This window comes from Lentzea sp. NPDC092896, assembly GCF_044754905.1.
GTDB lineage: Bacteria > Actinomycetota > Actinomycetes > Mycobacteriales > Pseudonocardiaceae > Lentzea.
Genome location: NZ_JBIVPX010000001.1, coordinates 1,985,542 through 2,213,930, shown reverse-complemented (window position 1 = coordinate 2,213,930; position 228,389 = coordinate 1,985,542). Strand labels below are relative to the sequence as shown.

Sequence of the window (228,389 nt, the reverse complement as noted above, 5' to 3'; positions counted from 1 at the left end):
CTACGGGCCTGGACCGAAGGTGCTCGGTTCGATCGACCTCGGCGACATCACCGAGGGAGAGCACTCGACCGTGAGTCGGATGAGCATCGTCAACGGCGATGTCGCACTCGCATGGAGTTCTTACCAGGGCGCGAGTTTCTGCCTGCGCGACTGGACCGGCCGCATCCACTGGAACGGCACGAAGGCGTCGATGGTGGATCTGAAACAGGTGTCGGGTCCGCCGAAAGCAACGTGCTAGTCGACGACGGTCATCCGCACGTCACCGGACAGCCGATAGGGCCGCGTTTCCACCAGCGCGCCCAGCAGCCGTCGTAACCGCGACACCTCGGCCCGCACCGTCACCACGTGCTCGGCGTCCCCGTACAAAGCGTTGCTCAACGCCTCGGCGGAAAGCCCGGCCCGTCCCGCGCGATGCAGCAGCACCAGGATCTCCGCGTGCCGCCGGGTGATCGTGCGCCGCCAGTCCGCGTCACCACCGGACAACCGAACCTGCGGTGTCCGGGTCAGGTCGAGTTCCAAGCCAACAGTCCGGTCCACAGAGGACGGTCGGATCAGCCAGCCGCCCGCGAGGCGTTCCGGCGTGCAGGCACCGAGTCCCGGCACCGCGACAGGGCGTCCGGCAACGGGAACGGCGATCCGCGACCCCACCGCGACTCCGTGCGAGGCCGCCACCCACCCGTCGTCGTCCACGACGAGCGAAGGTCCGGTGAGCAGGGCCGCGGACCGCAACCGGTCGAGCCGTTCCTGGTGGTAGCGCCACAACCGCGACTCGGCCAGCATCCGGCCGGTCTCGACCAGCGCGCCGATCGCCGGATGCAGGGTCAGCGCCGGCCCGCTGACGTCGATCACCCCGAGCAGCGAACCGGTGCGCGGGTCGTGGACTGGGGTCGCCGTGCAGTACCAGGGGTGCTGGCCCTGCTCGAAGTGTTCGCCCGCAAGCAGTTCGACGGGGGCGGCCTCGGCCAGAGCGGTGCCGATGGCGTTGGTTCCGACGCGGCGTTCGGCCCAGTCCGCGCCCTCGAAGAAGCCCAGCGCGTCGGCACGACGCCGGACCGCGGGAGTGCCGGAGCGCCAGAGGATGACGCCCTCGTGGTCGGTCACCACGAACAGCAACTGGGAGGCGTCGGCCAGCGATCCGACGATGGCCCGCAGGTCCGGGACCACCTCGCGCAACGGGGACGCTTCCTGGCGGCGACCGATCTCGGCCGGGCCCAGCCAGTCGCGGGTGTTGACGTCGTCGGCGCGCAGACCCAGGTCCAGGACTCGGTTCCACGAGCGGGAGACGAGCGCTCGCGGGCGCAGGGCGGAGCGACTCCCCGCGATGACCGCGTCGTGCATGCGCACGAGTTCGCGGGCATACGTGGGCAGGTGCTGACCGGGCGGCACCGCCCTGGGCACGCTCACCGTCCGAGCATGTACCAGGCGTGCAATCCGGTGCAACGGTTTCGCCGAAGCGCGGGAAGGAGGTGAATCGGCGGCAGGACGACTGACGAGGAGCCGCGATGACGCAGACCATGGATCGCACGGCGCAAGCTCGCGTGGACGCCTGGCTCGCCGAGTTCGAGGCGGCGCTCAAGGCACGGGACGTCGACGCCGCCGCCGGCCTGTTCGCCACCGACAGCTACTGGCGCGATCTCGTCGCCTTCACCTGGAACATCAAGACCGTCGAGGGACGCGAGGGCGTCGCGGACCTGCTCAGCGCGTGTCTCGACGGCACCGACCCGGAGAACTTCCGCACGACCGAGACGCCGTCGGAAGCCGACGGGGTCGTGGAGGCGTGGCTCGAGTTCGAGACCGCCTCGGGCCGTTGCAAAGGGCACCTGCGGCTCAACGACGAGGGCGCGTGGACGTTGCTGACGAGCCTGCACGAGCTGAAGGGGTTCGAGGAGAACAAGAAGGAGACGCGGCCCAAGGGCGTGCGGCACGGCGTGATCGAGGAACGCCGTTCGTGGGCCGAGGAACGCGAACGCGAGCAGGCCGAGCTCGGCTACGCGCAACAGCCGTACGTGGTGGTGATCGGCGGCGGGCAGGGCGGTATCGCACTCGGCGCGCGGCTGCGGCAGTTCGGTGTGCCCGCGCTGGTGCTGGAGCGCAACGACCGGCCCGGCGACTCGTGGCGCAAGCGGTACAAGAGCCTCTGCCTGCACGACCCGGTCTGGTACGACCACCTGCCGTACCTGCCGTTCCCGGACAACTGGCCGGTGTTCGCGCCCAAGGACAAGATCGCGGACTGGCTGGAGATGTACACGCGCGTGATGGAGGTGCCGTACTGGACCCGTTCGGAGGTCGAGGAAGCGACCTACGACGGTGCACAGTGGACGGTCACCGTCAATCGTGATGGCGAGACCGTCACGCTGCACCCGAAGCAGCTCGTGTTCGCCACAGGGATGTCGGGCAAGGCGAACGTGCCGACGTTCCCCGGTGCGGAGCTGTTCGAGGGCGACCAGCACCACTCGTCGAAACACCCGGGACCGGAGGCCTACGCCGGACGCAAGGCAGTCGTGATCGGCTCGAACAACTCCGCCCACGACATCTGCGCGGCGCTGTGGGAGCACGGCGTGGACGTCACGATGGTCCAGCGCTCGTCGACGCACATCGTGCGCTCGGACTCCTTGATGGACATAGCTTTGGGCGATCTCTACTCGGAACGGGCCGTCGCCGCCGGCGTCACGACCGACCGCGCCGACACGATCTTCGCCTCGCTGCCCTACCGGATCCTGCCGCAGTTCCAGATCCCGGTGTACCAGCGGATCAAGGAACGCGACGCGGACTTCTACGCACGACTGGAGAAGGCCGGTTTCGACCTCGACTGGGGCGACGACGACTCAGGCCTGTTCCTCAAGTACCTGCGCCGTGGCTCCGGCTACTACATCGACGTGGGCGCCTCGGAACTGGTGGCGGACGGCAAGATCAAGCTCGTCCGCGGCCAGGTCGACCGGCTGACGAAGAACGCCGTCGTGCTGTCCGACGGCACCGAACTGGAGGCCGATCTCGTCGTCTACGCCACCGGCTACGGCTCGATGAACGGCTGGGTCGCCGACCTCGCCGGGCAGGAGATGGCCGACCGGGTCGGCAAGTGCTGGGGCCTCGGGTCCGGCACGACCAAGGACCCCGGCCCGTGGGAGGGCGAGCAGCGCAACATGTGGAAGCCGACCCGGCAGCCCGGCCTGTGGTTCCACGGCGGCAACCTGCACCAGTCGCGCTACTACTCGCTCTTCCTGGCGCTGCAACTGAAAGCGCGGTTCGAGGGCGTGCCGACGCCGGTCTACGGCACGCAGGAGGTGCACCACCTCAGCTGAGCAGCTTCTCGGTCTCCTCCCACAGCAAGCGCTGGACGACGCCGCGCCCCGCCTCCGGGCACTCCAGGGGCGCGGCGTCCTTCACCGAGAAGTAGCCGCCGGTGACGTCCGCGAAGCCGGGGTCCACCGCGAGCCGCGTGATGATCGACGCACCACGAGCGGGGTCGCCGATGCGCAACGCGTGCAGCGCCTTCTCCAACAGGCCCGCGAACGGCAGTTCACGGCCGAGGCCGGTGGTGTTGAAACCGGGGTCGCAGCAGTTGGCCGTGACCCCGGTGCCCTCCAGCCGTCGCGCAAGCTCCTGGCTGAACATGATGTCCATCAGCTTGGTCCGGCCGTAGTGGGCGGCGGACGTCAGAGCGGTCGCCGGATCAAGGCTTCGGGCCTGCCGCGCCGCCTCGGACGCGACGGTGACGACGCGGGCGGGCGCCGAGGCGATCAGCTTGTCGCGCAGGGCGTTCGTGAGCACCCACGGCGCCAGGTAGTTCACCGCCGTCATCTCGGGCACGCCGTCCGGGGTGACGCGCGGGCTGAACGCGTGGATGCCGGCGTTGTTGATCAGCACGTCGACGCGGTCGTAGTGCGCGTCGATCGCCTTCGCCGCGCGACGGACGTCCTCCAGCGAGGACAGGTCGGCGACGAAGGCCGTGACGGTGACGCCCGCCCCGATCTCGGCACGCAGGTCGTCCACCTTCGAGGCGCTGCGGGCGACGACGCCCAGGTCGAAGCCGCGGCGGGCGAGGTCGAGCGCGACGAGCCTGCCCAGGCCGTGCGTCGCGCCGGTGATGACAGCGGTGCTCATGGTTCAATGATGCACGATACTGAGGTACCTCACAAAGGAGGCCGATGGACGCCGCCGACGTCGGACTGCGCTACCTGATGACGTCCGCCAGGATCCGCAGGGCGGTGGACGAGCACCTGTCCGGAACCGGGGTGTCGCTCGCCCGCACGAAGATCCTCCAGGTGCTCACGAGGCTGGGGCCGGTCAAGCAGACGCGGCTGGCCACCGAGCTCGGCATGGCCGCCCGGTCGATCACCCAGGCCGTCGAGGCGATGGAGCGGGACGGCCTGGTGCGCAGGACGTCCGACGCCGCCGACAAACGGGCCAAGGTCGTCTCCGCGACCGACGAGGGCGTCCAGGCCCTCGCCGTGGGCGAGCAGGCGGGCACCGACGTCCTGCGGGAGATCTTCGGACGCCTCGACGCACGTCAGCTGCGAGCGCTGAACGAGGTCCTCGACGTTCTGGACTAGGCGAGGTGCCCGTCGGGACGCACGAGGCCGGCGGCCGTCTCGACCGGACGGCCGGACCGCAGCCGGGCGAAGAGCGTGCCGTCGTCGGGCACCCGCCGGCCCTTCCCGTAGTCGACGTCGAGGCCTGACAGGCGTTCGGCGAGTTCCTTGGACATGTCGGGCGCGGACGCGATCAGCCCGCTGACGACCGCCCGTAGCGCCTGTCCCTCGGGCGAATACGCCGTCATCAACGCCGTCTGAGCCCTGGTGTGCCGGAGCAGGTCGGCGCCCACCGGGTGGCGTTCGGAGTGGTAGGTGTCGAGCAATGAGTCGTCCGCGCGCCCGGTGACGACGGCGGCGAGCTTCCAGCCGAGGTTGTGCGCGTCCTGGATGCCGACGTTCATGCCCACTCCCCCGGTCGGGAAGTGCATGTGCGCGGCGTCTCCGGCCAGGAGAACGGAACCGGACCGGTAGGCGGAGGCCTGACGGGTGGCGTTGCCGAAGCGCGACAACCACTTCGGGTCGCGCAGGCCGAAGTCGGTGCCCGCGATCGCCTTGACGGTGGTGCGCAGCTCGTCGAGGGTCAGCTCACCGGGCCACTCGGGACGGTTCGAGGCGGGGTCGCCGCCGACGATCCGGTGCACGCCACCGGGCAACGGCACGACCATCAGGCCGCCGTCGGGGCCAGTGAAGCTCGCGAACCCCCGCGCGGGCGGATCGTCGAGGACGACGTCGCCCAACCAGCCCCAGGTCGTGGCGGCGGTGCCGGGGAAGTCGATGCCCGCGACCTCGCGCACGGTGCTGCGGGTGCCGTCGCAACCGACCACATAGCGCCCGGCGACCTCACCATCGGCCAGTTCGACCCCGTTCGGGGTCAGGCCGACCACCTGACAACCCCGCCGCACCGTCGCGCCCATTCCGACGGCGCGCTGTTCGAGCAGTTCCTCGGTGCGGACCTGGGGCAACGCCAGCGTGAACGGGTACGGCGTGTCCAGCACCGAGAAGTCCATGCGGTCGGGCAGCCCGCCGAAGTGCCCGTTCGGGATGCGGACGCCCTCCTCCAGGAACGGCTCGACCACTCCCCGGCAGTCGAGGATCTCGATCGTGCGGGGGTGGATCGTGAGCGCCTTGGAGTTCTCGTCCCTGTCCAGCCGGCTCTCCAGCACCACCACGGAGGCCCCTCCCAGCCGCAGTTCTCCTGCCAGCCAGAGGCCGGTCGGCCCCGCGCCCACGATGACGACGTCGTGCATGACTCTCTCCCTTGGTCACTGACCAATGCTTCGCGGCCGAGTAGACTAGGTCAGTGACCAAGAGTCAAGCGGACGTGGTGCGCACCGCGCTGGAGATCCTCGACGAGCGCGGCGCCGAGGCGGTGTCGATGCGCGCCATCGCACAGAAGCTCGACGTGCGGATGAACACCGTCCTCTGGCACGTCAAGACCAAGGCACGGCTCGAGGAGCTGATGGCCGACGCGATCGTCGGCGGCGTCTCCCTCGACGGCCTGCCGCAGGACTGGCACGGGCGGGCCGCCGAGATCGCGCGACGCTATCGGCAGGCGCTGCTTGCGCACCGCGACGGAGCCGCTGTCGTGGCGGGCACCTACGCCGCGGAACCGGCCACTTTGGACACGGCGGAGGCGCTCGTCGCCGCACTGCTGGACGGCGGCCTGTCCGCTCGTGACGCCGCTTGGACGTGCTGGAGCGTCATCTACTTCATCCTCGGCCTGGCACAGGAAGAACAGGCGCTGCCGCAAGGTTCGGGAGATCTCGCCATCGGAGACCGACCGGCGCTGAAGCGCGTTCTACCTTTCCTCGCCGAGGAGTCGTTCGACGCCCGGTTCGAGTTCGGGATCGCCAAGCTGCTGGCCCAGTGAGATCAACGCGTCCGCGGTGGCGCGGTCGGCCGGCAGGTACGTGACGATCACCTCGGCGCCGCCGTCGGCCAGCAGGTACTCGTAGGTCAGGCTCAGCGGGCCGGCGGTGGTGTTGAGCCGGATCAGGCCGTCGGTCTTGACCTGCACGTCGTGCAACGAGCACAGCCGCGCGAACTCCGGGCTCGCGGCGGTGAGCTCGGCGACCAGCGCAGCCAGGACGGGATCGCCGGGATGGCGGCTGCTTTCCTGCCGCAGCACGGAGACCGTGTCGGCGGCGACCACGTCCCAGTCGGCGTAGTAGTCGCGCGCGTCGGAGCCGAGGAACACGTGCCGCGCGGCGTTGCGTCCCGGTCCGGGGTGGTGCCGGGGCAGCACCGCCTCGCCGAGCCGGTTCGCGTAGAGGATCTCCTGCCAGCGTCCCACGAGGATCGCCGGAATCCCGTGCATCGCGTCGAGCAACGCCCGAGCGCCCGGCCGGACCCGTTGCGGCGACAGGATCGCGGGACGGTGCGGACGGGCGAGGCGCAGCAGGTGGTCGTACGCCACCGCGTCGAGGCCGAGCACCCGTGCCAGCGCACCGAGCACGGCGTCGGACGGCGACTCGGCGCGGCCCTGTTCGAGCCGGACGTAGTAGTCCACGCTCACCCCGGCCAGCAGCGCGACCTCCTCGCGCCGCAGACCGGGCACCCGGCGGCGGGTGCCGGAGACCAGACCTCGGTCCTCCGGCGCCACCCGTGCCCGGCGTGCGGTCAGGAAACTACCGATCTCACCGTCCACCCGCACAGCATTTCACTCCCAGACGGGGACCTCGCCCGCGAAACGCGCACCGAACCCGCCGTTCGGCAGGATCTCGGCGATCGCGGCCAGGTCCGCGGCGCTCAGGGCGAGAGACGCCGCGCCGACGTTCTCCTCGACCCGCTTCGCGCTGCGCGTGCCCGGGATCGGCACGATGTGCTCGCCCTGCGCCAGGTGCCACGCCAGCGCGAGCTGCGCGATGGTCGCGCCGAGGTCGCTGGCCAGCACGGCGAGTTGCCGGGTGGCCTCGACGTTCTTCTCGAAGTTGCCGGGCTGCCACCGCGGATCGGTCGAGCGGATGTCCGTCTCGTCGTAGGACGAGCCCGGCCGCGCGGTGCCCGTGAGGAACCCGCGGCCCAGCGGCGAGTACGGCACGAAGCCGATGCCGAGCTCGTCCAGCACTCCGAACACCTGCTCGGCGTCCCGTTCGAACAGCGAGTACTCGGTCTGCAGCACGGACACCGGCAACACGGCGTGCGCGCGGCGGATCGTCCGAGGCCCGGTCTCGCACAGCCCGAAGTACTTCACCTTGCCCGCGTCCACGAACTCCTTCACGGTGCCCGCGACGTCCTCGATGGGCACGGCGGGGTCGACGCGGTGCTGGTAGAGCAGGTCGATCGTGTCGACGCCGAGGAACCGCAGGCTGTTCTCGACGACCTCGCGGATGTGCTCCGGCCTGCTGTCGGTGCCGTAGTCGTGGGTGAAACCGAACTTCGTCGCGATCACGACGTCGTCGCGCACGGACTTCAGCGCACGGCCGACGACCTTCTCGTTGTCGCCCCAGCCGTACATCTCGGCGGTGTCGAACAACGTGACGCCGAGGTCGTAGGCGCGCTGGATGGCCTCGGCGCCGCCCTGCTCGTCGCTGGCGCCGTACGCGAGGTTGATCCCCATGGCGCCGTAGCCGATCGCCGACACCTTCAGTCCCTGCCGGCCGAGAACCCGTTGCTGCATCGGACATCCCCTTCGTCGTGGTGTCCTCAGCCTCGCCCGGCGCGGCGGAACGTGGCAGGCCCGCGATTTCCTGGTACTGCCAGACCTACCCAACGCGAGGGGTGCCCCGCCCCCGAGCGGGGCACCCCTGCGGCCCTACTTCACCGCGTAGGCCCTGGTGATCGTCTCGGTCACCGAGTTGCCCAGGACGTCGGCGGCCGTCGCGCGCAACGACGCGAAGCCCGTCGTCCCGGCTGGAAGTTCCAGCTTCCCGCCGGCGACCTTGACGCGCTGCCACGTCACGCCGTCGTCGAAGGACACCTCCACCCCGATCGACCGCACGTTCGCCGACGGGGCACCGGGCTGGTGCGCTACCGACACCGTGCCGCGCACCGGACCGTGCGCGGTGTTGTGGTCGTCGAGATCCAGCGCGTACCGGATGTCGAGCAACGGCAACGCCGCCCGCTCGTCGGTGCCGGACCGCGCGTGGAACCGCCACTCCGAACGCACCTTTGTGGACAGTGCGGGGGTGAGGTTGCCGGTCGGCCGCACGGCTTCGGCGGCCAGGGTGAACCATCCAGGTCCGGACGGCACGTCGAACGCACCCAGCGCCGCGCGGTCCTTGCCGCGGCCGATCTCCTTGCCGTTGCGCGACAGCACGGTGGTGCCGGTGTGCGACGGGTCGAAGAAGCTGACCGTGCCGGGATCGCTGTCCGAGAACATCGGGACCATCAGGCTGATCCGGTCACGCGACCGGTAGGCCCACGGCAGCGGCTTGTTGTCGCCCCGCGCGATCGGCGGCGTGGTCAGCTCCGGACCGAACGGCGCGGCGAAGACGCGGGACGTCCGCTTCTCCCCCGCCTTCACCGTCACCGGGAGCGTGACCTCCGCGTACGACTGGCGGCCGTCCTGGAGGAAGGCACCCGTGTCGAACAGCTGCACCGCGGCGGCGGGAGAGACGTAGTCGGTGCGGCGCTGCGGCCACTTCGACTCGACGTCGGCACCCGCCCGCATCGGCCCGACGGTCCACGAAGCCGCACCGAACCGGTACGTGTTCGCCGGCATCGTATCGATCAGCCTGCGCTCGATCCGGCCGAGTCCGGCCTTCGCGAACTTGAAGTCGTACCCGCCGGGCAGGCCCTTGACCTCCTGGCCGAGGAAGTACGACACCGGGCTGTTGGCACGCACGGACATCGTGGCCTCCACAGTCCGTTGCGCCATCAGGTCCTGCACGCGGCGCAGTTCAGTGGAGTTGAAGATCAGGCCGGTGGGCAGCGCGGGTTCGGCGGCCGAACCCGAGTCGATGGTCGGGTTGAAGTAGGAGAGCACGGCCTTCGCGCCCTTCTGCTTCAACAACTCCACGCCGCTCATCAGCTGCTCCCCCGGCGGGTAGACCGGGTCGTCCCAGTTCTTCGGCGTGATCACCGCGATCGCGCCGGAGACGTCGGCCGCCTCGATCGACGCGCGATCGGCCTCGCCGACGCCTACCAACCGGCCGGTGCGCGTGCCGGTGAAGTCGGTGGTCCACGGGAAGTACGTCTCGCTGAGCTCGAACCCTCCGGCACCGCTCACCGTCGTGAGCGCCCACGGGTGGTTGAAGTAGCTGAGGTTCGTCAGCGACAGGCCGCGCACGTCCGGACCGGCCACGCTGTACAGCCGCGCGCCGTCCTTCGGCACGCCGCCACCGCGTAGGATGCCCGCGGACTCCAGCGGACCGGACTCGTCGGGGTCGGACAGGAGCCCGAACCCGCCGCCGATCTGGGGCCGCGCGTCCGGGTCGTCCACGCCGACCGTGATCGGCTTGCCCGCCATGGTGTTCGCGTCGACCGTGGTGTCGTCGAAGATCTCCACGCGCTGGGCGAACAAGGTGTTGTCGCCGGTCAGCTCCGCGATGAGGCCGAGCACGCGGTAAGGGCCGCTCGGCACCGTGAGGCTCAGCGAGTCGGTGGAGGTGAAGTCCCCGAAAGCCTGGCCGGTGCGTTCGTTCTGCACGATCACCAGGGACTGGAAGGACTCGCCGGACCTCGGCGGCACCTTCACGGTCAGCGTCCGCTTCTCGCCGTTGAACTGCCCGGTCACCGGGGTCGTCAGCACGACGTCACCGGCACGCGCCCGCAGCACCCCGGTGAGCTCGCCCGCCGTTTGTGCCGTGGGACGCGCGGTCACCTTGACCGACGCCGACCCACTGGCAGGCACGGTCACCGACTTCGGCACCGAGAGCACGTTCTTGCGGTCGACGTCCAACTCCAGCGCCAACGTGACAGGCTTGCTGCCGGAGTTGACGTACGTGATCTCCCGGCTGGACTCGGCGGTGCCCCACACCGCGCCGAACCCGGCCACGCCCTCGGCCCGGACCTGTTGCGCGACACCGCGAGCGATGTCGAGCCTGCCCGCGCCCTGGGCCAGCGTCGAGATGCCCGCGAGTCGCTGGGACGAGCCGATGAGCGCGTTCTTGATCTGCTCGCCGGTCCAGTCCGGGTGCTGCTGCGCGAGGATCGCGGCGGCACCGGCGACGTGCGGCGACGCCATCGACGTGCCGGAGAGCTGCGCGTAGTTGTCGCCCACCGCGTACTCGGGCAGCAGCCCGGCCGCCCGCGCGGCGACGATGTCCGTGCCCGGTCCGGCGATCTCCGGCTTCAGCCCGAAGTCGCCCAATCGCGGTCCCTGGCTGGAGGTCAGGTTGAGCTTGTCCTGCTTGGTCACGTTGGCCACGGTGAGCGCGCGGTCGGCGGCGCCGGGGCTGCCCACGCTCTCGCGCAGCCCGTAGTTGCCGGCCGCGATGACGAACAGCGTGCCGCTCGACGCCGAGAGCTCGTTGACCGTCTGGGACATCAGGTCGGTGCCGTCGGTGACGCCACCGCCGAGGCTCATGTTGACGACGTCGGCACCCTGCTGGACGGCCCATCGCATGCCGTTGAGGACCCAGTCCTCCCGGCCGCCGAACTCGCCGAGCACCTTGCCGACCAGCAGCCGCGCGCCGGGCGCGACGCCTTGGTAGCGGCCCTGCGACGCCGCTCCACTGCCCGCGATCGTGCTCGCCACGTGCGTGCCGTGCCCGTCGAGGTCCTGCACGCCCTCGCCGGTGAAGTCCACCGAAGTGTCCACAACGGACTTGAGGTCCGGATGCGCGGTGTCGTACCCGGTGTCGAGGACGGCGACCTTCACGCCGTCGCCGCGGAAGCCCGCCTGCCAGGCCTTCGGCGCGCCGATCTGCGTCACGCTCTCGTCGAGCGTCGGCCGCACCCGGCCGTTGAGCCAGATCTTCTCCGCCGTGAGCCGGGCCGAGCCCCGCTCACGCCACCGTCCCGCCGCCTCGGTCTTCGGGACGTAGACCGCGTCGACGCCCGCGGTCAGGGAGTTGGAGCCGGTCACGATGGTCGGCACGGTGGGCTCGTTGCGGTCGTCGTAGCCCTGCTGGACGAGCCCGGTGACGTCGAACAGCCGCTTGTCGAGCTTGCCGGCCTTCAGGTCCGCGACCGCGTCCTGCGGCACGACGTGGTCGTGGCCGTCGAGCCGGTAGCGCCAGGCACGCAGCTGTTCGCGGCCCTTCGCCATCCGCACGGACGAGACGCGGTCACCGTCGACGACGACCTGGTCGCCGGTGATCAGGGTGACGACGCCGGGAGTGCCCGCGGCCTGCGGTTCCCGTTCGTCCGCCACCGCGGGTTTCGCCACGACGACCGAGAACAACAGCGCGGCAGCCAGTGCCACGCTTCGTTTTCTGCACATGCGCTTCCTTCATGCAGGGAGTGGCCAGTTCCCCGAACGTAGGGTGCGCGAATCGTCCCGTCTGCGATCTTCATGACCTCTTCACAACAACCGGGACTCACGAGTTGTCGGTGACCGTGTCGAGCCCTTCCTCGACCACGGCGGACAGCGAACGCATGAAGGTGGCGCTCACGTGGTTGTCGTCGAAGTTGACCAGCAGGTCGCCGACGACGGGCGGGCACTGGTCCTCGGTGCACAGGTGGTCGCTGAAGTCGAGGAACGACACGTTGGCCGGCACGTCGAGCCGCGCGTACGGCGGAACGGGTGCGAGCAGGTCGGCACGGGGTGCGCCGCAGCGGGCCGCGGGACCGTGCACCTGCACGCAGTCCAGCACTGAGAAGCTGTAGCGGGGGTTGTCGCGCACCGCGACCACCGGGATCTGCTCGGCGTCGAGCTGGCGCCAGCGCTCGACGAACCCCGGCGGTGTCTCCTCCGTCAGTCCTACCTGGACGTTGCGGGAGGCGAGGGTGAAGACGAAGTCCGGGCGCAGACCGATGATCTCGGTGGCCGCGCTCTCGTTCCACCGCAGGCAGGACTGGTCGCCGGGCACCTTCTCCGACCGCGTGGAGAACGGGCAGGCGCCCTTGAGCATGGCGATCAGCTGCCAGTTCCGGCGCTCCGCGATCGGTGCGAACGCGGCGAGGTACTGCTGGATGTGCGAATCGCCGACGAGCACGACCCGTTTGGCCGGGGTGCCTTCGACCGGGCCGTAGCAGATGTCGAGTTCCTGGTTGTGCACCGACTTCGCGCAGTGCTGGCCGTCGAGCGCGGCGAAGTCCGCGGCCGGGATCTGCGCGGCCACCTCGCGTGGTCCCGTCGGCTGCAGGACGGTCGTCGCCACCAGGAGCGGGACCAGCAGGGCGGTGAGCGTGCGTGCTCTGAACCGGGACCTGCGCACGGGTTCCTCCACCAGGTGGTGCGTGACCGCCGCGAGCACGAGCGACGCTCCGATGATCGCCAGCCCGTCCTCCAACCCGACCTCGTCGCGGCCGCTGAGCACGAGCCAGCCCACCAGCACCGGCCAGTGCCAGAGGTAGAGGGCGTAGCTGAGGTCGCCCAGGTAGCGCAGCGGCGGGGCGGCCAGCAGGCGGTCCGCGCCGACCCTGCTGCCGGTGGTTCCGGCGACGATCACCGCGGCGGCGCACGTCGTCGGCCACAACGCCAGGTAGCCGGGGAATCCCGCGCCCACGTCCAGCACGATCCCGCAGATGACGAGTCCCAGCAGGCCCGCCCAGCCCAGGATCGTCCTCAAAGGACTTGAGAGGTCGATGCGTGACACGGCCAACGCCAGCAGACCGCCGAAGGCGAACTCCCAGATCCGCGTCGCCGTGTGGAAGTACGCCAGCGGCTGGTCGACGGCGGTGAGCCACACCGAGTAGCCGAGCGAAAGCGCGAAAACCACTGCCAGCACCCGGAAAAGCGATCGGCGCAGCAGTGTGACGACCAAGACCAGCAACGGCCAGATCAAGTAGAACTGGCCCTGGATCGACAACGACCAGAAGTGCTGCACGACGCTCGCCTGGTCGTGTTGCGCGTAGTAGTCCGTGGAATCCGACGCCAGCTGCCAGTTCTCCAGGAACAGCGCGGACGCGATCACCTCCCGCACGGTCTGCGGCCATCGGTTCTCCGGCAGCAGCACCGCCCCGGCCACCAGCACCGCGCCGAGCACGACGACAGCGGCGGGCAGCAGCCGTTTGGCCATCCTGCTCCACAACGCGCGCAGGTCGAGCCGTCCTCGCCCGGTGGCCCGCACCAGCTGTCCCGTCACCAGGAACCCGGAGATCAGGAAGAACACGTCGACGCCACCGGACACCCGGCCCAGCCACACGTGGTAGACGACCACGAGCAGTGCGGCCACCGCGCGCAGGCCCTGCAGTTCCGGGCGATAGGTCCGGTCCGGCGCGCGCACCGCCGTCTTGTGATCACTACCCAACACGCCTGCGAGGCTGACGTCCGGGCGCGTTCCAGTAAATCCGTGGCAACACCCAACTTCACCCCCGCACCACCCCTCCGGACGGCCGGGAGTTGAGTGAGCGGACGGATCGTCAGCAGGGCCACGACCAGGGAGTCTTGGTGTCATGGTCCACACAGACCGACCCACCCGCACTCGACGACCACTGCCCTGGGTTCTGCTCGGGGTCGCACTGGCCCTGCTGATCGCCGGAATCACCGCGCCGCACGCACTTCTCGTCGCGGCCGGACTGATGCTGGCCGGGCTGATCGGCCTCGGCCAGAAGCCTTGACCACATGTCCGAAATGGGTGTCGCACCCGATGGTCCTGGCCGGCCGTCCCGCAGAGACTTCCACCAGGAGACGGGAGGCGACCATGTCCATCGCGGGTCAACTGGGGGCTGATGCCATGCAGGCACGCGACATCGCCATCAACGTTCCGACCGTGACGGTCGACGACCCGGTCACCAAGGCGGTGCGGGTGATGGCGGTCAACCGGCTGCCGGGGCTGATCGTGGTGGACGACCGCGCCCGCCCGTGGACGGTGCTGCCCGGCACCCAGGTGCTGCGGCTCGCGGTTCCCCAGGCATATCAGGAAGATCCCGCGCTCGCCCGCGTCGTCGACGAGGGGCACGCCGACCTGTTCTGGATGGAACTGAGCGACCGCACCGTCGGCGACGTGGCACCGAACCAGCGCGCCAAACCCGCGACCGTCCGCGCCGACGCGACGCTGCTGGAGGTCGCCGCGCTGATGGCGCGCCAGCACAGCCCGCTCGTCGCCGTGGTCGACGACGAGGGCGCGCTCGTCGGCGCGATCACCCTCGACCGTCTCATCACCTCGCTCGCGGTCTACACCGCCGAGGACTGAACCCCAGGGCCATCTGTCCCCGTCACCGCCGGCGCGCTGAACTCGCGCCGGCGGTGACACCCATCCCGTTGGGAGATCCGTGAGCGCCGCCCTAGCCCTGACGATCTTCCTCGTCGCGTTCTTCCTCATCGCCACCGAGAAGGCGAACAAGGTCAAGGTCGTGCTGGTGGCAGCCGGGCTGATGGCCGTGTTCGGCCTGGTCCCGGGCTCCGAGGTGTTCTACTCCGAGCACGCGGGCATCGACTGGAACGTCCTCTTCCTGCTGTTCGGCATGATGATCATCGTCGGGATCGTCAAGCAGACCGGCGTGTTCGACTACCTCGCGATCTGGGCCGCCAAGAAGGCGCGCGGCCGCCCGTACCGGCTGATGGTGATGCTGATGGCCATCACCGCGATCGCGTCGCCGTTCCTGGACAACGTCACCACGATCATGCTCGTCGCGCCGGTCACGATCGTCGTGTGCAACCGGCTGCGGATCGCCGCCCAGCCGTACCTGATCGCCGAGGTGCTCGCGTCCAACATCGGTGGCGCGGCGACGTTGATCGGCGACCCGCCGAACATCATCATCGGCAGCCGGGCGGGCCTCACGTTCACCGACTTCCTCGTCCACATGGCACCGATCGTCGCGGTCGTGTTCGTGGTGTTCGTGCTGCTCACGAAAGTCCTGTTCCGCAAGTCGTTCCAGTACAACGCCGAGCACGTCGAGGCCGTGATGTCGTTGCAGGAGCGGCGGGCCATCACCGACCCCGCGATGCTGCGCCGCTGCCTGATCGTCTTCGCGGGCGTGGTGGCCGGGTTCGGCCTGCACTCGGTGCTGCACCTCGATCCCGCGATCGTCGCCCTGGTCGGCGCGGGCGTGATGCTGCTCGTGACGCGGGCGGACGTGAACGACGTCCTGGCCGAGGTGGAGTGGCCGACGCTGACGTTCTTCATGGGCCTGTTCGTGATGGTGGCGGGACTCGTGCACACCGGCGTCATCGAAACCGTTGGGACGTGGGCGGTCTCGGCCTTCGACGACAACTACTTCGCCGCCGCCACGGCGTTGTTGTTCGGTTCCAGCGTGCTCGGAGCGTTCTTCGACAACATCCCCTACGTGGCAACGATGACGCCGGTGGTCGAGGGCATGGTGGCGGAGATCCCCGACACCGGGACCGGCCGCGCGCTGTGGTGGTCGTTCGCCCTCGGCGCGGACTTCGGCGGCAACGGCACCGCGGTCGCCGCCAGCGCCAACGTCGTCGCGCTCGGCATCGCCGCCCGCGCCGGGCACCGGATCAGCTTCTGGCAGTTCACCCGCTACGGCATCGTCGTGACGCTGGTGAGCACCGCGATGGCCTGGGGTTACGTGTGGCTGCGGTACTTCTAGGCGGCTTGGCGCAGCGCGGGCGTCACCCACGCCATCACGACGCCTATCAGCAACACCGCGAGGCCGGCGGCGAGTCCTGCCCGCGGATCACCGGCCGCGACCGACAGGACACCGGCCAGTGCCGCGCCGAGCGGCTGACCGAGACCCCAGGCCACCATCCGGCCCGTGGTGTTCACCCGCGACTGCAACTCCTCCGGGCACACCTGCTGCCGGTAGGTGATCCCGTTGATCACCACGAGCGCGCCGGTGATGCCCCAGTACGTCGCGGTCAGGCAGAGGACGATCCAATGCCCGCTCACGAGAACGAGGACTCCGCCGAGCAGCGACAGCGGTAACGCGGCCAGCGACACCTTCGCGTTGCCCCACCGCGCCGTCACCCGCGGGAACAACCGGGACGCGATCACCGCGCCCACGCCCCAGCAACTGAACAGCACGGCGAGCCGGGCATCCCCTTTCGGCGCGACGCCGAGCACCTGGTCGGCAAACGGCACGAGCACCGCCATCCACGCACCGCTGGCGACGGAGTGCGTGGCGCCCACGAGCGTGAGGATGCGGATCACCGGCTCGTCCCACAGGAATCGCAAACCTTCACGCACGTCTTTGGCGAGTTCGCCCGCACCGCGCACCGGCCGTGGATTGGCCATGTTGCTGGTGATCGCGCGCAACAACAACGCCGACCCCACAGCCGTCAACGCGTTCACGGCCAGCAGTGCCGCCGGAGCAACGATCGCCACGAGCAGACCGGTCACGCCCGGCACGACGAGTTCCACCACGGTCGTGCGCCCGTAGAGCTTCGAGTAGGCGGTGGTCAGCTTTTCCTTGCCCACCAACGCCGGCAGCGCCCCGAAGTTGGCGGCGTCGAAGAACACGAACGCCGTCTGCGTCGCGAACGCCACCACCACGACGTGCGGCGCCGTCAATCCGCCCGCCAGCCACGCCAGCGGCACGCTCAGCAGCACGGCGGCGACCGTGAAGTCCATCGCCACCATCATCAGGCGGCGGTTCAGCCGATCCGCGAGCGCGCCGGCCAGCAACCCGAACACCAGGTACGGCAACGCTTCCGCCGCCGTGACGGCCGACGTCCAGCCCGCAGACCCGGTCTGCTGGTAGACCAGCACGGGCAGCGCCACCGCCGACACCACGGCGCCCACCACGGACAACACGCGTGCGGACAGGTACCGGCTGAAGTCTCGCTCGGTACCCACCCCTGTCTTCTCGACCTCCACCACTACTCCCCCACCCCATCGCCGTACCGGGCGGCGATCGCCGTCGCCCGTTCCCTCAGCGCGGCACGCAGCCACTGCGGCCCCACGACTTCCGCCCCCGCCGACAGCCGCCACACCGCCCACTCCGCGTGCCGTGAGTCCTGGAAGGTGACCTCCATCCGCAGCCACTCCCCGTCCGGCTCCTCGGCGAGCACGGCCAGAGCGGTGCCCGCCAGTTCCTCCTGCCGGGCCGGGTGCACGCGCAGCACCACGGCGACCTGATCCCCACCGGTCCGGAACCGCGTGCTGCGTTCCTGCCAGGCCCGGTCCAGGTCGACCCGGTCGGCACGTTGCGCGGGTTCGTCCAGCTCCTCGGCTGCCAGGATCCGGGACAGCCGGTAGGTGCGGTCCTCCCCCGACCTCTGGGCCAGCAGATACCCCTGCTCCCGCACGGTGACCAGGCCGATCGGGTCGACCGTGCGCCACTCGGGAGCCTTCTCGTGCGCCTCGTAGTGGATCCGCAGCCGGTGTCCCGCGAAGACCGCGCGCCGGACCTCCGCCACCACCGCGTCCGGCAGCTCCTCCTCGACCGCACGACGGGACAGCAGATCGGTCTCCGGGTCGATGAGCAGCCGTTCCGCCGCACCGGCCGCGGTCTGCCGGTAGCTCTCGGGCAGGGCGTCGACCACCTTGAGCATGGCCGAGGCGAGGGCCGATCCGAGTCCGAACACCTGGGCGCCTCGTCGCGAACCGGCGACCAGCAGGGCTAGCGCCTCGTCGTGGTTCAGGCCGGTGAGCTCGGTCTGGAAACCGGGCAGCAGCGCGAAACCGCCGTGCCGGCCGCGTTCGGCGTAGACCGGGACGCCCGCCGCGGACAAAGCCTCGATGTCGCGCAACACCGTCCGGGTGGAGACCTCCAGTTCGCGGGCCAGCGCCGTCGCGGACAGCTGACCGTGCCTGCGCAGCAGCAGGACCAGTGAGACCAACCGGTCGGCGCGCATGCGAAAACCCTACGGGAATACACGACACAGGATGTCGTGTATTGGTTGCGAGGCTGCACAGCGACATCCGAGAACCTGAATGGAGCTGTTGTGGCTGTGGAACGAACGCCGATCAACCCGTGGCCCTGGTCGGCGGAGCTGGGGTACCACCAGGGCGAGGTCGTCACCGGGCAGACGCGGACGCTCTTCTGCGCCGGCCAGACCTCGATGAACGCCGACGGCAAGCCCGAGCACGCCGGTGACATGACGGCGCAGCTGGCGTTGAGCCTCGACAACCTGGAGGCGGTGCTGGCCGGGGCGGGGATGTCGCTCGCGAACCTGGTGCGCCTCAACGTCTACACCACCGACGTCGACCTGCTGTTCCAGCACTACGGCGTGCTGGCGGCGAGGCTGGGCCAGGCGCGGGTGGCGCCGCCCACGACGATGCTCGGCGTGACGCGGCTGGCGATCCCGGACCTGATGATCGAACTGGAGGGAACGGCGGTCGCGTAACGGCTTCGGCGGCGCCGACCAGGTCGGCGCCGCCGGACGGTCAGCCGAGCCCGATCTGGCCGAAGAACGCCTGGTTGTCCCAGAAGAGGAACTCCTCGTCCATCGTGCCGCGCCGGTTCCACAGGCCCACGGTGGCCATGTTGATGGCGTACTGGCGTCCGGTGGGCTGGATGAGACCGCCCTTGCCGTCCGGCATCGGCCGCGTGAAGGTGCCCTTCATGACGCCCGCGACCGCGCTCAGGCCGCCGTTCGCGACGCGCAGGTAGTGCGACTCGATGCGGGTGTCCGGTGCCCAGACGAACAGGGCCTTGAGGTCGTCGACGTGCTTGTCGATGCCGTCGGTGTAGTGGCCGTCGGGCCAGTGCACGCGGATGTTGCGGGCGTGGCTCTCCCCCAGCCGCGCCCACTTCTGGTGGCTGAAGACGTCGAAGTCGAGCTCGTCGAACGTCCGGAGGTTCTCCCGTTCCTCCCTGGTCAGGTCCTTGGCGAACGGCGGGTTCGGCACCGGCGTGGTGGCCGGGTCCGGCAGCGGCGTCCACGGCGAGTACCCGGCAGGAGCGGCGGCCTCGGCCACGCCACCGGTCACGGCCGCCAGCGCCATCGCGCCGAACGCGGCGGTGCTTCCCTGGGTGATGAGCGAACGACGGTTGAGCATCTCGTGCACCTTCCACTCGGTGTGTGCACGAGAGCCTGGCACTAACTTTTCGTTAGCGCTATAGATTCAGCAGCGCTGTGATCTAGCTAGCACCGATCTCGATCGACTCGATGGCGGCGGCCGCGAGCGGGGTCGCCGTCTCGGCGTAGCGGGTGGCCAGGGACTGGAACAACTGCTCGGCCTCGATCGCGGGCCAGTCGCCCGCGAGCAGTTCGGCCGGCAGGTGCGGGTCCTGCCGCACGAGGTCGAGCCAGTCGGCGTGCAGCAGCAACTGGCGGGCCAGGTCGTCGGGCAACGAGCTGTCCGGCTCACGCCACTTCGTCAGGAAGTCCTGGTAGCGGGCGGCGATGGCGGCCGTGTCGAACGCGCGGCGCGCCAGGTCCGCCGCCTCGGTCGGCTTGGCGTGCTGAGCGGTGAAGACGGTGACGTTCTCCGCGAGCCCCTCGACCAGCTCGGTCACGTCGCGTGCGCCGGGGGCGATCCACAGGCCGTTCTGCACCGGTCCGAAGCCGGCCCACTGCAGCTGCGAGCGCAGGTCGTGCCGTTCGCCGCGACGGCCTTCCGGCAGCGAGAACCCGACCAGGGTCCAGGTGCCGTCCCAGTCGCGGTTGACCGCGCCGGTCTGCCAGATGCGGCGCTCACCGTCCCTCAGGACGTCCGTCGCGCGGGACGTGAGTCCGAAGTAGACCTTGCGGCCGTTGCGGTGCTTGGTGAGCAGCCCTCGCGAGGCCATGCGCGTCAACGTCGAGCGCACCGCCTCCTCCGAGACGTCCACGCGCCCGAACACGTCGATCACGCTGCCCGAGTAGACCGCGATACCGCGGTCGAACACGTACAGGCCGAGGAAGTTGAGCATCAAGGACTGGGGTGTCACGCAGCTCACGATACATGTTGGGCAGCATCTAGACGAGCGTCATGAATATGCCCTACTTTGGGTCGCGACCCCAACGGAGAGGACTCGCCTGATGGAGCTGTCGGACAAGGTCGCGATCGTCACCGGCGCCGGCCGCGGGCTGGGCCGGGCGTACGCGGAAGCGTTGGCGCGCAACGGGGCCAAGGTCGTGGTGAACGACGTGGACGAGTCCGCGGAGGAGGTCGCCGCGAGCATCGGCGGCCGCGCGGTGATCGCCCCGGTCGGATCCGCCGAGACCGCCGACCTGCTCGTCGCGGCCGCCGTGGAGGAGTTCGGACGGCTCGACGTGCTGGTCACCAACGCCGGCATCCTGCGCGATCGCGTGCTGTGGAAGATGACCGACGACGACTTCGACGCCGTCATCAACGTGCACCTGCGCGGCACCTTCACGTGTGCCCGCGCGGCGGCGGTGCGGATGCGCGAGCAGGGCACCGGCGGCAGCATCGTGCTGATCTCGTCACCCGCCGGACAGCGCGGCAACTTCGGGCAGACCAACTACTCCGCTGCCAAGGCCGGGATCGCCGCCATGGCACGGACCTGGGCCTTGGAACTCGCCCGCTCGGACATCGCCGTCAACGCGGTCGTCCCGGTCGCCGCCACCGAGATGACGCGGACGATTCCGGCGTTCGCGCCGTTGATCGAGGAGTCCGAACGGACCGGTGCGCCGCTGCCCGAGTGGGTGCGGCGTGACGAGGGCCTGGGCACCGTCGAGGACGTCGCCGACCTGATCGTCTACCTCGCCTCGGACGCGGCGAAAGGCGTGACGGGACAGGCGATCGGCATCGGTGGCGACCGGCTCGCGCTGTGGTCGCACCCGGCCGAGAAGCAGGTCCTGTTCGCGGACGGCGGCTGGAACGCCGCGGCGATCGCCGAGCGGTTCGGCGAGTTCGAGGCCGAGACCTACGGGATTCCGATGCCGGTGGCGCCGTGAACGTCGACGACCTGATCGCGATCGACGTCCACACTCACGCGGAGATCTCCAGCGACGGCCACAGTTCGCTGAGCCCAACGCTGATCGAGGCGTCCGCCAAGTACTTCAAGGCCGCGCACCGGCAACCGACGATCGCCGAGACCGCGCAGATCTACCGCGAGCGCAAGATGGCCGCGGTGATCTTCACGGTCGACGCCGAGCACGCCACCGGCCACCCGCGCATCTCCAACGAGGAGATCGCCGGGTCCTGCGCCGAGCACGCCGACGTGCTGATCCCGTTCGCGAGCGTCGACCCGTGGAAGGGCCGCACCGCCGTCCGGGAGGCACGGCGGCTGGTCGAGGAACACGGCGTGCGGGGCTTCAAGTTCCACCCCAGCCTCCAGGACTTCTCCCCGGACGACCGGATGGCGTACCCGCTCTACGAGGTGATCGAGGAGCTGGGCGTGCCCGCGTTGTTCCACAGTGGACAGACCGGGATCGGCGCCGGAGTGCCCGGCGGCGGTGGCATCCGGCTCAAGCACTCCAACCCGATGCTCGTCGACGACGTCGCCGTGGACTTCCCGCACCTGCGGATCGTGCTCGCGCACCCGTCGTTCCCGTGGCAGGACGAGGCGCTCGCGGTGGCCACGCACAAGCCGTTCGTGTACATCGACCTGTCCGGCTGGTCGCCGAAGTACTTCCCGCCGCAGCTCGTCCGCTACGCCAACACCCTGCTGCAGGACAAGGTCCTGTTCGGCTCGGACCACCCGGTGATCACCCCGGACCGCTGGCTCGCCGACTTCGCCAAGCTCGAGATCTCGGACGAGGTCCGGCCCAAGATCCTCAAGCACAACGCCGCCCGTCTGCTCGGACTCGTCAAGGAGGACGCGTGACCATCTCCGTACAAGGAATCGCCGAACTCAAGGCCCTGGCGGGCAAGAGTCTCGGCCACACCGACTGGCTGCAGATCGACCAGAGCCGCGTCGACACGTTCGCCGCCGCCACCGACGACCACCAGTGGATCCACGTGGACCCGCAGCGCGCCGCCACCGGACCGTTCGGCGGCACGATCGCGCACGGCTACCTGACGCTCGCGTTGCTCATCCCGTTGATGACCGAACTGCTCGACGTCTCCGGCGTGCGGATGAGCCTCAACTACGGACTGGAGAAGGTGCGGTTCCCCGCGCCGGTGCCGGTCGGCTCCAAGATCCGGTTGCTGGGCCGGGTCGAGTCGGTCGAGGACGTGCCGGGCGACGGCGTGCAGCTCACCGTCGACTTCACCGTCGAGATCGAGGGCTCCGCGAAGCCCGCTTGTGTCGCACGTGCCGTCTACCGCCACTACGCATGAGGTGAAGTCATGGCGACAACAACGCAGTTACGCCGTGCGGTCGCGTCGAGCTTCCTCGGCAGCGTGATCGAGTACTACGACTTCCTGCTCTACGCCACGGCCTCCGCGGTCGTGTTCAACAAGGTCTTCTTCTCCTCGCTGGACCCGCTGGTCGGCACGATCGCGAGCTTCGGCACGTTCGCCACCGGCTACCTCGCCCGGCCGCTCGGCGGAGTCCTCTTCGGACACTACGGGGACCTGCTGGGGCGCAAGAAGATGCTCGTGCTGACCATGAGCCTGATGGGTGTGGCGAGCTTCCTGATCGGCCTGCTGCCCACCTACGCCCAGGTCGGCTGGCTCGCGCCGGCCGGACTGATCCTGCTGCGCGTCGTGCAGGGCATCTCCGTCGGCGGCGAGTGGGGCGGCGCCGTGCTCATGTCGGCCGAGCACGCCACCTCCCGGCGCGGGCTGTGGGCGAGCTTCACCAACGCGGGCGCGCCGTGCGGCATGGTGCTGTCGACGCTCGCGTTGTCCGGCACCGCCGCGCTGACCGGCGAGAAGGCCTTCCTCGAGTGGGGCTGGCGGGTGCCGTTCCTGCTGAGCCTGGTGCTGCTCGGCATCGGCCTGTTCGTGCGGATGAAGGTCGAGGAGACGCCGGTCTTCCAGGCGGAGCGCAAGCCGGGCTCGATGCCGTTGCTCGACGTGCTGCGCAACCACCCGCGCACGCTGTTGCTCGGGATCGGCGTCGGCCTCTCGGCGTTCGTCGCGCAGTCGACGTTGACGACTTTCATCCTCGCCTACGGCGTGCAGGCGGGTAACACCAGGCAATCCATCCTCAACGCGCTGACGTTGTCCTCGGCGCTCGCGGTGATCGGCATCCTCGGCTGGTCGGCGGCGTCGGACCGGTTCGGGCGCAGGCCCGTCGTGCTCGCCGGCGCCGTACTCATGGCGGCGTTCGGGTTCGTGTTGTTCCCGTTGGTGGACAACGGGTTCGTGGTCATCGCGCTGGTGCTCGGCCAGGCCGTGATCCACCCGATGATGTACGGGCCGCTCGCCGCCCTGTACAGCGAGCTGTTCAACACCGGCAGCCGCTACACCGGCGCCTCGCTCGGCTACCAGCTCGCGGGCCTGGGCGCTGGACTCGCGCCGTTGCTCTTCGCGCAGGTGCAGAGGTCCTCCGGCACGGGCGCGATCCCGTTCATCCTCGCGGCGTTCTGCCTGCTCACCGTCGTGTGCACGGTGATCCTGCGGGAGACCAGCCGATCCAGCCTGACAGGAGACAGGAATGCGGAACTCGGGGCTGGGCAGCTGGCCGCACCGCCGCGCGCGCATGGCGCCGAAGCGTGAAGCGCTGACCTACGAAGGCGTCTCCACGACGTACGGGGAGCTGGCCGTCCGCACGACCCGGCTGGCGTGGCGGTTGCGGGAGCTCGGCGTCCGGCACGGTGACCGGGTCGCGTACCTCGGCCCGAACCACCCGTCGTTCGCCGAGACGATGTTCGCCACGCACCAGTTGGGCGCGATCTTCGTGCCGTTGAACTTCCGCCTCAGTCCGGCGGAGATCAACTACCAGCTCGGCGACTGCGGAGCGCACGTGCTGGTGCACGCGCCTTCGCACGTCGTGGAGCACCCACGGGCGGTGTCGCTCGCCGCGTACGAGGACTGGCTGCTCGGCGGTTCCGACGAGCCGCTGGACGAGCCGGTCGGCATCGACGACGTCGCTCTGATCCTCTACACCTCCGGCACCACGGGCAGGCCCAAGGGCGCGATGCTGAGTCACGCCAACCTGTTGTGGAACACGTTCAACCTGATGATCGGCGTCGACATCGCCTCCGACGAGGTCGCGCTGGTCACCGCTCCGTTGTTCCACGTCGCCGCGCTCACGCAGACGCTGCTGCCCACCTTCGTCAAGGGTGGGCACAGCGTGATCACCTCGCGCTGGGACGTCGCCGAGTGCGTCTCGTTGATCGAGACCCATCGCGTGACGTGGATGTTCGGTGTGTCCACCATGTACGCCGACCTGGCCGGTTCCCCGTTGTGGCACACCGCGGACCTGTCGTCGTTGCGGGTGCTGCTGTGCGGCGGGGCGGCCGTGCCGGACGCGGTGATCGGCGCCTATCAGGACCGGGGTCTGGTGTTCTGCCAGGGTTACGGCCTCACCGAGACCGCGCCCGGTGCCACGTTCCTGGAGGCCTCGGACAGCGTGCGCAGGGCGGGCTCGGCCGGGCCGTGCGTGTTCTTCGGCGATCTGCGGCTGGCCGACACCGGCGAGATCGAGGTGCAGGGCCCCAACGTCACGCCGGGCTACTGGAACGACCCGGTCGCCACGGCAGCCGCGTTCACCGGCGACGGGTGGTTCCGCACGGGCGACCTCGGGCGGCTCGACGACGGTCACCTGTACGTCCTGGACCGGCTCAAGGACATGTACATCTCCGGCGGTGAGAACGTCTACCCGGCCGAGGTGGAGAACGCGATCACCTCGCACCCGGACGTGGCCGAGGTCGCTGTCGTCGGGGTGCCGGACCAGCGCTGGGGCGAGGTCGGGCGCGCGTTCGTCCGGCCCCGCGACGGCGCTGTGGTCGACGCGGCCGGGTTGCGGGAGTTCCTGTTGCCGCGCCTGGCGAAGTACAAGATCCCGGTGCACGTCGAGGTGGTGTCCGAACTGCCGCGCACGGGGTCCGGGAAGGTCCTCAAGCCCGCGCTGCGCCGGTTGCCGCTGTGACCTCGTGCCGGGCCAGGATCGTCTGGACCGCCTCGTCCACCGAGTTGGCCATGGCCTTCTCGGTGGGCGACCAGTTCATCAGCAGCATTCGCGGCCAGAACGCGAAGTTCGAGATCATGCCGAGGAACTGGGTGGCGGCCAGGATCGGATCCGGTACCTCCAGGGTGCCGGCGGCGTGCTCGGCGGCGAGGTAGTCGCGGACCGCGTCGAAGAACGGCTGTTTGCCCAGCTTGAACTGGGTCTGGCCGAGTTCGGGGAACCGCGGTGCCTCGGCGATGACGATGCGGAACAACGCGACCATGCCGGGCCTCGTCAGCAGCGCCACGTACCGGTTGCCGAGCGCTGTGAGCCCCTTCACCGGATCACCGGGCTGCGGGGTGAGCGCGCCCTCCTCCGTGCGCCAGTAGTCCGTGACGATCGCGTCGAACAGCTCGGCCTTCGTCGGGAACTGCTTGAACAGCGTCGCCTTCGACACCCCGGCCGCGTCGGCGATGCGCGCGAGTGAGGTCTTGTCGTAGCCGGATTCCAGGAACAGCCCCGTCGCCGCGTCGACGATCGCCGTCCGCTTCTGCTCCGCCATGCGTTCGTGGTAGGTCGGCACGCCGTCCAGTATGCCATGAGGTGAGTCACTTGACTCACCATGCCGGTCGTGGCTACCGTTCCGAGGTGAGTCACTCAACTCACCACTGGAGGACATGATGGGACGCTTCGACGGCAGGACGGTGTTCGTCACCGGCGCGACGAGCGGGATGGGCGCGAGCCACGTGCGGGGCTTCCACGCGGAAGGCGCGCAGGTCGTGATCGCCGCGCGGGACCTGGAGGCGGGCTCGAAGGCCGCCGAGGAACTCGGTGAGCGGGCGTTCGCCGTACGGCTCGACGTGACCGACGAGGACGCGTGGATCTCCGCGGTCCAGGCCGCGGAGGAGCGGTTCGGGCCGGTGTCGGTGCTGGTCAACAACGCGGGCGCGCAGCACGCGGCCGCGCTGATCGAGGACACCTCGCGCGAGGTCTGGGACCGGACCATGGCGGTGAACCTGACCGGTCAGTTCCTCGGCATCAAGCACGTCGCGCCGTCGTTGCGCAGGGCCGGCGGCGGGTCGATCGTGAACATCGCCTCGACCATGGGCAACGTGGGGTCGCCGTACTACGCGCCGTACGTCGCGAGCAAGTGGGCGCTGCGCGGACTGACGAAGACCGCCGCGCTGGAGCTCGGCCGCGACGGCATCAGGGTGAACTCGATCCACCCCGGCGTGGTGTCGACGCCGCTGATCAACGAACCGGTCGCCGCCGGTCAGCCCGCGATCGGCGACCTCTACTCCCCCGCGCCGTTCGCCGTGCCGCGCCTCGGCGAGCCCGGCGAGTTCACCGCCCTGGTGCTCTACCTGGCCTCGCGGGAGGCGGCGTTCGCGACCGGATCGGAGTTCGTGCTGGACGGCGGCCTGCTGCTCGGCCCGGCGCTAGCCGCGTAGGTAGTCCGCCACCGGGCCGAACGTGACCAGCCCGGTGCCCGCCACCAGCTCGTCCTTGGCGGGCAACAACAACGCGTGGGCGCGCTCACGCAGTTCGTCGTCGCGCAGCCTGGTCGCCGCCATCGCCAGCAGGCAGGCGCGGACCTCGGTGAGCAGGTCCGCCGGCCCGTCCGGGAGCGCTCGCGCGGCGGCCAGCGCCTCGTCACGGGGCAGTGCCAGCGGGCGAACCCAGTCCAGCAACGGACCCCAGTCGTCATCGAGGTCCACTGTGGACGAACCGTGCACGCTCAGCAGGGCCAGCGGCAGGAGTCCGCGCTCCACACCCCACATCCCGGTGCCCTTGACGCGCTCGGCCGCGGCTCGGTAGGCGCGATCGGCGTCAGCGGTCTTCCCCACCGCCACGAGCTTCAGCGCCGCGTACCAGTCGGTGAAGACACCGACCAACGGCAGGTCGTGGCGCCGGGCGAGGTCGTCGGCCGCGGCCGCGTGCAGGTCGGCGGTGCCGAAGTCGGCCAGCGCGGAGCAGGCCTGGACGAGGATCAGGTGGCCCAGCACCTCGTAGGTGACGTCGGTGGCGACCTCGAGGAGCTCGCGGCCGATCGCGGCACGCTCGTGAGCGAGGCCCGTGCGGCGGAAGGTGTGCATGAAGCGGGCGTTCAGCGCGAACGCCCGGAGTTCGGGATCGCCGAGGTCACGGGCTATGGCCTCGGCTTCCCGCGCTTCGCCGAGGCGGGCGCTGGTGCCCCGGTCCTCCATGGCGATGGTGGCGAGCAGACGGGCGCGGATCGCGGTGGGGCCGGGGAACGCGGGCAGGACGCGTTCGGCGGCGGCGATCAGTTCGGCGGAGTGGGCCGGGTCGTCGTTCGTGGTCCAGATACCGGGGACGTCGTACGAGCCGATCACCTCGGCCAGTTCCCGCGGACCGCCGGCCAGCCGCAACGCCGCCGACCTCTGCTCCCGTGCCGCTGCCAGGTCTCCGCTCACCGCCAACGCCCTGACCAGCCCCGCCAACCGCTCCGAGCCCGCCGCGATCGCCGCACGCCACAGCCGCACCGCCTCCCGTGGCGAACGCGTCTGCTCCGCGGCCTCCGCCAGCGCGTTCGCCGCCGCCGCGCTCCTCGTGCCCGCGAGGGCGTAGTGATGCGCGAGCGTCTGCACGTCACCGGGTCGCAGCGCCTCCGCCACCGCCTCGTGCCAGCGAGCACGCCTGGTCAGCGACACGTCCTCGTACACCGTGTCGCGCACCAACGCGTGCGTGAACCGGGCGTGACCGGGCGCCACCTCCACGACGAACCCCGCTTCGATCGCGAGGTCCAGTGCGTCGAGCACGTCGTGACCGGCCAGCGCGGCCAGCAGGTCCACCTCGACGTCCCTGCCCAGCACGGAGGCCTGGCGCAGCACGGTCCGCGCGTCGGCGGGCAGCCCGGCAAGGCGGTGGCGGAGCACGTCCCGCACACCGGCCGGGACCGAGCCGAGATCGCCGCCGGACGCGACCAGCCGACCCAATTCCTTGACGTAGAAGGGATTGCCTCCGCTGCGTTCGTGGATCGCGACCGCGTTCTTCGCCCCGACCAGTGCGGCGACGGCGTCCGCGTCCAGACCGCCGAGCTCGACCCGGACCGGTTCGGCCCGGGCCAGGGCCTCCAGCGGCACCGCCGAACGTGAGGTCGCCACGATCAACACCCGGCCGGAGAGCCGTCGGCCGGTGAACGCGGTCAACACCGCCAGGGTCTCCTCGTCGGCCTGGTGCAGGTCGTCCAGCACGACCAGCACCGGCGCCGCCGATTCCACAGTGGACACGATCGCGAGGCGGAGCTGGAACCGGTCCGCGGCTGCGAGCCCCTCCCCCAGCGCCTCCACGACCTGTTGCCACGGCCACGCCACGGGCGCGTCCTCCTGGCAGCGCGCCCACACCGTCCGCCAGCCCCGACCGGCCAGCATCCCGGCGAAGGCCGTGGCGAGCGCGGTCTTGCCCACGCCTGCCTCGCCCGTCACCAGAGCGATGCCCAGCCCTGCGGCCGGGACGGCGGTCTCCAGCAGCGCGAGTTCGGCGGTGCGTCCGACCAGTGTCGACTCGGGTGCGGGCAGCAGGCGCGGCGACTGGGCCAGGATGTCCGCCTCCAGCGTGCGGAGTTCCTCACCGGGGTCGACGCCGAGGTTCTCGACGAGCGCGTGCCGGGCGTCCCGCACTGCCGCGAGCGCGTCGCCCTGCCGTCCCTCCCGGTACAGCGCCAGCGCGAGCAGGTTCCACGCCTTCTCGCGCCACGGGTGCTCGGCCAGGTGAGCCCGCAGGTCCGCGACAACACCCGCCGCGCGGCCCAGTGCCAGCGCGGCCTCGGCCCGGCGTTCGACCGCCACGAGCCGCAACTCCTCGAGGCGGTCGATCTCGGCCCGTGCCCAGTGGAACTCCGCGAACTCGGCGTAGGCGGGACCGCGCCACAACGCGAGCGCACCGTCCAGCACGGACAGATCGCCGCCGAGCATCTCCTCGAACCGCCACGCGTCCACGTCGTCGGCGAGCAAGGCGTACCCCGCGCCTTCGGTGACCAGCAACGAGGACGGGGTCCGGGGTGGACGGTCGGGTTCGAGAGCTTTGCGCAGCGCCCCGACGAACGTCTGCACCGTGCCGAGGGCGCCGTCCGGTGGCTCCTCCCACAGGTCGGCGACCAGCATGCGCACCGGTACGACGCGGCGCCGGGCGACCAGCAGACGGGCCAGCACGGCGCGTTGTTTCGGGCCGCCGAGGCGGGCGGAACCCGCGGTCAGCGGGCCGAGCACCCCGAACGTCACCACCCGCTGACCCTAACGCTGATCGGTTGCTGATCAGGCCTCGGCACAGTGGCCTCGTGAACCACACCGCATTCGACTACCAGCGCATTCAGGTCTCCGAGGGCGTCGAGCTCAACGTCGCCACGACCGGCTCCGGCAGCCCGATCGTGCTGTTGCACGGCTTCCCGCAGACCCACCTCATGTGGCGGCACGTCGCCGCCGACCTGGCCGCCGACCACACCGTGATCATGCCCGACCTGCGCGGCTACGGCGACAGCGACAAGCCCGCCGACACCGGCCTCACCTACGCCAAGCGCACGATGGGCGCCGACGTCGTCAAGGTCGCGCAGGCGCTCGGCCACGACCGGTTCGCCCTGGCAGGGCACGACCGGGGTGCGCTCGTGGCGTTCCGCACCGGGCTCGACCACCCGCGGCACGTCACGCACCTGGCGTCGCTCGACGTGCTGCCGACGCTGGACATGTGGGACGTCATGCGCGGGACGTCCGCCGCCATCGGGTTCCACCTGTTCCTGATGGCCCAGCCTCCTGGCCTGGCCGAGCAGATGATCAGCGCGACGCCGGACGCGTTCTTCGGGCACTTCCTCGACATCTGGAGCCAGAGCGAGTTCCCCGCGGACGTCCGTGCCGAGTACCTGCGAGCGAGCCGCGAGGCCGTCACGTCGATCGTCGCGGACTACCGGGCCTCAGCGACGATCGACGTCGAGCACGACACCGCCGACAGGAACGCGGGCAACCAGCTCGAGATGCCGGTCACGGTGCTGCAGCAGGACTGGGGTGCCGCGCTCGGCTTCGACGCCAAGGCGCTGTGGCAGGCCTGGGCGCCTGACCTCGACCACCGCACGGTCTCCTGTGGACACTTCATGGCCGAGGAGGCGCCGGAGGTCGTCGCCGGGGCGATCCGCGACCTGCTGAAGCGCTGACGCGAACGGGCCGGGGCTCACGGCCCCGGCCCGTCGCACCGCTATCCGACCGTGAACGTCACCTTCAGCAGATCGCCGTGCCGGGTGACCGAGCTGACCGGCTGGTTGTTCAGCTCGACGGTGCGGACACCGGGGGCGTGCACGGTGATCGTCACCTGGCCCCGGTCCGCCGTGCGCCCGACCGCGAGCCGCAACGTGCTCCCGTCGAACACCGCGGAGGCGTTCTCCAGCTTCTTCGACGCCGTGAACCACGTACGTCCGTCGACCTCGACCGACTGGCGGTTCAGCAGATCGACGCTCAGCGGCTTCTCGCCCGCCCTGCGCACCAGCGCGTACCCGCCGTCGTACAGCACGTCGTCATGCCGATCGCCGGCCAGCTGCACGCGAACGTGCCCGTCCCGCACCTGTTGTGCAGACACGATCGCACTCGGTGCGGCCGCAGACCTGGTCTCCAGCAACGTGGTGAACCGGGTGGTGGTCCCGTCACGCCGGGCCAGGACGAACGGGATCTGCTTGCCGTCCGTGGCCAGGCCGGGCCCTGTCGTCTGGAGCACCCGCGTGGACGACGGTTCGAGCGCCCTCATCGACAACACCGACTGCGGCGTCTTCCACTCCGCCTGCCAGGCACCGTTCGCCGCGGTCCCCTCGGCCACGAACCGCAGTTCGTCGTAGCCGAAGTCCTTGTCGTTCGGGTCGAGCACGCACGTGCCGCAGGCCGGCGGGGCCATCACCGGGCCGGACACCGTCAGGTCGCCGACACCGTGCCACGACTGGTCGAACCGGTGCGCCGACGAACCGCGAGCGTCGAAGACGTCCACCGTGTACTCGTCGGTCATCAGTTCGGCCCGCCGCAGCGACACGTCCGGCATCGCCGCGTACGGCTTGTCCGCCTTGGCGTCGACCACCTTGAACCGCGGCGTGGTGCCGAAGTACTCCAGCGCACCGCGGATGTTGCGGTCCTGGCTCTTGCCGTCGACGACGACGGTGTTGTGCGACACCGATTCGCGGTACCAGTTGTTGGTCAGGTCCGCGTTGTCGACACCGTAGATCTGGCCGAGGTCGGTGGACTGCAGCCCTCCCCCGCCGACGACGTCGAGGTGCAGCTTGTCGGCGTGGCCGTGGGTACCGCCCGCGACGCCGTGGTCGAGCCGCAGCGCGTTGGCCTGGAACGGATCGACCGCACCGGAGAAGCCCAGCCGCACGTCGTCGAACAACGCGACGCCCGCCGCGTTCTCCACCACCAGCGAGATCCTGGCGGCGATCGCGTCCTTCGGCACGTCGGCGCTCAGCGTCCGGGAACGCCAGCCGAGCAGGTCGTGGAACGTGGTCACGACCGGCGCCGAGACACCCGCGGGCGTCACGAACGACAGCTCGATCCGTGCACCACCGTTCTCCTTCAGCGGCAGCAACGGTGAGAACGTCCGCGCGTCGAGCTTCACCGACGTCACGTTCCCGCCGGTCACCGGGACATCGGTGGTCCAGGCACTGCGGTTCAGGCCACCGGTGACCTTCGCCGACGACGAACCGCGGTACGGCAGCGGCGACAACTCGGCCGCGCCTTCGGCCTTCCAGCCCCGGGCCGAGTCCTCGAACCCGCCGGAACCGAGCAGGTCGTCGGCGAACAGATCGACGTCGTCGACCGTCACGTCGCCCCGCACGGACAACTTCACCGCACGGGCCAGTGGCGGCACGTCCAGGCCGGCCTCCCGAGCAGACCAGGAGTCACCGGAGATGGTCAGCGATCCCCGGCCGACCTCCCACCGGTCGAGCAGGAACACCGCGTCGATGCTTCCCTTGCCCTTCGCCATCGCCTGCAACGTCAGGTGACTGAGCCGGGAGCCGTCGAGCGGGAACGTCTGCGAGGCCGCACCGGTCAGCCTGCGGTCCTTCCACGTGCCGCCGCCGAGCTGCCAGAACGCGGGCTTGGCCGAATCCGCCAGCGACGCCTCCTCGAAACCGGGGTTCGGCACGAGGTTCGGCGCGTCGGAGGACCGCAGCACCGTCTCGCCGAGCCCGCCGAACGTGGCGCTGGGCTGACGCGGTCCACTGAGGCTCGGCAGCGAGTCGACGCCGAAGCGCAACGCCCACCGGTCCGAACGCGGGCGTCCGAGGTTGGTGTAGGCGTAGTTCAGGCCCGTCGCGAAGTCGCGTTCGCCGTACTCCGCGTAGGCCCACTCGGCGATCGCCGCGAAGCTCGGACCGAAGCGCCGGCCCCACGTGCCGCCGTCACCGGCGGCCGGGATCGTCAGGTCAGGATGCAGGTACGGCAGCAGGATCGTGTGCATCGAGCGGAAGCGTTCGTCCACTGTGTAGTCACGTTCGCCCAGGTTGCGCGCGGAGACCGCGAGCGAGGTGAGCGCCTGCAACGCGTACACGTGGTAGCTCGCGGCACCCTCCCACCACCAGCCGTCGGACAGCCGCGCCTTGTTCAGCAGGAACTCGGTGCCCATCTCGGGATCGTCCAGCGCCCACTTCCGCAGGCCCTCGTCGCCGATCGCGGACCCGACGCCGTGCACCGCCGCGACCGTCCAGGCCTGGAAGTTCGACGTCACCGTCGGATACGACTGCACCAGCTCGGCCAGTGGCTTCAACAGGTTCAGCGAGATGTCGACCCGGTCGGACTCGGGCAGCGTGTCCCGGATCAGGTCGTAGCCGTCGATCAGGCCGATCGCGGCGACCGCCTCGTCCAGCGACTGGTAGTGCACCCGGCCGTAGATCACGTTCAACGGCACGGACAGGAACCGCTCGGCGTAGTACGCCAGGACGTCCCGCGCCTTGGCCGCGTAACGCTGGTCGCCGGTCACCCGGAAGGCGAGCCCGAGGTCGGCGACGGCCTGGGCGGCGTTGTTGTGCCAGATCTCGATCCACGCGGCGTCCAGCAGGTCGCCGGTGTAGGACTTGCCGTCGATCGGGCAGCGGTGCAGCTTCGGGGAGCTGTAGTTGAACTCCAGCGAGGTGTTGGTGCCGGGGCACTTGAAGTTGCCGCTCCAGCCGCCGTGGTTCACCGGCTGGTCGAGCGGCCGCGCGAGCCACGCGTCCGCCTCGGCCTTCACGACCGAGTCGAACGCCTTGCGCGCCCAGTCCTGCCCGGCGATCCGCTGCTTCAGCGCGTCGAGCTGCGCGGGAGTGCTGTAGACCCGTGGCGCGCCACCGGGAGAGGTCGCCTGCTCCGCCTTGAAGCTCGCCTGCTGAACCAGGGTCACGTCGCCGGCGGGCGTCGCGGTCAGCACGCCGGACGAGCCCGCGGGCAGCGACACGGAGACGATCGCGGACTCCCCCGGCTGCAACACCGGGGTCGCGGCGGGCGTCACCGAACCGGGACCGTCGACCGCGAGCTGCAGCGAGTCGGCGACAGCGCGGCGGTTCGTCACGGTGGTCTGGAACTTCGCCTGACCACCGGCGGCCGCGCTCTTGGTCTGCGTGTCCGGCGAGATCCACGGCGACTCGGGCGTGACGCGGACGTCGTCGACCCACGCGGTGCCGGTGGCGTTCTGGATCGCCGGGATGATCTGCAGCTTCGTCATCAGCGGCGGCACCCGGAAGGTGCCGGAGATCGTCGTCCAGTCGCGCGAGCCGGTCAGCACGCCGTTGAGCAGGCCGGACGGCGAGTAGACGCTCTGGCCGTTCGCGTCGGTGTAGAGGAACCCGACGGTGACCCGCAGGCCGCCCGGGAAGTCCGTGTAGTCGGCGGTCTCGATCCTGTCGAGCTTGACCTTGGCCGAGACCTGCACGACGGGCCAGGTCCTCTGGTCGAGCGGAACGGTGACGAACCCGCCGATCTTCTGCGTCGGCGAGGCGTCGATGCGCAGCGACCGCGTGCCGTGGAAGGCCGTCGTGGAGTCGACCTTGTAGGTGGCGCTCAGGTACGGCGTGCACCAGGCAGGCGCCGGACAGGCCTCAGTGGACGGTGAGGTGAGCTCGAAGCTCGGGTTGTTGACCAGGTTCACCCACGACTCGGCCCTGACTTTCAGATCGTCGAACCGCGCCGTGCCCTTCGCCCGGTCCAGCGCGATCGACAGGAACGCCGACACCGTGCCGGGTGGAACCGTGTGCACGTCGGCTCGTTCGGTCCAGTCCTGCGTGCCGACGAGGTTGACGCCCTTCCAGGTGCGCTTGCCGGTGGCGTCCACGAACGCGATGCTGATCTTCGCCGCGTTGTCGGCGGTCGCGCCCTGCACCACGTTGTCCAGCCGCACGCGGCCGGACACCTTGACCGAGCTGATCCGCCGGACGTCGATCCCGAACGACGCCGACGTGGCGCCTTCCCAGGCCGAGCCCGTGGCGGACGTGACGGTGAGAGCACCGTTCTCGCGCTTGGCTCCGGCGGAGAGCGTCCACGACGTGGTGGCGTTCTCGAAGCCGCCGTTGCGCAGCAGTTCGTGTGCCACCGGTGTGTCCGGGGCCGGTGGTCCTGGTGCGGCGGAAGCGGTCGCACTCGTGGCGACGGCCATGGCCGCCACGACGACGAACGCCTGCAACACCGCGACAGATCTCCTCATCGGGTTCCTCCAGATAAGAATTCATTCCGCCTGAGGGAAGGAATGCAACGGCCCCCGCACGTTGCCGGAATCCTGCGACATCGCGGAAGTCCAGTCAATGCCCGGTTTCCACTCCACCGTCCACACCGGAATCTTTGCGGAATGACTTCATCTTCCGTTGACCCACCGCCCGCCACGTGGCAATACTGCGTCAGGTAAGTGGTGCAGACCACCTCGTCCTCCCGCCCGCCCGCGGGTCACACCCCTGTGGAGGAAATGCATGCGAACAAAGACGTTGCTCGTGCTTTCCAGTTGCGCGGCGATACTCGCCTCTACCATTGCCGCACCATCGGCGATGGCGGCAGCGCTGAACAACTACTTCGAAACCCCTGCCGCCGGTTCGCCCTACACGCTCGCGAAATGGGCCGCCGACGGCTGGAACGCGCCCTGGCACCAGGGTCTCGACACCCGCACGTACATCGACTCCAGCGTGAAGCGCAGCGGCAGCAAGTCGTTGCGGGTCACCTACCCGGCCGGGCAGTTCGGGCCGGGGCCGTCCGGCGCGCAGGCACCGTTCGCGATCCCGCGCGCCCAGCAGTACTACGTGGCGCAGTGGGTGCGCTTCAGCTCGGACTTCAGCTGGGGCAACACGAACTTCGCCGGCAAGGTCGGCGTCGGGCTCGGCGCGGGCGCGTCCTGCTCCGGCGGCATCCCGTGCGACGGTTACAACGGCTTCACGTCGCGGTTCATCTGGCGCAGCGGCGGCAAGGCGGCGATCTACTACTACAGCATGGACCACGCCAGCCAGTACGGCGACTACCGGGACCTCTCGCTCGACGGCAAGCCGGTGTACTACCCGCCGGGCCAGTGGGTCGAGATCGTGCAGCGGGTCAAGGTGAACACCGTGACGAACGGCAACGCCAACCCGGACGGCGAGATCCAGGTGTGGTTCAACGGCCGCCAGGCCGCGCTCATCACCGGGCTGAAGTTCGTGCGCAACGGCGACCTGATCGACCGGGCGTACCTCTCCTCGTTCGCGGGCGGCGGCGACGCCTCGTTCGCGCCCACCAGGACGGGCTACATCTGGTACGACGACCTGCGCGTCAACACCAGCCCGATCTAGCTCATCCATGCGTCACCAACGGTTTCTCCGGCAACAGCGCCAGGGTCTCCGGTAGCGAGTCGAACGTCAGGTGATCGCTGAACACCGGCAGGGGATCCACCTCTCCCCCGGCCACCAGAGCGAGCACGGCGGGCAGGTGCGGCGTGATGTCGGGCCTGCCCGTCGTGAACGTGACGGCGTTCATGTACATCGGCCCGGTGGGCACCGTGACACCGGCGAAGTAGATGCCGGCGCTGTGGCAGTGCCCACCGGGTTCGGTCGCCTTCAGCGCCGCCGTGAGCCCGTCCGGATGCCCGGAGGCGTCGTACGTCAGCGGGAACTCCCGCCGGTCCAGGTCGCCTGCCGATGCGACCGCCTGCGCGCCATACCCCTCAGCAATGGCGCGACGACGTTCGTTCGTATCGACGTAGACGACCCGGGACGCACTCAGCGCACGAGCGAACGCACAGGCGTACAGCCCGATGCTGGTTCCCCCGAACACGAGCAGCGGCGCGCCGGGCAGGTGCGTCTGTCCCTTGAGGACGCTGCCGTACGCGTCCGTCAGGTTGTCCGAGGCTGAAGCGAACGCCTCGGGCTTCACCCCGTGCGGCAGTTTGACCAGGTTCGCCGCAGCCCACGGCACCCGCACGAGTTCGGAGAACAGGCCGCCCCACGCACCGCCGAGCGGCAGCCCGAACATCGCGTACCGGGGCACCGAAAGACAACGCGACGGCGCCCCCGCCGAGCACGTGGCGCAGGTCCCGCACGAGATGTGCCACGGCACGACGACGAGATCACCCGCGACCAGCCCGGAGACCTCGTCCCCCACCTCCACGACCTCGGCCACGCACTCGTGCCCGAGCTGCAACGGCGCCGGGAACGGCGTGCGCCCCGCGATCACCGCCCGGTCGAGGTCGCACGTGGTGGCGGCGACCGGCCGCACCACCGCGTCGCCGGGATCGACGACGCGTGCGTCCGGGACTTCGCGCCAGCGCAGCTCACGAGTCCCGATGTACTCCAAAACCCTCATTTCACACTCCCTGCGGTGAGTCCAGACCGCCAGTACCGCTGCAACAACAGGAAAGCGAGCACCAGCGGCAACAACGCGAACAGCGAACCGACGACCATCAGCGGGTAGTAGTCGGGGTCGATGTTCGCGAGCGAGTTCCAGCTGTAGAGGCCGAGGCTGACCGGGTAGAGGTTCTGGTCGGACAGCATCACCAGCGGCAGGAAGAAGTTGTTCCAGATGGACGTGAGCTGGAACAGGAAGATCGTCACGTACCCCGGCGCCAGCATCCGCAGTCCCACGGACACGAAGCTGCGGATCTCCGTCGCGCCGTCGACCCGTGCCGCTTCGAGCACCTCGTTCGGCACGTAGGACGCGGAGAACACCCGCGCCAGGTAGACGCCGAACGGGTTGAACAGGACCGGGATGATCACCGACCAGATCGTGTTCGCCACACCGGCCGCCGACGCCATCAGGTACAGCGGCAACGCGAGCACCGCGGCCGGCACCATCACCGACACCAGCACGAGCGCGAACAGCTGGTTCTTGCCGGTGAACGAGAACTTGTCGAACACGTACCCGGCGGCCGTGCTGATCAACGCACCGACCGCCGCGCCTCCGACCGCGTACATGATGCTGTTGAGGTACCAGCGCCCGTAGATGCCCTTCTCCTGGGTGAACAGGCCCTTGACGTTGTCCACCAGGGCGAAGTTCTCGAGTGAGAAGAAGTCGGACGCGAACAGCGCCTCGGTGTCCACGGTGGAGGCCAGCAGCAGCCAGACCAGCGGCAGCAACGCGTACAGCGCGCCGACACCGATCACGACGTTCGCGGTGAGCCGCCCGGTCATGCTCTACCTCCCCTGGACGCGCCACGGGTGACGGCGAACGAGAGCAGACAGCACACGATCAGCAGCAACACCGAGGCCGCCGAGGCCAGGCTGTGGTTGTTGCGCGCGAACGCGGCGTCGTAGATGTACATGTTGGGGGTGAACCGCGGTCCGATCAGCGGGGTGACCTTGCTGAGCAGCATGGGTTCGGTGAACAGCTGCAGCGCGCCGATCACGGTGAAGATCAGCACGGTGACGATCGTGCCCCTGATCAGCGGCACCTTGATCGTCACGGCCGACCGCACGGGCCCGGCGCCGTCGATCGCGGCCGCCTCGAGCACCTCCTGCGGCACGGCGCGCAGCGCGGCGAAGAAGATCACCGTCGTGTAGCCGAGACCGCTCCACAGCGCGATGTTCACCAGCGACGGCACGACCATCTCGAGCCCGAGGAAGTTGACCTCGACGTCGAGGCCCTTCATCAGGTCGATCACCGGCGAGATGCCGGGCGTGTAGAGGTAGAGCCAGAGGACGGTGGCGATGATGCCCGGCACGGCGTGCGGCACGAACAGGATCGTCTGGCTGATCTGCCGCAACCGCACCACTCCCGAGTCGAACAGCAACGCCAGCGACAACGCGCCGACGATCACCAGCGGGATGAACACGGCCGAGTACAGCAACGTGACGCCGACACCCTGAAGGAAGCTGGGGTCGGTGAGCACGACGCCGTAGTTGCGGAGTCCGACGAACGCGGTCTGGCCGTTGCCGAACCCGAGCCCGGTGTGCGAGCGGGCGAAGAAGCTCAGGTAGATCGCGTACAGCGTGGGCGCGAGGAACACGACGGCCAGCAGCGCGACGAACGGGCCGAGCAGCAGGCCGAGGGCGGAGCGTTGCCTGATCACGAGCGCCTCACCGACAGACCGAGGCTGCGCATGTCCGGCAACGTCTCCGCCTCGGCGTCACGAAGAGCCTGCGCGATCGTGGTGCCGTACGGGATCCGGGCCAGCCCGTGGTGGATGGACGTGGCGGTGGACTGCATCCGCGGCCCCCACATCCAGCCGCCGTGCTGCAGTTCGTACTGCTTCGCGGCGAGGCCGTAGAGGTCCTGGCCGCCGTAGAACGTGGTCTTGAACTGCTTCGCGGCCGCGTCCCACAGCTTCGGCGCGGCGGGCAGCAGGCTGGACCGCCCGCTCGACAGGCGCGCGGTGATCGCCTCGGGCGAGGTCGACATCCACTCGATGAACCGCATCGCCCGCTCCTTCTTGACGCTCTCCGCGGTGATCACGTGCAGCGAGGCGCCGTCCCGTCCGATCGACGGCTTCGCGGGGTCCCACTGCGGGGCCGCCGCGATGCGCCACTTCCCCGTGCCGCCGGGCACCGAGGACGCCAGCGCGGCCACGCCCCACGTGCTGACCAGGTGGGTGGCGACCCGTCCCTCGGCGAGGGCGGCGAGCCACTCCTGGCTGCTGCCGGGCGCGAGGAACAGCAACTGCTCGTCGAGCAGGCCCTGCCAGTACTCGGCCGCCTTCAACGACCCCGCGTCGGTGAAGTTGACGACCCACGAGTCGCGGTCGACGTCGAACCAGCGCCCACCGGTCTGCATGACGTGCGCGGCGAACAGGTTGTAGCCGTTGGGGTGGAAGGCGGTCAGGTAGACGTTCCTGGCCTTCAGGGCGCGCGCCGCCTCGCGGAACTCGTCCCACGTGGTCGGCACGTCGACACCGTGCTCGCGCAGGACGTCCTCGCGGCAGAGCATCAGCAACGGCGGGAGGTCGAGCGGAACGCCGTAGACGCGGCCGCCGAACGTGGCGCCGGACCAGGCCACCTCGCCGAGTTCCGACCGCAGCTGTGCGCTGACCAGGTCGGTCAGGTCGGTGGCGACGCCGTCCAGCGCGAACATCGGCAGGTCGGCGTCGGCCATCGACACGACGTCCGGCGCGTTGCCGGCGCGGGCGGCGTTCGACAGCTTCGCGTTGCCACCGGCGAACCCCGAGGTCACCGTCTCCAGCACGACGGGTTCGCGAGGGTTCAGCGCGTTCCAGGCGTCCACGACGGTGTTCGTGCCGCGCAGCGACGACCAGAACTTCAGCGGCCCGTTCGGGTCCTTTGTGGACGACGAGCACCCCGTCAGCAGGGTCAGACCGGCCGCAGCGAGCAGGCTGCGCCGGGTGATCACGGCCTCACCGCCGGCCGTGGCACGTCCACGGGGTTGCCGCGATCAGCGGCCTGGTAGACGGCGAGCGCCGCCGACACGACAGACCGGCCGTAGGCGCCGTCGATGTACTCGCCGCCGTCGCCGCGAGCAGCGGACACGAACCCGTCGAGCTGCGACCGGAACGCCGTGCGCAGGTGGCTGGGACTCGCCTCGACCAGCGTCGTGATGTTGCCGTCCCGCAGCAACAACAGGCCGTCGGCGGCGGAGACCCGGAGCGTCACCTCCGGCATGACGACGTCGGTCTCGTCGTAGTAGGGCGTTCCCCTGCTGGTCAGCACGACGCTGGCGGTCACGCCGTTGGCGAGCTCGATCAGTGCGAGCGAGTCGGTCTCGACGTCTATCCCCTCGCGGCCGCGCACCACGCTGCTGACCCTGCGCACGGTGCCGCCGCCGAACCACTGGATGCGGTCCAGGCCGTGCGTGCCGACGTTCAGCACGATGCCACCACCGGCGAGAACCGGGTCGAAGAACCAGGCGGGCCGCGAGTTCCGCTCGTAGTGCGCGGACCGGCGGTGCGCGATCAGCAGCGGATCACCGAACTCGCCGGACGCGATCAGCGCGCGGGTCTCCCGTGCCACCGGGTCGAAGTGGATGACGTGGGCGACCGCGAGCAGCACGCCCGCGTCCCGGCAGACCTCGATCATCCGCGAGCAGTCCTCGACGGTGGTCGCCATCGGCTTCTCCACCAGCACGTGCAGCCCGGCCTGCGCGGCCTCCACGACCTGCTGGGCGTGCAACGAGTGAGGCGTGGTGATGATGACGGCGTCGAGGTTCGCCTCCGTGATCATCGTGCGGTAGTCGTCGTACACCTCGACGCCCGGTGCCGCGAGTGCCTCGGCCGCTTCGCGCCGCACGTCGCAGATCGCCGCGATCGCGTAGCCGTCGGCTCCGGCCGCCGCACGGACGTGGTGCGCGCCGACCGCGCCGGCACCCAGGAGTCCGATCCGGAATGAGGTCATGTCCCTGCTTTCTCGTGAAGCTTCAGCTCTGCGGAGCCGCACGACGCCCTGACGACGAGCCGCGGCTGGATGAGCACCTGCTGGGAGGGAACGTTGCGGCCACCGTCGATGCGGTGGAGGAGGAGCTGGGCGGCCAGCGCGCCCACCTCGGTCTTCGGGGGCGAGACGGCGGTCAGCGGGATGTCGCCGACCTCCGCCACCTCGTCGTCGTACGCGACCACGGCGAGATCGCGCGGCACGGACAGGCCGAGCCGGCGCGCGGCGACGATCAACGCGGCGGCGTCGCGGTCACCGTGGCAGAACACCGCCGTGACACCGGATTCGGCACAACGCCGGGCGTACGCGGAGATGTCCTGCGCCTGCCACAGCAGCCTGCGCACGGTGGCGGCGGCATCGACGTCCAGCAGCTCGACGGCCTCGTCGAACCCGTTCGCGACCTGCTCGGACGTGCCGGTGCTGACGCGGCCGAGGAACCCGATCTTCTCGTGCCCCAGCGACTTCAGGTGCCGGACGGCCTTGCAGACACCGCCGGCGTGGTCGGTGCCGACGAACGTGGTCGGGTCGTCCGGCTCCGGTGACGGCGGGCGCCGCTCGGCGAGCACGTACGGGACCGGGAGGTCGCGCAGGCCGTCCACGTAGGACTGCGGGTCGTTCATCAGGTGCAGGCTCGGCACCAGGAGCAGGCCCTGCACACCGGTTTCGAGCATGGTGCGCAGTTCGTCGCGTTCGACGTCGAGGTCGTACTTCGAACACACCAGCACGACTCCGACGCCCGCGCCGCGCAACACGCGCTGCAGTCCGTCGATCACGCGCGGGTAGTAGTAGGTCGTCGACGGGACGAGCACTCCGACGAGCGGCCGTCCCGATCCGATCGGCGCCGTCTCGGAGCGGACGAACGTGCCCGCGCCCTGCCTGCGCAGCACGATCTGCTCGTGCACGAGCTGGCCGACGGCGCGCCGGATCGTGTTGATGCTGACCGACAGCGTGGTGGCCAGCTCACGTTCGACGGGCAGCTGGTCACCAGGCCCGTACACCCCGTCGGCGATGTCCTTGCGCAGACGGTCAGCGGCCCACTGCCATTTCGGGCCAGCGGAGGAATGAAGGAATGAATCCCCCGATTCAGCTGATGTCATGCCGGGAAGAATGACTCATGCTGCTCCTTGCCGCAAGAGGTGACCTGTGATTTTGTGAGCCAAGACCACATCAGGCCAAAAATTCATTCCTTTCAAAGAATGAATTAGTCGCACGCTGGGAGTGTGCCCTCATGAATGAGGCAGACCTCGAAGAAGAACTCGCAAGGCCCTCTCCCGCGCTGGTCGCGGAGGCCACCGCCTGGGGTGACGTCGTCGTGCTCGGAGCGGGCGGCAAGACCGGGTCGGGCATCGCCGGCATGGCCCAGCGAGCCCTCGCTCAGGCCGGTGGCGACGCACGGGTGCGGGCGGTGTCGCGATGGTCCGACGAGGACGGTCGCGCGCGGGTCGAGGCCCAGGGCGTCGAGATCGTGACGGCGGACCTCGGGGACCCGGCGGCGGTCGCCGATCTGCCGGATGCCGACACGGTGATCTTCCTGGTGGGCGCCAAGTTCGGCACCGCGGGCGCGCCGGAGCAGGCGTGGATGACCAACACCGTGCTGCCCGCGTACGTCGCCGAGCGCTACCCGAAGGCGCGGATCGTCGCACTGTCCACGGGCAACGTCTACGGCATGACCACGCCGGTCACCGGTGGCAGCGTGGAGACCGACGAACCGCGGCCCGACGGCGACTACGCGATCACGTGCCGCGGCCGCGAGCAGGTGTTCACGCACGCGGCACGGACCAGGGGCACGCCCGTGGCGTTGATCAGGCTCAACTACGCCTGCGAACCCCGGTACGGCGTGATAGCCGACCTCGCGCGGAAGCTCGTCAAGGGCACGCCGATCGACCTCACCACCGGAGCCGTGAACGTGGTGTGGCAGCGCTACGCCAACGAGGTCGTCCTGCGCAGTGCCGGACGAGCCTCGAACGACCCGTTCGTGCTCAACCTGACCGGACCGGAGACCGCGTCCGTCCGCTCGATCGCCACGCGCCTTGCCGCTCGCCTCGGCGTGGAGGCCTCGTTCACCGGCTACCTGCCGGAGACCTCGCTGCTCAGCGACGCGACGACGTGCCACGAGCTGTTCGGCTACCCGGACCGCACGCTCGGGCAGCTGATCGACCTCCAGGCCGAGTGGCTGCGCGGCGGCGGGCCGCTCTGGTCGAAGCCGACGAAGTTCGAGCGACGGGACGGGCGGTTCTGATGGACTTCGCGACAGCCGCCCTGCTGCACCGCGGCACGGTGATCCCCGCGCACCCGTTGGCGCTGGACGAGTCCCGCACGCTCGACGAGGAACGGCAACGGGCCCTCACCCGCTACTACCTGGAGGCGGGCGCCGGCGGACTCGCGGTCGGGGTGCACACCACCCAGTTCGAGATCCGGGAGCACGGGCTCTACCGGCCGGTGCTGGAACTGGCGGCGGAGGAGATCGCCGGACGTGCGCCGTTCCTGCGCGTCGCCGGAGTCGCCGGCCCGACTCGGCAGGCGGTGGTCGAAGCCGAGGTGGCCCGCGAACTCGGCTACGACGCCGTCCTCGTCTCCCCCGGCGGCCTGCCCGACCTCTCCCCCGACGACCTCCTCGACCGCAGCGCCGCCATCGGCGAAGTCCTGCCCACCATCGGCTTCTACCTGCAGGAAGCCGTCGGCGGCCGCTACCTGCCCCGCGCCTACTGGCGCCGCCTCGCCGACCAGCCGTCGACGGTGGCCGTGAAGGCCGCGCCGTTCGACCGCTACCGGACGCTGGAACTCGTCCAGGGCGTCGCCGACTCCGACCGGGGCGCCGAAGTCGCGCTCTACACCGGCAACGACGACAACATCGTCAGCGACCTGCTCACGCCGTTCCACGTGCGGGGCGGGGTGAGGCGCTTCGTCGGCGGCCTGCTCGGGCATTGGGCGGTGTGGACGCGTTCCGCCGTGCGGATCCTCCAGGACGCCCACGCCGCCGTGGACGGCGATGCGGAGGCACGAGCCCGCGTCGAGGCGTTGAGCGCGATGTGCGTGGACGCCAACGCGGCTGTGTTCGACGTGCGGAACAACTTCGCGGGCGTCATCGCCGGCGTGCACGAAGTGTTGCGGCGTGAGGGAATCCTGCGTGGCATCTGGTGCCTCGACCCGCACGAGACCCTCTCCCCCGGCCAGGCCGAGGAGCTCACCCGCGTGCAGAAGACCTACGCGGACTGGCTGCACTGAAGGGAGGTGCGGGCATCGCGTCCGCCCACGGATGCCCGCACCTTCACCCTTGCCCTCAGATCCTTTGTGTGTCAACGGAATCAATTCGTCCCAGGAGGAACGTCATGGCGATTCGCAGGCATGACAAAGAGCCCCGCCGCCGCACAGGTCAGTTCCTGCTGCGCAAGGGCATGGACATCAGGTCGATCGGGAACGCCGGTGAGGCGGCGAAGTTGTTGCGCCGCTACGTCCACGACGAGACGGGAATCGTCCTCGGCAACTCACCGGAGGGCGTGGTGATGGTGACGCACGAGCCTGCGATGCGCGGGCTCGGCGAAGACGGCTATGCCCTGCTGGTGAGCCCGAACGCGATCATGCTGCGCGCGGCCACCCCAGCAGGGCTGATCAACGGTGTCGAGCAGTTCCGCCGGCTGTTGTCACCCGGCGGACGCGTGCCCGCGGTGGACCTGACTCACTTGACCGCGCCGGCCGTGGCTCCGGCCTGGATGTAGCGCTGGAAGCACACGTACGCGAGCAACACCGGCAGCATCGCGATGGTGAGGCCGGCGAACAGGCCGCTCCAGTCGCTCTGATAGCCCTGCGACGTCGACAGCGCCGCGAGTCCCTGCGCCAGCACGTAGTTCTCCGGATCCGGATTGAGCACCAGCGGCAGCAGGTACTGGTTCCACAGGCCGAGGAAGTTGAAGATCGCGACCGACACCAGGCCCGGCCGCGCCATCGGCAGCATCACCCGGAAGAACACGCCCCAGTGCGTGCAGCCGTCGATGAACGCCGCCTCGGCGATCGCGGACGGCAGCGTCCGGAAGAACGCGTGCAGGAAGAAGATGGTGAACGGCGTCGCGAACGTCGCGTACACCAGGATCAGCCCGAGTTTGGTGCCCAAGAGGCCCATCTGCTCGACCGTGAAGAACAACGGCACCAGAGCGAGGAACGTCGGGAAGAACTGGGACGTCACGAACAGGTAGTAGACGAACCTGTTGCCGGGGAAGCGATAGCGGGCCAGCGTGTAGGCCGCGATGCCCCCGACCAGCATGGTCAGGAACAACGCGCCGCCGACGACGATCACCGAGTTCAGAAAGTACTGCCCGATCGACGCCTCGTTCCAGGCGCGGCCGAAGTTCTCCCAGCGCGGCCTCTCCGGCACCGTCCACGGGCTGGTGAGGATCTCCGTGTCGGACTTGAACGAACTCGTCACCGCCCACAGCAGCGGGAACGCCGTGACGATCGCCCAGAAGCCGAGCGCGATGTGCAGCGGGAACCGTTTCATGCCAGCTCCGTCCGGTCCTTGTTGCCGCGCAACGCGACGAGCGCGAACACGAGCGTGCCGAAGAACAACGCGACGCCCATCGCGCTCGCGTAGCCGAACTTGCCGTACTCGAACGCCGTCCGGTACAGCGACAGACCCATGACCTCGGTGGAGCCGTCCGGGCCGCCCGGGCCGACCGTCATGATCTGGACCAGCGCGAACGCGTCCAGCGCGACCATGCCGAGGTACACGAACGCCACCTGGACGTTGTCGCGCAACAACGGCAGGGTGATGCGCCGGAACGTCGTCCAGCCCGTCGAGCCGTCGATCAGCGCGGCCTCGAAGATCTCCTTGGGGATGGCGTCGATCGCGGCGCTGAACAGCACCATGTAGAAGCCGACACCCGACCAGATCATCACCGCCATCACCGCGAACAGCGCGAGCGACGGTTCAGCGAGCCAGCTGCGGGCCAGCCCGTCGAGCCCGACCGCACGCAGCACGCCGTTGATCAGGCCGTTGTTCGGGTTGTAGGCGAAACCCCAGAGCACGGCCACGATCGCGACCGACAGCATCTGCGGGAAGAAGAACACGATCTCGTAGAACCGGGAGCCGCGAACACCGCCGCGCCCGTCCTTGCCGCCGCGCTGGATCATCGTGGCGAGGAACAGCCCGATGCCGATCGTCGCCGCGGGCATCAGCAGCAACAGCACCAGGTTGTTCTTGATCGCGTCGAGGAACAGCGAGTCGCCGGCCAGGCGGGCGAAGTTGTCGAACCCGACGAAGTTCGCCTTGCCCGCGACCCCGTTCCAGTCTGTCAGAGACAGATAGAACGCCTGTGCGTAAGGCGACACGACGAAGATCAGGTGCAGCACGAGCGCGGGTGCGAGGGCGCCGATGACGAACCCGTACCCGCGGTTGAGCCTGCGGCGCTTGCGCGGCGCGGGTGGAGCGGGCGCCGCAGCCCGCTCCACCGGCCTGGTCAGGACGCTCACTTCCGTTCGTACTTCTTGATGCTGGTGTCCTTGGCCAGGTCGTCGGCCGCCTTCTGCACGCGGTCAACCCACTCGGCCGGGGTGATCCGGCGCGTCACCAGTTCGGCGACGGCGTCGTCGACGGCCTTGGTCAGCGTCGGGTACCAGATGCGGTGCCGGTAGTTGATGGTGTCGTCACCGGCCTTCTTCACCGCCTCCGCGACCGAGCTCAACGCCGGTGACATCGTGATGCCCTCGGTGGCGCCCTTGACCGACGGCAGGGTTCCGACGGACTTGGCGAAGTCCTTCATGGCGTCGCGGGAGAACAGCATCCGCAGGAACTCCAGGCCGCCCTGGACGTTCTTGCCCTGGCTCGGCACGAGGTACGCCTCGCTGCTGGCCGCGTGGATGGCGTTGGTCTTGAGCTTGCTGCTGGAGTTCAGCGACGGCACAGCGCCCATCACCATGTCGAACCCGGCGGGCGTGACGGACTTCTGCTCCGCCTCGAGCCACGAGCCGCTCGGGATGATCGCGGCCTTGCCCTGACACCAGGCTGCCTGCGCTTCGGTGTGCGACAACGCTTCCGAGCCCGCCATGAGGTAGCCCTTGCCGGACAGCTCCGCGATCGCCTCGGCGGCCGCCTTCACCGACTCGTGCCGCCACGCGTTGGGCTGCAGGTTGTCGATGGACTTCAACAGGTCCATGCCACCCCCGCGCACGGCCATGACCAGCAACGGGTCGGTCATGTACTCGGGGAACTTGCCCTGGTAGGTCCACGGCGCGACGCCGGTCTTCTTGATGTCCTCGCAGAGGTCGAGCATCTCCGGCCACGTCTGCGGCCACATCCAGCCGTTCTTCTCGAACAACGGCTTCGAGTACCAGAGACCCCAGGCGGTGTAGGCGTAGTTGAACCGCACGAACGCCCCGTCGTACGTGCCGTCCTCGATCACGCCGGGCAGCAGGGTGTCGCGCACCTTCACGTTCGGGTCGTCCCACGACGGCGAGTCGAGCAGCTTGTCCAGGTTCTCGAGCTGCTGGGACTGGTTGAGCGCGGCGATGTCGAGCCGGCCCGCGCCGGTGTTGTTGACGACGTCCGGCGGGTTGCCCGCGACGAACCTCGGCCGCAGCGTGTCGCCGACCTTCTGGATGCCCTTGTGGTCGATGACCGAGCCGCCGAACTGCTTCTTGTAGACGCCTTCGGCCGCGATCACGTAGTCGTCGCCGTAGGCGCCCTTGAAGACGACGACCTCCAGCGGGGCGTCGGCCTTGACGCCGAACGGGTTGGTGGAGCTCTTGTCGCCGCCCTGCGACTGCTGCCCGGCGTTGCCGCCGGCGGTCACACACGCGGCCAGGGTGGGCACTGACAGGCCCAGCACGGCGGCGGCTCTGAGCATGCTGCGCCGCGAGATCTCGTGGGAGGACATGGCGAGGTCCGTTCTTGGTGGAGGGGATCAGGGAAGTGCGAGCCAGCCGCAGCCCTGGCGCCAGTGGCCGCCGGACTGGAGGTGGCTGACGATCGCGCGCTGCAGGGTGGTGTCCTGCGGCAGGGTGGCGAGGTCGCCGGTGCCGGGAGGCAGGTGGTGGACGAACTCCAGCACGTCGCTGTCGCAGTCCGGCGTCGGCCCGAACAGGCTCCACAGGCGTTGGAACCGGACGATGTTCGAGCTCTCCGGCAGGAAGTCGGCGAGCTGCGGGTCGAGCAGCCACGAACGGCAGGTGCCGTACTCGTAGCTCTCGTCCGGGAAGTGCGCTGTGAAGAACGGCCTGGCGCGGCGGAACGACTCGTCGCACGCCTCGGGGGTCATCGGCCCGTCGCCGGGGATGTGCACCTCCAGAACGGGTGTGCCGTCCTTCGGGCCGTCGTCCGACTCGGCCTGGTACTCGTCGATCGTGAGCACCGCGCGGTCGAACTGCAGTCTGCCGAGCCGGAAGAGCGTGCCGCGGAAGTGCCGCACGAGCCAGCCCTGCCGATCGAAACCGCCTGTGTCGTAGTACTTGCGGTAGCTGACGACCTTCGCGCCGAGGTCCTGCACGGTCGCCGCGGTGACGTCGAACGGGATGTTCAGCCCGCTGTGCAACGCCAGCAGAGACGGCAGTGCGAGCAGGAAGAGGTGGACGTAGAAGTAGCGTCCGGCCTCGCCGAGTTCGGCGGGGGCGTTCGGCCAGTCCACCTTCCGGCTCGGGATCGGGTCCGCCGCGTAGAGGACCTGGTGGCACCTCTGGAGCGCCTCCCACAGGTCCGGTGTCCTGTTCGGACTGGGCAGCGTCGCCAGCACGCCGGTGTGGTCGGCGCCCGGAACGCCGAGCAGCGCCAGCCGTCGTGTGGCCTCCGCTGTCGTCACCGGTTCCAGGTCCGCGACGTCGGCTGCCGGTTGTTTCAGCAGCGCGGCGAGCCAGTCGTCGGTCGCGCTCATGGCGGCACCTGCTTTCCGGCGATTCCTTCCCCGAAACGGGAATGAATATGGCGTGTCTTGCCCTGGTTCGGCACATCATTATGTGTGACCTCGTGCACGTCAATGATTCTTCGCAGGTCACACGAACAGCTGAAGAATGACTACCGTGCGCTCATTCCCCCAGGCCAGAGCCTTGCACTACGTAAGGATTCATTCCTTCGAGTCCGGATTCATACCGTTGACTCGGCAATCGGCAGCGCATTTGAATGGCACGCATGTCCCATCCCGGTCTCCGGCTCGCTGTCGCCGGAGCAGCACATCCGCACGTCGCCTACGTCCTCGACGAACTGCCTCTTCGCACCGATGTCTCACTCGTCGGCATCAGCGATCCGGACCCCTCACTCGCCGCTCGGTACGGGGTGCCGTCGTACGCCGATCACCGCTCGTTGCTCGCCGCCCAGCGACCTGATGTCGTTGTGGCCGCGGGGATCTACTCCGAACGCGGTCCCGTCGTGGTGGACGCGCTGCGGGCAGGCGCGCACGTCATAGCCGACAAACCGTTGTGCACCAGCCTGTCCGATGTGGACGCGATCGCGGCGGCGTCCTCGGAGACGGGACGGTCCGTCTCGTTGCTGCTGGAGAAGCGGGGCTACCCGGAGACGCTCGCGGCCCGCGTGCTGCTCGACTCCGGGGCACTCGGGTCACTGGCACTGGTGGCCACGTCCGGACCGCACAAGCTCAACCGGAGCACTCGGCCGTCGTGGTTCCTCGACCGGTCGACCTACGGCGGAGTGGTGGCTGACCTGGCCGTGCACGACATCGATCTCGTGCTGTGGCTGACCGGCGCCCGAGAGGGAACGGTGAGCGCCGTCGGCGGCCCGTCGCACGGCGCGATCCTGCTGCAAGCCGGTGAAGTGGCGGCGACGATCGAGGTCAGCTGGCTGACACCGGACGCGGCGCCGTGGCACGGCGACTACCGAATGCGCCTCACGGGCACCGACGGAACGGCAGAACTTCTGTGGGCACGAGGTGAGCTGACCGCGGTCACCCGTGATCGTCCACCGTGGACGGTGACCCTGCCGCCGGCAAGACGTCCGGCCGTCGCGGCGCTGAACGCGTTCGTGGCCGGTGAGGAACCCGAGGTCGGCACCTCCGCGAGCCTCGTCGCGACCCGAATCGCGTTGCTGGCTCAGGACAGCGCGGACGGCGGAGGGGTGGTGCACCGGTGGGCGGCCTGAGGTTCGCGCTGGTCGGAGCCGGTGCGATCGGCGAGACGCACGCACGGTCCATCACGTCATCGGCAGAGCTGGCCGTGGTCGTGGACCACAGCCTGGACCGGGCTCGGCGGGTGACGGCCGAGTTCGGTGGCACGCCGACGACGTCGCTGGCCGGCGCGTTCGAGCACGTCGACGCGGTGAGCGTGTGCCTTCCCAGCGGCGCACACGCGGACGCCGCCGTGCTCGCGTTGCGGGCGGGCAAGCACGTCGTCGTGGAGAAGCCCATCGACATCACGCTCGCGGCAGCGGACCGGATCATCGCCGCCGAACGGGAGTCGGGCCGCACCGTGGCGGTGATCAGCCAACGGCGGTTCCAGGCGGAGTCCGCGGCCGCGCATCGGGCGATCGGCGACCTCGGGCGGATCACCTCGGGCATCGCCGAGTCGACGTTCTGGCGACCGCAGGAGTACTACGACTCCAAGCCGTGGCGCGGCACCTGGGCGCTCGACGGCGGCGGCGCGCTGATGAACCAGGGCATCCACGCCGTCGACCTGTTGCTGTGGCTGATGGGTGAGCCGGTGGAGGTGCTCGCCCGCAGCGCTTGTCTGGCCCACGAACGGATCGAGGTCGAGGACACGGTCGCCGCCGTGGTGACGTTCGCGAGCGGTGCGCTGGGCACGATCACCGCGACCACGGCCGCCAATCCCGGCCTGCCGGTGCGGGTCGCGGTGCACGGCGATCGCGGCAGCGTCGTGATCGGCGAGAGCGACGCCCTGGACGACGCGCACCTCGCCCAGTACACCGACTTTCTCGACGCCGTGCGCGACTCCCGCCCTCCGCTCGTGGGCACGGCGGACGCACGCCGCGCGCTGGCCGTCGTGCTCGCCGTCTACGAGTCCGCCCACACCGGGAAACCCGTCGCACTGAATGGAGAGCGGTAGTGCGCATCGGCATCATCGGCACCGAGAACAGCCACGTCGACCACATCATCGACTACGTCAACGCCAGGCAAGGCCCTCGTGTGGTGGCCATCAGCGGTGGCCGCTCGGAGCGCAACGAGTCGTTGCGGGCCAAGGGTTCGCTCGACCGGGTCGTGGACGCGCCGGAGGACCTGCTCGGTCTGGTCGACGCGGTCGTTGTGGCCGACCGGCACGGCGACCTGCACCGCGCCCACGCCGTGCCGTTCCTGCGGGAGGGCTTTCCGGTGTTCGTCGACAAGCCGCTGGCCTGCACGGTCGAGGACGCCGCCGCGATCATCGCGGAGGCCGAGGCGCACAACGCACCGCTGACGTCCTTCTCCGCGTTGCGCTGGATCCCCGACACCGAAGCCCTTGCCGCGGAAGGTCCCGCACGCCGTGTCGTGACTTCCGGGCCTGTCGATCCAGACAGCCCGTACGGTGGCATCTTCTTCTACGGCATCCATCCCGTCGACGTGGCGTTGCGCCTCGCACCGGGGCCGATCCGGTCCGTCGGCGTCACCAAGCTCCCCGACCGCATCGCGGTCCAGGCCGAGGTGGGCGACACCGAGGTCGAGATCAACCTGATGCTGGGCGAGGCACCGTTCACCGGCTCTCGCGATGGCGTGGAACGCACGCTCGAACTCGACGAGCACTACTTCGTGCCCGGCCTGCAGGCGTTCCTCGCCATGGCGGCCACCTGCGAACAACCCATCGGCCACGACGACCTGCTCCGCCCAATCCACCTGCTCAACGCCGTCGCGAAGGCCATCGCATGATCATCCCCAAGCCGGTCCACCTGGTCCGCTCCCCTGGCGTCTTCACGCTGTCGCCCACGTCCGCGATCGCCGCCTCGGCAGACGCGCTGCCCGTCGCCCGGCTCCTGCAGTCCTATGTAGACCTTCCGCTGCGCGAGGACGGCGACATCGTGCTGGAGGTCGAAGGTGCCGGCGAGGGCTACACGTTGTCCGTCACGCCGTCGTCGGTGCGCCTGTGCGGGTCGGTCGCAGGTCTGCGACACGCCGTGCAGTCGTTGCGGCAACTGATCTCCGGCTCCGGGATCCCGGCGGTCGAGGTGCGCGACGAGCCGCGGTTCGCCTGGCGCGGCGCGATGATCGACGTGGCCCGGCACTTCCTGCCCCTGCCGTACCTGCGCCGACTCGTCGACCAGATCGCGCTGTACAAGCTCAACGTCCTGCACCTGCACCTCACCGACGACCAGGGCTGGCGGATGCCGATCGACCGGTACCCGGCGCTGACCACGGTGGGCGGTCATCGCGCCGAGAGCATGATCGGCCCGGCCGGGAGTGCCTCCTACGACGGAGTCCCGCACGGCGGCGCCTACACCAAGGTGGAGCTGCGGTCGCTGGTCGCGTACGCCGCCGCTCGTGGCGTGACCGTGGTGCCCGAGATCGAGATGCCCGGCCACGCCCGTGCCGCACTCGCCGCGTACCCGGAGCTGGGCAACTTTCCCGAGCGCACGCTGCCGGTGTGGACGGGCTGGGGCGTGTCCGACGCGCTGTTCGGCGTGCAGGAGAAGACCTTCACCTTCCTGCGCGACGTCCTGACCGAGGTGCTGGAGGTGTTCCCGTCCCCGCACATCCACATCGGCGGCGACGAATGCCCGGCCGTCGAGTGGGAGACCAGCTCGCTGGCCGCCACCCGCGTCGCCGCCGAGGGTCTGCCGGGAGCGTCCGCGCTGCACGGCTGGTTTCTGGGCCGGATCAGCGAGTTCCTGGTCTCCCAGGGCCGCCACCCGATCTGCTGGGACGACGGCGAGAACCCGCACGGCCTCCCGCGCCAGGCCGCGGTGATGATCTGGCGCGACCCGCGGCACGGCCTGGAAGCCGTCCGCCGCGGCCACCACCTGGTCATGGCGCCGTTCCGCAGCACCTACCTGGACTACCCGCAGAGCGCCGAGGGCGAGCCGCCCGGCCAGCCCGCCGCGGTGGTGTCGCTGGAGGACGTCTACCGCAACGACCCGCTGCCGGCCTCGTGGGACGCGGAGTGCGCGGCGCGGGTGCTGGGGACGCAGGGCCAGCTGTGGACCGAGTTCGTGCGCACGCCCGAGCACGCCGAGTACCTGGCGTTCCCGCGACTGTGCGCGCTGGCCGAGTCGGCGTGGTCGGTCGAACGGGACTGGACCGACTTCCGCGCACGGCTCGGCGAGCACCAGCCGATGCTCGCCGAGATCGCGCCTCACCACCGGAAGATGGTCTGAGCACTCAGTTCCGGCCGGCCATCACACCGCCGTCGACGTTCCACACCGCGCCGGTCACCCAGTCGCTCAGGCCCGACAACAGGAACACGACCGCCTGAGCGACGTCGTCCGGCGTTCCGGTGCGCCCCAGCGGGTGGAAGGCGTTGAAGCTGTCGAGCGTGCCGTCGATCTCGTCCTTCGGGATGAACTCCTCGTAGATCGGGGTGCGCACGACAGCGGGCGCGACGGCGTTGACGCGGATGCCGAACGGCGCGAGTTCCAGGGCGAGGTGCTGGGTGAGCGAGTGCAGGCCCGCCTTGGCCATCGAGTACGCCGACGACGGGGTGGCGGCCACGGCCTGATGAGCCCACATGGAGCCGATGTTGACGATCGCACCCTGGGAACCGCTCGCCTTGATCGCGCCGGCGACGGTCTGCGTGAGGAAGAAGAACGCACGGTTGATCGCCTGGTAACGGTCGTAGTCCTCCCCCGTGTGGCTGAGGAACTCCTTGGGGGAGAACACTCCTGCCGCGTTGACCAGCAGGGTGGCGTCGGCGTGGCCGGCCAACTCCTCACGCAGCCGATCCACCTCGACGGTGTCCGCCAGGTTCGCGGCCAATGCCGTCACCCTGCCCGGTGCGCCGAGGACCGCAACGGCCTCCTCGGCGCTCGCGGGCGTGCGGCCGGTGACGACCACGGATCCGCCGGCGTCCAGCACGTGCCGGGCGACCGCGAGGCCGATGCCACTGGTGCCGCCGATGATGATCGCCTTCTGCCCGGTGAGGTCAGAGGTCTTGCCTGCCATGGGTTTCGCCCTTTCGCGAGTGCCTTCTCGACGCCGAAACTACGGCCGGTCCTGGCAGCGCGGTAGACGATCTTCGGTGATGCGGTCATAACGAGAGGTAATCACTCACGGCACGCGGCCAGCGCGTCGGCGAACTCCTCCAGCTCAGCCGTCAGCGGGGTGTCCCGCGCCCAGACCGCCTCGTAGGAGATCCGCACCGACACACCCGCGCGGACGAGCGGGCGGCACGAGGCGTCGCCGGTGACCTTCGACCGCGGCAGCAGAGCGGCACCGACGCCCATCCGCGCCCACTCCTCCTGCACGCGGAAACTGGCCGCCTCACCGGGATACCGGCGCAGAGGCAGGTCGTTGCCGCTGAAGAGCTGCGTCGTGAACTTCGTCAGGCCGCACGTGTCGGGTACCAGGATGTAGTCGGCGGCCGCGGCCGCCTCCAGTTCCAGCGGCGTTCCGTCGCCCGGCGCCGCGGAGTTGATCACGACTACCGGTTCGCTGGAGATGGACCGGCGGCGGAACGACGGCAACGGCAGCACGGCCGGAACCAGAAGAACGTCCAGCTCACCCGCTCGCAGGGCCTCGCCCAGCGCGTCCAGGTCCGCCTCCCGCAGCACCAGGTCACGAGGACGCGGCAGACCACGGGCGGCCTCGAACGCGCAGGCCACCAGCTCGGACCCGATGAGCGGCGAGACGCCCATCCGCACGGCACCCGACCTCACCACCGCCAGTCGGCGCGACTCGCTCACCACGGCGTCGAGCAGTCCGAGCGCCTGGTCGATCATGGGCAGAATCCGCGTGCCGTGCGCCGTCGGCATCACCCCGCGCGGCGACCGGTCGAAGAGCTTGATGCCCAGCTCGTCCTCCAGCCGCGCGACGCCGTTGGACAACGCCGGCTGGGTGACGCCGTACGCGCGTGCGGCGGCGCTGAAGGACTTCGTCTGCGAGACGGCCTGCGCGTACCGCAGCCCTTCGACGTTCATCGCTGCTGGCAATCAGTCATACCCGCAGCTTATAGCCAGCTCACGCCTTGACGCGGGCCTTCGTGGTCCACATCCGGTAGCCAGCCGACACGGCCTCGGCCTCGGAGCCGAACGTCATGTCGCCCTTGGTCCGCCGGTAGTACGGCGAGTCGGGCGTGTGGTAGACCATCGTCTTCGAGTTGCCCTTGACCGGCAACGACTGCTGCTTCGCCGGCTTCGGCGCCACCGGCTGTTCGGCGATCACCACCTGTTCCGCCGCTGGCCGGGGCGCGGGCAGGGCGAGGCGCGTCTTGGGGCGTTCGGGCTGCAGGCGGCCGCGCACGGACAGCCACGTCACCAGCGAGCCGACCGCGAACGACACCAGGCACAGCAGGAACATCTGCGAGAACAACCAGAGCACAGCGAACTCCTAACGGACTACGACGTCGACCTGGCGAGTGGCCGGGTCGTACTCGCCGCCGGGGGCGGGACGAGTCTCGATGGCGATCAACGCGGGCGACACGCCTTGGCCCACAAGGACGTCGCGCACCAGTTCCCCGCGCTTCGCGGCCACCGCCTGGTCGGTGCCGTGCGCCACCAACGTGATCGAGGCGCGCGGCGCGACCAGCAGCATGCGGCCCACCCGTTGGATGAGCACCGTGCCGTGGCCTTCGTAGGCGGTGGTGCCCTGCACGAACCGGATCGCGCCGTTGCCGTTGACCAGGCGGGAGATCGAGTCGTGCAGCGCTTCGACGTTCAGGTCGCCGACCGCCGCGGACGGGCCGACCTCGATGCGGTCGGTGACCTGCAGGCCGTTCGCCGCCTGGGTGACGGCCTCGCGGACCGCGGTGGCACGGGCCTCGTCGGGGACGCGGGCGGCGATGGCGATCTGACCGTTGTGGACGGTCGCCGTCACGTCGGAGACCTTGGCGGACAGGGCGGCGGAGACCACCCGCCCGACAACGGCCGGGGGAATCGGCAGCAGGCCGCCGGTCCGGAGCGCGGCCGTGACGCGGTGGTCGGCGACCTGCACGGCCGCGATGAGCGCGCCGCGTTCCTCGTCGTCGGCGACCGCGCCGGAGACCAGGATCTCCGCGCCGCGCACCGCGACGAACAGCTGGGCCGGTTCGGCCTGCCGCACCTCGGCCGTGCCGACACCGGACACGTCGGAGACCACGGCGCGCACCGCGTCGACCGACCGCGGCGCGACCTCGCTGACCACGACGGTCCGGCCCTCCACGGCGACAACGCCGTGGTAGCCGGCCTTTCCGAGCGCTGAACGCACATCGGCGTCCAGCGCCCGCTCGATGCCACCGCCGTAGACGACCACGCCGGTGGCGGCGAGCAACGCGGGCAGCAACAGCCCGCCAATCCAAACCGCGTGAGGCAAACGCACGGCGCAGGGGTACCGGACCTCGCGACCGAAAAGCCAGCCGCTCAAGCCTTTCGAACCGAACTTCACCCGGTCAGGTGGCAGGAACCGGGCCTGCCACCTGATCCAGGGCAACTAGGCGACGACGGTCCGCGTGCGCCGCCAGGCGATCACGATCAACGCGATCAGACCGAACAGCGGGATGGTGCTGACGGCCCACGACAGGCCCATCGGCGGGCCGGGCTGCTCCATCACCTGGAGGTTCTTCAGCTCACCGGTCCCCGCGCCCGCCGGCCCGTCGACGTCGAACCGCATCGTCCACGTCCCGGGCTCGGGCAGGGCGTAGATGTCCAGGCCCCACACCTCCCGCTTGCGGGGATGACGGGCGAGCGGGTCGTCGTCCTCCGTCACGCCCTCGTGGAGCACGGTCAGCGTGCCCTTCTTGCCGTCGATCCCGTCCTCGGGGGCGAACGTGAAGTCCAGCGACTGCATCGCCTTCACCGGCCACGTGCTGAAGCCGATGGTCAGGTCGTACGGCCCTGCCTGCACCTTCTCGGTGTGCACGACGTTCACCGGCTCGAAGGCCAGCGCCGGCGCGGCCAGCCCGAACAGCAGGGCGGCCGTGCCCAGCAGGCTCAGCAACGTCTTACGCATGGCGGTCTTCCTTTGCGGGTGCGAGGTGACGGAGCATGTGACCGAACCGGCGGCCGAGCATCCCGGCGAGGGCGCCGAGCAGCGCACCGGCAACGACGGTGGCCACATAGCGCTCGATGGCCGGGAAGTTGCTGCCGTACACGAGAATGCGCTGCACGGGTGCGAGGCCCGTGATGATCACGCCACCGACCGCGCCGGGGACCCAGGCGGGCAGCCCGCGCATCAGTTCCACGGCGACCGCGACGAGGATCAGGCTCATCGGGATCATGTTGGGCAGGCCGGGGACGCCGTCGACGTAGTCGCGCAACGGCAGGCCGGTCGCGTCCGCGTAGACCTCGGTGGCCCACGGGGAGAACCACCAGAACACGGCCTGAAGTGCGGCGACGACCACTCCGACGACGAGAGCACCGCCGCGCTGCTTCAGGACGTACGCGCCCATGAACAGGATCATCACCGAGAAGAACGCACTGCCCGCGTTGACCGTGTTGACGGGTCCGCCGGGCAACGCGCGCAGGCCGAGCACGGTCACCATGCTGAACGCGAGCAACGTGGCCGCGGCACCCGCGACGCCGTACGTGCCCCAGCGCTCGTCACGGGCGACCGCGAAGATCATCACCGCGCCGACCATCGTGATGGAGATCGACAGCAGCAGGCCGATGTGCGGCGGCGAGTCGATCACGGCGTCGAAGCCGTACAGGCCGTGCCACCACTGGTCCCACAAGCCGTAGACCAGGAACAGCGCCGCGCCGATGCCGGAGATCAGGTAGCCGACGGGTGCCTCGAACGTGCGTCCGAAGACGCCGACCGCGCGGCCGCCGACCATCGGGTCGATCGCCTTGTCCCGCTTGGCGTTCGCGGTCGTCATCAGCACCACGGCGAGGCTAGCCAGGCCTGAGATCGCGCTGCCCGCGTACAGGAACAGGTGCGGCATGGTGAAGAACGTGTCCGGGCCGACGTCGGAGTGCCACTGGATGTCCCAGGTCAGTCCGATCAGCGAGAGCAGGGTGCCACCGAGCACGACGCTCGCCGGGATCAACCCCCTCGGGACCGTCCTCGCCGGCGACGCTGCCGTCGCCGCGATGTTCACCGTCATTTCCTCCCCCTCCTAGGTGAGCAGCAGCGGGATCACGACCCGCTCGCTGCGCAGTGACACGGTGATTTCCCATTGGCCGGCCATGAGCAGGTCGACGCCCGCGACCTGGTACTGACCGGGAGCCCGCGGCGCCGCCGTGATCGGGGCGAGCGCGTGGCCCATCTGCGGCATCGCCGGTTCGACCGTCACGTCGCCGTCGGCGGCGTTGCCGGAGCGGTCGGTGATGCGCAGGTCGAACGTGTTGCTGCCGGTTCTGGTGCTGGTGGGCGTGAGTTCGAACCGGAACCCTCCGCTCTCGGCGAGGTGGGGCTGGGCCTCGACGCCGCGAGGCCACAGCACGACCAGCGCGGCCACGATCGCGATCACCCCGGCCAGGACGGCTACCGCTGAACGCTTCACTTCGAGGCCACCTTCCCGGCGGGAACGTCGACGACCTCGGGCACGGTGACGATCGAGTAGTCCCGTTCGACCTGGATCCACACGAGGTACCTGCCCGGCAACGGGAACGAGTAGGTGAACGGCACGTCCGGCCCGTAGGCGGCGACGCTCTCGTCCGGCTTGTCGGGCATGCCCGGCGTCGGCGGGATCATCGAGTGCACGTGCGCCCAGATCGGCGCGTTGACGGCGGTGTCGGTGACGGGGCCGACGACGATCATGTGGCCGAGCATGCCCAGCCACGGCTGCAGGTCGCGCTCACCGAACTTCGCGGTGATCGTGCTGGGCCTGCCCGCTTCCCGGATGTCCATCGCCGTCTCGGTCTTCCCGTCGTTCGCCTGTGCCGCAGCGGATCCGGCAACGTCCACACCGGACCGCAGCAGCTGCACTCCCCCGCCGCGCCGGGCGATCTCGGCCGCGATCGCGTGCGTGCCCTGTTCGGGGTCGCGCAGCCGGGCGCGGTACTCGCCAGGTGCCGTGCGGACCGGGTGCAGGTGCCGGAGGTGACCGGACGGCGACACCACGACGAGGTGGATGAACGCGCTGTCGTGCACCAGCAGGTCGTCCACTGGCCGTCCGGACGAGCCGTCCGTCAGGCTGAGCACCAGGTCGTTGCCGTCCATCGCAGGAACCAGGTTCACCGGCGGCCGCGAGAAGTCCACTGTGGACGTTCGCTCGTAGGGGTTCGTCACGTTGTCGTAGGTCGGGTCCAGCTGGGTGCCGGGCGCCGCCACCGGCGGGATGCTCGGTGCCAGCAACGCCGCCGTCACCCCGACCGCCACCGCGGCGACCATGCCCGCCGTGGGCACGAGCGCGAGACCGGGCCTGCCGAACACGGCGAGCAGCAGTGCCGCCAGCAACAACACGCCGGCCGCGATGAACCCGCCGTAGGTCGCGTTCTCCCACGGCGACGGCACGAGCGCCGGAACGACGAACGGAATGGTCGCCTCGTCGACCGCCAGCTCCCACGGTCCTGGCCGGTCCACGCGCAGCACGCCGGAGTAGAAACCAGGCGTGGCACCGAGTTCCACCTTCGCGGTGCTGCTCGGCGCACCCGCCGCGCGCAACGTCAGTGCGACGTCACCGGCCGGAGTGCCCGCGTGCGTCACGACGTCGACGTGCACCGGTCCCGGCACCTCCGCGACCCGCCGGATGATCACCGTGAGGTCGCGGTCCCCCAGGCTCTGTGCGACGTGGATGTCGGCACCGGACTGGACGCCATCGGCCAGTGCGGGGGCCGCGATCCCCAGGATCGCCCCCAGCACGAACAGCAAGATCACACCACGTCGTTTCATCGCGACCGAACGTATCGATCTTGCCCGCCTCACCGCGTCACTGCCGAGACGGAAACCGCATCCCCCGCACGGGGGACCTCCGACCCCTGCGAAGCGGGAGGTTCTCAGGGACGCCATCGGGCAGGATTGCGCTCGATGGATCTGATCAAGCTGCCCCTCAAGCACCAGTCGTGGCTGGTCGCGGCCGTCTGCATGGTCGTGGACGGCGGGTTCGTGCTGCTCGACGGCGAACCGTTGCGCCAGACCGTGATCGTGCTGGCCCTGACTCTGGCCGTGGACGCGATGCTCGCCGGTCCCGCCCGGCTGTCGCTGTGGGTGGCGGCGGCGCAGGCGGCCGTCCCGGTGATCGTCCTCGTGTCGATGCGCAACGGGATCGACGCCAACGACGCCGGCATGCTGATCGCCGGTTACCGGGCCGGGGCGTGGTTGCGCGGCGCACCGGCCTACGCGTCGCTCGGGTTCCTCTCGGCCAGCCTCATGGCCTGCATGGTCCTCACCGGCCACGGCCCGTTGCAGGCGCTGCTCCTGGCGGGCAAGGGCGCGTTGCTGCCGTGGCTCGTCGGCCGCTACACGACGGCCCGCCGCGCGTACCTGGCCGAGCTGGAGAAGCAGTCGGCGATGGCGGAGAAGGACGCGAAGGCGGCGGTCACCAAGGCGGTCACCGAGGAACGCGGCGCGATCGCCCGCGACCTGCACGACGTGATCATCCATCACGTCAGCGCGATCAACCTGCACGCGGGCGCGGCACGGCTCGGCCTGCCGAACGGCAATCCCAAGCTCACGAACTCGTTGCGCGCGGTCGAGACGTCCAGCCGCGCGGCGATGGTCGACCTGCGGCACCTGCTCGACCTGCTGCACGGCGACAAGTCCGAGGGCGCGCGGCAACCGGGTCTCGACAACCTCGACGAGCTCCTCGACGGCGTGCGCGCGGCGGGCAGACCGGCTCAGCTGGAGGTGCGCGGGCAACGGCGGGACGTGCCGGAGTCGTTGGACATCACGGTCTACCGGATCATCCAGGAGATGCTGACCAACGCACTGCGGCACGGCGACGCGTCCGGTGTGACGGTGACCCTGGAGTACGCGCCGGACTCGCTGACCGTCGCCGCGCGCAACGTCACGGGTCCCGGCGACGACTCGGGATCGGTGCGCCGGGGCCTGGTCGGCATCCGCAACCGCGCGGGCATGTTCGCCGGCACCACCCGGTCCGGGCTCGAACCGGACGGCCGCACCTGGCGCACCGTCGTCACGTTCCCCCTGGAGGCGTCATGACCCTGTCGGTGCTGCTCGCCGACGATCACGCGATGCTGCGCTCCGGCATGCGCGCGATCTTCGACACCCAGGACGACCTCCAGTGCGTCGCGGAGGTCGCGGACGGGCGGGCCGCGGTCGCCGAGGTCGCACGGCTGCGTCCGGACGTGGCGGTGCTCGACATCCGCATGCCGAAGCTGGACGGCCTCGGCGCGACGGAGCTGATCCTGGCCGATCCCGCGAACCGCACGAAGGTCCTGCTGCTCACGACCTACGACACCGACGAGTACGTCTACCGCGCGTTGAAGGCCGGTGCCAGCGGGTTCCTGCTGAAGTCACTGCCACCGGAAGAGCTGATCTCCGCGGTCCGGGTGGCGGCGCGCGGCGACGCGTTGATCGACCCGTCCGTGACGCAACGGCTGATCGCGCGGTTCGCCGTCAGCCTCGCCCCTCCCCCGACGCCGCCGGAACTGGCCCTGCTCACCACGCGCGAACGCGAGGTGCTGCTCCTCGTCGCGGCGGCCCACAGCAACGCCGAGATCGCCGCGCGGCTGCACGTCGGGGACGAGACGGTGAAGACGCACGTCTCACGGGTGCTGTCGAAGCTGGGACTGCGGGACCGGGTGCACGCTGTGGCGTACGCGCACATCAACGGGCTGGTGCAGCACCGCCGCTGACCCGTTCGTCGACCGTCCAGGCGCGGGTGCGGGAGCGGTCGAGGAACCGCTCCTCGTCCTGCGCGACGCCCGAGTCCTCCGCGAGGACCGCCGCCAGCCAGGCGTGGTACGTCGCCTCGTCCGCGAAGCTCAGCAGCGTCACCACGTCGAACTCGGCCGGCAAGCCGCGCTCACCGGCCTCCGGCAGGTAGTTGCGCGCGTAGCGGATCGGTGCCGGCGCGATGCTCAGGACGAGCGGGACGTGGTGGTTCTCGTAGTGGTCGACGAACTCGTCCCTGCTCATCCCGGCGCGTGCCTTGAGCAGTGCCATGATGGTGGTCACGACTCACCACCCTACGGTCTGGTGAGCCGCGAGGACCCCTCGATCGCCCCGCGGCTCAGCTCTCCCAGATCACCGGCGACTTGGTGTAGCCGTCGCCGCGGTTGTACTCGCCCGCCGCGACCTTGGAGCCGTCCGGCGCCGCGGTCAGCACGCAGGTCTCGTAGGTCTCCCCGGCGGCGGCGAACGTCTTCGGCGCGCTGGTGGAGTCGCACTTCGGGGTGTCGCCGCTGATGATCACGCCGGTGCCCTTGCCGTCGGTGCCGAGGCCGCGCAGGGAGACCGAGGTGTAGCTCAGGTCGGTGCCGCCGAGGTTCTCGACCTTCACCCGCAGGTAGAACGGGGTGACGTTCTTGGCCTTGTCGCCGAACTTCGCCAGGTCCTCCTTCGCGCCCGCCTCGATGGCGGTGAGCGTGACGGCGATGGTGCCGTTCTTGTCACCGGAGGCGAACGGGATGACCGCGCGGGCGCCGACCTTGAGCTTCGTGCCGGGAGCGGTGATGTCCCCGCCGGCGGGGACGGCCGGCGCCTCCTTCGACGCGCTGGTCTCCTTGGTGCTGCTGCTCGTGGCCGTCGTGGTGTCGGTGGCGGGCGTCGCCGAACCGGTGGTCTCGGAGCCGCAGGCCGACAGCAGCAGACCTGCCGTCGCGGCGGCGGCGATGAACAGGGGGCCACGGGCGTGCGTCACTGCGGGACTCCTCGGACTGCGGAACCTGGGTTGCCCAGGACGCTAGGCCGGATGCCGGAGCGGCGGTATCGGTCGTTCACACCACACGGCTCAGAGGTCGTCGAGGCCGATCAGCCCGTCCTGGATCGCCCTGGCCACCAGCGCCGCCTTCGTCGGGGCCTGCCTGCCGATCGCGGCGTACTTGACCCTGATCCGCTCCAGGTGGGAGTTCACCGTGCTGAGCGTGATGTTCAGGCGTTGCGCCACGAACTCCTTCGACTCGGACTGGAACCACTCGACCAGGACCTCGGTCTCCCGTGGCGACAGCGCCGGCCTGCTGTCCGACCTGTCGCCCGCCAGCGCGCCCGCGAGTGCCGGTGGCGTGTACGACTGGCCCTCGGCCGCCGCCTTCACGGCCTGCACGAGGTGGTCGGCGCCCTCGGCCTTGGTCAGGTAGCTGAGCGCGCCGATCTCCAGGCACTGCAACGCGATCTCGTCGTCGTCGCGCATCGAGTAGACGATCACCTTGCGGCCGTCCTCGACGAGCTTGCGCAGCTCGGACGTGGCAGGTGCGCCTCCCGTGAGGTGCAGGTCGAGCACCACGACGTCCGCCGCGGCACCGGGTCCGGTCCAGGCCACCCCTGGGTCCTCGCCGCTCGCGACGAGGTCGATGTCCGCCGTGGACAGCCAGTGCGCGACTCCCGCGCGCACCACGGGATGGTCGTCGACCAGGACCGCCGTCACGCCGTCCGCCATCTCGCCTCGCTCCTCACCAGTCCGCTGTGGACACTCGTCTCGACGGTGACCGCTTCCGTCGTACCGGCCTCCGGCAAGGTCTCGGGCGCGTCCGCCACGACGGCCACGCGCACCTCGGTGGCGGTGCGCAGCAGACTGACCTTCGCACGTCCGTTCGCGACGGCGAGTGCCTGGGCCATCGGGGCGACCAGTTCCCGACGAACCTCCGTCGGGACCGGTGTGGCCGTGCCGCTGACCGCGAGCGAGACGACGACACCGCGCCGCTCGGCCACGTCCACACACGCGGTCAGCTCGTGCAGCAACGGGTCGGGTACGTCGTCGTTCTCCGCGAACAGCCTGCGCAGCTGCACGGCCGCCACCGAGCACCGCAGCCTGGTCGTCTGGTCGGCGACGCTCACCTGCTCGTCGGCCAGGTCGGCGAGCAACGGCAGCAACGCGCCCAGCTGGCCCTCGAACCCGGCCTTCAGGTCCTGTTCCCGTTGGCGGGCCAGCTCTTCGCGGGTGCGGGCGGCGTCGTGCTCGGCGGCGGCCTCGGCGGCGAGGCGGGCGTCCCGGTGCAGCACGCGCGTGATCACCAGGATGCCGAGCTGGAAACTCGTGCCGCTCAGGAGCACGACTCCGGCGGTGCCGACGTCACCGTTTCCGGCGTGCGCGAACCACGCGATGCTGAAGCAGATGTGCGCGCTCAGTGCCACCAGCAGCGCCGCCGGCCGTTCGACCAGCACCAGCAGCAGGTACCAGCCGACGAGCCCGAACCCCCAGTCGGCCGGGCCGAACGACGCTCCGGCGGGCAGGGCGGTCGTCGCCAGAGCCGACGCGGCGAGGGGTGCGACGGCCAGCCACGCGGGAAGCTCCGGGCGAGCCGCCGCGACGTTCCCGGCCACGACGCCCAGCGTTGACGTCAGCAGGACGTACGCGACCCACGCCGCCGGGCCGTGCGGGGATCCGACGAGCTGGGGCAGCGTGAGGACGAGCTGAATGGCCAGGACCACGACGAGCAGCACCTGCCGCGTGGTGGTGAGAACCGCGTGATCAGTCATCGGGCCACCTCAGCCGTGCGGTGGTGCCATGACCTTCGGCCGACTCGATCACCGCGGTCCCGCCCACCGCCGCAAGCCGATCGACCACCGATCCGCGCAGGCCACGCCGGTGTCCTGGCACGTCCGCGGGCTCGAACCCCCTGCCGTCGTCGCTGAGGACCACCACCGCGCCTCGCTGCACAGTGAGTTCGGCGCTGGTGGCGCCCGCGTGCCGTTCGACGTTCGTGAGCAACTCGCGTGCGGCCCGCACGAACGCCAGCGCGACCCCGGCCGGCACCGGCACGACCTCGGCCTCCACCCGCACGTGCACGGAACTGTCCCGCGCCACCGCCGTCAGCGCGGCCCCGAGGTCCACGGTCCCCTGCCCCTGACCGCGTTCGGCCAGCACCACCAGATCCCGGCGCGCCTGAGCGGCCACCGCCTCCGGATCGCCACCGTGCGCGGCCATCAGGAACGTCGCGGCCGCCGTGTCGTGCAGCAGAGCCAGGTACTCCCGCTCCCGTCGTCCCTGGTCAAGGGCGACCGCCGCCGCCCGCCGCCGCTCGGCGGCCCGTTCCCGCAGCAGGTCCACTCGCCGGCTCGACCGGCGCAACAACTCGTACGCCAGCCGCGCGAGCACCGACTCCAGCACCGCCCGCACCAGCACGCCGGGCCCGGTCGTCACCACCTGCACCGCGAGCAACGCCGCCGTCGCGGGCACCGTGACCTTGAGCGGCCACTGCCACTGCCACGTGATCAACGTCGTCGTCAGCACCGTCAGCACCCACTGATCGGCGTCGGCGCCCAGCAACACCGACAGCACCACGACGCGAAGGAACGCCACCGGCAACGCCACGCGCGGCAACCGGAAGTCGGCAACGGTGCTCACCGCCACCAGCGCGAACAGGGTCCAGCCCAGCGGCGAGTTCAGCGAGAACGCGCCGAACAGGCTGATCAGGACGACGCCGGCGCCGCGGACGGGACCCGCGAGACGGGACACCGTCGCAAGCAGCCTGGCCTCCAGCACGCCTCGCATTCTGCACATATCGTCCGCGTATCGAAAAACGCGTACGCCCTCGCAACGGTCACTCGGCTTCAGTTGGGACGTGCTCAACACCTGGCAGGAGTGGGTCGGTACGGAGACCGGGGTCGTGCTCGGCTCGGTGCTGGGACTACCGCTCGCCGTGCTCGTGATGCTGTTTCTGGCGCTGTACCGGAGGTTCCGGGGAGCCGCGCGGCCGTGGCGGAACTCGTTCGCCGAGGTCGGCCTCTTCTACGGGACGCTGCCGTGGGTGTGGATCATCATGCTGCCGGGTGAGGAGCCGGGTGTCGCGGGCAAGCTGAGCCTGGTGCCGTTCGAGGACGTCCTCGATCTGGTCGCCCACGGCGACACGGGCCAGATCATCGGCAACATGCTGGTGTTCGCGGCGCTCGGGTTCTTCGGGCCGCTGAGGTTCGCCGGTCTGCGGTCGGTGTGGCGGGTGCTGGCGTTCGCGGCGGGGTGTTCGGCGTTCCTGGAGATCCTGCAGTTCGTGCTGATGCTGGACCGGGTGTCCTCTGTGGACGACGTGCTGCTCAACGCTGTGGGAGCGGCGCTGGCCTCGATGTTGTCCTGGTGGTGGTGGCGTCCCAGAACCGCGGTGGTGCCGGAACTCCAGCTCGTCGGCGTCTGACTGCCTAGGCTGGCGGCATGAGGGTGCTGATCGTGGAGGACGAGCCCCACCTGGCGGAAGCCGTCCGGGACGGGTTGCGGCTGGAGGCGATCGCCGCGGACATCGCCGGGGACGGTGACACGGCGCTGGAGCTGCTGAGCGTCAACTCCTACGACCTCGCGGTGCTCGACCGCGACATTCCCGGTCCGTCCGGGGACGAGGTGGCGCGGCGGATCGTCGCGTCCGGCAGCGGCATGCCGATCCTCATGCTCACCGCGGCCGACCGCATCGACGACAAGGCGTCCGGGTTCGGGCTCGGTGCCGACGACTACCTCACGAAGCCGTTCGAGCTGCGGGAACTGGTGTTGCGGCTACGGGCACTCGCTCGCCGGCGCGCGTACGCACGGCCTCCGGTCAGCGAGATCGGCGGCCTGCGGCTCGACCCGTTCCGGCGCGAGGTGTTCCGCGACGGGCAGTACGTCGCGCTGACCCGCAAGCAGTTCGCGGTGCTCGAGGTGCTGGTGGGCGCGCAGGGCGGGGTCGTCAGCGCCGAGGAACTGCTGGAGCGGGCCTGGGACGAGAACGCCGACCCGTTCACCAACGCCGTCCGCATCACGGTCTCGGCACTGCGCAAACGGCTCGGCGAACCGTGGCTGATCGCGACCGTGCCGGGCGTCGGCTACCGCATCGACGCGGATGGCTAGGCGTCCCGGCCTGAGCGCCCGCCTGAAGTTCACCCTCAGCTACGCGGGCATCGTCGTCGTGGCCGGCGCCGTCCTGATCGCGGTGGCCTGGTGGTACCTGCTGCGCTTCCTGCCCGACAACGACAAGGGCCTGCTCTTCACCAGCCCCAACCGCTACCTGCTCTCCCGCATCTTCGGCCGCGCCGCCGCCATCGCCATGCTGTTCCTGGTGGCGTTCGGGCTGCTCGGCGGATGGCTGCTGGCAGGCCGCATGCTCTCCCCGCTCGACAAGATCGCGGACGCCGCCCGGCTGGCCGCCAAGGGGTCCCTGTCGCACCGGATCCGGCTTCCCGGCAAGGCGGACGAGTTCCGCGAACTCTCCGACGTCTTCGACGACATGCTCGGCAAACTCGAGTCGCACGTCGCCGAGCAACGCAGGTTCGCCGCCAACGCGTCCCACGAGTTGCGCACCCCGCTGGCGATCTCGCAGTCACTGCTGGACCTGGCCCGTCAGGACCCTTCGCTGGTCGACCGCGAGTTCCTCGACCGCCTGCACACCTCGAGCCGCCGCGCGATCGACCTCACCGAGGCCCTGCTGCTGCTCAGCCGGGGCGACCGCGGCCTGTTCAGCCGCGAGCCCGTCGACCTCTCCCTGATCGCCGAGGAAGCCGCCGAAACCCTCCTCCCCCTGGCGGAACGGCGCGGGATCACGCTCGACGTCACCGGAGGGAAGGCCACCACGGCCGGTTCCGCGGAACTGCTCCTGCGCGTGATCACGAACCTCGTCCAGAACGCCATCGTCCACAACCTCCCGGCCGGCGGCACGATCACCGTCCACACCGAACCGCAGCACCAGGCGTGCGTCGTGCGGGTCGAGAACACGGGCCGGGTGCTCCCCTCGGACCTGGTGCCGACGCTCACCGAACCGTTCCAGCGCGGCGGTGAACGCGTTCGCGACGACGATCACGCGGGTGTCGGCCTGGGGCTCGCCATCGTGCACAGCGTCGTCCGCGCGCACGAAGGCGCACTCGACATCGTGCCGCGCCCGGAAGGCGGGCTGCGCGTCACGATCCGGCTGCCCAGTCACGCAGTCGCGGGTGAATCTCGGTGAAGAACGCCGTTTTGGCGCGCGTGTAGTCGTCGTAGTCCTGGGCGCCCGCGTGCTCGTCGGCGAGCCCGCGCTTGATCTGCTCGTAGCGCCTGGCCTGCTCGGGGTGACACCGCAGCCAGTCGCGGAAGTCCACGACGAACCGCGCGAACGGCGAGTCGGCGCGGCGGACGTGCAGGATGGCGCCTTCCGCCGGGGAGTGGAACAGGCGCTTCTCGTAGGCGGCGTCGTCCGCTTGATCGCCGGGCCTCCTCGCGTCGCGGTACACGCCAGGGGAATTCGGCCGCGCGCCGTGGGCCGGGACGAACGGCGTGGATGCTAGCAGCTCGGCCAGGTCGTCCAGTGGCGGCAGATCGGGCATGCGCACCTGCAGATCCACGATCGGCTTGGCACCGAGGCCCGGCACGGCGGTCGAGCCGATGTGCTCGTAGCCGAAGCCGTCCGCCCCGGGCAGTGACGCGAAAGCCGAACGCACCTCGGCGAGGAGTTGTCGTGCGCGAACGGGCCAGGCGGCGTCGTATTCGACGATGACAGCGGAAGGCATGCTTCCACCCTAGGCCGATCGGGGAGGTCGCCCTTCGCCGCTTTGCCGTTACACCACCACTTTGCACAATCCATCAATTCCGCGAATGCGACGGAGACCTTCGACCCTGGGGCATCCCCCCATTCGGGGTCAGGATTGTTGGTCTTCTGCGTGGACGGGAGTGAACACGATGACCGAATCGAGTGGCAGCGGCCAGTTCCGCGTCGGCCCCGAACTCAGAACCGGCATGATCCAGACGCAGAACCAGGGCGCGAAGGCCGTGCTGTACACCGAGGTCGACGGCGAGCCGCTAGTCGAGGGCGACATCGTGCTGACCCTCGTGCAGGACGGCGAGCTGCACCTGGAGGGCGTGGTCATCCCAGGTCAGCAGTTCCGCTGGCCGGGCGGGCGGGTGCCGTTCGAGATCGACCCCGCCCTGCCGGACCAGGCGCGCGTGCACAACGCCATCGCGCATTGGGAACGCAACACGCGCATTCGCCTGGTGCCGAGAAACGCGACGGACACGAACTTCATTCGTTTTCAGCCCGGCGACGGGTGCAGTTCTCCCGTGGGCATGCGCGGAAACCGGCAGAACATCACGCTGGCGCCGACCTGCCCGACCGGCGCGACCATTCACGAAATCGGGCACAGCGTAGGTCTGTGGCACGAGCAGAGCCGTGAGGACCGCAACAACTTCGTGACGATCGACTTCACGAACGTCCAGCAGCAGAACGCCCACAACTTCAACCAGCACATCACCGACGGAGACGACGTCGGGCCGTACGACTACCACTCGATCATGCATTACCCGCCGCGGGCGTTCGCGATCGACACGAGCCGCAACACGATCACGCCGACCCAGAACGTCGCCATCGGCCAGCGTGACGGCCTCAGTCCCGGCGACTGCGCGGCGGTGCGGGCGATGTACAGCGGCCTCGAACCGGCCGCGGTGTTCCGGGGCGTGCAGTTCACCGGCTCCGTCGCCGCCGGCGCGACGCGGACCTGGTTCACGCACAGCTGGCCCGCCCACTGGTACGTGCTGTGGACGGTCGTGCCGACGGGCCCCGCGGTCGACGGCCCGGCGCAGGTCGAGTGGACCACCCAGGTCACCCGGCAGTCCGGTGGGCTGCTCAAGTACTTCCTCGCCATCAGGAACCTGACCGCCGGCCAGGTCGAGATCGAGGCCCGCTACGACGTGCTCGGCTGGTCGCCGGACGCACTGTGAGAGGAGCCGCCATGAGCGCCGACCTCGACGGCGGGGCCGCCCCCGCGTCGCTCGACGACCTGGTCGTGGCCGACCCCGCGCAAACCGCGGGAAACGGCGGTGCGGCACCGGACGCCGCCGCCGACACCGAGAACGCCGACGTCGAGGCCCAGCCCGAGGCTGAGGACGCCGGTCCAGCGCCAGAACACGAGTGAAGGGGGAATCCCGATGCGACTTGGTGTGCAGTTCCGAGGACAGGTGCCCGGCGGGTCGTCGCGGCGCTGGTTCACCCACAGCTGGCCGGAGGCGTGGCGCGTGGTGTGGATGGTCGTGCCGACGTGGCCGATGGTCGACGGCGCCCAGCAGATCGAGTGGAAGGTGCAGGTCGACCGGCAGGCCGCCGGGCTGATCAAGTACTTCATCGAGATCCGCAACCTCACCGGCGGCCCCGTCGACATCGAGGCCCGCTTCGCCGTGCTGAACTGATCAGGTGCACGGCACCGTCGTGATCCCGGCAGGCACGCCCGCGTTCGGCCGGGCGGTGCTGCGGGTGCGGCTGCTCGACGTCCTCCTCGCCGACGCGCCCGCGGTCACGAAAGCCGAGCACGTCAGCGAGTTCTCCCGCGACGACACCGCCGAGCAGCGCCTGCCGTTCCAGCTCGACGGGGAAGGCCACGCGCTGAACGTCGCCGCCCACGTGGACGTGAGCGGCGACGGACGCGTTCGTCACGGAGATCTGGTCAGCACCAACGCCATCAGCCCTGCGGACGGCGTGGTCGTGCGCGTCGAACCGGTGTAGATCACCGCCGGTAGATCCCGAGCTCGTAGAGCGAGTAGCCCCAGCCGGTTCCGCGTTGGGTGGCGTGCAGGCGGACGTAGCGGCCGGTCGCGGTCACGTCGATCGAGTCCACCCCGCCGTTGCCGGTCGTGGTGCCGTAGACGGACCGGAAGTTGGTGCCGTCGTCGGACACCTGAATCTCATAGGCCCGTCCGAAAGCGCCCTCCCAGACCAGTTGCACGTGCTGGAACGTGGTCACCGCACCCAGGTCGACCCTGATCCACTGCGGATCCGCCCAGTCCGTGGCCCAGCGCGAGGTTGCGTTGCCGTCCACCGCGTTCGACGGCGGGAACGGCGCCCCGTCACCCACCTGCTGATACGACGACGCGGTGACAGCCTTGCCCTGAGCGACGTTCACGCCCGAGGGTTGCGGTGCCACGACTCGGACCGAGCGGGTCTCGATACCGATGTTGCCGCGCCCGTCCTCGGCCATCACGTACACCTTCCACACGCCGAGGCGGTCCGGGGCGGTGACGGTCAGCCGGTTCCCGTTGACCAGCACAGGCGTCGCGGCCAGGCCGCCGCTGTTGTCGATGTACTTGCTGTTGAACGCCGCCGACCACTGAATCGCATCCCCGTTCGGATCAGACGCGGCCACGTCGATGTTCAGCGGGGCACCGGCCGCGATGGTCTGCGGCAGGTTCATCGCCGAGATCACCGGTGGGGTGTTGGCTGGAGTCGCGCCGCCGAACGCTCGTTGCACCGAGTAGAACGAGAGCCGCTTCTTGCCCGCGGGCGTCAGGTTGAACCACACCGCACCGAAGTCGTACTCCGTGCCGTAGTGGAACAACGTGCCACCGAACGACACCCCGGTGTGGCCGATGATGCAGTTCCAGGCCTGCGTGTAGCCGTCGCGTTTCTGCACATCGGTGGGCTCGGCCGGCACGCCGTTGGCGTCGTTGGGAACCTCCCACTCACCGGCCGGACCAGCCTCGGTCAGGATGTACGGCTTCGTGTAACCACCAGAGATCCAGTCCTGACGCACCTTGCACACGTTGCCGTAGGAGTTCACCGAGTACAGGTCCAGGTCAGGCGTGTACGCCTTGAGGTACACCCACGCACCGGTCCACGCGTCGGTGTTGGTCACCGGATGGTTCGTGTCGATCGCGTGGATCGCCCGCGCCGCCTCGTTGATGTACTTCGCGTACTCCACACGCTGAGTCTCCAACTCCGCACCGGAGTAGCAGTTCTGCAAGCCGAGAATGGACTCGTTGCCTACGTTCCACATCAACACGCCGGGATGATCCTTGTAGGTAGTCACCCACTGGCGGATCTGGCCGAGCATGTCCGCTTTGTACTGACCGTCGGTCACGTAGTTCACGCAACCACCGGAACCGGGGCCGCCGCCAGGCTGCAACCAGAAACCGTTGATCACACGCAAACCGTTCGCGGCAGCCGCATCGAGCAACGGACGCGTCGAAGCATCCGTACCCCACGTGCGCAACGTGTTGACACCCATGGACTTCAACTCCGGCATGTACCGCGCCGCATCCGCCGCCGGCGGACCCCAGGTCAAACCCTTCACCACCCACGGCTGACCATCCACCGTCAGCCGCCAGTTGCCCTGCGACCCGGTCACCCGCACACCGGTGCCAGGCTGCGGGTTCGAGCCCTGCTCGCCGTACACCCGGAACTCCCACAACGACACGCCGTAACCGTTGGCGCGCTGGGTCGCGTTCACCCGGACGTAGCGACCGGTGCCGGTCACGTCGTAACCCTGCCGGCCACCGGTCGAACCGGTCACCGAACGGATCGGCTGCCACGCGTTGCCGTCGGCGGAGACCTGGATCTCGAACGCCGTCGCGTACGCGGACTCCCAGTCGAGCTCGACCCGGCTGACCGTCGAAGAGGCGCCCAGGTCGACCCGCAGCCACTGCGGGTCGCTCCACGCACTGGACCAACGGGTACCCGGATCACCGTCGACCGCTGCCGACGCGGGCGTGCCGCCGTTCTCGGCCGACGAGGCGAGGGCGGGTTTGCCCTGGGAGAGCAGGGTGGGAGCGGCGTGAGCCGGTAGGACTGCCAGGCCGAGGAGCACGGCGATCACCGTGCAGATGGAGCGGACGCGGACCATCGCGCCTCCTGCCACAGGTAGGGATGTAGGAGGAGAGCGCTCTCACAACCCTGCCGCCGAACGTTACGACCAGACGTCGGCGGTGTCAAAAGAACCGGTCTTGACACCTCGGAGGGCCAGCGGGACGCTGTTTGGGAGAGCGCTCTCCAAGCCGGTTCCCCCACGTCGGCAGGAGGACATTGGTGTCCCGAAAACTCAGCGCACTATCGATGACGGCTGCCCTGGTGGCGGCCGTGGTCGTGGTCGCGACCAACTCGGCTCAGGCCGATGACCTGGTCACGCACCACGAGTTCCAGGCGAACTGCTCGGTCACGACCCATCTCCCGGACGACCCGATCGTCTTCCCGGGACTGCCGGGCGCGTCGCACATGCACACCTTCCTCGGCAATCCCTCGACCAACGCCCGCAGCACGAACGACTCGCTCAAGGGTGCTCAGACCAACTGCAAGACACCCGACGACAAGTCCGCGTACTGGTTCCCGTCGATCATCAACGGCGACCAGATCGTCCCTCCGAACTTCCCGCAGGTCATCTACTACAAGTCCGGCATCCTGAGGTACCAGGACGTCGTGCCGTTCCCACCGGGCATGCGGTTCGTGGTCGGCAGCCCCACGGCGACGCAGGAACAGTTCCGCACCGCGCCCGGCGCGGTCGAGGGCTGGGAGTGCGGCGACAGCTTCCACAACTGGGACATCCCGGCGTACTGCACGCCGGGTAGTCAGCTCAACGTCCGTTACCAGGCACCGAGCTGCTGGAACGGCCGCGACCTCGACTCAGCGGACCACAAGTCGCACATGGCCTACCCGGACCGCGCGACGCTGGTGTGCCCGTCAAGTCACCCGGTCGCCGTGCCGATGATCGAGTTCAAGATGGCGTTCCCGGTGTCCGGTGACATGTCCCGCGTACGACTCTCCAGTGGTCGTGGGTACACCTGGCACTACGACTTCATGAACGCCTGGGACGCACCTACTCAGGCCGCGCTGGTCCGGCACTGCATCAACGGCGGGCTGCAGTGCGACCCACGCGGGTTCGACCTGTACAAGCCGAATCGAGGCGCCGCACTAGGACCGGACTACCGGTTGCCGCGGTGAGGTTCCTCGCCTCATGCACCCCAGGGCGGCGCGTGCCCTGGGGTGTTTCCGCGTTGCTGCTGGCGGGATGTGCCGCGCCCACTCCCCCGCCCGCGCCGCCGGTGTCCCCGTTCAACGCCACGGACACCGCGTGGGTGCAGCTGATGATCCCGATGAACGAACAGCTGCTACCGGCACTCGACGTCGCCCCGCCCCAGATCGCCCGGTTCGCCGCGGAGCTCAAGGCCTCGCACTCGGACGAACTGGTCCGCCTGCGGCAGTTGCGTGACCGGGCAGGGCTGCCGGACACCAACGTGCACGCGGGCCACCAGATGCCTGGCCTGGTCTCCGCGGCCGATCTGCTGACCATCAGAACGGATCCCTCGGCGCTCACGAAGAAGCTGCACGAGCACCTCGACCAGACGGCCAAACTCGCCCGCAGTGAACAGGAGAACGGAACGGACGCCGCGACCAAGGAGTTCGCGGCGTCCGTCGAGTCGTCACGCAGGGATCAGCTCACCAGGCTCGGTCAGGGGTAGTTCACGACGTACCGGACCTGGTTCGCCAGGTCCGCCTGACCGCCCGTGCCGTTGATGACGTTGGCGATGGTGCCCACGCCGCCCAGCGACACCGCCACGAGGTGCGTGAACCGAACTCCTGACCGGTTCGGCGCCTCGAAGCCGTTGTCCGTCACGATGCTCGGATCGGCCTGGTTGAACGCGTAGACACCGACACCGAACGCATCGTGCGTGGTCACCGAATCAGCGACCTTGTAGCCGGCCCAGCCTCGCTTGGACCCGTTCATCCAGGCGGCCTGGTTCGGCGGGTCGTACGGCAGCTCGTTCTGGTACAGGTAGACGCGACCGCCGTTGCCGTTCCAGACCAGGTTGTGCTGCTGGTAGTGCTCGACGAACAACCCGTACGCGATCACGTTGTCGCCGTTGACGACCACGCCGTTCTGGCCGGGGTTGGCCGTCCAGCTGACGCCCGCGCCGTGGTCGGCGCGCCACACCCAGGTGTGGTCGATGATCGTGTTGCGGCTGTTGACGCGCATGCTGACCGTGGCCTTGCCGGCCTGCGACCCGCCGACGCGCAGGTACACGTCGTGCAGCGAGGTCGGGTTGGCGGCGTGCGAGGTGGCGCTGGAGTCACCGATCTCCAGCAGCACCGGGGAGTTCTGCACACCGGCGTCGACCAGGAACCCGGCCAGCTTCACACCGTCCACATCGGACGTCGTCAGCGCGGCTTTGCCGGTGGTCGGCGTCAGGGTCGCAAGACCCAGACCCAGCACGACGGTGTTCGGGCGGGTCACCCGGATCGTGTCGTCGAGCTGGTGGATGCCCGGCGTCAACAGCAGGTGCTTGCCCTGCGCCAAAGCCGCGTTGATCGTCGCGGCCGAGGTGCCGGGCTTGACGATGAAGAAGTCCGCGAGCGACACCGACGTGCCGGGGTTGCCGTTCTCCCAGCTCGTGCCGCGCGAGTTCTGGCGCAGCGCGGGCAGGAAGACGCGGTACTCACCGGAGTTGTCGAAGTACAGGTACGGCTTCTCCCGCGTCACCGGCGAGTTGTCCACGGTCGTGTGCGACGGGTTCGGGAAGTTGTTCGGCGGAGCGCCCTGCGTGCCCGCGAACACCATGTTCCACACCGACCCCGACCAACCACCGGCCAGGTTGCTGTTGCGGGTCAGGAACTGCTGCTGCGAACCGGAGACGGTCACGCCGTCGATCTTGCTGTCCACGATCAGACCGCCGCTGGCCCAGCCGTCGTAACCGTTCCACAGGTGCGCCTGGCCGCGCAGGTGCATCCGCCGGTACGCGGTGGCCTGCGAGACCGCCCAGCGCTCGATCTGGTTGGGAGGCAAGGTGACCGAGAGGTTCTCGGTGCCGCGCCAGAAGTTCTGCGTGGCGTTGCCCAGGTTGTTCGGGTCGTCGCCCTGCTGGAGCCAGTCGGCCTCGACGCGGATGTGGCCGTTGATGTTCACGTCGTCCGGCATCAGCCCGAGACCCGCGATCTGCGTGTAGAAGCGCAGGTTCACGTCGGCGTTGTAGCTGCCGGGCTTGAACAGCACGGCGTAACGCTGCGGCCCGAACTGGTTGGTCTTCATCTGCGTCGCGATGGAGTCGAGCCGCGACTGCATCTCCGACTGCGACGAACCCGGCCCGTAGACGAACACGTTCGGCCCGAAGTCCGGGTTGCGCGGGTCGGTCGGCGGCACACCCGGCGTGTCGGTGGTGGTGAAGACTCCCAGCTCCCACAACGAATAGCCGTACCCGGTGCCGCGCTGCGTGCCGAGCACGCGCAGGTAGCGGCCGGACCCGGTGACGTCGACCGACTGCGTGCCACCGGTGCCGGTCGGGGTCGAGTAGAGGTTGCTCCAGGAACTCGCGTTCGCCGGGGTGTCGGTCACCTGGACCTGGAACGCCTTGCCGTACGCGCCTTCCCAGCTCAGCGACACGCGACAGACCTGCTGACTCGAACCCAGATCCACCTGCAACCACTGCGGATCCGAGAACTGCGAAGACCAGCGCGTACCCGCGTTCCCGTCCACGGCGGCGGAAGCAGGGGTGCCACCGTTCTCGGTCGACGACGCGGTGGCGGACTTGTTGAGAGCGACGTTGGAGGTGCCGCACGCGGCGGCACCCGCTTGGGAGGTAACGCTGATCGTGGTCACTAAACACAGGGCGGCAGCGGACAGCGCGGCGGCCCTGGACAGGGTTGAGCCCATGATCCTGCCTGACGGGGAAAGGGCTGAAAGCCTTGGACAGGGGCGTGAGAGCGCTCTCCCAAGGGACGTTAACGCCGGGTGTCGAACAGGTCAATCAGGCAGAGGCCCGTACGACGAGTTCCGGTTCGAAGATGACGGATTTCGGCCGTTGTCCCGGTTTTTCCAGGTCGGCGAGCAACAGCTCGGCCATCGAGGCGGCCATCCGCTCCACGGGTTGCCGGATCGTGGTGAGCGGCGGGCGACAGGCGAGGGCGGGCGCGCTGTCGTCGAACCCGACCACGGCGACGTCTCCGGGCACGCGCAGTCCGTGTTCCTGCAGCACGTCCACGGCCGCCTGCGCCATCAGGTCGTTCGCGGCGAACACGGCGTCGAGGTCCGGGCACTCGGTGAGGAGCCGGTGCATCGCGGCCGTGCCGCTCTCGGCCGTGAACCCGCCCTCGACGGTCGGGACGAACGGGAACCCGTGCCGTGCCATCGCGTCGCGGAAGCCGGCGTGCCTGTCCTGGCTCGCGAGCACGTCCATCGGGCCGGAGATCGTGGTGATGTTGTACCGCCCCGCCGCCACCAGGTGGTCGGCGGCCATCCTGCCGCCCGCGCGGTGGTCCATGTCGACGTAGCTCACCGGCATCGGGCTGCCGGGCCGGGCGTAGAGCACCGCGGGAACCCCGGCTTCGAGCAGCCGGGCGGGCAACGGGTCGGCGGGATGGGTCGACACCAGCAGCGCGCCGTCGGCGCTGCCCTGTCTGAGGAACTCGACGACCTCGGTCCGCGCGTGGTCCGAGTCGGCGAGCATGAGCACCGGGTGCACGCTGTGCGTGCGCAGGAAGTCGACCACTCCGGCCGTCACACGGCCGAAGAACGGGTCGGTGAACACGTCCGATCCCCCGCCGGCGCCGCAGATCACCAACGCGACCGTGCCGGTGCGCCGAGTGACGAGAGACCGGGCCACGCGGTTGGGCGTGTACCCGGTCTGCTCGATCGCGTTGCGCACCGTCTCCTGGATGTCAGGATCGACGTTGCGCGTGCCGTTGACGACCCGTGACACCGTCGCGCGGGACACGCCCGCGACTCTGGCAACGTCCTCCAACGTGGGTGCGGCCTTGCTCATGCACCGGTTGTACCACGATCGGAGAGCGTTCTCCCAACATCAAGAGGTCACGACGACGTCCTTGATCGCACCAGGCCAGTAGTCGACGTTCTGGCCGTTGTACTTGGCACGTCCCACCGCGAGCGCGCCGGTGCTCACGATCGCCGGTCCCGCCGGGGCCGTGGCCACCAGCGCGCCGTCGAGGTAGAGCCGGATCTCGCCGCCCTTCTTCTCTCCCTTGAGCTCGTACCAGCGGCCGATCTCCGGCGTGGTCTCGAACCGGGCGCGGTTGCCTCCCGGTGTGCTGAACGCGAACGCGCCCTGGCCGTACTGCAGGTAGAAGGGGTTCTCCCGCTCCCGGCCGTCCTGGCTCACCGCGGTGGCGTAGCCGCCCGGCACCTCGTTCAGCCGCACCTTCGCCGACACCGTGTAGTCCTTGGTCGTGTCGACGACCGGGCCGTAGGTGTCCGCCGAGCCGTTGCGGAACTCCAGCGCGCCGTCCTTCCAGGTGGCGCCAGTCGGGCTGAGCGTCAGCGGGTTCTTGCCGGTCGAGTCCTTGGCCGTCGCGCCCTTGGTCTCGTTCAGCTTCCACTCGCCGCTGCCCGCGTAGTCGTACGGCTTGCCCGCGTTCGCCCCGGCCTCGATGACGCGCCGGTTGATCTCGCGGACCGGACCGGGATCGACCTTGATGCGCTTGCGGTCGTAGGTCCAGAGCCCGTTGAGCTCGCCTTCCAGGTCGGTGACCTGCGTGTAGACCGACGCGGACATCTCCTGGCGGGCCTGGCCGAGGTAGAACGTGCGGGTGTTGTCGACGTACTTCGCCGTCAGCGCCGCCTTGTCCGCCACACCGCTGTAGATCGCGATCGGCGCTCCGGGCCACTGGTGTCCCGGCGTGCGCAGCGTGAAGCCGCCGTGCTCGCCGTCCATCACGACGCGTTTGCCGTCCGGACGGGCCGGGTCGGTGTTGTTGTAGTCGTGGTGGTCGATGACGTCGCCCTTGCCGCTGTCACCCTTGGAGGCGCAGCAGTTCACGCCGCTGTGCGCGCTGACGATCCGGCTCGGGTCGATGGCCTTGACCTCGTCGGTGATCTGGCCGGTCACCGTGCGGTCCCACTCGCCCCAGCCCTCGTTGAACACGATCCAGGCGTAGATGGACGGGTAGTTCTGGAGCTGGTGCATCAGCTCCTTGCCCTCCTTGACGAACCGCTCCTGCGAGAGCGGGTTGTTGCCGTCCTCGAGGGCCACGAAGTCCTGCCACACCAGCAGTCCGAGCCGGTCGGCGTGGTAGTACCAGCGGGCGGGTTCCGCCTTGATGTGCTTGCGGACCGCGTTGAAGCCGAGGTCCTTCTGCGCCTTCAGGTCGAAGACCAGCGCCTCGTCGCTCGGCGCGGTGTTCAGGCCGTCCGGGTAGAAGCCCTGGTCGAGCTGCATCAGGTTGAAGATCGGCTGGCCGTTGAGCGTCAGCTTCGGCGTGCCGCCGATGGTCGTCATGCCGGTGGACCGCATGCCGAAGTAGCTCTTGACCTTGTCCTTGCCGAGCGTGATGTCGAGCTTGTAGAGGTACGGGTCGTCCGGCGTCCACAGGTGCGCGTTCGGCACCGGCAGCGTGAGCTTGGAGTTCGCCGGTCCGGTGACCGTGCCGACCTGCTTGCCCTTGGCGTCCCTGGCGACCGCCGTGACGGTGGCGTTGCCGGCGGACTTGACGGTGACCGCGAGCGAGCTGGTGGCGAGGTCGGGGGTCGTCTTGATCTCGTCGATGCCCTTGTCCGCGACCGGTTCCATCCACACGGTCTGCCAGATGCCCGACGACGGCGTGTAGAAGATGCCGCTGGGGTTGGGCGACTGCTTGCCCTTGGGCTGGTTCGGGCCGGTGGTGTCGGTGACGGCGACGACGATCTCCTGCTCACCGCGCTTGAGAGCGTCGGTGATGTCCGCGCTGAACGCCGTGTAGCCGCCGGTGTGCTCGGCGACGAGCTTGCCGTTCACCCAGACCTTGGCCTCGTAGTCGACCGCGCCGAAGTTGAGCTTCAGCCGCTGCCCGGAACCGATCTTCCAGTCGTTCGGGACGTTGACCGTGCGGCGGTAGAACATGTGGTCCTCGTGCCGTTCGAGCCCGGAGAGCTGCGACTCGATCGGGTAAGGAACGACGACCTTCTCGCGCAGCTTCTTGCCGAACACCGGCTGTTCGCCCGCCTTGGCGCCGGCGAACTCCCACGGGCCGTTGAGGTTGAGCCACTTGTCGCGTTCCAGCTGCGGCCTCGGGTACTCCGGCAACGGGTTGCGCGTGTCGACCTTCTCGCCCCACGGCGTTTTGAGCCGTTCTGTGGAGACGTTGCCGGTCGTGCGAGCGGTCTTCTCGACCTTCTTGCCGTCGACCGCGAGCGCGCCCGCGCCGTCGTAGTAGATGCGGATCCGCTGACCCTTCAGCACCCGCTCGCCCAGCCGGATCGTCGCCTTGTTCCGGCTCGTGGTGATGACCGAGATCGGGAACGGGGTGGCGTCGACGTCGACGCGCAGGTGGTCCTTCAGGTCGTTCGCGCCCGTGACGCGGCCACCGAAGTCCGCGGTGAGGGTGCGCCCGTCCTTGGAGACCTCGGCCGTGCGCGGCACGACCTGGAAGTCGGCGGGCGGCGTGAACGCGGACTCCGGCACGAGCTGCTTCGCGATCGTCGGGCTCGACCAGCGCAGGAACATGTTGGCGCCGCCGACGTCCTGGAACATCTCCAGCTTGAACGCGTACTGGCGCCCGGCGGTGAGCGTCACCGGCGCGCTGGTCTGCTCGCGGTCCCAGTCGGGCACCCAGTGGTCGATCACCGGTTTGTCGTCGATCAGCAGCCGGAACCCGTTGTCGCCGATGGCGTGGAACGTGTAGTCGCCGGACTGCGGCACCGCGATCTGCCCGGTCCAGCGGGCCGTCGTGTGCTCGGTGCGGCCGTTGAGGAATCCGAAGACGCCGGTGAGGTCACCCTGGTTGACGTCGGCGTCCAGCACGGTGCCACCCAGGGTCGCGAAGTCCCGCGCACCCGGTGCCGACATGCTGAAGTACTCGCCCTTGAGGCCGTGCACGGGCTCGGCGGCACTCGCGGACGGCAGTCCGGGCGCTATGCCCAACGCCAGCAGCAGAGCGACGAGTACGGGGGCGGCTTTCTTCATCAGCGAAGATCCCCTTCGTTTTTACAACGTTGTAAGAGCGCTCCCCTACATCCACGCACACGGTTCTGGCGCCGGGCTACGGCCGAACGGAGGTATCGGGCATGTCAAACCGGACAAGTTTCCGGGAAGTTACGGATGGTGCCTGGATCGTTCGACCTGGCGGCCCACCGGACAGACCGCAGGTCACACACGACAGCGGCGGGCTCGGCGCGCGCGTGCGGCGGCGACCGTCGAGTCGACCGGCGCACCCGGCAGGCCGGGTTCATCGTTCTCCTCACCACGCCGGCAACGTCGTCCTGATCGAGTCATGGCCGTCGCGCAGGCGCCGCCCGGACCGCGCGTTGCCCACCGCCACCACCTCCGCGAGGATCGACAGCGCGGTCTCGGCGAGCGACGTGCCGCCGAGGTCGAGCCCGGCCGGACCGCACACCCGTTCCAGTCCGGGCACTCCCGCCAGCCGCCGCAACCGCTGGGTGTGCGTCGCTCTGCTGCCGAGCGCGGCGACGTGCCCGGCTCCGCTGCGCAGCGCGGCACGGATCGCCCGGTCGTCGATGCGCGGGTCGTGCGTGAGCGTGACCACGGCGTCCCCCGGCCCGAGCGTGGTGATCCACTCGTCCGGCCACGCGCGGATCACCTGGCAGGACACCGGAAACGCTCCCGATTCGACGTGGCCGGGCCGGGGATCGAGGATGACCACCCTGAGGTGCAACGACTCCGCCAGCACGGCCACGCTCGCGGCGAGATCGGTGGCACCGACCAGGACGAGCGTGTTCCGTCCCGGCAGATCCTCGACGAACGCCGGACCGTCGCCGGGAGCGGTGCCCACCGACCACGCGTACGGCGGAGTCAGGTCGATCCGCACCGACAGCCGCCGGTCGTTCGTGATCGCCGAGGTGATCGCCGAACGCACCGGATCATCCGGCACGTGCGTGAGCAGCACCCGCAGTTCTTCAGCGCACGCAGGGGTTTCCTCCCACGGCATGAGGTGCGCGCCCGGCGCGACGACGGCGACGCCGGGTGCCTCGCCGTCGAGCACGGCGCGGGCCGCGTCGAGCACCATCCCCTCGACGCAGCCGCCGGACACCGACCCGCGCCACGTTCCGTCCGCGGCGATCGCCATGGTGGCGCCGAGCGGGCGCGCACCCGGACCGTCGCGATCGACGAGCCGGGCGAGCACCACCGGTTCGTTCTGCTTCTCCAGCACGAACGGCCACACCTCGCGCAGCACGGTCAGTCCTCGATCACGCGGTCGAGCGTGATCGGCAACCGGCGCTGCCGCTTGCCCGTCGCGTGCCACACGGCGTTCGCGACGGCCGCGGCGACCGCCACCGTGCCGATCTCGCCTGGTCCCTTGAGCCCCAGCGGGTTGTCCGGCTCGTGGTCCTCCACGACGTCGGCGTCGATGAACGGCACGTCCGCGTTCGCCGCGAAGTGGTAGCCGGCGAAGTCCGCGTTCACCTGCCTGCCCGTGACCTCGTCGCGCACGACCTGCTCGTGCAACGCCATGGACAGCCCCATGATCATGCCGCCGACCAGCTGGCTGCGCACCATCAGCGGGTTCACCACCCGCCCGACCGCGAACCGTCCGACCAGCCTGCGCACCCGCACCTCCCCGGTCGCGGGATCGACCGCGACCTCGGCGAAGATCGCGCTGTAGGCGTGCCGCTCGCGTGGCGGGAGGCTGAAGATCTCGTTGGTCGTGTCGGACGTGACCGACACCGGCAGCGGCGGCTTCGACTCCAGCCGGGCCAGCAACTCCTCGGCCGCCGAAGAGATCGCCCAGGACCACGACGTCGTGCCGAGTGAACCGCCCGCGCCCCAAGCCGGTCCCAGTGCGCTGTCGCCGATCTTCAACCGGATCTTGGACCGGTCGACGTGCAGGACGTCGGCGGAGATCGCGGTCAACGCCGTGCGGGCGCCGGTCCCGATGTCCATCGCCGCGATCGCGACGGTGAACGTGCCGTCCGGCTCCGCGGTGATCGTCGCCGAGGACGGGAACGACATGGTGAGGAACGATGTTCCGGCCATCCCGGTGCCGATCAGCAGGTGGCCTTCCCTGCGCTGCCGCGGGCGGTGGTCGCGGCCCGCCCAGCCGAACGCCCGCGCGCCCTCCTCCACGCACCGCGGGTAGTTGCGGCTGGTGAACGGATGGCCGCTCACCGGACCAACGTCCGGCTCGTTGCGGCGGCGCAGGTCGAGCGGGTCGACCTGCAGGCGTTCGGCCAGTTCGTCCATGGCGGACTCCAGCGCGAACGAGCCGGGCGCGGTGCCCGGTGCGCGCAGCGAGTTCGGCGGCAGGATGTGCAACGGCACCACGGTGATCCGCGTGCGGATGGCGTCGGCGGCATAGAGGATCTTCGAGACCTCCACGCAGTTCTCGATGTACTCGGCCATCACCGACAGTTCGAACGTCGCCTCGTGCCCGATCGCCCGCAGCCTGCCGTCCTGGTCGGCGCCCAGTCGCACGCGCTGCTGGGTGGCCGCTCGCGCGGACGTCGCCAGGAACACCTCTTCCCTGGTCAGCGCCACCCGGACAGGTCGTTCGAAGAGCATCGCGGCCATCGTCGCGAGGATCAGCTGCGGCCCGACTCCACCTTTCGCACCGAACCCTCCGCCGAGCTGCTGCGCCTCGACGCGCACGTCGGCCGGCGGCGTGCCGAACAGCAGGGACAACGCCTGCGCTGTGCCGTACGGCGACTGGGTGGTGTCGAACGCGCGGATCCTGCCGTCCTCCAGCCAGACCGTCGCGGCGTGCGGTTCCATGGCGCAGGCCGACTCCGGCGGCGTGAGGTACCACTCGTCCACCGTGACGGCGGACCCGGCCAGTTCGGCGTCCAGATCACCCTTCTCGGCGTCCGGGCCGTACGTGGTCAGCGCGGGACGCAGCAACGGGTGCGTGGTCGAGAGCCCGATGTCGTGCGGTTGCTCCACACAGGACACCCGAAGCAGCTCGGCTCCCGCCCGCGCCTGTTCCGGCGTCTCCGCGACCACGAGCGCGATCGGCCGGCCGCCGTGCTCGACCACGTCGTTCTGCAGCAACAACAGCTGGCCGTCGGGGCCGAAGAACGTGCCCGCCTCGGGGTTGAGGCGTGGGGCGTTGCGGTGGTCGACGACGCCGATCACGCCTGGCGACGCGAGGGTTTCCGCGGTGTCGATGCCGGTGATCCGGCCGCGGGTGATCGTGGACGTCACGAGAGCGCCGTGTGCCATGCCCTCGACCGGGATGTCGGCGGTGTAGCGGGCCCGGCCGCGCAGCTTGTCCCTGCCCTCGACCCTGGTCCACGACGAGCCGATCGCCTCGGGGGTTGTTGTCACCGTGTCACTCCGCTCGGGTCAGGTCGGTCAGCACGGCCTGGACGAGGTTGCGCGCGAGCGTCACCTTGTAGCCGTTGTGCGGCAACGGGGTCGCGGCGGCCAGCTCGGCTTCGGCGGCGGCGCGGAACATCTCGGGCGTGGCCGGGGCGCCGAGCAGCCGTTCCTCGGCGATCTGCGCCCGCCACGGGTGCGAGGCGACGCCGCCGAGTGCGATGCGAACCTCCCGCACCCGGCCGAGCTCCACGGTCAGATCCGCCGCCACCGACACGGTCGCGAAGGCGTAGGACGCGCGCTCACGGACCTTGCGGTACCGGGACCGGCCGCCTTCCTCGTGCGGCAGGGTGACCGAGGTGATCAACGCTCCGGCGGGCAGTGTGGTCTCGACGTGCGGGGTGTCGCCGACCGGCTTGAAGAACCGCGCGATCGGGATCTCGCCCTGGCCGGTCAGCGTCTCGTAGCGCACGACCGCGTCGAACAGCATCAGCGCCACGGCCATGTCCGACGGGTTCGTCGCGACGCAGCTCGGCGACGTGCCGAGAACGGCGTGGTTGTGGTGCTCGCCCTCCAGAGCCGCACACCCGCTGCCCGGCACGCGCTTGTTGCACGCGGAGGCCAGATCGGCGAAGTAGGCGCATCGGGTGCGTTGCAACAGGTTTCCGGCGGTGGTGGCCATGTTGCGCAACTGCCCGGACGCACCCGCCAGCACCGCCTGCGCCAACGCCGGATAGCGGCGGCGGATCTCCGGATGCGCGGCGGTCTCGCTGTTGGTCGTCGTCGCGCCGATGACCAGGTCACCGTTGGAGGCCTCGCTGATGCCGTTCAACGGCAACGCGCGCACGTCGACCAGGCGGGCAGGAGTCTCGACACCGCGCTTCATCAGGTCGACGAGATTGGTGCCACCGGCCAGGAACTTCGTGTCGGCCTCGGCAACCGACGTCAACGCTTCGTGGACGGCGGTCGCACGGCGGTAGGCGAACTCCTTCACCGCTTCACCTCCTCGCGCCCGGCGGCGTCGAGCACCGCCCGCACGATCGACGGGTAGGCACCGCACCGGCAGAGGTTCCCGCTCATCCGCTCGCGCACCTCGTCGGCGTCGAGTTCACACCTGTGCTCCGGCGACACGTCGGCCGTGACCGCGCTCGGCCAGCCCGCGCGGTGTTCGGCGAGCACCCCGACCGCCGAGCAGAGCTGCCCCGGCGTGCAGAACCCGCACTGGAACCCGTCCAGCCGCAGGAACGCCTCCTGCACCGGCCGCAGCTCGTCGTCGGCCGCGAGCCCTTCGACCGTGGTGACCTGGGCGCCGTCGGCGGCGACCGCGAGCGTCAGGCACGACACCACGCGCTTGCCGTCCAGCAGGACCGTGCACGCGCCGCACTGGCCGAAGTCGCAGCCCTTCTTGGGGCCGGTGTTCTCCGTGTCCTCGCGCAACGCGTCGAGCAACGACCTGCGGTGGTCGACCGTCAGGTGGTGAGTGGTTCCGTTGACCTTCAACGAGATCTGGCTGCGAGTGGCGTCAGTCATCGCCCTCCCCTTCGACTGATCCGATCGAATCAGCGAACGGCGGCTGGGACGTGAACGATGCTCTCGCGCTCTTGCCTGATCGTGCCGCGTGTCAGCGGGCCGGGCCGGTCGACCCCCTCTCCACCAGGTGGACGTCCAGGGTGGCGGGCCCCGGCGGTTGTTCGTCGCGTTCGATCTCGCCGATCAGCATCGCCACGGCCGTCGCGGCCTTCGCCGGGAGGTCCTGCGCGATCGTGGTCAGCGTCGGCCGGACGTACCGGCACAGGTCCAGGTCGTCGAACCCCATCACCGAGACGTCGTCCGGCACGCTCGCCCCGGTCTCCTGCAACCCGGCCACGACGCCGATGGCGAGGATGTCGGCGGTGGCGAACACGGCCGTGGCCGACGGGTGGTCGGAACGCAGCCGACGGCCCAGCGCGACGCCGTCGTCGTAGGTGGTGTTGGCCGCCTCCACCGCGCAGTCGCCGCCGAGCGCCTCCTTGAAGCCCTGGAAGCGTTGCCAGACAACGCCTTGACCGGCGAAGCGCGGGCCGGCGAAGACGACGTCGACGTGGCCGAGGGCCCGCAGGTGCTCGGCGGCCAGCCGGCCTCCGGTGGCGTCGTCGGTGCGCACGCCCCTGGTCACCGGGTTGTCCGCGTAGCTGTCCACCGCGACGATCCGGGTGCGGCCCGCCGAGCTCGCGGTGAACGTGGCGATCTCCTCGTCGAGGAAGCCCAGCAGCAGTGCCCCGTCGAGGTTCCACGCCCGCAACGCCTCCGCGACCTCGCCTGGCCGGGCGATGCCGCGCAGCAGCACGTCGTAGGCGCGTTTGCGCAGTTCTCGTTCCAGCTGGCCGATGATCGCGACGTTGTGCGGGCTGATCGTCAGGCTCTCCTCGTCGGCCGCCGGCACCAGCACGCCGACCATCCGCGACGACTTCGCGGCCAGGCTGCGCGCGGAGTGGCTCGGCACGTACCCCAGCTCCACGACGATCCGCTGGATCCGCTCGATCGTCGCGGGAGAGACCCTCGCGCTGTTGCCGTTGATGACGTTCGAGACCGTCATCATGCTGACGCCCGCCCTCTGGGCGATGTCCTTCAACGTGACCCGCACGCTCGCGTTCCCGCCTTCCCCGCTCGGCTGCCGCTCGGTTGACAGCATGGCACGGGTCACATTACCGTCATTTCAGGTTGAGCGCTAAACCTACTTTCAACCTTCCCAGCGAGAACGGGGTCGACGTGAGCAGTGGCATTTCCGTCGCACCATCCGTGACCAGGCCCGTGAACAGCGCGGACTGGTGGCGGGACGCGGTGATCTACCAGATTTACCCGCGCAGTTTCGCGGACGGCGACGGCGACGGCGTCGGTGATCTCGCGGGCGTGCGATCGCGGTTGCCCTATCTCGCCTCGCTCGGCGTGGACGCGCTCTGGTTCACGCCGTGGTACGCCTCCCCGCTCGCGGACGGCGGCTACGACGTCGCGGACTACCGGGCGATCGACCCGGCGTTCGGCGACCTGGCCGCGGCCGAGCAGCTCATCACCGTGGCCGCGGCGCTCGGCATCCGCACGATCGTCGACGTGGTGCCGAACCACGTGTCCGACCAGCACGCGTGGTTCCAGGCGGCGCTGGCGGCGGAGCCGGGCTCACCCGAGCGGGAGCGCTTCTGGTTCCGGCCGGGCCGCGGCGAGCACGGCGAACTCCCTCCCACCGACTGGGTGTCGAGCTTCTCCGGCGGCACGTGGACCCGCACCGCGAACCCGGACGGCACGCCCGGCGAGTGGTACCTGCACCTGTTCGCGCCGCAGCAGCCCGACCTCAACTGGACCCACCCGGACGTGTGGCGCGAGCACGAGGCCGTGCTGCGCTTCTGGTTCGACCGCGGGGTGGCGGGCATCCGGATCGACTCGGCGACCATGCCGGTCAAGGATCCCGGGTTCCCCGAGGTCGCCGAGGCGGCCGGCCATCCGTTCGTCGACCGCGACGAGGTGCACGAGATCTACCGGCGCTGGCGCGCGGTCGCCGACTCCTACGCCGAGCCGAGGGTGCTGATCGGCGAGGTCTGGCTGGCGGACCAGCAGCGGTTCGCCCGCTACCTGCGTCCCGACGAGATGCACACGGCGTTCAACTTCGACTTCATGACCCGCCCGTGGGACGCCGCCGCGCTGCGCGCCTCGATCGAGTCCACACTGGACGCTCATCGGCCGGTCGGCGCACCCGCCACGTGGGTGCTGGCGAACCACGACGTCACCCGGCCCGCCACCCGCTACGGCCGCCAGGACAGCTCGTTCGGGTTCGAGGCGCGGAGGTTCGGCATCGCGACCGATCTGTCCCAGGGCACGCGCAGGGCTCGCGCGGCGGCGTTGCTGACGGGTGCGCTGCCAGGCTCGCTGTACGTCTACCAGGGCGACGAGCTGGGTCTGCCCGAGGTGGAGGACCTGCCGCTGGACGTGCTGCAGGACCCCATGTTCTTCCGCTCCGACGGGGTCGACCCCGGCCGGGACGGGTGCCGTGTCCCGCTGCCGTGGACCGAGGACGGCAGCGCGTTCGGGTTCAGTCCACAGGGGACGGTCCCGGCGCCGTGGCTCCCCCAGCCCACCGGCTGGGGCTCCTACTCGGTGCAACGGCAGGAGGCCGATCCCGGCTCGATGCTGAGCCTGTACCGCGCCCTGCTGTCGCTGCGCCCGCGCGACGCGGAGTTCGCCTGGCTCGACGCGGGCCAGGACGTGCTCGCGTTCCGCCGCGGCGCGGACTTCGTCTGCGTCGTGAACCTCGGCTCCACCCCTGTTGCCCTTCCGCCGCACACCGACGTGCTGCTCGCCAGCTCCGAAGTGCGCGGCGGCCACCTCTCCCCCGACGCCGCCGCCTGGCTGCGCGGGTAAGCCGCCCGCAAGGAGTGACGATGAAGTCCTCGAGAATCAGCGCCGTCGTACTGGCCACGGCGCTCGCCGTCACCGGGTGCGCCGGTGGCGAGCCGGAGGGGTCGGGCGGCCGGCTCGCCCTGACCGTCGCGATCGACCCCGGTCTGGAGAAGGGCGCGGTCGACGCGTTCAACGCCCGTGTCGCCGAGTTCGAGAAGGCGCACCCGGACGTGGACGTGCAGCCCCAGGAGTACAAGTGGGACGCGACGACGTTCACCGCGCAGCTCGCGGGCGGCACGCTGCCCGCCGTGTTCACCGCGCCGTTCACCGACGGCCGCGGGCTCATCGAACGCAAGCAGATCGCGGACATCAGCGGCGAGGTGGCGAAACTGCCGTACGCCAAGGGGTTCAACGCGTCGGTGGCCAAGGCCGGCCAGGCGGCGGACGGCGCCATGCAGGCCGTGCCGATCGCCGCGTACGGCCAGGCCCTGCACTACAACCGCACGCTGTTCAAGCAGGCGGGGCTCGACCCGGACAAGCCGCCCGCCACGTGGGCGGAGGTGCGCTCGGCCGCGAAGCAGATCGCCGAGCGCACCGGCCAGGCCGGCTACGCCCAGATGACGGCGGGCAACACCGGCGGCTGGATCCTCGCCACGCTCGACTACGCGTTCGGCGGCCGGGTCGAGCAGCTCTCCGGTGACAGCGCGAAGTCCACGCTGAACACGGACGAGATGCGGGCCGTGCTGAAGCAGCTGCAGGACATGCGGTGGACGGACAACAGCATGGGCGCGAACTTCCTCTACGACTGGGCGACGATCAACCAGGACTTCGCGGCGGGTCGCATCGGCATGTACGTCTCGGGCGGCGGCAACTACGGCTCGCTCAAGGCGCAGAACGCCTTGAAGGCCGAGGACTACGGCATCACCACGGTTCCGCTGGCGGACAAGGGCACGGCCGGTGTGCTCGGCGGCGGCTCGCTCGCCGTGGTGCGCGCGAAGTCGTCCGCCGCGGTGGTGTCCGCGGGCGTGCAGTGGATCGACTTCTACTACCTGTCGAAGCTCACCGCGCAGGACCAGGCCGTGGCCGACGCGAAGACGACGGCCGAGTCGTCCCAGGCGGTCGGCTCGCCCGAGCTGCCGGTGTTCGACCGCGCCCTGCACGACCAGCGGCAGCAGTGGATCGCGCAGTACGTCAACGTGCCGGTGCAGCAGATGAAGCCGTACACCGACAAGATGTTCGCGCAGCCTCTCGTGCCCGAACCGACGAGGTCGACGCAGCAGGTCTACGCGTTGCTCGACCCGGTCGTGCAGGCGGTGCTGACCGACCGGAACGCCGACGTGACCGCGTTGCTCACTCAGGCCGAGTCGCAGGCGCAGGCGCTGCTGGACCGCAAGTGACCACGACCGCCCCGCCCCGGCAGGCCGCGCCTCCTCGCGCGGCACGGCCTGCCGCGCACCCCCGTCGTCGACGGCGCCGCGGTGGCCTCGCGGCACTGGTGTTCCTGCTGCCGATGTTCGCGGTGTTCGGCGTGTTCTCGTGGCTCCCGATCCTGCAGACCGCCGTGATGTCGTTGCAGCAGACGAACCTGGTCGACACCCCGGAGTTCGTCGGCCTGGACAACTTCGTGACGGTCCTGAACGACCCGCTGCTGTGGACGGCGGTCCGCAACACCCTGTGGTTCGCGTTCCTCGCGTTGCTCATCGGCTACCCGGCGCCTCTGGTGCTCGCGGTGCTGATGAACGAGGTGCGCAGGCTGCGCGGCCTCTACAGCGCGCTCGCCTACCTGCCCGTGGTGGTCCCACCGGTGGTGGCGGTGCTGCTGTGGAAGTTCTTCTACGACGCGGGCCCGCACGGCCTGTTCAACACGGTGCTGGGCTGGTTCGGCATCGCGCCGGTCGCGTGGCTGCAGGACGGCGGCACCGCGATGGTGTCGCTCGTCGTGGAGTCCACCTGGGCGGCGATGGGCGGCACGGTCATCATCTACCTGGCCGCTCTGACCCGCGTACCGCCGGAGCTCTACGAGGCCGCCGAGATCGACGGCGCCTCGGTGTGGCACAAGGTCTGGCACGTGACGCTGCCGCAACTGCGGGGCGTCCTGCTGATCACGTTCATCCTGCAGATCGTCGGCACGGCCCAGGTGTTCCTGGAACCGTTCCTGTTCACCGGCGGCGGCCCGGCGAACAAGACCACCACGATCCTCCTGCTGATCTACAACTACGCCTTCGCCTCCAGCCTGGGCGGCGACTACGGCGCCGCCACCGCCCTGAGCCTGATGCTCGCCGTCGTGCTGGCCCTGCTGTCCGCCCTGTACTTCCGCCTCACGCGTTCGTGGAGCACGTCATGACCGACCGCAGCGGGGAGAGCCCTGCCCTGCGGCCGCCTCTCCGGGCAGCGCGAGAGCCGCTGCCGGGTCAGGCGGCCCCACCAAGCCAGCCGCTCTCCACCTCGGACCACATCACCACCGACCACGTCCGCCACGACCCGGCCACCACCTTCAACCTCACGCCTCCCCCTACCGCCCGACCACTTCCTCGGACACATCACCAGGCCGACTGCCACGGCCTCCCACCCCACAACCTCAAGGCCGGCCCACCTCTCAGCCGTCACCGCCCCGAAGACCACATCACCACCCGCCGCGGTCGCCACAACCCGGCCGCCGCCACCGACCACCTGCCCGCCACCGCGATCACCCCGGCCTCCGGCCTCCACCTCAGCCCGCGGAGCACACCATGACCGACCGCGGAGTCCTCTCCACCCACGACCGCAAGATCCCGGCGGTCCGGCGAACCATCCGGACCGTGCAGACCTTGCTGCTGGGCGGCCTGCTGCTCATCGGCCTGGGCCCGGTGCTCTGGCTCGCGAAGGCGGCGATCACCCCGACGCAGGACACCCTGCGCGCACCACTCGCGTTGTGGCCCAACGGCTTCGACTTCGCGAACCTCGTCACGGCGTGGACGCGGGTGGAGATCGACAAGTACTTCCTGAACACGGTGCTGCTCGCGTTCGGCGCGTGGGCGGTGCAGTTGCTGGTCGCGATGACGGCCGGGTTCGCCCTGTCGGTGTTGCGGCCGCGCTATCGGAAGTTCGTCACCGGTGTGGTGCTGGCGACGCTGTTCGTGCCGTCGGTGGTGCTGCTCGTGCCGCTCTACCTCACGATCACCGACCTGTCGCTGATCAACAGCTTCTGGGCGGTGTGGCTGCCGGCGGGCGCGAACGCGTTCAACGTCCTGCTGGTGCAACGGTTCCTCGACGGTCTGCCCCGCGAGGTGTTCGAGGCGGCGACCGTGGACGGCGCCGGTCCGTTGCGGCTGTTCGTCTCGGTCGTGTTGCCGATGTCCCGTCCGATCCTCGGGGTGGTGTCGGTGTTCGCCGTCATCGCGTCGTGGAAGGACTTCCTCTGGCCGATGTTGGTGCTGCCTGATCCGGCAGTGCAGCCGTTGTCCGTGCGTCTGCCCGCACTGCAGCGGTTCGTCGAGCTCGACGTGTTCCTCGCCGCGCTCGCCATCTCGACCCTCATCCCTGTCGCGCTCTTCCTCGTCTTCCAGCGCCTGTTCCTCAACGGCAGCGCGCTCAGCGGAGCGGTGAAGGGCTGAACGAACGGAACCCCCACATGGCAACGTCGCCATGGTTGCGCGCGCTCGCAACCGCCCTGATCACCCTGTCAGCCACAGTTCTTCCGATATCCGCCACTGCGGCCACCACCCGTCTTGAGGCCGAGAACGCCGCTCTGACCGGTGGCGCGGTCGTCCAGACCGATCACCCGGGCTTCACCGGCACCGGATTCGTCGGCGGCTTCACCGACGCGAACCGCAGCACGGCCGCCGCCTCGTTCGCGTGGTCCGCATCGGCCGCCGGCACCTACTCGCTCGCACTCAAGTACGCCAACGGCACCGGCTCGCCGCGCACCCTGACGCTGCGGGTCGACGGCACCGGTGCACGCCAGATCACCCTGCCCGCCACGGCGAACTGGGACACCTGGAGTTCGCTCTCGACAGCGGTCCAGCTGACGACGGGCGCGCACACCTTCGCGTACAGCTTCGGGTCGGCGGACAACGGCAACGTCAACCTCGACCACCTCGAGGTCGCGAACTCCGTGACCGAGGCCGGTCCCGCGTACGAGGCGGAGAACGCGACGCTCAGCGGTGGCGCGGTCGTCCAGTCCGATCACCCCGGCTACACGGGCGGCGGATTCGTCGGCGGGTACACGGACGCGAACCGGGGCACGGCGCGCACCACGTTCCGGGTCACCGCCGCGACCGCGGGCCAGCACGACCTCGCGATCCGGCTGGCGAACGGCACCGGCTCCGCCCGCACCCTCTCGTTGTACGTCGACGGCGCGAAACAACGGCAGATCAGCCTTCCCACGACGGCGGACTGGGACACCTGGGCGACCTCGACCGAGCAGGTCACGCTGACGGCCGGGCAGCACGACGTCGCGCTGGCGTTCGACTCGGGCGACTCCGGCAACCTGAACCTCGACAGCCTCACCGTCAGCACGGCGGTCCAGGCCGGTCCGGGCGAGGCCGAGTCGGCCTTCCGCTCCGGCGGCGCGACAGTCCGAACAGGGCTCGCCGGCTACGCGGGTTCCGGCTACGTCGCCGGCTTCGGCACAGTCGGCGCCCGCGTCGTCCGAACGCTCAAAGCCGACAACGCCGGGAACTCGACCGTCACCGTGCGGTTCCAGAGCACGTCGAACGTCACGTTGGCGCTGACGGCGAACGGCCGTGACGCGGGCACCGTCTCGTTCCCAGCAGGCAGCGGATGGCGCACCACGACCGCGACTGTGCCACTGCGCGCGGGTGTCAACACCGTCGGCCTGACCAGCACGACGGCAGCAGACGTGGCCATCGACAGCATCTCGGCCACCGGCGAAGGCGCTCTTGCCCAGCGTGGCGCCACGGTCCCGTACACGACCTACGAGGCCGAAGCCGCCACCACCAACGGCACGGCGCTCGCGGCGAGCCGCACGTACCGGCAGATCCAGTCCGAGGCCAGTGGCCGCCGGGCGGTGGTTCTCGACGCCGTGGGCGAGCACGTCACGGTCAAGCTCACCGCACCGGCGAACGGCCTGGTGCTGCGCCACTCGATCCCGGACAACGCGGCCGGCACCGGTCAGCGCGCGCCGATCTCGTTGTACGCCAACGGAACCAAGCAACGCGACATCACGCTGACGTCCGAGTACAGCTGGGTGTACGGCGACTACCCGTACTTCAACAACCCGGCGCTGGGCGGCGGGCACCGGTTCTTCGACGAGACCAGGATCCTGGGTGACTGGGCGGCCGGCACCGAGCTGAAGTTCCAGGTGGACACCGCGAACGCACTCGCTTACGTGCTCGACTTCGTGGAGGCCGAAGCGGTGCCCGCGGCAGCGACCGCGCCGGCGAACGCCGTCTCGATCACCTCGCACGGTGCCGTCCCGAACAACGGCTCGGACGCCACCTCCGCCATCACCGCGGCGATCGCGGAGGGCGCGGCCCAGAACCGGCCGGTGTGGGTGCCGGCGGGCACGTTCCGCATCTCCTCGCGCATCAACGTCGGCAACGTGCGGATCATCGGCGCCGGTCCGTGGCACTCGGTCGTCCAGGGCACCGGTTCGAAGGGCGGTTTCCTCGCCACCGGCAAGGTGACGATCGCGGACCTGGCGATCTTCGGCGACGTCCGGGTGCGCGAGGACAACGGCTCCGATCCCGCGCTGGAAGGCAACTTCGGCTCAGGTTCGCTGCTGCAGAACCTCTGGATCGAGCACACCAAGGTCGGCCTCTGGGGCGACAACGGCACCAACGGCCTGTACGCGGTCGGCCTGCGCGTCCGCAACACGTTCGCGGACGGTGTGAACCTGAACGGCGACGTCGTCGACACCAGGATCGACCAGTCCACCACCCGCAACAACGGTGACGACGGCCTCGCGATGTGGTCCGAAGGCGCCCCGGTGACCAGGACCGCGTTCACCAACAACACGGTCCAGTTGCCGGCGGGCGCGAACGGCATCGCGGTCTACGGCGGCGCGGACAACCGCATCGAGGACAACCACGTCTCGGACGTCGTCACCTCGGGATCGGGCATCGCGGTGAGCACCTGGCACCAGCCGGTTCCGTTCAGCGGCACGACGACGGTGCGCCGCAACACGTTGCTGCGCGCGGGCAGCTTCGAGCCGAACTGGAACTCGGCGATCGGCGCGCTGTGGATCTACGCGGCGGACCACGAGATCCGCACGCCGGTGGTGATCAGCGACCTGACCATCACCGACAGCAGCTACCAGGGCGTGCTGATGAGCTGGCAGAAGACGATGACCCCGATCACCTTCGACAAGCTCACCATCGACGGTGCCACGTGGGGCTTCGAGATCCAGGCGGCCGGTAGCGGCACGATCTCGAACACCAAGGTCACCCGTGCGTCCTCCGGCGGCCTGCTCAACGCCCAGGGCTTCGCGCTGACGCTGGGAGGGGGCAACTCCGGTATCTGACGGGACACCCCGCTGCCGTCCTCACGGGGACGGCAGCGGGATCTCCAGGCTCACCGTGCCGCGCAGATCGAGCCACGCGCGGTCGCGTCCGCGCACCAGCCGCAGCACGACCTCCTCGCAGTGCGGGCAGCGCGCGACGATGCCCGGCGCGTTCTGGTAGACGCGCAGCGTCGCCACCGAGCCGCGGTAGCCGCAGCCGGAGCACTGGCCGGTCGCCACCGTCAGATCCACGGCGAAGATCTCCCGCAGGTCGCCCGCCAGCGCGTTGCCGTCGACGTGGTCGTCGCTCATCGGTGCTCTCCTGTCAGCCGAAGCGTTCGGTGCGGACGCGGCGGGGGTCGTGGCCGAGCGCCACGAAGATGTCGGACACCGTCTCGACGAACCCGGTCGGCCCGCACACGAACACGTTCGGCGCGAAGTCGGCCGGCCAGGCGTGGGTGTTCAGGGTGGCCAGCCCCAGACGTCCAGGCGGCGTGGGCGAGCCTTCCGGGGCCTGCCGGGTGTACACGACGTGCACGTCGAGGCCCGCGTCCTCACGGGCACGGCGGCGCAGCTCGTCGGCGTAGTAGACGTCCTCGGGCGTGCGCACCGAGTAGATCAGCCGGAACGGCACCCGGCTGCCTTCCGCAGCCCTTGTACGGACCATCGCCATCAACGGCGCGATGCCCGATCCACCCGCCACGAGCGTCACCGGCGCCTGGTCGGCCGGGCGCCACACGAACCAGCCGCCGACCGGCCCGCGCAGCTCGATCTGGTCGCCGGGCGAGAGCACGTCGCACAGGTACGGCGACACCTCACCGTCGGCGACCCGCTGGACGCTCAGCTCGAACCGCTCCCCGTCCGGTGCGGAGGAGATCGAGTAGCTGCGCTGCACCGAGTAGCCGTCCTCGGCGGTCAGCCGGACGTCGACGTGCTGCCCCGGCAGGTGACCGGGCCAGCCGGGCACGTCGAACACGAGGCCGCGCGCGCTCTTGGTGATGTCGGTGGACTCGGCCATCGAGGCCACCCGCCAGGTCAGTCGCCCTGATACCGCTGCTCGCGCCATGGGTCTCCGTAGTCGTGGTAGCCCGCGCTTTCCCAGAAGCCGGGTTCGTCCTCGAGCAGCAACTGGATCCCGCGGACCCACTTCGCCGACTTCCAGAAGTACAGGTGCGGCACCAGCAACCGCGCCGGGCCTCCGTGCTCGGGCGTGAGCTCGTCGCCGTCGTAGCGGTAGGCGATCCACGCCTGGCCGTCGATCAGGTCCTCCAGCGGCAGGTTCGTGGTGTAGCCGCCGTAGGACTGGACGAGCGCGAAGTCCGCCGCCGTCTCGACGTCCTCCAGCAGGACGTCCAGCGAGACGCCTTTCCAGCGGGTGCCGAGCTTCGACCACTTGGTGACGCAGTGGATGTCCGTGGTGATCTTCTCCGCGGGCAGTTCGATCAGCTGCTGCCACGACCAGTCGTAGCGCTGACCGGCCTCGGTGTTGATCGTGAACTGCCAGCGGTCGGTCGTCACTCGCGGCGTCGGGCCCGCCGTGAGGACCGGGAAGTCCTCTGCCAGGTACTGACCGGGCGGCAGCTGCACGTCCGGTGACTGGCGTCGCCCGGTGAAACCGGGAGAGACGATTGGCATCGTGTCAGTAGACGCCAGTGGCGCGCCGAACGCCACTGCTGATCACGGAGGTCACATGGACGTCAGGGTGGAGATCACCGGCACCACGACGCTGATCTGGATGAACCGCCCGGACCGGCGCAACGCGGTCGACGGGCCGATGGCCGCGCAACTGCAGGACGCGTTCCTGGCGTTCGAGGCGGACTCCTCGCAACGGGTCGCGGTGCTCGCCGGCGAGGGCGGCACGTTCTGCGCGGGAGCGGATCTGAGCGTCGTCGGGGATCCCGCCCGGCGCAACGAGCTCGATCCCTCTGGCGGTGGCGCAGGCCCGATGGGACCGACCCGGTTGGAGCTGAGCAAGCCGATGATCGCGGCGGTCAGCGGGTACGCGGTGGCGGGCGGGCTGGAACTCGCGCTGCTGGCCGATCTGCGGGTGGTCGACAGCGACGCGGTGTTCGGGGTGTTCTGCCGGCGCTGGGGTGTGCCGTTGATCGACGGTGGCACCGTGCGGCTGCCTCGGATCGTGGGGCTGGGGCGGGCGTTGGACCTGATCCTCACCGGACGTCCGGTGCACGCCGAGGAGGCGTTGGCGATCGGGCTGGCCAACCGGGTGGTCGAGCCCGGTCAGGCGGTGGCGGCCGCGCTGGAACTGGCCGAGCAGATCGCCGGGTTCCCGTTCGAGTGCGTGCTGGCCGATCGGGCCTCCACCTACGGCGGGCTCGACCTGCCGCTGGCCGAGGCGCTGCGGGCGGAAGGGGCGGCCGGGGTGCCGATCGTGGCTCGGGAAGGGGTGGCCGGCGCCGCCCGGTTCGCGGGCGGCGCCGGGCGGCACGGGAGGTTCAGCGGAGACGGCGAACGGTGAGGTCCGGGTTGCGGGCGATCTCCCGTTCGGTGAACTCGCCCTTCACCCACTGCTTCTTCGCGTAGAGGCGGGCCTGGTCGGTGTGGTGCGGAGAGGCAGGATCAGCGGACTGGCCGTAGACCAGCATCGAGCTCATCCGCGGTCCGTTCTTCGTCAGCTCGACGGCCATGACGAAGCTGGTGCCGTGCGGGATCTCCGGGACGACTCCCGGCCGGGGCGGTCCGGGCACCGAGATGACGTTGAAGCAGCCTTCCGGGCCGCGGCAGCCGTGGATCGGGATGCCCTCGTACTGCTGGACGGCGTCGAGCGGCACGTCCACCGCGACTCCGGCGACACCGAACGCCCGGACCGTCTCGGCAAAGGCGCGCTGAACGCCGGGATCGGTCGCGTTGATGCCGCGCGGCGTGTGGACGGGGTCGGCCGGGTCGAACGGCACCTGCCAGAGGTTCGTCCCCGGCCGGCCGGTCAGCGTGATGAACGACCGCCAGAAGTAGGCGCCCCGGCTCGCTGAGCCGGTGTCTCCGGTACCGGGCCAGGCGGCCAGGGCGGAGCAGGCCGTGCGGACGTCGACGGGCCGGCCGTCGTTCGCGGGCAGGGTCGGGTTGGCCTGGCACATCGCGACGACCGCGGCGCGTCCCTGCTCGGCGGTGAGGTTGCGGTTGCCGACCATCGCCTGTTCCAGAGTGGACAGCGTGAAGGTGTTGGTGCCGATCATGTCCAGGCCCATGCGAGTCCGTGCGGACCGTTCGGTGCCGACGTCTCCGACGATGGACGGGTAGCCGGTCAGCGGTGCGGCGGGGTTCGCGAGCCACGGGCTGTCGTTCATGTTGCTGACGTGGTCGCGCCGGATCAGCGTGGGCAACCGGTGAGGGCCGAACCTGCCCGGCGTCACGGCGTCGGGGTCGGTGCCCCAGCCGCAGTCCGACCGGCTGCCGTCGAGGACCACCAGGCCGATGGGCACGTCGGTGCCGCAACGGGCGCGCTGCTCGTCGGTGACGTGCGGGACGACTTGGACGTCACCGTAGTAGGCGGTGCCGGTGGAGTCCGAGGCGATCGTGTTGACCCACGGGAGGGCCTGGTGGCGGGCGAGTGCCTTCTCCAGATCGGGCACGCTGCGGGCGCGGGCGATGGCCAGCCACTGGTCGATGATCTGCAGGTTGCCCTGGTTGGCGTCGCGCAGCACGAACGCGGTGGTGTCCGTCCACTGCAACGCGCGGTCGTCCTCGACGATCGGGCCGTCCGGGGTGCGGTAGAGGGTTCTCGTGGTGCCGCCGGCGGTGACCTGTTCGGCGATCATGCGGTGTGCCTTGCCGTCGACGAGGTAGCTGGTCGGGTCGCCGGGGACGAGCGTCAGCTTCGAGAGCGTCATCGTGTGCGCCTCGGACGCGGTGTGGGTCCAGCCGAGCCGGTCGTTGTGGCCGATGTTGACCACCGGCACGCCGAACAGGCCGGCACCGCTGACGTTCAGCTCGCCGGGGATCGTGAGGTGGTGCTGGTAGAAGCGCCAGGTGTCGGCCCAGTCGAAGTGCGGGTTGCCCAGCACCATCCCGGTTCCGGCGGCGGTCGCCTGCTTGCCGAGCGCGATGCCGTTGCTGCCGGGCCGTTCCTTCTCCACCCGCGCCGGTGCCGCCAGCGCTGTTCCGGGCGGTTGAGCCGACACGAGTTGCTCCTGGAACCCCTCGCTGCCGGTGAGTCCGGCGACCTGGTGGACGCGCCGCCACACGTCGATCTCGGTGATCGGCCGCGCCCAGTTCCTGCACGCTTCGGGCGCGCCGTTCTGGCCGAGGTAGCGGTTGAACCCGGCCACATAACCGCGCACGAGGTCACGCGCCTGCTTCGACTGGCCGCCGAGCTGCCGTTCGACCACCTCGGACTGGTTGAGGCGCTGGTAGTAGAGGTCGCCGGCCAGGTTGTCGGGTCCGAACCAGCGGGAACGTTCGGCGGACAGCGTCACGACGATCTCCGCCATGACGCAGGCGTTGTCCTCGGCGAACGCGTAACCGAGTCCCTGGCCGACGCCGCGGTAGTCGTGCGCGAGCACGTGCGGAATGCCGTAGGACGTTCGTCTGATCACCGTGCCGCTGTCGGCGACGGCGGGTGGGCTCGTGGCCAGAACTCCTGCTGCCACAAGTGATAACGCGATGAACCTGCGCATTCTGCTCCCCCTATTCGTTGTGCAGGACGGTGGCGATCGAGAGACGTGCCGCTCCCCTGGCCGGCACGACCGCGCCCAGCACGGCGATGACGACGCCGGTGAGGGCCAGCAGCGCGAGCAACGGCGCGTGGTAGACGTTCATGAGGATGTCGACGGCGTCGGCCTGGCCCGCGTGGGCCATGGCGGGCACGACCAGTTGGTGCACGACGATGCCGACGGGCACGCCGATCAGTCCGCCGAGCACGCCCAAGGCGCCCATGGACGTCACCAGCAGCACGGTGACCTGGCGCGGGGTCATGCCGATCGACTTGAGCATGCCGAGGTCGCGGCGCCGTTCGCGGGCGTTGAGGACGACGGTGTTGAACACCCCGAGGGCGGCGACGGCACCCAGCACCAGCGTCAGCACGACGGCGGCGCTGATGATGATCACCGCGGTCGACGACGTGCCGTCGCGGGGCGGCAGGACGCCCAGTCCCGGATCCGCGGCCTTCACCGCGGCGGTGTAGATGCCGCGGTCGGTACCGGCGGCCATCTGCACCAGGTAAGTGTCGGCACGAGCACCGGGTTCTAGAAGGTCCACAGTGGACCACTCGGAGAAGATCTCGTCGGCGTTGTTCGTCAGCACGACGCCGACGATCTTCAGCTGCGTCCGGTTTCCCCGCGCCTGCACGGTGATCGTGTCGCCGACGGCCAGCCCGCGCTGGTTCAGGAACCTCGACGGCACCACGACCTGTCCCGGTCCGTCCGGCCAGTGCCCGGTGAGCACGCGCGGGCCGAGCGTCGCGGTGTCCCCGCGGTAGAACAGGATCGTGGCCTTCTGGGTGCCGCCCGCGACCTCGGCGTCGAGCTGAGTGCTGGCGAGAACCGCCGTCGTACCGGGCAAGGAGCGCAGCATCGACTCGTCCTCGGCGTCGCCCAATGTCGCGGCGGGCGCCTCCACACCTTCCGGACGAACGCCGGGCATGCCCGGCGGTGATCCGGCCATCAGCTCGACGCGGTCGGTGAAGTGAGGCCGGACGGCGTCGTTGTAGGCCGTCATCGACATCGTCACGCCGGCCGCGAGGGTCACGGTCATGACGCCGAGCACGACCGAGGCCAGCGTCAACGCGCTGCGGCCGGTGCGGGCGAACGGCAGCCCGAGGCCGAGGCTGATCGACCGCGGCAGCCGCGTGCTCCCCAGCCAGCGTTGAACGCGCAACGCCCGGCCGGTGTGCGTGGTGGTGCCCGCGCTGATCGCCCGGGCCGCCGGAAGCCGGCGGGCCCTCAGTGCCGGAACGAGCGCGGCCGACGCCACCAGCAACGGCATGCCGAGCGCCGCGACGAGGTTCACCCACGGTGCGAAGCTCAGCTCGTCGACGCCGAAGCCCTCGACCGCGTCCTGCACGATCGGTTTGGCGACGAGGTTGCCCGCGATCGTGCCGAGCGCGCAGCCGGCGAACGCCGGGATCGAGACCATCACCAGGTAGACGGCCATGACCTGGTTCGGGGTGAAGCCGATCGCCTTGAGCATCCCGATGTGCCGCAGGCCAGCGACGACGGCGCCGCTCACGACGTTGGCGACGATCAGGACCGCCACGGCGAGCCCGAGGATCCCGAAGATCATCAGGAACGGGATGAACACGCCCAGTTCGGAGGTCGCCTTGTCCTTGACGGTGAGGTGCGACAACGTGCCGAGCAACGCACCCTCCGGCAGCCCTGCCGTGACCGCCTTCTGCCCTGCTTCGACCTGGGCGGCGGTGTCGGCCTGCGCGAACCGGTAGAGCATCTGCAGCGCGTTCGGCTGCAGCGCGGCGATCTGCCCGGGACTCACCCACGCGTCGGCTGATCCCGTCACCGAGTGGGCGAACCCGACGACCTTCAGCGTCGGACGTCCTGGCAGCCGCAGTTCGAAACCGAGGCCCGTCCGGCCGACGGATCCCGGCGTGCGGTTGAGAACGATCTCGCCGGCGTTGGTGGCCCATCTGCCCTGCCACACCGAGACGCGGTCGACCTGGCCACCGGGATCGGCCCGGCCCACCACGGTGAGCGCGCCGAGGAAGACCTCCCCGGTCGAAGTGTCCACAGTGGCCTGTTGGAACGGTCCCGCCGCGGTTCCGGCCGCCTGCTTCAGCTGGTCCTCGGTCACCTTCGCCGGATCGAACGCCGCGGCCAGGTGCGCGCCCTGCTGGGTGGCGAAGGCCCGGTCGAACGGCGCGGCCGACGCGTCCAGCAGGCCCAGCGCCATCACGAGCGTCGCACTGGCCGCGCAGACCACGACACCGATCACGATGGTCTGGAGCTTGCGCCGGCGCACGGCCGCCCAGGACGCCGACCACACCGCGCTCATGCGCGTTCCATGGTGTGCTCGCGGGCGATCCGGCCGTCGACGACCTCGATCACCCTGGTGGCGCAGCGGGTGGCGAGGCGTTCGTCGTGGGTGACGAGCAGCAGGGTCTGGCCGATCTGGTTGAGGTCGAGCAGCAGGTCCATGACCTGCTCGCCGGACCTGCTGTCGAGGGCGCCGGTCGGTTCGTCCGCGAGCAGCAGGGCGGGGCGGTTCATCAACGCCCGCGCCACCGCGACGCGCTGCCGTTCACCGCCGCTGAGCTGCGCCGGGTAGACGTTCTTGCGGCCGGAGATGCCGAGCTCTCCGAACAGCTCCAGGGCGCGTGCGCGGGCCTGGCTCGCCTTCATGCCGGTCAGCTGGGCGGCGAGGGCGACGTTGTCGAGCGCCGACAGGTCGTCCAGCAGGTTGAAGAACTGGAAGATCATCCCGATGCCGCGCCGGCGGAACAGGGCGAGGCCGGTCTCGCTGAGCACGCCGAGGTCGGAACCGTGCACGATCACCTCGCCCGACGTCGGGCGGTCGAGGCCGGCGATCATGTTGAGCAGCGTGGACTTGCCGCTGCCGGACGGTCCCATCACCGCGACGGCCTCCCCGGCGCGGACGACGAGGGACACCCCGTCGAGCGCGGTCGAGTCGCTGTACTCCTTGCGCACGTTCGTCAGGTCGACGACGGCGTCTGCGTTCTGCATGGCGGCCATCTTGCTTAGCCGTGCGTGCGGAGGCGTCAGTCTGCGGAGGTAACTCGGCGGGCGGGGTCATCCTGGGGATGTAGTGACTGCATCCGGGGTTTGATGCGCGGGTGATCGGGGCTCTGGGACAGTGACGGGGTGTGGGAGCTGGTGGTGGCCGTCGTCGCCTGCCTGGCCGCCGGGTACTTCGCGGTGCGGCTGGTGGCGGCCCGGCGCGCGTACACCCGTGCGGTGGAGGAACGCGGCTGGTTGCTGGAGCGGGAACGGGAGACCGCTGCCCGCACCGCCGTCGACGCCGAACGTGCCCGCATCGCACGGGAACTGCACGACATCGTGAGCCACAACGTGAGCGTGATGGTGGTGCAGGCCGGTGCCGCGCGCCGGGTGATGTCCGCCGGTGACGCCACCGACGCGTTGCTGGCCGTGGAGAACGCGGGCCGCGACACGATGACCGAGCTGCGGCACATGCTCGGACTGCTCGCCCCGTCCGCCGACAGCGATGACCTGCTGGCGCCGCAACCGGGTCTGAGCCGGTTGAGCTCGCTGGTCGACCGGATGTGCTTCGCCGGGCTGCCCGTCGAGGTGCGCATCTCCGGCGAGCCGCGGCCGTTGCCGTCCGGCGTCGACCTGACGGCGTACCGGATCGTGCAGGAGGCGCTGACCAACGCGTTGAAGCACGGCGACGGCCGGAAAGCGGAGGTGACCGTGCGGTACGCGGAGCACCACCTGCGGGTCGAGGTGCTCAACTCCGGGCCCAGCACGCTGTCCGGCGACTCGGTGTCCTTTGAGGACGGTCAGGGACGGGGGCTGCTCGGGTTGCGGGAACGGGTGGCGGTGCTGGGCGGCGACCTGGACGCGCGCAGGCGGCTCGGCGGCGGGTTCCGCGTGCGGGCCAAGATCCCGGTCGAGTCGTGAGCGGGCCGCGCGTGGTGATCGCGGACGATCAGGCGTTCGTGCGCATCGGGTTCCGGATGATCCTGAACTCCGGCGGCGTCGAGGTCGTCGGCGAGGCGGCGGACGGGGCCGAGGCGGTGTCGGTGGTGCGCTCGGTGCGGCCGGACGTCGTGCTGATGGACATCCGCATGCCCGGGATGGACGGTCTGGAGGCGTGCCGGCGGATCGTGAGCTCGGAGGGTGACTGCCGGGTGCTGATGCTGACCACGTTCGACCTCGACCGGTACGTGTACGAGGCGTTGGCGGCGGGTGCCAGCGGGTTCCTGTTGAAGGACGTCACGCCGGAGCACCTGATCGCGGCCGTGCGCCTCGTCGAGACCGGTGACGCCCTGCTCGCGCCGTCGATCACCCGGCGCCTCGTGGAACGCTTCGCCTCCGGTGTCTCCGCTCCCGCCGTGCACAGGGATCTCGCGGTGTTGACACCACGGGAACGTGAGGTGCTCACGTTGGTCGGGAGTGGACGGTCGAACTCCGAGATCGCCTCCCACCTGACGTTGAGCGAGGCGACCGTGAAGACGCACGTGGCGCGCATCTTCGCGAAGCTGGAGCTGCGCGACCGCGCCCAGGCCGTGGTGCTGGCCTACGAGACGGGTCTCGTCACGCCCGGCGCGTGAGTTCCCAGGCGGCGATCTCGGTCCGGGTGCGCAACCCGAGTTTGGCGAGGACGCTGCGCACGTGCGTCTCGACGGTCCGTTCGCTCAGGTGCAGTTTCGTCGCGATCTCACGGTTGGTGAGCGCCTGCGCCACCAGGTCCACGACCTCGGACTCACGTGGCGACAACGGATCCCGAGCCTGTTCATCGGTCTTGATCTGTTTCAGGAGCCGATCGGCCTGAGCGAGCCGGATCGGCATGTCCAGCGCCCGGAACTCGGCCGCCGCCTCGGTCGCGAGCGTGCGCGCCTCCGCCGGGTCGGTCAGCGTTCTGGCGAGCCCGAGCCGGCTGAGCGCGGTGAACGGCCGCGCGCCGATGCGGGCGTTCATCTCCAACGCCAGCCGGTAGTGCTCCGCCGCGACCTCCCTGCGGCCGCACGTCAGCGCGAGATCGCCGAGCAACTGCGGCGTGGCGGCGTTGGAGAACACCGCGCCGGACCCGTCCGCGCCGTAGTGCGGCTCCAACGCGGCCAGCACCTCGTACGCCCCGGCCGCCGCCTCGGCGTCGTCCAGCAGGCACGCGACCGCGCCGATGTGCGAGACCAGCGGCGCCCACGTGGGCGCGACCTCCAGCACCGCCGGCAGCGCCCGGAACTCCTCGAACGTGGCTCGCGCCTGCTCGGTCTCGCCGAGCAGCGCGTGCAGGAGCGGCACGTAGACACGGGCCAGCGGAATGTCGCCGACCTGCGCGAGCACCTCGAACGCCTCCCGCGCCGCCGCCTCGTCGATGCCGCCTTCGAGCTGCGCCAATCCGTTCTGGAACGCGTAGTACATGCCCTTGGTGGCCGTCGCCCCGATCCGGTCGGCCACGGCCTTCGCGGTCTCGTTGCACTCCCGCGCCCTCCGCAACTGCCCGACCAGCGCCGCCCTGGTGGCCCGCAACCGGTGCAGGTGCCACCACGCCACCGCGTGCTGCCGCGCCGCCGCGAACTGCTCGATCAGGTCCAGCTGCCGGTCGAGCTCGCCCAGGTCCCCGGCCTGCAACGCCGCGTCGACCAGCCACACGTGCCCCCACAGCTCGGCGTGCGGCTGCCGCGCCGCCTCGGCCAGGTCGACGGCCCGGTTCGCCAGCATCACCCGTTCGTCGCGGAACTGCGGCGCGCACAACGCCAGGTGCCGGGCGTGGATGCCGTCCAGTTCCGCGTCGGGGTCGCCGCTGCGCACCGCGAGCTCCAACGCCGTCGCGGACAACTCGCGCGCCCGTTCACCGTGGCCGGTCGTGGTGGCCGCCATGGCGCAGCGGGCGAGCAGGCGGGACGCGGTGGCCTCGCCAGGGTGGTGCCGCAGTGCGGTGACGCAGAGCTGGTCGACGGCGGTCAGCAGCGAGCGGTCGCCCAGGCCGGTGATGACGAGGGCCGCTTCGGCGATCAGGTCCGGGGCGCCCGACTGCTCGGCGAGGCGGGCGGCGGTGCGGCAGTGGTCGAGGCTGGCCGCGGTGTCGCCGGCGAGGAACTCGGCTCGGGCGAGTTCGAGGGTGAGCTCCGCCGTCTTCTCCTCGGACGAGGCGAGCGCGAGCGCGGCGAACCCGACCGCCTCGTCGTAGGCCAGCTCCGCAGTGGCGGCCCGCGCCGCCTCGGTCGCCCACCGGGTGCACTCCGCCGGCGCGTCCGCTCCACCCGCGCGCCGCCACTGTGCCGCGATCCTCCCCGGCGCCCCACCCCCGGCGACCAGCGCCAGCGCACACCGCCGATGCAGATCGGCGCGCACCGAAGGCGCGAGGTCCTCGTACACCGCGTCCCTGATCAGGGCGTGGGCGAAGGCCAGCGCCCCGTCGTGGACCTGCAGCACCCCGGCCGCGACGGCCTCGTCCAGCAACGCGGAAGGCTCGTCCTCGGTGACGGCCGCGAGCAGCGCCGGTTCGATCCGCTCCCCGAGCACGCTCGCCACGCCGAGCACGTCCCGAGCCGGCGCACTGAGCCGGTCCAGCCGCGACAACACCAGCCGGTGGAGTTCCCCGGCCTCCTCACCGCTGTCGAGCAGCATCCGCACGTACAGCGGGTTGCCACCGGTGTTGTCCACCAGTCGCGCGGCCACCGCGTCCGGGTCCGCCACGCCCGCCGAACGCACCCACCCGGCCACCTCACCCCTGCTCAGCCCGCCCAGGTGCACCGTGCGGGTGGCGGGGGCACGCATCAGGTCGGACAACTCGGCGTCGCGGTAGGTCGCGACCACCAGGATCCGCGCGGCGGGCAACTCGGCCGCCAGGTGACCGAGCAGGCGCAACGACGTGCGGTCCGCCCAGTGCAGGTCCTCGAGCACGATCAGCAGTCCGGCCGCGGTCGCTTCGGCCACCAGCACGTCCGCGGCGTCGGCGAGCATGGCGAAGCGCGCGGAGTCGTCCAGGTGTGCCTCGGAAAGCACGCGCCGCAACGCGGGCAGCGAACGAGCGAGCCGGCGCCAGGGCCACAGCGGAGGCATGCCGGGGTCGTCGACGGCGTGACCGCGCGCGACCGGGATCCCGTACGACGCGGCCATCGAGGCGACGGCCGCCGCCAGCCGGGTCTTGCCGATGCCCGCCTCGCCTCGAACCAGCACGAGACGGCCGGAGCCGCCCGCCGCCGCGACGAGGCTCGCGCGCAGCGAGGCCAGTTCGCGGTCGCGGCCGAAGATCGGTGCTTCCTCCACGCCGGGAGTATCGCCGACCGGTGGAGGTTCAGTACCGCACTCCGTACTGGCACGGATCCGCGTCGGGCCGCACGGGCCGAGACTCGGTGCACCACCAAAGGAGGCGACCATGTACGCGCAGCTCACCTACTTCGACGGGCCCAGAGGCCCGGAACAGCTGGCCGCCGCGGACTTCGCGGCCCAGCAGCGGATCGCGCCCGCGGCCCTGTCGGTGCCGGGCAACATCACGACCTACGTATTGCGCCGGGAGGACGGGGCCGAGGTCGTCGTGTCGATCGCCGAGTCCGAGCAGGTGCTGATCGACACCCAGAAGGCGATCATGAGCACGCAGCTGCTGCCCGGCGAGGACCCGGCCCTGCTGCGGGGCGCGGACCGCGTCGAGATCTACCCGGTGCTGCAGGTCGTCGAGTACGACGGCGGGCAGTCATGACCGCCGTGCGCACGCTCGCCGCGGGCGTCTGGCGAGCGGACCTCACCCGGAGCACCGCGAAGTTCCAGGTCGGCAACCTCGGCCGCAAGGCGCACGGCACCGTGCCCGTCACCGAGGGGTCGGTCGAGATCGGACCGGACGGCGCGCTGTTGGCCGTGCACGGCGTCCTGGACCTGGGCGCCATCGACACCGGGATCACCAAACGTGACCTGGACCTGCGCAAACCCGGTCTGCTCGACCTCGACCGGCACCCCACGATGAGGTTCACGGCGACGTCGGCACGGGTGGCCGACGGCGGCTGGCACGTCACCGGCACGCTCACCGCCAGGGGTGCGCACACCACGATCGAAGGCACCGTCGAACTGTCCGCGGTGGACGGCGCGACGGTGATGACCGCGACCTCCCGGCTGGACCGCCGCACGCTCGGCATCCGCGCGCCGGGGTTCCTGATCGGCCGGTACGTCGACATCACCGTCACCGCGGTGATCAGGCCGGCGTGACGCGCGTCAGCCGCCGAGGGGCTTGCGGACCTCGGCGGCCTTCGCGGCTCCGTACTTCGTGACCAGCACCTCGTCGAACAGCTGGTCCCTGCTCAGGATCTTCTCGTCGCGCAGCGCGTTCAGGCCGAAGTCAGTCAGTTGGTCGCCCACCGACCACTCCGCCGGCTGTGCGCGGCTCTCGAAGTAGTCGGGCCGGCGCCCCCGCACGCGTTCGATCGAGTACTCGGCGGTGGGGTGGTTGACCGACGCGATGAGCCGGCCGCCGGGGCGCAGCACCCGCCGCATCTCGGCCAGCGTCGGCCCCCAGTCCTCCAGGTAGTGCAGCACGAGCGACGCGATGACGTCGTCGAACTCGCCGTCCGCGAAGGGCAGCGGACCAGCGCCGCACCCCGCGTCGAGGATCCGGCGAGGGCGGGCCGCTCGTAGTAGGCGTTCGGCAGGCTCTTCTCGTTGTCGATGTCGTACGCCTCGGCCACGGCGTCGTAGTCGCTCATGCACTCGATCTTGCCAACGCGGTCACCGAAACGATCCCAAGGCACCAGCGGAGACCGGACCGCGCGTTGTACCGGTCTTTTACACGTGCGAGACCGGGACGGACCACGTTGTGCCTGGCCAGTGGACATGACTCGATCCCGAAGCGATGACATCGATGTCGTCGTCGCGAGATCCTGTCTCGTCTGTCTTGTTGACCAGTCGCGTAACGAGACCGAAGCTTCCTGGCAACGTTGTCAGGACAGGGATCGGAGCTCGCAATGGCGGAGGACAGCGGCGTCTCGCGCAGACAGGCACTGACCATGGGCGGTGGACTGCTCGCCGGTTTCGGTCTGACCACAGTGCTGTCGAGCGCCGCGGCGGGAGCACCGGAGCAGGCCGCCGCCCAGCAGAAGGCTGTCGACCTCGCGCTGTTCCGCCCGGTCTCGGTGTCCTCGACGGACTACGCGGCCACGCCGGCGAAGTTCGCCGTGGACGGTCTCGCGCAGGTCGGCGTGCAGGGTTCCGGCTGGCGCGCGGGTCAGGGCGACGGCCAGTGGCTGATCGTCGACCTGCAGGGCCGCTGCGAGATCAGCTCGATCGTGCTGACGTTCGAGGCCAAGCCGGGTGACGGGGCGTTCGACGCGAACGGCTCGCGTGCCGACACCCTCGGCACGGAGATCCTCTCGAGCTACGCGACGGTCTTCGACCTCGACGTGTCCGACGACGGCAAGGTCTGGCGGACGGTCCACTCCACCGAGTCCGGTGCCGGCGGCGTCGTCACGATCCCGCTCACGCCCGCCGCGAAGGCGCGCTGGGTCCGGTTCTCCGCCTCGCGCAGGTCGACGACGAACCCGTTGGGGCTCAACGGCCTGCAGGTCTACGGCACGAGCAGGGACAACCGGCCCGCGGTCAGGGGCTGGACGAACTGGCCGGTGCGCAACCACGAGAACCCCGCGCTGACCGTGGACGCCAACGGCTCCGTGCCGCTGGAGTCGGGCTGGGTGCTGACCATGCAGGACTTCGCGCCCGCCAAGGACGGCGCCGCGCTGTCCGGCCCGAACGTCGACACCGGCGGCTGGGTCCCGGCCACCGTGCCCGGCACGGTGCTCGCGTCGCTGGTCGAGCAGGGCCACCTGCCCGACCCGGTGTACGGGATGAACAACCTGGAGATCCCGGAAGCCCTGTCCCGGCACGTGTGGTGGTACCGGCGCACGTTCAGCGTGCCGCGCGGCCTCGACACGGGTGCGGGCCGGCACGTGTGGCTGGAGTTCGACGGCATCAACCACGAGGCCGAGATCTGGCTCAACGGAGCCAAGATCGGCGCGATGGGCAACCCGTTCGGACGGGCCGCGCTCGACGTCACCCCCACGCTGCGCAAGGGCGGCGACCAGAACCTGGCGGTGCGGATCGCGCCGATGCCGTTCCCCGGCAGCCCCGGCGACAAGGGCCCGCGCGGTGAGGCGTGGGTCGGCGCGAACAGCACGATGTTCAAGAACTCCCCCACCTACCTGGCGGTGTCGGGGTGGGACTGGATGCCCGCGGTGCGCGACCGCGCCTCCGGCATCTGGAACCACGTCCGGCTGCGCTCGACCGGCGCCACGGTGCTCGGCGACCCGCGCATCGACACCGTGCTGCCGGACAAGACGACCGCAGAGGTCACCTTCACCGTGCCGGTGCGCAACGTCGAGTCGTCCGCGCAGAACGTCACCGTAACGGCGGCGTTCGACGGGATCAAGGTCAGCAAGACCGTCACCGTCGCCCCGGACTCCGAGTCCGCCGTGGTGTTCGCCCCGGCGGAGTTCTCCCAGCTGCGGATCAAGAACCCGAAGCTGTGGTGGCCCAACGGGTACGGCGACCCGACGCTGCACGACCTGACCCTGACCGTCGCGAAGGGCAACGCGGTCAGCGACCGCAAGACGCTCAAGTTCGGCATCCGGCAGGTCACCTACCAGTACGACCTGCCGATCACGATCGTCGACGGCGCAGCCGACCAGACCGTCGACTTCCCGGCCCAGCAGGCCCGTTACGTGCGGATGCAGGGCGGCCGGCGTGCCACCAGCTGGGGATTCTCCGTCTTCACGATGTCCGTCCTGGACAGCAAGAACCCGGACACCGACCTCGCACGAGGCAAGACCGCCACCGCGTCGTCGGCCGCCGACTGGACCTCACCCGGCGCCGTCACGGACGGGGACCCGAAGTCCCGCTGGACCTCGAACTACAACGACAACGAGTGGGTGCAGGTCGACCTGGGCGCCGCGACCTCGTTCGACCGCGTGACGCTGCGCTGGGAGACGGCCTACGCGGCCACGTTCAAGATCCAGGTCTCCCAGGACGGCGACACCTGGACCGACGTGGTGTCGCAGGACAACTCCCCCAAGCCGCTGATCATCCTCGTCAACGGCGTGAAGATCTTCGCCCGCGGCGGCAGCTGGGGCTGGGACGAACTGCTGCGCCGCATGCCCGGTTCGCGTGCGGACGCCGCTGTGGCGCTGCACAAGGACATGAACTTCACCCTCATCCGCAACTGGGTCGGCTCGTCGTACCGCGAAGAGCTGTTCGAGGCGTGCGACAAGTACGGAATCCTGCTGTGGAACGAGTTCTGGCTCGGCTGGTCCGCCGATCCCGCGAACCACGAGCAGTTCTTCGCGCAGGCCAAAGACACCGTGCTGCGTTACCGCTCGCACGCCTGCTGCGTGGTCTGGTTCGGCTGCAACGAGGGCAGCCCGCCCTACGCCGTCGACAAGGTGCTGCGCGAGATCGTGCACACCAACACGGACCTGATGTACCAGCCGAACTCGGCCGGCGGCGTGATCAGCGGCGACGGCACGTACCGGTGGGTGGACCCGCGTAGTTACGCCACCGGCGAGAACACGGGTGGGAAGTTCGGGTTCTGGAGCGAGATCGGCCTGCCGACGGTGTCGGTGGCCGAGAGCATGCAGAACCTCGTGGGCCAGGGCAACTCCGGCTGGCCCATCGGGGACGCCTGGTACATGCACGACTGGTCGGAGAACAGCAACCAGCAGCCCAAGGGCTACCAGGCCGCGATCGACGCCCGCCTCGCGCCGTCGAGCAGCATGGAGGAGTTCTGCCGCAAGGCGCAGTTCGTCAACTACGAGAACATGCGCGCGATCTTCGAGGCCTGGAACGCCAAGCTGTGGAACGACGCTTCCGGCGTGCTGCTGTGGATGTCGCACCCGGCGTGGCACAGCACGGTGTGGCAGACCTACGACTACGACATGGACGTCAACGGCAGCTACTACGGCTCCCGCAAGGGCTGCGAGCAACGGCACGTGCAGGCGAACCTGACGACCTGGCAGGTCACGGCCGTGAACCACACTCAGTCACACCTGATGGGCGTCACGGTGAAGGCACAGCTGTTCGCCCTGGACGGCAAGGCGATCGGGCAGGCGCAGGAGCAGAAGCTCGACGTCGCGGCGACCTCGGCCAGCCACCTGTTCACCGTGCCGTTCGACGCCGCGCTGCCCGCGTTCCACCTGCTGCGCCTCACCCTGACCGACGCCCAGGGCAAGCAGATCTCCGAGAACACCTACTGGCGTTACCGCACGCCGGAGTCCATGCACGCCCTCAACCAACTCGCGTACACGACGCTCACGACCACGTTGACCTCCAACAAGAACGGCTACACCGCGATCATCCGCAACACGGGCAAGACCGTGGCCGCGATGGTCCGGCTGTCGCTGCGGGAACGCGACGGCAAGGAACGCGTGCTGCCGACCCTGTACGGCGACAACTACTTCTGGTTGCTGCCCGGTGAGGTCCGGACCGTCACGATCGATCCGCAGAAGTCCGTTCGGAATCCGCGTCTGCTGGCGGAGGCGTACAACTCGGCGCCGAAGCTGAGCTGAGGTCCTCCCGGCCTGGGTGCCGTCGCGCCGACCACAGCGTCAGCGCGGCGGCACCCAGTCCCACGATCAGCGAGGTCCAGATGTTCAGGCGCAGGCCAAGGATCGTGTTCGCCTCGTCGATCCGCAGCGCCTCGATCCACAGCCTGCCCAGCGTGTAGAGCACCACGTACAGCCCGAACGCCCGCCCGTGCCCGAGCCGGAACCGGCGGTCCGCCCAGATCACCACGGCCGCGGCGGCGAAGGTCCACAGCAGTTCGTACAGGAACGCCGGGTGGAACGTGCCCAACACCACGGGCTGCCCGTCCGGACCGACCACCGCACGGCCCGCTGCCTGGTCCCACTCGTGGATCGTGAGTGCCCACGGCAGGTCGGTCGGGCCGCCGTACACCTCGTTGTTGAACCAGTTGCCGAGCCGGCCGATCCCCTGTGCCAGCAGGATTCCCGGCGCGGCGGCGTCCGCCAGCGGAGGCAACGCCACTCCGGCGCGCTTCGCACCGATCCAGGCTCCGAGCGCGCCGAACGCGATCGCGCCCCAGACACCCATCCCGCCCTCCCAGATGTAGAGGGCGCGAATCGGATCACCGCCGGGGCCGAAGTACGGCTGCCAGGACGTGGCCACGTGGTAGAGCCGGGCGCCGATGATGCCGAACGGCACACCCCAGGTGGCGATCTGGTTGATGACGCCGGGCCGTCCGCCACGCTGCACGTAGCGGCGTTCGGTCAGCCAGGCGGCCACGAGGATGCCGGCGATGATGCAGAAGGCGTAAGCGCGGACGGGCATCGGACCGAGGTGCCAGACGCCCTGGGTCGGACTGGGGATGGCGGCCAGAAGCATCGCGCCACACTAACGACGCCGGGGCCTGCGGACTGTGAAGTCCGCAGGCCCCGGCTCGTCGTCACTTGTTCAGCGCACCGCCGACGATCGGCAGCACCACCTTGCTGACGCCCAGCGACACCTTGAGCGAGACACCACTCGCCGCCGTGTCCGAGGCCAGGTAGGCGTTGTGGTTCGTGACGAGCACGATCCCGATCCGGTGCCCGGCCGGGACCAACGCGTCACGCGCGTGCAACTTCCACGTGACGTCCGCGGTGGACCCGTTGGTGGGCAACGGGGTCGCGGACTCCAGCGACAACCGGTTCTTGGCGTCGATCGCGCCCTTGGTCAGCATCGTCGCCGACACCGCCTGGATCGACACGTCCGGCGGACGCGCGCAGCCGGTCTTGTCCCGAAGGTCGTTGCGGCCGCACACCTCCGTGGACAGCTGCAGCGGACTGCGTTCCGACAGCACCGCCTGCGTGCTCGGGCCGTAGTCCACCAGCAACGCCGTGAGCGGCGTCGACGCACGGTTCGACGCGACCCGCACCGTCAGGCTGACCTCGCCGGACAACCGCGCGTCCTTCGTCAGCGGTGCCGTCACGTAGGCCAGCCGGCTGGTGTTCGCCGCCTCCGGGTTGGCCATCATGGTCGTCTCGCTGATGTTCGCGTTCGTGCCCAGAGTCTGCGTGCCACTGGACACCGGCGTGGTGGTCAGCGAACCGGACATGCCGTTGGCCGCGGGACCGAGGTACAGCGTGGTGTCCTTCGTGTCCGGCCGCGGCCAGGCAGCGGCCTGTTCCCAGCTGCCGTCCGGCTTCTGCACGTCGGCCATCGGCTCGTCCATGATCCCGTTGTCCGCGCCCTTGAGCCAGTGGTCCATCCACAGACCCATCACGCGCTGCCACTCGGCCTGGCGGAACGAGATCGGGTCGAGGTGACCGCCGCGGTGCAGCCAGATCTTGCGCGGCACGTCGCGGTCCGCGAGTTCCTTCCACCAGCGGCCGAACTGCGACGGCTTGACGTTCCAGTCCGCCTGGCCGTGCACCGCGAACACCGACGCGGTCACGTCCTTCGCACCCACCCGGTAGTCGCGGGCCTTCCAGAACGACGTGTAGTCCCAGGACTCGTCGCCGTCGTCCGCGGAGAGCTTGTCGAACACCGGCTTGCACTTCGCCTTCTGCGCCGAACTCACGACGTAGTTGGCGAGGAAGGTCGGGTAGTTGGACTCCCAGCCCTTGTACCCGATGCCCTGGTCACGGGCGTACTCGTACCAGCTGGAGATCGCGGCGATCGGCACGATCGTCTTCACGCCGGGGATGTTCGCCGCGGCCGCCGCGTTGGGCAGCGTGCCGTTGTAGGAGACGCCGAGCATGCCGACGTTGCCGGTGCTCCAGCTCGCGACCGCCGCCCGGCCGTCCGCGTAGAACGCCTTCGCCCGGCCGTTGAGCCAGTCCACGACCGCACGGACGCTCGCGGTGTCCTCGGGGCCGCCGGTGGTCGGGCAGCCGGTCGACCGGGAGGTGCCTTGCATCTCCATCTCGACCACGGCGTACCCGCGCGGCACGAAGTACTCGTCGTACCAACGGCCGAAGCCGCGCGGCACGTTCGTGGCCGACGCGGCAGCGGCACCCAGCCCGTAGTACGGACTGGCCTCCATCACGATCGGCACCCGCTCGGCCGTGTCGGGCCGCATGACGTCGGCGGCGATCCGGTCGAGCGTGCCGTCCGCGTCACTGTCGATGGTGGACTCGACGTAGACGGTCTCGGTGATCGCCGCGGCGGCAGGAGCCGCGGCCGAGACAGGCGTGTAGATCGTCGCGGCCACGATGACACTGGCCGCGACGAGGTAGACCCTTCGCATGTGTTCCTCCGTCGGAGGGCCCGATGAAGCAGCAGGGGTACAACATTTCGGGCCCTGCGAAGGAATCTCACCGAACTCGGCGGTGTCGCCGGTACGGCCGAAAGATCTGAACCATTCCCGGTCTTACGCGGCGACCAGTTCCTTGTCCTTGGCCGGCGTCTTGACCTTCGGCTTCTTGTTCGGCAGCGACAGGCGGAAGACCTTGTGCCACGCCGAGAAGACCTGCTTGGGCAGCGGGCCGGTCACGTAGTCCAGCTCGTACTTCTCGAACAGCGCCCGCACCTTCACCGCGACCTCGGCGTACCGGTTGCTCGGCAGGTCCGGGAACAGGTGGTGCTCGATCTGGTGCGACAGGTTGCCGGTCATGAAGTGCATGGCCTTGCTGCCGCTGATGTTCGCGGAGCCCATCATCTGGCGCAGGTACCACTGACCGCGCGTCTCGCCCCTGATCGACCGGCGCTCGAAGGTCTGCACGCCCTCCGGGAAGTGCCCGCACATGATGACCGAGTGCGACCAGAGGTTGCGGATCAGGTTCGCGGTGAACGTCGCCGCGAGCGTGGTGAGGAACGACGGGCCCGACAGCAGCGGGTGGATCACGTAGTCCTTGAGCACCTGCTTGCGGATCTTGCGGCCCACGGCCTTGGCCCGCGCGACGAACTCGGGGTTCTTGCGGCGGCGCTTGTGCAGGTTCTTGCCCAGCTCCAGGTCGTACGCGGCGATGCCGTACTCGAAGAAGCACGCGTTGATGAAGTTCCACAGCGGCTGCGCCAGGTACATCGGGTGCCACTTCTGGTCCTCGTCCACGCGCATGATGCCGTAGCCGAGGTCGTTGTCCTTGCCGATCACGTTCGTGTACGTGTGGTGCAGCTCGTTGTGCGAGTGCTTCCACTGGTCGGCCGGCGAGACGTGGTCCCACTCCCAGGTGGTGGAGTGGATCTTCGGGTCGCGCATCCAGTCCCACTGGCCGTGCAGGATGTTGTGACCGATCTCCATGTTGTCCATGATCTTCGCCACGGACAGCCCGGCGGTGCCGATGATCCACGCCGGCGGGAAGAGCGAGAACAGCAGGATGCCCCGGCTGGTCAGCTCCAGCTTCCGCTGGATCGAGATGACCTTGCGGATGTACGCGGCGTCCTTCTCACCACGGCTCGCGATGACCTCGTCGCGGATCGCGTCGAGTTCGCGGCCGAGCTCCTCGATCTGCTCGTCGGTGAGGTGGGCGGTGGGATCGATGGCGGTCATGTAGCTCGCTTTCCGGGGAGCAGTGGCTGGGGGTGGGCCACTTCGCGGGGGGAGGACTGAATGTCTGTGGTGGGCGCTAGCGTTCGAGTTCGCAAGGGCCCGCGGCGGCGGACACGCAGGTCTGGACGAGCACGTGGGCGGTGGGGCTGTCCGAGGCCTCGGTGATCTCGCCGGTGCGCAGGTCCCGCACGGCGCCGGACTTCAGCGGCGTCACGCAGCCGAAGCAGATGCCCATCCGGCACCCGGACGGCATCAGCACACCGGCCTCCTCGCCGATGTTCAGCAACGGGGTCGCGCCGTCGGCCTCGACGGTCTTGCCCGTCTTGCCGAACGTGACCTCGCCACCCTCGCCGGCGACGACGACGGTGGGCCGGAAGCGCTCCATGTGCAGGCGCTCGGCGACACCGTGCTTCGCCCAGTGCTCCTCGGCCGCGTCGAGCAGGCCGGTCGGACCGCAGGCCCAGGTCTCGCGCTCGGCCCAGTCGGGCACGAGCTTCTCCAGCTCGGCGACGTCGAGCATGCCGTCGGTGTCGGTGTGCAGCTCGACCAGCGTCAGCGCTTCGTCGGCCACGAGGTCGTGCAGGTCGTTGCGGAAGATCACGTCTTCCTTGCGCGGCGCGGAGTGCACCATCACGACGTCGGCGAACTTCGTGTCGCGCAGCATGCCCATCACGGGCGTGATGCCGCTGCCGGCCGTCAGGTAGAGCACCTTCGCGGGCTTGGCCGCGGGCAGCACGAACTCGCCGGTGGCCTGGTCGAGCTGGATGACCGTGCCGGGCTTGGCCTTGCGGACCAGGTGGTTGCTGACCTTGCCGTCGGGAATGGCCTTCACGGTGATCGTGATGCGGCCGTCGGCGCGGCTCGTCGGCGATGTCACCGAGTACGCACGCCACAGGCGCACACCGTCGACGTCGATCCCGACCCGGACGTACTGACCGGCGACGTGACCGCGCCAGCCCTTCCCGGGCCTGATCACGATGGTCGCGGCATCGTCTGTCTCGCGGTGCACGGCCTCGATGCGGCCGCGCAGGTCAGCACCCGCTCGAAGTGGGCTGACCAGGTCGAGGTAGTCGGACGGCAGCAGCGGCGTCGTGACCAACTCAAGCAGTTTCCACGCCCTGCTGCGGAGGGCGGCACTAGTCATGACTCCAGCTTGATAGCCCCAGGGCGTAAAGTCCTGTCCGTAGGACGTGAATCTGCCGGGCTGGATTGTTCGCAGGGAACAAATCGTGAGTCATGCAATGAGGAGGGCCACCGAACTGGCCCTCGATGAGAAGACCGTCACCGCGCTGAGGGCGGTGCTGAAGACGACCGCCGACGAGGTCGTCCGGGCCATCATCGACGAGGTGCCGAGCTACGCGAACGCGCTTTCCGGACGCATGGGCGGCACCATCCGCCGCGCCGTTCGCACGGCGCTCGGACACTACCTGGACCTCGCCAGCGGCGCAGGTGGAGGCGGCGGCGCCGGCGACGCGGCCTACGAACTCGGCCGCGGCGAGGTGCGCGACGGCCGTTCGATGGACGCCCTGCTCAGCGCGTACCGCGTCGGCGCCCGCGTGGCCTGGCGAGGCCTGGCCGCAGGCGCCGTACCAGCGGGTCTGCCCGCCGCCGAGGTGGCGAAGTTCGCCGAACTGACCTTCGCCTACATCGACGAACTGTCCGCCGCCAGCGCCGCGGGCCACGCCGACGAACTGGCCGCGCGAGGCCTCGCCCACGAGCGCCACCTAGAACAACTCGCCCGCGACCTGATGGCCGGCGCGAGCACCGAGGTGCTGCTCGCGGCCGCCCAACGGGCCGGATGGCAACCGCCGACCACGCTGACCGTGGTCCTGCTGCCCGCCTTCCAGGCCCGCCCCGCCTACCGCCTGCTCGACCCCAGCACGTTGGTCCTGGACGACCTGCCCGACTCGACGGGCGTATTGCTCGTCCCCGAGGCCGACCGCTCCCACCTGCTACGACAGCTCATCGGCCGTAACGCCGTCGTCGGTCCGGCCCGCCCATGGACGCGCGTCACCGCCTCGTACGCACGGGCAGTACGCGCGCGCTCGCTCTCGCTCGACATCCGCGACACCGAGGAACACCTCGCCGCTCTCGTGCTGAGCGCCGACCCCGACGCGTATGCCGACCTGCGAGCACGCGCACTCGCTCCGCTGCTGGCACTGCCGGCCACCTCCGCGCAGAAGCTGGAGGAGACGTTGCGCGCCTGGCTGCTGCACCAGGGCCGCCGCGAGGACGTGGCGGCCGCGCTGTTCGTGCACCCGCAGACCGTCCGGTACCGGATGGGGCAGCTTCGCGACCTGTTCCCGGACCTCGGGTCTCCGCTGCGGGTTCTGGAACTGACGCTCGCGGTGGGGCTGCCGCCGTCGACGGATTAGTTTCGGTCAACACTGAAGCTATTGAACAGCTTGAGTTCGATCTCGTCGGGGGCTCGGCCGGTCTCCCGGGCCCACCTGGCGAGGAGCCCGCAGTAGCGCTCGTAGGTCTCCACCGGCCAGGGGCCTTGGCGGTGCAGCGAGGCCCAGCCGCACTCGTCCCGCAGCCGGGTCGCCACGACGCGGTCGAGGATCAGGCACGGGTGGTCCGGCGCTCCCCCGCCGGCGAAGTACAGGAACTTCGTGAAGAACGACGGGCCCAGGTACCGGATCGCATTCCTGTTCCCAGGCCTGAGCAGCGCGAACGCGGAGGCCGGATCACTGCGGGACAGGTCCGCGGCCCTGGTCAGCAGGTCCTCGCAGCGGGGAACGTCCGCCGCGATGCTGGTGAGTCTGCGCGCGTTCAGCCGCAGGTAGCTGCCCGATCCCCAGGCCAGCGTTCGCCACAGCAGGGTGAACACGTCATCACCTGGCGCCCCAACCTGGGCCCTGGTGAGTGCGTCTTCGGTCGGCGGCCTGCCAGGAAGGTGACGTGCGCCGATCTCGTCACGCCACCACTCGGTCTTGATACTCACGCGCTGTTTGAGGAAGGTCTCGTCACGGGGCGACTTGGGAACAGCCCAGTCCGGCAGGAGCAACGTCGAAAGGTCCGTCATCGGCACGTCGCCTGCATCGCGCACGACATCGACCACCGTTACCCGCCGAGTGACGGGCGTCACAACATTCCGAGAACCTCCGCCGCCCCAACCCCGTCTTGCCCATCAAGACCGGAATCACTTGAGGGAGAACGGGATGCAGGCGATCGAAGCCGACGGCCTGGTCGTGCGCGTGGGCGGGCGCAACGGCCGCAACGCGGTGAACGGGCTCAGCCTGAGGCTCGGCCGGGGTGTGCACGGGCTGCTCGGACCGAACGGCGCGGGCAAGACGACGCTGATCCGCACGCTGGCCACGGTGCGGTCCCCCACCTCGGGCACGTTGTCGTTGCTCGGCACGCCGGCGGACGGCAAGCTCCGGACCGTGCGGCGCAGGCTCGGTTATCTGCCCCAGCACTTCGGCTACTACAAGCGGTTCAAGGTGCGGGAGTTCGTGGAGTACCTGGCTTGGCTGAAGGAGATGCCGCCCGCGCGGATTCCCGGTGCCGTGCGCACCGCGCTGGAACGGGTCGGGCTGACCGACCGCGCCGAGGACCGCATGAAGTCGTTGTCCGGCGGCATGGTCCGCAGGGCAGGCATCGCGCAGGCCATCGTCAACGACCCCGAGGTCCTGCTGCTGGACGAGCCGACGGTGGGGCTGGATCCCGCGCAACGGCTGCGGTTCCGCGAACTCGTCGCCGAGCTGGGCCAGCAGGCCTGCGTGCTGATCTCGACGCACCTGGTCGAGGACGTCGCGGCCGCGTGCACTGATGTGGTGCTCGTGTCGGAGGGATCCCTTGTCTTCCAAGGGACTCCCGCCGATCTCACCGCCGCGGGATCGGCCTCTCACGTCGGCGACACCCCGATCGAGCGCGGCTACTCGGCGTTGATCAGCGCGAATCCCGCCGGCGGTGCCTGGTGATCGCGTTGCGCATCGAACTACGGCGCTCGACCGCGCTCTGGGCAGGGTTGCTCGTGCTGGTGTCCGGCGCCGGAATGCTCGCGCTGGTCATGTCGTCGAGCGTGCGGTGGACGGGCAACTCGACGTCGGCGGTGCTCGCGCTGCGGCTGCCGCTGGCCTACGTGTGGGCTCTCGTGGTCGGACTGGCCGTCTTCCAGGGCATGCGGGACAGCCGTGCCGGGGTGACCGAGCTGTTCGCCGCCACCTCCCGTCCCGGCTGGGTCCGGCTCGGCACGCTCGCCTCCGCCGTGGCTGGTGTGGTCGCGGTCGCGACGGTGCTGCTCTGCGCGGGACTGGTGACCAACGTCGCGCTCGGCGGCGGGTTCGTCTCCGCCGGGTTCGTCCCGCTCCTGGTGACGGTCGTGCTCGCCCTCGCGTCGAGCGTCCTGCTGGGACTCGCGATCGGCCGGCTCCTGCCGCACCCGTTGACGGCGCCCGTGGCACTGGTGGCGACGTTCATGGTCGCGACCACGGCCGGGCGGGCGCTCGAAGCGAACGCTCCCGGCGACGAGATCTCTCCCCTGGCTCTGCTCACGCCCGTGATGGACGCGCCGAGCTCCGACCTCGTCACGACCTCGACCTCCGTCGACCTCGGCCAGATCGCCTGGTTCACCGGCCTGGGCGTGACGGCGTTCCTGCTGCTCGTCGCACGGACCCACCTCGGACGGCTCGCGGCACTCGTACCGGCAGGGCTGGCCGCGGTCCTCGCCCTGTCGATCATGCCGGTCAAGTACTCCGACGTGCTCGTCGCGGACTCGATCGCGAGCAAGCTGGTCTGCGAGCGGACGGTGTGCCTGAGCCAGGCGCACGCGGACGACCTCCCCAGGACCGCCTCGGTGGGACGGGACGTGCTGGCCAAGCTCGCCGTCCTGCCGGACGCGCCCACCGAGATCCACGAGGACACCTCGGCGATGGCGCACCTCACCGCTCCACAACGCGACCAGAAGATCGTCTACGTGCCGTCACAGGGCTACCCCCGCGCACTGACCATGACCGACGGGCAACTGCGGCTCGAACTGCTCGCCGGAGCGGGCGTGGCGGGATGCTCCGGCCCGAACACCTTCAGCACCTCCGAAAGCGTCGTCCGCTACCTGACGGCCGGCTACTTCAACGGCGAACTGGCCGAGCTGGCCTCCGAACCTCTCATGTGGAACAACAGCAGGCTGCGCGGCGAGATCGACCAGGCCTGGCAGCAGTTCCGCGGCCAGTCCGCACCGGAACAGCTCGACCGGGTGGCCCAGGCACGGCAGATGTTGCTCACGTGCCAGGACTCCGAACGCGTGCTCGACGTGCTGAAGGCAAGCCGATGAGGCCGCTCGCGTTGTACGCGCAGTCGCGTGCGGTGCCCGCCGCGCTGGTGATCCTTCCCGTCGTGGTGCTGATCGCCTGGTCGGCGCTCCACTCACCGTGGACGCCCTTGAGCGCTTCGCTGACCTGCCTGGCCGCCGTGGTGGTGACCACGGCCGGCCTCGCCGGCCAGGACCCGGAACTCGACAGGTCGACCGCGATCCCCTGGCCGCTGTGGCGGTTCGGGCACCTCCTGCTCGCCACGGTGGTGGCCGCGGCTTCGGTGCTCTTGGTGCAGAAACTCGGCCAGGAGCCGTTCGAGGCGGCGTTCGTCGTGCGCGACACGGCGGGCATGGTCGGCCTGGCCGGACTGGCGGCCGCCGCCGCGGGCGCCCGGCTCGCCGCCACCGCCCCCGTGCTGTGGTGGGCGGTGGCGGCGATCATGCCGCCGAGCGCGTCGCTGACCGGCCGGATCGTGACGTGGCCGCTCGGTTCGCCGGACGACGCGGCGACGACGTGGACCGCGGCTGTGCTGTTCGTGGCCGGGATCGTCGCCTACAGCGCACGCGGCGGACGGCGCTGACCTACGCGAGGTCCTCGATCGCGATGTAGTCGGCGATCGCCTGCTGCCCCACGATGTTGGCGTGCACGCCGTCACCCGTGTCGTACCGCGGGTTGACGGCGTTCGGCCTGATCGGGTCCTCCAGCACCTGCTCGAAGTCCTGCACCGACGCGCAGGCGTCCGAGCAGTCGCCGCCGCGCTTCACGAAGTCGTTGACGGCGTGACGGTCCACGTTGTTCTGGTCGCTGTAACCGGGCCGGGGCGTGATCGGGGTGACGTGCACCGCGATCCCGGCCTTGCGCAGCCGTTCAAAAACCGTGCGGTAACTGGTGAGAATGGTCGCGGCGGAGCATCCGTTCGCGAGGTCGTTCGTGCCGTAGTAATAGATGACGTCCGTGACGCCGTGCAGCGCGAGGACGTCCCTTTCCAGTCGTGACAACGCATCCAGGCCGACGAACGGCGCCGGGGTGTTCGGGCAGACGGCGCTCGTGGTGCCACTGATGCCGGCGTTGGCGACGGCGAGCTGGGGACGTGACGAGGCCACGATCCGGCGGGCCAGCACGTCGGCCCACCGCTTGTTGGTGCCGAGTTCGGTGCAGCCAGGGCCGCAGTTGGTGCTGCCCACGCCGTCGACGACCGAGCTGCCGAACGGCACGATCGTCCCCTTCAGCAGAGGGTTGAACACGTCGACCGCGCTGACCAGGTAGGTCGACTGGGTCTTCTCCGTGTACGCGGCGCCGACGTCGGTGGTGTGGTCGCCCGAGCCGGACGGGGTCAGGTAGTTGTCGCGGAACGCCGACTCGTGCCGGCCGGGCACGACGTCACCGGCGACGTGCATGCTGACGGCGAGATCGGTGCCGGGCTTGGTGGTCACCGTCGTCCGGTCGCTCCACAGCTCGCCCCCGGCGGGGATGGTGACGGCGCGCTGTCCTCCGAACGTCAGGTCGCGCGTGCCTTCCACAGCCGCGCCGCCGACGCTCACCGCGACCGTCGTGCGGTCGATCGTCAACGGCTGCGTTCCGAACGTGTTCTGCACCCGGATCCGGACCGCGCTGCCGCCCTGGCTGAGGTGCGTGATCATCCGCAGCGACTGGTCGTGCAACGTCACAGGGGCGAGGTGCTGCTGCGACTGCGCCCACGAGGTGAACCACAGGGGACGGCCGGCCGCGGCCGCTGGTGTCAGAAGCGCGCCCACGACCAGAACCGTGGACACGACGGCAGGGATTCTCATACCCAGGTTCTTATCGCTTCGTGACGATCACGTCACGTCTTGTAATTGCCTGGTAAGGGCTCAGGTCACCAGACCGCGGCGGTAGGCGTAGACGACGGCCTGCACGCGGTCGCGCAGGTCGAGCTTGGTGAGGATGCGGGACACGTACGTCTTCACCGTCTCCTGGCTGATCACCAGCGCCGCGGCGATCTCGCTGTTGGACAGACCCTCCGCGATCAGCTTGAGCACCTCCAGCTCACGCGGCGCGAGCTGGGTCTCCGCGACCTCCTCGACGGGCCGGATGCGCGCGGCGAACCTGCCGACGAGCTGCCGGGTCACCTCGGGAGCGAGCAGGGCGGCGCCGCTCGCGACGGTCCGGATGCCCTGCAGCAGCTGGGCCGGGGGCGCGTCCTTGAGCAGGAACCCGCTCGCACCGGCCCGCAACGCCTCGTAGACGTACTCGTCGAGGTTGAACGTCGTCACCACGAGGACCTTGACGGGGTCGGGCACGCCGGCGCCCGCCAGCAGCCGGGTCGCCCCGATGCCGTCGAGCACAGGCATGCGCACGTCCATCACGACGACGTCCGGATCGAGCCTCCTGGCCAGTTCGACCGCCGCGCGCCCGTCCCCGCACTCCCCCACGACCTCCAGGTCGGGCTGGGAGTCGATGATCGTGGCGAACCCGGTGCGGATGAGCGCCTGGTCGTCGCACACCAGCACGCGGACGGGTGCGGTCACGCCGGATTTCCCGCGGGGATGCGCGCGTGGACGACGAAACCGCTGTCCCGTTGCCCCGCCGAGAACTCGCCGCCCAGCACGTCGACGCGTTCGCGCAGCCCGGCCAGACCGCGCCCGCTGCCGCCGACCGCTGTGGACGACCTGGCGCCCTCGGTGCCGACCTCCACGGTGATTTCCCTTTCGCCGTAACGCACGTACACGTTCGTCGGGTTGCCGTGCGCGTACTTCAGCGCGTTCGTCAACGCCTCCTGCACGACCCGGTACGCCACGGCCTCGGCGCTGCCCGCGTCCCGCACGGCCTCGCCCTCCTCGGCGAACTCGATCGGCTGCCCGGCGAGCCGGGTCTGCTCGACCAGCGTGCGCACGTCGCCGACGGATTCCGGGTTGTGGTCCGGGTTCAGCAGGTCGAGCAGGTGCCGCAGGTCGGTCAGCGACCGCCGGCCGGTGTCGGTGATCGCCTGCAACGTCTGGTCCAGCCGCTCGGGTGCCGCGGTCAGGTACCGCGCGGCCTCCGCCTGCACCACCATCGCCGTCACGTGGTGGGTCACCACGTCGTGCAACTCACGGGCGATCGAGGTCCGTTCCGCGACGCGGGTTGCCGCGGCGACGTGCCGGCGGCGTTCCTCCTCGGCGCTGCGCGAGAGCCGCAGCCACGCGCCGATCCCCCACGCGGCGGCCAGTGCCAGGTAGAACGTGACGAACCCGGCCACGCCCTCGGTCGACCCGCGGAGGTCCAACCCGACGGCCAGTCCCGCATACCCGATCGAGGCCGCGATCACGGCCGTGCGCCGGTGATGCGACAGGTGCAGCCCGGCGCTGATGAGCGCGATGGGCAACGCCGTTCCGCCAACGGTGTGGTAGCCGACCAACTGGTCCACGGCGAACGCGATCGACACCAGCGCGAGGCAGACCACGGGCCACTTGCGGCGCACGACCAGCGGCAGGCACTCGAGGGCGATCACCGCGATCGCGAGGGCGTCGAACGGCCGGTTCGGCAGGCCGCCGAGCTGGGTTCCCTTGTCGTGCAACGCGGGCACCACCGATCCCAGCACGAGCAGCAACGCGAGTGGCGCGTCCTGGACGCGGACGTCCCAGCCGCGCCACCGCTGGAGGCTGATCACGCGCCGAGCGTAGCGGCCGACGCGGCACGACCCCGGCGCGGCACCAGGTTGCCCCTGCGCTTGGCCAGCCACAGGAACACGACCGTCACGACCACACCGGTGAGCACCGAGTACGCGCTGGCCTCCGGCCCGAACTCGCCGCCGGTGACGATCGCCGATCCGGACGTGACACCGTCGAGCAACCCCTGCGGCGCGTCCTGACCGGACACGCTGGTGCTGAAGATGCCGCCCTGGGCGAAGTTCCACGCGAAGTGCACCCCGATCGGCACCCACAGGTTGCGCGTGGCGGCGTACACGGCGGCGAGCATGAACCCGGCCTCGACCGCGATGGCGACCGAGCTCCACAGCGTCGCGTTGGGGTTGAAGTAGTGTGCCAGCCCGAACAGCACGCCGCTGAGCCCCAGCGAGATCCACGTGCCGAGGCGTTCCTCGACGATCCGGAACAGCACACCCCGGAACATCAGCTCCTCCGTCACCGCGGCGGCCGCCATGAACCCGAAGATCGCGACCGCGCCGGTCAGCGACCCCCAGCCGCGCACCTCGTAGTCACCGAGGAAGGCGATGTTCACGATCACCGCCACGAACATCCCGAGTCCGATCAGGACACCCCTGCCGAGCGCCGCCGGAGCCGTCCTCCGCGCGACCTCGACCGGTTCACGGCGTTCGGTCTTGCGCACCACCCAGGCGTAGGAGGCCAGTGCCAGCACGGCCGCGGCCACACCGACGATCAACGTCAGCGGCGGGTTCCAGGTCACCGCCTGCACCGCCGTGCCACCGAGGAACGAGACCAGCACCACCACGACCAACTGCTTCAGAAATCGCATGACCGGAACGCTAGGGATTTCGCACGTCAGGAACGTCCCCGCGCGGTGGACATCCGCTTGTAGCTCCTACGGGGGACATGGAAGCGCTGAGCGCCGCGGACAGCCAGGCGAACGGCATGAACTCCGCGGCCTCCCGCGCCGTCCCGTCGATGATCGCCACCAGCGACTGGTACCGGGTGTACGGATCGGTGGACGTGGCGGCCTCCTCGATCGACTCCAGGTAGATCTGTTCGATGCCGAGCATGTCGGCCGCCAGCTTCGCGCGGTGCTCGGGACTGTCCGGGATCTCGGTGATCTCCTCCATGTGGGCGGCGTGGAGACCGGCGATCTCGCGTCCCAGCGGTGAGTCGGCGGGCGCACCGGATCGCTGCGCCTCCTGCGCCCGCACGAGGATCGCGCCTCCCCGTTCGAACACACCCACCATCTCCGCGGACGTCATCATCGCGGCGCCGGGCGAGGAGAAGGTCTCGCGCAGCGCCTCCTTGACCTCGCGCCGGAAGTCCGCGTCCTGCAGGAGGTTCGCCAGCTCGATCCACGCCTCCACCTGCTCGGTGGCCGGTTCGTCCGGCAGGATCAGGCGACCGTTGCGCATGAGCCCGAGGAACTCGGAGCTGACTTCGAGGCCCTCGCTGATCTCGTTCCAGAAGTCGTCGAACAGCCGGTCGCGCTCGTCGTCGGACATCCCTGCCAGCTTGTGCATGAGGATCACCTGCTCGGCCTCGGTGTCCTGCCGCGCGATCGTCCGCAGCACGGCCTTCCTCGAGCGGATGCGGCGGGCTTGGTCGTCCAGCCGGGACAGGTGCGCCGTCGCGAGGTCGGACAGCGTCACCCGTCCCTCCAGCAGCCGCCGGATGTCGTCGAGGCCCGCGTCCAGTTCGCGCAACGTGCTGACGAACTCCAGCCGGGCGATGGCGTGCACGTCGTAGAGCCGGTGCCCGCCCGCGGTGACGTCGGCAGGCGCCACAATTCCCTCGTCGGAGTAGAACCGGATGGCACTCACGCTCAGCCCGGTGCGGCGTGCCACCTCTCCGATCGCGTACAGCCTGATGTCGTTCATGAGGCCAGTGTCGAACCTCGAGCCGCTTGAGACGCAAGCCCGGACGCCCGGCTTGATCTTTACTATTGCTTTACCTATGCTTCGCGGCGAGGGGAGTACTTCCCAAGCGCCTGCCCGGTCAGTACGGACATCCGATGGTGTCCTCGGGAGGCCACCCGCACCGGGTGAAGGAGACCTCGAACGATCGTTGTTCGAGGAGGATCTGTGCCCGTGGAATCCGTGGCGTCGCCCGGTTTGTGGTTCGTGAGCATCGCGGCGCTGCTCGCCCTGCTGGTGGTCGACTTCCTGGTCACGCGCCGCCCGCACGAGGTGTCCGTCAAGGAAGCCGCGGGGTGGTCGGTCTTCTACCTGACGCTGCCACTGGTGTTCGGTCTCTGGCTGTGGTTCCAGTTCGGCAGCGGCCAGTCGCTGGAGTTCGTCACCGGGTTCGTGGTGGAGAAGTCCCTCTCCGTCGACAACCTGTTCGTCTTCATGTTGCTGCTGGCCGCGTTCAGCGTGCCGGCGGAGATCCAGCAACGCGTGCTGCTCTACGGCATCGTCGGCGCGTTGGTGCTGCGCGGCATCTTCATCGCCGCCGGCGCGGCCATGCTGTCGGCCGGGACCTGGGCGTTCCTCGTGTTCGGGCTCGTGCTGCTCGTCTCGGCGGTGAAGATCCTGCAGACGGCGCTCGCCGGTCACCAGGAGACCAAGGACACCTCGAAGATGCGGTCGGTGCGGCTGCTGCGCAGGTTGATGCCGGTCACCGACGACTACCGCGGTACGAAGATGACCGTCGTCGAGAACGGCCGCAGGGCGCTCACGCCGCTCGCGATCGTGGTGGTGGCGATCTTCGCGACCGACGTCGTGTTCGCGATCGACTCGGTGCCCGCGGTGTACGGCATCACCGAGGACCCGTACCTGGTGTTCACCACCAACGCGTTCGCGCTGCTCGGCCTGCGCGCGCTGTACTTCGTGCTGCAGTCGTTGCTCGCCAAGCTCGTGCACCTCAACCACGGCCTCGCGATCATCTTGGCGTTCATCGGGGTGAAGCTGGTGCTGCACTGGGCGCACGGCGTCTGGCCGGCCGTGCCGACGATCCCGACCCCGGTCTCGCTGGCCGTCATCGTGGTCACACTCGGCGTCGTCACGCTGACCAGCCTTCGCTCGCGTCGCACGGAGGAAACGGTCCCCAGCCCGTAGGTTCGACGGATGCAGGAACAGCCTCTGGCCATCGAGGTGCGCGGCGCGCGGGTCCACAACCTGCGCGACGTCGACGTCACGGTGCCGCTGCGCAAGCTCGTCGCGATCGCCGGCGTGTCCGGTTCGGGCAAGTCGTCGCTCGCGATGGGCGTGCTGTACGCGGAGGGGTCGCGGCGCTACGTCGAGGCGTTGTCGACCTACACCCGGCGCCGGATGTCCCAGGCACCGCGCGCGGCCGTCGACAGCGTGCGGCACGTCCCGGCGGCGCTCGCCCTGCGGCAACGGCCGGGCGTGCCGGGGGTGCGCAGCACGTTCGGCACCTCGACCGAGCTGCTCAACGTGCTGCGCCTGCTGTTCTCCCGGCTCGCCTCGCACCGCTGCCCGAACGGCCACCAGCAGGCGCCGACGATCGACGTCGCCCTGGAGGTGCCGCTGACCTGCCCGGTCTGCGGTGTCACGTTCTCCGCGCCGGGTGCGGAGGCGCTGGCGTTCAACTCCGACGGCGCCTGCCCGCACTGCACCGGCACCGGCGTGGTCCGGGAGATCGACGAGGACCGGCTGGTCCCGGACCCGTCGCTCACGATCGCGGGCGGGGCCGTCGCACCGTGGTCGTTGTTCGGGCTGGCCGTGATGCCGGAGGTCGTCGGGGAGTTCGGCGTGCGCACCGACGTGCCGTTCGCGGACCTGACCGACCAGGAGCGCGAGATCGTCCTGCACGGGCCGGCCGAGAAGCGGAAGATCCGCGTGCCGTCCAAGAACGGCAGGCTGTTCGACCTGAACTTCACCTACCGCAACGCCACGCTGGCCGTGCGGGAGGCGCTGGACAACGCCACCACCGAACGCGGCCTGAACCGCGTCAACAGGTTCATCACCACCCAGACCTGCCCGACCTGCCGCGGCACCCGGCTCAGCGAGCAGGCGCTGGCACCGCGCGTCGACGGGATCGACCTCGCCGAGGCCACCGCCCTGACCCTGGACGACCTGGTCACCTGGGCGCCACTGGTCGAGAGGTCCCTGCCGCCGGACATGGTCGCGATGGCCCAGAGCATCGTCGGCCAGCTGCTGGGCACCGCGCGGCGGCTGGCCGAGCTGGGGCTGGGGTATCTGAGCCTCGACCGGGCGTCCTCGACCCTGTCCACCGGCGAACGGCAGCGCGTCCAGCTCGCGCGGGCGGTGCGCAACCAGACGACCGGCGTGCTCTACGTCCTCGACGAGCCGTCCATCGGCCTGCATCCGTCCAACGTGGACGGTCTGCTCGGCGTCGTGCGGGATCTGTTGCGGGACGGCAACTCCGTGGTGCTGGTGGACCACGACGTCCAGGTGCTGCGCGAGGCCGACTGGCTGATCGAGATCGGGCCCGGTTCCGGAGCGGAGGGCGGCCGCGTTCTCACGACCGGGGACGTCGCCACGCTCGCGGACGACCCGAACTCGTTGCTGGGCGGCTTTCTCGTCGGCCGCGAACCGGTCGTCGTGCGGCCTCGGGTCAGCGAAGAGGAGATGTTCGAGCACGGGCGCATCCACCTCGCCACGCGCCCGTTGCACACCGTCCACGCCCTCGACCTCGCCCTCCCGCAGGGGCGGCTGACCGCGGTCACCGGTGTCTCGGGTTCGGGCAAGACCACGCTGGTCCTGGAAAGTCTCGTACCGGCGCTGCGGGCCAAGAACTCCGGCGACCCGTTGCCCGCCTGGGTCGCGTCGGTGGACGCCGGGGCCATCACGCGGGTGAACGTGGTCGACGCGACGCCGATCGGCGTCAACGTCCGCTCCACCGTCGCCACCTACAGCGGCGTGCTGGACGACCTCCGCCGTGCCTACGCGGCCGACGCGGACGGGCTCACGGCCGGCGACTTCTCCTACAACACCGGCTCGCTGCGCTGCCCGCGTTGCGAGGGCACCGGCGAGGTCTCACTCGACGTGCAGTTCCTGCCCGACGTCGACATCGCCTGCCCGGACTGCGAGGGCACCCGCTACTCCCCCGCCGCCAGCGCGTTCCGCCGAACCGAAGGCGGGCTCACGCTGCCGGAACTGCTCGCGCTGACCGTGAGGCAGGCCGTCGAGCACGTCGCCGACATGCGCCGGGTCCGCACGCGGCTGCGGTCGTTGATCGACCTGGGCCTGGGCTACCTCACGCTCGGCGAGGCCACGACCGCGTTGTCCGGCGGCGAGGCCCAGCGGCTCAAGCTCGCCTCCGAACTGGACCGCGACCAGGCGGACGCGCTGTTCGTGCTGGACGAGCCCAGCGTCGGCCTGCACCCGCTCGACATCCGCACGCTGCTGTCGGTGATCGGCCGTCTCACCGGCAAAGGCGCGACGGTCGTCGTCATCGAGCACGACCTCGACATGATCGCGAACGCCGACCACGTCGTGGACATGGGTCCCGGCGGTGGCGCGGCGGGCGGCACGATCGTCGCCGCGGGCACACCGGAGCAACTCGTGCGGGCACCCCAGAGCCTCACCGGCCAGTACCTCGGCAAACACCTCACGCATTAGCGGACAAGTGTCCGATATCGTGGAGACATGCCTGCTCGCCCTGACACCGGCCCCGACTTCATCGAGGCGCTCGCCCGCGGCCTGGACGTGATCCGCGCGTTCCGGCCGTTGCGGCCGGTGATGACGCTGAGCGAGGTCGCCACGGCCACCGGGCTCGCGCGACCGACCACGCGCCGCATCCTGCTGACGCTGGCCGAGCTCGGGTACGTGCGGCAGGGCGAGGCCGGCTTCGCGCTCACGCCGAGGGTGCTCGAACTCGGCGTCGCGTACGTGCGGTCGATGGGCCTGTGGGACGTGGCCCGCCCGCACATGGAACGCCTGTGCGCCCGCACCAACGAGTCGGTGTCGATCGCGCAGCTCGACGGGTCGGACATCATCTACGTCGCCCGCGTGGCCGTGCCGAAGATCGTGACGCTGTCCGTGCAGATCGGCACGCGGTTCCCGGCGCTGTCGACCTCACTGGGAAAGGTGCAGCTCGCCGCGTTGCCGCCGGCCGAGCTGGAGGCCGTGCTCGCGCAGCCGACCCGGTCCGGGCTGACGCCGAAGTGGCAGCCGGACGCGGCCGAGCGCGACGCCGTGCTGCGGGACGTGCGGGCGCGCGGGTGGGCGTTGACCGACGAGCAGCTCGCGCTGGGCATCCGGTCGGTCGCGGCGCCGTTGCGGGACGGGAACGGCACGGTCGTCGCCGGGATCAACGTCAACTGCCACGCGTCGGAGACGTCGGTCGAGCACATGGTCGAGCACCACCTGCCCCTCCTGCTGCAGGTCGCGGGCGAGATCAGCGCCGACTTCGCCCGGCTCGGCACGGTGCCGCACGAGGTCGTCGCGTCCTGAGGGTTGACCTGAGGCCGTTGAAGGTTGACGATTCAACGGACACCTGTCCGCCAGACGGTCAAGGAGTTCCCGATGAGTTCCGTCGTCCTGAGAAACGGCACTGTCCTGACCATGGACGGCCGCGCGCCCCTCGTCGATCACGACGTCCTCGTCGTGGACGACCGGATCGCCGCGATCGGCCCGAGGCTGGAGGTGCCTGAGGGGACCGACGAGGTCGACGCCACGAACGGCATCGTCATGCCGGGCATGATCGACACGCACCGGCACATGTGGCAGACGGCGATGCGCGGCTACGGCGCCGACTGGACGCTCACGCAGTACTTCGTCTGGTACTACCTGGAGTGGGGCAAGGTCTTCCGGCCTCAGGACATCCACGCCGGCAACCTCCTCGGTGCGGCCGAGGCGCTCGACGCCGGTGTGACCACGACCGTCGACTGGTCGCACGGCCTGCAGACCACCGAGCACGCCGACGCCGCCGTCGACGCGTTGCAGGCGGTGCCCGGCCGGTTCGTGCTGGCGTACGGGAACATCCAGGACAGTCCCGCCTCCTGGACGGCCACGCCCGAGTTCCGCGACTTCGTCTCCCGCCGCATCACCGGCGACGACATGCTGGGCTTCCAGCTCGCGTTCGACGTGACCGGCGACCCGTCGTTCCCCGAGAAGCCCGCCTTCGAGGTCGCACGGGAGCTCGGCGTCCCCGTCACGACGCACGCCGGCGTGTGGGGCGCGACGAACGACGACGGCATCAGGCTGATGTACGACAACGGGTTCATGACGCCGCAGTCGATCTACGTGCACGCGGCGACGTTGTCCGCCGACTCCTACCACCGCATCGCGGCGACCGGCGGTTCGATCTCCGTGTCGACCGAGAGCGAGCAGAGCGCGGGCCAGGGCTATCCGCCCACCTGGGCGATCCGCGAGCACGGCATCCCGGTGTCGCTGTCGATGGACACCTCGGTGTGGTGGAGCGGCGACCTGTTCTCCGCGATGCGCACGACGTTGGGCGCAGACCGATCGCGCGAGCACATGGCAGCGCACAGCAACAACGACACCGTCACGCACTCGTCGCTGCGGGCCCAGCAGGTCGTGGAGTGGGCGACGATGGGCGGCGCGCGGGCGTTGGGACGCGCGGACGACCTCGGCAGCCTGGAGGTCGGCAAGAAGGCCGACATCGTGTTGCTGCGCAACGAGAACTCCCCCGCGATGTTCCCGATCCTCAACCCGTACGGCCACGTGGCGTTCCAGGCGCAACGGTCCGATGTGGACACCGTGATCGTCGACGGGCGGATCGTGAAGCGCGACCACAGGCTCGTCGGCGTCGACCTCGGTTCCATCCGCGCCCAGGTCTCGGACACCGTCGACCACCTGCGTACGCAGCTCGGCGAGGAGGCGTGGGCGAAGGGCATGAACCCGGACGTCCCGGAGTCCAAGGTGCTGGACAACCCCTACACCTACACCGAGTACCGCGGCGACACCCGGACGTCCGTCTGATGGGTGGTCCACTCGAAGGCCTGCTCATCGCGGACTTCTCGCGCGTGCTGGCGGGCCCGTACGCGACCATGCTCCTGGCTGACATGGGCGCCTCGGTCGTCAAGGTCGAAGGACCGGCCGGCGACGAGACCCGCACGTGGATGCCGCCGGTCCGCGACGACGTCTCGACCTACTACCTCGGCGTCAACCGGGGCAAGCGGTCGATCGCGCTCGACCTGCGCTCCCCCGACGACGCCGCGCTGGGCCGTGAACTCGCCCGGCGCGCTGACGTGGTGATCGAGAACTTCAAGCCCGGTGGCCTGGCCAAGTACGGGCTCGACCACGCGAGCGTGAGTGCGGACAACCCGAAGGTGATCTACGCGTCGATCACGGGTTTCGGTTCCGGGGACGGCAAGCACGTGCCCGGCTACGACCTGATGGTGCAGGCGATCTCCGGGCTGATGAGCCTGACCGGCGATCCGGACGGGCCGCCGTACCGGGCGGGCATATCGGTGTTCGACGTGATGGCGGGCAACCACGCCGTGATCGGCATCCTCGCGGCGCTCCATCACCGCGATCAGACCGGGCAGGGCCAGCTGGTCGAGGTGAACCTGCTGTCCTCGGCGCTGACCGGCCTGGTGAACCACAGCTCGGCGTTCGTCGCGGGTGGGGTCGTGCCGTTCCGGATGGGCAACGCGCATCCCAGCGTGTTCCCGTACGAACCGCTGCCGACCGCCGACAACGACCTGATCATCGCGGCCGCCAACGACGGCCAGTTCCGCAAGCTGTGCGAGGTCCTGGGGTTGTCCGAGGTGCCGGACGACCCGCGGTTCGCCCGCAACGCCGACCGCACGCGCAACCGCGAGGAACTGCGGCCGGTGCTGGAGGAACGGCTGCGGACCCGAGGTGCCGTCGAGTGGTTCGACCTGCTCGTGGCGGCCGGGGTGCCGTGCGGGCCGATCAACACGATCGACGGCGGGTTCGCGATGGCGGAACGGTTCGGGCTCGATCCGGTCGTGGTGGTCGGGGACGTGCCGACGACCCGGCACCCGATCCGATTCTCGGAGACCCCGGCTGTCTACGAACTGCCGCCACCGGAGTTGAACGAGCACGGCGATGAGCTGCGCAAGTGGTTGCAGGAGGAGCAGTGACGGTCCACGAGCCGCACCCGGACTTGAGCGACCGCGGCGCCGATCTCGCCATCAGGCTGAAGGAGAACCTTTGACCGTCTACGAGACAGCGCTCGGCGCGTCGACGCCCGACACGATCACGTTGCTGGGGCACGACCTCGCACGGGACGTGATGGGCACCGTGGGCTTCGGTGAGCTGGCGTTCTGGCTCGCCACCCAGCGCAGGCCGAGCCCCGGCGAGACACGCCTGTTCGAGGCGGTGCTGGCCGCGCTCGCCGACCACGGGTTCACGCCGACCGCGATCGTCAGCCGCCTGACCTTCCTGTCCGCACCCGACTCCGTGCAGGGCGCGCTCGCCGCAGGGCTGCTCGGCGGCGGATCGCGGTTCCTCGGCGTCACCGAGGACGCCGGTCGGTTCCTCAACGCCGTGATCAGCGCTCACGCCCCTCGCGAGGACTGGGACGAACTCGCGCTGGAAACCGTTCGGGCGCAAGGGAAAGCACGCATCCCCGGGCTCGGCCACCACGTGCACAAGAACGGTGATCCCCGCACGCCGCGCCTGTTCGAGATCGCCGAGGAGGAAGGCCTGATCGGGCCGCACCTCTCGCTGTTCGCCGCGATCGGGCGCGTGCATCCGCAGGTCCTCGGCAAGACCTTGCCGCTCAACGGCGCCGGCACGTGCGGCGCGGTGCTGGCCGACCTCGGTCTGCCGCTGGAGTTGTTGCGGGGCTTCGCGTTGCTGGCCCGCACCGCCGGACTGATCGGGCAGCTCGCCGAGGAGCTGCGCAACCCCGTCGCCAACCAGATCTTCCTATCTGTCGACACGAACACCAGGTCCGTAGCACCTGTCGAGGAGTGAGCAATGCAGCTCGTCACCGAGGACAACATCACCGCGCTCGCCGAGCAGCGCTGGGCCACCGCGAAGGACCCGCGGACCGCGCAGCTCATGACCGCGCTCATCCGGCACCTGCACGACTTCGCCCGCGAGGTGCGGCTGACCGAGGCCGAGTGGATGGCCGCGATCCAGTGGCTCACCGCGACCGGGCACATCAGTGACGAGAAGCGCGAGGAGTTCATCCTGGCCTCGGACGTGCTCGGGCTGAGCATGCTCGTCGTGCAGATGAACCACCAGTTCGCGCCGGAGGCGACACCGGCGACGGTGCTCGGGCCGTTCCACATCGACGGCTCCCCCGAACTCGGCTTCGGCGGTGACATGTCCGACGACGTGACCGGAACTCCGCTCTACCTCACCGGAACCGTGCGCTCGCTCGACGGTTCGCCGGTGGCTGGAGCGGTGCTCGACGTCTGGCAGGCCGACGCCGACGGCGCGTACGAGGCCCAGCTCGACGTGGACGAGGCGCGGTTGCGGGCGAAGTACCGGGCCGAACCGGACGGCTCCTACTGCGTGCGGACGATCACGCCGAAGGGCTACGCGATCCCGATGGACGGGCCTGTCGGCGCGTTGATCGAGCAGACCGAGATCAGCCACTTCCGGCCGGCGCACGTGCACTTCCTGCTCACCGCCGAAGGGTTCGAACCGCTGATCACGCACCTGTTCGAGGAGGGCGCCGAGTACCTCGACAGCGATGTCGTGTTCGGCACCAAGCAGGAGCTCGTGGTCAGGTTCGTGCCGCGCGAACCCGGTGTCACCCCGGACGGTGGGCTGTCCGAGGTGCCCTGGGTGCTCGCCGAGTACGACTTCGTCCTGCAGCCGTGCGCGCCGCACTAGTCGTTCGTCCCGGTCAGCCGCCGTCGCTCGCTGACCGGGGCGAGCCTTCCGGCGAGGTCGTCGTGGACGTCCTCGCCGCACCCGTCACACCGCTGGATCTCCTGTGCGCCAGTGGAACCTCGTACTTCGGCGTGCCCGCGACGCCGTACGTGCCCGGGGTGCAGGGGATCGGGACGGTCGACGGCCGGACCGTGTGGTTTCCCACCACCGCGGGAATGGCTCCCGGCGACGGAAGCATGGCCGCGAAGGCGGTGGCACGGCAGGAAGACCTCGTGTTCCTGCCGGACGTCGACCCGGTCCTGATGGCCGCGCTCGGGTTGTCCGCCGTCGCCGCGTACATGGCGTTGATCTGGCGGGGTGAGCTGGCCGCCGGGGAGACCGTGATCGTGCTCGGCTGTGGCGCGGTCGGGCAGTCCGCGATCCAGCTCGCGCGGCTGGCCGGTGCCGGACGGGTGATCGCCGCGGCGCGGTCGGAACAGGGCCGGGAGCGCGCGGTGCGAGCGGGAGCCGACGTCGTGGTGTCGCTGGAGGACGTGGCGGCTCAGAGCGCCGACCTGCTGATCGACCCGTTGTTCGGGGCTCCGGCCGCCGCGGCCGCCCAGGCGTTGCGCCCAGGCGGCCGGTGGGTGAACCTCGGCGGTTCGGCGGGTGAGACGTCCCCGATCACCTCGTCCACGTTGCGCAGCAGGTCGTTGCGGTTGTCCGGCTACACCAACAACGAGCTGACCGTGCGGCAGCGGGCCGACGCCATCTCGGTGATCGCCCGGCACGCCGCGGAGGGTGCGCTGACCGTCGACCACGAGGTGGTGCCGCTCGCCGACGTCACGGATGCCTGGCACCGCAAGGATCACGGCCGGGTCGTGCTGGCCATGTAGTCCCGGACCTTCTTCAGCGTCACCGGGTCCTCCATGCCTCCGCCGTGGCCGACCTGGTCCGTGACGACGTGGATCGCCTTGCGCCCCAGCTGTTTCTGCACCGCGTCCGCCCAGACCTTCGGTGTCGCCGGGTCGAGCGTGTTGCTCAGCAACAACGTGGGGTGCGTGCTGCGCGAGGACACCGGCTTCGGCCGTCCGGTCTTCGGGCCGCCCACGCAGATCGAGCTGTAGTTGCTGGAGTTCGTCGAGTACCCGACGACCGGCGCGGCCTTCCTGGTCGAGGCCAGATCCGCGCGGGCCTCCTCGACGCCCGGCACGGCGAACGGCCAGTCCGAGCAGGTGTTCGGGTCCGCGTACTCGAACCTCAGCGGCGGCTGCTCGCCGCCTGGCTCGTCCGGGAACGGGTTGCGCCCGTCGGCGAGATCGCGCAGTCCCTCGGCCACCCCGGCGAAGTCGCGGGGAGCGAAGATCTCGAAGTACCGCGTGATCATGACGTCCGACCACGGGAAGCCGAAGAACTTGCCGGGAAGCTTGCCGGCGTTCTGCTGGGCCTTGCGGAACACGTCGGCCGGGTTCTGGCCGTGCAGCGCGCTGTCCGGCGTTTCGGCGGACCACTGCGTGAACTTCGTGAAGATCGCCTCGACGCCCGCGGCGGCCGTGGTCATGAACTCCCGGCGGCCCTGGTCCGGGTTCATCACGCCCTCGATGATCGAGCGATCGACGTGCCGGCCGAACTTCTCCAAATACCGCTCGGCCAGCAACGTGCCGTACGACAGGCCGTACACGTTGACCCGCTTCGCACCCACTGCCTTGCGCAACGCGTCAGCGTCGTTCGCGGTGCTGTACGCGTCGAGGTGGCCGTCGAGGTTCTGGACACCGGTCGTGCACGTGGACCAGAACGCCTTCTGGTTCTCCTTGAGCGCCTCGAACGCCCCGGCGTCCGTCGGCGGCACGTACGGGATCTTGAAGATCTTGTCGACGTCGCAGGTCATCGGGTGGCTCTCGCCGACGCCGCGCGGGTCCAGTGCGATCAGGTCGTAGTCGGGCAGAGCCGGTCGCAGGGTGCCGAAGGTGAAGTCGCCGGGCTGTCCTGGGCCGGAGGGGAAGCCCAGGATGGTGCCCTTGCTGTTCTCGGCCTTCAGCCGGTACGCGCGCAGCCCGACCGTGCCCTTGCCGGGTTTCGCCCAGTCGATCGGCACGGTGAGCGTGCCGCACTCGACTCCGTCCGCGACCGGCTTGTCGCACGCACCCCACCCGAGGTCCGGTGTCGCCTGGGCTGGAGAAGCGAAGGTCAGCGGGATCATCCCCGCGACCGCCGCCACCGCTGTCATCCGTGCACTGCTGCGAAATGTCACGACCTGAGAGTGGATCTACGGCTCGTCAGCGGTCATCACGCTGCGGTCGGGGATGAAAGTCCACCTCAGGTCGTACAACCTGCACGGGTGATCATGGCGTGCCACCATGGACCGGGTGGATCGACGCAGGTTTCTGAAGGTCGCCGGGCTCGCCGGTGCCGGTGCCGCACTCGCGGCCTGCACCTCCCCCACCTCCCCGCTTCCGCCACCGTCCAGTTCGTCCGTTCCGAGTGGACCGCCCGACTGGACCGCTTTGCGCGAGAAGCTGTCCGGCCGGCTCGTGCTCGCGGGCGACGACGGGTTCGCCTACCAGGGCTTCAACCCCGTGTGGGACGGCCAGAAGCCCGCCGCCGTCGCCAAGGTCGGCTCGGCCGCGGACGTGCAGGCGTGCGTCGAGGCGGCGCGCGGACGGGTGGCTCTGGCCGCTCGCAGCGGTGGCCACAGCTATGCCGGGTACTCCTCGCCGTCCGGTGGCCTGCAGGTCGACGTGCGCGGGCTGGCCGGCATCGAGGTGCTGCCCGGTGACCAGGTCCGCGTCGGTTCCGGCGCCGCGCTCGGTGACGTGGCGAAGACCTTGGCGGCGTCCGGGCGGTGCCTGCCGACCGGCACGTGCCCGTCCGTCGGCGTCGCGGGTCTCACGCTCGGGGGCGGCATCGGCGTGCTCTCCCGCAAGTACGGGCTGACGTGCGATCACCTGGTGTCGGCGCAGGTCGTGACAGCGGACGGACGGCTGCTCACCGCGTCCGCCGAGCAGGAGCCCGACCTGTTCTGGGCGTTGCGCGGCGGCGGTGGCGGCAACTTCGGGATCGTCACGGAGTTCGTGTTCGCCACCGTGCCCGCGCCGGAGGTCACCGTCTTCTCGCTGTCGTACCCGACCGGCGCCGCGGACGCGCTCGGGGCGTGGCAGACGTGGATCGCGGACGCGCCCGACGAGCTGTGGTCCAACGTCGTCGTGCGCGGTGGCGCCCAGCCGAGCTGCAAGATCGGCGGCTGCTTCGTCGGCTCCGTCGGCGAACTCGCCGCGCTGGTGAACCAGTTGCCCGCCCCGGCCTCCCGGTTCATCCAGCCGCAGACCTACGCCGAGGCCACCCAGTACTTCGCGGGCGGCCCGATCGCCCGCGAGTCGGCCGTGGCGTCCTCCCGCGTGGTGCGCGAACCGATCGGCGACCCGGCGAAGGCGGTCACCCTGCTGGCGGGTCAGTCGGACGAGACGTACCTGATCTTCGACGGCTTGCGCGGCGCCGTGGCCGACGTGGCGCCGGACGCCACCGCGTTCCCGCACCGCACGGCTCTCGCGAACGTCCAGATCTACCTCAAGACACCACCCGAGGGCGCCGACGAGGCGCGCACGCGGCTCGCGAAGATCCGCGACGGCCTCGGGGCGCTCGTCGGCGACACCGGCTACGTCAACTACATCGACCCGCAGATGCCGCAGTGGGCGCAGGCGTACTACGGCGGCAACCTCGCCCGGCTGCAGAACGTCGCCGCCAAGTACGACCCTGACCACGTGTTCGCCTTCGCGCAGGCCGTTTCCCGGTGACACCGAGCCAGTGAGGTGGTGACCGGCCCGGTGTGACCCGTCCACTGGTCGGACGGTGTGGCGCGGAAGTTCCCGAACTCACCCGACCGAGGGAACTGATCGGGTTCGCGCTCCGACTAGATGCTCGTGGAAACGACAGGTCTGCCGGTGCGGCTGGCGGGGGTGAGCTGCGCGCACGGCGGCAGAACGGTCGTGCGCGACGTCTCCCTCGACGTCGCACCAGGCCAACGCGTGGCGCTGACCGGCACGAACGGCTCCGGCAAGACGACGCTGCTGCGCGCCGTGCTCGGGCTCCATCGCGCGGCGGACGGGGTCGTCGAGGTCGGTGCGCGGCAGGCCCGCACCTCCGGTGACTGGGCTCGGCTGCGGCGGGAGATCGCGTGGATTCCGCAACGGCAGGCGGCGGGCCGGTTCCCGCTCCTGGTCGACGAACTGCTGGCCAGCAGCGGCGCGCTGGAGCCCGCCCGCGCGGCGGCCCGCGAACTCGGGGTCGGTGATCTCGGGCGGCAGCCGGTGCACACGTTGTCCGGCGGCCAGTTGCAGCGGGCTTACCTGGCTCGGGCCATCGGGTGCGTCGACGCCGGGGCCGGGCTGCTGCTGGCCGACGAACCCACGGCCGCGCTGGACTTCGAGGGTCAGGCCGCGGTCGCCGGGTTGCTGACGAGCCTGCCGGTCACGGTGGTGGTCGTGACGCACGACCGGGCCGTCGTGCAGCGGTGTGAACGGGTGCTGGAGATGGCCGCCGGGACGCTGCGGGAGATCACGTGATCGAGCTCCTGGAACTCGCCGCCGTGCAACGGGCGGCGTTCGCCCTGCTGCTCGGCGCGGTGGCTCTGCCCATCATCGGTGTGGTGATCATCGGCCTGGACATCATGCCGGTCCGGTTCGCCATGATGCACATCGCGTTGCTGGGCATCGCGATCGGGCTGCTGACCGGCCTGGACCCGTTGCTGTGCGCGGTGGTCGCGTGTGGACTGTCCGGTGCCGGCCTCGCCCCGCTGGCTCGCAGCTCCTCCGGCCTGTCCGGCGCGATGGGGTTGTTGATGAGCCTGGCGATCGCCGCCGCGCTGCTGGTGCTGTCGATCTCCGGCGTGAACGCGTCGGCGGCGTTCGAGCTGCTGTGGGGCTCGATCCTGGCGACCAAGACCGGTGACGTGATCCTGCTGGGCGCGCTCGCGGTCGTCGTGCCCGGGCTGTTCCTGTGGCGGCGCAGGCAACTCGCGCTTCTGCTGCACGACCGGGAGCTGGCCGCGTGCTCGGGTGTGCCGGTCAACCGGCTGACGCTCGTGTTGCTGGTGCTGGTGGCGATCGCGATCGCCGGCGCGATCCGGTTGACGGGGGCGTTGCTCGTCGACGCGCTGACGTTGTTGCCCGCCCTGGCCGCCCGCCGGCTCGCGCAGTCCCTGACCGGGATGGCGTTGTGGGCCGTCGGGATCGGCGTCGTCGTGAACCTGGCCGGGTTCGCCCTGGCCCTGCTGCTGGACCAGCCACCCGGTCCGGTCCTCGTACTTCTCGCGGGTGCTGTCGCGCTCGCCGCCCATTTCATTCCCGAACGGAGAACCCTCGCATGGCAGTCCGCCTCCTCACACTGACCGCCGCACTGCTGCTGGCCGGGTGCGGAACGACCCCGCAGACCCAGCCGCAGTCCGAGCAGACCGGGCCCAAGGTCGTGGCGACGACGAGCTGGGAGGCCGGTTTCGCGAAGGCGGCCGGGGCCGGCAACGTCACGGTGATCGTGCCCAAGTCCGTGCTGCACGCGCCGGACTACGACCCGAAGCCGTCCGACCTGAAGGCGGTGGCGGACGCGGACTACGTGCTCTACGCGCCGTTCGAGTCGTTCGCGCCGAAGATCACGGACGCGGCCGGGTCGAAGGCCAAGAAGGTCGAGGTCGCGCTCGACAACTCGCGCGACAAGGTCAAGGCCGAGGTCACGCGGCTCGGTGAGCTGTTCGGCACGCAGGACGCGGCGAAGAAGTGGATCGCGGGGTTCGACGCCGAGTACGCGAAGCTCGCCGGTGAGGTGAAGGCCAAGTGGCCGGGCGGGCAGCAGCCGAAGGTCGTCGCGCAGATGTTCGTCGGGTACGCGGCCGATCTCGCGGGCGCGGAACTGCTCGGCGTGTACGGACCGGAACCGGTGACGGCGTCGCAGGTCGCGGAGCTCAGGAACAAGGCGCCGCAGTTCGTCTTCGAGAACTCGCACATGAGCACCGGAACCGTGCTGCCGGACGCGAACGCCAAGCAGGTCAACCTCGTCAACTACCCCGACGACGACAACGACCTGCTCGGCGTCTACCGCGCCAACGCGAAGACGATCAGCGACGCTCTCGCCTAGCGAGCACGCGCAGGGCGTCCCGGTCGACCTTGCCCGCGGGGGTGAGGGGGAACTCGGGGAGCACCAGCAAGTGTTCCGGGTGTTTGAACCGGGACAGCTCGCCCAGGAACTCCCCCAGCTCCGCGACGGTCACGGGGGCGCTCACGACGAGGCACGCGCACAGCCGCTCACCCATCAGCTCGTCCGGCACGCCGACGCACGCGACGTCCCGGATCGACGGGTGGGCGGCCAGCGCCTGCTCCACCTCGGCCGGGCTGATGTTCGCGCCACCGCGGATCACGATGTCCTTGCGGCGCCCGACAACGGAGAGATAGCCCTCGGCGTCGAACACGCCGAGGTCGCCGGTGCGGACCCAGCCGTCCGGGGTGCGGTAGCGGGCGTTGAGGTCGTCGTCGACGTAGCGCAACGGGCTCATCGGGCCGCGCGCGATGATCTCGCCGACCGCGCCGGTGGGCACGGGCCGCAGCGCGTCGTCCACGACGAGGATCGAGGCCACGGCGGGGTTGGGGCGTCCGGCACCGCGGTTCGGCGGGTCGTCCAGGGCGGTGTGGCAGTTGACGCCGTCGGCGGACCCGTAGACGTTGACCACGACGGCGTCGAACACCTCGCGGCACGCTTCGGCGGTCGCCGCGTCGAGCTGGGCACCGCCGGGGGCGATCACGCGGATCGACGAGTAGTCACCGGGCTGGTCCAGCAGCATCTTGAACATCGTGGGCACGCCGAACAGATGCGTCGGCCGCGCCCGTGCGATCAGCTCCACAGTGGACTCGACGCTGAACTTGCTTTGCAGCACGAGGGTTCCGCCGTGCCGGGCGAGTGTGACCGTGGTTCCGTTGCTGCCGAACGACGACGCGAGCGGCACCAGAAACAACGCCCGCAGCTCCTCCCCCGGTGGAATCAGCCTGCCGACGAACGCGCCGCGCCCGCCGAGCAACGCGTTGTGCGAGTACAGCACCATCTTCGGCTCGGCCTCCGAGCCCGACGACACGAGGATCCGCGCCGGGCCGTGGGGATCCGACCGCACCGGCTCGAACACGTCCGCTGGGGCCAGCAACGAGACGGTGGACCAGGCGTCGGGCAGGTCGTCCGCGATCAGGCCCACCGCACCGCTGCGGGTGACGAGCGAGCGCGCCTCGTGCTCGCCGCGCCCGACCGGGAACGGCAGCACCACGCCACCCACCGCGGCGACGGCGAGGTCGGCCGCGACCGCGTACCGGCCGTTGGGCAGCTGCACGGCCACGACGTCACCGGGCCGGACGCCGCGTTCGCGCAGGTTCGCGGCCATCCGGAGGGCGAGTTCGTTGAGCTGCAGGTAGGTCAGCTCTCCGTCGTCGTCGATCACGGCTGTTCGCAACGGGTGTAAGAAGACGCGCACCGCGAACAGGTCGTAGAGGTCGCGGTCCGGGTAGTGGCCCTGCGCGGCCCACTGCTGGCGGAGCGCGGCGGGGACGAGGTCGTGGACGGTGGTGGTCGTCATCTGAACCTCCAGGGTGTCAGGACTTCGGGGCAACGGTCTTGGTCGAGCGCGACCACGTCGGCGAACCGCGGGTCGGTGGTGATCGAGGCGAGGTCGTCGGTGACCGGGACGCCCTCGTGGATCCAGCCGCCGTCGCCGAGCAGCGGGCGGCGGAAACCCGGTGCGGGACGGTCCTTCGCTTCCAGTCGCAGGAGTTCGGCCGCCGCCAGCAAGGACGACTCGGCACGGATCGCACGGCCGGTGCGTTCGCGCTGCAGGAGCGCGGCGACGGTCGTGTAGGCGCCGAGAAGGCCACCCAGGACGTCGAGCAGGGTCATCAGCGACGGCGCCGGGGGTTCGTCGGCGGGGCGCAGGAGTGCGCCGAGTCCGGTGCGGGCCTGGGCCATGAAGTCGGTGCCCATCGGGGCATCGGGGAGTCTGTTCGCCCAGCCCGAGGTGTGGACGAAGACCAGCGCCGGGTTCACCGCGGCCAGGTCGTGCGCGCCGAGGCCGAGGCGTTCGGCGGTGCCGGGCGCCCAGTTGTGCAGGAAGACGTCGGCGGTGCGGACGAGGTCGCGGAGCCGGTCGCGGTCTGCCGGGTCCTTGATGTCGATCTCGACGGCGGACTTGCCGCGGTTGAGGGCCAGCCAGCGCGCTGAGGCGTCGCCGCACATGGGTGGCATGCCGCGCAACGGATCGCCGCCGGGTGGTTCGATCCGGACGACGGTGGCGCCCAGGAGACCGAGGAGGTGGGCGGCCAGCGGGGCCTGGACGCGGCGGCCCGCTTCGAGCACCACCAGACCGGACAAGGGCAAGGAGCCGCGCGCTCGATCCCGTTCGTGTTCGAAGTCCAGTGTGGTCAGTTCGAAGGCCGGTCCGCCCGTCGAGTTGGGCGCGTGCAGGTGACAGATGCTCATCGCGGTCGCCTGCGCGTGTGCCGTCAGTTCGGCGAACGTCCGTGCCTCCGTCGCCGCGTGCAGCTCTGCCGGCAGTGGTGCGGTCGCGGTCGGATACCGGAACTGGAACGGCCGCCAGCCCGCGCCGATCACCCTGCCCGGTACGCCGAGACCGGCCCAGAACGCCTGCCACACCGCCGGATCGAGCGCCTCGATCTCGAACAACACCCCGTCGGCGCTGCGGAACGGCGGCCCGCCCGGTTCGAGCGTCGTGGCCTCGGCCTCCGGCGCACCGGCGGCCGCGAGGTACTGCGAGACCGTCATCAGGGCGGACTGCGCGACGCTCGTCGTGACGCTCGATCGGCCGTCGAACAGCGCCGCGAGCAACCCCGTGCCGCCGATGACACCCGCCGCGGTGGCGCAGTAGTCCAGGCCGAGGCCTCGCGGTGCGCCCTGGCTGCGGCCGTGCACGTGCATCGGGCCGCACACCGCCTGGGCGCTCGCCTCGTCGGTGACCTCACCGCCGCGCAACGGTCCGGCCCAGCTGACGGCCAGCTCGGCGGCGGCCTCGACGTGGGCGGGCTCACCGCCCGCGTCCGGGAACCGGGAGACGGTCGCGCCCGACTGGTGCAGGAGCGCGCCGAGCACGCCGGCCGCGGCCGAGTCGCCACGGACGGTGATCTCGGTGGCGGACAACGGCGGATCGCTCGTCGTCCGGTCGAGGTGCAGGGTCACGCGGGCCTCCTCCTGGCGACGGCGGTCGGTCGTCCACCAGTCGGACGGGACACCGCCCGAGTTCCCAGCGGAGAGGAAGTGCCGGTGCTGGAACAGGTTTCCGCGTTCGTGCGTGAGCACGTGCAGCCAAGTGAGACGGTGCTCGACGCCGGAGGTGAGGCAGGTCAGGCAGAACTCGCGCGCCTGCGGGGGCTGGCGAGGTCCGCCGGACTGTGGGCTTTGCCACTGCCACGCGAACTCGGTGGTGGCGGGCTGGGCCTGACGGAGTACTTCGCGTTGGCGGAGCAGGAAGGGAGCAGTGATCACGGACCGGCGGCGCTCGGTTCTTCGTGTCTGCTGGACGTGCGGATGTTCCAGCGGTTCGCCCGTCCGGCCGTACTGGAGTTGCTGAAACCGTTGGTGGCCGGGGAGATCAGCGGCAGCTACGCGATGACGGAGCCGGGCGTGGCGGGCTCCGATCCGGCCGCCGCGCGCACGACGGCCGTTCGGACCAACGGCGGATGGCTGCTCAACGGGCGGAAGTGGTTCACCACCGGCGCCGGAAACGCCTCCTACGTCACGGTTCTGGCGAGCGGTTCGTTGTTCGTCGCGACGGATTTCCGCGTGGTGCGGGAGATTCCGGTGCTGGGCGCCGCCGGTCAGTTCGAGATCGCGCTGGAGGACGTGTTCGTGCCGGACGGCCACCTGCTCGGCGAGGGCGGCGACGGGCTCGCCATCGCGGGGACCCGGCTCGCGCTCGGCAGGACGTTGCGATGCCTGCGATGGATCGGGATGGCGGAGCGCGCGTTCGAGCTGATGTGCCTGCGGGCCAACGAACGCCAGGTGCGTGGTGGGGCGCTGGCCGATCGGCAACTGGTGCAGCAGCACGTCTTCGAGTCGTTGCTGGCCATCCGGTCGGCGCGGGCGCTCACCCGGCAGGCCGCCGAACTCGTTGCGGCACAGCAGGACGCGCGGACCGAGATCGGCCTCGCGAAGATCGCGGCGGCCCGCACCCTGCACCAGGTGACGGACGCGGCGATCCAGGTGTTCGGGGCGGAGGGACTCGCCCCCGGCACGTTGCCGATGCTCGCCAGGATCGGCCGGGCGGCCCGGATCCTCGACGGCGCCGACGAGATGCACGTCTCCGACACCGCGCGGCGGGTGCTCAGAACTCGCGCGAACTGACCTCCCCGGACGTGATCGCCTGTGCCAGGGCGTAGAAGAACGTGCCCCACACCAGTTCGTGGTTCTCCAGGTCGTCGTAGGTGCCGCCGAGCAGCCTGCCGTCGTGCACGGAACTGCCCAACCGGGCGAGGGGTGCCGACGCGTCGAGGCCGAGCTTGAGCATCGCGACGGCGGCGATGGCGTCCGCCGAGGTGTCGCCGGGCGCGTGCCACTCGTGTGCCATCGACTCGGCGCGTGCGCGGTACTCCTCGCCGAGCCACTGGACCGCGTCCGCCGCCGCCAGCATCAGCCACGCGCGGCCACGCGGCCAGGTCTCGGTCAACGCCAGATGAGCGTCCACATGAGACCGGGCGAGGTCGTGCAGGCCGGCAGAAGCCAGCAACGGCACCACACCGGCCGCGCCGTCCGCCCGAACGCCGGTGTCCGGACCGAACGCCGTGCCCCACGGGATCACACCGTCGACCGCGCGGAATGCCAGCGACTTCGCGGCCCGGTCGGTGTCTCCCCTGCCGTACCAGAAGATCAGGCCCTGCAACACGGTGTCGGTGTCGTGCCAGCAGTCGAGCTTCGCCGTCCAGCGCGCCGCGTCACGGTGACCGTTGAGCCACAACAACCCCGCCCAGCACCCGCCGGCCCACGAACCACGAGCCGTTGTGCGCCAACGGCCTGACGGACCGGCGTAGAGCGGGAAACGCTCGCCCACCTCCGCCAGCGTCGCCTCGACCCGGTTCATCGGGCCCGCCAGGCGACGACCGCCGCGGCGAGGAACTCCGCCGCCACCAGCACCCACCCGGCGGTGTAGCCGAGCAGCCCGAAGAGCGGCGGGCCAAGAGCGAACCCGGCGAAGAACCCGGCCGACACGAGCGCGGAGTTCCGTCCCAGTTCAGGGCCTTGCGAAGCCGCGACGACCAGCAGCATCGAGAGGGCGTTCGCGGCCACGGCACACGCGCCCACGACCGCCATCGCCACCCACGCCAGTGCTGGAACCCCGGTCAGCAGCAGGATCGGTGACAGGACGGCGGCCGCGGACAGTCCGACCAGCAACTCGCGTGCCGATGTTCCCGCGACCCGTGTCCACAGGATCCGGCCCGCGATGCCGACGACACCGAGCACCGCCACCAGCCCGGCGGCGACCGGTGCGGTGAAGCCGAGTTCCTCCGTCGCGTACAGCGCCACGTAGGTGTTGACCGCCGCGATCCCCGAACCGAGCAGCACGGAGAATCCGGCGAGCCGCCAGATCAGCGCGTCCGCGTTCAGCGAGATCTTCAGCGGCGGCCTCCGTGCCGGAGCCTGGTCTTCCGGAAGCGTGAGGCAGGCCAACGCCGCCAGTGCGGCCATGGCGGCCGCGACACCGACCGCGAGCCGCCAGTCGACGCCCTCGGCGAGCCAGGCCAGCGGCAGTCCGGCGACGAACGCACCGATTTGCACGCCGGACTGCTTGACGCCCAGCAGAACGGGCCGGCGCGGCGCGGGGACGGACGTCGCGATCAGCTTGTTGGTCGAAGGATTCGCGAGCGCCTGCGGGATGCCACCCAGCGCGACCGCGATCACCAGCACGGCGTAGTGCGGCGCGGTCGCGAAGACGGTCAAGGCCACCGCACTCGTCGCGAACAACGCGATGATCGAGCGCCGAGGCCCGAGCGCGTCCACCGCCGGCCCGATCGCGAGCGACAGCACCACCGCCACCCCGAACCCGGCCGTCACGAGCACGCCGAGCAACGGCCGCGCGATGCCGAACTCCCCCACCAGCGCGGGTGAAAGCGCTCCCAGCAGGAACAACGGCAGCATCGACGCGGTCATCGCCGCCGTCGTCAGCACCGGCACCGCTGCCCGCCCGCGCAGGTGAACCTTCTCCACGGCCACTAGTCGCGCGAACGAGCCGTGAAGTTCCCCGGAACCGAACGCGTTTCCGCACCGACCTGTGAACCATGGAACGTCGAACCTTCTTGCGCGCTTCGGCGCTGTCACTGGGACTCACCGGAACCGCCACCGCCACCGCCGCGACACCCCTGCGAGTGCAGGTGCTGGTGTTCGAGGGCGTCGAGGAACAGGACTTCATCGCCCCCGTCGAAGTCCTCGGCCTGGCCGCCGGGCTCAGCAACGGCGCGATCCGCACCACCCTCGTCTCGACGGGCCGCCCGCGCACCGTCACCTGCTCGTACGGCACCAAGGTCGAGGTCCCGAACGGCTGGTCGCCCGGCGAGGCGGACGTGCTCGTGATGCCCGGCGGCGGGCGCTACACCGACCCCAACGGCTCCGGCGTGCACCTGCTGATCCGCGACCGCGCGTTCCTGCGCAGGCTGGCCGAGTCCGACGCGCTCAAGGTCGGCATCTGCACGGGCACGATGGTCCTGTCCGCGGCGGGAATCACCAAGGGCCGCAACGCCACCACGCACTCCGGCGCCAAGGCCGACCTCGCCGCCCAGGGCGCGACGGTGATCAACGCCAGGGTGGTCGACGACGGCGACCTGATCACCGGCGGCGGCATCACCTCGGGCCTGGACGTGGCGTTGTGGCTGGTGGAACGGTTCGTCGGCGCACAGGTCGCCCAGCGGGCCGAGACCATCATGGAGTACGAGCGCCGCGGCACCGTCTGGCGGCGTTAGTGGCGTGGCCCGCGACGTTGCCGGGCCACACCGCTACACGACGCCGACGTCCTCGTGGCCCTGCCCGTTGATCAGGTCCTCACGGGCACGGGCCACCCGCGACCGCACCGTCCCGATCGGGCAGCCCGCCACCTCGGCGGCCTCGGCGTAGGACAGGCCGAGCACCTGGGTCAGCAGCAACGCCTCCCGCCGCTCGGGCGCGAGACCGGCGAGCATCACGTTGAGCTCCACCACGTCCTCGAACCCCGCGTATCGGGCGTGCTCGGCGTAACGGTCCGCGTCCGAGGCGAGCTGGTAGTCGGCCGACCAGGCGATCGACGGGCGCGCGACGGCGGCCCGGATGTGGTCCACGACGGTGCGGCGGGCGATCGACAGGAGCCAGGTGCGGGCCGAGGAACGGGCCTCGAAGCCCGGCAGGCTGCGCAAAGCCCGCAGGTAGACGTCCTGGGTGAGGTCGTCGGCGACCCCGATGCCGCCGAGGTGGGCGACCAGCCGCCAGACGTCGCGCTGCGTCAGGCGGATGAACCGCTCCAGCGCCTCGCGATCACCGGCACCGGCGGCCAGCGCGCACGCCGTCACCGCCTCGTCGTCACTCCTCGAAGTCGACACGATTCGGCAGAGTAACCCAACGCTCAAGATTGCTGGGAACTGTGAACGCTCAATAGCCGACAATGTCGGTGTGGAGTGCTACACCTGCCGCGAAGCCCTGTCCGCGAGGCTCGACGGGGAACCAGAGGGCGTGCCCGCCGACCAGGTGGACGCGCATCTCGACAGCTGCGCGTCCTGCCGGGAATGGCACGACAGCGCCGCCGCGCTCACCCGCACGCTCCGGGTGAGACCGGCCACGCGGGTTCCGGACCTGGCCGCGGCGATCCTCGACGCCGCGCCCCCGATCACCCCGCCCGCACCACGCGGCTGGTTGCCGCGCGGGCTGCTCACCGGGGTCGCCGTCGCACAGATCACCCTGGGCCTCGCGCAGGTTCTGGGCGTCAGCACGTCCGCGCACAGCGGTCACACCACCGGCGTCGACAGCAGCCACCTGTTCAACGAGAGCACTGCCTGGAACCTCGCACTCGGCCTCGGTCTGTTGTGGACGGCACTGCGCCCGGCCGCGGTCGCGGGCATGCTGCCCGTCACCGCCGCGTTCGTCGCCGTGCTGATTCCTTACTCCGCCAGCGATCTCGTCAGCGGCACGGCGACGGCGGCCCGCGTGTTCTCGCACTCGTTGCTGCTCGTCGGGCTGGTGCTGCTGGCGTTCGTGCACTTCAGCGAACGCGGTCCGAGCGACCGCACTCCCTTGGCGCACAACGAGGGCGACACCGCGCACGACGCGTCCAGCACGGCGGACCGTGCTGGACGCCAGCGCGTGCGGCGCCGGATCAGGCTGCGCCCCGTGAGCAGACGGGACGCCGCCTGACACTCAGGGAATGCGCGCTCCCACAGCGGCAAGCGCCTTCGTGACGGGCTGGAAGAACGTCACGCCACCGCTGCGGCAGTTGCCACTGCCGCCTGACGTGAGGCCGATCGCGTTGCCGTTGGCCGTGAAGGCCGGTCCGCCGCTGTCTCCGCCCTCCGCGCACACGGTCGTCTGGATCAGGCCGGTGACACGGCCTTCGGGATAGTTCACCGTGGCGTTCAACCCCGTCACGCGACCGGCGCGCAGTCCGGTCGTGCTGCCCATGCGCTGGACCTGCGTGCCGACGCGGGCCTCGGCGGCGCGCTGGATGCGCACCTTGCGGCCGTTGCCGGTGTCGACCTCGCTGGGCGCGTTGGCGTTGCGGTCGTTGTAGGTGAGCAGGGCGAAGTCGCCGTTGCCCGGGAACGTCGACCGCGCGACGGTGGCGGCGGCTCTTCCGCCCGGTGTCAGGGAGAACTGCCTGCCCGCGGCCGTGCAGTGGCCCGCGGTGAGGATGGCGGGGCGGTTGTCGCCGGTGACGACGTTGAAGCCGAGCGAGCAGCGGCTGTTGCCGGCGAAGATCGCGTCGCCGCCCTCGGCGAACAGCCTGAACGTGCCGGTGGTGCGTTGCAGCTTCACGCCGGCGCCCATGGCGTTGACCGTGGACACCAGGTTGTCCCACTTGGCGCCGGTCACGGTGCTGTCGGCGGTGACGAGGACCTCGTTCGTGGCCGGGTTGACGGCCCACGCGGTGCCCGGCACGGAAGCCTTCTCCCGCAACGTCTCGGTGGCCTGCTCCGGCGCTGTGCGCTGCTGCGGCGCCGCCTGGCTCGCGGTGAACGTGGCCGCGGTGATCGCCACGGCGACGAGGCCGACGGCACCCGCGATCACCTTCCCGCGGCGGTGGTCATCGTGGTGTTTGCCCATGTGGCGCCCTCTCGTTACCGGACTGAGATCCGCTCCTGTCTGGGTGTACGTACAGCGCCGCGGTCCGGTTTAGGTGAATTGTCAGCGCGAGAGGGGCAAGCGCAGCTGGAGCCGGAACCCTCCGGTCGACGTTGGGCCGGACGTGATCACCCCGCCGAGCAGGGCCGCCCGCTCCTGGAGGCCGAGCAGTCCGTGCCGGGCGCTGGGCAACGCGAGCGTCGGACGGGTCGGCGCGGTGTTCGTGACCGTCACGGTCAGGTGGGTGTCGTGCGCGATCTCCACGTGGGCCGTGCTGCCGGGGGCGTGCTTGCGAACGTTGGTGAGGGCCTCCTGGATCGTCCGGTAGATCGTGCGCTGGAACGCCGAGTCGATGCCGGCGGGAGCGGACCCGGTCAGCGTGGCCTCGATGCCGCTGCCCGCGACCAGTCCGTCCACATCGGACAACGTCGGCTGCGGCGCCAGCTCGGTGGTGGAACTCCCCGACGCGCGCAGCAGGTTCACCATGTGCCGCAACTCGTCCAGCGTGTCGACGGACAACCGGCGCACGTTCTCGGCGGCGGCTCTGGCGTCGGGATCCGCGGTGGACACGCTCAGTGCTCCCGCCTGGACCGCGATCAGGCTGACCTTGTGCGAGACGACGTCGTGCATCTCGCGCGCCAACTGGTTGCGTTCCCTGGCCAGCACGGCCTGCGCGTGCAGCTCCCGTTCGTACTCGCGTGCCCAGACGAGCCTGCCGAAGAAGATCGGCGCCACAGCCGTCATCACCGCGTAGATCCCCACGAGCAGCATGTCGGCGTGCTCCACCTCGAGATCCATGCCGGGAAAGAGGTACCCGGCGGTCCCGAGCACCGCGCAGCCCGTCAAAAGCACCCGGTCCGAGTGCCGCACCGCGACCGAGTAGAGCGCGAACACGGTCGCGAGCAGCCCGCCGACGATCGCCAACGCCGGCAACGTCGCCAGGAACACCACCACAGGCCACCGGCGCCGGAACACCAGCGCGACCACGGCCAGCACCGCGACACAAACACTCAACGGGTCGCGTGGCTGGTTGAGCCCCGACTCCACGGCCGCGACCACGATCAACGCGGCGTTGACGAGCAGCGCCCGGTTCACAGCAACCCCGCGCGCTGAGCCAGCAGGGCCGCCTGCACGCGGCTGCCGACGCCCAGCTTGGCCAGGATCGCGGACACGTGGTCCTTCACCGTGCCGACGCTGACGTGGATGCGCGCAGCGATGTCCGCATTGGACAGTCCCTCGGCCACCAACACCAGCACGGCCCGTTCGCGCTCGGTCAGCCGCTCGATCCGCACCGCCTCCGGGGAACCGGCGCCCGACCCCAGATACCCGTCCACCACCGTGCGCGTGACCTTCGGCGACAGCACCACACCACCCGCCGCGAGCGTGCGGACGAACTGCGCGAGCTGGTCCGGTGCGGTGTCCTTCAGCAGGAACCCGGCCGCCCCCGACCGCAGCGCCGTCGCGATGTACTCGTCCGAGTCGAACGTCGTGAGCATCGCCACCACCGGCGGCTCCGCGAAGCCGCGCAGCTGCCGCAGGATCGTGAGCCCGTCGACGTCGGGCATCCTGATGTCGAGCAGCACGACGTCCGGGCGGTGCAGGCTCACCTCCTTGACCGCCTGCGCGCCCGTCACCGTCGCGACGACCTCGATGTCCCCCGCCGCCCGCAGGATCAGGCGGAACCCCGAGCGCACCAACTCCTCGTCGTCGACGACGATCACGCGAACCATGCGCTCCAGTCTCGGCCCGCGCGGCACGTGCGCGCATCCGGGGCTGGTCGGTCCGGCCTCCCCCGACCGGCTGGATCGCACCCGACGATCGGCGGGGTCCTGCCGAGTCGGACGTCCTCTTAGGACACAGTCCGCCAGGATGAGCGGATGAACTCGCTGTTGCTCGCCGCCGCGTTCGCCATGGTCGTCAGATCGCTGGCGGCGAACCGGCTGGACCGCTGGCTCCTCGGCGCGCCGCTGGTGATGGTGCTGGCCGGGGTCGTGGTCGGGTTGTTCGAGCCGAACGGCATCGCGGACGGCCTCAACACCGAGTCCGTGCAGCACGCGGCCGAGATCATCCTCGCGGTGCTGTTGTTCGTCGACGCCACCGAGGTGCGCGCGGGCCGGCTGTGGGGCGCCTATCCCGGGCTGGTGGCGCGGGTGCTGCTGGTGGCCATGCCGGTGAGCATCGCCGTGGCCGCACTGCTGGGCTCGCTGCTGTTCCCGGCCCTGCCGTGGGCGGTCCTGCTGCTGGTCGCGTGCGTGACGGTGCCGATCGACTTCGCCCCGGCGGAGCGGGTCGTGCGCGACCCCGGGCTGTCGGTGCGGGTGCGCGGCACGTTGAACGTCGAGAGCGGCTACAACGACGGCATCGTCACCCCTCTGTTCCTGTTCGCGCTGATCCTGGCGGGCGACGACTCCCAGGACCGCACGCCGCTGGAGGCGCTGGGCACGGTGCTGCCGTTCGCGCTGAAGGCCCTGCTGGCCGGTGTCGTGATCGGCGCGCTGCTCGGCTGGCTGATGGACCTCGCGCACCAGGCCGGCTGGGTGAGCGACCAGTCCGCACGGGTCGCGGTGCTGCTGGCACCGCTGCTGACCTACACCGCGACGGTCGCGATCGACGGCAACGGCTTCGTCGCCTCGTTCGTCTGCGGCATCGCGTTCCGGTACGTGCACCGGCTGCTCAAGGCCCGCCGGGTCCGCACCGGACGGGCCGAGGCGCGCACGGACGCGTTGAACACCGACCTGCACCTGCTGGAGGACGTCACCGGGCTGCTGACGATGACCATGTGGTTCGTGGTCGGCATCGCCGCCGTGCTCACGTTCTACCTGGGCGTCTCGTGGCAGATCCTGCTGTTCTGCGCGGCCGTGCTCACCGTGGTCCGGCTCGTGCCCGTGTTCCTCGCCTTCACCGGCTCACGGATGCCCCGCCGCGAACGCCTGCTCGTCGGCGCGCTCGGTCCGCGCGGCACGACGACGATCGTGTTCGGCCTGCTCGCCTTCAACCGGCTGCCGGAAGGGGCCGCCGCCGACACGATCCTGACCATCACGGTCGTCTGCGTGCTCGGCAGCGTCGCCCTGCACGGCGTTGGAGCGACGCCTTTTCAGAAGCTCTTGGCGAAGTGGAACGCCGGGATCACGAAGCCCGAGGCCAGGTAGAGGCGGTGCGCGTTGTGCCTCGGCGTCCCGGAATCGAGGTGCACGCCCGCACAGCCGAGACGACGGGCCTCGTCGTCGACCCACCGCAGCAGGGCGCTCGCGTGGCCCTGGCCGCGGGCGGACGGGAGCGTGCTCAGGTCGTCGATGTAGAGGTGCGCCCCGGCGTAGAGGTTGGTCATGTGCCGGAACCCGGCCACCGCGACGACCTGGCCGTTCGCGTCGGAGGAGGCGGCGATCCGGTAGCCCTCACGGCGCTGGCCGCGCACGAGTTCCACGAACTCGTCGACGTCGGTGAGGTGCGGGCGAAGCTCTCGCATCGCGTCGAACGCCAGGGCGGTCTCGGCGCCGTCGAGCTCGGTGATGGCGTGGGTGAAGGTGGTCACGGTGCTGATGTTCGCCCACCAAGTGGCATCTCAGAAGACCCATTCCAGACGTAAACCAAGAGGCCACTCCGGACCGCCGAAGTGACGTGGGTCTCATTCGTTCGGATCAACGGGACGCGGGCGGGTGGTCGCGACAACTCCTATCGTGACCCGCATCGCCGAGCAGGGACACCGGCCCGACCTTGCCACGCAGGACCCGAAGGAGGTCTTCGCGTGGCTTTTCGACACCTACGCCGGGCAGATCCGCGCCTATCTCGCGGGACGGGTGGGTCCCGACGTGGCCGACGACCTCGTGGCCGAGACGTTCCTCGTCGCGCTGCGAAGACGCAGGACGTACGACCCCACCCAGGCCACCGCCCGCAGCTGGCTGTACGGCATCGCGACGAACCTGCTGCGCAACCACGTGCGGCAGGAGGTGCGGGGCCTGCGGCTGACTTCACGGGCGGCCGGCGGCGAGACCGAGGTCGAGAACCACGACACCGTGGTCGCCGACCGCGTGGACGCCGCCGCCAGGATGCGCGTGCTCGCCGGGGCGCTCGCCCGGCTCGGTGAGCAGGACCGCGACGTCCTGCTGCTGACCTCGTGGGCCGGGCTGGAACCGGCCGAGGTCGCCGACGCGCTCGGCGTGCCGTCCAGCACGGTCCGCTCGCGCCTGCACCGGCTGCGCCACCGCCTGCAGTCCCTGCTCACGAACTCCACGGAGGACGCACCCCGATGAAAGAGCTCGACGAGGCATTCGAGCTGCTGCACCGCGACGCCCGCGAGGCACCCGGCGATCTGGCCGGGGCGCGCGCCAGGCTGATGGCCGAACTGGACGGCGTGACGCCGTTGCGGAAGCGGCGCAGGTGGGTGCTGCCGGCGGCCGCGGCGGCGGTCGTCCTGCTGGCAGCGGGCACTGCCGGGGTCGTGGTCAGCCGGCAGCGGACGCTGACCGTCGCGACGGCGTCCGAGGTGCTGTTGCGGGCGGCGGACAGCATCGACGTCGGCGCGGTGGACCCGAAGGTCGGCCCCGGCCAGTACCTGCTCCGCGTCGAGCACGTGAAGTCCAGCCGGTCGAACGCCGAACAACCGGACAGCGGCGTCGGCTACTCCTACCTGCTGGAGCAGGAGATCTCGCGCTGGATCCCGGCGAACGACCGCGACGTCTGGCAGGAGACGCGCAAGGTGCTGGGATCGCCGCGGTTGCTCGGCCAGAACCTGCCGTCGGGACAGGTCCCGCCGATGGGGATCGAGCCCACCGACGACGGCCAGTGGGCCGGTGCGTGCGGTGACTTCTTCCCGCAGGCCAAGCCGAAGAAGGTGTGCGGCGATCCGGACGACTGGGACAGCCCGGTGTTCTACGCGCGACTGCCCCGCGATCCGGACGAGCTGTACACCCGGCTGAAGGAGCTGACGGCGAACCGCGGCAGCGCACCGGACACGATGTTCCACCACGCCGTCCAGATCCTGGCCACGGGCATGATGCCCGCGGACCTCAGGGCCCAGTGGTACCGCGCGATCGCGAAGATCCCTGGTATCCAGATCGCCGACCAGGCGGCCACAGTGGACGGACGCGACGGTGTCGCGCTGGGTCTCACGACCGAGCACGAGCAACGGCAGCTGATCATCGATCCCGCGACCGGCGAGTTCATCGGTGAGCGCACGGTGGCCGGGGCAAAGCCGTACCAGGCCTGGATCAGGCCCGGTGTCGAGACCTACTCCAGCTCCATCACCACGTCCGTGGTCAACGGGCGCGGCCAGACGAAGTGACGGGTGGGGCCTCCCCCGACGGAAGCCCCACCCGTTCTCAGACAGCGGGCTTCGTCAGCACCGGCTTGGTCAGCAGTTGCGACGGCGCCCGCTTCGGCCGAGGGTCGATGCTCCCGGTCACGAAGATCTCGTACCAGAGGCAGAAGACCAGCACTGTCCAGATCTTCCGGCTGTGGTCCGCCACGTTGTCCCTGTGCTCCCTCAGCAAACGCCGCACCAGATCGAGATCGACGAGCCAGTCGGCGCGCGAGGTGTCGAGCACGTGCAGGGCCCACTGGTACATCTCGGCGCGCAGCCACACCCGGATCGGCGTGGGGAACCCGAGCTTCACCCGGTTCACGACGTGCGGCGGCACCACGCCTTCGAGGGCTCGGCGCAGTGCGTACTTCGTGTCGGCCGACCGCGGCGGCAGCTTGAGTTCACGTGGAATCGTTGCCGCCACGTCGAACACGGCGTAGTCGAGGAACGGCACCCGCACCTCCAGCGAGTTCGCCATCGACATCCGGTCGGCCTTCACCAGGATGTCGCCGCGCAGCCACGTGTAGAGGTCGACGTACTGCATCTTCTCGACGTCGCCGAGGTGCTGCGCCTCGGCGTAGATCGGCCCGGTGACGTCGGTGTAGCTCACGCCGGAGTCGTACTGCTTGAGCAGCAACGACTTCTCCGCCTCGGTGAACATCCGCGCGTTGCCGTAGTAGCGTTCCGCGATCGGCGTGGTGCCGCGCTCGAGGAAGCTCTTGCCCTTCACGCCCTGCGGGATGGCCTTGGACACGGCCCTGAGTCCGCGCCGCACGCCGCCGGGCAGGCCGGTGACCGCCTTGAGCGACAACGGTTCCCGGTAGATGGTGTAGCCGGCGAAGAACTCGTCGGAGCCCTCGCCGGACAGCGCGACCGTGACGTGTTCGCTCGCCTTCTTCGCCACGTGGTACAACGGCACGAGCGCGGGATCGGCCACCGGTTCGTCGAGGTGCCAGATGATCTCGGGCAGCGCGTCCATCATCATCTGCGCGTCGACCACGACCGGATGCATCGTCACGCCGAGGGCTTTCGCGGTCTCCTCGGCGACCGGCAGCTCGGAGTACCCCTCGACCTCCAGGGCCGCGGTGAACGTCAGGATGTCCGGGTTGACCTCCCGTGCCAGAGCGACGACCGCCGTCGAGTCGATGCCGCTCGACAGGAAGGCGCCGACCGGCACGTCCGAACGCATGTGGATCCGGACGCTTTCCCTGAGAGCGTCCCGGATCCGGGCGTAGAGCCGTTCCGGATCGTCGTGCGGCACCGGCCGGAACTCCGGCTGGTAGTACCGCCGCACGGCCAGGCCGTCCTCGGCGCGGTAGGTGAAGCACTCCCCCGAGCCGATCCGCTTGATCTGCTCGTGCAGCGTCGCCGGCTCCGGCACGTACTGCAGCGTCAGGTAGTACGACAGGCTCGCGTGGTCGAGGGTCTGGTCGCCCCACGCGGCGAACGGCAGCAGCGCCTTCTTCTCGCTCGCGAAGAACACGCCCTCGTCGGTGACGAGGTGGAACAGCGGCTTGATGCCGAACGGGTCGCGCGCGCCGAACGCGACCCGTTCCTGACGGTCCCAGAGGACGAACGCGAACATCCCGCGCAACCGGCGGACCGCCGCCTGGCCCCAGTGGTGATAGGCGGCGACGATGACCTCGGTGTCGCCTTTCGTCGAGAACGTGAGCCCGGCGGCGATCAGTTCATCTCTGAGTTCCAGGTAGTTGTAGATCTCGCCGTTGAACGTGATGACATAACGTCCGTCCTCGTATTCGAGCGGTTGCTCGCTGTGTTCGACGTCGATGATGGACAGCCGTTTGAAGCCCATCACCACTTCGTCGCCGACGGTCACGCACCCGGTGTCGTCCGGGCCGCGGTGGTGCAGGGTTTCGAGCGCCCTCTCGATCCCGGCGGTCTTGTCCTTCGCCGAACCGGAGGCGCAGATGTAGGTCAGCAGTCCACACATGAGATTGAGAACGTCCTCGGTCAGGGAATCAGGGCGGGAATGCTGGAGTCGAGAAGGCCGCGTGCGGCCAGTTCGCCGTAGAGCGGGGTCGTTTCCGGGAAATGACCCCAGGCGTGGTCTCCGCTGCCGTCGCCGGCGTTTCCGAGCAGCTGACGTTGAACCGGGGAAATGTTCTTCCACCACGACTGGGCGGGCAGGTCCTCGACCTCGTCCCGAATGTGGATCCACCGCGAGGTGTACCCGAAGAAGGCGACCTTGCGGGTCACGTCGGAGTGGTTGTCGGAGCGCGCGTGCCAGATCCGGCGGTCGAAGAACAGCACGTCGCCGGGCTCGACGAGGACCTGCCTCGCGCCGTCGGGCGTGGGCCACTCGACACCCCTGCTGGGCGGCCCGGGAAGCCAGTTGGTCTTGTGACTACCAGGCACGATGGTCAGGTTGCCGCGTCCGGGCCGCGAGACGTCCGAGAACCAGTAGGCGAGCTTCACCGACAGTCTCGGCCGCGGGTCCGTCTCGATCTCGCGGTTCTGCCGGCCACCGTCCTGGTGCCAGTGCCACCAGAACGGCTTCTCCTCTTTGACGCGCGGGTGCACGTCGATGTGCGAGTGGTAGACGTGCGTGTTCCAGCCCATCATCGACCAGACATAACCGAAAACGGCGGGGTGGTCGAGCAGTCCGGCCAGATCCGGGCAGTTGCGGACCGCGCTCAGCAAATGCAACGGCTCACCAGGGGTGTGCCGCGCGTAAACCCGGTCGATCGCATCGCGATAAAAATCGACCTCGTCCAGGGAAAGCGCACCACGAATCAGCAGATAGCCGTCCTCGTCGAACTGTTCACGTTCCGCCCTGGTCATCGTCGTCCAGGCAGCATTCATCACGGGTGCGTTCAAGGCAACAGCCCTTCGGGTCCGAAGATTCGATGCGAGCTCGGCGGCTCGGCGCATTTCGATTTCAAACCCGATCAACCCGGAAAAGCGAGCCTTTGTGGGATGGGTCTCAAGGGGGCGGAATCGCGGGACGCACTCGGCGGCCGGAGACAAGCGCACTTCCGCGTTCTGTAACAGTCCACAAAGGTCTGCCGTCCGGCCAACCTCCGCCGGATTCGGCGCGTCGACATGAGCATGACCGGAAACGCGAACGGGGACCGCCACGGCTGTGGCGGTCCCCGAGGTGAGCAGTACCGGCCCGGCTACGGAGCCAGGTTGATGCCCCACGTGTCGAGCGTGCCGACGTCGGACGGGCCGAGGTCCTGGACGCGGAGCTTCCACGTCCCGTTGGAGGTCTCGCTCGACACGTTGACCGTGAAGGTGCGGTCGATGTTGTCGGCGGAACCACCGGCGCGGTTGTGCAGGGTGTAGGACGTGCCATCCGGCGCGATGAGCGCCACCGTCAGGTCACCGACGTACGGGTGGACGATCCGCACCGTCACCACGGAACTGGCGGACGGCGTGGAGGAACATCCGGAGATCACGACGTTGCTCTCGACCGCGGCACCCGCGTCCGGGATGGCGACGTCGTTGGGGTTCGTACCGGTGCAGCTGCCGCCACCGCCGCCCGTGACGGTCAGCGAGTAGGTGGCCGTGCGGGACGCCGAACCGGCGGCGGTGATCGTCACCGGGTAGGTGCCCGCGGCGACCGACGCCGTGGTGCTGATCGTCAGCGTCGAGCTCGACCCGGTGGTGACCGAGGCCGGGCTGAACGAAGCCGTTGCGCCGGAAGGCAGTCCGGACGCGGACAACGTGACGGACTGCGCGTCACCGCTCACCGTGGCGGTGCCGACGGTGGCCGTGACGGACGAGCCCGCCGCGACGGAACCGGACGTCGGCGACACCGAGACGGAGAAGTCGGCGCCCGGCGTGCCGGTGCCGACGGCCGACTTCCACAGGGTGTAGGCGATGCCGTCGACCGCGCGGTTGAGATGCGTGTCGCTGATGTTCGCGGTGGTGTCGCAGGACGAGTGGTAGCAGGGGTCGAACGCGGCACCCGAGGTACCACCCCACTTCGTCGCCTGGGCCGCCGTCTTGCGCGCGCTGGCACCCATCGCGTACCCGGACGCGGGGATGCCCGCGTTGGTGAAGGACGCGTCGTCGGACCGGTTGCGGCCCTCGGTGTTCTCCTCCGGCTGCAGGCCAAGGGAGTCCCAGTACGCCTTCATGTGCGTGGACTGGGTGCTGGTGATGTTGTTGATGAAGTAGCCGCCGTTGGTCGACCCGACCATGTCGAAGTTGTGGTAGGTCTTGATCTTCGAACGCTCGGCCGCCGGCAGCTGCGAGACGTAGAAGCGCGAGCCGTTGAGGCCCTGCTCCTCGTCGGTCCACCAGCCGAAGCGGACCTTGTTCAGCATCGACGGGTTGCGCTGGGCGAGCACGAGCGCGGTCTCCAGCAACGACGCCGAGCCGGAGCCGTTGTCGTTGATGCCAGGACCCGCGGACACGCCGTCGAGGTGGGCGCCGAACATGTAGACGTTGTTCGCGTTGCCGCCGGGCCACTCCGCGATCACGTTCGGGCCGGCGCCGCTGGTGCAGCCCGAGGTGCAGGGCTGCTCGGTCACGCTGTACCCGGCCGCGGTGAGCTTGTCCTTCACGTACGTCACCGACGCGCGGTAGCCGGCCGAGGTGGAACGCCGGTTGCCGCCGTTCTGCGAGGCGATCGTGCCGAACTGGGCGAGGTGCGCCTTGACCGCCGCGACGTCGATGTCCGGGATCTGCGGACCGGTGCCACCGGTGACCGTCAGCGTGTAGGTCGCCGTCCTGGTCGTGGTGCCCGCGGCCCGGACGGTGATCGGGTAGGTGCCCGACGAGATCGACGCCGTGGTGCTGATCGACAGCGTCGAGTTCGAGCCCGTCGTGACGGACGACGGGCTGAACGAAGCCGTTGCCCCCGAGGGCAGTCCGGTCGCGGTCAGCGCGACGGTCTGCGCCTGCCCGGCCGTCGTCTGCGTCTGCACGGTCGTCGAGGCGGTCGAGCCCGCCGCCACCGAACCGGACGTCGGTGACACGGCGACGGAGAAGTCGTTGGCCGGGTTGGAGCCGCCGAGGTTCAGCGACCAGGTGTCGATCCGGCCGGTGTCGTTGTTCGCGTTGTCGTTGACCCGCAGCTTCCACGTGCCGTTCGAGGTCTCGCCCGACAGGTCGACGGTGTAGGTCTGGTCGATGTTGTCCGCGGAGCCGCCGGAGCGGTTGTGCAGGACGTAGGCGGAGCCGTCCGGGGCGACCAGGCTGACCTGGAGGTCACCGATGTAGGTGTGGACGATCTTCACCGGCACCGTGGCGGTGGCCGACGGGGCCGACGCGCAGTCGCTGATGGCGATGGACGACTCGACCGTCGTGTTGTCGCCGATCGCCACGTCGGCGTCGTTGGTGCCGGAACACCCGGCTGCCAGGGCGGGCGCGGAGGCCGCAGGGAGGGCCAGCGCTGCCACGGTGACAGACACCAGTGCTGTGGCGAGCAGAGATCTTCTTCTTCGCACAGTCGGGCTCCTTCGCAGGGATGCAGGGTCACGCGACCGTAGCTGTCGAAGTCCCGCCGGACATCCGGTCGTTCGGATGGTTGTCGTCACGATTGACGTGCGGCGTTCCACCGATGTCCGTTTTCACTTTTAAGTCCCGGCATCCGTTGGGCCATCAGAGGGATAGCGTCGGTGCACCCGCCGGAAGGAGACAACGATGTCGCTCCCGATGCCCGACTTCGCGTCCACGTTGCGGGACGCGGTCGGAGCGCGTGGCCTGTCGCTCGAACGGATCCGCGACCACCTCGCCCGCCGAGGCGTCTCGGTGAGCCTCGCGACGCTGAGCTACTGGCAGACGGGCCGCAGCCGGCCGGAACGCCGTGCGTCGCTCGCCGCCGTCACGCACCTGGAAGAAGTGCTGGAACTGGAGCCCGGCGCGTTGTCCGCCCTGCTCGCACCGGCGTTGCGCGGGAGCCGGCTGCAGAGTTCCATCAGCGCGTTCTGGCCGATGCCCGCGGTGATCGAGGACGTGGTCGGCGGGGTCGACACGCGCTGGGACTCGCGGCTGACCCGGATCAGTCAGCACGACCGCGTGACGGTCGGACCGGAACGGGGTGAGCGGTCGTTCGTGTCGCGGCAGGTGCTGCGGGCGGAGGAGGACGGGCCGGACCGGTGGGTGGTGATCCTGCACCTCGACGAGCACGACCGGCCGTTGCCGATCATCAGGCCGCTGCACAACTGCCGGCTCGGACGGGTCGTCACGCGTCCGTCCGACGGGCTGCTGGTGGCGGAGTTGTTGTTCCGGGCGCCGTTGCGGCGGGGGCAGACGGTGATCACCGAGCACGAGCTGGTGAACCAGGCGCCGTACCCGTTGGCCACCAACTACTCCCGGAAGTTCCGGAGGCCGGTGCACGAGTACGTCCTGGAGGTCACGTTCGACGCGGTTCCGCGCACCTGCCGCCGGGTCGTGCAGGACGCGGACGGGGCGCGGCAGTCGTTCGGGGTGCAGCTGGACGAGGGCGGGTCGGTGCTGGGAGTGGCCCTGAAGTTCGGGCCGGGGTGCTACGGGTTCGAGTGGACCTGGTGAACGACCGTTCACCAGGTCCACCCTTCTCCTAGACCGTGAGCGACCAGCTGCTCAGGACGCCCGTGTCACCGGGGCCGTTGTCCCCGATGCGCAGCGTCCAGCTGCCGCTCGCGGCCTCCCCTGCACCGGGGACCACGGTGAACGTCCTGCCCGCCGGGAACGGGTGGCAGCTGTAGCTGCCGCCGGGCGTGCGCAGCAGCGGATACGTGCGGCCGCTCGGCGCGACGAGCGTGACGTTCAGGTCTTCCAGACAGGTGTGGGTGGCGTCCACCTTGACCGTGATCGGGTTCTGGGCGGAGCCGGTGGCGGTGGATCGCACCGCGCTGATCGCCGTCTGGAAGTCACGGATCTGGTAGTCCGTGTCGTTCGTGAAGGTGCGCCCGCCGGTGTTGCCGGACGACGTGCGCGCGTTGACCGCTGTGGACGGCTTCGACTGGTTGCCGGCGGCGTCCAGTGCACGGACCGTGAACGTGTACGCCGTGTCAGCGGTCAGTCCGCTCACGGTCGCGGTGGTGCCCGTGACCTTCGCGGCGACCGTGCTGCCGTTGAGCACCTCGTAACCCGTCACGCCGACGTTGTCGGTCGAGGCGTCCCAAGCCAGCGAGACGCTCGACGCCGTGACTCCGGTGGAGCGGAGGTTGTTCGGTGCGGTCGGCGGTTCCGCGTCGGCGCTGCCCGGCTGGGTGCGGGCGGCGACGGCCGTGCTGGCGGCGGACGCGTTGCCCGCGGCGTCCTTGGCCTTGATGGTGAACGTGTAGTCCGTGTCCGCCTTCAGGCCCGTGACGGTCGCCGTGGTGCCGCTGACGGTTGTGGCGAGCGTGCCGCCGTTGTAGACGTCGTAGCCCGTCACCGCGACGTTGTCCGTGGACGCGTCCCAAGCCAGTGCGACGCTCGACGCGGTGGTGCCCGTCGAGCGCGGGTTGCCGGGCGCGCTGGGGGCCGCGGTGTCGCCGCCCCCGGTCACCAGGGTGAGGCTCCACTTGCGCAACGCCTCGTTGACCGGCTGGAAGATCGACAGGTCGGCGTCGTTGGTGGGGTTCTGCACGCACTTCGACGGACCGCCGTCGTGCAGGCCCACCGCCTTGTCGCCGAGCAGCCACGCGCCTCCGGAGTCGCCGCCGAGCGAGCACGCCGTGGTCCAGGTCAACCCCTCGATGACCAGGCCGCCGCCGTAGTCCACGGACTTGTTGACGTACTTGACCTCGCCGCACTGCCACTTCGAGGTGTTGCCCGAGTGGCAGACGCGGTCGCCGACCATCGCCTCGGCCGAGCCGGTCAGGGTGATGGCGGGCGAGCCGTAGGTGTTGACGACCGGGGACAGGTTCCAGCCGGACTCGGTCACCGCGACGACGCCCATGTCGCCCTCGCGTGCGTTGACGCTGCGGCTGCCGCCGACGTTCGAGGTGCCGAGGCGGTTCTGCTGGCTGATCTGCCCGTACGCGGCCTGGTTGGCGTCGTTCGTGCAGTGGCCGGCGGTCAGGAAGTGCTTGCCGCCGTTGGCATCCGTCGCGGGGAAGCCGACGGAGCAGTACGTCTCCGAGCCCGGCCACCACGGGCTGCCCGCCTGCACGGTGCCGGCCTGCTGTTGTGGCTGGGACCGCGTTTCCGCGATGTTGACGCCGCCGAGCGCCCGCACCTTCTCCAGGAACCGTTCGGTGGCCTCGGTCTTCTTCGTCGTGTTGACCGTGACGTCGACCTGGTTGTCGCGCACGTCGACGCCCCAGCTGTACACGCCGGGCACGCCGCCGCCGACCAGCTTCCTGACCTCGCCGAGCGTCCGATCGAGTTCGGCGGCACTGCGTTGCACCACAACGGCGTTGACGCCCTCGGCGCGTGCTTGCCGTGCGGCGTCCTCGGTCGGGACGGCGACGGTGAGCTTGCCGGCCGACGCGTCGAACCAGTGCCCGGCGAGCCGGCCGCGCAGGTCCTGCGACAGGCCCTGGAACCGCTGGTGGGCCTCGTTCTGCTGGGCCGCCGGATCCGGCTGGGCCGCGGCCGCGCTCTGCACGGCGTTGAGCGCGCTGATCGTCAGGACCGATCCGCACGCGGCAGCGATGAATTTGCTGCGCAATCGCATGAGTGGAACTCCTTCGCAGGCAGGGATGCCGAAACGGTATTCCGGAATACCTGCGGCCTGCGAATTTAACTTTTCGGTTCTACCTCTTCAATTCAGGCCACCGCACGTGGTCGGAGTTGATTCGGAACTCGTGCGAATGCGTCCACACGCCGCCGGTGGGGTCGCGGTGCTCGTGCTCGACGACCTCCGGGTCGTACGTGGGCCAGAGCCGCAGCGCTCCCGTCGCGCCCACGGCGGTGATCGCGCCGAGCACGACGAACGCGGTGGTGATGCCCGCGGTCGTGGCCAGCCACCCGGCCAGCGGGTAGCAGAGCAGCCAGCAGGCGTGGGACAGCGCGAAGTCCGCGGCGAACAACGCGGGCCGGTCGTGCGGGTCGGCGGAGCGGCGCAGCAGACGGGCGCCCGGCGTGAGGGCGAGCGAACATCCCGCACCGATCAACGCCCACAGCACCAGCAAAGTCGGCCAATTCCCGGCGAACACCGTGCCAGCGAACAACACGACCACGAGCGTGACCGCCGCGCGCAGCACCACAGCGCGATCCGTGAATCGTTCGAGCAGCCGGGGCAACAACAATGCCGCCGTCAGCGACCCCAGTCCGTTGGCGGCCAAGGCGATGGCGACGTCGGACGCGTCGCGACCGAGTCCGTCCCGCACGTGCGCCACGGTGTTCACGAACACCATCGAGCCCGCGGCCGCCGCGGCGAGATGCACGGCGAGAAGGCCGCGCAACCGCGGGGTGGCGAGGTAGATGCGGATGCCTCGCGTGGTGTTGTCGTACCGGCCTCCCCTGCGCGGCAACGGCTTCGGGCGCGGCAGGGTGACCGACAGGACGAGCAGGGCGGAGGCGGCGAACCCGAGCGCGGTGCCGAGGAAGAGCTCGTGGAAGCTGAAGACCGCCAGCGCAGCGGCGGCGAGCGCCGGACTGAGCAGGCTCTCCAGGTCGTAGGCCGTGCGGGACAACGTGATCGCGCGGGTGTACTCGCGTTCGCCGGGCAGCACGTCCGGGATGGTCGCCTGGAACAACGGCGTGAACGCGGCGGATCCGGCCTGCAGCAGGAAGATCAGCACGTAGACCTGCCACACCTCGCTGACCCACGGCAGCGACGCGGCCACCACGACCCGCACCAGGTCGAGAGCGATCAGCACGGCACGGCGAGGCAGCGCGCCGAGCAACGCCGTGGCGATCGGCGCCACCGTGACGTAGGCGATCATCTTGATCGCCAGCGCGGTGCCGAGCACCGCGCCCGCCTCCGCTCCGGCGAGGTCGTAGGCCAGCAGGCCGAGTGCGACGGTGGCCAGTCCCGTTCCGGTCAGCGCGACGACCTGCGCGCCGAACAGACTCCGGTACGTCGGATCGCGCAGAACGGAAATCACGGCCGCACTATATGCACGGAAATAGGTTTGCGTCGACGGTGCAATAGCCGCTACCTGGCAACAGCAACTCACTCACAACAATTCACGGTAGGGTTTTCGCCGTGACTCCGTACGACGAAGTGGCGTCCCTCTACGCCGAACTCTTCAGCGACATGCTCGACACCCGGCCGCTCGAACGCGCGATGCTGGCCGCGTTCGCCGAACTCACCGACGGGCCGGTCGCCGACCTGGGGTGCGGCCCCGGCCATCTGACCGCGCACCTGCGCTCGCTCGGGCTGGACGTGTTCGGACTCGACCTCTCGCCCGCGATGATCGCGATCGCCCGCGAGGCTCATCCGGACCTGAGGTTCGAGGTGGGGTCGATGGCCGCGCTGGACGTCGAGGACGGGGCTCTCGGCGGCATTCTGGCGTTCTACTCGGTCATCCACATGCCGCCGCGCGAACTGCCGGCCGTGTTCGCGGAGTTCTTCCGCGTGCTGAAGCCCGGCGGTCACCTGATGCTCGGGTTCTTCGCCGGTGACGACCCCGAGCCGCGGGAGTTCGACCACAAGGTGACGCTCGCCTACCGCTGGTCGCCGTCCAGCCTGGCGGATCTCCTGAAGCAGGCGGGTTTCGCCGAGGTCGGCCGGCTGGTGCGGGAACCGATCGACGGCGAACGGTTCCCGCAGGCCCAGCTGCTGGTGCGCAAGGACTAGCGGAAGACGACGGTTCCGTTGCCGTTGAGCAGAACCCGGTGCTCGCAGTGCCAGCGGACGGCCCGCGACAGGGCGAGCGCCTCGGCGTCACGACCGGCGGCGGTGAGCGCGCGGGGGTCGAAGGAGTGGTCCACGCGCAGCACCTCCTGTTCGATGATCGGGCCCTCGTCGAGGTCGGGGGTGACGTAGTGGGCCGTCGCGCCCACGTACTTCACGCCCCGGTCGTAGGCCTGGTGGTAGGGCTTGGCGCCCTTGAAGCCCGGCAGGAACGAGTGGTGGATGTTGATCACGCGGCCGGCCAGCTTGGCGCACAGGTCGTTGGACAGCACCTGCATGTACCGCGCCAGCACCACCAGATCGGCCTGGTACTCGTCGACCAGTTCGACCAGGCGTTGCTCGGCCAGGTGCTTGGTGTCGGCGGTGTTGGGCACGTGCACGAAGTCGAGCCCGGCCGCCTCCGCCATCGGGCGCAGGTCCTCGTGGTTCGAGACGATCGCGGCGATCTCACCGCCGAGACCGCCCGCTCGCCAGCGGAAGAGCAGGTCGTTCAGGCAGTGGCCGGCCTTCGACACCATCACGAGCACGCGCGGCGGCCGGTCGTCCCACAGGTCGAAGTCCATCTCGAACTGGGTCGCGACCTTCGCGAACTCACCGGCGAGGTCGTCCGCTTCGACGCCGTCGCAGGAGAACGCGGTGCGCAGGAACAACTTCCCGCGCACGTCGTCGTCGAACTGCTGGTGCTGCACGATGTCGCAGCCGTGGTCGACCAGGAACGACGTCACGGCGTGCACGATGCCCGCGCGTTCCGGGCAGTTCAGGGTCAGGGTGAACTGGGGCATCACGCCACCGCCAGGTACTCGGAGCACGCGTCCACGAGCCACGCCGCGAAGTACTCGGCGAACGACGAGCGCACGAGGACCGTGAACCGGTCGTCGCCGTTCACCTGCAGGACGATTCCCGTCCTGGCGAGCAGCGTCTGCACGCAAGTGCCGCCGGGAGCCGAAGCCGGGTGCAGGTCCACGGAACATCCGTGAGCCAGCACGTCTCGGACTTCCGGCCCTTCCAGGACCACGGTCGTGCGCTGAGCCGAAGTGTCCACAACGGACCCTCTGACAGTCCCGAGCGCGCCACGCAACACCTCCTCGATCGTGACCTGCAGGCCGGGCGGAGCCACGACGAGGAACTCGTCAGGACCCAGCCACAGCACCTCGACGTCCCCGAACTGTCCGGTACCCGAGGTGAAAGTGCAAGCGGCGGAAGGGAACCGGACGCCGAGCGCAGCCCCCATCGCCGCGCTGGCGTCCTGGTCGGACACGTGGACGGTGAGCTGCGAGCGGAACGGCACCTCGGCGGCGGTCAGCACGGGGGCGAGCGCCGCCAGCCGATCAGTCCACGCGGAGAGAGGGCTAGCCGTCACGACGGGCTCCTTCCTTGTCGTACAGCACGGATTCGGTGACGGTGACCGGCACGAGCGCGTCCTCGACGGGCACGTACAACGTCTCGCCGATGCGTTCGTGGCCCGAGCGCACCAGCGCCAACGCGAACGTTCGTCCCAACGCGGCACTCGGGTAGCTGGACGTGACGTGGCCGAGCATCCGCACCGGCGGTTCGGGCAGCCGGTCGGTCTCGACGATCTGCGACCCCTCCGGCAGCAGCACCGAGGGATCGACGGGCAGAAGCCCCACCAGCTGTTTGCGGTCTGTGCGGTTGTTCTCGGCGCGCGCGAAGGAGCGCTTGCCGATGAAGTCCGGCTTCTTCTTCGACACCGCCCACGACATGCCCAGGTCCTGCGGCGTCACCGTCGCGTCGGTCTCCTGGCCGATGATCGGGTAGCCCTTCTCCGCGCGGAGCACGTGCATGGTCTCGGTGCCGTACGGCGTGATCCCGTACTGCTCCCCCGCCGCCATCAACGCCTCCCAGACGGCGATGCCGTGCCAGGCGGTCACGTTGATCTCGTAGGCCAGCTCACCGGAGAAGCTGATCCGGCACACCCGCGCCGGAACTCCGGCGACGACGGTGTCGTGCCAGGTCATGAACTCGAACGCCTCGTTCGACACGTCCAGTGCGGGAGCGACGGCGGCGAGCACGTCCCGGGATCGCGGTCCCACCAACGGAATCGTGGCCCAGTGCTCGGTGACCGAGGTGCAGTGCACGTCGAGGTGCGGCCACTCCGTCTGCAGCCACTCCTCCATCCAGTCGAGGATCTTCGCGGCGTTGCCGGTGGTCGTGGTGATGAGGTAGCGCTCCTCGCCGACGCGGATCACCGTGCCGTCGTCGATCACCATGCCGTCGACGCCGCACATCACGCCGTAGCGGATCTTGCCGACCTTCAGCGTGCTGATCATGTTCGTGTAGAGCATGTCCAGGAACTTGCCGGCGTCCCGGCCCTGCACGTCGATCTTGCCGAGCGTCGAGCCGTCCATCATGCCGACGCTCTCCCGCGTGGCACGGCATTCGCGCAGCACGGCCGTGTGCAGGTCCTCGCCCGGCTTCGGGTAGTACCAGGGCCGCTTCCACTGCCCGACGTCCTCGAACAACGCGCCGTGCGCCACGTGCCACGGGTGGATCGCCGTGACGCGCACCGGGTCGTGCAGCTCGCCGCGGTCGCGTCCGGCCAGTGCGGCGAAGGAGATTGAGGTGTAGGGCGGGCGGAACGTCGTGGGCCGCTGGTCTTCCAGCTCGACGCCGAGCGCCTCGGCGACGATGCCCGCCGCGATCATGCCGGAGGTCTTGCCCTGGTCGTGCGCGGTGCCGATGGTCGTGTAGCGCTTGATGTGCTCCAACGACCGCAGGCCCGCGCCGGTCGCCCGCAGGACGTCCGCGACCGTCGAATCCCTTTGCAGGTCGACGAAGCTCGCGTCGTCATCGCCCGGCACCCGCCACAGCACGAGGCCGGAGCGTGCTGTGCACCGCGAGTCCGACACGGGCAGCGGAACCTGACCACCCGGCGCGAACCCGGCAGCGGTGGCGGCTTCCGCACCGGCGTCCCGTCCCTGCCTCGCACACGCGTTCAGGTCCAGCTCGCCGGTCGCGGACCCCGCGGCACGGACCGTCGAAAGCTCCTCACCCGGTACGAAAGCCCCGAGCTCCGCGTCGTAGCGCAGCTTCCCGCGGGCCTGGCTGAACAGGCTGACCACGGGGTTCCAGCCACCCGACACGAGGACGGTGTCGCAGTGAACGGTGACGTCCGGTGAAGCGGGGGCCAGTGCGCCGATCCGCACCGCGGTCACCCGTCCATCGCCCTCGGTCCCCACCACCACGTGCCCGGCGCGCACCTCGATGCCGCGTGCCGCGCACTCGGTCGCTAGCCGGGCGGGAGCCTCCTGGCGGGCGTCGACGACCAGTGCGATGTCCACACCGGACTCCGCGAGGTCGATCGCCGCGCAGTAGGCGCTGTCGTTGGTGGTGAACACGACGGCCCGCGAGCCGGGCAGCACGCCGTAGCGGTGCAGGAACGTGCGGGCGGACGAGGCCAGCATGATGCCGGGCCGGTCGTTGCCCGCGAACACCACCGGACGTTCGTGGGCACCGGTCGCGAGCACGGTCTGCCGCGTCCTGATCCGCCAGACCCGTTGCCGGGCAACGCCTTCCGGCGCCGCGAACCCGAGGTGGTCGGTGCGCTTCTGCAGGGCGAGCACGAACCCGTCCTGGTACATGCCGAACGCCGTCGTGCGCTCCAGCACCAGCACTCCCGGCGTGCTCTTGAGTTCCGCGACGATGTCCGCGACCCACTCGGCGGACGGCCGCTCGTCCAGGTACTCGTCCACGCCCAGCAACGCGCCGCCGGCCTGGTTCTGCTCGTCCACCAGCACCACCCGAGCGCCGCTGCGGGCAGCGGTCAGCGCCGCCATCAGACCAGCGGGCCCGGCGCCCACGACCAGCACGTCGCAGTGCTCGTGCTTGGCGTCGTACCGCGCCGGATCCGGTTCGGCCGCGAGCTTTCCCTGGCCCGCCAGCCCGCGCGCCACCAGACCGTCGTAGAGCTCCACGGTCGTCGCGAGCAGCATCGGCTCGGAGAAGGGTGCCTCGATCTGGACCAGCGACGTCGGGTCCTCGGAGCCCGCCGCGACGATTCCGCGCGGACGGCCGAGCTTCACGCTGCTGCCGACCTCGTGCACGCCGTTGGCGAGCAGGGCCGACGCGAGCGTGTCCCCGGGGTGCCCGGTGTAGGTCTGGCCGTTGAAGGTGAAGCGCAGCGACATGTCCCGGTCGATCGCGCCACCGGTGGGCGTGCGGAACGTCATGCGATCACCTCGGGCATGGGCTCGCCCACGCGGTAGACGGCCAGCAGGTCGTGGGTGCGGGTGTCGCGGACGGCGTTGAACCACCGCCGGCAGCCGGCGTTGTGGCTCCAGCGCTCAGCGAACGGGCCGCTCGGGTTCTCCCGGAAGAACACGTACTGGGCCCATTCCTCGTCGGTCAGCGCCGACGGGTCCTCTGGGTACGCGACGTGGGCCTGGCCGCCGTAGTGGAACTCCGCTTCCTCGCGCGGCCCGCACCACGGACACGGGATGAGTTGCATCGTCAGCTCCTACTAGTGGGCCACGGCGGCGGCGCCGTGCTCGTCGACGAGAGCGCCCGTGGTGAAGCGCTCCAGGGTGAACGGCTCGTTGAACGGGTGCGGCTTGTCGTGGGCGATGGTGTGCGCGAAGCAGTCACCGACACCGGGGGTGGCCTTGAACCCGCCGGTTCCCCAGCCGCAGTTCAGGTACAGCCCGCCCACCGGCGTGAGGCCGACGATCGGCGAGGCGTCCGGGCTGACGTCGACGATGCCCGCCCACGTCCGCAGCAGGTGCGCACGGGCGAAGACAGGGAACAGCTCCAGCGCCGCCGACATCTGCTGCTCGATGATGTGGAACGACCCCCGCTGGCCGTACCCGTTGTAGCTGTCGATGCCGGCGCCCATCACCAGTTCTCCCTTGTGCGCCTGGGAGACGTAGACGTGCACGGCGTTCGACATCACGACGGTCGGGTGCACGGGTTCGAGCAGCTCGGACACCAGGGCCTGCAACGGGTGCGAGGCGAGCGGGAGGCGCAGGCCGACCATCTTCGCGAGCACCGAGCTGTGCCCGGCGGCGCACAACGCGACCTTGCCGGCGGCGATGCGCCCACGACTCGTTTCTACTGCGGTGATGCGGCCTTGCGACGTCTCCAGTCCGGTGACCTCGCAGTTCTGGATGAGGTCGACACCCATCGCGTGCGCGGCCCGCGCGTAACCCCACGCCACGTAGTCGTGCTTCGCGATGCCCGCGCGCGGCTGGTAGGTCGCGCCCAGCACGGGGTAGCGGACGTCCGGCGAGGTGTTGACGATCGGGCAGATCTCCTTGACCCCGGCGGGATCCACCCACTCCGCGTCGATGCCGTTGAGCCGGTTGGCGTTGACCCGCCGGACGCTGTCGCGCACGTCCTGCAGGCTGTGCGCCAGGTTCAGCACCCCGCGCTGGTCGAACAGGATCGGGTAGCCGAGGTCCTCCTCCAGGCCCTCCCACAGCTTCAGCGAGTGCTCGTAGATGCCGGAGCTCTCGTCCCACAGGTAGTTCGACCGGATGATCGTGGTGTTGCGGGCCATGTTGCCGCCCGCGAGCCAGCCCTTCTCGAGCACCGCGACGTTCGTGATCCCGTGCACCTTCGCGAGGTAGTAGGCGGTCGCGAGACCGTGCCCACCCCCGCCGACGATCACGACGTCGTAGGAGGCCTTCGGTTCCGGGTTGTCCCAGAGGAAGTCCGGGTGCTCGGGCAGATGTGCTCCGGGCGGGCTGGTCATTGCGACGCCTCCAGCGAAATCATCTGGTCGACTACTGGTATATCAGTCTGTGCAGTACCGTAGGTCACATGAACGCACGGGTCAACGACGAGCCCGCCTCCGTCTCACTCACCGAACAGGCGTACGCCGTGCTGCGCGATCGCCTGGTCATGCTGGAGATCAAGCCGGGCGAGCCCATCAACGAGGACAGGCTGCGCACCGAGCTCGGCGTGGGCCGCACCCCGATCCGTGAAGCGCTGAAACGCCTGGAGCAGGAACGGCTCGTCGTCGCCTTCCCGCGCCGCGGCACGTTCGCCACCGACGTGAACATCTCCGACCTCTCGCACATCTCCGAGGTGCGCAGGACCCTGGAACCCCTCGCCGCGGCCGCCTCCGCGGAGAGGGCCACGGCCGCGGACAGGACCGCGCTCACCGAACTGCGCTCGCGCCTCGACACAGCCGCGCCTTCCGGTGACAACACCGAGCTGCTGCGCACCGACGTCGGTGTGCACCGCGCGATCTACGGGTGTGTGCACAACCCGTTCCTGGAAGACACCCTGATCTCGTACGACAACCTCGCGACCCGGATCTGGTGCGTCTTCCTGCCCCGGCTGTCCGGAATGGCCGGTCACGTCGACGAGCACGTGCCGCTCCTCACCGCGATCATCGAGGGTGACGCCAAGAAGGCGAGCGAACTCGCCTCCCAGCACGTCATCGGGTTCGAACAGGCGATCAGGGCGTTGATCTGAGTTCTTCGGCGGTCGTCGCGCAGTAGCCGGAGCAGAGCCATTCGGTGCGGCTCGGTCCGGTGCTTTCCGCACTGATCAGCTCGCCGGTGTCCGGGGAGAACGCGAGCAGGTGACCGGCGTGGGACACCGCGACCCCGAACTCCCGAGGCTCTTCCTCCAGGCCCTCGCAGTTCGCCAGGTGCAGCAGGAGAAGACGCTGCAGCGGCGGCGTGACGACCTGAGGTTCCACACCTGGCGGAACGCCTTCATCACGCCCGCGGTCGTCGTCTTCTGCGTCAGCCTGCCGAACTGGCCGGCGAAGGAGGCCTCGTCGGTGGCCGTGATGAAGAGGTCCGGTAGCTGCCCCGCTGCGTAGTCCCCGCTGGGCGGGACCATCACCTCTTCCCCCTGGGTCACCAGCAACCGTCCCGACCCGTCGGGCGCGATCCACTGCTTGCGTTCGAGGTGTTCGACGACGCTGGTCACCGTGCTTTCCCCGGTCCGGCTCAGGAAGCGGTTGGTGCGGCGATACGCACCAACCGTGTGCACGTGGTGATACCGGCCGAAGCCCGGCGGCTCCGGCGCGTGTGCCGTCTTCCCCGCGAGATCCCGCAGCAGTCGGTTCGCCCCCACAACCCACTTCTACCACCGTTTCGGCGACGTGGCCTCCTGCACCCAGCGGTGGAACTCCCCGATGTGGTGCTCGGACGGAACCAGCACACCGCCGTCCCGGTAGGCCCGCGACGACATGGCGGGCTGACACCGTTCACAAGCCTCGAAGTCCTGCTCGTTGACCCGGTGGAACAGCTCGACGGACCGCGACACGTCCTTGCCGGTGGCGACGACGTCCTTGGCGTAGAGCCAGTCGCACTCGACGATCGTGCGGTCGGCGGCCATCGGGAACATGCGGTGGATGATCACGTGGTCCGGCACGAGGTTGATGAACACCTGCGGCCGCACCGTGATCGCGTAGTACCGGCGGTCCTGCTCGGCGTCCACTCCGGACAGGTTCTCGAAGCCCTCACCGCCGTCGATCGTGAAGCCCTTGATCTCCTCGCCGAAGACCGCGCCGTGCCCGACGTAGTACTGCGCGGCGTAGCCGTCCGCGAACTCCGGCAGGACCTCCGTGAGCTCGGGGTGGATGGTGGCGCAGTGGTAGCACTCCATGAAGTTCTCGATGATGAGCTTCCAGTTGGCCTTGACGTCGTAGGTGATCCGGCGGCCCAGGTCGAGTTCGCTGACCTGGTAGTTGCCGATCGCGTCGAGGTTGCCCAGCCGCTCGCGGACGTCCTGCTGCACGGTCTCTTCGAACGACGCGGGCTCGTCGGCCAGCGACAGCCACGCGTAGCCGAGCCATTCGCGCAGGTGCACGGGCTTCAGGCCGTACTCGACGCGGTCGACGTCGGGCATCGACGTGAGGTTCGGCGCGGCCACCAGTTTGCCGTCGAGGCCGTAGGTCCAGGCGTGGTACGGGCACTGGAAGTTCCGCTTGACCGTGCCGGTCTCCTCGACGCACAGCTTGGCGCCGCGGTGCCGGCAGATGTTGAGGAACGCCCGCAAGGAACCGTCGCGCGACCGGGTCACGAGCACGCTCTCGCGTCCGATTTGGACGGTGCGGAAGTTGCCGGCGTCCGGGAGGTCGGCGCTGCGGACCGCGCAGAACCACATCCGCTCGAAGATGTTCTCCTGCTCCAGCGCGAAGATCGCCGGATCGGTGTAGGTGCTGCCGGGCAACGTGGGGATGAGGCTGGACGGCAACGAGGTCTGGGTCATGAGCGGATCCGCTTCATCTCGGGGTCGAACAGCGGTTCGGACGACACGACTGCCTGGACGCGTTCGCCGAAGTACTCGATCTCGACGGGAGTTCCCTCCGTCGCGACCTCGGCGGGCAGCCAGGCGTAGGCGATGTTCTTACCGATCGAGTAACCACGAGCCGCGCTGGTCACGTACCCGACCGGCACGCCACCGGCGAACACCGGCTCGGAACCCATGACGACCTGGAAGTCGTCCTCGATGATCAGGCAGGTGAGCTTGCGGGCAGCGGTCTCCTCGGACCGGCCCTCCAACGCCCTGCGGCCGTGGAAGTAGCCCTTGTTCATGCGGACCGCGAACCCCAGCCCCGCCTCGAACGGGTCGTGCTCGGTGGTCACGTCGGCGCCCCACGAGCGGTAGCCCTTCTCCAGCCTCATGCTGGTGAACGCGCTGCGGCCGGCGGCGATGACTCCGTGCTGCTGACCGGCCTCCCAGAGCGTGTCCCACAGGCGCCGTCCCATGTCGGCCGTGGTGTAGAGCTCCCAGCCCAGTTCACCGACGTATGACAGGCGCATCGCGGTGACCGGCACCTCGCCGATGAAGGCTTCCTGTGCCTTGAAGTACCCCATGGCCTCGTGCGAGAAGTCCGTGCGGGTCAACGGTTGCAGGAGGTTGCGCGCCTCAGGTCCCCACAGCCCGATGCAGCAGGTGCCTGGGGTGATGTCCGAGATGTGCACGCCGCCGTTGGGCGGCAGGCGGCGGCGCAGCCAGTCGAGGTCGAGCGGGCCGTTCGCGCCGACCTGGAACCGGTTCTGGCCGAGCCTCGCGATCGTCAGGTCGCTGCGCACTCCCCCGTCCTCGTTGAGCAGCAACGTGTACACCACCGCGCCGGGCTTGCGGTCGAGCTGGTTGGTGGTCATCGTCTGCAGGAACGTCAACGCCTCCGGGCCGCTGACCTCCAGTCGTTTCAACGCCGTCATGTCGAACATCGCGACCCGTTTGCGGGCGACGAGGGCCTCCGCGCCGGCGATGGGCGACCAGAACCGGGACGCCCACTCGTTGCGCTCCGGGATCTCCGCGATCTCGGGCAGCCCGGCGTTGGCCTCGTACCAGTGCGGCCGTTCCCAGCCCGACGCCTCCAGGAACACCGCGCCGAGTTCCTGCTGCCGCTCGTAGAACGGGCTGGTGCGCAACGGCCGCGGGCGTTCGGCCGGCTGCAACGGGTGCAGGACGTCGTAGACCTCGACGAACGCCCGGCAGCTGCGTTCGTGCACGTAACCGGGCGAGCGCTGGACGTCCTCGAACCGGTTGAGGTCGCAGCCGTGCAGGTCGATGCCCGGCTGGCCGTCCACCAGCCACTCGGCCATCGCCTTCGCGACGCCGGCGGAGTGCGTGATCCACACGGCTTCGGCGACCCAGAAGCCCTGCAGGCCGGGGTGTTCGCCGAGCAGCGGGTTGCCGTCCGGGGTGAAGGAGAACAGGCCGTTGACGCCCTCCTCGACCTTCGAGTCGCCGAGGACCGGCAGCAGGTCGACGGCGGCGTCCCAGGAGGTCTCGAAGTCCTCCGGGGTGAACGCGATCTCGGACGGCATGGTCGGCGCCACGTCGTGATCAAGAATGTCGTCGGCCGAGATCGGCATCGGCCGGTGCCCGTACGCGCCGATGCCGATCCGGTCGACGTGCTCGCGGAAGTACAGGTCGGCGTCCTGGTGGCGCAGCAACGGCTTCGACATCTCGGACAGCTCCGTGTTGACGCCTTTCAACGCCGCCAGCGGAGCCGTCTTCGCGTACTGGTGCGCCATCGGGACGAGCGGGATGTCGAGGTCGACCATCCGTCCGATGCGCGGGCCCCACATGCCGACGCACGACACGACGATGTCGGCGGCGAACGTGTCGTGCTCGGTGACGACGGCCTTGACGCGGCGGCCGGTGCGTTCGACGCCGGTGACCTTGTGGTGCGCCAGGAACTTCGCGCCGCGCTCCATCGCCCGGCGCGCCTGCGCTTCGGCCGCCCGCAGCGGTTTCGCGATGCCGTCGCTCGGGATGTGGAAGCCGCCGAGGATGCGGGACGGATCGAGCAACGGGTGCAGCCGCGCGCACTCCTCGGGGTCGCGCAGGTAGCTCTCGACGCCCCACGACGTCGCCCAGCCGTGGCGGCGCTTGATGTCCGTCCAGCGTTCCGGGGTGGTGGCGACCTCCAGGCCGCCGAGCTGCTGGAAGCACCACCGGTCGTCCATCGTCAGCGCCGTGTACTTCTCGACGGTGTACTTCGCGAACGAGGTCATCGTCTTGCAACCGGTGGTCTGGAAGACCAGGCCCGGCGCGTGCGAGCTCGACCCGCCCGTGGCGAACAGCGGTCCCTGTTCGAGCACGGTGATGTCGGTCCACCCACGTGCGGTGAGTTCGTCGGCGAGCGCGCATCCGACGATGCCCGCGCCGATCAGCACGACTCTCGGCTGGGTCACAGGACCACCACCGAGCGGAGCACGCGGCCGTGGTGCATGTCCTCGAACGCCTTCTCGACGTCGCCCAGCCCGATCGTCTCGGAGACGAACGCGCCGAGGTCGAGCCGGCCCTGCAGGTACAGGTCGATCAGCATCGGGAAGTCGCGGCTGGGCAGGCAGTCGCCGTACCAGGACGACTTCACCGCGCCACCGCGCGAGAACACGTCGATCAACGGCAGTTCGAGCTTCATGTCCGGGGTCGGCACACCGACGAGCACGGCGAGACCGGCGTGGTCACGGGCGTAGAAGGCCTGCTGGAAGGTCTCGGGGCGGCCGACCGCGTCGATCACGACGTCGGCGCCGTTGCCCTCGGTGAGCTCGCGGATCGTCTCGACGACGTCCTGCTCGCGGGCGTTGATCGTGTGCGTGGCGCCGAACCGCTCGGCCCACCGCAGTTTCGTGTCGTCGAGGTCGACGGCGATGATCGTGCGCGCCCCGGCCAGCCGGGCTCCCGCGATCGCCGCGTCACCGACGCCGCCGCAGCCGAGCACGGCCACGCTGTCGCCGCGGGTGACGCCGCCGGTGTTGATCGCGGCGCCGATGCCCGCCATCACGCCGCAGCCGAGCAGGCCCGCGACCTCCGCCGGTGCCTTGGGGTTCACCTTCGTGCATTGTCCACTGTGGACGAGAGTCTTCTCGGCGAACGCGCCGATGCCCAGCGCGGGCGACAGCGGCGTGCCGTCGGCGAGCGTCATGGGCTGCGAAGCGTTGTGGGTGTTGAAGCAGTACTGGGGCCGGCCGCGCAGGCAGGAGCGGCACGAACCGCACACCGCGCGCCAGTTCAGGATCACGAAGTCGCCCGGCTCCAGGTCGGTCACGCCCTCGCCGACCGCCTCGACGATCCCCGCGGCCTCGTGCCCGAGCAGGAACGGGAACTCGTCGTTGATCCCGCCCTCCCGGTAGTGCAGGTCGGTGTGGCACACCCCGCACGCCTGCACCTTCACCAGCGCCTCGCCCGGACCGGGATCGGGCACGAGGATCGTCTCGACCGAGACCTTCGCTCCGCGCCCCGCCGCCACGACACCCTTCACCGCATGTGCCACTTCGTTCGCTCCTGTCAGCGAGTTCCGTAATACGCAACGCAGTTCGCATTATGCAACTAGCGGCATCACGGTGCGGCTCGCCGGAGCCGTTGTCAAGACCTTGTCGCACGGACGGAGGCACCCCGAACGGCAGCGAGCCCCCGGCCGTGACCGAGGGCTCGCTGTGCGTGAACGCCTTTCACAGCACGGAATGCCCCATTCGCACCGAAAGGTCGCGCGACGCCACCCGCAGCTCCTCGACGATCTCCGGCATGCGCTTCTGCGAGAGCCGGTAGGCCGGACCGGCGGCGCTGATCGCCGCCACGACGTCGCCGTGCGAACCGAACACCGGTACCGCGACCGCGTGCAGACCAGCCTCCAGCTCCTCCATGCAGGTCGCGAACCCGTCCTCGGCCGTGCGTTGCAGCACGCACCGCAGCTTCACGGGATCGGTGATCGTGCGCGGGGCGCAGGGCTCCAGCTCGCCCGCCAGCAGGCGGTCCTGGTCGTCGGCCGACGCGGCGGCGAGCAGGACCTTGCCGCTCGACGTGGCGTGCAACGGCGTGCGCTGGCCGACCCAGTTCTGCGCCGCCACCGCGGAACCGCCCCGCGCCTGGCTCACGTTCAGCGCGACGCCGCTGTCGAGGATCGCGATGTTGACGGTCTCGCCCAGCCGGTCGGCGAGCTCCGTGCAGACCGGTCCGCCCACCCGGACGTAGTCGAGCTGGCCGGTCACGGCGCCCGCGAACCGGAGCATGCCGAGGCCGATCCGGAACGGGCCGCGTTCGCCGTCCTGCTCCACGAGATCGCGGGCCTGAAGCGTGTAAACGAGTCTGGACGCGGAGGACTTGTGCACGCCGAGCTCGGCGGCGATCTCGGTGATCCCCGCTTCCCCGTTGCGGGCCAGCAGCTCCAGCACCGCCACTGCCCGATCGACCGATTGCACAAGCCCGTTGTTGCTCATTACGCAACCGTAACCGATTAGTGCAACAACCCCAGACAGCCCAAACGCACCTTGACGCGTCCCGCGTTCTGCCTCATTCTGCTGTTGCGTATCGCACATCGCGTTCCGTAATACGCAACGGAGGGGTTCGAGATGATCACCGCTTGCGCCGTGGCCGATCTTCCAGTCGGCGAATCCGTGCGGATCGACGGCGACCCGGCGATCGCCGTCTTCAACGCGGACGGCGAGTTCTACGCGATCGACGACACGTGCACCCACCAGGACGCGTCGCTGTCGGAGGGCTGGCTGGAGGGCTGCTTCGTCGAGTGCCCGCTGCACGCGGCGAGCTTCGACCTGCGCACCGGCGTCCCGACGTGCCTGCCCGCCAAGAGGGCGGTGCGCACGTACCCGGTCGTCGTGCAGGACGGGATGATCTACGTGGACACGGGCAGCCGCGAGGCCGTGGCGTGAAAACGGTCGCCGTGGCCGGTGCCTCGCTGGCCGGGCTGCGGTCCGTGGAGGAACTGCGCAAGCAGGGCTTCGACGGACGGATCGTGGTCATCGGCGAGGAACCCCACGCGCCCTACGACCGGCCGCCGCTGTCCAAGGCGTTCCTCAACGGCACGATGCAGGCTGAGGACCTCGCACTCTCCGACGACGACCTCGGCGCCGAATGGCGGCTCGGCGTCCGCGCCGACCAGCTCGATCCCTCGACCGGCTCGCTGTACCTGTCGACCGGCGAGATCCTGCGCGCGGACGGCGTGGTGATCGCGACCGGCGGCCGCCCCCGCACCCTTCCCGGCACCGCGGACCTGGCCGGCGTCCACACGCTGCGCACCCTGGACGATGCCGTCGCGCTGCAGGCGGATCTGCGGCCAGGTGCACGTGTCGTAGTCGTCGGCGCGGGATGGATCGGCGCCGAGGTCGCGTCCACGTGCCGTGGGCTCGGCCACGAGGTGACCGTCGTCGAGGCCGCGCCGGTGCCGATGGAACGCGCGCTCGGCCCCGTTCTCGGCAAGCTCTGCGCCGACCTGCACGCCGACCACGACGTCAACCTGCGCCTGGGCGTCGGCGTGGCTTCGTTCGCGCACAACGGTTCCAGGGTGACCGGTGTACTGCTGCGCGATGGCACGCACCTGCCCGCCGACGTCGTGGTGGCCGGGATCGGCATGGAACCCGCGACCGGCTGGCTCGCCGGCTCAGGCCTCGCCGTGGACAACGGCGTGCTGTGCGACACCGGCTGCGTCACGTCGATCGCGTCCGTTGTCGCTGTGGGCGATGTGGCCTGTTATCGCGCTGCCACGGGAGATCACGTCCGGCACGAGCACTGGACGAACGCCTCGGAACAGCCGGTCGTCGCCGTCCGCAACCTCCTCGCGGGTGCGACCGTGGAGACGTTCCGGCCGTCCGGGTACGTCTGGTCCGACCAGTACGGCGTCCGCCTGCAACTCGCGGGCGAGACCGGCGGCGCGGACGAGGTGGCCGTGATCGACGGGTCGCCGGACGACCGCAGGTTCGTCGCCGAGTTCCGCCGCGCCGGCCGGCCCGTCGGGCTGCTCGCCATGAACAACGCCAAGCTGTTCGGCCGCCTGCGCCGTCAGCTCACCGCTCCCGTGTCATAGGCAGTCCAGGATGGCGGCCGTCCGCTTCTCCAGGTGCGGCCGCACGTCGTAGCCGGTGAAGATCCACGGCGAACGCTTCTCCATGCCCGCCAGCACCATCTCGCCCACGGCGTCGATGCCCGGCCCGCTCCGGAGGAACGCCTCGACGCCGGGCACGAGGTCGTCCCGCACCGCGACGCCGGCGCTCGCCGCCCTGGTGTTGGCGATGATGCCCGTGTCGACCGGCCCAGGACACAGCACGCTGACGTCGATGCCGTGCCCGGCCACGTCGTGGCGCAGCGACTCGGACAGACCGACGACCGCGAACTTGGCCGTCGCGTACAGCACGTTCCCGTCGGTCACGAGCCCGGCGCCCGACGAGGTGTTCACGACGTAACCAGCCCGCCGCTCGATCATCCGCGGCAGGAACGTCTGGATCCCGTTGACCACTCCGGTCAGGTTCACGCCGAGGGCCAGGTCCCACTTGGCGTAGGTCAGCTCAGCGGCGGGGGCGTACGGCGCGATGCCGGCGTTGTTGAACAGCAGGTCCACCAGCCCGAGCGCGCGTTCGGCCTGGTCGGCGGCCTGCTCGAACGCCTCCCGGTCGCGCACGTCCAGCCGGAACGTCTCCACGGCCGCCACCTGCGACAGCTCCTTCGCGGCGCGAGCCAGCGACTCCTCGTCGACGTCGGCCAGCGCGAGACGCACACCCCGGTGCGCGAGCGCCCGCGCGATGCCCAGGCCGATCCCCCTGCCGCCGCCGGTCACGAAGGCGGCCGATCCCGTCCAGTCCCGCATGGGAACACCTCTCTATGTTGATCTGATGACACTGTGCTGGCTAACACAGTAGCCTGCTCAGCATGCCTCTCAGTCAACAATCGGCTCCGACGTCGCTCCGCCAAGTCCTCGCCGGGGGCGGCCGCGCCACCATCGGCGTGCTGGTCGGACTCCAGGTGCTGGACAGCGTCGACAACGTGATGTTCGTGGTCTTCGCGCCCGAGATCCGCGAGTCGCTCGGCATCAGCACCGCGGCTGTCGGCGTCGTCGGCGCACTGGCCGGGGTGATGGTCGCGCTCGCCGCACTGCCGCTCGGTCTGCTGGGCGACCGGCACCGCCGCACGACGATCGCGGGCGTCGCCACCCTCGTCTGGGCCGCGGCGGCCGGGGTGCTGGGGATGGTCCAGCACCTCTGGCAGGCCGTCGCGGTGCGCGTGGTCGCGGGCGTCGGCAAGGCCAACGAGGGCCCGATCCAGTCGTCACTGCTGGTCGACGCCTACCCGCCCGCCGGGCGAGGGCGGGTGCTCGGGCTGCACCGCGGCGGGCAACCCCTCGGCACCGTCGCCGGTCCCCTGCTGGCGGCGGCCTTCGCGGCGTTCATCCCCGCCGAGCACGAACCGTGGCGCTGGGCGTTCGCCTTCCTCGCCGTGCCCGCGCTGCTGCTCGGCCTGGCCGCGCTGCGCCTGCCCGAACCGGTCCGGGAGCACGCCACGACCACACCGCGCGGGGCGTTGAAGGACCTCAGGAAGATCCCGACGTTGCTGGGGGTGATGGTCGCGCTCGGGGCGTTCGGCATCTCCGTGACGACGGTGCCGATCTACCTCAACGTGATCCTCGAAGAGCAACTCGGGCAGGGCGCGGCGGCGCGCGGCGTGATCACGGCGGTCTGCGCGGCAGGCGGCCTGCTCGGCGCGGCGCTCGGCGGGATCCTGAGCGACCGGCTGTTCCGGCGCAGTCCCCCGGCGTGCCTTCATCTCGCGGCCGGCGCGCTTTCCGTGCTGGGCATCGGGTTCGCGGTGCAGGCGTACGCACAGGACGTGACGACCTACGTGGTGATCGGGGTCGTCATCCAGGCGATGACGTACGCCGGCATCGTGCCGCTGAGCCTGGTCGTGGCCTCGGTGACGCCGAAGGAGTTCCGGGCGACGGCGTTCGCGCTGGTCGGCGTCTTCACGGCGGTGGTCGGCGGGCTCGGCGGCGCGGCGCTCACCGGCGTCGCGGAGAAGCTCTGGGGCGTGCAGGTCGCGGTCGTCGTGATCGCGCCGGTGGCCTCGGTCGCCGCAGGTCTGGTGTTGATCGGGACGGCTCGTCACGTGCGGGGCGACATCGCCAGGGTCGTACGATGATCGCCGTGAACTCCCCTGGGCAGCGCCGGATCGACGAGATCGGCGACGAGAGCCGCCGCCGCATCCTGGACGCCGCCGAGGAGCTCTTCGCCGAACGCGGGTTCGACCGCACGTCCTTTGTGGACATCGCGAAGCGGTCGGGAATCAGCCGCGGCTCCATCCCGTGGCACTTCAAGAACAAGGACGGCCTCGTGATGGCCGTGGTCGAGCGCGTGGTCGGGCGGATCTGGCCGGCCGAGCGCTACGAGGCCGTGCCGTCGCTGACCGAGGTGTTCGCGGAGACTGCCGAACTGCTCAGGAGCGGCAACTCCGCCCTGGTGTTCATGATCCTGGTCGAGGCGCTGAGCGACCGCGGTGTCGTGCACGAGCAGTACCGGGAGTTCTTCGCGCGGCGCCGCGAGGGCATCGAGACCCTGCTGCGCCTCAAACGCCCGGCCACCGCCGATCCGGAGAAGGCCGCCGAGCAGGAGCGCACCGCCGCCGTGGCGCTCAACGGCGCGCTCCTGGGCATCCACCTGCAGGCACTCGTCGATCCGGGCAACGTCGACCTCGACGCGGCACTGGTGTCGATCGCGGCCATGTTCGACCGGAACCTCGCCGACGTCTGGCGCTAACGCAGCCGTCCGAGGATCAGGTCGATGTCCGCCTCCGAGGTGCGGTGGTTGGTGACGCAGGCGCGGATGCCCCGCTTCCCCGCCACCACAACGGGTCCGAGCAGCGCGACGTTCTCGGCGGCCAGCGTCTCGAGCAACTTCGTGTGCTCCTCGGGCGAAGCGCCGTCCACCTGGAAGCACACCGCGGTCAGCGTCACGGGGGCCAGCAACGTGAGTCCGGGCGTGGCCGAGATGCCGTCGCCCAACCGCCGCGCCAGCGCGAGAGTGCGCTCGTTCGCCTCCCGGAACGCCGACACCCCGAACGCCTGCAACGCGCTCCACACCTTGAAAGCCTTGAAGTTGCGGGAGAGCTGCGGCCCGTAGTCCATGTAGTCGGTCATCAACGGGTCGTCGGCGATCGTCAGGTACGAGGAGTCGAACGCGTAGGCGTCGCGCAGCTTCGAGCCGTCGCGGACGAGCAGGCACCCCGCCTCCAGCGAGGCGAACAGCAGCTTGTGCGGGTCGAGCGTGATCGAGTCGGCGCGGGCACAGCCGCCCATCAGGCCGCGCATCCCCTCTGACAGCAGGAAAAGCGCACCGTAGGCACCGTCGACGTGCAGCCACAGGTCCTGCTCGGCGCACAGGTCCGCGATCGTGTCGATCGGATCGACCGAGCCGGTCGACACCGTGCCGCAGGTCGCGACGACACACCACGGCCGCAGACCGTCGGTGCGATCCTGCGCGATTGCTTTGCGCAGCGCGGAAACATCCATGCGGTGCGACGAATCCGTGGCGATGTGGCGGACGTTGTCCAGGCCGATGCCGAGGATCGCGGCGGCCTTGTCGACGCTGCGGTGCGCCTCGACGGAGGTGTAGACGACCAGCGGGGCCGCGTCGCGCTGCAGTCCGGTGGCGTGGAAGCCGGGCACCCGGTCGTGCAGCGCCGTGGCCAACGCCTGGAGCGTCGCGAGCGAACCACCACCGGTCAGGATTCCCTTGGCGGCAGCGGAAAATCCGACGACCGAGGCCAGCCACTCCAGCACGGAGCGCTCGACCACGCTGGCCGCCGGGGACAGCTGCCAGAAGTTGCAGTTCTGGTTGATCGCGGCGGCCAGCGCCTCGGCGTACGGGGCGATGCCGTGGGGCGGCCCGAGGACGTAGGCGAGGAACCGCGGGTGCGCCACCGCCGTCGAGTTCGGCAGGATCGTGTCCTCCCAGCTGTCGAACAGCGCGTCCACGCCGATCCCGCGCTCCGGCATCGGCGCGGCGAGCAACGCGGCCAGTGCGTCCCGGTCCGGCGCCGGGAGGATGTCGGCCTTGGGCAGGCCGCGCTCGTAGCCGTCCAGCATCGCGAGCAGCCGCGCTCCGGCCCTGTCGCGTTCGTCGTCAGTCAGCAGAAGTTCGTTCACGACAAGCAGATTAGGCCCCCAAGACCGGCACGCGATTGCCACTTCGACCCTGGAAGCGACCGATCGTGGCATGATCTGCCAGTGGACCGCATCGACCGCGCAATCATCCGCCTCCTCCAGGAGGACGGCCGCCTCACCAACACCGAACTGGCCGACAAGGTGGGCCTCACGCCGTCGCCGTGCCTGCGGCGCGTGCGGGCGCTGGAGGAGGCCGGGGTGATCACCGGCTACCACGCGGCCGTCGACCCCGCCGCGCTCGGCCGGGGCTTCCGCGTCCTCGTGCACATCGACCTCGCCGCGCAGGACACGGCGACCATCGAGGCGTTCGAGGCGAAGATCGCGGAGATCGACGCCGTCGAGCACTGCGTGCGGATGTTCGGGCAGCCCGACTACCACCTGTGGGTCTCCGTCGCCGGCCTCGCCGCCTACGAGCAGCTCTACATGTCCGCACTCACGAGACTGCCGGGCGTGGCGCGCACGAACTCGCAGTTCCCGATGAAGACGGTGAAGAGCTAGGCCGTGTCCTGCGAGTTCATTGGGCGACAGTGGCAGCCGAGAGACCCGGAGACGGCACCGCCTCCGGGTCTCTCGCCCGCGCCTCTCACCGAACGAACTTGCAGGACACGACCTAGGCGAGGTCCTCGGCCTGCAGCTCGGCCCGCGACGACACCCCGAGCTTGCGAAGCACCCGTGCCGCGTGCTGCTCGACGGTCCGCGGCGACAGGAACAGCACGTCGGCGATCTTCCGGTTGGTGTGCCCGGCGACCAGCAGCCGCGCGACCTCCTGCTCGCGCGGCGACAGTTCGTCGCCGTACCCGCGCCTGCCCCGCCGCGACGGCTTGCCGCCACCGATGCCGCGCAACTGGTGCCGGCACCGGGCCGCGTCGCGGGTGGCGCCCAGGCCGTCGAACGTGTCGACGAGCGCCGACAGGATCTCCGCCGCCTTCTCCTGGTCGCCGGGCAGCAGGCAGGCGGCCTCGCGTTCGGCGACCAGCGCGGTGAGGTACGGCGCGGGCAGCGCCGTGTACCTGTCGGCGGCCTCCCGGTAGAGCGACACGGCGGGGTCGAGCTGACCGCGTGCCTCGGCGAGCAGACCGCGGCACCAGGCCAGGGCGGCGAACGCCATCGGGGCGTCGCGATCCTCGATGCCCGCGGCGATCTCCTCGATCAGCGTCTCGGCGTCGGTCTCGCGACCGGCGGCGAGGAACGTGGCCACGGCGACCGGGCCCAGTTCGGTCGCCCACACCCACACGCCCTTCGCACGGACGATCGCCAGGCCGCGGTCGACGTCCACGCAGGCACGGGTGATCTCGTCCTGGGCGAGCATGGTCCTGGCGAGAGCAGCGCACCCGGCGACGGCCACCGGGGCGATCGACTCCTCGGGGGCGAACGCTCCGGTCTCGGTGAGGTAGCTGGTCGCCTCCGCCCACTCGCCGCGGGCCGTCGCCAGCGATCCCAGGATCAGGCACAGCTCGCTGGCCAGCGGAAACAGGTCGCGATACTCGTCGAGCAGGGTCACCGCGCGCTCGGCGAGGCCGTCCCAGTCGCCAGTGAGCCAGTCGAGCCGGGCCCTGGTCGCGTGCGCGGTGCTCGCGACGAACGGGGCACCGCACTCCGCCGCATACCTCAGGCCGTTGCGCAGCAGGTCGGCGCACAGCTCGAAGTGGCCGGTCGTGGTCAGCGCGTCGGCGAGGTTGCAGTGGGCGCGGGCGAGCTGGCGCAGTTCGCCGGGGGTGGAGGCGGGCAGGAACTCGAGCCGCTGCAGCACCGCCGGGTCACCGGTGTGCATTCGTGACCCGATCTCGTTGGCGTACAACGACATCTTCAGCTCGGGATCGTCGGACTCGGCACGGAAGCGGACCGCCTGGTCGAGCCACGGCGCCACCTCGCTCATCGGGGTGCCCCCCAGGTAGGACAGTCCCAGCACGGCGGCCCCGCGGGCGGCCAGGTCAGGGCGCTCGGTGAGGTCGGCGACCGCGCGTTCGAGCTCGGAACGGGCCTCCTCGACACCACCCGCCTGCCGGATCAGCAGCACGCCCCGGTAGAGGCGCACCTGACCGCGCGCGGCGGTCGACAGGCGTCGGTCGGACAGCAGGCGTTCGAGCGCCTCGGTCGGATCGAGCTGGTCCAGGCCCTGGTGGGCGATCTGACCGAGCTTGATCGCGAGCCGGTCCACGTCGTCCGCGGGCACGGCGGGGTCGAGCAGCAGCCGTTGCAGCAGGGCGGTCGCCGTGGTCGCGTCGCCGTTCTCCACGGCCCTGTCCGCGGCGGCCTCGCCGTAGTGCAGCCACGCCGACGTGCGCCCGGCGCGTTCGCTGTGCTCGGCGAGCTGCACCAGCGGACGCGGTTCGACCTGGTCGAGCACCTCGACGGCGCGACGGTGCAGTTCCTGACGGTCCGGCCCGCTCAAAGTGTCGTACACGGCCTGCTGAGCCAGCGCGTGCCGAAAGCCGTACCGCCGTGCGTCGACCTCGTGCAGAACATGGCCTGTCAGCGCGTGCGTCAGGGCGGCACGACTCTCACCGATCTCGGCCACCTCGCCGAGCAGTTCGACGGACGCGGGCGCGCCCAGCACCGCGGCGGCCTGCACCAACCGGGTAGCAGCGGCGGGCAGCGCGGCGAGACGCTCGGAGATGGCGTCGCGCAGCAGCACGGGCACGTCCACGTTGTCGAGCAACCGACGGGCCGTGGCGCCGTCCGCGTGCACCGCACCGGCGGGATTCCGCAACGCCCGCAACGTTTCCTCGACCACGAACGGGATGCCCGCCGTGCGTTCGTGCAGCTTGGCCGCGAACTCCAGCGACACGGACTCGCCGTCGAGGATCGCGGACGTCAGCGCCCGCACCTCGGCCACGTCGAGCGGCTGGAGTTCGAGCAACGCGCTGGTGATCCCGGTGGGCGGCCGGTACGCCGATCCGAGCGGAACGCCACCCGGCACGTCCTCGCGCCGGTAGGTGACCACGATCGACAGGTTCGCCGGCGGGTCGCCCATCAGGAACCGCAGCAGCTGCCGGGACCCGTCGTCGGCCCAGTGCAGGTCCTCGACGACCAGCAGCACCGGCCCGAGCACGCCGAGCAGCTCGCGCATGCCGCGGAACAACCGGTGCCGGTCGGCCCGGGGATCACCGGTCGGAGGTGGCGGCGCGGGCAGGTACTCGGCGAGTTCCGGCAACAGCGAACCGAGCACACCGGACACCGGGCTGAGCCGCGAATGGTTGCGCGCCAAGCGTTCCGTGCAGTCGCGCAACGCCTCCAGCACCGCGCCGTACGGAAACGGCTCCCCCACCGGCTGGCAGTGGCCCATGAGGACGGAGATCGGGCCGAGGTCCGAGTCGAGCAGCTCGCGCACCAGCCGTGACTTACCGACGCCGGCCTCGCCCTCGATCATGATCACCGCGGGGTGGCTCGGCACGGCGGCGCGCAGCGCGCCGAGCTGGTCACCTCGCCCCACCAGCACCGGCGAGCTCGTGCGCATCAGTCCGCCGGGGTCGCAGCGCCGCGCCCTGGACTTCGGTGTCCGGCTCATCCGCACCGATGTTAGGCGAAAGACGGGTATCCCTACGTAGCGATATCCGGATTGTTCGCCGTTCCAGCTCGCCCGATGGTGATCCGCACGTGGTCGCCCACCCCTGCCGAGGCGGCCGGAGATCGGAGAACCAGAGATGCGACTTGATCGCACAACACGCGTGCTCGCGGCGACGGGCCTGGGCCTGGCCGTCGCAGCGGCGGTGAGCAGCCCTGTTTCCGCTCAAACGGCGTCGATCCAGAAGACCGCCGACCCCGTCGCGGGCAGCTACATCGTGGTGTTCAAGGACGGCGCGAGCGACGTTCCCACCACCAACGCCAAGGCGCTCGACCTCGCCCGCAAGCACGGCGGCAAGGTCAGCAACACCTACGTGGCGTCGGTGCGCGGCTTCGCGGTGAAGCTGGACGAGGCGGCGGCGCGCAGGCTCGCGGCCGACCCCGCCGTCGCCTACGTGCAGCAGGACGGCTGGGCGCGGATGTCCGACACCCAGACGAACCCGACGTGGGGCCTGGACCGGATCGACCAGGCGAACCTGCCCGTCGACGCGAAGTACACCTACCCGAACACCGCGTCGAACGTGACCGCGTACATCCTGGACACCGGGATCTACAAGGCGCACACCGAGTTCGAGGGTCGTGCCAAGGACGGCTACGACTTCATCGACAACGACGCGGACGCCTCGGACTGCCAGGGCCACGGCACGCACGTCGCCGGCACGGTCGGTTCCAAGACGTACGGCGTGGCGAAGAAGGTCAACCTCGTCGCGGTCCGCGTGCTCGACTGCAACGGCAGCGGCCAGTACTCGCAGATCATCAAGGGCATCGACTGGGTCGCACAGAACGCGAAGAAGCCCGCCGTGGCGAACATGAGCCTCGGCGGCGGCGCGGACTCCACTGTGGACAACGCGGTGAAGCGCGCGATCGCGGCGGGCGTGACGTTCGGCCTGGCGGCGGGCAACAACAACGGCGACGCCTGCCAGACCTCCCCCGCCCGCGTGCCGGAGGCCATCACGGTGGCCGCCAGCGACTCGGCCGACAAGCGCTCGATCTACACCGGCGGGCAGGCGTCGAACTGGGGCTCCTGCGTCGACCTCTTCGGGCCGGGCTCGAACATCACGTCGACCAAGAACGGCGGCGGCACCACGTCCATGGGCGGCACCTCGATGGCCACCCCGCACGTCGTCGGTGCCGCCGCGCTGTACGCGTCCGCGAACCCGTCCGCAACCCCTGCCCAGGTTCGCGACGCGCTGGTGAACAACGCCACGACCGGCAAGATCACCGACCTGCAGGGCTCGCCGAACAAGCTGCTCAACATCAGCTTCATCGGCGGCGGTGGCCCCGACCCGGAGCCGTGCGCCGCCGCCACCAACGGCGACGACGTGTCCATTCCGGACAACAACACCGCGGTGACCTCGTCGGTGAGCGTGACCGGCTGCACCGGTAAGGCCTCGACCGGTACCAAGGTCAAGGTCGACATCAACCACCCCTACACCGCTGACCTGGCCATCGACCTGGTCGGTCCGTCCGGTGCGACCTACAGCCTCAAGAAGGCGAAGGGCGCGACCTCCTCGGCCGGTGTGCACGAGACCTTCACGGTCGACGCCTCCGCCGAGAACCGCAACGGCACGTGGAAGTTGCAGGTGACCGACGTCTGGACCTACGACGCCGGGAACATCGACACCTGGACCCTGACGTTCTGACGAGCACCGGAAGGACTTCCCATGCACCGCACCACCTGCGGGCTCGCCGTTCTCGCCGTCGCCTCCGCCCTGCTGGTCACCCCGGCTCAGGCGGCTGAGGCGGACTTCGTCAAGGCCAAGAACCCGGCCGCCGGCGGCAGTTTCATCGTCTCGCTCAAGCCCGGCGCCGCCATCCAGTCGACGTCGAGCGCTCTCACCCAGAAGTACGGCGGCAACCTCGACGCCGTGTTCTCCCACGCCCTGCGCGGCTTCCAGGTCAAGAACCTGACCGAGGCCGGCGCGCGGAAGCTGGCGGCAGACCCCGCCGTCAAGGCCGTCTACCAGGACGGCACCGCGAAGGCGCTGGACGTGCAGGACAACCCGACGTGGGGCCTGGACCGCGTGGACCAGGTCTCGCTGCCGCTGGACAAGAAGTACAACTACCCCAGCGGTGGCGCGTCGAACGTGACGGTCTACATCACCGACACGGGCGTCAAGACGTCGATCGCCGACTTCGAGGGCCGCGCGTCCGTGGGCGCCGACTTCATCGAGGACGGCCAGAACGGTCAGGACTGCTCGGGCCACGGCACGCACGTGGCCGGAACGGTCGGGTCCAAGACCTACGGTGTGGCCAAGAAGGCCAAGCTGGTCTCGGTCCGCATGCTCGGCACGAGCTGCACCGGCAACGGCCCCGACTCGGCCGGTGTCAAGGCCATCGAGTGGATCACGGCGAACGCCCAGAAGCCCGCCGTGGTCAACGCTTCCTGGACCTTCGACACCGCCGACATCGGCAACGACGCCATCGCCGGCATGGTCGCGTCGGGCGTGCAGATGGCGGTCGCGTCGGGCAACAGCTCGACCGACGCCTGCTCGACCGGTCCGGCGAAGATCTCGTCGCTGATCACGGTGAACGCCACCTCGTCCAACGACGCGCGTGCCTCGTTCTCGAACTACGGCACCTGCACGGACATCTTCGCCCCCGGTGACAACATCACCTCGCTGGGGCTGAACGGCGGCAGCACCAACATGTCCGGCACGTCCATGGCCACCCCGCACGTCGCGGGTGTCGCGGCCCTGTACCTGTCGGCCAACCCGTCCGCGAGCCCCCAGGCCCTGCGCGACGCCCTGGTGAACGGCGCCACCTCCGGCAAGGTCACCAACCCGGGTTCCGGTTCGCCGAACAAGCTGCTGTACAGCGGTTTCATCGGCGGCGGTCCCGACCCGCAGTGCGGTCCCGGCACGAACGGCGACGACGTGTCCATTCCGGACACGAACACCGCCGTCTCGTCGTCGGTGACGATCTCGGGCTGCACCGGCAACTCCACGGCCTCGGCAACCGTCAAGGTCGACGTCAACCACACCTACACCGGCGATCTGGCCGTCGACCTGGTCAGCCCGTCCGGCAAGTCCTACGTCCTCAAGAAGGCCGGCGGGGCTTCGTCGTCCGCCGGCATCCACGAGACCTACACCGTTGACCTCTCCTCGGAGGCGCGCAACGGCACGTGGAAGCTGCAGGTGAAGGACATCTACACCTACGACACCGGCAACATCGACTCCTGGACCCTCACGGTCTGATCGTCGCGCAACGGAAACGAGCCCCGGAGCCGTGCCGGCTCCGGGGCTCTTCCCTGTTTCCCCCAACGGGGTCTAGCGGGTGACGGTCAGCGTGAACGTCGTCGTGCCGGTCTTCCCGTCGGCCGAGGTGGCCTTGATCGTGATCGGGTAGGTGCCGGGCGGGGTGGAGAAGTTGGTGAAGATCCAGACGTTGCTGCTGCCGTTCTGGCCGACCGTGGCCGGGTTGAACGAGAGCTGCGCGCCCGTGGGCACACCGGACGCGGTGAGCGTCAGGTTTCCGGTGCCACCACTGGCCTTCACCACGGTCTGGCCGAGCAGGCCCTGCTTGACGGTGGCGGACGACGGCGTCGCGGTCACCGTGACCTCACCGGTCGGCGGTTCCTGGGAACCCTCGACCGTCAGCGAGACCGTGGTGGTGGCGGTCTTGCCGTTCGCGTCGGTGCCGGTGACGGTGATGCTGGACGTACCGGCGGTCGCGGTGCTGGACACGTCCAGCGTCAGCTTCGACGAGCTGCCCGCGCCGATCGACGTCGGCTGGAACGTGGCCTTCACGCCGGTGGGGACACCCGACGCGGACAGGTTGATCGTCTGACCGTCGCCGTTCGACGAGATGGTGGTCGAGACGTACTTGCCCTTGGCCGCCTTCACACTGCTCGGCGAGGCTCCCAGCGTGAAGTCGCCCGGCTGCGGGTCGCCACCGCCGGTGACGGTCAGCGAGTACTTGCCGGACGCCGTCTTGCCGCTCGACGTGGTGCCGGTGATCGAGACCTCGTAGGTGCCGTTCGGGGCCGAGGTGGTGGCGTCGAACGTGACCTTCGCCGAGTTGCCGGTGGTCACCGACGTCGGCTGGAAGACCGCCTTCACGCCGCTGGGCAGGCCGGACGCGGACAGCGTGGCGTTCTCCGCGCCACCCGAACCGGCCGTGGTGGTGATGCCCGCGGAGATCGTCTTGCCGGCCGCGACCGAACCGCTGCCCGGCGCGACGGTCAGCCCGAAGTCACCGACGGGAGGCTGGTCGCCGACCTCGGTCTTGACCCAGTCGCCCATCTCGTTGTCGAGGCGGCCGTAGACCGAGTACCACTTGAAGTCGGACCGGCTCCACGACGCGACGCCGTAGATCTTGCCGTCGAAGATCAGCGGGCCGCCGCTGTCACCGGGCAGGATCGAGATCCGGCCGTCGGAGTACCCGGCGCAGATCATGTACGCCGACTTGAAGCCCGCGCCGACGCCCTGGCAGACGCTGTCGCCGTTGACGACCGGCAGGCTCGCCTTGTCGAGGGTGACGTCCGCCGAGTTGTCGTTGAAGTCCTTCTTGCCGTAGCCGAAACCGAGGCCGGTCTTGCCCGGCGCGGCACCGCCGGAGTCCGCCGAGGTGGCGAACGTCGGGTACGCGGCACCGCCCTTCAGAGCGATGTCGCGGTCCACGGTCACGACGGCGACGTCGTAGCCCTGGTCGAAGTTGACGTACTTCGGGTGCTTCTTGTAGCTGACGACGTTCACGGCGAACCCGGTGCCGTTGCCGTTGTTGTAGTCCTTGAGGTCGTCGAGTCCGTAGACGAACTTCTTCTCCCCCTGGGCATCCGCGCAGTGCGCCGCGATCAGGATCTTGCGCGGCGCCACGACCGTGCCGGTGCAGGTCTGACCCTGCGGCCGGGTGCCACCGGCGCGGATGCCCGCGATGATGCCGGGGAACTCGCTCACGGTGGCGTTCTGCCCGCCGACGAACATGGGCGAGGCGTCACCGAGGTTCGCGGGGACGGTGTCCCCCAGGTAGTTCGCCGCAGGGGCGTTCGGTGCGGCGGCGTTCGCGATGCTGACGGGTGCCAGCACCGCGGCCGCGACCAGGGCCAGCAGGCCCCAGGACCGTGGTGTTCTCGTCACGTTGGTTCCTCTCGGATCAGGAACGCCCACCTCAGGGCAGGGGCGGCGGTCGTTCGCTGCGATCACTGTCGGAGGACTGCACGTGCGGAACAATCAGGGTGCGCATCCGTAGGGGTACGGAACTTTCCTACCTAGGGCCTGTGTCGGGGTCTGGTTCGGTGAGAGTCGCGCTTGAGGTGGTTCCTGGCCCGGCTGTCGCGGACCAGACCCCGACACAGGCCCTACGGTCGGCGGAAGATCGTGATGGAGTGGCCCACGACGTCGATCGGCGTGCTCGTGTCGATCAACGCCCGCAGGGCGTCGTCGGCCTTCGCGATGGCCGTGTTGGACACGACGAGCAGGCCGTGCACCTGGTCCTCGGCCACCTTGCGCGGGTCTTCGGCGTGGATCCCGTAGTACTCGGGCACTCCGGCGCCCTTGTAGACGAGCCACGTCCGTTCGCCCGGGTACCGCTTCAGCCGCTCGGCCAGCCGCCCCAGGTCCTGTCCCCAGTCGACGTTCGAGTCGTGCAGGTGCAGGTGGGTCTTCGACGGTCCGCCGAACACCTCGTTGGAGTACGGCAGGTAGTACGGGAACGTCCACAGTGAACTCACGGCGACCAGCACGACCGCGATCCCCGCCCAGCGCCGGTGCGCGACCACCGCGGCGGCGACCGCGAGGAACATCGGCACGAAGATCGCGTACCGGACGCCGAGGTCGCGGCTGCCGGTCATGGCGACGGCCAGCAGCACGGCCGCGGGTGCCAGGACGTACGCGGCAGCCGGGCGTTTGATCATCGCGACGGCTCCGGCCGCCCACAGGAGCAAAGCGCCCAGCGGTGTCTTCACCAGCGACGCGGCCGGCAGGTAGTACCAGTGCGAACCCTCGTAGTGCGTGCCGAACAGGTAGCCGCCCCAGACCCGGTTCTCGAAGCCCGCCTGGACGCGCATCCCGTCGAGGTAGGGGTCGGGGAACGGCAGCCAGCCGACCGGTGCGGACGGCAGGTCCGGCGGGGACTCCCAGTGCAGCAACGGATCCACGGCGAGGTAGGACACCCACACCACCGCGAGCGCGATCAGCGCCACGGCGAGCGCGGCTTTGGCGCGGGCCTGCCAGAACACCAGGGCCAGCACCACCGGGACGGCGGCCAGGGTGTTCATCTTCGTCGCCAGTGCCGCACCCAGGGCCAGTGCCGCGAGCGGCAGGTAGAGGGCGGGATGGGCGCGCGCCCGCCACACGAGCCAGACCGACGTGAGCACGAACCCCGCCGCCGGGACGTCCAGCGTGGCCAGCGATCCGTGCGCGATGAGGTCGGGCGAGAACGCGTAGAGGGCCAGCGCGACGAGCCCGCCGGATCGGTTCGTGATGTCCGTGGCGAACAGGAAGACGACCAGGCCGAACAGCAGTGTGAGGACGATCATCGGGAGTCTGGCCGCCAGCAACAGCTTCGCCGGGTCGTTGCCCGACTCGTAGAGCAGGTGCCTGCCGAGTTCCGTCTGGTCGCCCTGAAAGCCCGGGTCGAGGCGTGCGCCGGCGAACGCGAGCCCGGTCGCCATGATCAACTTGCCCAGCGGCGGGTGCTCCGGGTTGTACCGCAGGCTGTGCTGCTCCAGGTAGACGACCGCCGTGCCGAGGTAGACCGGCTCGTCGATGGTCGGCGTCTGCCGCACGGCCGTGGTGATCATCGCGATGGCCATCTGGGCCAGGAGCACGGCCGCGGCCAGCCAGAACAGCCACCGCCGCGGTGCTCTCACCCGCACAGGCGGCGGGGACACCTCGGCGGGGCGCTGGATCGTGGCGAGCGACAAGACCGTGCGGTCCCTTCACGTGGGTGAACAACCCGACACTCTCCGAAACGGGGCGCCCGCCGTTTAGGTTGCTCGGCCACTTCCGCTACAGATTGTTGCGAAAGACTCTGTCGGATTTCAGCTACACCTTGTAGCTTTACTGGCCCCCGGACGAGGGAGACCAGCCGTGACCACGCTCAGATCCACCCGACCCGCGATGGCCGTTCTGGCGGCGTTGGCCGTCACGATCGGCGCCCTGGAAAGCATCCCGTTCCCCGCACTTCCGCTGTTGCAACGCGAACTCGGCCTCGACCCCGCCCAGGCCGGTCTGCTGTCCACGACGTTGATCATCACGTCGGCCATCACCATGCCGATCGTCGCGAAGATCGCCGACGACCGCGGCGGGCGCCGCACCCTGCTCGTGCTGACCTGGTGCATCGTGGCCGGGGCCGTGCTGTCGGCGTTCGCGACGTCGTTCCCGGTGATCCTGCTCGGACAGTTCCTCCAAGGCCTGGGCGGCGGCGTCCTGCCGGTGTCGTTCGTCTTGGCACGGCAGCTCTTCAAGGAGACGCCGGTCGCGGTCGGCGTGCTCACCGGCCTGTTCACCGTCGGCAGTGGACTGGGCGTGCTCGCCGCCGGGCCGCTCGCCGACGCCTTCTCGCGGCAGTGGATGTTCCTGCTGCCGGCGTTGGTCGTGGCGGCCGTGGCGATCTTCGCGCCGTTCGCGTTGCCAGGGCCTGCGCAGGTGAGGCGAACCCGGCTGGACTGGCTCGGCGGAGTGCTGCTCGCGCTGGCCCTGGCCACGCTCATGCTCGCGCTCTTCCTGGCGCCGCAAGGACTTGCGGCCGCCGCCGTGCTGCTGGTGCTGACGGCCGCGTTCGGTGCCGCGTGGGTGGTGGTCGAACGGCGTGCCGACCATCCGCTGGTGGATCTCGGTGTCCTGCGGTCGGTGTGGAGGGCGGGTCTCACGGCCGGGGCACTCGGGGCGAGCTACTCGGCGACGTACTTCCTGGTGCCACAACTGCTTTCCGGGTTCGGCGCGACGGCCAGCGAGATCAGCCTGTACCTCTTCCCCACCGTGCTGGTCGCCGTCGTGGTCGGGCCGGTGTCCGGGCTGTTCGCGCGGCGGGCGGGAACCAGGACCGCCATGGCCGCCGGCCTGACGCTCACGGCCGCGGGCACGTTGTTCGTCGCCGGATGGCACGAGGTGCCGTGGCAGATCGCGGTGGGAATGCTGGTGACGCTCGGGCTCGGCGTCGGAACCGCGTCCACGGCCACCTACACCGCCGCCATCTCCTCGGTCGATGAGCAGGACACCGGCGTCGCGGCGGCCACGTGCGGGATCGCGCGGGCGATCGGTGCCGCGCTGGGCGTCCAGGTCGCGGCGGCGCTGCTCACGGGAGGAGCGTCCTACCGGCTCGGCTTCGTGCTGGCCGCGGTCGTGGCGTTGGCCCCACTGGCGTTGCTGCGCGGGATCCGGTCACCGGAAAACCGTTTCGGCGCGGCGTTGACGCGGGGCTAGCCTGCGCGGATGCCGTTGGGAGACATCGACAAGATCGCCGAAGAGACCGGTTTCTCCGGCGTGGTGCAGATCGACCACGCCGGGGAGATCGAGTTCGCGAAGGCCTACGGGCTCGCGAACCGCGCGTACGGCGTGCCCAACACCGTGGACACCAGGTTCGGCATCGCCAGCGGCGGCAAGGGATTCACGGCGCTGACCGTGCTCTCCCTGATCCGCGAGGGCGCGCTGACGCTCGGCACCACCGCCCGCTCGTTGCTGGGTGACGACCTCCCGCTGATCGCCGACGACGTGACGGTCGAGCACCTGCTCACCCACACGTCCGGCATCGGCGACTACCTCGACGAGGAAGGCGACTGGCAGGTCGACGACTACGTGATGGGCGCGGCCCACCTGCTCACCACGACCGAGGCATTCCTGCCGTTGCTCGACGGGCATCCCACGAAGTTCAAGGCCGGTGAGCGGTTCGGCTACTGCAACGGCGGCTACGTGGTGCTCGCGCTGCTGGCCGAACGAGCCGGCGGGCAGGGCTACCACGATCTCGTCCGCTCCCGCGTGCTCGGCCCGGCCGGCCTGACCAGGACCGATTTCCTGCGCTCCGACGAACTTCCCGGCGAAGCCGCCGTGGGCTACCTGGAGGGCTCCGACCGTTCCAACGTCTTCCACCTGCCGGTACTGGCGACCGGTGACGGCGGCATCCACACCACCGCCGGCGACATGTCGAAGTTCTGGCGCGCGCTGCTGGCCGGTGAGTTCGCCGAGGAAGCGACCAGGCCGCGCCACCACGTTCCCGAGGAGTCCCTGCGCTACGGCCTCGGGTTCTGGCTGCACGAGACCAGCGACATCGTGATCCTCGCCGGGTACGACGCCGGTGAGTCCTTCAAGTCCACGCACGACCCGCACACCGGCACGACCATCACGGTCCTGTCGAACACCTCGCCCGGCGCGTGGCCGATCGCCCGTGCCCTCATGTCCTAACGACACTGTTCTGAACGGGTGACGGATGCGAACATGTGTTCGTGAGCACCCCGATCCTGCACGCCGACCTGGACGCCTTCTACGCGTCGGTCGAGCAACGGGACGATCCGAGCCTGCGCGGCCGCCCGGTGATCGTGGGCGGCGGGGTGGTGCTGGCCGCGAGCTACGAGGCCAAGGCGTTCGGCGTGCGCACGGCGATGGGCGGGGCGGCAGCACGGAGACTGTGCCCGCACGCGATCGTCGTGCCGCCGCGGATGTCGGCCTACTCGGCCGCCAGCAAGGCGGTGTTCGAGGTGTTCCGCGACACGACACCGCTGGTCGAGGGTCTGTCGATCGACGAGGCGTTCCTCGACGTCGGCGGTCTGCACCGGATCGCCGGACCGCCGGAGGTGGTCGCCGCACGACTGCGGGCGGCCGTGCTGGAGCAGGTCGGCCTGCCGATCACGGTCGGGGTGGCGCGCACGAAGTTCCTCGCCAAGGTGGCGAGCGGGGTCGCGAAGCCGGACGGGCTGCTGGTCGTGCCCGCCGACCACGAACTGGAGTTCCTGCACCCGTTGCCGGTCGAACGGCTGTGGGGCGTCGGCGAGGTGACGGCTGCCAAGCTGCACGGCCTGGGCCTGCGCACGGTCGGCGAGGTCGCCGCCCTGGGCGAGGCGGCACTGGTGTCGATGATCGGCCGCGCGGCGGGCAGGCACCTGTTCGCCTTGGCGCACAACCACGATCCACGTCCGGTCCACACAGGACGGCGGCGCCGGTCGATCGGTTCGCAACGAGCGTTGGGGCGCCGGGAACGCACGCGTGACGACCTCGACGCCGTCCTCGCCTCGCTGATCGACGGCATCTCACGACGGCTGCGCACGGCTCACCGCGCGTGCCGGACGGTGGTGCTGCGTCTGCGGTTCGGCGACTTCACCCGCGCGACCCGGTCGCACACGCTGCGGCATCCGACGACGGAGACCGAGGTGCTGCTGGCGTCGGCGCGGGAACTGCTCGGCACCGCGATGCCGTTGATCGACAGCCGTGGCATCACGTTGCTGGGCGTGTCCCTCACGAACCTCCAGAACGACGCGCCGATGCAGATGACGCTGCCGTTCGAGGAGCAGAAGCCGGCCGCCCTGGACGCCGCGCTGGACGACGTGCGCGACCGCTTCGGGTCCCGTTCGGTGACGCGGGCGGCGCTGCTGGGACGGGATCCGGGCATCTCGGTGCCGCTGCTGCCGGACTGACACTCGTGGAGTGAGCGGCCGGGGCCTGCTCACTCCACAGTGGACTTGCCGAGCCCGGTCAGACGAGGCGCACGGAGCGGGCCTGCGGGCCCTTCTGGCCTTCGCCGATCTCGAACTCCACGGCCTGGTTGTCGGGAATGCCGTGGTGGTCGTAGCCCTGCACCTCGGACTGGTGCACGAACAGGTCCGGCCCGCCGCCCTCAGGCGCGATGAAGCCGAAGCCCTTGCTGCCGTTGAACCACTTGACGGTTCCTAGAGTCACTGCGTACCCCTTATGCGTGAAGTGCGGTGGATGCCGGCAGGTTCGCCAGGCCGAGCATGGACAGCAGTTCACGGCAATCGCCCACGTCGAGGGAGTGTTCCGCCACTCGTTTGGCGGCCTGACGCTGGTGGAGGACCCCGGTGTTCTCGGCGTTCAGGCGCGCCTGCTCGAAGTCCTGAGCCGCGTGCCGCTTGCCGAATCGGGAAGAAGAGGGTGAGGCCTGGAAATCCGGCTGCAAGCCGGTGCTCCTGTCTCCGGCCGGAAACGCCGGACCGGACGGGGATCGGGGACCGCAGCGGCTGGTTGCCGTCGGCTGGTACCCCAACAGGCCCCACACTAGCCCAATGACCTGGGGCGAGCACCACGCGCACCGCGTAGGGTCGCCTCCATGCCCGAAGACGAAGGTGGCCCGGCGCTGGCCCCCACGCTGGCCGAATGGCTCAAAGCCCGCCAGGAGACAGCCCGCCACCTGGACGCCGGAGCCAGGCGAACGGTCGACGAGGCCTGGGTGCAGCGGCTCGCCGACCTGCTCGCGACCGAGCGGTCGTGGCAGGACCAGTACACCGAACTGGTCGCCCTCGGCAGCCTCGACGGCCGGTTCCCACCCTCGAACCGCTGACCTCAGATCAGGTGGATCGGCACCACGTCGCCCCCTCCCACCACGAACCGCACCTGCCCGATCGCCTGCCCGCCCGTGCCGATCTGCAGTCTCAGGTCGGAGTGGTTGTTCTGCCGGCTGCGGAAAGCCGCCTCCGGCAACGGGATCACCGCCGTCTTCCACGTCTCGGTGCCGGTGTTGGTGACGGAGGCCGAGTCGCGGTAGGCGTTGTTGCCCACGCTGCCGAACGAGTCGTACTGGATGTTCCAGGTCGCGGTGCCCCGATCGAAGTACGTCACGTGCGCACTCGCCTGGTAGGTGCCGCCCGGCACGATGCTGTCGTCGAGGTCGAAGTACATGAACGGTGACGCGGAGCCCGTTGTGGTGCGCCCGGTTCTGCCGCCCAGGGTGACCGGGACCGTGCGGCCGTCGTCGCCGTCCTTGATCCACGCGCCGCGCGGCGCGTCGGGGTTGCCGAGGTCCGCGCCGACGATCGCGTCGGTCGACTGACCGATGCCGACGGCGAACAGGTGCATCGCCGGGTTGTTCGGCACCTGGGCCGGCGCGATGTCCGGCAGGACCACGTACCTCACCGTCTTGGCCGGGTCGAGCGGCGCCCACGCCAGGTAGACGTGCACGCGCTGGTCCTGACGGGTGCTGTTCGGGCCGACGTTGAGGTACGGCGTGGCGGCCGCGATCGACGTGCCGGGCAGGGCGTTGCCCGACCACCAGTCCGCGAACGAGAGCGAGTAGCTCTGCGTGCTGCCGTCGCTGTACACGATCGTGCCGGGGGCCGAGGTGCTGCCGAACGCGCTGGAGCCCAGGAACCCGAGCAGCCTGCCGGAGCCGTTGACCGGCACCACCTGGCCACCCGCCACGACGTTGTTCGGCGTGTTCGCCGCGGGCCAGGTGAAGCCGATGCCGCCGACGTTCACCGGTCCGGCCGGCAGTCCCGCCGCGGCCAGTGCCTGGGCCGAGTAGTTCAGGCCGCTGCCGTCGAACGCCCCGGAGACCGGCTGGTTGTCGTTGCTGATGCCGGTGTTGTTGAAGGCCGACTGGACCGAGCCGTACGGGACCTTCACCGTGCCGTCCGAGGTGAACGTGCCGAACGCGGAGGTCGCGGTGAAGCCGACCTGGTACGCGCCCGGTGTGGCGGTTCCGGTGACGTTCCAGCGCACGGTGACCGACGACCGTGCGGGCACGCGGTCGAAGGTGGTCGGGGTCGTCGGCGTCGCGGACCAGCCGTTCGGCGTGGTGATCGTGACGGTCAGGCCGCGCACGTCCTCCGCGCCGCCGTTGGTGAAGGTCGTCGACGCGACTCCGGTCGTGCCGGAGGCCAGGATCGACGGCACGGTGCTGGTCAGCGTCCCGGTGACGAGGATCGGGGCCGAGCCGGAGACGCCGTTGACGGTCGTGGTGATCGTCGCGGCGCCGTCCTTGATCGCCCGCACCACGCCGTTCGCGTCGACCGAGGCGACGGCCGGATCGCTGCTGCGGTAGGTGATCTGGGCGCCGGCGAGGTCCACGAAGGTCTGATCGTCGTTCACCGCCTCGACCACGCGATCCGCGGTCACGTTCGTGTCCGTTGCCAGCCAGCGGTTCCTGCCTCGCAGGTCGAAGCTCTCCCCCGGCCGGTGCACCACGGCTTCCGGCTGGACGGTCACGTGCTTCACGCGCGGAGTCGGGGTTCCGCTCACCTGGACGTCCTGGCGGGCCGAGATCGTGGCGGCGTCCGTGCCCACGCGGAACTGGTAGGTGCCCGCCGGGACCGACTCGCGCTTGGCCGCGGTGTCCCACTGGGCGAGGTCGCGGACCTTCACCGGCAGCACGACGCGCTGGGTCTGGCCGGGGCCGAGCAGCCTGGTCTTCTGGAAGGCGGCCAACCGTTGCCGCGGCACGTCACCGGCGCCCGCGCCCGGAGTGGCCGCGTAGAGCTGGGCCACGGTCGTGCCCGCGCGCTGGCCGGTGTTCGTGACGTCGAGGCTGACGTTCACGGTGTCGTTGGGAGAGGCCGAGGTCCGGTCCGCGGTCACGTTCGAGAAGCGGAACGTGCTGTAGCTCAGGCCGTGGCCGAACGGATAGGTGGGTGTGCCGGTGAAGTACTGGTAGGTGCGGCCGAGTCCGCCCGTGCCCGCCGCGTTGAGCCGGTAGTTCTGCATCGGCGGCAGCTGCGAGTCGTCGCGGTACCAGGTGAAGTTGAGGTGCCCGTCGGGATTCTGCCTGCCGAACAACACGTTCGCGAGCGCGGTGCCCTGGCTTTGGCCGTTGTAGCCGCTGAACAGGACAGCCGGCACCTTCGACTGGTCGAACGTCACCGGGCCCATGGCCTGCAACGCCAGCACCGTGCGGGAATTGCCCAGCGCGGAGACCTGGTCGATCAGGGAGTTGTAGTTGCCGGGCATGGCGATGGTCGGCCGGTCCTTGCCCTCGCGCGCCACCTCCACGTCGGTGCCCGCGAAGACCACGACCAGGTCGGCCGCGCGGATCGCCGACTTCGTCGCCTCGCTGAGCACCGCCGGATCGGTCGCGGAGGTCGAGGTGCCGGCCGCGTCGAAGAGCACCGACGCGGCCGGGAGCGCGGCCTGGATGCCCTGCACGGCGTTCACGGTGTGGGTCGGTTTGCCGCTGTACCCGCCGAGCGTGACCTTGCCCGCGAGGTCGCCGAGGACCACCACGCGCGAGGTCCGCGCCGGGTCGGCCGGCAGCACGTTGTTCTGGTTCTTCAGCAGCACCAACGAGTTGTCGGCGACCTTCGTGGCGAGCGCCTGGTTCGCCGGGCTCTCCAGCACGGACTTGGTGATCTTCGTGTACGCGACCTGGTCCGCCGGGTCGAACTCACCGGTCGCCATCCGCATCGTGAACACCCGGACGAGCGAGGCGTCGAGCACGCCCTCGGAGAGGACGCCGGCGTCGATCGCCGCCTGGACGTTGGTGAGTGTCGCGTTGGCGCCCTCGCAGTTCAGCTGCGTGCCGGCCCGCAGGCCCCACGCCAGCGCGCCCGCCGCGGCCGGGATCTTGCGGCCGGTGGCCACGTTCGTCCACACGACCTGCGCGCCCTCGATGGCCGAACGCCAGCCCGGTGCCGCCCAGAGGTGCCCGCCGGGCGGCGGCTGCCAGACGGTCGCGATGGCGTCGCAGTCGGAGACCGAGTAGCCGTCGAAGCCGTAGGTGCGGTTGGCCAGCTGGTTGACCAGGTAGCCGTGGACCGCGCCGGGCGTGCCGTTGATCGAGTTGTACGACGTCATCAGGCCGCTGGCGTGGTCGTGCTCGATCAGGTTCTGGAACTGCTTGAGGTAGTACTGGCGCAGGTCGGCCTCGGTGGTGGCGGAGTTGCCGGAGAGCCGGTCGTTCTCGACGTTGTTGAGCGCGTAGTGCTTCAGCGTCGCGGAGACCTTGAGGTACGGGGTCATCGCGGTGCCGTCGATCGTGTTGCCCTGGTAGCCGTTGACGAACGCGCCCGCCATCTTCGCGACGAGGTGCGGGTCCTCGCCGAAACCCTCGTCGGTGCGGCCCCAGCGCGGGTCGCGGTCCATGTTCACGGTCGGCGCCCAGTAGGTCAGGTCGCCGTACTCGTTCACGTCCGGGCCGATGTTGTTCTGGGCGTTGCCGAACAACGACTTGTCGAGGAATCCCCTTGCCTCGTCGGAGATCGCGGTCGTCTCGGCGTACATCAGGCTCGGGTCCCACGACATCGCGGCGGCGAAGTTCACCGGGAAGCTCGTCGCCTTCACGTTGTCCACGGAACCCTGGCCACCACCGCCCGCGTCGCCGCCGAGCCGGTTGACGCCGTGCTGCCCCTCGCTCCAGTACGTGTACTGCTGCACGCCCAGTCGCGGGATCGCCGGGGCGTTGTTGGTGTGCAGCTGACGCACCTTCTCCGGCAACGTCATGCGCGCCACCAGGTCCGCCGCTCTCTCCGCGAACGTGTGGTGAGTGTCGCGGTAGATCGGTGTCGCCGCGGCGGCGACGGCCGGGCTCGACGCCACGACACCACCGGCGAAGCTCAGTGCGACAACGAAAAAGGGCAGCGAGCGACGAGACATGAGGGCCTCCGCCAGGACCGAAGGTGAGCCTTCGTAACGCGGAGTTCACGGTTGCGTCGATCGCGGACACAAGTCAAGAATTTTCGCGAGTTCCGGTACAAACTTTCGCTCAAAGTCGGAAGAAATCGATTGCTAAAGTCGATCGGTGTCAGCGACTCCGGCCAACATGCGGCGCCTCGGCCGCCTGCGCGTTCTCCAGGCGTTGAGCGAGGTCGGGGAGGTCTCCCGAGGCGATCTGCTGCAGCTGACCGGACTCTCCAGGGCGACGATCAGTTCGCTGGTCGCGGACCTGGCCCGCGAGGGTCTCGTGCGAGAGCAGAGCTCGGTGGCGTCCCGCCTCGGCCGTCCGCCCCTGGTCGTCTCGCTCGTGCCGTCCGCCGGGTACGCGTTCGGGCTCGACCTGGGCCACGACCACGCCCGGCTGATCCTGAGCGACCTGGCCGGAACCCCGATCTGGGACGACACCGCGGACGTGGACGTCGACAGCTCGGCCGAGGACACCGTCGCCGCGGCGGCCGAACTGGTCCAGGCGGCCCTGGAGGACACCGAGATCGAACGGGCCTCCGTGCTCGGACTCGGCGTCGGCATCGCCTGCCCGGTCGACCGGCGCACCGGGATGCCGCGCGCCGACGGGATCATGCCCGCCTGGGCCGGGACGAAACCGGCGGAGATGCTCACCGGCCGCACGGGCCTGCGCACGCTGGTCGTCAACGACGCCAACGCGTGTGTCGTGGCCGAGCGCCGGTACGGCGTGGCGCGGCACTGCGACGACGTGGTCTACCTGCGGTTGTCGGCCGGCATCGGCGCCGGTGTGGTGTGCGACGGGCGGATGCTGCTCGGGCACGACGGTCTGGTCGGCGAACTCGGCCACATCTCGGTCGACCCGCGCGGCGAGGTGTGCCGGTGCGGCAACCGGGGTTGCCTGGAGACCATCGCGAGCCCGGCTGCGATCGCCCGGCTGCTGTCGCGCGGCTGGGGCAGGACGGTCTCGCACACCGAGCTGATGGCGCTGGTGCGGGACGGTGACCGCGGGGCAGTGCGCGCGGTCGAGGACGCGGGCGAGGCCGTGGGCCGGACGCTCGCCATGACGGTCATGACGCTCAACCCGACGCTCGTGGTCGTCGGTGGCGAGCTCGCGGCGGCGGGCAATGTGCTGTTCGATCCGATCCACCGGGCGTTGCGGCGCAACTCGCTGAGCGACCTGCACGGCGAGCTGCGGGTCATCGACAGCGCCTTGGGCGACAGCGCGAGCGCCAGGGGTGCCGCCGCGCTGGTTCTCGCCGAGGCGCCGAACCTGCTGACTATTGACAAGGTTTGATCAAAAACCGGTTTCTCGAGGTCGATGCCGGTAGTTCCGGTCCGTCAAATTCTTGCGTGATCCTGTTCACATCTTGCACTCTGGAGTCGAATCGCCGACAAAGGAGTTCGCGATGTCCCTGTCACGCCGAACACTGCTCAGCACCGCGCTCGCCGCCCCCGCGCTGGGGCTCCTGCCCACCCCCGCGCACGCGGCCAGCTCTCCCGGCGACGTCGTCGGGAAGATCACCGTCGGATACCAGGGCTGGTTCGCCTGCCGGGGAGACAACTCCCCCATCGACGGCTGGTGGCACTGGAACGACAACTGGAGCCAGCCGCCCGCGCCGCCCACCAGCTCGATCGTCGCGTGGCCGGACGTCCGCGACTACGCGCGCACGTACCAGACCGCGTTCGCGAACCTCGGTGACGGCCGGCCCGCCACGCTCTTCTCCAACTACGACCGGCAGACCGTCGACGTCCACTTCCAGTGGATGCGCGACAACAACATCGACACGGCGGCGTTGCAGCGCTTCAACCCGACCGGCGGCGAGGGCCCGATCCGCGACGCCGTGACCGCGCACGTCCGGCCGGCGGCCGAGGCGACCGGGCGGAAGTTCTACATCATGTACGACGTCACGAACTGGACGAACATGCAGTCGGAGATCAAGACCGACTGGCTGAACAAGATGTCCGCCTACACGTCCTCCCCCGCCTACGCCCGGCAGAACGGCAAACCCGTCGTGTGCGTCTGGGGTTTCGGGTTCAACGACCCAGGCCGTCCGTTCGGGCCGGAGGCCTGTCAGGACGTCGTCAACTGGTTCAAGGCGCGCGGTTGTTACGTGATCGGCGGCGTCCCGACCCACTGGCGGCTGGAGATCGAGGACTCGCGGCAGGGCTTCGCGAACGTGTATCGAAGCTTTGACATGCTCTCGCCGTGGATGGTCGGCCGGATCGGCACCCCGGCGGACACGGATCGCTTCTACACCAACGTGAACAGCCCCGACCAGGCCGAGTGCAACGCGCGCGGGATCGACTACCAGCCGTGCGTGCTGCCGGGCGATGTGGGGTCGCGCCAACGACTGCACGGCGACTTCATGTGGCGCCAGTTCTACAACATGGTCCGCCTTGGCGCACAAGGCATCTACATCTCGATGTTCGACGAGTTCAACGAGGGCAACCAGATCTGCAAGACCGCCGAGACGCTGGCCGACGTGCCCGCAGGGTCCGGGTACCTCGCTCTGGACGAGGACGGCACGCGCTGCTCGGCCGACTACTACATGAGGCTGACCGGCGACGGCGGCAGGATGCTCAAGGGCCAGATCGCGCTGACCGCCACCCGGCCCACCCAGCCGTGGATCGGCGGGCCGCCCACCCCTGACGTCGACCTGGCCGCCGGACGCCCGACGACCCAGAGCTCGCAGACCCAGCACTACGGCAGCGGGTTCGCGGTCGACAACGACCCGCACTCCTACTGGGAGAGCGCGAACAACGCCTTCCCGCAGTGGATCCAGGTCGACCTCGGCGCGGCGGCAGCCCTGAAACGCGCCGTGCTCACGCTCCCACCGAACCCGGCCTGGGGACGGCGGACCCAGACCGTGACGATCGAAGGCAGTACCAACGGCCAGACGTTCAGCCCGCTCGCGCCGTCGGCCGGGTACGTGTTCGACCCCGCGACCGGGAACTCGGCCACGGCCACCCTGCCCGGCACGCAGGTCCGGCACGTCCGGCTCACCTTCACCGGAAACACGGGCTGGCCTGCGGGGCAGCTGTCGGGGGTGAAGCTCTACACCTGATCACGCCCGCAGGTTCTCGCCGGATGGGCACTGTACAACTAGAACGTGTTCTAGGTAATCTGCACCACATGATCGCCACAGTGGTGTGGGGTACGGGAAACGTCGGCCGTGCCGCCATTCGCGCCGTCGATGCCCATCCGGCGCTGAAACTGACGGCCGTGGTCGTCCACAACCCCGAGAAGGTCGGCCGCGACGCGGGCGATCTCGCCGGGCTGGACACCGAACTCGGGATCGCGGCAACGAACGACATCGACGCGGTGCTCGCCGCGAGTCCGCGCGCGGTGGTGTACGCGGCGTCCGGCGACATCCGTCCCGACGACGCGCTGGCCGACATCACCAAGGCGATCCGGGCGGGCGCGGTGGTCGTCACGCCGTCCCTCTACGCGCTCTACGACCCGCACAGCGCCCCTCCGGAGCTTCGAGAACCTGTTCTCAAAGCGATCGAGGAGGGCGGCGGCTCGCTGTTCGTCTCCGGCGTGGACCCCGGCTGGGGCAACGACGTGCTGCCGTTGATGATCAGCGGCCTGGGCAGCACCGTCGACGCCGTCCGCTGCCAGGAGATCTTCGACTACTCCACCTACGACCAGCCCGACGCGGTGCGGTGGCTGATCGGGTTCGGGCAGCCGCTCGACTACCAGGCACCGATGCTGATGCCCACGGTGCCGACCATGGTGTGGGGCGGGCAGATCCGGTTGCTGGCGCGGGCACTGGGCGTCGAGCTCGACGAGATCCGCGAGACCGTCGACCGGCGCGCGCTCGACGAGACCGTGACGACGCGGACCATGGGCGAGTTCGAGGCGGGCACGCAGGGCGCGATCCGGTTCGAGGTGCAGGGCATCGTCGGCGGCGAACCGCTGATCGTCATCGAACACGTGACGCGCATCCACAACTCGTGCGCCACGGACTGGCCGATGCCACCGTCCGGCGACGGCGCGCACAAGGTGATCATCGAGGGCCGGCCGCGCATCGAGGTGTCGGTCGAGGCCGTCGACGAGGGCGAGAACCGGTCCGCGGGCGGCAACGCCACCGCGGTCGGCCGCATCGTCAACGCCATCGACTGGCTGGCGGCCGCGGAGCCCGGCCTCTACGACGCGCTCGACGTCCCGTTGCGTCCCGTCGCGGGCAAGCTCGGAAGGAGCAAGCCGTGAACATCGACATCCCCGAGGGCAAGGACCCCATCGGGTACGTGTGGGGCGAACTGGTGCCGGGCATCGGCATCTCCGCCGCGAACCTCTCGCTCGCCGTCTACCAGCACACCACGCTGGGTCTGCGCGAGTTCGAGGCGGCGCGGCTGCGGATCGCGCAGATCAACGGCTGCATGTTCTGCCTCGACTGGCGGACCGAACGCGACGGTGTGAAGGTCGAGGACGACTTCATCGACGCGGTGACCCAGTGGCGCACCACCGACGCCTTCGACGACCGGGCGAGGCTGGCCGCGGAGTACGCCGAGCGGTACGCACTGGATCACCACGGTCTCGACGACGAGTTCTGGTCTCGGATGACCGCGCACTACACCCAGGTGGAGATCGTGGAACTCACGATGAGCGTCGGGGCCTGGCTCGTGTTCGGCAGGCTGAACCGGGTGTTCGGCCTCGACGCCATGTGCGTGCTACCGAAGTTCTGAACAGTCCACTCGCGACCGGTCAGAGATCGGTCGCGATGATCTTCTCGATGTTCCTCTCGGCCAGCGCCGTGATCGTGACGAACGGGTTCACCACGGTGCTGCCGGGAATCAACGACCCGTCGATGACGTACAGCCCGGGATACCCTTGCAGGCGACCGTAGTTGTCGGTGGCCCTGCCGAGGATCGCGCCGCCGAGCGGGTGGTACGTCAGGTGGTCGCCCCAGACCTTGTACACGCCGAAGAGGTCGGTCCGGTAGATCGTCCCCTCCTTTGAGTTGATCTTGTCGAAGATGGACTTCGCGGCGTTGATCGAGACCTCCTTCCACGCCGTCTGCCAGTTCAGGTCGACCTTGCCCGCGGCGGCGTTCCAGGTGAACTGCCCGCGGTTCGGGGTCTTCGTGATCGACAGGTAGAACGACGCGTAGGTCTCGATACCGGTCGGCAGTGGTGCCACCTCGGCGAACGCGCCGCCGGCCGCCCAGTTGTCGATGCCCAGCGTCGGGATGGACGACTGCAGCGCGCCGGTCGGGTCCCACAGGTGGTTCGCGCGGCCGCACATCACGTTGCCGTTGTCGCCCCAGCCCTTGCCGACCTCGCCGTTCAGGTTCGGCAACGCGCCCGTGGCCTTCAGCTTGACCAGGAGCTTGCTCGTTCCGACGCTGCCGGCCGCGAAGAACACCTTCGCCGCGGTGATCTCCTTGACGGCGATCGGGTCGCCATTGGTGTTGAGCTGCTCGATGGTGACCTTGTAGCCGCCCGTCGCGGGCATGACGTTGACGACCCGGTGCAGCGGCGAGATGGCGACCCGGCCGGTCGCCCTGACCTTGGTGAGATAGGTCTTCTGCAACGACTTCTTGCCGTAGTTGTTGCCGAACAGGATCTCGCCGGCCAGCGCCGACTTCGGCACGGTGCCGGCCGCCTCCTGTTCCATGTAGTTCCAGTCGTACACGGTGGGCACGAAGACGTACGGGAAGTTCGACCGCTGAGCGTGCTTCCGGCCGACCCGCGCGTACTGGTAGGCCTCGGTCGAGTCGAACCAGGCCGCCCTGATCAGGTTGACGCCGAGTTCCGCGTTGGCGCGCGGGTAGTAGGTGTTGTACATCTCGTCGGCGTTCACCGTCGGCAGGACGTCACCGAAGTTCTCGCGCTTGGGCGTCACGGCCATGCCGCCGTTGACGAGCGAGCCGCCACCGACGCCGCGTCCCTGGTAGACGGTGATGCCGGCGAACTCCTCGGCGTCGAGGATGCCCGTGTAGCGCGGGATCGTCTTGTCGATGGGGATGCCCAGGAAGTGGCTCAGCGGCTGTTTCGTCTTGGTGCGCAGCCAGAAGGACCGCTGGTCCGGGGTCGTCGTGTTCGCGAAGATCTTCCCGTCCGCGCCGGGGGTGTCCCACGCCATGCCCATCTCGACCATGTGGACGTCGACACCGGCCTGGGCGAGACGCAGGGCCGCCACGCTTCCGCCGTAGCCCGTGCCGATCACCAGCGCGGGTATGACGGCCGCGTCGGCGATCGAGGCCGCCGCCTGGGCCACCGGAGCGACGCCCCCGAGGGCGACAGCTCCAAGAATAGAACCTGTTCCAGCCATGAACGAACGTCGTGAAGGACCCTTGAAACCGTTGTCACACGTCATTGTGTGGGTCATGTGATCTTCCTCACTGTGGGCGCATGAGAACAAGTTATACCGGCGGTTGTAGATCAAGTCACTACCTGGTAGTCCCGGTTCGCCCAGGTGCGCGGCGCAGGTGAGCGTCTTGACGACGAGATCCGGGTGTCCCGCGGACAACCCGTACGGCCCAGTACGACCACACGATCCGGGAATGTCCGGCCACGCATGGCCGCCCGACAATCGAGCGATGCCCTCGGTATCTGATGGTGGTGAGGACGCGAGAGCGAGCGTCCTGGTGGTGGGTGCGGGAGTGTCCGGCCTGGCAGCGGCACGCGCGTTGCACGAACTCGGCCATCTGGTGACCGTGCTCGAGGCGCGGGACCGGGTCGGCGGCCGGATCTGGACCGACGAGCACGGGGTCGACCTGGGCGCGCACTGGATCCACGGCACGGACGGCAACCCGATCACCGAACTGGTCGAGGACCTGGGGATCCCGTACAGCTACGTGGGCGGGGACAGCGCCTACACCGGCGGGTTCGACAGCCTCGACCTGTTCGGTACGGACCGGCGGGCGGTGAACCACCGCTACAAGAGCCGCACCCTGGAACTGGCCGACGAGGTGCTGCACGAACTCGAACACCGTGCGGCGGTGGCACGAAAGGGAGATCATCCGGATGTCTCGCTGGGCGAGGCGATGCGGCAGATCCTCGCCGAGCGCCGGCTGTCCTCCGAGGACGAACAGGCCGTGCGGTACCACCTGAACGTGATCCTGCGCGAGGACGCGGCGGAGGATCCCGACAAGCTCTCGTTGAAGCACTGGGAAGACGGCTACCTCGTCTACGGCTACGGCGACAGCACGTTGCACCAGGGCTATCAGTCCGTTGTGGACGCTCTGGCCGACGGGCTCGACGTCCGGCTGGGACACGTGGTCACGCACGTCGAGGAAGGCCAGGTGTTCACGGACCAGGGCGTGTTCGAGGCGGACAAGGTGCTCGTGACGTTGCCGCTCGGTGTGCTGAAGGCCGGCGCCGTGGAGTTCTGGCCACCGCTGCCCGAGGCCAAGCAGTCCGCGATCGCCCGGCTCGGCTTCGGCACGTTGAACAAGATCGCGCTGCACTACTCCGCGCCGTTCTGGCCCACGGACCAGTACGTCTTCGGCTACCTGTGCCGGGACACGGACCGCTACCCCACCGTCGTCATCAGCATGTGGAAGTCGCACGGCAAAGCGATCCTGGTGATGCTGCTCGGCGCCTCGCTCGGCCGTGAGATGGAGACCTGGTCCGCGGAGGACGTCTCGGCGTACGCGACCGAGGTCGTCCAGGACCTCTTCGGCACGGACGCCCCCGCTCCTGACTCCGTTTCGCGCACCACGTGGTCGTCGGATCCGTACGCGCTCGGTTCCTACACGTGCATCGGCGTCGGCTCGTCGTCCAAGGACATCGCGACCCTCGCCGAACCGGTCGGCGACAGGCTGTTCTTCGCCGGTGAGGGCACGAATCCGTACCACTGGGGCTGTGTGCACAGCGCCTACGAGTCCGGCCGCCGCGAGGCCGCGCGGATCAGCGGCGACTCGACCCTCTACACCCCGCCCAGCGCCGGGAAGTCACGCGCCCAGTCCCGCAACACCGACCGGATGCTGCGGTTCGTGCGGATGCGGATGAACCACATCACCTCGTCCGAACTCACCGAACGGGTGGCGTGCCTGCGGTGCAGCGTCGATCCCCACGGGGTGCGGTTGTTCGACGCGCTCGCGGACTCCGAACTGGAGACGCTCGCGTCGATGTTCGACGAGATCCCTTACACCGCAGGCGATGTGCTCTTCCACGAGGACGACGAGGCGCACGGGGTGTTCCTGGTCGCGGCCGGGCGGATCGAGATCGACTTCGGCGGCATCTACGAACGCGCGGTGCTCGGCCGTGGCGCGCTGCTCGGCCACTACGACATGTTCTTCAACGCCCGCACCACCTCGGTGACGGCGCTGACCGACGACGTCGTGGTGTTCTACCTGGACCACTACCGCTATCAGAGCTTCCTGTACGCCTTCCCCGACGTGATGATGCTGATGCTCTCGGACCTCGTGACGAGGTGGGAACAGCTCGAGAGCGTGCTCGGCGCCGCGACCCCGCCGAAATTGAATGGAGCGGCACCGGCCAGGGACGCTACCTTCCTGCCTGACTGAATCGTCGAGGCTGGGACGTGCCGTTGTACACCGTGTGAGACCTCCCCAAGCACTTGGTTCTCGTTGCGCGACGCGTTCTTGAGCGCCGCGCTCCTCTTGCTGCGGTCTTCTCACCGATCGGTGTACTGCTGTGCTCATCACCTGGGCCGTCGTGCCCACCCGTCTTCCCCTGGTCCGCCGTCGTTGTCACGTGTGCGCGGCCGATCGCTTCCGGGCGAGCGGCAAGTTCCGCGTCAACGCCAACCACAAGGTCCTCGACGCCTGGCTCCTCGTCCTCTGCACCGGCTGCGGGGACACGGCCAAGCTCACGATCTTCGAGCGGGCGCACGTCCGTTCGGTCCGGCCCGCGTTGCTGGACCGGCTGCACTGCAACGACCTCACGCTCGTGCCCGAACTGCTGCAGGATCCCGTTCTGCAGCACCGCAACCGCGTCTCCCTCGACTGGGAAGGCGCGTGGCGGCTCGACACCGGCGGGTCCGATCACCTGGAACAGGAGGTGATCGACGTGGCGGTGCGGTTCGGGGCGCGGATTCCGGTCCGGCCGGTGCGGCTGATCGCCGACGCGTGCGGTCTGTCGCGGGCCGAGGTCGAGCGGCTGATCGTCGAGGGGAAGGTGGTGTCGGCGATCCGGTTGACCGGCAAGGTCTCCGGCGACTTCACCTTCACGCTCAAACGCTGACAGTTCCCGTCAGCGCGGCCAGTACGGCGGCCACGCCCGGAGGATCGGGCGGGTCGCCGTACGTGGCGGCGTGGATCTGGCGGTGGAAGCCCGTCAGCTCGGTGGCGTGCACGTCCTGCCGTCGGTGGGCCCGCAGACCCAGGCCCGGCAGGATCGCGACGCCCGCGCCCGCCGCGACGAGGGCCTGGACGACCACCATGTCGTCGCTGTGCGAGGAGACGCGGGGTGTGAAGCCCTCGCTGCGGCACACCGTCTCCAACTCCTCCTGGCAAGCGTCGCAGCCGCCGATCCACGCGGAGTGCCGGTGGTTCGCCAGGCTGTCGTCCGGCTGCCGGCTGATCAGGTGGATCGGGTCGTCACCGAGGTGGACGAACCGGAAGCCCTCCTCGATCGGGGTGTCCGGGTGCCGGAAGACGAGGGCGATCTCGATCTCGCCGTGCCGCAGCATCCGCAACGCCTCGACCGGATGCCGTTCGACCAGGCTGAGCTCCAGCCCGGGATGCTTCTCGGCCAGGGCCGCGGCCACCTTCGGCACGATCGTCGCGGCGACGGAGGCGTTGGCGGCCAGCCTGACCCGTCCCGACCGCAGCCCGACCTGCGCGGCCAGTTCGGTGGTGGCGGCGTCGACGCGGCCCATGATCTCGGCCGCGCGAGCCGCCAGCAGTTGTCCTTCGGGTGTCAGGCGAATGCCGCGGCCTACGCGTTGCACGAGCTTCACGCCGGTCTCCGCCTCCAGCCTCGCGAGGTGATGGCTCACCGACGGCTGGGAGTAGTGCAACTGCTTGGCCGCCTCGGTCACCGAGCCGTGCCGGGCCACCGCCGCCAGCACCTTGAGGTGCACCAGGCTGAGCATTCATCAAGGCTATCAATGAGAGCCCGGCGTTTTTGGCATTGGACGGCATGGATCGGCCGGGCCAGGCTGGGGGCATGACCAAGGTGACCTGCGATCTCTCGATCTCCCTCGACGGCTACGCGGCGGGGCTGGGCCAGACCGAGGACCGCCCGTTCGGTGACGACGGCGGCGACGGCTGGGGCAGCGAGCTGCACGCGTGGATGGAGGACCCCGACGAGCAGAAGTGGCAGATGGACCGTCTCGCCGAGACGAAGGCGTTCATCATGGGGCGCAACATGTTCGGCCCGGTGCGCGGCTCCTGGGACCGCGAGTGGAACGGCTGGTGGGGCGACAACCCGCCGTACCACGGGCCGGTCTTCGTGCTCACCCACCACGCGCGCGACCCGCAGCCGATGGAGGGCGGCACGACGTTCCACTTCGTGACCGAGGGCATCGCGGCGGCGTTCAAGCTCGCCCGCGAGACGGCCGGGGACGGCAACATCTCCATCCACGGCGGCGCGTCCACGATCAACCAGTACCTGACCGCGGGCCTGATCGACGAGCTGCGGCTGCGGATCGTGCCGATCACGCTCGGCGCCGGCACGCGGCTGTTCGACGGCGTTCCCGGGCTGAACCTGGAGCAGATCGACTCCCGTGCGGGTACGGCGTTCACGCATGTGACGTATCGGGTCGTGCGCTGATTGGCGTCTTGATCGCTCCACAACGTCACGCCAAGGTGAGGAAGGTTCAGCTACCTGAACACCTCGGAAGCCGACGGCGTCAGACGAGGAGCACGAATGCGGAAACGCAAGATCGTCGCTTTGCTAGCCCTGCTGCCTCTGGCCCTGCCCACCCCCGCGACCGCCCAGCCGAACGGCACGGTCGTCTCCGGGCAGGCCAGGTTCCAGATCCTCTCCCCCACCCTCATCCGGTCCGAGTTCGCCGGGAACAGCACCTTTGAGAACCAGGCCACTTACAACGTTGTAAACCGCACGATCCCCCGAACGGCCTACACGTCCCGTGTGCAGGACGGGTGGCTGACCATCGCCACCTCGGCCCTGACCGTGCGCTACCGCGTGGACTCCGGGCCGTTCCGCGCGGACAACCTCGAGATCAAGACGGCCGGCACGACCGCGTCCCCGTGGCGGCGGGTGGTCTGTGCGACCGGGCAGCTGTGCGAGGCCGAGGACGCGCAGCGCGAGGGCCTGCTGGTGGCGGCGGATCACGCCGGGAGCACCGGCGCCGGCTTCGCCGCCGGGTTCTCGTACACCAACAACGGGATCACGGCGACGGTGCGCGCTTCGGCAGCGGGCCGGCACCGGGTCGTCGTGAAGTACGCGAACGGGCAGGGCGGCGACGGCAAGCACGAGAACCGCACGCTCCGGCTCGGCGTCGACGGGCAGGCTCCTCGTCAGATCACCCTGCCGGCGACCGCGAACTGGGACACCTGGCAGCAGGTCTCCACGGACGTCGACCTGTCGGCGGGCGAGCACCGCGTCTCCTTGACGCGGGGCGCGGCCGATTCGGGCAACGTCAACGTCGACAGCCTCGCTCTGCTCGCTCCTGATCAGGCCTATCCGAGCGTCAGGGCCGTCGACGACTGCCGGTTCGGCACGAGCTGCGAGGCCGAGAACGGCGTGCTGAGCGGCGCGGCCAAGATCGCGGTCGAGCACGCGGGCTTCGCGGGCACCGGGTTCGTCGCCGAACTGGTCGGCGGCACGCGGCTGAGCCAGCGCGTCACCAGCGTGCCGGCGGCGGGCACGTATCCGGTGACCCTGCGCTATGCCAACGGTGTCGGTGGCGACGGCAAGCACGAACCGCGGACCGTGCTGCTCAACGGGCAGGCGATCACGCTGCCCACGACGGCGAACTGGGCGACGTGGGGCACGGCGACGTCTCAGGTCTCGTTGCCCGCGGGCACTTCCGACCTCACGGTCACGTGCCCGGCGACCGGCTGCCACGTCAACCTGGACACCCTCGGGATCAACACCTCGACGCAGCACCTCGCGCTGGGCGGGTACCGGCGTTCGCTCGACGGTTACAACGGCGACAACGGTGCCCCGCAGCTCACTCCGGGCCTGATGTACCGCGACGGCTGGTACCTGCTGGACGACACGACTTCCGCTCTGCGCAACGGAACCTCACGAGCGGACCGGGGCGCGCAGCCGTACCAGGACGGGTACGTGTTCGGCTACGGCCAGGACTACAAGGCGGCGCTCGGTGACCTCGCGACGCTGACCGGCGGCCCGAAGCTCTTGCCGAGCTGGGCCTACGGCGTCTGGTACTCCGAGTACATCGACCGGACGGCCGCGGACTTCCGCGACCGGATCCTGCCCGCGTTCCGGCAGCACAGCGTGCCGCTGGACGTCCTGGTGGTGGACACCGACTTCAAGGCCGGCAACACGTGGAACGGCTGGCAGATGGACCGGGCCAAGTTCCCCGATCCGCAGGGGTTCCTGGACTGGGCGCATTCCGAAGGCCTGCACAGCACGTTGAACATCCACCCGAGCATCCAGGGCAGCGACCCGGACTTCGCCCGCGCCCAGGCGACCGCGAAGGGCAAGCTGGCCAAGGGTTCCTGCGCGGACTGCTACCTGTTCGACTGGGCCGACCCCGACCAGCTGCGCGCCTACCTGGACCTGCACAAGTCCATGCCCACCGACTTCTGGTGGCTCGACTGGTGCTGCGACGGCTCGGGTTCGTCGTTGCGCGGCGTCACGCCGGACACGTGGATCAACGAGCAGTACTCGAAGATCGGCTCGTTCGCGTTCTCGCGCGGATTCGGATCCCTGCAGGCCGGTGGGTACAGCGGGTCCGGCCCGTTGCCGACGGGCCCGTGGGCGGAGAAGCGCACGACGCTGCACTTCACCGGTGACACATCGTCGACGTGGGGCACGTTGAAGGCGACGATCGGCTACACCTCGGCCGAGGGCGTGGCGACCGGGATGTCGAACATCAGCCACGACATCGGTGGCCACAACGACACGACCGGCCTGCGCGGGTCGGAGCAGTACCTGGACAACGGCCAGCTCCGCTACACCACGAAGATGCCGGACGACATGTACGCGCGGTGGGTGCAGCTGGGCGCGTTCCAGCCGATCACGCGGCTGCACAGCAACCACAGCGACCGGTTGCCGTGGCAGTACGGCTCGGCCGCGCAGGCGTCGGCGACGAAGTTCCTGAACCTGCGGGAACGGCTGGTGCCCTACATCTACTCGGTGGCCGAGCAGGCGTCGCGAACGGGTGTGCCGCTGGTTCGTCCGGCCTGGCTGGAGTACCCGGGCAGCCCGGAGGCGTACTCCACTGTGGACAGCCAGTTCCTGCTCGGGCCGGATCTGCTGGTCGCGCCGATCACCACGCCTGGTGCCGTCGGTGAGACGCGGGTCTGGTTCCCGCCCGGCCAGTGGACCGACTACTTCACCGGGAAGGTCTACCAGGGCAACACCTGGGCGACCGTGAGCGCGGGCCTGGACACCATGCCGGTGTTCCTGCGCGCGGGCGGCATGCTGGTCGAGCGCAGCGACGACGTCGCCAACGACGCCAAGAACCCGGCCTCCGCGCTGACCGTGCACGTCACGGCCGGGGCGAAGGGCGAGTTCACGCTGTACGAGGACGGCGGGCGCACGCGGATCATCCAGCGCGGCGACACGATCGTCGTGTTGTCCGGCAAGGTGTCCAAACGGGACTGGAAGTTCGTCGTGCACAAGGCGGACGGGACCAGCCACGTGGTGCAGGCGCGCAACTCGCCGGCGGTGGTCAGTCTTCGGGCACCCAGGTGAGCAGCCTGACCTTCGCGACGGTGCGCACGTGCTTGCGCATCGCGGCGGCGGCCTTCTTCGCGTCCCCCGCGGCGATGGCCTCGTAGATCGCCGTGTGCTGCGCCAGTGACCGGGAGGGGCGCCCCGGCTGGCGCAGCGACTCGGTGCGGCTCTCGGTGATCTGCTCGGCGATGGTCTTCATGAACTCGGCGAGCAGCGAGCTGTGCGCGGCGGCGGTGACGGCGGCGTGGAAGCGGCGATCCCCTTCCACGCCGTTGTCACCGGCGGCGATCTCGTCGCGCATGTAGTCCAGTGCGGCGCTGATCGTCTCCAGCTCGGTGTCAGTCCGGCGTTCGGCGGCGAGCTCGGCGAGCTTGGTCTCCAGGGCCTCGCGGGCCTCCAGCACCTCGGGGAGGCGCTTGCGGCGTTCGACGAGCTGCTCGACCGGTTCGACGTCGAGGGTGTCGCGCACCAGGTACGTGCCGCCGCCGTGCCGTGCCTCGACCAGGCCCTGGACCTCCAGGACCACGATCGCCTGCTTGACCGACGCGCGGCTCACGCCGAGGCTCGCCGCGAGGTCGCGCTCGGCGGGCAGCCTGTCCCCCGCGCTCAGGCCCGCCTCGACCACGTGCGCGCGCAGGCGTTCGAGCACCTGCTCGTACAGGCGGGACTTGACCATGGGCCGCAGTGCCTCGGACATCGTCCCAGGATAACCGGTCAAGTGGCTCAGCCACTAGGCCACCTCTTGACAGCTGCTGGACAGTGGGCGGAAAGTGGCTGAACCACTTGGCCACTGAGCCAGGCCATCCACCCGGACAGCCCCAACGACGGGAGCCCTGCATGTCCGCCGAACTGATCTCGATACTCGTGCTGGTCGTGGTGTTCGTCATCGCCACGACCAGGTCGATCAACATGGGTGCGCTCGCCTTCGCCGCGGCCTTCGGGGTCGGCACGCTGGTGGCGGACATGAAGACCGACGACATCTTCAAAGGCTTCCCCGGCTCGTTGTTCGTCGTGCTGGTCGGGGTGACGTTCCTGTTCGCCATCGCCCGTGCCAACGGCACCACGGACTGGTTGGTGCACATGGCGATCCGCCTGGTCGGCGGGCGGATCGCGTTGATGCCGTGGGTGATGTTCGCGATCACCGGCGTGCTGACGGCGATCGGCGCGGTGAGCCCGGCCGCGGTCGCCATCGTGGCGCCGATCGCGATGGGGTTCGCGGCCAAGTACAAGATCAGCCCGCTGCTGATGGGCGTGATGGTCGTGCACGGCGCACAGGCCGGCGGCTTCTCGCCCATCAGCATCTACGGCACGATCGTCAACGGCATCGTGGCCAAGGAGGGCCTGCCGGGCAACGAGATCGTGCTGTTCCTGGCCAGCCTGGTGGTGAACCTGCTGATCGCCGTCGTGGTGTTCGTGGTGCTGGGCGGGATGAAACTGGCACGGCAGCCGCTGGACGCGCCGGCGCTGGCCCGCACCGGTGGTGGCGACGACAGCCTCGGTGGCGGAGTCGGTGACGGCAACGAGGACGAGGCGGACGAGCGCGTCACCCTGACCGCGCCCCGCATCGCCACCCTGCTCGGACTGGCCGCGCTCGTCGTGGCGGCGCTGGTGTTCGACCTCGACGTCGGCCTCGCCGCGATCACGGTCGCCGTGCTGCTCAGCGTGGTGTGGCCGGAGACGTCCAAGGAGGCGATCACCCAGATCACGTGGCCGACCGTGCTGCTGATCTGCGGCATCCTCACCTACGTCGCCGTGCTGCAGACCATGGGCACGATCAAGTGGGCGGGCGACTCCGTCGCGGGTGTCGGCGCTCCTCTGCTCGCGGCCCTGCTGATCTGCTACATCGGCGCGATCGTGTCCGCGTTCGCGTCGTCGGTCGGCATCATGGGCGCGCTGATCCCGCTGGCCGTGCCGTTCCTGTTGCAGGGCGAGGTCAGCGCGATCGGCCTGATCGCGGCGCTGGCGGTGTCGGCGACCGTGGTCGACGTGAGTCCGTTCTCCACCAACGGTGCCCTGGTGCTCGCCGGCGCGCAGGACGTCGACCGCGACAAGTTCTTCAAGCAGCTGATGGTCTACGGCGGGATCATGGTCGCGGCAGCGCCGCCGCTGGTCTGGCTCGCCCTCGTCGTCCCGGGAATCTGGTGAGTCGATGTTCGCCCTGAAGTCAGACCGCGTCGCCCTCCGCTTCGGCGACCGCACCCTCACCCACACCGAACTGGCCGCCTGCGCCGGACCGCTGGCACAGCGGCTGGCCGGCCTGCCTCGGGTGGCGATCTGGGCGACCCCGACCATCGAGACCTGCGTCGCGGTGGTCGCGGCCCTGCTCGCCGGGGTGCCCGCCGTGCCGCTCAACCCGAAGGTCGGCGAACGCGAACTCGCGCACATCGTGGCGGACAGCGCGCCCGCCGAGGTCCTGGCAGCTCCCGGCACGCGACTTCCCGCCGGGCTGGACTCGGTGCCGCGCCGCGACGTCACGCTCGACGGCGGCTCGTTCGAGCCGTTCGCCGAGCCTGGCGACGAGGCTCCGGCGTTGATCGTCTACACCTCGGGCACCACGGGCTCTCCCAAGGGCGTCGTGCTGCCGCGCCGGGCCATCGTGTCCACTTTGGACGCGGTGGCGGCGGCCTGGGAGTGGACCTCTTCCGACGTGCTGGTGCACGCGCTGCCTTTGTTCCACGTGCACGGGCTGATCCTCGGCGTCCTCGGCCCGTTGCGGCGCGGTGGCACGTTGCACCACCTGGGCAAGTTCTCCACCGACGGCGTGGTGGCGGCGTTGGACGGCGACGGCACGATGATGTTCGGCGTTCCGACGATGTACCACCGCATCGCGGAGGAGGTCGGCGGTGATCTGTTGCTCGCCAACGCGTTGAGCGGCGCGCGGCTGCTGGTATCGGGTTCGGCGGCGTTGCCGGTGCGTGACCACGAACGGATCGCCACCGCGACCGGGCAACGGGTCGTCGAGCGGTACGGCATGACCGAGACGCTGATGAACACCAGCGTCCGCGCGGACGGCGACCGCAGGCCGGGTGCCGTCGGGGTGCCGTTGCCGGGCGTCGAGGTGCGGCTGGTCGACGACGCCGGACTGACGCTGGACGACGTGGGCGCGATCGGCGAGATCCAGGTGCGCGGCCCGAACCTGTTCACCGAGTACCTGAACCGCCCCGACGCGACCGCCGAGGCGTTCGCGGACGGCTGGTTCCGCACCGGCGACGTGGGCACGCGCGATGAGGACGGCTACTTCCGCATCGTCGGGCGCAAGGCCACGGACATCATCAAGAGCGGCGGCTACAAGATCGGCGCGGGCGAGATCGAGAACGCCCTGCTGGAACACCCCGGCGTGAAGGAGGTCGCGGTGACCGGCGAGCCCGACGACGACCTGGGCGAGCGGATCGTCGCCTGGGTCGTGCCCGCCGGGGCCGAGCCCTCCCCCGGCGATCTCGCCGACCACGTGGCGCGCCTGCTCACGCCGCACAAGCGGCCTCGGGTGGTGCGGTTCGTGGAGTCGTTGCCGCGCAACGACATGGGCAAGGTGATGAAGCGTGCTCTGCGGACGTGAGCGAGCCCGGGACGTGATCGGCCGGGTGGCGTCGTCGTTCGCCGAACTGCCGGACGGCCCTGGTCTGTCCGAAGTGGACGGGCCGCTCCGGTGGCCTGGCTACGGCGACCAGCTCTCGCGAGCGGCCGCCTCCACCGGTGAGCGCGAGTCCGTCGTCTGCGGGGTCGCCGAGATCGGTGGCGTCACGGCCGTGGTGGTGGCGTTCGAGTTCGGGTTCCTCGGCGGTTCGCTGGGCACCCGCACCGGCGCCCGCATCGCGCAGGCCTTCACGCACGCCCGTGAGCGCCGCCTGCCGGTCGTGTCGCTGGTCGCGACCGGCGGCAGCCGCATGCAGGAGGGCACGCTCGCGTTGCTGCAGCTGTCCCGGATCGCCCGCCAGATCACGCTGACCCGCGAAGCCGGGCTGCCGCACGTCGCCGTCCTGCGCGATCCCACGACCGGCGGCGGCTGGGCCACGCTCGGGGCGGGCGCGGACGTCGTGCTGGGGCTGCGGGGCGCGCAGGTCGGGTTCGCCGGATCGCGGGTGCGGCCGCCGGGCTACTCGGTGACGCAGCAGTTCGCGGCCGGGCTGGTGGACCAGCTCATGCCGGCCGAGGAACTGCCCGGCCGCCTGGAGCGCTGGCTGCGGCTGCTCACGACGTCCGCCAGCGGCCCCGCGCCGGTGCCGCCCGCGCTGGGCCAGGCGACGTTGCCGAAGACCGGCTGGGACGCGGTGGTGCGCGCTCGCACGCTGGGCCGTCCACGTGCCAAGACCTACCTCGCGGACTACTTCGACTGGCACGAGCCGATCAACGGTGACCGCGGCGGTGGCGTGGATCCCGGCGTGCTGTGCGGGTTCGGGCATCGTGACGGACAGACCATCGCGTACGCGGCGCAGTGCGGCACGGCGACACGGCCTGCCGGGTTTCGCACGGCGGCGCGGCTGGTGCGGCTGGCGGACCGGCTCGGCATCCCGGTGCTGACGCTCGTGGACACCCCCGGTGCGGCCAACGACGCCGGTGCCGAGAAGGCCGGGGTGGGGGCCGCGATCGCCGACATGTTCACCGCGATCGCGGCGGCACGGGTGCCGGTGACGACGCTGGTGATCGGCGAGGGCGGGTCCGGTGGCGCGCTGGCGTTCGCCGCGCCGGACCGGATGTGGGTGACGCCGGACAGCTACTTCGCGGTGATCTCACCCGAGCTGGCGACCGCGATCCTGAAGCGGGACCCAGGCCAGGCGCGGCAGACGGCGGACCAGCTGCGGTTGCGGCCGCAGGACCTGGTCGAGCTGGGCGTGGCGCAGGGGATCGCCCAGCTCGACCAGACCACTGATCAGGCCACGGCCAGGTAGAGGAACGCCAGAAGCGAACTCGGGACGCAGATCGTCACGAGTCCGACCACGCCGTAGAACGGCTCCTTCTTCTGCACCATCGCGCCCAGCGCACCGACACCGACGAGCACGGACGCGACCAGCAACACCAACACGACATAAGACATGCGAGATCCTCAGAAGTCAGGGGTACGGAGAGTCGAGAGCCGCCGTGGAAGGCGGTGCCCGGCTCGACCACTGACCCGAGGTCGTCGCCTCGGCGCTCACACCGCGAGCGACACCCACCCGTACCCGCACTTGCGGCGGGCACGGTTCGATCGCTGCCCCGAGCAGGGCCCAGCAGGCGTCGGGGGACGCCGTCGTCTGCACCTGGACGGCCGAGACCGGAGCGTTCAGCCCCGATCCCGGCTGGTCGGAGGAGACCTCGCGCGTGCTCGTGCCGACGAACGCCAGCAGCAGGGCCAGCAGGAGGGCCGGCCACCTCACTGAGCCGCTGCCCGCCTGCGGAGGAAGAACTCGCCGACCGGTTCCACGTACCGCGCCGCGATCGGCCCGATGATCGCCATCAGCAGCACGTACGCCGTGGCGAGAGCAGCTAACTGGTCGCTCACGTGGCCGGAGGCGACGGCCAGTCCGGCGATGACGATCGAGAACTCGCCGCGCGCCACCAGAGCGGCACCGGTGCGGGCGCGGCCCATCGGTCCGATGCCCTGCCGGCGGGCCGCCCACCAGCCCGTCGCGACCTTCGTCAGGGTGGTGATCACGGCCAGCAGCACCGCCATGCCGAGCACCGGCGGGATCGTGCGCGGGTCGGTGTTGAGGCCGAACACCACGAAGAACATCGCGGCGAACAGGTCCCTCAACGGCTCCAGCAGGCGTGTGGCGTTCTCGGCGGTGGAGCCGGAGATCGCGATGCCCAGCAGGAACGCACCGACCGCGGCGGACACCTGCAGTTCCGAGGCGATTCCGGCGACGAGCAGCGCGGAGCCGAGGAGTTTGAGCAGGAACACCTCGTGGTCCGGACTGTCCACGATGGCCGAGATGACGCGGCCGTACTTCAACGCCACCACCAGGACCACGGTGATCGCGAGCAGCGAGATGCCGACCGACGTGAGTCCGCCGAGGAAGCTGACGCCCGCGAGCACGGCGGTGAGCACCGGCAGGTAGACGGCCATCGCCAGGTCCTCGAACACCAGCACCGACAGGATCACCGGGGTTTCGCGGTTGCCGAGCCGCCCGAGGTCACCGAGGACTTTGGCGATGATGCCGGACGACGAGATGTAGGTGACGCCCGCCATCGCCAGCGCCCCGACCGGGCCCCAGCCGAGCATCAGCGCGACGATCGCGCCGGGTGCGGCGTTGAGCACGATGTCGAGCAGGCCCGCCATCCACGACTTCTTCAGGCCGGTGGTCAGTTCGGACGCGGAGTACTCCAGGCCCAGCAGCAACAGCAGCAGCACCACGCCGATCTCGCTGGCGAGATGCGTGAACTCCTCGATGCCGTGCAACGGGATCAGCCCGCCGGAGCCGAACGCGAGACCGCCGACGAGGTAGAGCGGGATCGGCGAGATGCCGAATCTCCAGGCGAGGCGGCCGAGCAGGCCCAGTCCGAAGAAGACCGCACCCAGTTGGATCAGGGCGATCGTGGTGTCGTGCACTGGTTCAGCCGCCCGTCAGGATGTCCGCGGCGGTGTCGAGACCGTCCGCGGTGCCGACGACGACCGCGAGATCGCCGTTCTCGAACAGGAAGTCGGGGCCCGGCGACGGATGCGCGTTGCCCGCCCGCACGACGGCCACGATCGACGCGCCGGTGCGGGTGCGCAGCGCGGTGTCGCCGAGCGTGCGGGACGAGAACGCGGTGACCGGCAACTGGCGGGTGGTGATCCCGGTGATGTCGGCGTGCTGCCTGGCCAGCTTCGAGACGAGCTGCGGCGCCCCGAGCAGACCGGCGAGCGTGCCCGCCTCCTCCGGTGTGAGCGGGATCGAGGCAGCGGTCGTGTCCGGGTCGTCCTGTTTGGACATGATGAGCTCGAACTTGCCGTCGCGGTAGGAGATCACGCCGATCCGGCGGCCGGAGCGGATGGAGAAGTCCTGCCTGACCCCTATGCCGGGCAGGGGCGTCACTTCGACGTTCACTCGAGTTCCTAGGGTTCGATGAGCCCGGCGCGGATCGCGTACCGGGTGAGTTCGAGGCGGTCCCTGAGCCCAAGTTTCTGCAGCAGGTTGGCCCGGTGCCGCTCGACGGTCTTGACGCTGATCACGAGCATGTCCGCGATCTCCTTGGAGGAGTGGCCCTCCGCGACCAGTTTGAGGATCTCCTCCTCGCGGTCGGTGATCGCCTTGGCCGGGAAGCCGCCGCCCTCCTTGGCGCGGTCCAGGTAGTTGCGGATCAGCGAGTTCACCGCGCCGGGGTAGAGGAACGGCTCGCCGCGCATCGCGGAACGGCACGCCTCGACCAGGTCGCGGTCGGCGACGGACTTGAGCACGTACCCGGACGCGCCCGCCTTGAGCGCCTCGAAGAAGTACTGCTCGTTGTCGTACATCGTGAGGATCAGGATCCGCAGGTCCGGGAGGATTCTCGACAGCTCACGCGCGGCCTGCAGCCCGGTCAGCCGCGGCATCGCGATGTCGAGGATCGCCAGGTCCGGCTGGTCCTTGCGCGCCATGCTGATCGCCTCGGCACCGTCACCGGCCTCGCCGACCACCTCGAGGTCCGGTTCGTTGTCCAGGATCAGCCGGACGCCGCGGCGGACGAGCGCGTGGTCGTCCGCGAGCAGGATGCGCACGGTCATTCGCTCTCCCCCTTCGCCTTGACGACCAGCCTGACCTCGGTGCCCTGCTTCGCCGGTCCGACCGTGAGTTCGGCGCCGACCAGCAGCGCGCGTTCCCGCATGCCCCGGATTCCGGCTCCTTCCTGACTGCTGCCGATCCCCCGGCCGTCGTCGCGCAGGCGCAGCTCCACTTCGGACGGACGGGCGGTGAGGCTCAGCTCGATCTCCCGGGCGTTCGCGTGACGGACGGTGTTGGTGAGGCCCTCCTGCGCGACGCGGTAGACGACCAGCTCGGTCTCGGCGTCCAGCACGGGCAGGTTCTTGTCGAACGACCGCCGGATCGTGAGTCCCGCCGGTTCGCCGACCTCCCGGGTGAGGGCTTTGAGCGCGCTGACCAGCCCGAGCTCCTCCAGCACACCCGGCCGCAGCCGGCGGGCGATGCGGCGGATCTCGTCGAGCGTGCTGCGGGTCGTCTCCTGCACCTGCAGCAACTCCTCGCGGGTCTCCCGCGGCGACTGGTCCGCGACCCGCTTGAGGTTGAGCAGCACCGCCGTCAACGACTGCCCGACCTCGTCGTGCAGCTCCTGCGCCACCCGGCGGCGTTCGGACTCCTGCGCGGACAGGGCGATCGCCGAGCTGTACCCGCGCTCGGCCTCCAGCCGGTCGATCATGCTGTTGAAGGTGGTGATCAGCTCGGCGATCTCGCCGTGCCCCGTCGCCTGCAGCCTCGGCCCGGGCTTGAGCAGGTCGATCGTGGTCATCGCGCGGGTGAGCCGCCCCAGCGGCGCCAGTCCCACCCGGATCAGCACGGCGTTCGCGATCAGCATCACGACCAGCCCCGCCGCCAGCACCACCACCTCGCGCAACGGCGCCGGCGTCGACACCGTGGCGGGCCCGAACACCAGCAGGGCGGCCGCCATCACCAGGACCAGGGCGTTGAGCAGGAAGATCCGCCCGAACAACGACACGCGCGCCGCCTCTCCGTGATCACTTCCCGCCACGCCTGCGAGGCTGACTGGCGAGGGCGCCACGTGTCCATCCGTGGCAACACCCATGTTCGCGGCGCGGCAGCAGGTGCGCCGGTCGGCGAGGTGGGGGCGGGACGGAGGTGGGGATGGTCACGCCGGGCGAAGTGACGCGGGCCGCGTCCGGCAGGCGTGGGAGCGGGCGTGCGCCGGAGCGTGGGGTGGCCGGGTGGCGAGAGTGGAGGCGGGCTACGCAGGCAAACGCGGAAGGCGAGGACAGGGCGGAGCCGAAGGGCGGAGCCGAAGGGCGGAGCCGAAGGGCGGAGCCGAAGGGCGGAGCCGAAGGGCGGAGCCGAAGGGCGGAGCCGAAGGGCGTGGCTGGGCGGAGCGCGAGAGCGCAGGCGGCGCCAGAGCGCAGGCAGCGCCAGAGCGCAGGCAGCACTCCGCGACCATCACCTGGAGCGGGTGGCGACACCCACGTCCGACGCCGACTGTCCGCCCAGGCCACCGCCAGGTTGAGTGCCGTGACGGATCGCCAGGCCCCAGGTCGCTCACGCATCGTGGAGACCGACGCCCTCAACCCCCAGCTGGGAGGCGCCCGATGACCACTCGCCAGAAGACCTGGCCGCTGCACCTCGTCGCGCTCGCGCTGATCGCCGCGGGTCTGCTCGTACCGCACGCGCTGCTCGTCGCCGCCGGGCTGATCCTGGCGGGCTCGGTCGCGCTCAGGCCGCCAGCGGAACGGTGAACACCCGCAAGAAGGTGTCGAGCAGCTTGCGGTCGCCCCGCAGCTCCACCAGACCGTCCCGCATCACCGCGATGATCACCCGGTAGGCCGCGAGCTGGTCGTCGGCGAGCTGGGGGACCATGACCAGATCGGGCTCGACCGGGGCCGGGCCGAGGCCGGTCACCAGTTCACCGTCGGTGATGACCGCGTGCACGACGGCACCCCGGACGTGGATCTCCCAGGACGCGGTCAGGCCGGCCGCCTTCGCGGGCTGGAACGCGGTGCGCAGGCTCAGCACCGCGCCTTCCGGCGTGACGACGTCGCCCGGCTGCGGGTCGCCGAGCTGGGTCGCGCCCCAGCGGGCCAGGGACAGCAGCGCCGGTTCAAGGGACCGGCCGACCTCGGTGAGCGCGTAGACGACGCCCCGTTGCGGCGCGGGCGCGACCTGACGCTCCACGATGCCCGCCTGTTCCAGCTCCTTGAGCCGGGTGGCCAGCACGTTCGTCGGGATGCCCGCCAGGCCCGTCTGCAGTTCCGAGTAGCGACGCGGCCGGACGATCAGGTTGCGCACGATCAGCAGCGCCCACCGCTCGCCCACCAGCTCCAGCGCGCGGGCGAGGCCGCAGTACTGGCCGAAATCACGTCGCTTCACGCACTCACCGTAGCAAGCTTGCGTCAGAGTAGCCAACTGCGTGATTCAAAGCTCACTTGCAAAAAGCAAGCGAACACGTTTACTGTCGTCCGCACTACTCCCCGAACCTGAAGGAAGTGCGATGACCGCACTGCTCGATCGCACAGACACGGCCACGCGCCGGCCCTACCTGTCACGCGGCGTGGGCTTCGCGGGCATCTCGGCCGCGATGGTCGCGATCCTGGTGGCGGCTGGTGCGCCGACCCCGTTGCTGCCGGTCTACCAGCACCAATGGGGGTTCGCGCCGTGGGTGCTGACCCTCGCGTTCGGCGTTTACGCGTTCTCGCTGCTCGTCGCGATCCTGGTGATCGGGTCGCTGTCGGACCACGTGGGACGGCGGCCGCTCATGATCGCCGCGCTGGGCATCGACCTCGTCGCGATGCTGATGTTCCTGGTCGC

General features: G+C 69.9%; 202 protein-coding genes and 1 pseudogene (2 of these 203 only partly in view). 95 read left to right on the top strand and 108 right to left on the bottom strand.

Annotated features, from left to right (window positions below; translation table 11 throughout):
* A protein-coding gene (locus ACIQF0_RS09785; RefSeq protein ID WP_401026766.1) for a hypothetical protein crosses the window boundary here: on the top strand, nucleotides 1-238 show its 3' end. The gene continues 1,550 nt to the left of window position 1, outside the view; 238 of the gene's 1,788 nt are visible here — the last part of the coding sequence; its start codon lies off the left edge, out of view; it ends in the stop codon at nucleotides 236-238.
* Here the strand turns inward: ACIQF0_RS09785 and ACIQF0_RS09780 are convergent.
* Complete coding sequence (locus ACIQF0_RS09780) at nucleotides 235-1,404, bottom strand: transcriptional regulator (RefSeq protein WP_401026763.1); 1,170 nt, start codon at nucleotides 1,402-1,404, stop codon at nucleotides 235-237. The two genes, ACIQF0_RS09785 and ACIQF0_RS09780, sit on opposite strands and share 4 nt — an antisense overlap.
* A 98-nt stretch (nucleotides 1,405-1,502) precedes the next feature.
* On the opposite strand from ACIQF0_RS09780, the gene ACIQF0_RS09775 reads away from it, so the two are divergent.
* Complete coding sequence (locus ACIQF0_RS09775) at nucleotides 1,503-3,299, top strand: NAD(P)-binding domain-containing protein (protein ID WP_401026761.1); 1,797 nt, start codon at nucleotides 1,503-1,505, stop codon at nucleotides 3,297-3,299.
* On the opposite strand, the gene ACIQF0_RS09770 is transcribed toward ACIQF0_RS09775, so the two are convergent.
* Nucleotides 3,292-4,101: an SDR family NAD(P)-dependent oxidoreductase gene (locus tag ACIQF0_RS09770; RefSeq protein WP_401026759.1), complete on the bottom strand. Its 810-nt coding sequence runs from the start codon at nucleotides 4,099-4,101 to the stop codon at nucleotides 3,292-3,294. The two genes, ACIQF0_RS09775 and ACIQF0_RS09770, sit on opposite strands and share 8 nt — an antisense overlap.
* A 44-nt stretch (nucleotides 4,102-4,145) precedes the next feature.
* On the opposite strand from ACIQF0_RS09770, the gene ACIQF0_RS09765 reads away from it, so the two are divergent.
* Nucleotides 4,146-4,550, top strand: a complete 405-nt coding sequence (locus ACIQF0_RS09765; RefSeq protein ID WP_401026756.1) for a MarR family winged helix-turn-helix transcriptional regulator — start codon at nucleotides 4,146-4,148, stop codon at nucleotides 4,548-4,550.
* Here ACIQF0_RS09765 and ACIQF0_RS09760 read toward each other — a convergent pair.
* Nucleotides 4,547-5,779 carry an FAD-dependent monooxygenase gene (locus ACIQF0_RS09760; protein WP_401026754.1) on the bottom strand — a complete coding sequence of 411 codons (1,233 nt, stop codon included), beginning with the start codon at nucleotides 5,777-5,779 and terminating at the stop codon, nucleotides 4,547-4,549. The two genes, ACIQF0_RS09765 and ACIQF0_RS09760, sit on opposite strands and share 4 nt — an antisense overlap.
* Before the next feature lie 53 nt (nucleotides 5,780-5,832).
* On the opposite strand from ACIQF0_RS09760, the gene ACIQF0_RS09755 reads away from it, so the two are divergent.
* Nucleotides 5,833-6,402, top strand: coding sequence for a TetR/AcrR family transcriptional regulator C-terminal domain-containing protein (locus tag ACIQF0_RS09755; RefSeq protein WP_401026751.1), 570 nt, complete (start codon nucleotides 5,833-5,835; stop codon nucleotides 6,400-6,402).
* Here ACIQF0_RS09755 and ACIQF0_RS09750 read toward each other — a convergent pair.
* From ACIQF0_RS09750 to ACIQF0_RS09735, 4 genes are all read right to left on the bottom strand, one after another.
* A complete protein-coding gene (locus tag ACIQF0_RS09750; RefSeq protein WP_401026748.1) occupies nucleotides 6,331-7,179 on the bottom strand; it encodes a helix-turn-helix domain-containing protein in 849 nt (282 codons plus the stop codon). The two genes, ACIQF0_RS09755 and ACIQF0_RS09750, sit on opposite strands and share 72 nt — an antisense overlap.
* Nucleotides 7,180-7,191: 12 nt before the next feature.
* Nucleotides 7,192-8,151: an aldo/keto reductase gene (locus ACIQF0_RS09745; RefSeq protein WP_401026745.1), complete on the bottom strand. Its 960-nt coding sequence runs from the start codon at nucleotides 8,149-8,151 to the stop codon at nucleotides 7,192-7,194.
* Between the two features lie 135 nt (nucleotides 8,152-8,286).
* A complete protein-coding gene (locus ACIQF0_RS09740) occupies nucleotides 8,287-11,841 on the bottom strand; it encodes a S8 family peptidase (RefSeq protein WP_401026742.1) in 3,555 nt (1,184 codons plus the stop codon).
* Nucleotides 11,842-11,956: 115 nt separating this feature from the next.
* A complete protein-coding gene (locus tag ACIQF0_RS09735) occupies nucleotides 11,957-13,834 on the bottom strand; it encodes an acyltransferase family protein (RefSeq protein ID WP_401026739.1) in 1,878 nt (625 codons plus the stop codon).
* A gap of 142 nt (nucleotides 13,835-13,976) precedes the next feature.
* On the opposite strand from ACIQF0_RS09735, the gene ACIQF0_RS09730 reads away from it, so the two are divergent.
* The 3 genes from ACIQF0_RS09730 (at nucleotide 13,977) to ACIQF0_RS09720 (ending at nucleotide 16,079) form a co-directional block, all read left to right on the top strand.
* The gene (locus ACIQF0_RS09730; RefSeq protein ID WP_401026736.1) at nucleotides 13,977-14,141 is read left to right on the top strand and encodes a hypothetical protein; all 165 of its coding nucleotides are present in this window, start codon (nucleotides 13,977-13,979) and stop codon (nucleotides 14,139-14,141) included.
* A gap of 83 nt (nucleotides 14,142-14,224) precedes the next feature.
* Nucleotides 14,225-14,716, top strand: coding sequence for a CBS domain-containing protein (locus tag ACIQF0_RS09725; protein WP_401026733.1), 492 nt, complete (start codon nucleotides 14,225-14,227; stop codon nucleotides 14,714-14,716).
* Nucleotides 14,717-14,795: 79 nt separating this feature from the next.
* Entirely contained in the window at nucleotides 14,796-16,079 is a 1,284-nt protein-coding gene (locus ACIQF0_RS09720) for an SLC13 family permease (RefSeq protein WP_401026730.1), read from the top strand.
* Here the strand turns inward: ACIQF0_RS09720 and ACIQF0_RS09715 are convergent.
* On the bottom strand, nucleotides 16,076-17,284 hold the full coding sequence (locus ACIQF0_RS09715; protein WP_401026728.1) for an MFS transporter: 1,209 nt from the start codon (nucleotides 17,282-17,284) through the stop codon (nucleotides 16,076-16,078). The genes ACIQF0_RS09720 and ACIQF0_RS09715 overlap by 4 nt on opposite strands.
* A gap of 23 nt (nucleotides 17,285-17,307) precedes the next feature.
* A complete protein-coding gene (locus ACIQF0_RS09710; RefSeq protein ID WP_401026725.1) occupies nucleotides 17,308-18,285 on the bottom strand; it encodes a helix-turn-helix transcriptional regulator in 978 nt (325 codons plus the stop codon).
* 96 nt (nucleotides 18,286-18,381) lie between these two features.
* Between ACIQF0_RS09710 and ACIQF0_RS09705 the strand changes: the two genes are divergently transcribed.
* On the top strand, nucleotides 18,382-18,777 hold the full coding sequence (locus tag ACIQF0_RS09705; protein WP_401027772.1) for a RidA family protein: 396 nt from the start codon (nucleotides 18,382-18,384) through the stop codon (nucleotides 18,775-18,777).
* Nucleotides 18,778-18,817: 40 nt separating this feature from the next.
* On the opposite strand, the gene ACIQF0_RS09700 is transcribed toward ACIQF0_RS09705, so the two are convergent.
* Together ACIQF0_RS09700 and ACIQF0_RS09695 are read right to left on the bottom strand one after the other, a co-directional pair.
* A complete protein-coding gene (locus tag ACIQF0_RS09700; protein ID WP_401026722.1) occupies nucleotides 18,818-19,432 on the bottom strand; it encodes an ester cyclase in 615 nt (204 codons plus the stop codon).
* An 82-nt stretch (nucleotides 19,433-19,514) separates the two neighbouring features.
* Nucleotides 19,515-20,306, bottom strand: a complete 792-nt coding sequence (locus tag ACIQF0_RS09695; protein WP_401026719.1) for a PaaX family transcriptional regulator C-terminal domain-containing protein — start codon at nucleotides 20,304-20,306, stop codon at nucleotides 19,515-19,517.
* A gap of 91 nt (nucleotides 20,307-20,397) precedes the next feature.
* Here ACIQF0_RS09695 and ACIQF0_RS09690 point away from each other — a divergent pair, with 91 nt between their 5' ends.
* Genes ACIQF0_RS09690 through ACIQF0_RS09670 form a run of 5 tightly spaced genes read left to right on the top strand, consistent with a single transcriptional unit; the run spans nucleotide 20,398 to nucleotide 25,304 of the window.
* A complete protein-coding gene (locus ACIQF0_RS09690) occupies nucleotides 20,398-21,276 on the top strand; it encodes an SDR family NAD(P)-dependent oxidoreductase (protein WP_401026716.1) in 879 nt (292 codons plus the stop codon).
* Nucleotides 21,273-22,148: an amidohydrolase family protein gene (locus tag ACIQF0_RS09685; protein ID WP_401026714.1), complete on the top strand. Its 876-nt coding sequence runs from the start codon at nucleotides 21,273-21,275 to the stop codon at nucleotides 22,146-22,148. Before ACIQF0_RS09690 ends, ACIQF0_RS09685 begins: the two co-directional genes overlap by 4 nt.
* Complete coding sequence (locus ACIQF0_RS09680) at nucleotides 22,145-22,603, top strand: MaoC family dehydratase (RefSeq protein ID WP_360030010.1); 459 nt, start codon at nucleotides 22,145-22,147, stop codon at nucleotides 22,601-22,603. The genes ACIQF0_RS09685 and ACIQF0_RS09680 overlap by 4 nt, the downstream gene beginning before the upstream one ends.
* Before the next feature lie 9 nt (nucleotides 22,604-22,612).
* On the top strand, nucleotides 22,613-23,929 hold the full coding sequence (locus ACIQF0_RS09675; RefSeq protein WP_401026710.1) for an MFS transporter: 1,317 nt from the start codon (nucleotides 22,613-22,615) through the stop codon (nucleotides 23,927-23,929).
* Nucleotides 23,868-25,304, top strand: coding sequence for a long-chain fatty acid--CoA ligase (locus ACIQF0_RS09670; RefSeq protein WP_401026708.1), 1,437 nt, complete (start codon nucleotides 23,868-23,870; stop codon nucleotides 25,302-25,304). The genes ACIQF0_RS09675 and ACIQF0_RS09670 overlap by 62 nt, the downstream gene beginning before the upstream one ends.
* Here ACIQF0_RS09670 and ACIQF0_RS09665 read toward each other — a convergent pair.
* The gene (locus ACIQF0_RS09665; protein WP_401026705.1) at nucleotides 25,273-25,905 is read right to left on the bottom strand and encodes a TetR/AcrR family transcriptional regulator; all 633 of its coding nucleotides are present in this window, start codon (nucleotides 25,903-25,905) and stop codon (nucleotides 25,273-25,275) included. The genes ACIQF0_RS09670 and ACIQF0_RS09665 overlap by 32 nt on opposite strands.
* A gap of 97 nt (nucleotides 25,906-26,002) precedes the next feature.
* Between ACIQF0_RS09665 and ACIQF0_RS09660 the strand changes: the two genes are divergently transcribed.
* Nucleotides 26,003-26,773, top strand: coding sequence for an SDR family NAD(P)-dependent oxidoreductase (locus ACIQF0_RS09660; RefSeq protein ID WP_401026702.1), 771 nt, complete (start codon nucleotides 26,003-26,005; stop codon nucleotides 26,771-26,773).
* On the opposite strand, the gene ACIQF0_RS09655 is transcribed toward ACIQF0_RS09660, so the two are convergent.
* Entirely contained in the window at nucleotides 26,762-29,566 is a 2,805-nt protein-coding gene (locus ACIQF0_RS09655) for a BTAD domain-containing putative transcriptional regulator (protein ID WP_401026699.1), read from the bottom strand. The two genes, ACIQF0_RS09660 and ACIQF0_RS09655, sit on opposite strands and share 12 nt — an antisense overlap.
* Before the next feature lie 53 nt (nucleotides 29,567-29,619).
* On the opposite strand from ACIQF0_RS09655, the gene ACIQF0_RS09650 reads away from it, so the two are divergent.
* A complete protein-coding gene (locus ACIQF0_RS09650) occupies nucleotides 29,620-30,483 on the top strand; it encodes an alpha/beta fold hydrolase (protein WP_401026697.1) in 864 nt (287 codons plus the stop codon).
* Nucleotides 30,484-30,524: 41 nt separating this feature from the next.
* On the opposite strand, the gene ACIQF0_RS09645 is transcribed toward ACIQF0_RS09650, so the two are convergent.
* Nucleotides 30,525-34,982 (bottom strand): alginate lyase family protein, encoded by a 4,458-nt coding sequence (locus ACIQF0_RS09645; protein ID WP_401026694.1) that lies wholly within the window; start codon nucleotides 34,980-34,982, stop codon nucleotides 30,525-30,527.
* Nucleotides 34,983-35,316: 334 nt separating this feature from the next.
* Between ACIQF0_RS09645 and ACIQF0_RS09640 the strand changes: the two genes are divergently transcribed.
* Nucleotides 35,317-36,084, top strand: coding sequence for a polysaccharide lyase (locus ACIQF0_RS09640; protein WP_401026692.1), 768 nt, complete (start codon nucleotides 35,317-35,319; stop codon nucleotides 36,082-36,084).
* Nucleotide 36,085: 1 nt separating this feature from the next.
* On the opposite strand, the gene ACIQF0_RS09635 is transcribed toward ACIQF0_RS09640, so the two are convergent.
* The 6 genes from ACIQF0_RS09635 to ACIQF0_RS09610 are packed head-to-tail and all read right to left on the bottom strand — an operon-like array spanning nucleotide 36,086 to nucleotide 42,200.
* Nucleotides 36,086-37,093: a zinc-binding dehydrogenase gene (locus ACIQF0_RS09635; protein ID WP_401026689.1), complete on the bottom strand. Its 1,008-nt coding sequence runs from the start codon at nucleotides 37,091-37,093 to the stop codon at nucleotides 36,086-36,088.
* Entirely contained in the window at nucleotides 37,090-37,917 is an 828-nt protein-coding gene (locus ACIQF0_RS09630) for a carbohydrate ABC transporter permease (RefSeq protein ID WP_401026686.1), read from the bottom strand. The genes ACIQF0_RS09635 and ACIQF0_RS09630 overlap by 4 nt, the downstream gene beginning before the upstream one ends.
* Entirely contained in the window at nucleotides 37,914-38,795 is an 882-nt protein-coding gene (locus ACIQF0_RS09625) for a carbohydrate ABC transporter permease (protein WP_401026683.1), read from the bottom strand. The genes ACIQF0_RS09630 and ACIQF0_RS09625 overlap by 4 nt, the downstream gene beginning before the upstream one ends.
* The gene (locus tag ACIQF0_RS09620) at nucleotides 38,792-40,069 is read right to left on the bottom strand and encodes an ABC transporter substrate-binding protein (protein ID WP_401026681.1); all 1,278 of its coding nucleotides are present in this window, start codon (nucleotides 40,067-40,069) and stop codon (nucleotides 38,792-38,794) included. Before ACIQF0_RS09620 ends, ACIQF0_RS09625 begins: the two co-directional genes overlap by 4 nt.
* Nucleotides 40,066-41,067, bottom strand: a complete 1,002-nt coding sequence (locus ACIQF0_RS09615; protein WP_401026678.1) for a Gfo/Idh/MocA family protein — start codon at nucleotides 41,065-41,067, stop codon at nucleotides 40,066-40,068. The genes ACIQF0_RS09620 and ACIQF0_RS09615 overlap by 4 nt, the downstream gene beginning before the upstream one ends.
* Entirely contained in the window at nucleotides 41,064-42,200 is a 1,137-nt protein-coding gene (locus ACIQF0_RS09610; protein ID WP_360029983.1) for a GntR family transcriptional regulator, read from the bottom strand. The genes ACIQF0_RS09615 and ACIQF0_RS09610 overlap by 4 nt, the downstream gene beginning before the upstream one ends.
* Nucleotides 42,201-42,331: 131 nt before the next feature.
* Between ACIQF0_RS09610 and ACIQF0_RS09605 the strand changes: the two genes are divergently transcribed.
* From ACIQF0_RS09605 to ACIQF0_RS09595, 3 genes are all read left to right on the top strand, one after another.
* On the top strand, nucleotides 42,332-43,342 hold the full coding sequence (locus ACIQF0_RS09605) for an NAD-dependent epimerase/dehydratase family protein (protein ID WP_401026674.1): 1,011 nt from the start codon (nucleotides 42,332-42,334) through the stop codon (nucleotides 43,340-43,342).
* The gene (locus tag ACIQF0_RS09600; RefSeq protein ID WP_401026671.1) at nucleotides 43,342-44,328 is read left to right on the top strand and encodes a dihydrodipicolinate synthase family protein; all 987 of its coding nucleotides are present in this window, start codon (nucleotides 43,342-43,344) and stop codon (nucleotides 44,326-44,328) included. Before ACIQF0_RS09605 ends, ACIQF0_RS09600 begins: the two co-directional genes overlap by 1 nt.
* 104 nt (nucleotides 44,329-44,432) lie before the next feature.
* The gene (locus ACIQF0_RS09595) at nucleotides 44,433-44,819 is read left to right on the top strand and encodes a glycoside hydrolase family 20 zincin-like fold domain-containing protein (protein ID WP_401026668.1); all 387 of its coding nucleotides are present in this window, start codon (nucleotides 44,433-44,435) and stop codon (nucleotides 44,817-44,819) included.
* Here ACIQF0_RS09595 and ACIQF0_RS09590 read toward each other — a convergent pair.
* The 4 genes from ACIQF0_RS09590 to ACIQF0_RS09575 are packed head-to-tail and all read right to left on the bottom strand — an operon-like array spanning nucleotide 44,780 to nucleotide 48,959.
* Nucleotides 44,780-45,595: a carbohydrate ABC transporter permease gene (locus ACIQF0_RS09590; RefSeq protein WP_401026665.1), complete on the bottom strand. Its 816-nt coding sequence runs from the start codon at nucleotides 45,593-45,595 to the stop codon at nucleotides 44,780-44,782. The genes ACIQF0_RS09595 and ACIQF0_RS09590 overlap by 40 nt on opposite strands.
* Nucleotides 45,592-46,566 (bottom strand): carbohydrate ABC transporter permease, encoded by a 975-nt coding sequence (locus ACIQF0_RS09585; RefSeq protein ID WP_401026662.1) that lies wholly within the window; start codon nucleotides 46,564-46,566, stop codon nucleotides 45,592-45,594. The genes ACIQF0_RS09590 and ACIQF0_RS09585 overlap by 4 nt, the downstream gene beginning before the upstream one ends.
* Entirely contained in the window at nucleotides 46,563-47,969 is a 1,407-nt protein-coding gene (gene ngcE / locus ACIQF0_RS09580) for an N-acetylglucosamine/diacetylchitobiose ABC transporter substrate-binding protein (RefSeq protein WP_401026660.1), read from the bottom strand. Before ngcE ends, ACIQF0_RS09585 begins: the two co-directional genes overlap by 4 nt.
* A gap of 27 nt (nucleotides 47,970-47,996) precedes the next feature.
* Complete coding sequence (locus ACIQF0_RS09575; RefSeq protein ID WP_401026657.1) at nucleotides 47,997-48,959, bottom strand: acyltransferase domain-containing protein; 963 nt, start codon at nucleotides 48,957-48,959, stop codon at nucleotides 47,997-47,999.
* 254 nt (nucleotides 48,960-49,213) lie between these two features.
* Between ACIQF0_RS09575 and ACIQF0_RS09570 the strand changes: the two genes are divergently transcribed.
* The 4 genes from ACIQF0_RS09570 to ACIQF0_RS09555 are packed head-to-tail and all read left to right on the top strand — an operon-like array spanning nucleotide 49,214 to nucleotide 53,332.
* Nucleotides 49,214-50,176, top strand: a complete 963-nt coding sequence (locus ACIQF0_RS09570) for a Gfo/Idh/MocA family protein (protein ID WP_401026653.1) — start codon at nucleotides 49,214-49,216, stop codon at nucleotides 50,174-50,176.
* Complete coding sequence (locus tag ACIQF0_RS09565) at nucleotides 50,164-51,096, top strand: Gfo/Idh/MocA family protein (protein WP_401026650.1); 933 nt, start codon at nucleotides 50,164-50,166, stop codon at nucleotides 51,094-51,096. The genes ACIQF0_RS09570 and ACIQF0_RS09565 overlap by 13 nt, the downstream gene beginning before the upstream one ends.
* On the top strand, nucleotides 51,096-51,890 hold the full coding sequence (locus ACIQF0_RS09560) for a Gfo/Idh/MocA family oxidoreductase (protein WP_401026647.1): 795 nt from the start codon (nucleotides 51,096-51,098) through the stop codon (nucleotides 51,888-51,890). Before ACIQF0_RS09565 ends, ACIQF0_RS09560 begins: the two co-directional genes overlap by 1 nt.
* Nucleotides 51,887-53,332, top strand: a complete 1,446-nt coding sequence (locus ACIQF0_RS09555) for a beta-N-acetylhexosaminidase (protein WP_401026644.1) — start codon at nucleotides 51,887-51,889, stop codon at nucleotides 53,330-53,332. The genes ACIQF0_RS09560 and ACIQF0_RS09555 overlap by 4 nt, the downstream gene beginning before the upstream one ends.
* 4 nt (nucleotides 53,333-53,336) lie before the next feature.
* On the opposite strand, the gene ACIQF0_RS09550 is transcribed toward ACIQF0_RS09555, so the two are convergent.
* From ACIQF0_RS09550 to ACIQF0_RS09515, 8 genes are all read right to left on the bottom strand, one after another.
* Entirely contained in the window at nucleotides 53,337-54,116 is a 780-nt protein-coding gene (locus ACIQF0_RS09550) for an SDR family NAD(P)-dependent oxidoreductase (RefSeq protein WP_401026642.1), read from the bottom strand.
* Nucleotides 54,117-54,217: 101 nt separating this feature from the next.
* Nucleotides 54,218-55,090, bottom strand: coding sequence for a LysR family transcriptional regulator (locus ACIQF0_RS09545; protein ID WP_401026638.1), 873 nt, complete (start codon nucleotides 55,088-55,090; stop codon nucleotides 54,218-54,220).
* Between the two features lie 40 nt (nucleotides 55,091-55,130).
* Nucleotides 55,131-55,490 (bottom strand): hypothetical protein, encoded by a 360-nt coding sequence (locus tag ACIQF0_RS09540; protein ID WP_360029956.1) that lies wholly within the window; start codon nucleotides 55,488-55,490, stop codon nucleotides 55,131-55,133.
* 9 nt (nucleotides 55,491-55,499) lie between these two features.
* Nucleotides 55,500-56,465, bottom strand: a complete 966-nt coding sequence (locus ACIQF0_RS09535) for a hypothetical protein (protein ID WP_401026635.1) — start codon at nucleotides 56,463-56,465, stop codon at nucleotides 55,500-55,502.
* A 111-nt stretch (nucleotides 56,466-56,576) separates the two neighbouring features.
* Nucleotides 56,577-57,095, bottom strand: coding sequence for a hypothetical protein (locus tag ACIQF0_RS09530; protein WP_401026632.1), 519 nt, complete (start codon nucleotides 57,093-57,095; stop codon nucleotides 56,577-56,579).
* Entirely contained in the window at nucleotides 57,088-58,188 is a 1,101-nt protein-coding gene (locus tag ACIQF0_RS09525; RefSeq protein WP_401026629.1) for a hypothetical protein, read from the bottom strand. Before ACIQF0_RS09525 ends, ACIQF0_RS09530 begins: the two co-directional genes overlap by 8 nt.
* A 12-nt stretch (nucleotides 58,189-58,200) precedes the next feature.
* On the bottom strand, nucleotides 58,201-58,587 hold the full coding sequence (locus ACIQF0_RS09520; RefSeq protein WP_360029947.1) for a FixH family protein: 387 nt from the start codon (nucleotides 58,585-58,587) through the stop codon (nucleotides 58,201-58,203).
* Entirely contained in the window at nucleotides 58,584-59,918 is a 1,335-nt protein-coding gene (locus ACIQF0_RS09515; protein WP_401026625.1) for a hypothetical protein, read from the bottom strand. Before ACIQF0_RS09515 ends, ACIQF0_RS09520 begins: the two co-directional genes overlap by 4 nt.
* 135 nt (nucleotides 59,919-60,053) lie before the next feature.
* Here ACIQF0_RS09515 and ACIQF0_RS09510 point away from each other — a divergent pair, with 135 nt between their 5' ends.
* A complete protein-coding gene (locus tag ACIQF0_RS09510; RefSeq protein ID WP_401026622.1) occupies nucleotides 60,054-61,187 on the top strand; it encodes a sensor histidine kinase in 1,134 nt (377 codons plus the stop codon).
* The gene (locus tag ACIQF0_RS09505; RefSeq protein WP_360029941.1) at nucleotides 61,184-61,843 is read left to right on the top strand and encodes a response regulator transcription factor; all 660 of its coding nucleotides are present in this window, start codon (nucleotides 61,184-61,186) and stop codon (nucleotides 61,841-61,843) included. The genes ACIQF0_RS09510 and ACIQF0_RS09505 overlap by 4 nt, the downstream gene beginning before the upstream one ends.
* On the opposite strand, the gene ACIQF0_RS09500 is transcribed toward ACIQF0_RS09505, so the two are convergent.
* From ACIQF0_RS09500 to ACIQF0_RS09480, 5 genes are all read right to left on the bottom strand, one after another.
* Nucleotides 61,815-62,165 (bottom strand): EthD domain-containing protein, encoded by a 351-nt coding sequence (locus ACIQF0_RS09500; RefSeq protein WP_401026619.1) that lies wholly within the window; start codon nucleotides 62,163-62,165, stop codon nucleotides 61,815-61,817. The two genes, ACIQF0_RS09505 and ACIQF0_RS09500, sit on opposite strands and share 29 nt — an antisense overlap.
* 55 nt (nucleotides 62,166-62,220) lie before the next feature.
* Nucleotides 62,221-62,850 carry a hypothetical protein gene (locus ACIQF0_RS09495; protein WP_401026617.1) on the bottom strand — a complete coding sequence of 210 codons (630 nt, stop codon included), beginning with the start codon at nucleotides 62,848-62,850 and terminating at the stop codon, nucleotides 62,221-62,223.
* A gap of 90 nt (nucleotides 62,851-62,940) precedes the next feature.
* The gene (locus ACIQF0_RS09490; protein ID WP_401026614.1) at nucleotides 62,941-63,585 is read right to left on the bottom strand and encodes a response regulator; all 645 of its coding nucleotides are present in this window, start codon (nucleotides 63,583-63,585) and stop codon (nucleotides 62,941-62,943) included.
* Nucleotides 63,570-64,625 carry a hypothetical protein gene (locus ACIQF0_RS09485; protein ID WP_401026612.1) on the bottom strand — a complete coding sequence of 352 codons (1,056 nt, stop codon included), beginning with the start codon at nucleotides 64,623-64,625 and terminating at the stop codon, nucleotides 63,570-63,572. Before ACIQF0_RS09485 ends, ACIQF0_RS09490 begins: the two co-directional genes overlap by 16 nt.
* Entirely contained in the window at nucleotides 64,618-65,640 is a 1,023-nt protein-coding gene (locus tag ACIQF0_RS09480; RefSeq protein ID WP_401026609.1) for a sensor histidine kinase, read from the bottom strand. Before ACIQF0_RS09480 ends, ACIQF0_RS09485 begins: the two co-directional genes overlap by 8 nt.
* A gap of 70 nt (nucleotides 65,641-65,710) precedes the next feature.
* Between ACIQF0_RS09480 and ACIQF0_RS09475 the strand changes: the two genes are divergently transcribed.
* From ACIQF0_RS09475 to ACIQF0_RS09465, 3 genes are read left to right on the top strand one after another with little or no spacing between them, the layout of a single operon-like run.
* Nucleotides 65,711-66,277, top strand: a complete 567-nt coding sequence (locus ACIQF0_RS09475) for a VanZ family protein (RefSeq protein ID WP_401026606.1) — start codon at nucleotides 65,711-65,713, stop codon at nucleotides 66,275-66,277.
* Nucleotides 66,278-66,294: 17 nt separating this feature from the next.
* Complete coding sequence (locus ACIQF0_RS09470) at nucleotides 66,295-66,960, top strand: response regulator transcription factor (protein WP_360029927.1); 666 nt, start codon at nucleotides 66,295-66,297, stop codon at nucleotides 66,958-66,960.
* Entirely contained in the window at nucleotides 66,953-68,050 is a 1,098-nt protein-coding gene (locus ACIQF0_RS09465; protein WP_401026603.1) for a sensor histidine kinase, read from the top strand. Before ACIQF0_RS09470 ends, ACIQF0_RS09465 begins: the two co-directional genes overlap by 8 nt.
* Here ACIQF0_RS09465 and ACIQF0_RS09460 read toward each other — a convergent pair.
* Nucleotides 68,004-68,591, bottom strand: a complete 588-nt coding sequence (locus ACIQF0_RS09460) for a GrpB family protein (RefSeq protein ID WP_401026600.1) — start codon at nucleotides 68,589-68,591, stop codon at nucleotides 68,004-68,006. The two genes, ACIQF0_RS09465 and ACIQF0_RS09460, sit on opposite strands and share 47 nt — an antisense overlap.
* Before the next feature lie 169 nt (nucleotides 68,592-68,760).
* Here ACIQF0_RS09460 and ACIQF0_RS09455 point away from each other — a divergent pair, with 169 nt between their 5' ends.
* From ACIQF0_RS09455 to ACIQF0_RS09440, 4 genes are read left to right on the top strand one after another with little or no spacing between them, the layout of a single operon-like run.
* On the top strand, nucleotides 68,761-69,795 hold the full coding sequence (locus ACIQF0_RS09455) for a M12 family metallopeptidase (protein WP_401026597.1): 1,035 nt from the start codon (nucleotides 68,761-68,763) through the stop codon (nucleotides 69,793-69,795).
* 11 nt (nucleotides 69,796-69,806) lie between these two features.
* Nucleotides 69,807-69,989, top strand: coding sequence for a hypothetical protein (locus tag ACIQF0_RS09450; protein WP_401026594.1), 183 nt, complete (start codon nucleotides 69,807-69,809; stop codon nucleotides 69,987-69,989).
* A 13-nt stretch (nucleotides 69,990-70,002) separates the two neighbouring features.
* Nucleotides 70,003-70,260 (top strand): hypothetical protein, encoded by a 258-nt coding sequence (locus ACIQF0_RS09445; protein ID WP_093601689.1) that lies wholly within the window; start codon nucleotides 70,003-70,005, stop codon nucleotides 70,258-70,260.
* A gap of 4 nt (nucleotides 70,261-70,264) precedes the next feature.
* Nucleotides 70,265-70,573 carry a hypothetical protein gene (locus ACIQF0_RS09440; RefSeq protein ID WP_401026590.1) on the top strand — a complete coding sequence of 103 codons (309 nt, stop codon included), beginning with the start codon at nucleotides 70,265-70,267 and terminating at the stop codon, nucleotides 70,571-70,573.
* A 1-nt stretch (nucleotide 70,574) separates the two neighbouring features.
* Here the strand turns inward: ACIQF0_RS09440 and ACIQF0_RS09435 are convergent, their stop codons facing one another.
* Nucleotides 70,575-72,686: a discoidin domain-containing protein gene (locus ACIQF0_RS09435; RefSeq protein WP_401026587.1), complete on the bottom strand. Its 2,112-nt coding sequence runs from the start codon at nucleotides 72,684-72,686 to the stop codon at nucleotides 70,575-70,577.
* Between the two features lie 209 nt (nucleotides 72,687-72,895).
* Between ACIQF0_RS09435 and ACIQF0_RS09430 the strand changes: the two genes are divergently transcribed.
* Nucleotides 72,896-73,777: a DUF1996 domain-containing protein gene (locus ACIQF0_RS09430; protein ID WP_401026584.1), complete on the top strand. Its 882-nt coding sequence runs from the start codon at nucleotides 72,896-72,898 to the stop codon at nucleotides 73,775-73,777.
* Nucleotides 73,778-73,809: 32 nt separating this feature from the next.
* Nucleotides 73,810-74,295, top strand: a complete 486-nt coding sequence (locus ACIQF0_RS09425; RefSeq protein WP_360029910.1) for a DUF305 domain-containing protein — start codon at nucleotides 73,810-73,812, stop codon at nucleotides 74,293-74,295.
* On the opposite strand, the gene ACIQF0_RS09420 is transcribed toward ACIQF0_RS09425, so the two are convergent.
* From ACIQF0_RS09420 to ACIQF0_RS09385, 8 genes are all read right to left on the bottom strand, one after another.
* Nucleotides 74,286-76,481 carry a discoidin domain-containing protein gene (locus ACIQF0_RS09420; protein ID WP_401026581.1) on the bottom strand — a complete coding sequence of 732 codons (2,196 nt, stop codon included), beginning with the start codon at nucleotides 76,479-76,481 and terminating at the stop codon, nucleotides 74,286-74,288. The two genes, ACIQF0_RS09425 and ACIQF0_RS09420, sit on opposite strands and share 10 nt — an antisense overlap.
* Nucleotides 76,482-76,575: 94 nt before the next feature.
* Nucleotides 76,576-77,589: a LacI family DNA-binding transcriptional regulator gene (locus ACIQF0_RS09415; RefSeq protein ID WP_360029906.1), complete on the bottom strand. Its 1,014-nt coding sequence runs from the start codon at nucleotides 77,587-77,589 to the stop codon at nucleotides 76,576-76,578.
* A 39-nt stretch (nucleotides 77,590-77,628) separates the two neighbouring features.
* Nucleotides 77,629-80,721, bottom strand: coding sequence for a PA14 domain-containing protein (locus ACIQF0_RS09410; protein WP_401026576.1), 3,093 nt, complete (start codon nucleotides 80,719-80,721; stop codon nucleotides 77,629-77,631).
* A 274-nt stretch (nucleotides 80,722-80,995) separates the two neighbouring features.
* Complete coding sequence (locus tag ACIQF0_RS09405; RefSeq protein WP_401026573.1) at nucleotides 80,996-81,949, bottom strand: XdhC family protein; 954 nt, start codon at nucleotides 81,947-81,949, stop codon at nucleotides 80,996-80,998.
* Nucleotides 81,950-81,951: 2 nt separating this feature from the next.
* Complete coding sequence (locus tag ACIQF0_RS09400; protein ID WP_401026570.1) at nucleotides 81,952-84,036, bottom strand: xanthine dehydrogenase family protein molybdopterin-binding subunit; 2,085 nt, start codon at nucleotides 84,034-84,036, stop codon at nucleotides 81,952-81,954.
* 4 nt (nucleotides 84,037-84,040) lie between these two features.
* A complete protein-coding gene (locus ACIQF0_RS09395) occupies nucleotides 84,041-85,021 on the bottom strand; it encodes an FAD binding domain-containing protein (RefSeq protein WP_401026567.1) in 981 nt (326 codons plus the stop codon).
* Nucleotides 85,018-85,557, bottom strand: a complete 540-nt coding sequence (locus ACIQF0_RS09390; RefSeq protein ID WP_401026564.1) for a (2Fe-2S)-binding protein — start codon at nucleotides 85,555-85,557, stop codon at nucleotides 85,018-85,020. Before ACIQF0_RS09390 ends, ACIQF0_RS09395 begins: the two co-directional genes overlap by 4 nt.
* A gap of 91 nt (nucleotides 85,558-85,648) precedes the next feature.
* Complete coding sequence (locus ACIQF0_RS09385) at nucleotides 85,649-86,698, bottom strand: LacI family DNA-binding transcriptional regulator (RefSeq protein WP_360029895.1); 1,050 nt, start codon at nucleotides 86,696-86,698, stop codon at nucleotides 85,649-85,651.
* A gap of 107 nt (nucleotides 86,699-86,805) precedes the next feature.
* Here ACIQF0_RS09385 and ACIQF0_RS09380 point away from each other — a divergent pair, with 107 nt between their 5' ends.
* Genes ACIQF0_RS09380 through ACIQF0_RS09355 form a run of 6 tightly spaced genes read left to right on the top strand, consistent with a single transcriptional unit; the run spans nucleotide 86,806 to nucleotide 94,858 of the window.
* The gene (locus ACIQF0_RS09380) at nucleotides 86,806-88,416 is read left to right on the top strand and encodes a glycoside hydrolase family 13 protein (RefSeq protein ID WP_401026560.1); all 1,611 of its coding nucleotides are present in this window, start codon (nucleotides 86,806-86,808) and stop codon (nucleotides 88,414-88,416) included.
* Between the two features lie 20 nt (nucleotides 88,417-88,436).
* Nucleotides 88,437-89,792 carry an ABC transporter substrate-binding protein gene (locus ACIQF0_RS09375; protein ID WP_401026557.1) on the top strand — a complete coding sequence of 452 codons (1,356 nt, stop codon included), beginning with the start codon at nucleotides 88,437-88,439 and terminating at the stop codon, nucleotides 89,790-89,792.
* Nucleotides 89,789-90,739: a carbohydrate ABC transporter permease gene (locus ACIQF0_RS09370; RefSeq protein WP_401026554.1), complete on the top strand. Its 951-nt coding sequence runs from the start codon at nucleotides 89,789-89,791 to the stop codon at nucleotides 90,737-90,739. The genes ACIQF0_RS09375 and ACIQF0_RS09370 overlap by 4 nt, the downstream gene beginning before the upstream one ends.
* Nucleotides 90,736-91,128, top strand: coding sequence for a hypothetical protein (locus ACIQF0_RS09365; protein WP_401026552.1), 393 nt, complete (start codon nucleotides 90,736-90,738; stop codon nucleotides 91,126-91,128). Before ACIQF0_RS09370 ends, ACIQF0_RS09365 begins: the two co-directional genes overlap by 4 nt.
* Nucleotides 91,125-91,988, top strand: a complete 864-nt coding sequence (locus ACIQF0_RS09360; protein WP_401026549.1) for a carbohydrate ABC transporter permease — start codon at nucleotides 91,125-91,127, stop codon at nucleotides 91,986-91,988. Before ACIQF0_RS09365 ends, ACIQF0_RS09360 begins: the two co-directional genes overlap by 4 nt.
* A gap of 35 nt (nucleotides 91,989-92,023) precedes the next feature.
* Nucleotides 92,024-94,858, top strand: a complete 2,835-nt coding sequence (locus tag ACIQF0_RS09355; RefSeq protein ID WP_401026547.1) for a carbohydrate-binding protein — start codon at nucleotides 92,024-92,026, stop codon at nucleotides 94,856-94,858.
* 21 nt (nucleotides 94,859-94,879) lie between these two features.
* Here the strand turns inward: ACIQF0_RS09355 and ACIQF0_RS09350 are convergent, their stop codons facing one another.
* Genes ACIQF0_RS09350 through ACIQF0_RS09340 form a run of 3 tightly spaced genes read right to left on the bottom strand, consistent with a single transcriptional unit; the run spans nucleotide 94,880 to nucleotide 96,472 of the window.
* A complete protein-coding gene (locus ACIQF0_RS09350; RefSeq protein ID WP_093601719.1) occupies nucleotides 94,880-95,149 on the bottom strand; it encodes a DUF6510 family protein in 270 nt (89 codons plus the stop codon).
* 13 nt (nucleotides 95,150-95,162) lie between these two features.
* The gene (locus ACIQF0_RS09345) at nucleotides 95,163-95,903 is read right to left on the bottom strand and encodes a ferredoxin reductase (protein ID WP_401026543.1); all 741 of its coding nucleotides are present in this window, start codon (nucleotides 95,901-95,903) and stop codon (nucleotides 95,163-95,165) included.
* Entirely contained in the window at nucleotides 95,873-96,472 is a 600-nt protein-coding gene (locus ACIQF0_RS09340) for a sulfite oxidase-like oxidoreductase (RefSeq protein ID WP_093602083.1), read from the bottom strand. The genes ACIQF0_RS09345 and ACIQF0_RS09340 overlap by 31 nt, the downstream gene beginning before the upstream one ends.
* Before the next feature lie 55 nt (nucleotides 96,473-96,527).
* On the opposite strand from ACIQF0_RS09340, the gene ACIQF0_RS09335 reads away from it, so the two are divergent.
* Nucleotides 96,528-97,313, top strand: a complete 786-nt coding sequence (locus tag ACIQF0_RS09335) for a crotonase/enoyl-CoA hydratase family protein (RefSeq protein ID WP_401026540.1) — start codon at nucleotides 96,528-96,530, stop codon at nucleotides 97,311-97,313.
* Here the strand turns inward: ACIQF0_RS09335 and ACIQF0_RS09330 are convergent.
* From ACIQF0_RS09330 to ACIQF0_RS09320, 3 genes are read right to left on the bottom strand one after another with little or no spacing between them, the layout of a single operon-like run.
* Nucleotides 97,291-99,468 (bottom strand): penicillin acylase family protein, encoded by a 2,178-nt coding sequence (locus tag ACIQF0_RS09330; protein WP_401026538.1) that lies wholly within the window; start codon nucleotides 99,466-99,468, stop codon nucleotides 97,291-97,293. The genes ACIQF0_RS09335 and ACIQF0_RS09330 overlap by 23 nt on opposite strands.
* Nucleotides 99,469-99,478: 10 nt before the next feature.
* Nucleotides 99,479-101,794, bottom strand: a complete 2,316-nt coding sequence (locus ACIQF0_RS09325; protein WP_401026535.1) for an FtsX-like permease family protein — start codon at nucleotides 101,792-101,794, stop codon at nucleotides 99,479-99,481.
* Nucleotides 101,791-102,483 (bottom strand): ABC transporter ATP-binding protein, encoded by a 693-nt coding sequence (locus tag ACIQF0_RS09320; protein WP_401026532.1) that lies wholly within the window; start codon nucleotides 102,481-102,483, stop codon nucleotides 101,791-101,793. The genes ACIQF0_RS09325 and ACIQF0_RS09320 overlap by 4 nt, the downstream gene beginning before the upstream one ends.
* A gap of 138 nt (nucleotides 102,484-102,621) precedes the next feature.
* Here ACIQF0_RS09320 and ACIQF0_RS09315 point away from each other — a divergent pair, with 138 nt between their 5' ends.
* Nucleotides 102,622-103,398, top strand: coding sequence for a sensor histidine kinase (locus tag ACIQF0_RS09315; RefSeq protein WP_401026529.1), 777 nt, complete (start codon nucleotides 102,622-102,624; stop codon nucleotides 103,396-103,398).
* Entirely contained in the window at nucleotides 103,395-104,051 is a 657-nt protein-coding gene (locus ACIQF0_RS09310) for a response regulator (protein WP_401026526.1), read from the top strand. The genes ACIQF0_RS09315 and ACIQF0_RS09310 overlap by 4 nt, the downstream gene beginning before the upstream one ends.
* Here ACIQF0_RS09310 and ACIQF0_RS09305 read toward each other — a convergent pair.
* On the bottom strand, nucleotides 104,035-106,713 hold the full coding sequence (locus tag ACIQF0_RS09305; protein WP_401026524.1) for an ATP-binding protein: 2,679 nt from the start codon (nucleotides 106,711-106,713) through the stop codon (nucleotides 104,035-104,037). The two genes, ACIQF0_RS09310 and ACIQF0_RS09305, sit on opposite strands and share 17 nt — an antisense overlap.
* A 109-nt stretch (nucleotides 106,714-106,822) precedes the next feature.
* On the opposite strand from ACIQF0_RS09305, the gene ACIQF0_RS09300 reads away from it, so the two are divergent.
* Nucleotides 106,823-107,143, top strand: coding sequence for a hypothetical protein (locus ACIQF0_RS09300; RefSeq protein WP_401026522.1), 321 nt, complete (start codon nucleotides 106,823-106,825; stop codon nucleotides 107,141-107,143).
* Entirely contained in the window at nucleotides 107,140-107,643 is a 504-nt protein-coding gene (locus ACIQF0_RS09295) for a YceI family protein (RefSeq protein ID WP_401026519.1), read from the top strand. Before ACIQF0_RS09300 ends, ACIQF0_RS09295 begins: the two co-directional genes overlap by 4 nt.
* Before the next feature lie 144 nt (nucleotides 107,644-107,787).
* Here ACIQF0_RS09295 and ACIQF0_RS09290 read toward each other — a convergent pair.
* A pseudogene (locus ACIQF0_RS09290) lies at nucleotides 107,788-108,137 on the bottom strand (class I SAM-dependent methyltransferase); the annotation flags it as partial.
* Nucleotides 108,138-108,395: 258 nt separating this feature from the next.
* Here ACIQF0_RS09290 and ACIQF0_RS09285 point away from each other — a divergent pair.
* A complete protein-coding gene (locus tag ACIQF0_RS09285; RefSeq protein ID WP_401026516.1) occupies nucleotides 108,396-111,983 on the top strand; it encodes a discoidin domain-containing protein in 3,588 nt (1,195 codons plus the stop codon).
* Here the strand turns inward: ACIQF0_RS09285 and lgt are convergent.
* From lgt to ACIQF0_RS09265, 4 genes are all read right to left on the bottom strand, one after another.
* Entirely contained in the window at nucleotides 111,904-112,818 is a 915-nt protein-coding gene (gene lgt, locus ACIQF0_RS09280) for a prolipoprotein diacylglyceryl transferase (RefSeq protein ID WP_401026514.1), read from the bottom strand. The two genes, ACIQF0_RS09285 and lgt, sit on opposite strands and share 80 nt — an antisense overlap.
* 61 nt (nucleotides 112,819-112,879) lie before the next feature.
* Nucleotides 112,880-114,661, bottom strand: a complete 1,782-nt coding sequence (locus ACIQF0_RS09275) for a CocE/NonD family hydrolase (RefSeq protein WP_401026511.1) — start codon at nucleotides 114,659-114,661, stop codon at nucleotides 112,880-112,882.
* A 123-nt stretch (nucleotides 114,662-114,784) separates the two neighbouring features.
* Entirely contained in the window at nucleotides 114,785-115,903 is a 1,119-nt protein-coding gene (locus tag ACIQF0_RS09270) for a fatty acid desaturase family protein (protein ID WP_401026510.1), read from the bottom strand.
* Nucleotides 115,904-115,979: 76 nt separating this feature from the next.
* Nucleotides 115,980-117,047 (bottom strand): ferredoxin reductase, encoded by a 1,068-nt coding sequence (locus ACIQF0_RS09265; RefSeq protein ID WP_360029872.1) that lies wholly within the window; start codon nucleotides 117,045-117,047, stop codon nucleotides 115,980-115,982.
* Nucleotides 117,048-117,132: 85 nt separating this feature from the next.
* Here ACIQF0_RS09265 and ACIQF0_RS09260 point away from each other — a divergent pair, with 85 nt between their 5' ends.
* Nucleotides 117,133-118,278 (top strand): helix-turn-helix domain-containing protein, encoded by a 1,146-nt coding sequence (locus tag ACIQF0_RS09260; RefSeq protein WP_401026508.1) that lies wholly within the window; start codon nucleotides 117,133-117,135, stop codon nucleotides 118,276-118,278.
* Here the strand turns inward: ACIQF0_RS09260 and ACIQF0_RS09255 are convergent.
* Entirely contained in the window at nucleotides 118,275-118,931 is a 657-nt protein-coding gene (locus ACIQF0_RS09255; RefSeq protein WP_401027769.1) for a hypothetical protein, read from the bottom strand. The genes ACIQF0_RS09260 and ACIQF0_RS09255 overlap by 4 nt on opposite strands.
* Nucleotides 118,932-119,067: 136 nt before the next feature.
* On the opposite strand from ACIQF0_RS09255, the gene ACIQF0_RS09250 reads away from it, so the two are divergent.
* From ACIQF0_RS09250 to ACIQF0_RS09240, 3 genes are read left to right on the top strand one after another with little or no spacing between them, the layout of a single operon-like run.
* Nucleotides 119,068-119,829 (top strand): ABC transporter ATP-binding protein, encoded by a 762-nt coding sequence (locus ACIQF0_RS09250; protein ID WP_360029869.1) that lies wholly within the window; start codon nucleotides 119,068-119,070, stop codon nucleotides 119,827-119,829.
* Nucleotides 119,826-121,178, top strand: coding sequence for a hypothetical protein (locus tag ACIQF0_RS09245; RefSeq protein ID WP_401026506.1), 1,353 nt, complete (start codon nucleotides 119,826-119,828; stop codon nucleotides 121,176-121,178). The genes ACIQF0_RS09250 and ACIQF0_RS09245 overlap by 4 nt, the downstream gene beginning before the upstream one ends.
* Nucleotides 121,175-121,738: a hypothetical protein gene (locus tag ACIQF0_RS09240; protein ID WP_401026505.1), complete on the top strand. Its 564-nt coding sequence runs from the start codon at nucleotides 121,175-121,177 to the stop codon at nucleotides 121,736-121,738. Before ACIQF0_RS09245 ends, ACIQF0_RS09240 begins: the two co-directional genes overlap by 4 nt.
* A 1-nt stretch (nucleotide 121,739) precedes the next feature.
* Here ACIQF0_RS09240 and ACIQF0_RS09235 read toward each other — a convergent pair whose 3' ends face one another.
* Genes ACIQF0_RS09235 through ACIQF0_RS09215 form a run of 5 tightly spaced genes read right to left on the bottom strand, consistent with a single transcriptional unit; the run spans nucleotide 121,740 to nucleotide 126,667 of the window.
* Nucleotides 121,740-122,948, bottom strand: coding sequence for a GDSL-type esterase/lipase family protein (locus ACIQF0_RS09235; RefSeq protein ID WP_401026504.1), 1,209 nt, complete (start codon nucleotides 122,946-122,948; stop codon nucleotides 121,740-121,742).
* Nucleotides 122,949-123,008: 60 nt separating this feature from the next.
* Nucleotides 123,009-123,665 carry a response regulator gene (locus ACIQF0_RS09230; protein WP_401026503.1) on the bottom strand — a complete coding sequence of 219 codons (657 nt, stop codon included), beginning with the start codon at nucleotides 123,663-123,665 and terminating at the stop codon, nucleotides 123,009-123,011.
* A complete protein-coding gene (locus tag ACIQF0_RS09225; RefSeq protein ID WP_401026501.1) occupies nucleotides 123,662-124,786 on the bottom strand; it encodes a sensor histidine kinase in 1,125 nt (374 codons plus the stop codon). Before ACIQF0_RS09225 ends, ACIQF0_RS09230 begins: the two co-directional genes overlap by 4 nt.
* Nucleotides 124,783-125,610 carry a lysostaphin resistance A-like protein gene (locus ACIQF0_RS09220; RefSeq protein ID WP_401026498.1) on the bottom strand — a complete coding sequence of 276 codons (828 nt, stop codon included), beginning with the start codon at nucleotides 125,608-125,610 and terminating at the stop codon, nucleotides 124,783-124,785. The genes ACIQF0_RS09225 and ACIQF0_RS09220 overlap by 4 nt, the downstream gene beginning before the upstream one ends.
* A 10-nt stretch (nucleotides 125,611-125,620) precedes the next feature.
* Complete coding sequence (locus tag ACIQF0_RS09215; protein ID WP_401026496.1) at nucleotides 125,621-126,667, bottom strand: MerR family transcriptional regulator; 1,047 nt, start codon at nucleotides 126,665-126,667, stop codon at nucleotides 125,621-125,623.
* A 204-nt stretch (nucleotides 126,668-126,871) separates the two neighbouring features.
* Between ACIQF0_RS09215 and ACIQF0_RS09210 the strand changes: the two genes are divergently transcribed.
* The 8 genes from ACIQF0_RS09210 to ACIQF0_RS09175 all read left to right on the top strand — a co-directional run bounded on the left by ACIQF0_RS09210 (nucleotide 126,872) and on the right by ACIQF0_RS09175 (nucleotide 136,374).
* Entirely contained in the window at nucleotides 126,872-127,846 is a 975-nt protein-coding gene (locus ACIQF0_RS09210) for a TerC/Alx family metal homeostasis membrane protein (protein WP_401026493.1), read from the top strand.
* A gap of 9 nt (nucleotides 127,847-127,855) precedes the next feature.
* Entirely contained in the window at nucleotides 127,856-130,336 is a 2,481-nt protein-coding gene (locus ACIQF0_RS09205; RefSeq protein ID WP_401026490.1) for an excinuclease ABC subunit UvrA, read from the top strand.
* Nucleotides 130,337-130,363: 27 nt separating this feature from the next.
* A complete protein-coding gene (locus ACIQF0_RS09200) occupies nucleotides 130,364-131,170 on the top strand; it encodes an IclR family transcriptional regulator C-terminal domain-containing protein (protein WP_401026487.1) in 807 nt (268 codons plus the stop codon).
* Nucleotides 131,171-131,242: 72 nt separating this feature from the next.
* Nucleotides 131,243-132,661 carry an amidohydrolase family protein gene (locus ACIQF0_RS09195; RefSeq protein ID WP_401026484.1) on the top strand — a complete coding sequence of 473 codons (1,419 nt, stop codon included), beginning with the start codon at nucleotides 131,243-131,245 and terminating at the stop codon, nucleotides 132,659-132,661.
* Complete coding sequence (locus ACIQF0_RS09190) at nucleotides 132,661-133,791, top strand: CaiB/BaiF CoA transferase family protein (protein ID WP_401026481.1); 1,131 nt, start codon at nucleotides 132,661-132,663, stop codon at nucleotides 133,789-133,791. The genes ACIQF0_RS09195 and ACIQF0_RS09190 overlap by 1 nt, the downstream gene beginning before the upstream one ends.
* A gap of 70 nt (nucleotides 133,792-133,861) precedes the next feature.
* On the top strand, nucleotides 133,862-134,629 hold the full coding sequence (locus ACIQF0_RS09185; RefSeq protein ID WP_360029856.1) for a citryl-CoA lyase: 768 nt from the start codon (nucleotides 133,862-133,864) through the stop codon (nucleotides 134,627-134,629).
* A gap of 3 nt (nucleotides 134,630-134,632) precedes the next feature.
* Nucleotides 134,633-135,499 carry a dioxygenase gene (locus ACIQF0_RS09180; protein ID WP_401026478.1) on the top strand — a complete coding sequence of 289 codons (867 nt, stop codon included), beginning with the start codon at nucleotides 134,633-134,635 and terminating at the stop codon, nucleotides 135,497-135,499.
* Complete coding sequence (locus ACIQF0_RS09175; RefSeq protein ID WP_401026475.1) at nucleotides 135,484-136,374, top strand: zinc-binding alcohol dehydrogenase family protein; 891 nt, start codon at nucleotides 135,484-135,486, stop codon at nucleotides 136,372-136,374. Before ACIQF0_RS09180 ends, ACIQF0_RS09175 begins: the two co-directional genes overlap by 16 nt.
* Here the strand turns inward: ACIQF0_RS09175 and ACIQF0_RS09170 are convergent.
* Nucleotides 136,347-137,705, bottom strand: a complete 1,359-nt coding sequence (locus tag ACIQF0_RS09170) for an alpha/beta fold hydrolase (RefSeq protein ID WP_401026472.1) — start codon at nucleotides 137,703-137,705, stop codon at nucleotides 136,347-136,349. The two genes, ACIQF0_RS09175 and ACIQF0_RS09170, sit on opposite strands and share 28 nt — an antisense overlap.
* A 130-nt stretch (nucleotides 137,706-137,835) precedes the next feature.
* Here ACIQF0_RS09170 and ACIQF0_RS09165 point away from each other — a divergent pair, with 130 nt between their 5' ends.
* The 4 genes from ACIQF0_RS09165 to ACIQF0_RS09150 all read left to right on the top strand — a co-directional run bounded on the left by ACIQF0_RS09165 (nucleotide 137,836) and on the right by ACIQF0_RS09150 (nucleotide 141,601).
* Nucleotides 137,836-139,269, top strand: coding sequence for an FAD-binding oxidoreductase (locus ACIQF0_RS09165; protein ID WP_401026469.1), 1,434 nt, complete (start codon nucleotides 137,836-137,838; stop codon nucleotides 139,267-139,269).
* 126 nt (nucleotides 139,270-139,395) lie between these two features.
* Nucleotides 139,396-140,037, top strand: a complete 642-nt coding sequence (locus ACIQF0_RS09160) for a metal ABC transporter ATP-binding protein (RefSeq protein ID WP_401026466.1) — start codon at nucleotides 139,396-139,398, stop codon at nucleotides 140,035-140,037.
* Nucleotides 140,034-140,861 carry a metal ABC transporter permease gene (locus ACIQF0_RS09155; protein WP_401026464.1) on the top strand — a complete coding sequence of 276 codons (828 nt, stop codon included), beginning with the start codon at nucleotides 140,034-140,036 and terminating at the stop codon, nucleotides 140,859-140,861. Before ACIQF0_RS09160 ends, ACIQF0_RS09155 begins: the two co-directional genes overlap by 4 nt.
* Nucleotides 140,837-141,601, top strand: coding sequence for a metal ABC transporter solute-binding protein, Zn/Mn family (locus ACIQF0_RS09150; protein ID WP_401026461.1), 765 nt, complete (start codon nucleotides 140,837-140,839; stop codon nucleotides 141,599-141,601). The genes ACIQF0_RS09155 and ACIQF0_RS09150 overlap by 25 nt, the downstream gene beginning before the upstream one ends.
* On the opposite strand, the gene ACIQF0_RS09145 is transcribed toward ACIQF0_RS09150, so the two are convergent.
* Together ACIQF0_RS09145 and ACIQF0_RS09140 are read right to left on the bottom strand one after the other, a co-directional pair.
* Nucleotides 141,582-143,078: a class I adenylate-forming enzyme family protein gene (locus ACIQF0_RS09145; RefSeq protein WP_401026458.1), complete on the bottom strand. Its 1,497-nt coding sequence runs from the start codon at nucleotides 143,076-143,078 to the stop codon at nucleotides 141,582-141,584. The two genes, ACIQF0_RS09150 and ACIQF0_RS09145, sit on opposite strands and share 20 nt — an antisense overlap.
* On the bottom strand, nucleotides 143,075-144,808 hold the full coding sequence (locus ACIQF0_RS09140; RefSeq protein WP_401026454.1) for a CoA transferase: 1,734 nt from the start codon (nucleotides 144,806-144,808) through the stop codon (nucleotides 143,075-143,077). The genes ACIQF0_RS09145 and ACIQF0_RS09140 overlap by 4 nt, the downstream gene beginning before the upstream one ends.
* Here ACIQF0_RS09140 and ACIQF0_RS09135 point away from each other — a divergent pair.
* Nucleotides 144,773-145,852 (top strand): acyl-CoA dehydrogenase family protein, encoded by a 1,080-nt coding sequence (locus ACIQF0_RS09135; protein ID WP_401026451.1) that lies wholly within the window; start codon nucleotides 144,773-144,775, stop codon nucleotides 145,850-145,852. The two genes, ACIQF0_RS09140 and ACIQF0_RS09135, sit on opposite strands and share 36 nt — an antisense overlap.
* On the opposite strand, the gene ACIQF0_RS09130 is transcribed toward ACIQF0_RS09135, so the two are convergent.
* The gene (locus ACIQF0_RS09130) at nucleotides 145,833-146,585 is read right to left on the bottom strand and encodes a hypothetical protein (RefSeq protein WP_401026448.1); all 753 of its coding nucleotides are present in this window, start codon (nucleotides 146,583-146,585) and stop codon (nucleotides 145,833-145,835) included. The two genes, ACIQF0_RS09135 and ACIQF0_RS09130, sit on opposite strands and share 20 nt — an antisense overlap.
* Nucleotides 146,582-147,709: an MFS transporter gene (locus tag ACIQF0_RS09125; protein WP_401026445.1), complete on the bottom strand. Its 1,128-nt coding sequence runs from the start codon at nucleotides 147,707-147,709 to the stop codon at nucleotides 146,582-146,584. The genes ACIQF0_RS09130 and ACIQF0_RS09125 overlap by 4 nt, the downstream gene beginning before the upstream one ends.
* A gap of 71 nt (nucleotides 147,710-147,780) precedes the next feature.
* Between ACIQF0_RS09125 and ACIQF0_RS09120 the strand changes: the two genes are divergently transcribed.
* Nucleotides 147,781-148,458, top strand: a complete 678-nt coding sequence (locus tag ACIQF0_RS09120) for a DJ-1/PfpI family protein (RefSeq protein WP_401026443.1) — start codon at nucleotides 147,781-147,783, stop codon at nucleotides 148,456-148,458.
* A 33-nt stretch (nucleotides 148,459-148,491) separates the two neighbouring features.
* Here the strand turns inward: ACIQF0_RS09120 and sigC are convergent, their stop codons facing one another.
* Nucleotides 148,492-149,067, bottom strand: coding sequence for an RNA polymerase sigma factor SigC (gene sigC, locus ACIQF0_RS09115; protein ID WP_360029842.1), 576 nt, complete (start codon nucleotides 149,065-149,067; stop codon nucleotides 148,492-148,494).
* A gap of 70 nt (nucleotides 149,068-149,137) precedes the next feature.
* On the opposite strand from sigC, the gene ACIQF0_RS09110 reads away from it, so the two are divergent.
* Nucleotides 149,138-149,875 carry a zf-HC2 domain-containing protein gene (locus ACIQF0_RS09110; protein WP_401026440.1) on the top strand — a complete coding sequence of 246 codons (738 nt, stop codon included), beginning with the start codon at nucleotides 149,138-149,140 and terminating at the stop codon, nucleotides 149,873-149,875.
* A gap of 3 nt (nucleotides 149,876-149,878) precedes the next feature.
* On the opposite strand, the gene ACIQF0_RS09105 is transcribed toward ACIQF0_RS09110, so the two are convergent.
* The 3 genes from ACIQF0_RS09105 to ACIQF0_RS09095 all read right to left on the bottom strand — a co-directional run bounded on the left by ACIQF0_RS09105 (nucleotide 149,879) and on the right by ACIQF0_RS09095 (nucleotide 152,529).
* Entirely contained in the window at nucleotides 149,879-150,781 is a 903-nt protein-coding gene (locus ACIQF0_RS09105) for a S1 family peptidase (RefSeq protein ID WP_401026437.1), read from the bottom strand.
* An 81-nt stretch (nucleotides 150,782-150,862) separates the two neighbouring features.
* The gene (locus tag ACIQF0_RS09100; RefSeq protein ID WP_401026434.1) at nucleotides 150,863-151,894 is read right to left on the bottom strand and encodes a sensor histidine kinase; all 1,032 of its coding nucleotides are present in this window, start codon (nucleotides 151,892-151,894) and stop codon (nucleotides 150,863-150,865) included.
* Nucleotides 151,891-152,529 carry a response regulator transcription factor gene (locus ACIQF0_RS09095; protein ID WP_360029838.1) on the bottom strand — a complete coding sequence of 213 codons (639 nt, stop codon included), beginning with the start codon at nucleotides 152,527-152,529 and terminating at the stop codon, nucleotides 151,891-151,893. Before ACIQF0_RS09095 ends, ACIQF0_RS09100 begins: the two co-directional genes overlap by 4 nt.
* Before the next feature lie 147 nt (nucleotides 152,530-152,676).
* Here ACIQF0_RS09095 and ACIQF0_RS09090 point away from each other — a divergent pair, with 147 nt between their 5' ends.
* Nucleotides 152,677-153,948 carry a cation:proton antiporter gene (locus tag ACIQF0_RS09090; protein WP_401026432.1) on the top strand — a complete coding sequence of 424 codons (1,272 nt, stop codon included), beginning with the start codon at nucleotides 152,677-152,679 and terminating at the stop codon, nucleotides 153,946-153,948.
* On the opposite strand, the gene ACIQF0_RS09085 is transcribed toward ACIQF0_RS09090, so the two are convergent.
* Nucleotides 153,894-154,331 (bottom strand): GNAT family N-acetyltransferase, encoded by a 438-nt coding sequence (locus tag ACIQF0_RS09085; RefSeq protein WP_401026429.1) that lies wholly within the window; start codon nucleotides 154,329-154,331, stop codon nucleotides 153,894-153,896. The two genes, ACIQF0_RS09090 and ACIQF0_RS09085, sit on opposite strands and share 55 nt — an antisense overlap.
* 145 nt (nucleotides 154,332-154,476) lie before the next feature.
* Between ACIQF0_RS09085 and ACIQF0_RS09080 the strand changes: the two genes are divergently transcribed.
* Together ACIQF0_RS09080 and ACIQF0_RS09075 are read left to right on the top strand one after the other, a co-directional pair.
* A complete protein-coding gene (locus tag ACIQF0_RS09080) occupies nucleotides 154,477-155,049 on the top strand; it encodes an RNA polymerase sigma factor (RefSeq protein ID WP_401026427.1) in 573 nt (190 codons plus the stop codon).
* Nucleotides 155,046-156,080, top strand: coding sequence for a CU044_5270 family protein (locus ACIQF0_RS09075; RefSeq protein ID WP_401026425.1), 1,035 nt, complete (start codon nucleotides 155,046-155,048; stop codon nucleotides 156,078-156,080). The genes ACIQF0_RS09080 and ACIQF0_RS09075 overlap by 4 nt, the downstream gene beginning before the upstream one ends.
* Before the next feature lie 37 nt (nucleotides 156,081-156,117).
* Here the strand turns inward: ACIQF0_RS09075 and asnB are convergent, their stop codons facing one another.
* The 3 genes from asnB to ACIQF0_RS09060 all read right to left on the bottom strand — a co-directional run bounded on the left by asnB (nucleotide 156,118) and on the right by ACIQF0_RS09060 (nucleotide 161,515).
* A complete protein-coding gene (gene asnB / locus ACIQF0_RS09070) occupies nucleotides 156,118-158,049 on the bottom strand; it encodes an asparagine synthase (glutamine-hydrolyzing) (protein ID WP_401026422.1) in 1,932 nt (643 codons plus the stop codon).
* A 20-nt stretch (nucleotides 158,050-158,069) separates the two neighbouring features.
* Nucleotides 158,070-158,900, bottom strand: coding sequence for a phytanoyl-CoA dioxygenase family protein (locus ACIQF0_RS09065; RefSeq protein WP_401027767.1), 831 nt, complete (start codon nucleotides 158,898-158,900; stop codon nucleotides 158,070-158,072).
* Nucleotides 158,901-159,235: 335 nt separating this feature from the next.
* Nucleotides 159,236-161,515, bottom strand: coding sequence for a proprotein convertase P-domain-containing protein (locus ACIQF0_RS09060; RefSeq protein WP_401026419.1), 2,280 nt, complete (start codon nucleotides 161,513-161,515; stop codon nucleotides 159,236-159,238).
* A gap of 196 nt (nucleotides 161,516-161,711) precedes the next feature.
* On the opposite strand from ACIQF0_RS09060, the gene ACIQF0_RS09055 reads away from it, so the two are divergent.
* Nucleotides 161,712-162,581 carry an XRE family transcriptional regulator gene (locus ACIQF0_RS09055; protein ID WP_360029829.1) on the top strand — a complete coding sequence of 290 codons (870 nt, stop codon included), beginning with the start codon at nucleotides 161,712-161,714 and terminating at the stop codon, nucleotides 162,579-162,581.
* A gap of 28 nt (nucleotides 162,582-162,609) precedes the next feature.
* On the opposite strand, the gene ACIQF0_RS09050 is transcribed toward ACIQF0_RS09055, so the two are convergent.
* Together ACIQF0_RS09050 and ACIQF0_RS09045 are read right to left on the bottom strand one after the other, a co-directional pair.
* Entirely contained in the window at nucleotides 162,610-164,658 is a 2,049-nt protein-coding gene (locus ACIQF0_RS09050; RefSeq protein ID WP_401026415.1) for a fibronectin type III domain-containing protein, read from the bottom strand.
* A 79-nt stretch (nucleotides 164,659-164,737) separates the two neighbouring features.
* Complete coding sequence (locus ACIQF0_RS09045; protein ID WP_401026413.1) at nucleotides 164,738-166,033, bottom strand: MFS transporter; 1,296 nt, start codon at nucleotides 166,031-166,033, stop codon at nucleotides 164,738-164,740.
* 152 nt (nucleotides 166,034-166,185) lie between these two features.
* Here ACIQF0_RS09045 and ACIQF0_RS09040 point away from each other — a divergent pair, with 152 nt between their 5' ends.
* Nucleotides 166,186-166,728, top strand: a complete 543-nt coding sequence (locus tag ACIQF0_RS09040) for a class I SAM-dependent DNA methyltransferase (RefSeq protein WP_401027764.1) — start codon at nucleotides 166,186-166,188, stop codon at nucleotides 166,726-166,728.
* Here the strand turns inward: ACIQF0_RS09040 and purU are convergent.
* From purU to ACIQF0_RS09015, 5 genes are read right to left on the bottom strand one after another with little or no spacing between them, the layout of a single operon-like run.
* Nucleotides 166,725-167,567, bottom strand: coding sequence for a formyltetrahydrofolate deformylase (gene purU / locus ACIQF0_RS09035; protein WP_401026410.1), 843 nt, complete (start codon nucleotides 167,565-167,567; stop codon nucleotides 166,725-166,727). The two genes, ACIQF0_RS09040 and purU, sit on opposite strands and share 4 nt — an antisense overlap.
* Nucleotides 167,567-168,145, bottom strand: a complete 579-nt coding sequence (locus ACIQF0_RS09030) for a sarcosine oxidase subunit gamma (protein WP_401026406.1) — start codon at nucleotides 168,143-168,145, stop codon at nucleotides 167,567-167,569. Before ACIQF0_RS09030 ends, purU begins: the two co-directional genes overlap by 1 nt.
* Entirely contained in the window at nucleotides 168,135-170,972 is a 2,838-nt protein-coding gene (locus ACIQF0_RS09025) for a 2Fe-2S iron-sulfur cluster-binding protein (protein ID WP_401026403.1), read from the bottom strand. The genes ACIQF0_RS09030 and ACIQF0_RS09025 overlap by 11 nt, the downstream gene beginning before the upstream one ends.
* Nucleotides 170,969-171,250, bottom strand: coding sequence for a sarcosine oxidase subunit delta (locus tag ACIQF0_RS09020; protein ID WP_093601803.1), 282 nt, complete (start codon nucleotides 171,248-171,250; stop codon nucleotides 170,969-170,971). Before ACIQF0_RS09020 ends, ACIQF0_RS09025 begins: the two co-directional genes overlap by 4 nt.
* Before the next feature lie 12 nt (nucleotides 171,251-171,262).
* Nucleotides 171,263-172,492 (bottom strand): sarcosine oxidase subunit beta family protein, encoded by a 1,230-nt coding sequence (locus ACIQF0_RS09015; RefSeq protein WP_093601805.1) that lies wholly within the window; start codon nucleotides 172,490-172,492, stop codon nucleotides 171,263-171,265.
* A 68-nt stretch (nucleotides 172,493-172,560) separates the two neighbouring features.
* Here ACIQF0_RS09015 and ACIQF0_RS09010 point away from each other — a divergent pair, with 68 nt between their 5' ends.
* The gene (locus tag ACIQF0_RS09010; protein WP_401026398.1) at nucleotides 172,561-173,220 is read left to right on the top strand and encodes a GntR family transcriptional regulator; all 660 of its coding nucleotides are present in this window, start codon (nucleotides 172,561-172,563) and stop codon (nucleotides 173,218-173,220) included.
* Between the two features lie 75 nt (nucleotides 173,221-173,295).
* Here the strand turns inward: ACIQF0_RS09010 and ACIQF0_RS09005 are convergent, their stop codons facing one another.
* From ACIQF0_RS09005 to ACIQF0_RS08985, 5 genes are all read right to left on the bottom strand, one after another.
* On the bottom strand, nucleotides 173,296-173,832 hold the full coding sequence (locus ACIQF0_RS09005; RefSeq protein ID WP_401026396.1) for a hypothetical protein: 537 nt from the start codon (nucleotides 173,830-173,832) through the stop codon (nucleotides 173,296-173,298).
* Between the two features lie 9 nt (nucleotides 173,833-173,841).
* On the bottom strand, nucleotides 173,842-174,972 hold the full coding sequence (locus ACIQF0_RS09000) for an aromatic ring-hydroxylating dioxygenase subunit alpha (protein ID WP_401026393.1): 1,131 nt from the start codon (nucleotides 174,970-174,972) through the stop codon (nucleotides 173,842-173,844).
* Entirely contained in the window at nucleotides 174,969-177,416 is a 2,448-nt protein-coding gene (locus tag ACIQF0_RS08995) for an FAD-dependent oxidoreductase (protein ID WP_401026391.1), read from the bottom strand. The genes ACIQF0_RS09000 and ACIQF0_RS08995 overlap by 4 nt, the downstream gene beginning before the upstream one ends.
* Nucleotides 177,413-178,498: an S-(hydroxymethyl)mycothiol dehydrogenase gene (locus ACIQF0_RS08990; protein ID WP_401026389.1), complete on the bottom strand. Its 1,086-nt coding sequence runs from the start codon at nucleotides 178,496-178,498 to the stop codon at nucleotides 177,413-177,415. Before ACIQF0_RS08990 ends, ACIQF0_RS08995 begins: the two co-directional genes overlap by 4 nt.
* A gap of 178 nt (nucleotides 178,499-178,676) precedes the next feature.
* Nucleotides 178,677-179,441: an IclR family transcriptional regulator gene (locus tag ACIQF0_RS08985; RefSeq protein WP_401026386.1), complete on the bottom strand. Its 765-nt coding sequence runs from the start codon at nucleotides 179,439-179,441 to the stop codon at nucleotides 178,677-178,679.
* A gap of 132 nt (nucleotides 179,442-179,573) precedes the next feature.
* Between ACIQF0_RS08985 and ACIQF0_RS08980 the strand changes: the two genes are divergently transcribed.
* On the top strand, nucleotides 179,574-179,891 hold the full coding sequence (locus ACIQF0_RS08980; protein ID WP_401026383.1) for a bifunctional 3-phenylpropionate/cinnamic acid dioxygenase ferredoxin subunit: 318 nt from the start codon (nucleotides 179,574-179,576) through the stop codon (nucleotides 179,889-179,891).
* Entirely contained in the window at nucleotides 179,888-181,042 is a 1,155-nt protein-coding gene (locus tag ACIQF0_RS08975; RefSeq protein ID WP_401026381.1) for an NAD(P)/FAD-dependent oxidoreductase, read from the top strand. The genes ACIQF0_RS08980 and ACIQF0_RS08975 overlap by 4 nt, the downstream gene beginning before the upstream one ends.
* Here ACIQF0_RS08975 and ACIQF0_RS08970 read toward each other — a convergent pair.
* Entirely contained in the window at nucleotides 181,037-181,819 is a 783-nt protein-coding gene (locus ACIQF0_RS08970; RefSeq protein WP_401026379.1) for an SDR family oxidoreductase, read from the bottom strand. The two genes, ACIQF0_RS08975 and ACIQF0_RS08970, sit on opposite strands and share 6 nt — an antisense overlap.
* A gap of 62 nt (nucleotides 181,820-181,881) precedes the next feature.
* Between ACIQF0_RS08970 and ACIQF0_RS08965 the strand changes: the two genes are divergently transcribed.
* The gene (locus tag ACIQF0_RS08965) at nucleotides 181,882-183,144 is read left to right on the top strand and encodes an MFS transporter (protein WP_401026377.1); all 1,263 of its coding nucleotides are present in this window, start codon (nucleotides 181,882-181,884) and stop codon (nucleotides 183,142-183,144) included.
* A 5-nt stretch (nucleotides 183,145-183,149) separates the two neighbouring features.
* Nucleotides 183,150-183,758 carry a TetR/AcrR family transcriptional regulator gene (locus ACIQF0_RS08960; protein WP_401026374.1) on the top strand — a complete coding sequence of 203 codons (609 nt, stop codon included), beginning with the start codon at nucleotides 183,150-183,152 and terminating at the stop codon, nucleotides 183,756-183,758.
* Here the strand turns inward: ACIQF0_RS08960 and ACIQF0_RS08955 are convergent.
* Nucleotides 183,755-185,146 (bottom strand): pyridoxal phosphate-dependent decarboxylase family protein, encoded by a 1,392-nt coding sequence (locus ACIQF0_RS08955; protein ID WP_401026371.1) that lies wholly within the window; start codon nucleotides 185,144-185,146, stop codon nucleotides 183,755-183,757. The genes ACIQF0_RS08960 and ACIQF0_RS08955 overlap by 4 nt on opposite strands.
* Before the next feature lie 81 nt (nucleotides 185,147-185,227).
* On the opposite strand from ACIQF0_RS08955, the gene ACIQF0_RS08950 reads away from it, so the two are divergent.
* Entirely contained in the window at nucleotides 185,228-185,662 is a 435-nt protein-coding gene (locus ACIQF0_RS08950) for an Lrp/AsnC family transcriptional regulator (RefSeq protein WP_401026369.1), read from the top strand.
* A 112-nt stretch (nucleotides 185,663-185,774) separates the two neighbouring features.
* On the opposite strand, the gene ACIQF0_RS08945 is transcribed toward ACIQF0_RS08950, so the two are convergent.
* Entirely contained in the window at nucleotides 185,775-188,672 is a 2,898-nt protein-coding gene (locus tag ACIQF0_RS08945) for an ATP-binding protein (RefSeq protein ID WP_401026367.1), read from the bottom strand.
* A gap of 136 nt (nucleotides 188,673-188,808) precedes the next feature.
* Here ACIQF0_RS08945 and ACIQF0_RS08940 point away from each other — a divergent pair, with 136 nt between their 5' ends.
* Together ACIQF0_RS08940 and ACIQF0_RS08935 are read left to right on the top strand one after the other, a co-directional pair.
* On the top strand, nucleotides 188,809-190,371 hold the full coding sequence (locus ACIQF0_RS08940; protein ID WP_401026364.1) for a S8 family peptidase: 1,563 nt from the start codon (nucleotides 188,809-188,811) through the stop codon (nucleotides 190,369-190,371).
* Nucleotides 190,372-190,392: 21 nt separating this feature from the next.
* Complete coding sequence (locus ACIQF0_RS08935) at nucleotides 190,393-191,925, top strand: S8 family serine peptidase (RefSeq protein ID WP_401026361.1); 1,533 nt, start codon at nucleotides 190,393-190,395, stop codon at nucleotides 191,923-191,925.
* A 72-nt stretch (nucleotides 191,926-191,997) separates the two neighbouring features.
* Here the strand turns inward: ACIQF0_RS08935 and ACIQF0_RS08930 are convergent, their stop codons facing one another.
* Together ACIQF0_RS08930 and ACIQF0_RS08925 are read right to left on the bottom strand one after the other, a co-directional pair.
* On the bottom strand, nucleotides 191,998-193,806 hold the full coding sequence (locus tag ACIQF0_RS08930; RefSeq protein ID WP_401026359.1) for a trypsin-like serine protease: 1,809 nt from the start codon (nucleotides 193,804-193,806) through the stop codon (nucleotides 191,998-192,000).
* Nucleotides 193,807-194,027: 221 nt separating this feature from the next.
* Complete coding sequence (locus ACIQF0_RS08925; protein WP_401026356.1) at nucleotides 194,028-195,539, bottom strand: ArnT family glycosyltransferase; 1,512 nt, start codon at nucleotides 195,537-195,539, stop codon at nucleotides 194,028-194,030.
* A 220-nt stretch (nucleotides 195,540-195,759) separates the two neighbouring features.
* Between ACIQF0_RS08925 and ACIQF0_RS08920 the strand changes: the two genes are divergently transcribed.
* From ACIQF0_RS08920 to dinB, 3 genes are read left to right on the top strand one after another with little or no spacing between them, the layout of a single operon-like run.
* A complete protein-coding gene (locus ACIQF0_RS08920; RefSeq protein WP_401026353.1) occupies nucleotides 195,760-197,094 on the top strand; it encodes an MFS transporter in 1,335 nt (444 codons plus the stop codon).
* Nucleotides 197,095-197,103: 9 nt separating this feature from the next.
* The gene (locus tag ACIQF0_RS08915; RefSeq protein WP_401026351.1) at nucleotides 197,104-198,069 is read left to right on the top strand and encodes a serine hydrolase domain-containing protein; all 966 of its coding nucleotides are present in this window, start codon (nucleotides 197,104-197,106) and stop codon (nucleotides 198,067-198,069) included.
* A 35-nt stretch (nucleotides 198,070-198,104) separates the two neighbouring features.
* Nucleotides 198,105-199,295, top strand: a complete 1,191-nt coding sequence (gene dinB, locus ACIQF0_RS08910; RefSeq protein ID WP_401026349.1) for a DNA polymerase IV — start codon at nucleotides 198,105-198,107, stop codon at nucleotides 199,293-199,295.
* A 58-nt stretch (nucleotides 199,296-199,353) separates the two neighbouring features.
* Here dinB and ACIQF0_RS08905 read toward each other — a convergent pair whose 3' ends face one another.
* Both ACIQF0_RS08905 and ACIQF0_RS08900 read right to left on the bottom strand, forming a co-directional pair.
* On the bottom strand, nucleotides 199,354-199,557 hold the full coding sequence (locus ACIQF0_RS08905; RefSeq protein WP_360029799.1) for a cold-shock protein: 204 nt from the start codon (nucleotides 199,555-199,557) through the stop codon (nucleotides 199,354-199,356).
* Nucleotides 199,558-199,567: 10 nt separating this feature from the next.
* The gene (locus tag ACIQF0_RS08900) at nucleotides 199,568-199,795 is read right to left on the bottom strand and encodes a hypothetical protein (RefSeq protein WP_360029798.1); all 228 of its coding nucleotides are present in this window, start codon (nucleotides 199,793-199,795) and stop codon (nucleotides 199,568-199,570) included.
* Between the two features lie 150 nt (nucleotides 199,796-199,945).
* Here ACIQF0_RS08900 and ACIQF0_RS08895 point away from each other — a divergent pair, with 150 nt between their 5' ends.
* Complete coding sequence (locus ACIQF0_RS08895) at nucleotides 199,946-200,176, top strand: hypothetical protein (protein ID WP_401026345.1); 231 nt, start codon at nucleotides 199,946-199,948, stop codon at nucleotides 200,174-200,176.
* A gap of 2 nt (nucleotides 200,177-200,178) precedes the next feature.
* On the opposite strand, the gene ACIQF0_RS08890 is transcribed toward ACIQF0_RS08895, so the two are convergent.
* Nucleotides 200,179-204,198: a glycoside hydrolase family 3 C-terminal domain-containing protein gene (locus ACIQF0_RS08890; protein WP_401026342.1), complete on the bottom strand. Its 4,020-nt coding sequence runs from the start codon at nucleotides 204,196-204,198 to the stop codon at nucleotides 200,179-200,181.
* Nucleotides 204,199-204,343: 145 nt separating this feature from the next.
* Here ACIQF0_RS08890 and ACIQF0_RS08885 point away from each other — a divergent pair, with 145 nt between their 5' ends.
* The 4 genes from ACIQF0_RS08885 (at nucleotide 204,344) to ACIQF0_RS08870 (ending at nucleotide 208,911) form a co-directional block, all read left to right on the top strand.
* Nucleotides 204,344-205,516, top strand: coding sequence for an ROK family transcriptional regulator (locus ACIQF0_RS08885; RefSeq protein ID WP_401026340.1), 1,173 nt, complete (start codon nucleotides 204,344-204,346; stop codon nucleotides 205,514-205,516).
* A 112-nt stretch (nucleotides 205,517-205,628) separates the two neighbouring features.
* Entirely contained in the window at nucleotides 205,629-207,287 is a 1,659-nt protein-coding gene (locus tag ACIQF0_RS08880; RefSeq protein ID WP_401026337.1) for a discoidin domain-containing protein, read from the top strand.
* Nucleotides 207,288-207,355: 68 nt separating this feature from the next.
* Nucleotides 207,356-208,435: a dihydrodipicolinate reductase gene (locus ACIQF0_RS08875; RefSeq protein ID WP_401026335.1), complete on the top strand. Its 1,080-nt coding sequence runs from the start codon at nucleotides 207,356-207,358 to the stop codon at nucleotides 208,433-208,435.
* A complete protein-coding gene (locus tag ACIQF0_RS08870; protein ID WP_401026333.1) occupies nucleotides 208,432-208,911 on the top strand; it encodes a carboxymuconolactone decarboxylase family protein in 480 nt (159 codons plus the stop codon). Before ACIQF0_RS08875 ends, ACIQF0_RS08870 begins: the two co-directional genes overlap by 4 nt.
* 19 nt (nucleotides 208,912-208,930) lie before the next feature.
* On the opposite strand, the gene ACIQF0_RS08865 is transcribed toward ACIQF0_RS08870, so the two are convergent.
* The gene (locus ACIQF0_RS08865) at nucleotides 208,931-210,499 is read right to left on the bottom strand and encodes a GMC oxidoreductase (RefSeq protein ID WP_401026330.1); all 1,569 of its coding nucleotides are present in this window, start codon (nucleotides 210,497-210,499) and stop codon (nucleotides 208,931-208,933) included.
* Nucleotides 210,500-210,767: 268 nt separating this feature from the next.
* Between ACIQF0_RS08865 and ACIQF0_RS08860 the strand changes: the two genes are divergently transcribed.
* Both ACIQF0_RS08860 and ACIQF0_RS08855 read left to right on the top strand, forming a co-directional pair.
* The gene (locus tag ACIQF0_RS08860; protein ID WP_401026327.1) at nucleotides 210,768-212,699 is read left to right on the top strand and encodes an FAD-dependent oxidoreductase; all 1,932 of its coding nucleotides are present in this window, start codon (nucleotides 210,768-210,770) and stop codon (nucleotides 212,697-212,699) included.
* Between the two features lie 130 nt (nucleotides 212,700-212,829).
* Nucleotides 212,830-213,378, top strand: coding sequence for a DUF1062 domain-containing protein (locus ACIQF0_RS08855; protein WP_401026324.1), 549 nt, complete (start codon nucleotides 212,830-212,832; stop codon nucleotides 213,376-213,378).
* Here the strand turns inward: ACIQF0_RS08855 and ACIQF0_RS08850 are convergent.
* Nucleotides 213,368-214,231: a LysR family transcriptional regulator gene (locus tag ACIQF0_RS08850; protein WP_401026321.1), complete on the bottom strand. Its 864-nt coding sequence runs from the start codon at nucleotides 214,229-214,231 to the stop codon at nucleotides 213,368-213,370. The two genes, ACIQF0_RS08855 and ACIQF0_RS08850, sit on opposite strands and share 11 nt — an antisense overlap.
* Before the next feature lie 74 nt (nucleotides 214,232-214,305).
* Here ACIQF0_RS08850 and ACIQF0_RS08845 point away from each other — a divergent pair, with 74 nt between their 5' ends.
* On the top strand, nucleotides 214,306-214,911 hold the full coding sequence (locus ACIQF0_RS08845; RefSeq protein WP_401026318.1) for a dihydrofolate reductase family protein: 606 nt from the start codon (nucleotides 214,306-214,308) through the stop codon (nucleotides 214,909-214,911).
* A gap of 96 nt (nucleotides 214,912-215,007) precedes the next feature.
* Complete coding sequence (locus ACIQF0_RS08840) at nucleotides 215,008-217,989, top strand: TIM-barrel domain-containing protein (protein WP_401026316.1); 2,982 nt, start codon at nucleotides 215,008-215,010, stop codon at nucleotides 217,987-217,989.
* Here ACIQF0_RS08840 and ACIQF0_RS08835 read toward each other — a convergent pair.
* Nucleotides 217,967-218,668, bottom strand: a complete 702-nt coding sequence (locus ACIQF0_RS08835; protein WP_401026313.1) for a FadR/GntR family transcriptional regulator — start codon at nucleotides 218,666-218,668, stop codon at nucleotides 217,967-217,969. The two genes, ACIQF0_RS08840 and ACIQF0_RS08835, sit on opposite strands and share 23 nt — an antisense overlap.
* A gap of 140 nt (nucleotides 218,669-218,808) precedes the next feature.
* Here ACIQF0_RS08835 and ACIQF0_RS08830 point away from each other — a divergent pair, with 140 nt between their 5' ends.
* From ACIQF0_RS08830 to ACIQF0_RS08820, 3 genes are read left to right on the top strand one after another with little or no spacing between them, the layout of a single operon-like run.
* On the top strand, nucleotides 218,809-220,116 hold the full coding sequence (locus ACIQF0_RS08830) for an SLC13 family permease (RefSeq protein WP_360029786.1): 1,308 nt from the start codon (nucleotides 218,809-218,811) through the stop codon (nucleotides 220,114-220,116).
* A gap of 4 nt (nucleotides 220,117-220,120) precedes the next feature.
* Nucleotides 220,121-221,527 (top strand): acyl-CoA synthetase, encoded by a 1,407-nt coding sequence (locus ACIQF0_RS08825; RefSeq protein ID WP_401026309.1) that lies wholly within the window; start codon nucleotides 220,121-220,123, stop codon nucleotides 221,525-221,527.
* Nucleotides 221,511-222,857: a carboxyl transferase domain-containing protein gene (locus tag ACIQF0_RS08820; protein WP_401026306.1), complete on the top strand. Its 1,347-nt coding sequence runs from the start codon at nucleotides 221,511-221,513 to the stop codon at nucleotides 222,855-222,857. The genes ACIQF0_RS08825 and ACIQF0_RS08820 overlap by 17 nt, the downstream gene beginning before the upstream one ends.
* On the opposite strand, the gene ACIQF0_RS08815 is transcribed toward ACIQF0_RS08820, so the two are convergent.
* From ACIQF0_RS08815 to ACIQF0_RS08790, 6 genes are read right to left on the bottom strand one after another with little or no spacing between them, the layout of a single operon-like run.
* Nucleotides 222,839-223,003 carry a hypothetical protein gene (locus tag ACIQF0_RS08815; protein ID WP_401026303.1) on the bottom strand — a complete coding sequence of 55 codons (165 nt, stop codon included), beginning with the start codon at nucleotides 223,001-223,003 and terminating at the stop codon, nucleotides 222,839-222,841. The two genes, ACIQF0_RS08820 and ACIQF0_RS08815, sit on opposite strands and share 19 nt — an antisense overlap.
* A gap of 16 nt (nucleotides 223,004-223,019) precedes the next feature.
* Nucleotides 223,020-223,322 carry a hypothetical protein gene (locus ACIQF0_RS08810; protein ID WP_401026302.1) on the bottom strand — a complete coding sequence of 101 codons (303 nt, stop codon included), beginning with the start codon at nucleotides 223,320-223,322 and terminating at the stop codon, nucleotides 223,020-223,022.
* Nucleotides 223,319-224,494 carry a cation:proton antiporter gene (locus tag ACIQF0_RS08805; protein WP_401026299.1) on the bottom strand — a complete coding sequence of 392 codons (1,176 nt, stop codon included), beginning with the start codon at nucleotides 224,492-224,494 and terminating at the stop codon, nucleotides 223,319-223,321. The genes ACIQF0_RS08810 and ACIQF0_RS08805 overlap by 4 nt, the downstream gene beginning before the upstream one ends.
* A 4-nt stretch (nucleotides 224,495-224,498) precedes the next feature.
* Nucleotides 224,499-224,972: a TrkA C-terminal domain-containing protein gene (locus tag ACIQF0_RS08800; protein WP_319979647.1), complete on the bottom strand. Its 474-nt coding sequence runs from the start codon at nucleotides 224,970-224,972 to the stop codon at nucleotides 224,499-224,501.
* A gap of 8 nt (nucleotides 224,973-224,980) precedes the next feature.
* Nucleotides 224,981-225,628 carry a response regulator gene (locus ACIQF0_RS08795; RefSeq protein ID WP_401026296.1) on the bottom strand — a complete coding sequence of 216 codons (648 nt, stop codon included), beginning with the start codon at nucleotides 225,626-225,628 and terminating at the stop codon, nucleotides 224,981-224,983.
* Nucleotides 225,625-226,608: a histidine kinase gene (locus tag ACIQF0_RS08790; protein WP_401026293.1), complete on the bottom strand. Its 984-nt coding sequence runs from the start codon at nucleotides 226,606-226,608 to the stop codon at nucleotides 225,625-225,627. Before ACIQF0_RS08790 ends, ACIQF0_RS08795 begins: the two co-directional genes overlap by 4 nt.
* A gap of 565 nt (nucleotides 226,609-227,173) precedes the next feature.
* On the opposite strand from ACIQF0_RS08790, the gene ACIQF0_RS08785 reads away from it, so the two are divergent.
* Nucleotides 227,174-227,320: a hypothetical protein gene (locus tag ACIQF0_RS08785; protein WP_401026290.1), complete on the top strand. Its 147-nt coding sequence runs from the start codon at nucleotides 227,174-227,176 to the stop codon at nucleotides 227,318-227,320.
* Here ACIQF0_RS08785 and ACIQF0_RS08780 read toward each other — a convergent pair.
* On the bottom strand, nucleotides 227,298-227,951 hold the full coding sequence (locus tag ACIQF0_RS08780) for a winged helix-turn-helix transcriptional regulator (protein WP_401026287.1): 654 nt from the start codon (nucleotides 227,949-227,951) through the stop codon (nucleotides 227,298-227,300). The genes ACIQF0_RS08785 and ACIQF0_RS08780 overlap by 23 nt on opposite strands.
* A gap of 121 nt (nucleotides 227,952-228,072) precedes the next feature.
* Here ACIQF0_RS08780 and ACIQF0_RS08775 point away from each other — a divergent pair, with 121 nt between their 5' ends.
* On the top strand, nucleotides 228,073-228,389 hold the start of the coding sequence (locus ACIQF0_RS08775) for an MFS transporter (RefSeq protein WP_401026284.1). Its footprint extends 901 nt past the window's final position; only the first 317 of its 1,218 coding nucleotides appear in the window; the start codon lies at nucleotides 228,073-228,075; the stop codon falls past the right edge of the window.

Bases quoted from the DNA above. Each gene is read 5' to 3' on its own strand.
- ACIQF0_RS09275 (WP_401026511.1), bottom strand. From the start codon at position 114,661: ATGCGAAGGGTCTACCTCGTCGCGGCCAGTGTCATCGTGGCCGCGACG.
- ACIQF0_RS09000 (WP_401026393.1), bottom strand. From the start codon at position 174,972: ATGACCCAGACCTCGTTGCCGTCCAGCCTCATCCCCACGTTGCCCGGC.
- ACIQF0_RS09065 (WP_401027767.1), bottom strand. From the start codon at position 158,900: ATGACCAGGGCGGAACGTGAACAGTTCGACGAGGACGGCTATCTGCTG.
- ACIQF0_RS09410 (WP_401026576.1), bottom strand. From the start codon at position 80,721: ATGAAGAAAGCCGCCCCCGTACTCGTCGCTCTGCTGCTGGCGTTGGGC.
- ACIQF0_RS09590 (WP_401026665.1), bottom strand. From the start codon at position 45,595: ATGAAACGGTTCCCGCTGCACATCGCGCTCGGCTTCTGGGCGATCGTC.
- ACIQF0_RS09525 (WP_401026629.1), bottom strand. From the start codon at position 58,188: ATGACGGTGAACATCGCGGCGACGGCAGCGTCGCCGGCGAGGACGGTC.
- ACIQF0_RS08785 (WP_401026290.1), top strand. From the start codon at position 227,174: ATGACCACTCGCCAGAAGACCTGGCCGCTGCACCTCGTCGCGCTCGCG.
- ACIQF0_RS09320 (WP_401026532.1), bottom strand. From the start codon at position 102,483: ATGCAGAACGCAGACGCCGTCGTCGACCTGACGAACGTGCGCAAGGAG.
- asnB (WP_401026422.1), bottom strand. From the start codon at position 158,049: ATGTGTGGACTGCTGACCTACATCTGCGCCTCCGGTTCGGCGAAGGAC.
- ACIQF0_RS09190 (WP_401026481.1), top strand. From the start codon at position 132,661: ATGGGTGGTCCACTCGAAGGCCTGCTCATCGCGGACTTCTCGCGCGTG.
- ACIQF0_RS09485 (WP_401026612.1), bottom strand. From the start codon at position 64,625: ATGACTGATCACGCGGTTCTCACCACCACGCGGCAGGTGCTGCTCGTC.
- ACIQF0_RS09340 (WP_093602083.1), bottom strand. From the start codon at position 96,472: ATGCCAATCGTCTCTCCCGGTTTCACCGGGCGACGCCAGTCACCGGAC.
- ACIQF0_RS09775 (WP_401026761.1), top strand. From the start codon at position 1,503: ATGACGCAGACCATGGATCGCACGGCGCAAGCTCGCGTGGACGCCTGG.
- ACIQF0_RS09610 (WP_360029983.1), bottom strand. From the start codon at position 42,200: ATGACATCAGCTGAATCGGGGGATTCATTCCTTCATTCCTCCGCTGGC.
- ACIQF0_RS09605 (WP_401026674.1), top strand. From the start codon at position 42,332: ATGAATGAGGCAGACCTCGAAGAAGAACTCGCAAGGCCCTCTCCCGCG.
- ACIQF0_RS09105 (WP_401026437.1), bottom strand. From the start codon at position 150,781: ATGGGCAAACACCACGATGACCACCGCCGCGGGAAGGTGATCGCGGGT.
- ACIQF0_RS08850 (WP_401026321.1), bottom strand. From the start codon at position 214,231: ATGCTCAGCCTGGTGCACCTCAAGGTGCTGGCGGCGGTGGCCCGGCAC.
- ACIQF0_RS09120 (WP_401026443.1), top strand. From the start codon at position 147,781: ATGGAACGTCGAACCTTCTTGCGCGCTTCGGCGCTGTCACTGGGACTC.
- ACIQF0_RS09530 (WP_401026632.1), bottom strand. From the start codon at position 57,095: ATGCGTAAGACGTTGCTGAGCCTGCTGGGCACGGCCGCCCTGCTGTTC.
- ACIQF0_RS09365 (WP_401026552.1), top strand. From the start codon at position 90,736: ATGACCGACCGCAGCGGGGAGAGCCCTGCCCTGCGGCCGCCTCTCCGG.
- ACIQF0_RS09250 (WP_360029869.1), top strand. From the start codon at position 119,068: ATGCAGGCGATCGAAGCCGACGGCCTGGTCGTGCGCGTGGGCGGGCGC.
- ACIQF0_RS08830 (WP_360029786.1), top strand. From the start codon at position 218,809: ATGTCCGCCGAACTGATCTCGATACTCGTGCTGGTCGTGGTGTTCGTC.
- ACIQF0_RS09420 (WP_401026581.1), bottom strand. From the start codon at position 76,481: ATGGGCTCAACCCTGTCCAGGGCCGCCGCGCTGTCCGCTGCCGCCCTG.
- ACIQF0_RS09345 (WP_401026543.1), bottom strand. From the start codon at position 95,903: ATGGCGCGAGCAGCGGTATCAGGGCGACTGACCTGGCGGGTGGCCTCG.
- ACIQF0_RS09255 (WP_401027769.1), bottom strand. From the start codon at position 118,931: ATGACGGACCTTTCGACGTTGCTCCTGCCGGACTGGGCTGTTCCCAAG.
- ACIQF0_RS09165 (WP_401026469.1), top strand. From the start codon at position 137,836: ATGGACCGGGTGGATCGACGCAGGTTTCTGAAGGTCGCCGGGCTCGCC.
- ACIQF0_RS09015 (WP_093601805.1), bottom strand. From the start codon at position 172,492: ATGACCAGCCCGCCCGGAGCACATCTGCCCGAGCACCCGGACTTCCTC.
- ACIQF0_RS09550 (WP_401026642.1), bottom strand. From the start codon at position 54,116: ATGGCAGGCAAGACCTCTGACCTCACCGGGCAGAAGGCGATCATCATC.
- ACIQF0_RS08875 (WP_401026335.1), top strand. From the start codon at position 207,356: ATGATCGCCACAGTGGTGTGGGGTACGGGAAACGTCGGCCGTGCCGCC.
- ACIQF0_RS08945 (WP_401026367.1), bottom strand. From the start codon at position 188,672: ATGAGCCGGACACCGAAGTCCAGGGCGCGGCGCTGCGACCCCGGCGGA.
- ACIQF0_RS08880 (WP_401026337.1), top strand. From the start codon at position 205,629: ATGTCCCTGTCACGCCGAACACTGCTCAGCACCGCGCTCGCCGCCCCC.
- ACIQF0_RS09215 (WP_401026496.1), bottom strand. From the start codon at position 126,667: ATGAACGACATCAGGCTGTACGCGATCGGAGAGGTGGCACGCCGCACC.
- ACIQF0_RS09025 (WP_401026403.1), bottom strand. From the start codon at position 170,972: ATGACGTTCCGCACGCCCACCGGTGGCGCGATCGACCGGGACATGTCG.
- ACIQF0_RS08980 (WP_401026383.1), top strand. From the start codon at position 179,574: ATGATCACCGCTTGCGCCGTGGCCGATCTTCCAGTCGGCGAATCCGTG.
- ngcE (WP_401026660.1), bottom strand. From the start codon at position 47,969: ATGTCCTCCCACGAGATCTCGCGGCGCAGCATGCTCAGAGCCGCCGCC.
- ACIQF0_RS08895 (WP_401026345.1), top strand. From the start codon at position 199,946: ATGCCCGAAGACGAAGGTGGCCCGGCGCTGGCCCCCACGCTGGCCGAA.
- ACIQF0_RS09055 (WP_360029829.1), top strand. From the start codon at position 161,712: ATGTCGCTCCCGATGCCCGACTTCGCGTCCACGTTGCGGGACGCGGTC.
- ACIQF0_RS08845 (WP_401026318.1), top strand. From the start codon at position 214,306: ATGACCAAGGTGACCTGCGATCTCTCGATCTCCCTCGACGGCTACGCG.
- ACIQF0_RS09700 (WP_401026722.1), bottom strand. From the start codon at position 19,432: ATGCTCAACCGTCGTTCGCTCATCACCCAGGGAAGCACCGCCGCGTTC.
- ACIQF0_RS09450 (WP_401026594.1), top strand. From the start codon at position 69,807: ATGAGCGCCGACCTCGACGGCGGGGCCGCCCCCGCGTCGCTCGACGAC.
- ACIQF0_RS09510 (WP_401026622.1), top strand. From the start codon at position 60,054: ATGGATCTGATCAAGCTGCCCCTCAAGCACCAGTCGTGGCTGGTCGCG.
- ACIQF0_RS09460 (WP_401026600.1), bottom strand. From the start codon at position 68,591: ATGCCTTCCGCTGTCATCGTCGAATACGACGCCGCCTGGCCCGTTCGC.
- ACIQF0_RS09220 (WP_401026498.1), bottom strand. From the start codon at position 125,610: ATGCGATTTCTGAAGCAGTTGGTCGTGGTGGTGCTGGTCTCGTTCCTC.
- ACIQF0_RS09505 (WP_360029941.1), top strand. From the start codon at position 61,184: ATGACCCTGTCGGTGCTGCTCGCCGACGATCACGCGATGCTGCGCTCC.
- ACIQF0_RS09545 (WP_401026638.1), bottom strand. From the start codon at position 55,090: ATGAACGTCGAAGGGCTGCGGTACGCGCAGGCCGTCTCGCAGACGAAG.
- ACIQF0_RS09010 (WP_401026398.1), top strand. From the start codon at position 172,561: ATGAACGCACGGGTCAACGACGAGCCCGCCTCCGTCTCACTCACCGAA.
- ACIQF0_RS09575 (WP_401026657.1), bottom strand. From the start codon at position 48,959: ATGAGCGCGACCGACGACTGGCTCGCCGCGCTGCTGAAACAACCGGCA.
- ACIQF0_RS09640 (WP_401026692.1), top strand. From the start codon at position 35,317: ATGGCGGCAGCGCTGAACAACTACTTCGAAACCCCTGCCGCCGGTTCG.
- ACIQF0_RS09490 (WP_401026614.1), bottom strand. From the start codon at position 63,585: ATGGCGGACGGCGTGACGGCGGTCCTGGTCGACGACCATCCCGTGGTG.
- ACIQF0_RS09390 (WP_401026564.1), bottom strand. From the start codon at position 85,557: ATGACTGACGCCACTCGCAGCCAGATCTCGTTGAAGGTCAACGGAACC.
- ACIQF0_RS09725 (WP_401026733.1), top strand. From the start codon at position 14,225: ATGTCCATCGCGGGTCAACTGGGGGCTGATGCCATGCAGGCACGCGAC.
- ACIQF0_RS08835 (WP_401026313.1), bottom strand. From the start codon at position 218,668: ATGTCCGAGGCACTGCGGCCCATGGTCAAGTCCCGCCTGTACGAGCAG.
- ACIQF0_RS09595 (WP_401026668.1), top strand. From the start codon at position 44,433: ATGGCGATTCGCAGGCATGACAAAGAGCCCCGCCGCCGCACAGGTCAG.
- ACIQF0_RS09170 (WP_401026472.1), bottom strand. From the start codon at position 137,705: ATGACAGCGGTGGCGGCGGTCGCGGGGATGATCCCGCTGACCTTCGCT.
- ACIQF0_RS08985 (WP_401026386.1), bottom strand. From the start codon at position 179,441: ATGAGCAACAACGGGCTTGTGCAATCGGTCGATCGGGCAGTGGCGGTG.
- ACIQF0_RS09235 (WP_401026504.1), bottom strand. From the start codon at position 122,948: ATGAGAATCCCTGCCGTCGTGTCCACGGTTCTGGTCGTGGGCGCGCTT.
- ACIQF0_RS08890 (WP_401026342.1), bottom strand. From the start codon at position 204,198: ATGTCTCGTCGCTCGCTGCCCTTTTTCGTTGTCGCACTGAGCTTCGCC.
- ACIQF0_RS09180 (WP_401026478.1), top strand. From the start codon at position 134,633: ATGCAGCTCGTCACCGAGGACAACATCACCGCGCTCGCCGAGCAGCGC.
- ACIQF0_RS08935 (WP_401026361.1), top strand. From the start codon at position 190,393: ATGCACCGCACCACCTGCGGGCTCGCCGTTCTCGCCGTCGCCTCCGCC.
- ACIQF0_RS09445 (WP_093601689.1), top strand. From the start codon at position 70,003: ATGCGACTTGGTGTGCAGTTCCGAGGACAGGTGCCCGGCGGGTCGTCG.
- lgt (WP_401026514.1), bottom strand. From the start codon at position 112,818: ATGCTTCTGGCCGCCATCCCCAGTCCGACCCAGGGCGTCTGGCACCTC.
- ACIQF0_RS09335 (WP_401026540.1), top strand. From the start codon at position 96,528: ATGGACGTCAGGGTGGAGATCACCGGCACCACGACGCTGATCTGGATG.
- ACIQF0_RS08815 (WP_401026303.1), bottom strand. From the start codon at position 223,003: ATGTCTTATGTCGTGTTGGTGTTGCTGGTCGCGTCCGTGCTCGTCGGT.
- ACIQF0_RS09630 (WP_401026686.1), bottom strand. From the start codon at position 37,917: ATGACCGGGCGGCTCACCGCGAACGTCGTGATCGGTGTCGGCGCGCTG.
- ACIQF0_RS09360 (WP_401026549.1), top strand. From the start codon at position 91,125: ATGACCGACCGCGGAGTCCTCTCCACCCACGACCGCAAGATCCCGGCG.
- ACIQF0_RS09465 (WP_401026603.1), top strand. From the start codon at position 66,953: ATGGCTAGGCGTCCCGGCCTGAGCGCCCGCCTGAAGTTCACCCTCAGC.
- ACIQF0_RS09040 (WP_401027764.1), top strand. From the start codon at position 166,186: ATGCTCGACACCCGGCCGCTCGAACGCGCGATGCTGGCCGCGTTCGCC.
- ACIQF0_RS09690 (WP_401026716.1), top strand. From the start codon at position 20,398: ATGGAGCTGTCGGACAAGGTCGCGATCGTCACCGGCGCCGGCCGCGGG.
- ACIQF0_RS09600 (WP_401026671.1), top strand. From the start codon at position 43,342: ATGGACTTCGCGACAGCCGCCCTGCTGCACCGCGGCACGGTGATCCCC.
- ACIQF0_RS09745 (WP_401026745.1), bottom strand. From the start codon at position 8,151: ATGCAGCAACGGGTTCTCGGCCGGCAGGGACTGAAGGTGTCGGCGATC.
- ACIQF0_RS09375 (WP_401026557.1), top strand. From the start codon at position 88,437: ATGAAGTCCTCGAGAATCAGCGCCGTCGTACTGGCCACGGCGCTCGCC.
- ACIQF0_RS08795 (WP_401026296.1), bottom strand. From the start codon at position 225,628: ATGACCGTGCGCATCCTGCTCGCGGACGACCACGCGCTCGTCCGCCGC.
- ACIQF0_RS08915 (WP_401026351.1), top strand. From the start codon at position 197,104: ATGCCGTTGGGAGACATCGACAAGATCGCCGAAGAGACCGGTTTCTCC.
- ACIQF0_RS09515 (WP_401026625.1), bottom strand. From the start codon at position 59,918: ATGAAACGACGTGGTGTGATCTTGCTGTTCGTGCTGGGGGCGATCCTG.
- ACIQF0_RS09770 (WP_401026759.1), bottom strand. From the start codon at position 4,101: ATGAGCACCGCTGTCATCACCGGCGCGACGCACGGCCTGGGCAGGCTC.
- ACIQF0_RS09300 (WP_401026522.1), top strand. From the start codon at position 106,823: ATGTACGCGCAGCTCACCTACTTCGACGGGCCCAGAGGCCCGGAACAG.
- ACIQF0_RS09555 (WP_401026644.1), top strand. From the start codon at position 51,887: ATGATCATCCCCAAGCCGGTCCACCTGGTCCGCTCCCCTGGCGTCTTC.
- ACIQF0_RS09075 (WP_401026425.1), top strand. From the start codon at position 155,046: ATGAAAGAGCTCGACGAGGCATTCGAGCTGCTGCACCGCGACGCCCGC.
- ACIQF0_RS09645 (WP_401026694.1), bottom strand. From the start codon at position 34,982: ATGAGGAGATCTGTCGCGGTGTTGCAGGCGTTCGTCGTCGTGGCGGCC.
- ACIQF0_RS08940 (WP_401026364.1), top strand. From the start codon at position 188,809: ATGCGACTTGATCGCACAACACGCGTGCTCGCGGCGACGGGCCTGGGC.
- ACIQF0_RS08970 (WP_401026379.1), bottom strand. From the start codon at position 181,819: ATGCGGGACTGGACGGGATCGGCCGCCTTCGTGACCGGCGGCGGCAGG.
- ACIQF0_RS09325 (WP_401026535.1), bottom strand. From the start codon at position 101,794: ATGAGCGCGGTGTGGTCGGCGTCCTGGGCGGCCGTGCGCCGGCGCAAG.
- ACIQF0_RS09330 (WP_401026538.1), bottom strand. From the start codon at position 99,468: ATGCGCAGGTTCATCGCGTTATCACTTGTGGCAGCAGGAGTTCTGGCC.
- ACIQF0_RS09095 (WP_360029838.1), bottom strand. From the start codon at position 152,529: ATGGTTCGCGTGATCGTCGTCGACGACGAGGAGTTGGTGCGCTCGGGG.
- ACIQF0_RS09050 (WP_401026415.1), bottom strand. From the start codon at position 164,658: ATGCGATTGCGCAGCAAATTCATCGCTGCCGCGTGCGGATCGGTCCTG.
- ACIQF0_RS09480 (WP_401026609.1), bottom strand. From the start codon at position 65,640: ATGCGAGGCGTGCTGGAGGCCAGGCTGCTTGCGACGGTGTCCCGTCTC.
- ACIQF0_RS09730 (WP_401026736.1), top strand. From the start codon at position 13,977: ATGGTCCACACAGACCGACCCACCCGCACTCGACGACCACTGCCCTGG.
- ACIQF0_RS08860 (WP_401026327.1), top strand. From the start codon at position 210,768: ATGCCCTCGGTATCTGATGGTGGTGAGGACGCGAGAGCGAGCGTCCTG.
- ACIQF0_RS09675 (WP_401026710.1), top strand. From the start codon at position 22,613: ATGGCGACAACAACGCAGTTACGCCGTGCGGTCGCGTCGAGCTTCCTC.
- ACIQF0_RS09470 (WP_360029927.1), top strand. From the start codon at position 66,295: ATGAGGGTGCTGATCGTGGAGGACGAGCCCCACCTGGCGGAAGCCGTC.
- ACIQF0_RS09295 (WP_401026519.1), top strand. From the start codon at position 107,140: ATGACCGCCGTGCGCACGCTCGCCGCGGGCGTCTGGCGAGCGGACCTC.
- ACIQF0_RS09350 (WP_093601719.1), bottom strand. From the start codon at position 95,149: ATGAGCGACGACCACGTCGACGGCAACGCGCTGGCGGGCGACCTGCGG.
- ACIQF0_RS09660 (WP_401026702.1), top strand. From the start codon at position 26,003: ATGGGACGCTTCGACGGCAGGACGGTGTTCGTCACCGGCGCGACGAGC.
- ACIQF0_RS08965 (WP_401026377.1), top strand. From the start codon at position 181,882: ATGCCTCTCAGTCAACAATCGGCTCCGACGTCGCTCCGCCAAGTCCTC.
- ACIQF0_RS08840 (WP_401026316.1), top strand. From the start codon at position 215,008: ATGCGGAAACGCAAGATCGTCGCTTTGCTAGCCCTGCTGCCTCTGGCC.
- ACIQF0_RS09765 (WP_401026756.1), top strand. From the start codon at position 4,146: ATGGACGCCGCCGACGTCGGACTGCGCTACCTGATGACGTCCGCCAGG.
- ACIQF0_RS09145 (WP_401026458.1), bottom strand. From the start codon at position 143,078: ATGACGACCACCACCGTCCACGACCTCGTCCCCGCCGCGCTCCGCCAG.
- ACIQF0_RS09265 (WP_360029872.1), bottom strand. From the start codon at position 117,047: ATGACTAGTGCCGCCCTCCGCAGCAGGGCGTGGAAACTGCTTGAGTTG.
- ACIQF0_RS09385 (WP_360029895.1), bottom strand. From the start codon at position 86,698: ATGCTGTCAACCGAGCGGCAGCCGAGCGGGGAAGGCGGGAACGCGAGC.
- ACIQF0_RS09570 (WP_401026653.1), top strand. From the start codon at position 49,214: ATGTCCCATCCCGGTCTCCGGCTCGCTGTCGCCGGAGCAGCACATCCG.
- ACIQF0_RS09270 (WP_401026510.1), bottom strand. From the start codon at position 115,903: ATGACCGCCATCGATCCCACCGCCCACCTCACCGACGAGCAGATCGAG.
- ACIQF0_RS09710 (WP_401026725.1), bottom strand. From the start codon at position 18,285: ATGCGCGCCGACCGGTTGGTCTCACTGGTCCTGCTGCTGCGCAGGCAC.
- ACIQF0_RS09020 (WP_093601803.1), bottom strand. From the start codon at position 171,250: ATGCAACTCATCCCGTGTCCGTGGTGCGGGCCGCGCGAGGAAGCGGAG.
- ACIQF0_RS09760 (WP_401026754.1), bottom strand. From the start codon at position 5,779: ATGCACGACGTCGTCATCGTGGGCGCGGGGCCGACCGGCCTCTGGCTG.
- purU (WP_401026410.1), bottom strand. From the start codon at position 167,567: ATGCCCCAGTTCACCCTGACCCTGAACTGCCCGGAACGCGCGGGCATC.
- ACIQF0_RS09240 (WP_401026505.1), top strand. From the start codon at position 121,175: ATGAGGCCGCTCGCGTTGTACGCGCAGTCGCGTGCGGTGCCCGCCGCG.
- ACIQF0_RS09130 (WP_401026448.1), bottom strand. From the start codon at position 146,585: ATGAACCGGGTCGAGGCGACGCTGGCGGAGGTGGGCGAGCGTTTCCCG.
- ACIQF0_RS09430 (WP_401026584.1), top strand. From the start codon at position 72,896: ATGACGGCTGCCCTGGTGGCGGCCGTGGTCGTGGTCGCGACCAACTCG.
- ACIQF0_RS09435 (WP_401026587.1), bottom strand. From the start codon at position 72,686: ATGGTCCGCGTCCGCTCCATCTGCACGGTGATCGCCGTGCTCCTCGGC.
- ACIQF0_RS09285 (WP_401026516.1), top strand. From the start codon at position 108,396: ATGGCGGAGGACAGCGGCGTCTCGCGCAGACAGGCACTGACCATGGGC.
- ACIQF0_RS09415 (WP_360029906.1), bottom strand. From the start codon at position 77,589: ATGAGCAAGGCCGCACCCACGTTGGAGGACGTTGCCAGAGTCGCGGGC.
- ACIQF0_RS09200 (WP_401026487.1), top strand. From the start codon at position 130,364: ATGCCTGCTCGCCCTGACACCGGCCCCGACTTCATCGAGGCGCTCGCC.
- ACIQF0_RS08865 (WP_401026330.1), bottom strand. From the start codon at position 210,499: ATGGCTGGAACAGGTTCTATTCTTGGAGCTGTCGCCCTCGGGGGCGTC.
- ACIQF0_RS09670 (WP_401026708.1), top strand. From the start codon at position 23,868: ATGCGGAACTCGGGGCTGGGCAGCTGGCCGCACCGCCGCGCGCGCATG.
- ACIQF0_RS09150 (WP_401026461.1), top strand. From the start codon at position 140,837: ATGGCAGTCCGCCTCCTCACACTGACCGCCGCACTGCTGCTGGCCGGG.
- ACIQF0_RS09205 (WP_401026490.1), top strand. From the start codon at position 127,856: ATGCAGGAACAGCCTCTGGCCATCGAGGTGCGCGGCGCGCGGGTCCAC.
- ACIQF0_RS09455 (WP_401026597.1), top strand. From the start codon at position 68,761: ATGACCGAATCGAGTGGCAGCGGCCAGTTCCGCGTCGGCCCCGAACTC.
- ACIQF0_RS09195 (WP_401026484.1), top strand. From the start codon at position 131,243: ATGAGTTCCGTCGTCCTGAGAAACGGCACTGTCCTGACCATGGACGGC.
- ACIQF0_RS09635 (WP_401026689.1), bottom strand. From the start codon at position 37,093: ATGAGGGTTTTGGAGTACATCGGGACTCGTGAGCTGCGCTGGCGCGAA.
- ACIQF0_RS09090 (WP_401026432.1), top strand. From the start codon at position 152,677: ATGAACTCGCTGTTGCTCGCCGCCGCGTTCGCCATGGTCGTCAGATCG.
- ACIQF0_RS09615 (WP_401026678.1), bottom strand. From the start codon at position 41,067: ATGACCTCATTCCGGATCGGACTCCTGGGTGCCGGCGCGGTCGGCGCG.
- ACIQF0_RS08825 (WP_401026309.1), top strand. From the start codon at position 220,121: ATGTTCGCCCTGAAGTCAGACCGCGTCGCCCTCCGCTTCGGCGACCGC.